Raw genomic sequence first — 227,364 nt, forward strand, 5'->3', positions numbered from 1 at the left:
CTGGATCTCAGAGGATGGCTACTACAGGAGCATTCCCGCGGCGACCGTCGTATCGGAAAGCTCAAGATCGCTCAAGCCTTGCAGTGACGCCGGACACGTGGAACTCGCCGGATGCATCGGCATCCCGGACGCCACGCAGGCAGGCATCGTCTGGTTCGGTTACTCCGACGTGCAATGGACGCGAAGCGTCATGGACGCGCACAGGGGGGCCGCCGGCAAGCCGCTGCGTGAACTGCATATGCGTGCCTTCGATGCGGGCGCGTGGGCCAAGGCGCACCAAACCTCACCAGGCAAGCCAGCCGGCAACGCCCGGGGCAACACGCCCCATGCGGTGCCGATCGGCGCCCTGGCCACCACCGTGGCCGACTACGTAGCTATCGCCAAATCGGCACCCATCGGCCCCCGCGCCTTCATGCCGCCTTCCGCGCCCAACTTTAGTGGGCGCGTAGGGCGAACCGATGCCACCCAATCAGCTTGTCGGCGTCGCAGCCCGGACATGCAGGCCGCGATCATCGCACTGGACGACCCGGCCGGCGTTGCGCAGGACCTCGCCGCCCTGATCCACTGGCATCAGGAGCGCTTGCTGGACACGTACGTGCCAGCCGGCAAGTACGACAAGAAAAACGGCTACGGCAACTATCCCACCACGCACCGGAATCTGGCTGCACTGGATGGTGCCATCAAGTCATTCCGGCAATCCAATGATGAAAAGGTGAAACTCCAAGTGTTCCACAAGGCGGATGTCCTTGCGGACTACCTCAAGGTCAGCTACGAAGTTGCGAGCCAAGACACGGCGTCGCGCGGGGGAATGGCCGCACCGCCGGACACACCGGAAGACGTCAAGAGAAAACAGGAAATGGATGCGGCGATCCGGAATCCTTCGCCGCAGACGATCCAGTCTGCCCAGAATGAATCGTGGGGCGAATATCTGCGCCGCTTCAAGCCGGAACTCCATAGCGCGTGGCGCAATGAGTTCAAAACGCAGTCTGACGCGCTCCAGGCCCAGCACGTCGAACCCCTGGCGAAGGCCCACGCCGCGTGGATGCGGAGCAACCTGCTCGCCAACAAGCTCGACTGCACGCACGATGGGAGCAATGCGCTAAGCGGCGACGCCTACGCGGAGACCTTGCAGCGATGCATCGCCACAACCCAGCAAATCGACGGCTGCGCCGCGGTCTACCTCCAATGGCTAAAGGGGGACATCACTGACAAGAGCAATCTGCTGCTGCGAGCGCTGGTGCTGCGCCAGGACGCACTGATCCGCGAGATGGCCGCCATGCCGCTGGACCCGGAAAAAGTACTGTGGGGAACGCTGATGGACCAGTACAAGCAGCACATGCAGGCGCTGCTCAGGCCCGCCTGGGATGCGAAGGTGAAGGCGGCTATGGCACAAGACGAGGTGGACAAGGCGAAGGCCGATTACGACAGCGCCGTCCGTGACATCGCCGAGGCGATGGATATGGGGGCGGCGGAAATTGGCGACACCCTGCGTCAACGCAGACTGAAGACTACGGCCGAGCGCCTGAGGGCCGCAAAGGCAAAAGCACGCGCCGCGAAGCAGGAAACCAATGGAAAGCTGCTACCGGACTCCGTCGCCAGCTTGCTGGTCCACGTTGCCGCTCCAATCGCCACGGCCTTGCGCGAATACAACAACAACGCCGCCGAGCGCGCGCTCGCACGCTGGATGGCGATTATCGGCGTGACGATGCGCACGCCGGTGGGCGTGATCGATGTCAGCGGCAAGGCGGGAGACACTATCAAATTCCTTGCACAGACGTTCGTCGGCAATCTCGTTGAGGCAGGCAAGCGCAGCGACAAGCCGCTGAGCAACGACCGGATCCGGCAGTTGACGGCATACGCCGAACGGCAGGTGGCGGGAAGCTTCGCCAGCGGCAATATCGGTGCATTCAACATGGCCATTGCGTCCAAGGATGTGAAAGCGAAGATTGCCGTGTTTATCACCGACGACATGGATAAGGCGCTCGCGAACATCAAGGACCCAACCAAGAAAATCGCTTGGCTGGCCGAACATGTGAAAACCCCAAAGAGCCTGCACGAATACGGCGTACTGAAGATCGGCAGCTCGATCCCGATTTACGGCGCGGTATCGCAGGGAATCCTGACAGCTATCGACGCAGTGTGGAAGTTCGCGGGCTGGGAGCAGATGCTGCAAGCCGAAGCGCAGGCGTTGTCGTTCCACAAGACATGGCAGAACGACGTGCGGGTGAGTTTGGGATTTGGTTTGTATGTAGGGGCGCTCGGTCTTGGGGTGGGAAATGCGGTGAAGGCCTATGGGACGTGGCGCAATGTGTATGCGACGGGGATGCTGGAACGGGCAGCAGGGAAAGAACTGGCCGTGCGAGCCGGGAAAGCGCTGCGTATGACGGGCGGACTGATGGCTGCCCTGTCGGGTGTGGCGGCGGCGATGGATTTGGTGGATGCCGTTCAAAGCGCGGGGCGCGGGCAATGGGCTCTTACGATACTTCATCTAACGTCGGTGGGCGCTGGAGTTAGTGCGGCAGTTTTCGCATTTTCGGCAGCTTTCGGTCCCGCAGGCAGTGCAACCGTGGTCGCCGGGCTGAGCTTGACGGGTTGGAGTCTGGTGCTGGCTGTCCTACTGGTGGCGCTGAACATGGCCATCGGCCACGTCAGGGGCGACAGCTTCGCGCAGTGGCTGGAGCGGTGCTACTGGGGCGAGTTGGCGTCAGGCCGCTATGCCGATTCTTCAACAGAACAGTCCGATTTTAGTCAAGCAATGGCAGGGGCATGATGTTTACAACGAGCAAGAAACAACGTCCGCTGAATGACCAGGATCGTGAGTGGCATGTATCGATCCATGACAGTGCAGGCGAGCCGCATGCATCAGGCCGGGCGATCCGAATGAACTCTTCCTATCTCGAGTTAGTCGACGGGTTCTACTCGAATCGCGGAGGGATGAGTGCGGTTGGAATTTTCGGACCGGATGGTGTACGTATTTCGCGGTGACGATACGGTGCTTGAAGCCCCGTGGGACGACGTGCACTTCGCCTTTCGAATCAACGCGAACATCTTTGGGATACGCATCTGGAACATATGCGGTCTCGTTCTGAAGGACAAACAGACCGTAGAGGAAATGTTCGTGTTCGGCTACGCGTCGCCCAGCCGCGACCACTGCCTGCGTCACTGGGAGTTCATTCGTCGATATATGGAGGAAGGGCCGCAGACAGTGATAGACGCACCCGGCCTCCTGGACTGCTTGCCGATTGCCGACAAACGCGAAACGCTCTATCAGGGTTGGATCGCGCTCGCGTCTCAGGATGCGTGGAACCCGGTTGCCAAGTGGGTCATGTTCCCCTTCCACGTGTTTTTCTTCCTTGGCCGTCTCGTCTGCCGCGTGACCAGCAAGGTGCCCCTATGGCCTGCCGATGTCGAAGCAGCGTGTCAGATCACGCCGGACGATCCATACGTGCGGGATTCGAGCACGAATCCGGAGGGATATCGATAGGGATGTATGCAAGCATCACTGGGCGCGCCGGGCTCGACAGTCGGCCACGTATGCCGAGCGGCAGGTTGCGGGAAGCTTCGCCAGCGGCAATATCGGGGCATTCAACACGGCCATTGCGTCCAAGGATGTAAAAGCGAAGATTGCCGTGTTTATCACTGACGACATGGAAAAGACGCTAGCGAACATCAAGGACCCGACCAAGAAAATCGCCTGGCTGGCCGAGCATGTGAAAACCCCAAAGAGCCTGCACGAATACGGCGTACTAAGAATCAGCCGCTCGATCCCGATTTTCGGCGCGGTATCGATGGGAATCCTGACCGCCATCGACGCCGTGTGGAAATTCGCGGGCTGGGAGCAGATGCTGCAGGCCGAAGCCAAGGCGTTGTCGTTCCAGAAGACGTGGACGCAGGACGTTCGGGTGAATTTGGGGTACGGGCTGTATTTGGGGGCGCTGGCGTCCGGGGCGGCGGCGGTGGTGCAGGCGTATGGGACGTGGCGCAATTTGTATGCAACGGGGATGGTGAAGCGGGCAACGGAGGAACGATATGCGACGCGCGCCAGAATTGCGTTACGCGTGGCGGGTGCACTGACGGCTGTGCTGGCGGGGGTAATGGCGGCATTGGATTTCGTGGACGCGGCTCAAAGCATGGATAACGGGCAATGGGCGTTAATGGGACTGCAATTGGCCGCAGGCACCGGTGGGGCGATTGCTGCGAGCCTTGTAATCTCGGCGGCCTTCGCTCCTGCGGGTAGTGCAACCATGGTCGCGGGACTCACCTTAACGGTATGGGGCTTGGTCCTGGCGGTTGTGTTGGTTGCAATAAGTATTGCTATCGATTACGTCAGAGGTGACAACTTCGCGCAGTGGCTAGAGCGCTGCTACTGGGGCAGGCTGGAGTCGGGTCGCTACGCCGACTTCCCAACAGAACAGTCCGACTTTAGTCGAGTGATGGCGAGGGCATGATGTTTACAACGAGCAAAAAGCAGCGTCCACTGAACAATCAGGATCGTGAATGGCATCTGCCAATCCGTCAGCGAAGGGCCGACCCGCATGCCTCAGGTTTTGCGATACGGATGAACTCCACCTATCTGGAATTGGTTGACGGGCTCTACTCGAATCGCGGAGGGATGAGCGCAGTCGGAATCTTTGGCGTGAGCTTAACCGGTGCTTTCTTGATTTCGCTCTTTCACACTGTAATCGCTCGCTATCTGAACCCAGACTGGGACCATCACGACGAGTCCGAGATGCTGTGGGCGACGATCATTTGCACAGTGATTGTTTCACTCTTCATCACCGGCATCGTCGCCTTCAACCTCAAGATCGGCGAGTGGTTCCGCTGTACGCATTACCCGTTGCGCTTCAACCGTCAGAACCGCAAGGTCTACCTATTCCGTGGCGACGACACGGTGCTGGAAGCATCGTGGGACGACGTGTATTTCACCTTGCGGGTCAACAGCCAGTTTGCGGGCGTGCGCTCTTATGGCATCTGTGGCCTCATCCTGAAGGATGAGCAGACCGTCGGAGAGATGTTCGTAATCGGCTTCGCCTCGACGAGCCTCGACCAATGCCGACACCATTGGGAATTCATCCGCCGCTACATGGAAGAAGGGCCGCAATCCGTGATTGACGCACCAGGGTTCCAGTATTGCCTGCCCATCGCAGACAAGCGGGAAACCCTCTATCAAGGCTGGGTGGCACTGGTTTCCATGGATGCATCGAACCTTATTCTCAAATGGTTCATGTTCCCATTCCACGTGTTCTTCTTCCTTGGCCGTCTGATCCACCACGCCACAAGCAAAGTGCCACTCTGGCCCGCCGATGTCGAAGCCGCCTGCCGAATCATGCCAGGCGATCCGTACGTGCGTGATTCGAGCACGAATCCAGAGGGGTATCGCTGAAGACGTTCACAAGCGGCTGATTCAAGGGATGTCGAAGCAAGAATGGCGGCGTTCAGCACCGAAGACACAGAGTAAGGACTTTGCGAAATGCGTGGCAATGACTACAAGGCGGACAAAGAGATGAAGACTGACGAGACAAGACGCGATCCGAACGCGAGCGGGATTCAGGAGCGGGCGTCAGACGAGCGGCTGGCGAAGAAATCCGGCACAGCGTTTCGCATCGTCGCGCTTCTCTTCGCTGTGATGTCGGCGTGGTGGGGGGGGTGAATAATTTTATGGATGCTGCGCGAACGATGTCGGGAGGGTGACGGTTATCACGGAAAAAGCAGTCGTTCCTCAATGCCAACTGTCAAAGGAAGCAGCATGCCAAATGCAATCTATGTGGGTGACGACACCAGCCATGGCGGCAAGGTGCTCACGGGCTCGTCACGTGTTTCGTTTAACGGACGCCCAGTCGCGCGTCAGTCCGACAGGGTTTCCTGCCCTCGCTGCGGCGAGAATGCCATCGCGGAAGGCAACGGGAAGATGCTGGACGGCAACCTGCCGCTTGCCTTTCATGGGCACAAGACGCTGTGCGGCGCGATACTGCTTTCGTCCAGCGGGGCGATAGGAAGCCGCTGATGGCCTACGATCTGCGGCGCATTGCGCCTGAGCGCGAGGTCCGACCGCTCAAGCCTGCGTGGCTTCCCTGGCTGTTCCTGCTTGCCTTGATCGGTGGCGGCGGTGCCTTGGTTGCCCTCCGCCTCTGGCCGGAGGGCGAGCCCACGCAAACGCTCTGGTTCTGGACTTGCGTTGCAGCGTTCCCGGTTATCGTGTGGGCGATGCTGTTCTTCAGCTATCTCGGGGTACTGCAGACCCAGCGGACGCGCGCCGAAGACCATAACGCGGCGCGGCGCGACTATCAGGACGCGGTGTGCCGCAAAGCCGGGGTCCCGCTGCACGTCCTGGGCGCCGGCTTCCTCTTTTCCGCGCAGGCGCACGAGAACACCGTCTCGGCGGTAGTGGAGCGGGCGCTGGAGCTCGTGCCGCGAAGCCGCTTTGCGGGCGATGGCGAGGCCATCGTCGCGCGCTGGATCGAGCCGGCCGGTTACGCGTGGCGGGCCGGCGATGACCAGGCTGATGTAGCGCGGCACCGCGACCTGTTGCCATACGTGTTCGGCTCGCTGCAGCGGCAGATTGCCCCGGAGGTCCGCGCGTTGCCTGAGCGCACCCGGCTGGTCATTCAGGTTTGCGCCGAGGCGCAGCTTGCGACTGCGGAAGTCGAAACCATCTGGCACGACACATGGCACACGCAAGGGCTCGGGGAGGCCGTGCGAACCGAGTTCAACGCAGGCGTTCCGGACCTGATCGCGGTCGACGGCTGGCTCGACGGCGCGCCCGATTTCGCGACGGACGCCGTCCACCTCCTTTGCGTGGTGCAACTGAATCCACTGCTCCACCCGCCGCCGGTTGCCGGCGCGGCGGAAGCCGGCGCCATCCTGATGTTCGCCGCCTCGCCGTTGGTTGCTCAGAAGCGGCTAGTGAGCCAGACCCTGCTCTACCGGCCGGAACGGCACGATGACAAGGATTTGGGACAGGGGCTCCGTCAGGTACTGCTGTGGAGCCGTTCGGACGGTGTCGACGTCAGGGACCAGTGGATGTCCGGTGGCTCGGCGGCGCCCATGCAGCGGGGATTGGCGGCCCATCTCGATCGCCAAGGGGTGGGTGTGCTCATGACGCCCGAACTGAAAGGCCAACATGACGTCGATCTTCGCATCGGGTCAGCGGGCGCGGCTGCGCCATGGTTATGCGTGGCCCTTGCCTCGGCTCACGCGCTGGCCTCCGGGCAGAAGCAATTGCTGAGCATCGCCGAGGCTGACGCCATGACGCTCGCGGTGGTTGGCCCACGAACTTGAGACCGGTTTCCTTATGCGATTGAATTACACGCTGGTTGCTCTTTTTGCATTGCTCGTCGCTGCCGGACTGTTCGTGCTTGGGAAAGGCGAGGTCCTGGGTCTGACGACTTCGGCGCAGCGGTTGCTTGCCATCTGCGGCCTCGTGATCTTTTTTCTGCTTGCGGCCCTTGCACATGTCACGCTGGTCAGGCGCGCTAGCCGGAAGGCTGCGATGCGCGATGTCGGCTCCGCTGAACTCGGCCCGCCATCCGAGGATGTTGTGCCGGTTGGCGAGCCATTGAGCCGCTTGCGCAGTCAACTGCAAGGGATCCATGGCCGGCGTTGGCGGTACCGTCAGCCCTGGCTACTGGTGACCGGCGATGACACGACGATCGGCCGACTGCTGCCGGCACTGGTTGAGACCGGCTGGCTGGTCACGCAGGACGCCGTGCTGCTGTGGAGCCAGGCCGACCAGGACGGGCATCCGGACGCGGCGTGGCTAAGGCAACTGTCCGCACTACGCCGCGATCGACCGATCGATGCGGTAGCGTTGACCATCGACGGCACTGCGGACCCGACTGCACAACGCCACGGCACCCATGCGTACAGCGCCACCTTGCTCCGTATCGCCGGGGCGCTGCGCTGGTCCGCCCCGGTATATCTGATCGATGTCGCCCAGGACTGTGCCCGTTCCCCGGTCATCGGCTGCGAGCTGGCCGCACCAGCAAACACACACGCCATCAGCCAGGCGCTGCAATCCCTGCGCAACCAGCTCTCGGATCTCAGTATCGAACAGTTGGTCCGCGACAGCCGCGATCGCCACATGGGCGAGTTGTCCGCGCGCCTCGACACCCGCGCCCAGATGCTTGCCGACTGGCTGGGCGGATTGGCGACCGGTCAGCGGCGGCGCATCCCGCTGCGCGGCATCATGTTCGCCTCCTATCCGAACGCCGATGCAGCCGAGGGTCCCGGCATCGAACTGCCGCTCTGGCAACACCTCGCCGAAACCGCCCGGCGGCATCCCGGCAGGCGTATCGGCTGGCACCCGGTCACGGTTTGCACCGTCGCGGTCCTGACGGCCATTGGCCTGTGGAGCGCCGGCATGCTGGTGTCCGGCGTGCAGAACGGGCGGGACGCGCACGCCGCACAGCGGGCCGTCGACAACCTCCGCTCGGCGCCCGACACGGCCGCCAGCCTGCGTGCGCTGCTTGTCCTGCAACGGCAGATCGAACGCTACGAACACCGCGCCAAGCATCACGCCGCACTGACGACACGTTTCGGCCTGAATCGCGATGCGACGATCCTCGAAGCGCTGTGGAAGCCCTACTCGCACGCCGCTCGCCAGTTGCTCACCCTGCCCGTGGAGCAGAATCTGGAAGCTTCGCTCGCCGACCTTGCGCAGATGCGCACGGACACGCTGGACGAACTGACCAGCCAGCGGGCGCTCGACGGTCAGCAAGCACTCAAGGCCTATCTGATGCTGGCCCAGCCCGAGCGCGCCGAGCCGGCCTTTCTGGCGCCGCAGCTGCTACGGCACTGGTCCACCGATGCGTGGCTCACGCCCGGCGAGCGGGACGATCTCGCCGATCGCCTGCTCAGGTTCTACGCCACGCAACTGCCTGCCAAGCCGGACTGGCGGATCGATGCGCGGCCGGAACTGGTGAACGGCGCGCGACAGACGCTGCTGGCGGTCATTGGGGAGCGCAACGCCGAAGGGACGATCTACCAGGGCATCCTCGACGCCTTCAACAACCGCGGCGGCAACCGGTACCCGGACCAGAGCCTGGCGTCGCTGACGGCCGGCACAGACCCCCGCGGACTGATCCGCACGGCAGCTGTTGTTCCCGCCGTGTTCACGCGGCAGGCGTACGAAAGCGCCATCGCCCCGTCGATCGAGGCCGCTGCCAGACGCACGGAGATTGCCCGCGATTGGGTGTTGACCGACAGCAAGCCGCAGGACGCCGAGCAGCCGGCGGACCGCTCGGCCGATGCCCTGCAGGCCGCGCTGACCGAACAGTTTTTCGCGGACTACGCAGAACACTGGCAGGGCTTCATGAACAGCCTGCAATGGGCGCCTGCGCCGACGCTCCCTGCCGCCGTCGACCAACTCAAGCTGATGGCCGACGCACGCCAGTCGCCGGTGATCGCGCTGATGACATCGCTCGAATACCAGGGCGGCGCTGGCGCGCGCAAGCATTCCCTGTCGGACACGCTGGTGGCCAAGGCGCAGGATCTGCTCGGCAAGAAGGCGGCAGGCCCCGAGGCCGCCAGACCGGAGCCGGCGGGGCCGCTCCGCGCCGCCTTTGGCCCGGTCCTCCGGCTGATGGCGCAGGCGTCAGGCCAAAGCGCCAATGACGACCTGAGCCTGCAACGCTTCCTCGACCGCGCCACCGCGCTCCGGCTACGGCTGCAGCAGATCAGCCACAGCGCCGATGCCGATGCGCAGGCCCGGCAAATGGCGCAGGCGCTGTTCCAGGGCAAAGGCTCGGAACTGGCCGATACCCAGTCCTACGCGCAGCTGATGGCCGCCAGCCTTGGCAGCCAATGGGCGGGTATGGGGGAGGCGCTGTTCGTGCAGCCCATCGCCCAGGCCACGCAGACCGTGCTGCAGCCCGCCCAGGCGAGCCTGAACGATGCCTGGCGGCAAGGCATCGCGATGGCGTGGGGACGATCGTTCGCCGGGCGCTATCCGTTCGCCGACAGCGCCAACGATGCCTCGCTGCCGGAACTGACGCGCTTCCTGCGCCCGCAGACCGGGCTGATCGGCACGTTCCTCGGTACGCAGTTGGCGGGTGTGCTGGCGTTGCAGGGGGATCAATGGATCCCTACGGCTGGCAGAGGAGATGCCGGCGGGCAGTCCGCTCTAGCCTTCGATCCGGCCTTCCTCAAGGCAATCAATACCCTGCAGCGCGTTGCGGCGCATATGCTGGTGGACGGTGAACCGGCATATCGCTTCGAGATCAAGCCCATCCCGTCCCCGGGGCTCACCGACACCTTGCTGACCCTCGATAGCCAGACGCTGCATTACTACAACCAGCAGGAGCGCTGGCAGGCCATGCGCTGGCCGGCCAATCTCGCGCAGGAGCCGGGCACCCGGCTGCAATGGCAAGCCGAACGCGCGGGCACCAACAAGCACTATGAGTTCGGGGGCCGCTGGGGTTGGTTGCGGATGCTGGAGCGTGCGCAGATCGAGCCGCTGGACAGCGCGACCTATCAGCTGACCTGGCAAGGGATACCGGATACCCGCCCGGCCGGATTGCACGACCCCGCCGCGTCCGATCCGGACAGCCTGACGCCACGCGCAGCGAAGCAACCGCCGCCTGCCGACATGGTCTATCCGCTGCGCTATCTGATGCGTACGGAAGTCGGCCAGGGGCCGCTGGAGATGCTGGCGCTGCGCGACTTCGTCATGCCGTCGCGCATCTTCATGGGACGGCAGTGACCATCGGGGCCCGCAACGTGATCTCCAGCTTCTCACGATGCCGCGCCACCGCCGCCTGCACGATGGGGATGAGCCCTTCGCCCCCATCCGTCGCGTCCACGTGTGCCAGCAGTGCGCGCCGCATGCGCGGCTCCCAGAAGCGCTTCAGGTGGCTGGCGATGTCGGCCAGCGCCTCGTCGCGGTCCGGCATGGCTTCGAAGAAGCCGCCGATCTGGTTAGCCATCTTGATCAGGTTGTCGATGTGCATGACAGGTCTAAGCCATCCGTAGTCGATGTGGATGCGCGTAGGCGACCAGGCCGCCCGCGCGCACGAATCCCGCCAGCGTGACGCCGGCCGTCCCGGCCAGGCGCACCGCCAGCGCGGTGGGGCCGGACACCGCTGCCAGCACCCCCGCCCCGATGGCGGCCGTCTTCAGCACCATCTCATAGCTCGCGCGGCTGGTCACGATGACCGCGCCGCGCCCGATATCCTCGTCCGAACGGGCCAGGGCGCCCGCCAGCTTGTCCAGCGCGTTGTGCCGGCCCACGTCCTCGCGCACCAGCGATACCTCGCCATCGGCGCGCAGCCAGCCCGCCGCGTGCGTGGCGCCGGTGTCGCGCAGCAGGGCCTGGCGGCGCTGCAACTGGGCGAAGGCGGCGTGCAGCACGGCCGGGTCGAAGGACGCCTCGCTCTGCACTGCGTGCGGCGCCCGCATGACCTCGTCGAGCGATTCGGTGCCGCACAGCCCGCAGCCGGTACGGCCGGCCAGCGCGCGGCGCCGCGCCTTCAGCGCCACGAAGGCCTCGCTGGCGATCTCGATCTCCACGGCCACGCCGTTCGGGCGCGTGACCACCTCGATGCCGTAGATGTCGCGCGGCGCCGCCACGATGCCCTCGCTCAGGCTGAAGCCCAGCGCGAAGTCCTCCAGATCGGCCGGCGTGGCCAGCATCACCGCGTGCGAGACGCCGTTGTACTCCAGCGCCACGGGCACTTCCTCGGCGATATGGTCGATCTCGGCTGTCGCCGCCATCGCTTCCCCGCCGCGCCAGCGCGTCACCGCCATCGACTGCTGGGTCGCTGGGAATTCCCCCGCCTCATCCGGCGCGGTCTCGTGTGGCGGCATGCAGCGCTTCATCGCCCTACTCCGCCGACGCCTGCACCGGCTCGCTGGCCGCGCGCAGGTGCGCCAGCTGCTCGCGGTTGAACGCCTCGTACTCGCGCTGCCAGGACGACGGCTGCGCCACCGGCATCACCTGCACCGCCGTCACCTTGTACTCGGGGCAGTTGGTGGCCCAGTCCGAGTTGTCCGTGGTGATCACGTTGGCGCCGGACTCGGGGAAGTGGAACGTGGTGTACACCACGCCCGGCTGCATCCGCTCGCTGACGATGGCGCGCAGCACCGTCTCGCCCGCGCGGCTCTGCACGCCCACCCAGTCGTCGTCCTTGATGCCACGCTCCTCGGCATCGTGCGGATGGATCTCCAGCCGGTCCTCGTCGTGCCAGTGCACGTTGTGGGTGCGCCGCGTCTGGGCGCCCACGTTGTACTGCGACAGGATGCGCCCCGTGGTCAGGATCAGCGGGTATTTGCGATTGACTCGCTCGTCGGTCGCCACGTACTTGGTGATGATGAACTTGCCCTTGCCGCGCACGAAAGCATCGACGTGCATGGTCGGCGTGCCGGTCGGCGCGTCGGCGTTGCACGGCCACTGAATGCTGCCCAGCGCGTCGAGCTTCTGGTAGCTCACGCCCGAGAAGGTCGGCGTGAGCCGCGCGATCTCGTCCATGATCTCGGACGGATGGTTGTAGTGCATCGGGTAGCCAAGCGCGTTGGCCAGCAGGATGGTGGCCTCCCAGTCAGCATAACCGCCCTTCGGGGGCATGACCTTGCGCACGCGCGAGATGCGGCGCTCCGCGTTGGTGAACGTGCCGTCCTTCTCCAGGAACGACGAACCCGGCAGGAACACGTGGGCGTACTTGGCGGTCTCGTTCAGGAAGATGTCCTGCACGACGATGCATTCCATCGACGACAGCGCCTCGGACACGTGTTGCGTGTTCGGGTCCGACTGCACGATGTCCTCGCCCTGGCAGTACAGCCCCTTGAACGAACCGGTCAGCGCCGCCTCGAACATGTTCGGGATGCGCAGGCCCGGCTCCGGGTTGATCTCGACATTCCAGGCGGCCTCGAAGGCGCCGCGCACCGTCGAATCGGACACATGGCGATAGCCCGGCAGTTCATGCGGGAAGGAGCCGATGTCGCACGAACCCTGCACGTTGTTCTGCCCGCGCAGCGGGTTCACGCCCACGCCTTCGCGGCCGATGTTGCCGGTGGCCATGGCGAGGTTGGCGATGCCCATCACCGTGGTCGAGCCCTGCGCGTGCTCGGTCACGCCGAGCCCGTAGTAGATCGCCGCATTGCCGCCCGTGGCGTAGAGGCGGGCAGCGCCGCGCAGCGTCCCGGCCGGGACGCCGGTCACGGCTTCCATGGCCTCGGGCGAGTTCTCGGGCAGCGCCACGAAGTCGCGCCACTGCTGGAACGCGCGATCCTCGCAACGCTCGGCGATGAAGGCCTCGGCCAGCAGCCCTTCGGTGACGATGACGTGCGCCATCGACGTCACCAGCGCCACGTTGGTGCCCGGGCGCAGTTGCAGGTGGAAGTCGGCGCGGATGTGCGGCGAATCGACCAGGTCGATGCGGCGCGGATCGGCCACGATCAGCCTGGCGCCGGCGCGCAGGCGCTTCTTCATGCGCGAGGCGAACACCGGGTGGCCGTCGGTCGGATTGGCGCCGATGACCATGATCACATCAGCCTTGGCCACCGAGCGGAAGGTCTGCGTGCCGGCGGACTCGCCCAGCGTGGTCTTCAGGCCATAGCCGGTGGGCGAGTGGCAAACCCGGGCGCAGGTATCGACGTTGTTATTGCCGAAGGCCGCGCGCACGAGCTTCTGCACCAGATAGCCTTCCTCGTTGGTGCAGCGCGACGAGACGATACCGCCGATCGAATCCTTGCCGTGCTCGGCCTGGATACGCTTGAACTGCGAGGCCGCGTAGCCGATGGCTTCCTCCCACGACACTTCGCGCCACGGGTCGGTGATCTTCGCCCGGATCATCGGCTTGAGGATGCGGTCCTTGTGCGTGGCGTATCCCCAGGCGAAGCGGCCCTTCACGCAGGCGTGGCCCTCGTTGGCCTGGCCGTCCTTGTACGGCACCATGCGCACGACCTCGTTGCCCTTCATCTCGGCCTTGAACGAGCAGCCCACGCCGCAATAGGCGCAGGTGGTCACGGTGCTGTGCGATGCCTGCCCCAGCTTGATGACCGAGGTCTCGGTCAGCGTGGCGGTCGGGCAGGCCTGCACGCAGGCGCCGCAGGATACGCAGTCCGAGTCCATGAACGACTGGCTCGTGCCGGCCGCCACGCGGGACTCGAAGCCGCGCCCGCTGATGGTCAGCGCGAAGGTGCCCTGGGTTTCCTCGCAGGCGCGCACGCAGCGGTTGCAGACGATGCACTTCGAGGCATCGTAGGTGAAATACGGGTTCGATTCGTCCTTGGTCAGCGCCGTGTGCGTGGCCACCGGCACCGCGCTGGCGCCGTCGTTGTAGCGCACCTCGCGCAGGCCGACCACACCGGCCATGTCCTGCAATTCGCAGTTGCCGTTGGTCGGGCAGGTCAGGCAGTCGAGCGGATGATCGGAAATATAGAGTTCCATCACGCCGCGCCGCAGGTCGCCGAGCTTGTCGCTCTGGGTGCGGACCTTCATGCCCGCCTCCACCGGCGTGGTGCACGAGGCCGGGTAGCCGCGCCGTCCCTCGATCTCCACCAGGCAGAGCCGGCACGAGCCGAAGGACTTCAGCGAATCGGTGGCGCACAGCTTGGGTACGCCCACACCGGCCTCGGCCGCCGCCCGCATCACCGAGGTGCCGGCCGGCACCGTGACGGCCACGCCGTCAATTTCCAGCGTCACCTGCGTCTCGGACAGGCTGACCGGGGTTCCAAAATCGAAATCGTCGCGTGCGTTCAAGGGATGTCTCCCGTCAAACTTCGTAGGGCTGCGCGCCCCTGAGGGGCGCGTCGTTCTTTGATCTGGCTCGGTGATCCGGCTCAGGCGGCCTTGGCGGACTTCGGCGCGAGGCCGAAATCCTCCGGAAACTCGTTCAGCGCGGAAAGCACCGGGTACGGCGTCATGCCACCCATCGCGCAAAGCGAGCCGTTGAGCATGGTGTCGCAGAGGTCGCGCACCAGCGCCACCTGCTTCACCGGCTGCTCGCCGGCAATGATCCGGTCGATGACCTCCACGCCGCGCGTGGAGCCGATGCGGCACGGCGTGCACTTGCCGCAGGACTCGATCGCGCAGAACTCCATGGCGTAGCGGGCCATTTTGGCCATGTCCACGGTCTCGTCGAACACGACAATGCCGCCGTGGCCGACCACCGCGCCGAAGGCGGCGAAGGCCTCGTAGTCCATCGGCGTGTCGAAGCGCGACTCGGGCAGGTAGGCGCCCAGCGGCCCGCCGACCTGCACCGCGCGGATGGCCCGGCCGCTGCGCGTGCCGCCGCCGTAGTCCACCAGCAGTTCACGCAGCGTGATGCCGAACGCCTTCTCCACCAGCCCGCCTTGCAGGACGTTGCCGGCCAGCTGGAACGGCAGCGTGCCGCGCGAGCGGCCCATGCCGAAGTCCCGGTAGAACGTGGCGCCGCGCGCCAGGATCACCGGCACCGTGGCCAGCGAGATCACGTTGTTGATGACGGTGGGCTTGCCGAACAGCCCTTCGATGGCCGGCAGCGGCGGCTTGGCGCGCACCACGCCGCGCTTGCCTTCCAGGCTCTCCAGCAGCGCCGTTTCCTCGCCGCAGACATAGGCCCCGGCGCCCTTGCGCACTTCCAGATGGAAGCGCCGGCCGCTGCCGCGAATGTCATCGCCCAGCCAGCCGGCCCGCGTGGCCAGGGCGATGGCCGCCTCGGTCACGGCAATCGCGTGCGGGTATTCGGAGCGGGTATAGATATAGCCGCGCTCGGCGCCGACGGCGAGGCCGGCGATCGTCATGCCTTCGATCAGCATGAACGGATCGCCCTCCATGACCATGCGGTCGGAGAAGGTGCCGGAGTCGCCCTCGTCGGCATTGCAGACGATGTACTTGATGTCCGACGCCGCGCCCAGCACGGTCTTCCACTTGATGCCGGTGGGAAACGCGGCGCCGCCCCGGCCGCGCAGGCCCGAGTCGGTGACTTCCTGGACGATCTGGGCCGGCGCCATGGCCAGCGCGCGGATCAGCCCCGCGTAGCCCTCATGGGCGATGTAGTCGTCGAGCGAGAGCGGATCGGTGATGCCCACCCGCGCGAAGGTCAGCCGCTCCTGCTTCTTCAGGAACGGGATCTCGTCGGTCAGGCCGTGGGCCAGCGCGTGCGCGCCGCCGGTCAGGAAGTCGGCGTCGAACAGGCCGGGCACATCGCTGGCGGCCACCGGCCCGTAGGCCACGCGGCCCGCGTCGGTCTGCACCTCGACCAGCGGCTCAAGCCAGAACAGGCCGCGCGAGCCATTGCGCACGATGCGCACGTCCACGCCGCGCTTGGCGGCTTCCTGTTCGATGGCGCGCGCCACATCGTCGGCGCCGAGGGCCAGCGCGGTGGAGTCGCGCGGGACGAAGATCGTCGTGCTCATGCCTGGACCTCCGCCTCGGTAGCCTCGGTAGCTTCAGGCAGTGCCGCCACCAGCGCGTCGAAGCGCTTCGCATCGACGCGTCCGTGGAGCTGTTCGCCCATCAGCATCGCCGGGCCGCATGCGCACTGGCCCAGGCAGTAGACCGGCTCCAGCGTGAAGCGGCCATCGGCCGTGGTCTCGTGGAAGCCGCAGCCCAGCGCCCGGCTGGCGTGCGCAGCAAGCGCGTCGGCGCCCACGGACTGGCACGCCTCGGCGCGGCAGACCTGCACCACGTGCCGGCCCGCCGGCTGCTCGCGGAAATGGTGATAGAACGTGATCACGCCGTGTACTTCGGCGCGCGAGAGATTCAACGCCTTGGCGATGACCGGCACCGCATTGGCGGGAATGAAGCCGTGGCTGTCCTGAATCTCGTGCAGGATGGGCAGCAGCGCGCCCGGCATGTTGCGCCGGGCATCGACGATGCGCGTAATGGAATTGGGGATGTCCGGCATGGTTGTCTCCGTGCTTGTCATCGTTCTGGCCCCGGGACCACATAGGCTATTTATTTCATATTCCGGGGTTTCGCAGCTGGCTCTTTGGGCCTTTTCGCGACTATAAGCCCGTGATTTCTGGCGTTCAATATGCTATTTTCTGCATATGCTACGTATCTCGATCGAGCCCCATCTCCAGATCCGCGACGACGCCGCCCCCGATGCCGCGCGGGCCGCGCCCAGCCTTGATGTGTCACGGCTGGTGGCCCTGCTTGGCCATATCGAGGCCACCGGCAACATCGCCCAGTCGGCCGAGGCCGTGTCGTTGTCTTACCGCTACGCCTGGGGCATCCTGCGCGACGCCGAAACGCTGTTCGGCGGCGCCCTGATCGCCAAGACACGTGGACGGGGATCCACCCTGACGCCGATGGCCCAGCAGTTGGTGTGGGCCAGCAAGCGCATCGCGGCGCGGCTCTCGCCCACGCTGGACAGCCTGGCGTCCGAACTGGAAATCGAACTGAAGAAGCTGATGGATGCCACCGACCCGGCCGTGCGGCTCTACGCCAGCCACGGTTTCGCGGTGGCGGCGCTGCGCGACTATCTCGACGAACAGAAGGTGCGGCACGACCTGAAGTACTGCGGCAGCCTGGAAGCCGCGGCGGCGCTGGCCGAGGGTGCGTGCGACGTGGCCGGCTTTCATGTGCCGATTGGGGCACTCGAACAGGATACCCTGCACCGCTTCGCCGCCTGGCTGCGGCCCGAGACGCATTGCCTGATCCATCTCGCCGTGCGCTCCCAGGGTCTCTTTGTGCGGCCCGGCAACCCGCTTGGCGTGGAAACGCTGGAAGACCTGGTCCGGCCGGACGTGCGATTCGTGAACCGGCAGGTCGGCTCGGGCACGCGGCTGCTGCTGGAGCTGATGCTGGCGCGGCGCGGTATCGACCCGAACCGGATCGAGGGCTTCAGCAATGGGGAGTTCACGCACGCGGCGGTGGCGGCCTATATCGGCAGCGGCATGGCCGATGTGGGCTTCGGCGTGGAGACGGCAGCGCGCCGCTTCGGGCTCGAATTCGTGCCCGTGCTCAAGGAGCGCTATTTCTTTGCGATCGGAAAGGCGGCGCTGCACAGTCCGGCGCTGGCTGGCGCGGTGTCGGCCATGCGCAGCGCGGCCTACCGTGAACGCGTCAACGCGCTGCCGGGCTACGACGGCGCGCTGACGGGAACCGTGCTGACCTTCGAAGAGGCGTTCCCGGGCATGCGCTATAAGTCATAGGGGATGCCGGGAAGCGATCGGACCCGGCAGGACCGATCAGTAGGCCACGACGGACAGCGTCACGCCGGCCGGCAGGCGCACCTTGTCGCTGTAGACGCCATTGGTGGCCGTGCGCTTCAGCGGCAGCGTGCCGAGGCCCTGCAGGAAGGTCGGCACCGACGCCGGCAGCTTGCGCAGCGCGGCATTGGCGGTGGAGGACGGGTCGATCTCCGGCAGCTCGAAGGTGCCGTCGGTCCAGCGCGGGTAGCCGTAGCCGGTCGGCGCCTTGTCCGCCGGCATGCCGCTGCCGTTGGTCGCCGCCCAGCGCGTCAGCGCCAGGTTGAAGGACAGGCCCGGCTGGGCCGCCTGGATCGCCTGGTCGAGCACCGTCTTGGAGCCCACCACCTGGCGCGTCAGCAGATCCTTATAGAAGGGCAGCCCGAGCTGGCGGTCCAGGAAGCCGCCGAAGCTGCCGGAGACCGAGTAGCTCTCGCACGTGCCGCCGCCCGTGAAGGTCAGCAGCGGGCAGTTGAAGCCGCTGTAGCGGTAGAAGTCCGGGAAGCGCACATCGCGGATCGCGTTGTAGGTCGGGTCGATGCTGTAGCTGAGGAAGTCCTCCATCTGCATCGCCGTCATTTCCTCGAGCCAGTCGTCGTACGCGTAGGCGGTGCCCATCTTCACGGCGCGGCGGTAGAAGTTCTGCATGTGCGTCCCTTCGTGCGCCATGGTCATCTTCATCGCCTTCATGCCGGTGGCGCCGCCCAGGGCCAGCGTCTCGCTGTCCAGGTACAGCGAAATCGACTCGTTGCTGCGCGAATCAGCCGTCTTCAGCAGGTTGTGCAGGCCCCAGAAGTAGCCCACGGTGCCGCCCGGGGCGCCGTTGCCGTCGAAGTTCAGGATGACGATGTCGATCGGCTGGCCGGCGGGCAGCACGGTGTCCGGATGCGTGTTTGCGCCCCAGACCGCGCCGCCGATGCCCGTCAGCAGGTCATAGATCTTGCCCGTGCCGGCGAAGGCGGCGCCCAGGTCGTCGACGATGGTCGAGTCGATGCCGTTGACGACGTTGTACTGGGAGTCTTCCACCCAGACGTTGACGAGGGTGCCGTCGGTGGCGGTCATCTGCTTGCGCAGCGTGGCCGGGCGCGTGGAGCCGTCGGTGTGGTACCAGGACTTCGTCGAACCCACGCCCGGCACGGCGACGGCATGTGGCGCCGGCACGCCCAGCGTCTGGCGCAGCGGTTGCGCGGCGGCAACCTTCTCGGCCCAGCCGGTGCGGTTGAATTCGGCGATCTCGCGGCGGCGGGCTTCGGCCTCGGCGTCAGCGGTCAGGGCCTGGGGCGACAGGCGGGTCACCGTGGTGGCATCGAGCATGCTGGCGGAGAGCCCGGCCGGCATCAGCGCCAGGGTGTCCTTCACATTGGTCAGCAGCAGCGAGATCGAGGTGCCGAGCAGGCCCGAGATCGAAAACTGCACGTCTTCGGAGGTGCCGCCGGCGTTGGTGTGGCCCCAGATGCCGGTGCCCGCGCCCGAGAAGGTGGCGCTGGTAGCGGCGCTGCATTGGACGCCGCTGCAGGCCTGGTCGAGGCCGGTCACCAGCAGCGGCTGCGTCGGGACTACGGGCGTGTTGGTGTCGCCGGCCTGCTGCTGCGTCGTGGTGGTAGTGGCGGCATTGTCGCCACCGCCGCCGCCGCAGGCGGTGAGCGCAAGCGCCGCCAGGACGGTCAGCGCGGGCAGGCCCCGCGAAAACAGGGACAGATCAGAACCACGCACAGCAAGGCGACGCATCAGGACACTCCCAAGAAATAGGTGAGCCCCCGGCAGGGTGCCGGGGCGCGTCCTGTCTTAACGGCGGGCGTCACCCGTGCTTTAGGGATTTGTCAGAATTTGTCGCGTTCTGTCGTTTTTGCTGCTTTGGGACCAGATCTGGCGGATCAGTAGACTTCCGGCACGATCATCGAGTCCGGCACCGGCTGGCGCGTGTAGTCGGCATGGCGCTCGCGCTCGGGCAGCACGATGACCGGCTGCGACGGCTCCACGTACGGCATCTGCGTCAGCAGGTGGCGGATGCAGTTCAGCCGCGCGCGCTTCTTGTCCACGGCCTGCACGATCCACCACGGCGCCTCCGGAATATGGGTGCGCTCGAGCATGGTCTCCTTGGCCCGGGTGTAGTCTTCCCAGCGGCGGCGGGACTCCAGGTCCATCGGGCTCAGCTTCCACTGCTTGAGCGGATCGTGGATGCGGCTCAGGAAGCGCAGGTGCTGCTCCTCGTCCGAGATCGAGAACCAGTACTTGACGACCTGGATGCCCGAGCGCACGAGCATGCGCTCGAACTCCGGCACCGAGCGGAAGAACTCCTCGTACTGGTCGTCGGTACAGAAGCCCATCACGCGCTCCACGCCGGCGCGGTTGTACCAGCTGCGGTCGAACAGCACCATCTCGCCGGCGGCCGGCAGGTGCGACACATAGCGCTGGAAATACCACTGCGTGCGCTCGCGGTCGTTGGGCGCCGGCAGCGCGGCCACCCGGCACACGCGCGGGTTCAACCGCTGCGTGATGCGCTTGATCACCCCGCCCTTGCCGGCGGCGTCGCGGCCCTCGAACAGGATCACCACCTTGTGGCCCGTGGCCACCACCCAGCTCTGGAGCTTCACCAGTTCGCCCTGCAGGCGGAACAGTTCGCGGAAGTACATGTGACGTTCCGCGCGCTCGGCCTCGCTGTCGGAGACGTCCGAGCTATCGCCGGGCCCCCCCGATTCACGCGCCAGCAGGCTCTGGATCACCGAAGGATCCCGGTCCTCGAGCTCCAGTTCCAGTTCCTCGTCGTAGTAGTCCGCCACCTCGCGGTGGATGCGCCGGATCAGCGCTTCGTCGTTGTAATCCATGGCAAATCCTCCGTCATGTCCTGCATCGGCTATGGCGAAATATCGTACGCCTGACCCATGGCAATTGCATGAATTTGCGTGGTGCGGGTCACTCCGCCTGCTTCCGGAACGCCCATCGCCCGGCCAGCACCGAGAAGCTGCCCACCACCGCCACCAGCACCCAGAAGCCGTGCGGGTGGTCGGCCAGCGGAATGCCGCCCACGTTCATGCCAAAGAAGCCGGCCACGATGTTGATCGGCAGCGCCAGCACGGTCACCAGCGTCAGCGTGAACAGCGTGCGGTTGGTCTGCTCGTTGAGCTTGGCGGCGATTTCTTCCTGAAGCAGCTTGATCCGCTCCACCAATGCGGCGAGGTCGTCGAGCACGAGCGAGAATTCCTCGGTCGACTCGCGCAGCGCCTGCAGGTCGGCCTCGCGCAGCCACGCCGGCGGGCGGTTCAGCAGCCGAAACAGCGCGCCGGGCTCGGGCGCCAGCAGGCGCTGCAGCCGCACCAGCCCGCGCCGCATGGCGCCCAGGTCGGCACGGTTGCCCTGCAGCCGCTGGGACAGCAGGCGGTCCTCGATCTGGTCCACGCTGACCCCGGTTTCACGCACGATCTGTACCAGCACATCGGCCTGATCGCGCAACAGGTGCACGACGAGATCCAGCGGCGAGCGGAAGTCCTCGCCCCGGCGCACGGCGGCGCGCAGCTTGTCCACGGAGCGCAGCGGGCGTGCCCGGGCGGTCACCAGCAGGCGGTGGTCGGCGTTGGCCCAGAGGGTGGAGATGTCGGTCGAGGTCACCCCGAAGTTGTAGATCACGTCGTTGACCACGGCCAGCAGCGCGTCTTCCTGGCGCTCGATGCGCGTGGAGTGCGACCCCTGCCGCAGCGCCTCGAAGAAATCGTCGGGCAGGCCGAGGTGCATCTTCATCCAGCGCTCGCAGGCGCTGTGCGACAGGTTGAAATGCAGCCACAGGAACGGCCCGTCATGGGGACGCGCCTGGGACGGATCGGCGTCCGCCGCATCCTGGCGCTGCAACCAGGCTACTGCCTCGGCGGATGGAATCTCGCGCGGCGGCTGCCCCGGCTCGAACAGGAACCCGTTGACGAGCCCCACCGGATCGGAACCATAGCCGGATTCGACAATGCCGGATTGCATGAAACCCCCTGTCCCTTCGTCGATGATCGACACGATGTGCGCCAGCGCGCGACGCTAGCACAACAGCGTGAAAAGTCGGTGACAGACCCCCCATCCCGCGCGAATCCGAACGCGCCGAATGCACTATAACTAACCCATCACCACAAAACCGGGCGCCCGACGCCCACCAGGAGGGGACATGTCGAGACAGATCAAGAACAAGGCCGAAGTCCGCGCGATGATCCGCGCCGAGCAGGAAAAGCTCCCGGCCTGCAAGGGATGCTGCTTCGGCGACGTCTGCTGGAATGCGCCCGATGGCGACGGCTGCAACTGGAGCGTCTCGAAGATGGAAGGCGAGAGCGGCGCGGCCTGCAGCGAGGCGCTGGCGCCGAAGATCCGCGCGCTGCAGGCGCAGTTCAATATCGCCGAGGAATCGCCGCGTGGGTGAGGCCCGGCAGCCATAAAGCGCGCCCGGGGCATCTTTCGGAAAGCCACGTGAAATAAACCCGGGGCGCGCCTGTTTTGGTGTGGAATTGCGCGTACAGTGGGCCCATCCACTTTCCCGGAGGCGGCCATGGACACATCACCGAGCGCCAGCTACAAAGGGTACGACATCTACCCGCTGGTCTACACACATGCCGCGACGCACGAATGGTACGAACGCCGCCCGGACCGCACCTACAGTGCCTCCGTGGTGATCTGCCGCGAAGGGACCGATCCGGTATCGGCCCTGGTCCGGGTCTTCCCGATGCTCGCCCGCCAGTGGGACAGCCTCGGCGGCGCACGCCGCGCGGCGGTACAGGCCGGCACTGAAATCATCGACGGGCAAGTGCCCGGGCAGTCAATCTCAGGGCTCTAGTCCTTCCCTCCCCCTTACGCCGTCACACCCGCCGCCTGCAAGGGGCGGCGAATCGGGCTACCCTGTCGGTCATCGCTTTTTTGCGCGCCGAACAGGATTGCCATGACCCAAGCCCAACCCCTCCGCATCGACTTCGTTTCCGACATCGCCTGCCCCTGGTGCGCGATCGGCCTGTCCTCGCTCCAGGTCGCACTCTCCCGCCTGGGCGACGCCGTGGCGGCCGAGATCGTCGTCCATCCGTTCGAACTGAACCCGCAGATGGGGCCCGAGGGCGAGGACATCGTCGGCTACATCAGCAAGAAGTACGGCCGCACGCCGGCGCAGATCGCCGAGACCCAGACGATGATCCGCGCGCGCGGCGCCGAGGTCGGCTTCACCTTCGGCCCGCGCGAGTGGGTCTACAACACCTTCGACGCCCATCGCCTGCTCGAATGGGCGGGCCAGCAGGCGCCGGCCAAGCAGCTGGCGCTGAAGGAAGCCCTGCTGCGCGCCTATCACGGCGAGGGCAAGGATCCGAGCAGCCACGCCGTGCTGGTGGAAGCGGCCGAGTCGGCCGGGCTCGACGTCGCCGCGGCACGCGCCGTGTTGGACAGCGACGAGTTTGCCGAAGAAGTCCGCGCCGAGGAGCAGCAGTCCCAGGCCATGGGTATCACGTCCGTGCCGTCGATTATTTTCGACAACCGCTACCTCGTCACGGGCGGCCAGGCGCCCGAGGCATTCGAGCAGGCCATCCGGCAAATCCTTGCCGAGCGCGGCGAAGCGGCCTCCGCCTGATCTCCCCCCGTCCTCTTTAGGTACACGCTTATCGCGTTGGCGGTGTGACGCCAACGCGACACCCCTCTACGTCGCCCACACTTTCCCGTTCACATTTGCTAACTTTCACCCCCATTAAGTAGGGGCAGCCCTGCGCATGCATCATGCGACCAGGGCGCCGGGCCATGTCGATACATGACATTTGTCATGTACCTGTCATGAACCCAGCGACAAATACGAGCGACACCGAAGAGTGACCGCCGGCAGTAACGGGAAGCTGTTCAACAAAAACGAAGGGGTCAAACCATGCAGGTCCTTACATCACGCCCTCGGCCGGGGCGCGACGGGCATCGCGCCACGTCTCGCCTATCGCGCCTAACGAGCCTATCCGCCGCCCTATCGGTCTGTGTTGCCGCCACCCTGCTGCTGGCCGCCTGTGGCGGCGGCGGCGGTGACAGCGCGCCGCCCGCGAGTACGCCAGCCGGCGACACCCTCGGGTACACGCCGCTGTTCCCGGCAGGCACGCCGATGAACGAGCAGATCCAGTACCGTGAAGCCGACGGCACGCTGGTCACGATGATGGGCTCGCGCCCGACCGAGCGCCACGCGCGCGAGCGCGGCGAGGCGTGGGACGCCCCCGATGCGGGCCCGGGCCGCTACCTGACCTTCCCGACCTTCTACTTCCAGAACCGCACCTTCGGCCTGGAGATCCACGACCACGTGCCGGCCGGCATCTCGCGCGTGGACGTGTACCTGCGCGTCAACCAGGGCATCTTCGACGGCACCACGTTCAGCCTGTTCCGCAATATCCTGGACACCACCGTGCGCGACTACGGCTGGTCGCTGAACTACGGCTTCAACAATCCGAAACAGGGCGGCCTGCCGATCTGTAGCGAAGGCCAGCCGAAGGAGGACTGCATGATGTCCTTCGACTCGAACTGGCGGACCGATCCGCACAGCCCGCTCAAGATCGGCGACAAGGTCGAACTGGCGCCGGCGCCGCGCCTCAAGCGCGACCCGGTGGTGGACGGCGGCGGCAGCCGCTACTACTCGTTCGAGCAGCTCTACGTGGTGGGCGTGGGCATGCGCCCGTGGTACGGCATCGCCCCGAACCTCGACTCGGAGCCGCTGCCCGAAGAGACGCTGCTCGGCGGCCAGGCCAGCATCTCGTACAACTACTCCGAGGAGCCAATGCGCGTGTTCCAGCAGATGGCGAACAACATCGGCATCGTGAACACGCAGCGTTTCGTGGAAGGCCGCCGGCTGTTCCACACCTCGTTCCTCGACGGCAAGCACTCGGAGCACGACGCCGACAACCCGGTCTTCACGGCCCACATCGGCCAGCTCGGCCCGCGCTACAACCAGCCGCGCTGTATCGAGTGCCATACCAACAACGGCCGCAGCGTGGCCGCCGGCATCGGGGCGAAGCTCGACACCATGTCGATGCTGACCAACGGCGCCGATGGCCGCGCCGACCCGGCCTACGGCTACAACGTGCAGCAGCACGCCCAGGACCCGACGGTGACGCCGTTCGACGTCACGCTCCAGGCGCTCGACAAGACCGTGCGCACGCTGCCTGACGGCGAGCGCGTGGAACTGGTGAAGCCGGTGTTCGCCTTCAAGGGCCCCACGCCCGCGCAGTTCTCCGCGCGCCAGGCGCCGCAGGTGATCGGCATGGGCCTGATCGAGGCGCTGCCCGAGGCCACCATCCTGGCCCAGGCCGACCCGAACGACGCCAACGGCGACGGCGTGCGCGGCATTCCGAACTGGATCGTCGATCCGGAAACCGGCAAGACGCACCTCGGCCGCTTTGGCTGGAAGGCGTCGAAGGCCAGCCTGCGCCATCAGGTGGGCGATGCGCTGATCAAGGACATGGGCGTGACCTCGCCGACGTTCCCGACGCGCGGCTGCCAGCGCGGCGCGCCGGACTGCCGGACCACCTCGGCGGCCACCTCGGTCTCCGAGGGCGAACTGCAACGGCTCACGCACTACCTGTCGCTGATCGGCGTGCCGGCCCAGCGCAGCCTGCGCAGCGGCTTCCCGGACGGCATCCGCGTGTCGCCCGAGCATGACGTGGACCCGCCCCTGATCGCACGCGGCGCCGCGCTGTTCAACCAGGTCCGCTGCGTGGCCTGCCACACGGCGACGATGAAGACCGGCAACACGCACCCGTTCGCCGAGCTGCGCAACCAGACCATCCACCCGTACTCGGACCTGCTGCTGCACGACATGGGCCCGAACCTGGCCGACTCGCTGCGGGAAGCCAACGCCGCGCCGAACCTGTGGCGTACCGCGCCGCTGTGGGGCGTTGGCTCGCTGCGCTTCGTACAGGGCGGCGACGCGAACGTGCGCCTGCTGCACGACGGCCGCGCGCGCTCGATGCTGGAAGCCATCCTCTGGCACGGCGGCGAGGCCGACAGCAGCCGCACGCAGTTCGAAGCGCTGCCCAAGGCCGACCGCGACGCGGTGGTCGCGTTCCTGCAGTCGCTGTGATGTCGATGTAGTACCAAGCGTTGAAAAGAAAACCGGGGCCTTGTGCCCCGGTTTTTGCTTTCCTCCAAGCCAGTCTGGCTAATCCGTCTGCCGCGCCGGCACCGTGAACTGGACCACCGCCCCGCGCGGGGTGTTGGGGCTGGCCCAGAGCCGGCCGCCGTGTCCGTCGATGATCGACCGGCAGATCGACAACCCCATCCCCAGCCCGGTCTCCTTGGTGGTGTAGAACGGGGCGAACACGCGCTCGACGCTGCCGGCGCTGCCGGCGCTGTCGGCGCTGTCGGCGCTGTCGGCGCCGAAACCGGGCCCCGAGTCGCACACGGCCACGCTCACGCACCCGTCCTCGGCGGGCGCGGTGCGGATCACCAGGTGCCGGCCGCCATCGCTGACGCCGCCCATCGCCTCCAGCGCATTGACGATCAGGTTGAGCAGCACCTGTTGCAGTTCGACACGATCTCCCTCGATGTGCGGCAAGCCGTCCGCCAGCGCCGTCTCCACCGTGGCAAGGCCCTTGGCGGCTTCGCCACGGGTCAGCTCCACCACCTCGCGGATCGCCGCGTTCATGTCCACCGGCTCCTTGCGGGGCGGCGATTTCTTGATCAACTGGCGGATGCGCCCGAGCACATCGCCCGCCCGGTTGGCGTCCTTGACGATGCGGGTCAGCGCCTCCCCCACCTCGTCGACATTGGGCGGCCGGGCGCCCAGCCAGCGCAGCGCGGCCTGCGCGTTGGTCACCGTCGCCGCAATCGGCTGGTTCACCTCGTGCGCGATCGACGCCGCCAGTTGCCCCATGGTCGCTACCCGGTTGGCGTGCGCCAGCTCGGTCTGCACCTCGCGGTAGCGCCGCTCGCCCTCGCGCACGCGCTCCTCGGCCTGCTTGCGCTCGGTCAGGTCGAGCACGAACGCCACGCCCTCCTGCCGGCCGTCGCCGAACGAGGCCAGGCCGACGATGACCGGCACCCGCGTGCCATCCTTGCGGATGTATTCCTTCTCGAACGGCGTGGCGTGCCCGGAGCGCTCGCTCTCGGCCAGCGCCAGCTCGCTCTCCGCGCGGATCTCCGGCGGGGTCAGGTCGCGCCAGCGCACCCGGCCGGAGACCAGATCCTCGCGCGCGTAGCCCACCATGCGCAGGAAGGCGTCATTGGCTTCCAGCACCTCGCCGGCCACGTTCCAGACGATGATGCCGATGATATTGGCCTCCACCAGGCGCCGGATCTTGGCCTCCCGCTCGGCCACGTCGCGGTACAGCCGGGCGTTCTCCAGCGAGATGGCGGCCTGCGACGCCACCAGCTTCAGCACCGCGATCCGCGTCGGACTGAACGCGCGCGCGGTGAGATTGTTCTCCAGATACAGCGCGCCGGTCAGCCGGGCCTGATTCATCAGCGGCAGGCACAGGATCGAGCGGGCGCGATGCTGGCGCACATAGGGGTCGGTGGCGAACGGCGAGTCGGCCGACGCATCGTCCAGCACCACGCTCTCCCGCGTGCGCAGCACGTGGAACAGCAGCGACTCGGGCAGCATTTCCGCGCTGACCGGGACGTCGCGCAACTGGAGCTGGGGCGCGTCCGTGCCAGTGGTGGCTTCCGCCGCCACCCGGTGCGCACCCGCGCCGGACAGCACCAGCAGGCCGCGTTCGGCGCCGGCCTGCTCGATGGCCGTGCGCATGACCATGTCGATCAGGTTTTCCAGCACGATGTCGCCCGAGGCGGCCTGAGACACCTTGAGAACCGTCGCCAGGTCGAGATGCTCCACCGGCGTGGCGATGGTGGTCGTCGGGCCCGGCGCGGGATCTTCGGTGCGCAGGTACGGATACTCGGCCTCGAGCTGCCGCACCTTGCCGTCGGCGCCCCAGCGCAGGTAGCCATAGCGCGCGTCATGCAGGTAGATCCGGGCGATCCTCTCCAGCCCGCGCGCCGCGTAGAAGCGCGCGGCCAGTTCGTTGGCCAGCGCCTCGATGTGCACGAAGCCGCTCGCCTGCGCCGCGTCGATGGCCCGCTCGTAGCCATGCTCGGCGTCCACCAGACGGCCTTCAAGCCGGGCGATCTCGGCGCCGACCAGCGTCGCGCGGTCCGCGAAGTTCTCCGGGCAGTGCTCGGCCCAGTGCGCGAGCTGCCCGTGATGTGCGGCCAGCGCGTCAAGATGCGGCTGGCGGCCGTCGGCCGGCGCGCTGTCACAGGTGGCGGCCTCGGCCAGCGCGGCGTAGAAGTGGTATTCCGCCTCCTCGAAGAATGAGGACGAGGTCGAGAGCAGCACCTGCGCACGCGCGGCCGCGGCCATGGCGGTGACGTAGTCGCCGCACAGGTAGCGCGACTGGAGCTTCCGGGTCCAGTACCAGCACTCGGCCAACACAAGGTCCGGGCTGGCCGCCAGATGCTGTTCGACGCGCGCCTCGTCGAATGGATCGCCGTCCAGGCTGCCGAAGACCGGCGTCAGGCCGCGCAGCATCCGCACCAGCGCCAGTTGCGTGCCGATAAAGTCGGTCACCAGCCCGAAGCGCACCTTTTCGGCGTAGGCCAGCCCGCGCTCGGCCTCCGCCTGCACCTCGGCCAGCGGCTCGCCCGCGAACAGCATGTCCGAGTTGCGGGCGTTGCCCGCGAAGGCGCCGTACGGCAGGTCGCCGATCCGGTTCGCCGCCGCAAACGCGCGGCGCAGCATCGGCTCGCACTCGCGCACCGGCCGCAGCCAGCGCATGACGAAGATCGAGAAACAGAGGTAGGTCTTGGCCTCGAAGCGCGTGAGGCCGCGCCGGTCCACCAGTTCACAGCCCAGCTGGCCGAAGCGGAAGCCGGCCTGATAGTCGCCAAAACGCCGCCCGGCCACCCGGCCGACATTGGCGTAGAGCACGCAGGACGCATCGCAGTTACCCCGCTCGATGCTGAGGCTGACCGCCTTGCAGATGGTCAGGCCGGCCAGGTTGGCATCGGTCTGCACGGCCGGCGCGAACAGCTTGCTCAGCGCCTCCACGGTGCCCAGCGACGCCGCGTCGTCCATCAGCGGCAGGTCGATCAGGTCCTCGATGGCGCGGTCCCCGAGGTGGGTCCAGATCTCGTCGTACTCGCGTCGGACCGCGTCGTCGTCCGGGTGGGGCGTCCATTCGATGCCGACCTGCCGCAGGTACTCCAGGCACACCGCCACCGCGCGGTCGCTCTGGTCGAGCACGAGGCAGATGTCCATCTGGAGGCAGGCGATCAGGGCCTTCTCGACTGTGGTGGTGGCGCGCGCCGTCAGCGCGCCCAGGCGCGCGTCCGCGATATCCAGCTGGCCAGTCAGGAACTCGCATTCCACCCGGTGCTGCTCAAGCGCGAAGCGCAGCGCATGCCGATTCGCCCAGCCCCCGTCGCCCAGCAGCTCCGCGCCGGTGCTCAGGTAAGCCAGCGCCGAGGCATAGGCCGTGGAGGCCTTGGCGCGCTGCCCGGCCATCAGGTTCAGTTCCGCCAGACGCTCGCGTTCGGCCGGCTCGGTGATCAGCGCCGCGCCGCGATTGAGCTGGCCGGTAATTTCGAAGATGGCCTCGTCGAGCATCTCCGGCGGCGTCTGCGCCGCCAGCATCCGGCCCACGCGCAGGTGGGCGGCGGGGCGCGACGCTTCCGGCGTCAGCAGGTAGGCGGCCTCGTGCACGCGGTCATGCGCGAAGGCATAGGCGCCGTCGGCGCGCTCGACCAGTTCCTGGCGGAAAGCCTCCCACAGCGCCGCGTGGACCTGCGCCTCCGGCACGCCAAGCACCGTGGTCAACGTCGTCATCTCGGCCACGTTGCCGAGGCAGGCCAGCTGCTGCAACGCCTGCTGGGTCTCGGCCGGCAGGCGGGCCAGCTTGCCGACCATCAGGTCCACCACGTTGTCGGTGTAGCCCTTGGCGTGGATGCGGTCGGGGTCCCAGGTCCACTGCCGCGCGTCGTGGTCGAAGGTCAGCAGGTTCTCCTCGACCAGTGCCTGCAGGAACTGGATCACGAAGAACGGGTTGCCGGCGGTCTTGTCCTCCACCAGCTCTGCCAGCGGGGCGATGCGCGTCCGCTCGCAATGGAGCGAATCGGCAAACAGCTGCTCGATGTGGGCGCGGCTCAGCGGCGCCAGCTTGATGTCCTCGACCTTGACCCCGGCATTGCGGATGGCCAGCAGCTTGCCGGTCAGCGGATGGGTGGCATCGACCTCGTTGTCCCGGTAGGCGCCCACCAGCATCAGGTGGCGCAGGTCGGAGCGGACCAGCACGTCCTCGATCAGGTCGAGCGTGGCGGCGTCCAGCCACTGGAGGTCATCGAGAAACAGCGCCAGCGGATGCTCCGGCTGGGCAAACACGCCGATAAAGCGCCGGAACACCAGCAGGAAGCGTTGCTGGGCCTGCTGCGGCTCCATGTCCGGCACCGGTTCCGGCTCGCCGATGATCAGCTTCAGCTCGGGAATCAGGTCCGTCACCAGCCGCGCGTTGGACTCCAGCGCCTCCAGCAGTGCGCCGCGCCAGCGCGCCAGTTCGGCATCGGGCTTGCCGAGCAGCGTGCGGACCAGGCTCTGGAACGCCTGCACCAGCGTCGAGTACGGGATATCGCGCTTGTACTGGTCGAACTTGCCGGCGGCGAACAGCCCGCGCGGCGGCACCAGCACCCGGTGCAACTCGTTGACCACCGAGGACTTGCCGATGCCAGAGTAACCGGACACCAGTACCAGTTCCGGCGTGCTCGTCCGGATGATGCGCGAGAAGGCCGAGAGCATGGTATCGACCTCATGCTCGCGCCCGTACAGCTTCTCGGGGATCATCAGGCGGTCGCGCGTGCCGTGTTCGTCGAGCGGAAAATCCTCGATGCGGCGCTGGCGCTCCCAGTCTTCCAGGCAGCGCCGCAGGTCGTGCTCGACCCCGGCGGCGGTCTGGTAGCGCTCCTCGGCCGTCTTGGCGAGCAGCTTCATGACGATGCGGGACAGCGCGGCCGGCACGGTGTCCACGCGCAGCCGGGGCGACTGCGGCATCCGGGCGATATGGCAGTGCACCCACTCCATGGCGTCCGTCGCCGCGAACGGCAGCGCGCCGGTCAGCATTTCGTAGAGGGTGATGCCGAAGGCGTAGAGGTCGCAGCGCGAGTCGATCGACCGGTTCATCCGCCCGGTCTGCTCGGGCGCCATATAGGCCAGCGTGCCGGCGATGGTCTCGGGCGGCTCCGGGGCCTGGCGCTCGCGCGGCAGGCGCGAGGCGAGGCCGAAGCCGGTCAGCCGGGCCTGGCCGTCGGCGCAGTTCACGAGGATATGGGTGGGCTTGAGGTCCTTGTGGACCAGGCCGCGCTGGTGCAGCTTGCAGAGCGCCAGCGCGATGCTGGTGGCGTGGCGCAGGAAGGTGCCGGTTTCCATCGGCGTGCCCAGCATCGTCGAGAGCGGCTCGCCGCCCGGATCGTCGAGCATCAGCACGGTTCGTCCGCCGTCGCGCGACAACTCCAGAGGGCGCAGGGCCCAGGCGCCGTCCAGTTCGTCCCGGAGGGCGAACTCGTGCGCCAGGCGGTCGAGCGTGGCGGGCAAAGGGTGTTCCGCGGCCGGGCGTGCCAGCAGCACGGCATGGCCGTCGCCCTCGCCCGGAAGCCGGTCTCGGCAGAACACGCGTTCGCCGTCGTCCCACAGGACGTGCAATCTGTTACCCATTGGTGCCGAGACCCGATATTGATCTGCGTCAGCATATACCAAGGCGAACGCGCCGCCATGAAACGTGCGTGATCGGGCACAGCAAGGTCAGTGGGCATAAGTTGGGGAGCGGGGCCGGCAGTCGCCTGATATGCCTTATTCGGCGCTTTTTCTTCAGGCCGCCATCCGCTCCGGCACGGCTTCGCTTTCGGCCACCTGAAGCAGGTCGAGCGCGCGGATCTGGTCGGTCATGAAATCGACGAACGCCCGGATGCGCGTGGGCAGGTGCTGGCGGCACAGGTAGCTGATGTAGTGGCCGCGGTCGCTCGGCACATGCTGGCGCAGGGCCATGACCAGTTCCCCGCGCGCGAGGTAGTCCTTCACCTGGTGCGCCGGCATCTGGGCGATGCCCCGGCCATCGCGCACGGCCTGGAGCACGAGGTCGGCGTCGTTGAAGGTCAGCCGGGCAGTCGGCAGCACCTTGCGCAGCTGGCCGTCCACCTTGAATTCCCACTCGGCCACCCGCCCGCTGGTGAAGCGCTGGTTGATGCAGTCGTGCTCGCCCAGTTCGTCCAGCGTGGCCGGCAGGCCCCGCTTCTGGACATAGGCCGGCGCGGCGCAGACCACCATCTGCATCGGAATGAGCTGTTTGGCGATGATGCTGGAGTCGTCGATATAGCCGTCGCGGAACGCCACGTCGACCTGATCGGCGGCGAAATTGGCGGGCCGGTCATCGAGCAGCAGTTCCACCGAGATGTCCGGGTAGGCCTCGGAGAACTTGAGCAGCAGCGGCGCCACCACATTGCGGCCGAAGCCCACGGTGGAGCAGACGCGCAGCATGCCCTGCGGCGGCCCGTTGCGCAGGTCCAGCATGTCGTTCATGGCGCCGACGATCTGGGTCACGCCGAGGTTGCAGTTCTCGAAGAAGCGCTCGCCCTCGCGGGTCAGGTTCGTGGTACGCGTGGTGCGGAGGAACAGGCGGGTACTTAGCTGCTCTTCCAGTTTCTGCACACTCCGGGAAACCGCCGAGCGGCCGATGCCCAGTCGCTCCCCGGCGCGCACGAAGCTGCCCTCCGTGGCCACCGCCATGAACGCGATGATGCCGGCGTAGCTGGTGGAGAAGCAGCTGGACAGCGCGTCGGCGCGATTGGGCGTGCCCACACGAAAACCACACTGAGATGACACCGTCTGATGCATTTGATGGCCCCCCTATCAAGCGTGCCGGCAGTCTGCGGAGTGCACTGCGCACTTCGCACCGGCCATGACAGAAGGTTACGTGCCGGGGGGCCGTAAAACTATTCTGCACAGGGGTAGCGGGAGGTCCTACCTAGGATGCGCGAAGTCATACTGGGGTATTACCTGAGGGCCGCCAGGCGACGCGTAATACGTTTGTATAATGCTCCGCCGCAGGCATGCGCGCTACGCTGGAAACGTCTACACATTCACGCGATAGGTGCACGCCTGTCGCGTGCCATATCCATCCCCAAGGGTCGAGGTCGGTCTTTTGCCTTCTGATCAGATAGTGTCGATTGTCGACGATGAAGAGGCCGTTCGCCTCGCGACGGAGAGCCTGGTGCGCTCGTTCGGCAGGCAGACACGCCTGTTTGCCTCGGCGGAGGAGTTCCTGCAATCGGGCCTGCTCGCCGTCACCGCCTGCCTGATCTCCGACGTGATGATGCCCGGCATGTCCGGTGTGGCGATGCATGAACGCATCCTGTCGCTCGGCTATACGCCGCCGACGATCTTCATCACTGCGTTCCCCACCGCAGACCTCAAGGCCCGCGCGGCCGAGAACGGCGCGCTGGCCGTGCTCGACAAGCCGGTGGACCCGGACGCCATCGCCCACTGGCTCAGCGTGGCGCTGGACCTGCCATCGTAGATCGACGAATGCCGGAAGGTGGCGTCCGCTCAGGCCGGCTTGCGCGGCTGCGGCTGGACGCCCAGTGACTCGGCCTTGCGGACCAGATCGGCCACCGAGCGCGCGGCCATCTTCTTCATGACCCGGCCACGGTGGATCTTCACGGTGACTTCCGTGAGATCCATCTCATAGGCGATCTGCTTGTTCATCAGGCCGGCCACCACGAACACCAGCACCTCGCGCTCGCGCGGGGTCAGCGATTCGTAGGCCGTGCGCAGACCCGCCACCGACTGCTCGGCGGCCAGCCGCTCGCCGTCACGGGCCAGGGCGTTGGCCACTGCGTCCAGCATGTCCTGGTCGCGGAACGGCTTGGCGAAGAAATCGACCGCGCCGGCCTTCATCGCCTTCACCGTCATCGCAATATCGCCATAACCGGTCATGAACACGATCGGCATGCGCACGCCACTCTTGGCAATCTGCTCCTGGAACGCGAGGCCGCTCTCGCCGCGCAGGCGGACATCGAGAATCAGGCAGCTCGGCGCATCATGCTTGGGAAACGCCAGGAATTCCTGCGACGACTCGAAAGTCTCCACGCGCAGGCCGGTGGAGCGCAGCAGGCCGCTCAGGGCGAGCCGGACCGCCTCGTCGTCATCGACCACGTAGACCACTCGCTCCTTGCTGTCCTGCGGGCTTTTGGCCAACGTCGTTTGCGACCACGAACTCATCTCGCCTCCTGGGGGGGTTACTGCGTCGATCACCTTCGCTATTGTGGCTATTGTAGGTGATTTACTATGTGCAGGCGCTGCCGCACCACCGCCGGGCGCGGACACGAAAAAGGCCCCGTTCCGGGGCCTTTCCCTACCGCCTTCGTGACGAATTTGTCACGCTTGCGGAACCTGGATTCAGGCGAAGTTCTGCGACGCGAAGTCCCAGTTCACCACGTTCCAGAATGCCTCCACGTACTTCGGACGGGCATTGCGGTAGTCGATGTAGTAGGCGTGTTCCCACACGTCGCAGGTCAGCAGCGGCTTGGCGTCGGTGGTCAGCGGCGTGGCGGCGTTGGAGGTGGAGACCAGGTCCAGCGAACCGTCGGTCTTCTTCACCAGCCAGGCCCAGCCGGAGCCGAACGTGCCCACGGCGGTCTTGGTGAACTCTTCCTTGAACTTGTCGAACGAGCCCCACTTGGCGTTGATGGCATCTGCCAGCGCGCCGGTCGGCTGGCCGCCGCCGTTGGGCTTCATCGAATCCCAGTAGAACGTGTGGTTCCACACCTGGGCGGCGTTGTTGAAGATGCCGCCCGACGACTTCTTGACGATGGCTTCCAGCGTGTCGTTCTCGAACTCGGTACCCTTGATCAGGTTGTTCAGGTTCGTGACGTAGGTCTGGTGGTGCTTGTCATGATGGAACTCCAGGGTCTCCTTGGAGACGTGCGGAGCCAGGGCATCATGCGCGTAGGGGAGCGGGGGGAGCTTGTGTTCCATTGTTCTGTCTCTTGGTTTGGGGTGGGGAGTTGCCGATTGTAGGTGACTTGCCAGACCCGCGCAAACGCGGGCGGAATGCCCCCTGGACTCATGTTAGTTTGCGCGGAAGACAATGTCGGGTCGATTGAGAATCAGTCCCATCACGGCTCCAGAACGACTTCAGAACGCCGCCAGCTTGGCCTGCACGCCGGCGATTTCCAGGTCCGCCACGCCATCGGCCAGATGCGCCTCGACCACGCTGCCCGCGCGCAATTCGGCCGGCGAGCGCAGCGCCTTGCCACGCTGATCCAGCAGTACCGCATAGCCGCGTTCCAGCGTGCGCTGCGGCGCCAGCAATTCCAGCGCGCCGGCCACGCGGCCCAGCCGCTGGCTCTCGCGCTCGTGGCGGCGCACGGCGGCGGCTTCCAGGCGCGCGGCCAGCCGGCCCAGGTCGGCCTGTGCGGCCGCCACGTCGGGGCGGCACGCGCGCCAGCGCATCGCCAATACATCCTGCCGGTGACGCTGCGCGGACACCGTATCGCGCAGGGCTGCACGCAAGTGCCGGGCCAGATTGTCGACCCGCGCGCGCCGCTCCTGCAGTTGCGCCTGCGGGCTGCGCAGCCGCCGCGCCAGCCATTCCAGGTGCTGCGCGCGGCGTTCCATCTGCCGGTCCAGGCTTTGCGCCAGCGCATCGCGCGCGCGGCGAACCGCCTGCAGCAGGTGCGCGCGGTCCGCGCTAACCAGTTCCGCGGCGCCCGTGGGCGTGGGGGCGCGCATATCGGCGACGAAATCGGCAATCGTGAAATCGGTCTCGTGGCCCACGCCGGACACCACCGGCACGGCGCTGCGCGCAATCGCGTGCGCCACCACTTCCTCGTTGAACGACCAGAGATCCTCGATGCTGCCGCCGCCCCGGCACAGGATCAGCACGTCGCATTCGCGCCGCGCGCTGGCGATATCGAGCATGGCGGCGATCTTCTCGGCCGCGCCGGCGCCCTGCACTGGCACTGGATAGACGATGACCGGCACATGCGGCGCGCGGCGCTGCAGCGTGGTCAGCACGTCGCGCATCGCCGCCGCCTGTAGCGACGTCACCACGCCAATCGAGCGGGCGTGGCTCGGAATTGGTCGTTTGCGTTCGGGAGCGAACAGACCGGCCTGGGCAAGTTTTTCCTTGAGGCGCAGGAAAGCCTCGTAAAGATTGCCCATGCCGGCGCGGCGCATGGCCTCCACGCCCAGTTGCAGCTCGCCGCGTGCCTCGTACATCGACACCAGCGCGCGCACTTCCACCGCCTCGCCCTCGCGCGGGGCGAAATCCACGTGCTGGTTGCGCCCCCGGAACATCACGCAGCGGATCTGCGCGCGGGCGTCCTTGAGCGAGAAATACCAGTGACCGCTCGCCGCGCGCGTGAAGTTCGAGATTTCTCCGCGCACCCAGGCCAGCGGGAAGCTGCGCTCGAGCACGCCGGCAATCGCATGGTTCAGCTCACTGACGGGAATGACCTCCCGGGTCCGCGCGGACACGGCGGGCATCGCGGGCGGCAGGTTGCGCGGAACATTCTCAAAGTCGGGCATGGCGCACGGCCGCACAGGCGGCGTGGAATGGACATGTCCACAGCATACCCGCTGTGTCAAGTGGTACACCCCGGGCCGCGCCGATCGCTCGGATTGCCGCATCCATCCGTACAACCCTTTGATTCTTATGAGGAATCGGGTCGGACCAAAAAACAGGCAATGTAAGAGAAAACCTTACGCGTCAACCACTTACGGCCAGCGACCGCATCTTGTTCACAAAGTTATCCACAGAAGTTCTGGATAATCGATTTGTCAAGCGTTTTGCCTGTGGAGAACTTCCGCCGATGCGCGGCGCTTGCGCTACAGCAACGGCTGGCGAGTTGCGATGTCGATCCCCGCTCACCGGGCACCGCAGTGCACCAAAAGTGCCTGATTTTTCAGCAATCGAACGGAAGTCCATATCGATCAATGACTTAACCCGCTTGTCCGGCGCTTATCCACAAGCGGTCCACAGTACTGTCCTGCTTTCATGTGGAAAGCGGTCGACTTTTTCCGGACAGGCGGCGCGAGGGGCCCCTTCGGCCACCTTCCTGCCCCCTTTCGCTCCCTTTGGCTCATTTGCCCGTTTTTTAGGCAGGGCATGGTTCCCCGTTATAGATCAACGGCTTACGCGGCTTCTCAGAACGCTGTCCACAGCGGGTCCACAGTCCTGTCCCGCGCCGCTGTGGACAGCGCTGGCGGTCGGACCCCCGCACCTGCGCCGCCGGGCCGCATCGCGCACCCGGCGCGTTTGCCTGTTTTTTGGGCAACGCCATGGACACCCTTTCCAATCAAGGGCTTAGCCCGCTTTTCAGGCAGCTTTCCACAACCCGTCCACAGCACTGTCCCGCGCCAATGTGGAAAGCCGCACAGACAGCCGCACAGACAGCCACGCAGACAGCCACACGCGCCGCCCGGGCCGGGCCGATGCGCGCCTGAGACAGCACGCGCGCGAGTGTCTTGCCGCGCGCCGAGGGGCGGGTTAGAGTGGCGCCTGCATTTTTCGAGCATTGCCGCGGCGCGCCGGGTCCATCGGTGCGCAACAAAGGCTGCCGCGCATTGGCGGTACCGCACCGGTACCTCGCTGTCCGTTTCGGGTCTGTTGGTTCTGTAGATTTCGGGGGTCCACGTGTTTTCCATCATTCAAGCGGCCGGCTGGCCGATCTGGCCACTGCTGCTCGCCTCGATCATTGCCCTCGCGCTGATCGTCGAACGTTTCCTCACCCTCAAGCGCAGCAAGGTGCTGCCGGCCCGTCTGTACGAGGAGGCCCTGTCGGCCGCCCAGCAGCGCAAGGCCACGCCCGAGGTGGTGAACAATCTCGAGAAGAATTCCCCGCTGGGCCGCGTGCTGGCCGCCGGCCTGCGCCATGTGGTGCTGCAGCCGCATACCTCGCGTGACGCCGCCAAGGATGTCGTCGAGGAAGCCGGCCGCGTCGTGGCGCACGAGCTGGAGCGCTACCTGAACGCGCTCGGCACGATTGCCTCGGTGGCCCCGCTGATGGGCCTGCTCGGTACCGTGATCGGCATGATCGAGATCTTCGGCAGCCAGGGCGGCACCGGCGCCAACCCAGAACAACTGGCGCACGGCATCTCGGTGGCGCTGTACAACACGGCTTTCGGCCTGATCGTGGCCATTCCGGCGCTGATCTTCTGGCGCTACTTCCGCCGCCGCGTGGACGACTACGTGGCCGAACTCGAATTCCGCGCCACCACGTTCCTCGACGCGATCCTGCCCCAGCGGCGGGCCTGAGCCGCGGGGACGCGCCATGCATTTCCGTTCCCGCCAGCGGCGCGAGGAGCCCGAGATCAACCTGATCCCGCTCATCGACGTCCTGCTCGTGATCCTGATCTTCCTGATGATCACGACCACCTATTCGCGCTACACCGAGCTGCAGATCCAGCTGCCGACCGCTGACGCCGAGCGCGCCCAGCAGCGGCCGAGCGAGATCGTCGTGTCGGTCTCGGCCCGTGGCGTCTACTCGGTCAACAAGCAGGTGCTCGAACAGAAGGACGTGACGAGCCTCGCCGATCAGCTACGCAACGCAGCCGGCCCCCTCGGCAACGGGCCGCCGCCCGTGGTCATCGTCAATGCCGATGCCCAGGCGAGCCATCAGGCCGTCATCAATGTGATGGAGGCCGCACGTGTGGCCGGCCTGTCGCGCCTGACCTTCGCCACGCAGAGCACGCAGCAACGCTGACCTGCCCCGGCATACCCGGCGGCCCACGCCCAAAGGGCGCCGGGCCGCTGGTGTACCATCCGCACCGGGCTTGCGGCGTGCGCCGCGCAATGCCCATAATGTCTGCATGCCGATCGATGGCGCGCCAGCCGGTGCGCCATCGCCGATTTCCGTCCGCCCTATCGTCGCCTCCGCCGCCCGCATGCCCGCTCCCCGACACGCCGTAGCCGACTTCGTCACCGCCCAGTGGCAGCGCCGCGGCTGGTTCGCGCGGCTGATGTGGCCGGCCTCGCTGCTGTTCGGCCTGATCGCCCGGGTGCGCCGGCACGGCTATCTCAACGGCTGGTTCAAATCCACCCGACTGCCGATGCCGGTGATCGTGGTCGGCAATGTCACCGTGGGCGGCACCGGCAAGACACCGGCCGTGATCGCGCTGGCGCGCGCGCTGACCGAGGCGGGGCTGCGGCCCGGCGTGGTCTCGCGCGGCTATGGCGTGTCGCTGAAGCATCCGCGCCGCGTGAAACCCACCTCGCAGGCCAGCCAGGTGGGCGACGAACCGCTGCTGATCGCGCGCGCCACCGACGTGCCGGTCTGGGTCTATCCGGACCGCGCGCTGTGCGCGCAGACCATGCTGGTGTCCCACCCCGGCGTGAACGTGCTGCTGCTCGACGATGGCCTGCAGCACTACAAGCTCCAGCGCGACTTCGAGATCGTGATGTTCGACACCCGCATGGGCGGCAACGGCATGCTGTTGCCGGCCGGCCCGCTGCGCGAACCGCTGACCCGTCCGCGCGACGCCACGCTGATCAACGACCCGCACTTCCGCGCCACGCCCGACAAACCCGATGTCTATGGCATGCGCCTGGAACTCGACGACGCGTGGCAACTGAACGACCCGACCATGGTGCGCCCGCTCTCCACCTTCGCGGGGCGGCGCGTGCTGGCCGCGGCAGGCATCGGCAATCCGGAACGGTTCTTCGCCAGCCTGCGCGGCGCCGGCCTCCAGCCCGCCACGCTGCCGCTGCCGGACCACTACGACTTTGCCGAGGACCCGTTCGCGGACCACCCGGCGGCGCTCGATGCCGACGTCATCCTGATCACCGAAAAGGATGCCGTAAAATGCGACCGCTTCGACGACCCGCGCATCTGGGTCGTCCCCACCACGCCCGTGATCGACGCGGGCCTGATCGACAAAATCCGCCGCGCCGTGCAGGCGCGCAACCCGGCCATCGCCACGCCCGTCACCGTGGGGCAAGCCGCCCCCGCAGCAAACGGGGCGACGACCGGGCTCGACAAGGAATCCCACGATGGACAACCGGCTGCTTGAAATCCTCGTCTGCCCGCTCTGCAAGGCCAAGCTCGAATACGACCGCGCCGCGCAGGAACTGATCTGCCACGCGGACAAGCTGGCCTACCCCATCCGCGATGGCATTCCGGTCATGCTGGCCGATGAAGCGCGCCAGACCGTGCCGGGCCGCGTGGTGCCCGTGGAGCCGTCCGCCCCGGCCGCCGGCAACTGAGTTTTCCCGCGATGCGTATTCCCGCCTTCACCGTCGTGATTCCGGCCCGGCTCGCCTCGACGCGCCTGCCGAACAAGCCGCTTGCCGATATTGGCGGGCACCCGATGATCGTGCGCGTGGCTGAACGCGCCCACGCCTCGTCCGCGCGCCGTACCGTGGTGGCCACCGATGCCGCTGCCGTGGCCGAAGCCTGTGCCGCGCACGGTGTGGAGGCGGTGATCACGCGCGCCGACCATCCGTCCGGCACCGACCGCCTCGCCGAAGTGGCCACCCTGCTGGGCCTGGCCGACGACGACATCGTGGTCAATGTGCAGGGCGACGAACCGCTGATCGACCCGAACCTGATCGACGAGGTGGCGCTGTATCTGGCCGCCCATCCCGATTGCGCGATCGCCACGGCGGCGCATCCGCTCGATGACGTGGCGGAGGTGTTCAATCCGAACGTGGTGAAGGTGGTGTGCGACAACCTCGGCCGGGCGCTGTATTTCTCGCGCGCGCCGATTCCATGGGCGCGCGACGCCTGGACCGCCGTGCCCACGCAGCCAGCGGCCAGCGCCACCGTGCCGCTGCCGGCCATGCCGGTGCTGCGCCATATCGGCCTCTATGCCTACCGCGCGGGCTTCCTGCGCCGGTTCCCGACGCTGGCCGTCGCCCCGATCGAGCAGACCGAGGCCCTGGAGCAGCTACGCGCCATGTGGCATGGCGAGCGGATCGGTGTGCTGGTGACGGGGGCAGCACCTGCCCCCGGTGTGGACACCCAGGCCGACCTCGAACGCGTGCGCGCCCTGTGGGCCAGCAGCGTGGCGCAGGAAGGTCCGTGACAGCATTCCTGCACGGAAGTTCATACTGCTGCAACCTGAACGGAATCCGAACCGTACTGCCCGTGGCATAATGCTTGCCGATACAGAGCCCGTGGGCGCGTGCTACGCGTCCGCACAAGGCTCGGTGGGGAGATAGAGAAAGCGAGCCAGACCGTGAGCCCCGCTGCCGTCGGCAGCCGAGTGCGCCCGGGCGCCAACCATGACGTGACGTCGGCACGACTTGCCGGCGTAAGTCCTGCGTCAAGTTGCGGCGTTACCCTCCTTCGATACCCCCGCAAGACCGAATTCAAATTGTTCTGAGGACCCGTAAATGCGTTTGATCCTGTTGGGCGCACCTGGCGCCGGCAAAGGCACGCAAGCCAAGTTCATCTGCGAAAAGTTCGGCATTCCGCAAATCTCCACGGGCGACATGCTGCGCGCCGCGGTGAAGGCCGGTACGCCGCTGGGTATCGAAGCCAAGAAGGTGATGGACGCGGGCGGGCTGGTGTCCGATGACATCATTATCGGCCTGGTCAAGGACCGTCTTAAGGACTGCGACTGCGAAAAGGGCTATCTGTTCGATGGCTTCCCGCGCACCATTCCGCAGGCCGAGGCGATGAAGGAAGCCGGCGTGGCCATCGACTACGTGCTGGAGATCGACGTGCCGTTCGACGCCATCATCGAGCGCATGAGCGGCCGCCGCGTGCACGTGGCTTCGGGCCGCACCTATCACGTCAAGTTCAACCCGCCCAAGCAGGACATGCTGGACGACGTGACCGGCGAAGCGCTGATCCAGCGCGACGACGACAAGGAAGAAACCGTGCGCAAGCGCCTGGACGTGTACTCGCAGCAGACCCGTCCGCTGGTCGACTACTACTCGAACTGGGCCGCCAACGGTGACGCGTCGGCCAAGGTATCGCCGCCCAAGTACCGCAAGATCGCGGGCGTGGGCGATGTGGACAAGATCACGGCCTCCGTGTTCGAAGCGCTGAAGTAAGCGCGCCGCACCGTTGCACTGAGAAAGGCGACCTCCGGGTCGCCTTTTTTTCGTCCGCGCGTTCGTTTTTTATCCGCAGGCTTTCCCATGACGGTCGATTTACGTTAACGTAAACGGCAATCTGACCACAGGAAACCAAGGAGACAGGCGGATGGACATCCAGAACAACGTATTCATCGTTACCGGCGGCGCATCGGGACTGGGCGCGGGCACCGCGCGGATGCTGGCGCAAGCCGGCGGCAAGGTCGTCATCGCCGACCTGAACGAGGCGGCCGGGACCGCGCTGGCCGAGGAATTGGGCGGCCAGTTCGTGAAGTGCGATGTGGCGTCCGAGGTGGATGGCCAGGCGGCTGTCGACGCCGCGCTGAAGCTGGGCCGGCTGGCCGGGCTGGTCAACTGCGCGGGGATCGCCGTGGCGGCCAAGACCGTCGGCAAGGATGGCCCCCACCCGCTCGCTTCGTTCGAGAAGACCGTGCGCGTGAACCTGATCGGCACGTTCAATATGATCCGGCTGGCCGCTGCCGCCATGGTGCGCAACACGCCCGACGCCGATGGCGAGCGCGGCGTGGTCATCAATACCGCCTCGGTGGCGGCGTACGACGGGCAGATTGGCCAGGCGGCCTACGCGGCGTCCAAGGGCGGCGTGGTCGGCATGACGCTGGCCATCGCCCGCGACCTGGCGCGCGACGGCGTGCGCTGCATGACCATCGCCCCCGGCCTGTTCGAGACCCCGATGCTGATGGGCATGCCGCAGGAAGTGCAGGATGCGCTCGGCCGGATGGTGCCGTTCCCTCCGCGTCTGGGCCGTCCGGCCGAGTATGCGAAGCTGGTGCAGGCCATCGTCGTCAATACGATGATGAACGGCGAGGTGATCCGCCTCGATGGCGCGATCCGGATGCAGCCGAAGTAAGTACCGACGCTACCCGGCCGCCGGCAGCAGCATGCCGAGCATCAGGCCCGGCGCGGCCGGCGGCACCATCGTGATCTGTTCGAAGGCAAGCAGGCCGCGCGTCGGGTGATGAAACCCGCGCCGGCCGCCCTGGCGCTCCTCCACATCCTGCGAGGCCCAGGCCGCGCGAAACGCCGCGCTCTCCGCCCGCAATCCCTCCACCAGCGCCCGCGTCGGCGGGTCTTCGGCATGGCGCAGGCTGTGCACGCGGAACTCCGCCACCAGCCGCGCCGCCCGGTGCGGCCAGTCCTCGACCAGTGCCTGCAAGGCCGGCGACAGGAACATCGCACGCATCAGGTTGCGCTCCGTACTGCCGGGATCGAGCCAGCCGACGAACAGGTCGGCCGCCGCCGCATTCCACGCCAGCGCATTCCATTGTCGATCGAGCAGATAGGCCGGCCCGGCGATCGCATGCACGCTGGCCAGCAGCGCGGGCGGCACGGCCGGTTCGGCGTCATCGCGCGGGGCGGGACGGCCCGCCAGCGCGAACAGGTAGCCGTGCTCGGCGCGCGAGAGCCGCAGCGCCTGGGCCAGGCTGGTCAGCGCACGCGCGGACATCGACACCGGCCGGCCCTGCTCCAGCCACGTCACCCAGGTCGCGCTGAGCCCGGCCAGCTGCGCCACTTCCTCGCGGCGCAGGCCCGGCGTGCGGCGCCGCCGGCCGGGCGGCAGGCCCACATCGGCAGGCGTGAGGCGCTCCCGGTGGGCGCGCAGGAAGGCGCCAAGTTCGGCTTCGCGCGATGAAGGGGCAGATGGCTCGGACATAGTGGTGCTTCTTATACCAGGATAAATCGCTCACTTGTACCGGGAAAACGTGCCGTCTACAGTACGTGAACCCTTGGGCCCAAGGCAAGTCTTCCCCCGTCCAAATAGAACAATGAGGCACCCCATGCAACAGCAGGAACTCGTCGCGGCGCAGTTTGGCGCCACCGCGCAGGCTTATCTCACCAGCGCGGTCCACGCCCAGGGCGCGGATCTCGATCAACTCAAAGCCGCCCTCGCCCACCTGAAGCCGGTGGGCCATAGCCGCGTGCTCGACCTGGGCTGCGGCGCCGGCCATGCCAGCTTCGCTGCGGCGACGCAGGCCAATGCGGTAGTCGCGTACGACCTGTCGCCGTCCATGCTCGACGTGGTGGCGGGCGCCGCGCGTGAGCGAGGACTGACGAACATCACCACACAGCAGGGCGCGGCCGATACGCTGCCGTTCGCCGATGCCAGCTTCTGCGCCGTGGTCTCGCGCATGAGCGCCCATCACTGGCGCGACGTGCCCGCCGCGCTGCGCGAAATCCGCCGCGTGGTAAAGCCGCAGGGCAAGCTGGTGATGATCGATATTGCCGGCGCCGACGATCCGCTCTGCGATACGTGGCTCCAGTCGGTGGAGTTGCTGCGCGATCCGTCACACATCCGCGACTTTTCGCCGACGCAATGGGCGGCGCTGTGCGAGGCGGCGGGATTCGATGTGACGGTGTCACCGACCTGGCGGATCGAACTCGATTTCGATACCTGGGTGGCGCGCATGCGCACGCCCGAGGTGGCGGTGGCCGCCATCCGCCATCTCTGGCAGCAGGCGCCCGCCGAGGTGCGCGAGCGCTACCGGGTGCAGCCAGACGGCAGCTTCTCGCTGGAGGCGACCATGGTGACCGCCACGCCGCGCATCGGATAAGGCTGTTAACTAATTAGTCAGGACCGCTTCGGCCGGAATCGGCAGCGTCTGGACCATCTGCCAGACCGCTGCCGCCGCCGGCGAGAGCGAGCGATCCTCGCGCCGGACCATGACGATGCTGCGCTCCTCGCGCGGCGTGAGCGGGCGCGACACCAGCGGCGACGCCTCCGGCAGCGGCAGTGAGAACGACGGCAGCACCGACGCCCCAATCCCCGCCTCCACCATTCCGAACACGCTGGCCGAATGGCCCAGCTCCTGCACCACATGCGGCGCCACGCCATGGCGCGCGAAGATCCGGTCGATCAGCGGCCGGCTGCCGGACGCGAAATCGAGCAGCACCAGCCGTTGACCGTGCAAGGCGGTCCATGAGACCGATTTGGCGTCCGCCAATGGGTGATCCCGGCGACACACGAAGCAGAAGGGATCGGTCGCCAGCGGGGCGATGGTCAGCCCTTCCCGCGCCATCGGATCGATCAGCACGCCGAAGTCCACCGCGCCGGCACGGATCTGTTCAAGGCCATCGGCCTGCACGTTGTCACGCACGAACAGGCGGATTTCCGGGTACTGGCGTGCGCATTCCGCCACATACATCGGCATCAGGCGGGCGGAGATGGTGGGTGCGCTGGCGATCACCACGCGGCCCCGATAGCGCTCGCCCAGTTGGCGGGTTTCCTCGAGGGTGTCGTCCAGCTGGCCGAGCAGCCGCTCCAGCGCTGGCACCAGCGCCGTGCCGGCATCGGTCAGCACCACCTCGCGCGTGGTGCGATCCAGCAGCCGCACGCCAAGTGCTTCCTCAAGCTCTGCCACGCCCCGGCTCACCGCCGGCTGCGTGAGGCCGACGGCATCCGCCGCCCGGCTGAAACTGCCGTGCGCCGCCACCGCCAGAAAGACCCGCAACTGCCGCAATGTGTAATTCATGCAACGATCAGATGAATCAATACGATAAATGAATTTGCATTCTAGACGCCGTTGGCGTCCAATACCAAGCGGAAACCCTTAAGCACTATCCCCAATGTCTGCCATCCTGACTCCCTTCAAAAAGCTGTACGACCTGATCGACGGCTTCGTCCTGATCATGCTGACCGCGATTGCGGTGGCGCTGATCGCCCCCGAGGTCGGTACCGGTGACGGCCCGCTGCACCTTGGCATTGTCACCAACCTTGGCGTCGCGCTGGTGTTTTTCCTGCACGGCGCAGCGCTCTCGCGCGACAAACTCGTGGCCGGCGCGCGTCACTGGCGCCTGCACGTGTTCGTCCAGGCGTTCACCTACGTGGTGTTCCCGGTGGTGGGCGTGGTGCTGATGTTCGCGCTGCGCGACGCGCTGCCGGCAGACCTGCTGCTCGGCGTGTTCTTCCTGTGCGTGCTGCCGTCCACGGTGTCCTCGTCGGTGGCCATGACGTCGATGGCGCGCGGCAACGTGCCGGGCGCCATCTTCAACGCCACCATCTCGGGCCTGATCGGCATGGCGCTCACGCCGCTGCTGATGGGCCTGGTGATCAGCGCCTCGGGCACCGGCAACATGCCGCTGGGCCGCGCGCTGACTGGCGTGGCGCTGCAACTGCTGCTGCCGTTCGCACTGGGCCAGCTGGCCCGTCCGCTGATCGGCAACTGGCTGGCAAAGAAGAAGCAGATCACCAGCAAGATCGACCGTGGCGTGATCGTGCTGATCGTCTATTCGTCGTTCTGCGATGCCACGGCCGCTGGCCTGTGGCACCAGTACCACTGGCAGACCATCGGCGCGGTGATGGGTATCGCGGCGATCCTGCTGATCGTGGTGCTCGGCGCCACCACCTTCGTCGCCCGCCGCCTCGGTTTCTCGGTGGAAGACGAGATCACGGCGGTGTTCTGCGGCTCGAAGAAGAGCCTGGCGAACGGCATTCCGATGGCCAAGATCCTGTTCGCGGGCCATCCCGCGCTGGGCCTGCTGGTGCTGCCGCTGATGGTCTACCACCAGCTGCAACTGATCGTCTGCTCGGTGATCGCCGGCCGCTACGCCAGCCGCGACGACGCCCCCGAGGCGCGCGGCACGGCTCGCGCCTGAGCCGCACCCCCCTCTCCCTCCCCGCATGACAAAAGCGGCGCCCTCAGGCGCCGCTTTTTGTTTCTGACCAGTACGAAAAGGGCTTACACCGACGGATTCTTCGCCAGCGGCGGGTTCTTCGCGAAGTACGCCTTGATGCCGCGCAGGATGGCGTTGGCCAATTGCTCCTGGTGCGCGTCGTCGTTGAGCTTGCGCTCCTCTTCCGGGTTACTGATGAAGGCGGTCTCGATCAGGATCGACGGAATGTCCGGCGCCTTGAGCACGGCAAACCCGGCCTGCTCCACGCTGCCCTTGTGCAGCTTGTTGATGCCGCCGATCTCGCCCAGCACGGCCTTGCCGACCTGCATGCTGTCGTTGATCTGCGCCGTGGTGGACAGGTCCAGCAGCACGCGCGCCACCTGGGCATCCTTGTTACCCATATTGGTCCCGCCGATCAGATCGGCGTTGTTTTCCTTGTTGGCGAGCCAGCGGGCGGCAGTACTGGACGCGCCCCGCTCCGACAGCGCGAACACGGACGCCCCGCGCGCCTCCGGCGACAGGAAGGCATCGGCGTGGATCGACACGAACAGGTCGGCCTGCACGCGCCGCGCCTTCTGCACGCGCACGTTCAGCGGCACGAAGAAGTCCGAGTCGCGCGTCATCATCGCGCGCATATTGGGCTGGGCGTCGATCTTGGCGCGCAGCCGGTGCGCGATCTGCAGCACCACGTCCTTCTCGCGCGAACCCGCCGCGCCGATGGCGCCGGGGTCCTCGCCGCCATGACCGGGGTCCAGCGCCACCGTCAGCAGGCGGCGCATCTTGAACTGGCTCGGTGGCGGCACATTGGTCTGGGCCATCGGCGGCGGCATGGGCGGCGCCGAGGGGGCGGAAGGAGCGGAAGGCCTGGGCTTGACCTGCGCGACAGCCGGCGGCGGCGCCGTGGTGGCCGGCGGGAGCTGGTCCTTATCCTCGAACTTGCGCACCAGCGCGCCAATCGCATCTTCCTCGGCCCCGGGCGGCGCGCCGGACACGCCCTCGCTGCCGGCCGGCGGCGGGGTCTGGGCGAAGCGGCGCTGCTTGTCCTCGGTATCGCGCACCAGCTTCCAGAGCGGATCGGGCGGATTCACCGGGTAGAGGTCGAACACGAGCCGGTTGCGATAGTTGCCGATCGGGGCCAGCGTGAACACCTGCGGCGAGACGTCTTCCTTGAGGTCGAACACCATCCGCACCACGCGCGGCCGGTTCTGGCCCACGCGCACGGTCTGGATATAGGGGTCGTTGGTGCTGATCTTGGCCACCAGTTCGCGCAGCGTGGGCGAGAGGTCGAGGCCGTCGATATCGACCACCAGGCGGTCCGGGCTGCGGATCATCTGGTGTTGCGCGGCCAGCGGCGCGTCGGACTCGATGGTCACGCGCGTGTAATCCTCGGCGGGCCAGACGCGCACGGCCACGATGCCGGCGCCGCGTGCAATCTGCGGGCCGACGAGGGTCAGCACCACCGTGCCCGCGCCCAGCCGCGCAGCCTGCGCCATCCACTTGCGCCGGGCCTGCAGCAGTCCGTCGGGTCCATCGGGTCGGTCGGTGGCGAGTCGCTTGATCAGCATGCGTTCAGCAGGATAAGTCCAGTGGGAGTATAGGCCCGCAGCGTGGCCATGCGGGGATCGGCGCCTTCCGGATCGGCGCCCGCGGCCAATTCCAGCGCGCGGATGTCCGATTGGAGCAACACGTGGAGGTCCGGTTCCCCAAGCAGGCGGCCCGCCTTTTCCGGCCATTCGACGAGATTGAACGCCGGCTCGGCGAAACAGTCGCGGAATCCGGCGTCGATCCACTCCTCGGGGTCCGCGAAGCGGTACAGGTCGAAGTGGTAGACGGTGAGGGGCGAGCCATCGGCCCGGGCCACCTCGTAGGGCTCGCACAGCGTGTAGGTGGGGCTGCGGACCTTGCCGGCGTGGCCCAGCGCGCGCAGCACGGCGCGCGAGAGCGTGGTCTTGCCCGCGCCCAGGTCGCCCGAGAGCTGCACATGCACCGTGCGCGGCGGCATGGCCTGCACCGTGGCGGCCAGCGCGGCGCCGAAGCGGGCGGTGGCGGCCTCGTCCGGCAGCGTCAGGATGCGTTCTTCGAGCAGGGGCATTGCGTACAATTCAGGAATGATCGATGTCGCAGCACCCGCCCCCACTGAAATCTCGCCACAGGCGCCACCGGATCTGGCCGCCCTGGCGCAGTCCATGCGTGGCTGGGGCGCGGCGCTTGGCTTCGATGCGATCCGCATCGCCGATGTCGATCTGCGCCACGCGGAAGCGGGCCTGTTGGCGTGGTTGCAGGCGGGCTACCACGGCGACATGGATTATATGGCCAACCACGGCATGCGGCGCGCCCGGCCGGCCGAACTGGTGCCGGGCACGGTGCGGGCCATCGTCGCCCGCATGCCCTATTTGCCTGCCGAAGGCCCCGACGACTGGCGCGGCCACGAACTCGCGCGGCTCGACGATCCGTCCACGGCCGTGCTCTCGCTCTACGCCCGGGGCCGCGACTATCACAAGGTGCTGCGCAACCGGCTCCAGCAGCTGGCGGCGCGCATCGAGCAGGCCATCGGCCCGTTCGGCTATCGCGTGTTCACGGATTCCGCGCCGGTGATGGAGGTGGCGCTGGCCAGCCAGGCCGGGCTGGGCTGGCGCGGCAAGCACACGCTGCTGCTGGACCGCGACGGCGGCTCGATGTTCTTCCTCGGCGAAATCCTCGTCGACCTGCCCCTGCCTGCGGACCCGCCCGAGGCCCCCCACTGCGGCAACTGCCGCCGCTGCATCGACATCTGCCCCACCGCCGCCATCCTGGAGCCGTACCGGCTCGACGCCCGGCGTTGCATTTCTTACCTGACTATCGAGCACAAGGGGCCGATTCCCGAGGAATTCCGCGCGCCGATGGGCAACCGCGTCTATGGCTGCGACGACTGCCAGCTCGCCTGCCCGTGGAACAAGTTCGCGCACCGGGCCACGCTGCCCGATTTCGACGTACGCAACGGCTTCGACGCGCCCGACATGGTCGACCTGTTCGACTGGACCGAGGCCGAGTTCAACCAGCGGCTGGAAGGCAGCCCGATCCGCCGCATCGGCCATGAACGCTGGCTGCGCAACCTCGCCGTGGGGCTGGGCAACAGCCTGCGCGCGGCGGCCGGTACCGATCCGGCGCTGGCCGGGCGCATCCGCGCCGCGCTGCGGGCCCGGCAGGACGCCGCCACGCCGCTTGTGCGCGAGCATATCGACTGGGCACTGGCCCAGGACCCCTCCCCGGCCGCCCCCGCCCCCTAGCTGACCAGCGCCAGCCAGAACGGCGTGGTGACGATGGCGGCGATGGTCATCAGCGAGATCGTCGCCGCCACCATCGGCCCATTGCCGCCCATGCGCACCGCGAGGATGTACGCGCTCGGCGCCGTGGGCAGCGAGGCGAACAGCACCACGATCTGGTACTGGAGCGCCGTCAGCGGCAGGTAGCGGCCAGCCAGCCACGCGAAGGCCGGCATCGCCAGCAGCTTCACGCCGCACCACCACGCCACGGGCCCGATCGCGCCCGTGGCGCCGCGCATCTGGAGCCCGGCGCCCACGGTCATCAAGCCCAGCGCCGTGGAGGCCGAGCCGATCCGGTTGAGCGTCATCGCCACCACTTCGGGCGGATGCAGGCCAAGCAGGTTGGTAATCAGCCCGCCCGCCGTGGCCAGGATCAGCGGATTGCGCGCCAGCTCGCGCAGCAGCCGGGACTCCCCATGCCGCGCCAGCGCCCACACCGCCACCACGTTGCACAGCGGCACGGTCACGCCCACGACCAGCGCCATCAGCGCGAGCCCCTCGCTGCCGCCCAGCCGCGACGCCAGGGCCAGCCCGATATAGGAATTGAAGCGGAAGGCGGTCTGGAGCCCCGAGGCGAAGTCGAGCGGGGCCGGCCGCAGCACGAATTTGACGAGGCAGCCCGTGACCACGCCCAAGAGCGTGGTGGCCAGCGCCAGCCCCAGCATGGCCGAGGTGGAGGAGAAATCGAACCTGGCACTGTTGGTGGATTGCAACAGCAACGCCGGGAACAGGACGAAGTAAACCAGGCGTTCCACGCCGGACCAGAACACGCGGTCGAACGGCGTGTAGCGGACCAGCAGCCAGCCGATCAGGATCAGGCTGAAGTCCGGCACCAGCAGCAATGCTGAAGACATGTCTCTTTAGTTTTTATGCACGACAGACCACCCTTGTGACGCATGCGGCAGCCGGGAACGCGGGCGGGGAACCCCCTCGGCAGGCACGGCCAAATGTGCAGACTAGGGCAGATACGGATGGGTATTGTTCCAGAACTCCGGCAACATGGCATGCCAAATTTCGTCTTGCCCGCCGCACCCATGAAGGTCCCCGCCCGCCGATCCACCGCTCTCCGCAGACACGCCGCCGCGCTCGCCGTGGCCGTGGGCCTGCTGTCGCCGCTGTCGGCCATCTCCACGCATGCCATGGCGATGGAGATCGAGGGGGTGCGCTTCGACGACGCCACGCGCGTCGGCGGCAAGGAGCTGCAACTGAATGGCGCCGGGCTGCGCGCGGTGTTCGTCATCAAGGGCTACGCGGCCGGGCTCTACCTGCCCGAGCGTTCGCGCAACGCCACCGTGGCGCTGGGCACGCACGGGCCCAAGCGGCTGCAGATCCGCCCGCTGCGCGAGGTGGAGTCCGATGCCTTCGTCAAGGCGCTGAACACGGGCCTGCGCGAGAACCACTCCGAGCCGCAGCTAAAGCTGCTGGCCGACCGCCTCACCCAGCTCGAGCAGACCATGAACCTGGTCGGCACGGCGCGCCGGGGCGATGTCATCAACTTCGACTACGCGCCCGAAAGCGGCACCGTGGTGGCCGTCAACGGCATCCCGCGCGGGCGGCCGATTCCGGGCGAGGACTTCTACCAGGCGGTGCTGCGCATCTTCCTGGGCGAACATCCGGTGGACCGCGAACTCAAGCGCGGCCTGCTGGGCGGCTGAATCCGCAACGCCGCCGGCGCAACGCTCGCCGGCGTTTTATGACCTCCCCGGGCGCGATCCGTCCGGCTTTCAGAACGGGAGACTCTCTTCTCATGCACGCTCGTAAAACCGCACTGACCCTGGCCGTTGCCGCCATCGCCTCGGTGGCTTCCGTGGCGCACGCGCAAAGCTTTCCGACCAAGCCGATCCGCCTGATCATTCCGTTCGCGCCGGGTGGCACCACCGACATCGTGGGCCGTGGCGTGGCCGACCAGATGAGCCGCATCCTCGGCCAGCCCGTGGTGGTGGAAAACCGCGCTGGCGGGGGCGGTTCGATTGGCGCCGACGCCATCGCCAAGGCCCCGCCGGATGGCTACACCATCGGCATCTCCACGGTTTCGACCATGGCCGTGAACCCGGCCTGCAACCCGAAGCTGTCGTACGACCCGATCAAGGACTTCAAGCCCATCACGAACGTGGCCAACGTGGCCAACGTGATCGCCGTGAATCCGAACTTCCCGGCCAAGGACTACAAGGAGTTCCTGGCCGTGCTGAAGGCCAATCCGGGCAAGTACTCGTACGCGTCATCGGGCACCTGCGGCTTCGGCCACATGCTGGGCGAGCAGTTCAAGGTCTCGACCAAGACGTTCATGGTGCACATTCCGTACCGTGGCGCAGGCCCGGCGCTGAACGACGTGCTGGCCGGCCAGGTGCCGATCATGGTGGACAACCTGCCGTCGTCGATGCCCTACATCAAGGCCGGCAAGCTGCGCGCGCTGGTGGTGGCGTGGGACAAGCGCGTGGACGGCCTGCCCAACGTGCCGACCTTCGGCGAAATGGGCCTGAAGGAGCCGAATGACCCGGCCTGGTACGGCCTGGTGGCCCCCGCCGGCACGCCGGACGACGTAATCGCCAAGCTGAACGCGGCGGCCGTCAAGGCGCTGCAGGACAAGGACTTCGTCCAGCGCCTGCGCACGGCTGGCGCCGAGCCGTCGGGCAACACCCCGGCCCAGCACGCCGCCGAGATCAAGAAGGAATTCGACAAGATGAAGACGCTTGTGAAGGTGCAGAACATCAAGCTGGAGCAGTAAGTACGCCCAAGTGGCCCTTCAGGACCACGAGTTTTGCTCCCTCTCCCCTCAGTGGGAGAGGGTCGGGGAGAGGGGTGGTCTAGCATGCGGCCACATCAAGCGGAGCCTTCGGTGTGTTCCAGCATGCAGGCTCCGGCCAGCGCCTGCCCTCTCTCCCGGCCTCTCTCCCAGAGGGAGAGAGGCGCAAACCGCAGCACCGGCGCGAATCGGCATAAAATCCGGGGTCATCACCCCAGCCGTCCGCCAGCCATGTCCCACCGCTTCGATGCCGTCCTGCCCGCGCCTTTCGGCAAGATCGGCGTGCGTGCCGATGGCGAGCACGTCCACGAAATCGTCTACCTGCCCGACAGCTTCGAGCTGATTGCCCCGGCCAGCGCCCTCGCGCGCCGCGTGGCCGCGCAGCTGGACGCCTACTACGCCGACCCCGACACCGTGTTCGACCTGCCGCTGGCCCATCGCGGCACCGCGTTCCAGCGCAAGGTCTGGGACGCCATCTCGGCCGTGCCGCGTGGCGGCCTGACCACCTACGGCACCATCGCCAAGCGCCTGCAAAGCATGCCGCGTGCCGTGGGGCAGGCGTGCGGGCAGAACTGGTTCCCGGTGGTCATTCCCTGCCATCGCGTGGTGGCCGCCAACGGGCTGGGGGGCTTCGCCCATCATGGCGAGGAAGGCTTCCACCTCGGCGTGAAACGCTGGCTGCTGCGCCACGAGGGCGCGATGCTGCTATGAGCGAGGTTGTGCACGCCGAGGCCCCGGCCGGCACCGATCCCAGCGCCGATCTCGCGCTGGTCGATCGATTCTGCGACGCGCTGTGGCTCGAAGACGGCCTGTCGCGCAACACCATCGACGCCTATCGCCGCGACCTGGCCCTGCTGGCGCGCTGGCTCCACGGCGCCGCCCACGGCAAGCTGCTGGGCGTGGACGACACCCTGCTGTCCGCCTACTTCGCCGCGCGCCACCTGGAGACACGGGCCTCGTCGGCCAACCGGCGGCTCACGGTGTTCCGCCGCTTCTACCAGTGGGCGCTGCGCGAGCACATGATCCAGGCCGATCCGTGCCTGCTGCTGCGGCCCGCCAAACAGCCGCCGCGCTTCCCGAAGACGCTCTCCGAAGCCCAGGTCGAGGCCCTGCTCGAAACCCCCGATACCGACACCCCGCTGGGGCTGCGCGACCGCACCATGCTCGAGCTGATGTACGCGAGCGGGCTGCGCGTGTCCGAGCTGACCAACATGAAGACCGTGGAAATCGGCCTGAACGAGGGCGTGGCGCGCATCGTGGGCGGCAAGGGCAACAAGGAGCGGCTGGTGCCGTTCGGCGCGCAGGCCGGCGACTGGCTGCGCCGCTACCTGGCCGAGTCGCGCCCCGCGCTGCTGGCCGGGCGCCCCTGCGACGCGCTGTTCGTCACGCAGCGCGGTGAGGGCATGACGCGCCAGACCTTCTGGCACCTGATCAAGAAGCACGCGCGCGAAGGCGGCATCCATGCGCCGCTTTCGCCACATACGCTGCGGCACGCGTTCGCCACGCACCTGCTGAACCATGGCGCCGACCTGCGCGTGGTGCAGCTGCTGCTGGGCCATGCCGATATCTCCACCACGCAGATCTACACGCACGTGGCGCGCGAGCGCCTGCGCGAGTTGCATCTCCACCACCATCCGCGCGGCTAACCCCCTGCCGCGCCGCGCCTCATGAGCAAAGCGAAACACATCTCCGAGACCCCCGCCACGCAGATGCTGCGCCGGCATGGCGTGGATTTCGGCGAGCATCCCTATGAATATGTCGACCACGGCGGCACCGGCGAGTCTGCCCGCCAGCTGGGCGTGCCCGAGCACGACGTGGTCAAGACCCTGGTCATGGAGGACGAGCGCGCGCAGCCGCTGATCGTGCTGATGCATGGCGATTGCTCGGTCTCGACCAAGAACCTGGCGCGGCAGATTGGCTGCAAGAGCGTGCAGCCGTGCAAGCCCGAGGTAGCGCAGCGCCACAGCGGCTTCATGGTCGGCGGGACGTCGCCGTTCGGCACGAAGAAGCGGATGCCGGTCTATGTGGAGGCCGGCGTGCTGGCGCTGGAGCGGATCTATATCAACGGCGGGCGGCGCGGCTATCTGGTCAGCATCGCGCCGGAGGTGCTGACGCGGCTGCTGGAGGCCAAGCCGGTCGAGTGCGCCCTGCCGGACTGAAATCGGATGGAATCGGGGCTGACCCGAGCCTGACTGACACGGACGGGCGCGCTACAATCGCGCCAGCCTGAAACCCCCAAAAAGATTCCCCTGCAATGGTCAACCTGCTATTCGCCGTCGTCGCCTACCTGATCGGGTCGGTGTCCTTTGCCGTCGTGGTCAGCAAGCTCATGGGCCTGCCGGACCCGCACAGCTATGGCTCGGGCAACCCCGGCGCCACCAACGTGCTGCGCACGGGCAACAAGAAGGCGGCCATCCTGACGCTGATTGGGGACGGCCTGAAGGGCTGGTTCGCGGTCTGGCTGGCCCGGCACTTCGGCCCGGGCTACGGGCTGGAGGATTCGGGCGTGGCGCTCGCGGCGCTGGGCGTGTTCCTGGGCCACCTGTTCCCGGTGTTCCACCGCTTCGCGGGTGGCAAGGGCGTGGCCACGGCCGCCGGCATCCTGTTCGCGATCCATCCGCTGCTGGGCGCCGGCACGCTGGCCACCTGGCTGATCATCGCGTTCTTCTTCCGCTATTCGTCGCTGGCCGCGCTGGTGGCGGCCATCTTCGCGCCGTTCTTCTATGTGCTGATGTTCGGCGTGGATATCATCACCGGCGCGGTCTTCGTGATCGGCGTGCTGCTGGTGGTGCGCCACCGCCAGAACATCGCCAAGCTGCTGGCCGGCAAGGAAAGCCGGATCGGCGAGAAGAAGAAGGCTGGCTGAGGGCACCTCGCCAGCCTGACCGCTACTGTCCGTTACTGACCGTTACGCGGCCTGCGCCAGCGCCGCGAACGGGAACACCATCTCCACCCGCAGGCCGCCGTCGGGCCGGTTGAGCAGCATCAGCCGCCCGCCGCCCTGCCGCACCAGGCGGTCCACGATGGCCAGGCCGAGTCCCGAGTGGGCATTGCCGCCACGCGCCGGGTCCAGCCGCACGAATGGCAGCGTCACGCGCTCCATCGCCTCTTCCGGAATCCCGGGTCCCTGATCTTCCACCGTCAGCCGCCAGCCGTCCGGCCCCCGTGCCGTCGCCACGCAGACGGGCGGCGCGCCGTAGGCATAGGCGTTGTCGACAAGATTGCCGATGATGCGATCGAGCTGGGTGGCGATCATCCGGAAGCCCTCGCCAGCGGCCAGTTCCAGCACCACGGTGCGGTCCTGCTCCTGCAACGACAGCGCCAGTTCGCCGATGCGCTTGTCCACCGGCACCGGGCGGGCGGTCGGCTCGCTGCTCTGGGCGAAGCTCAGGAACTGTTCGACGATCGCCGCCATGGAATCCACGTCGCGGGTGACGCCGGCCGCCGCCTTGGGGTCGGACAGCATCTCGGCACGCAGCCGCAGCCGCGCCAGCGGCGTCTTCAGGTCGTGGGCGATGCCGGCCAGCATCGTATTGCGCTCCTGGTCGATGCGCGCGAGGTCCGCCACCATCCGATTGAAACGCACGATCAACTGGCGCAGCTCATGTGGCCCGCGCTCGCGCAGCGGCTTGACCGCATGCTGGCGGGAAAGCTGCTCGGCGGCCTCGGCCATGTCCCGCACCGGGCGCTGGATCTGCCACGCAATCAGCAGCGCGAAGATGATCGCCACCCCCACCACCAGCACCACGCCGGGCACCATGCGGTTGTCGGGCGGCGGATTGTGCACGAACAGAATCGGCATGGCGATCCACTGCGCGCGCGTCGGCAGCTTGATCCAGAGGCGCGGCGTGGTCTCGTCCTCCAGGCGGATCTGCGTGCCGGCGGGCAGCTGGCGCACGAACTGCTCCACCAGCCGGCGCGGCCGGCCGGGCGCCGGATCGGCCGAATGCTCGTCGGCCTCGGCGGTGTCGGCCACCTCGACCAGGCTCGGCAGCGCCACCGGCGGCTTCGCGTCCAGCGCGCGCTCGATACTCTTCAGCTGGAACATCATCTGCTCCACCGAATAGTCGATCTGCTGCTGCCGGCGGTCCATGCGCAGGATGGCCAGCCACGAGAAATGGCTGATGAACAGCACGGCCGCAATCAGCAGCGCCATGCGGCCGAACAGGGTGTCGATCCTCAGCTTCATTGCGGAATGCTGTCCTCGGCTTCGTCAGGCACGAAGGTGTAGCCCCGGCCCCGTACGGTCTGGATATAGCGCGGACGCTGCGCGTCTTCGTCGAGCAGGCGGCGCAGGCGCCAGATCTGCACGTCGATGCCGCGGTCGCTGATGCCGCTGGCACTGCCATACATCAGCTCGACGATGCGTTCGCGCGAGAGCACTTCCAGCGGGTGCGACAGCAGCAGCTTGAGCAGCGCGAACTCGGTATCGCTGATCTGCACCGACTGGTCGTTGCGCAACAGCGTGCGCAGCCGGAAATTGACGCGGAACGGGCCGAACGCCACCGATTCGCGGTCCTCGGGCGCGGCGGCCGGGCGCGCCAGCTTGCGCCGCAGCACCGCGTTGATGCGCGCCAGCAGTTCGCGCGGCGAGAACGGCTTGCCGAGGTAGTCGTCGGCGCCGATCTCCAGCCCGACGATGCGGTCGATCTCGTCGCTGCGCGCCGTGAGCAGGATCACCGGGATGTCGTCGTTCTTGGCGCGCAGGTTGCGCAGCGCGGTCAGGCCGTCCACCTTCGGCATCATCAGGTCGAGCACGATCAGCGCCGGCCGCTCGCGCTCGAGGCGGGCCTGGAGGCCATCGCCATCGTGCAGGACCGAGACGGCATAACCCTGGCTGGTCAGGTACTCGCGCAGGAGGTCGCGCAGTTCGGGATCGTCGTCGACGACGAGGATCTGGGTAGGCTGGTTCGTTCGCATAGCCACATGATAGTCAGGCCGGCAGCGCCAGATGGCGATTTACCCCGACCGTTTTGTTTCCGGAGGTTACACCCGGCGCCATCGTAATCCGATGTAATAAAAGCGGGACGCCACGAAACAGGTGGGATGGCGGCGGCACATTATCCTTCAGGCCATGGCACCGCAGCCGTGCCCGCCTGCGGCATACTGCTGCAACTTCGCCGCCATATGGGGTCATTTGCCCCGATATGCCGAGCAAGCCCGTTGGTACGCCCTTCGTCGTGCCGTCCCCAGGATTCCCGGTCTATGTCCAGCCCCGAACAAGGTCAATCTCTTCCGCCCTCCCCGCCGCGCCGCCCCGGCCCGGCCCGCCGCCGCACCTGGATCGCCGTGGCCGTCATCGTCGTGCTGGCCGGCGTCGGCTGGTACTGGCACAGCCACCGGCAGGCCGCGCAGGAGGCCGGCGCGGCCACCGGCGGCGCCAGCGGCCCCGGCGCGGGTCGCCGCATGGGTGCCAGCGGCCCAGGGGGCCCGGGCGGCCCGGGCGCGCAACCGCGTTCGCCCGTGGTGGTCAACACGGTGGCCCGGCGTGACATGGACGTGGTGCTCAACGGCCTGGGCAACGTGACGCCGGTGACCAATGTCACCGTGCGCGCCCAGGTCTCGGGCCCGCTGCTGAAGGTGCTGTTCAAGGAAGGCCAGATGGTCAAGGCCGGCGACGTGCTGGCGGAGATCGACCCGCGCCCGTTCCAGGCCACGCTCGACCAGGCCGTGGGCCAGCTCGCGCGGGACCAGGCGCTGCTCCAGAACGCCCGGCTGGACCAGCAGCGCTACAAGACGCTGCTGGCGCAGGACTCCATCTCCAAGCAGCAGGTGGATACCCAGGACGCGCTGGTGCGCCAGTACGAGGGCACCGTGAAGACCGACCAGGGCAATGTGGATAACGCCCGCATCCAGCTCGGCTATACCAGGATCGTGGCGCCCAACTCGGGCCGCATCGGCCTGCGGCAGGTGGACCCGGGCAACATCGTCGGCACCAGCGACACCAACGGCATCGCGCTGATCACCCAGATCCAGCCGATTGCCGTGCTCTACACCATTCCCGAAGACAACCTGCCGGCCGTGCTGAAGAAGCTCAACGCCGGCGAGAAGCTGCCGGTGCAGGCGTGGGACCGCCAGGTGCGCAACCAGCTTGGCGAAGGCACGCTGCTGACCACCGACAACCAGATCGACACCACCACGGGCACCGTCAAGCTCAAGGCCATCTTCCCGAACACGGACGGCATGCTGTTCCCGAACCAGTTCGTGAACGTGCGCACGCGCGTGGACACGCTGGTGGACGCCACCGTGATCCCGGTGGCCGCCATCCAGCGCGGCCAGCAGGGCACCTTCGTCTACGTGGTGGGCGATGACAACCAGGTGAAGGTGCAGGTGGTCACGCTGGGGCCGACCGATGGCGCCCAGACTGCCGTCATGAAAGGATTGGAGCCGGGCCAGCGCGTGGTCGTGGACGGCGCCGACCGCCTCAAGGAAGGCATGATCGTGGAAGCCGTGGACCCGGCCGCGCGTGCCGCCGCCACCACGCCGGCCAGTGCGCCCCGCGGGCGTGGCCGGCGCCATGGCGGGGCCAGCGGCCCGCACGCCGGGGCCAGCGATGCCTCCGGAGCGGTTGGGGCGATGGGCGCCTCCGGCGCCGCAGCCGAGCGCCGGCGCCCCCGTGACGGCGACACCAACCCGAACCCGACCACCAACACGCCGGCCAACCCCACCGGCACCGTCGGCCAACGGCCGCAGCAGTAAGCACGGCGACGCACCCGAGACGGCATGAATCCCTCACGCATCTTTATCGAACGGCCGGTGGCCACGGCACTGCTGATGCTGGCCATCCTGCTGTCCGGGCTGGTGGCGTACCGGCTGCTGCCGCTGTCCGCGCTGCCGGAGGTGGATTACCCGACCATCCAGGTCACCACGCTCTACCCCGGCGCCAGCCCGGACGTCATGACCTCCTCGGTCACGGCGCCGCTGGAGCGCCAGTTCGGCCAGATGCCGGGGCTCAAGCAGATGTCGTCGTCGTCCTCTGGCGGCGCGTCGGTCATCACGCTGCAGTTCGAGCTGTCGCTGTCGCTGGACGTGGCCGAGCAGCAGGTGCAGGCCGCCATCAACGCGGGCGGCAACCTGCTGCCCTCGGACCTGCCCATGCCGCCGGTCTACAGCAAGGTCAATCCGGCCGATGCGCCGATCATGACGCTGGCGATGACCTCGGACACCCTGCCCCTGCCCAAGCTGCAGGACATGGTGGACACCCGCGTGGGCGCCAAGATTTCGCAGATCCAGGGCGTGGGGCTGGTCACCATCAGCGGCGGGCAGCGCCCCGCCGTGCGCATCCAGGCCAATCCCACCGCGCTGGCCGCGCTGGGCATGTCGATCGACGACCTGCGCACCGCCATCGGCAGCGCCAACGTGAACGGCGCCAAGGGCAGCTTCGACGGCCCCGCGCGCGCCTCCACCATCGACGCCAACGACCAGCTCCGCTCCGCCGACGAATACCGCCAGATCATCATCGGCTACCAGAACGGCGCGCCGATCCGCATCACCGACGTGGCCGACATCGTCGACGGCCCCGAGAACAGCCGGCTGGCCGCCTGGGCCAACAGCCGCCCGGCCATCGTGCTGAACATCCAGCGCCAGCCCGGCGCCAACGTGATCGAGGTGGTGGACCGCATCAAGACGCTGCTGCCGCAGCTGCAGGCGGCGCTGCCGGCCTCGGTGCACGTGCAGCTGCTGACCGACCGCACCACCACCATCCGCGCCTCGGTCAAGGATGTGCAGTTCGAGCTGCTGCTGGCCATCGCGCTGGTGGTGATGGTGATCTTCGTCTTCCTGCGCAACATCCCGGCCACCATCATCCCGGGCGTGGCGGTGCCGCTCTCGCTGGTCGGCACCTTCGGCGTGATGTACATGGCCGGCTTCTCGATCAACAACCTGACGCTGATGGCGCTGACCATCGCCACCGGCTTCGTGGTGGATGACGCCATCGTGATGATCGAGAACATCATGCGCTACATCGAGGAAGGCGATTCCCCGATGGCGGCGGCGCTCAAGGGCTCCAAGCAGATCGGCTTCACCATCATCTCGCTGACCTTCTCGCTGGTGGCCGTGCTGATCCCGCTGCTGTTCATGGGCGATGTGGTCGGCCGGCTGTTCCGCGAGTTCGCCATCACGCTTGCGGTGTCGATCCTGATCTCGGCCGTGGTGTCGCTGACGCTGACGCCGATGATGTGCGCGCGCCTGCTGCGCCACGTGCCCGAGGAGGAACTGCCGCGCTTCCATCGTGCCACGGGCCGCTTCTTCGACAACGTGATCCACCGCTACGGCCAGGCGCTTGAGTGGGTGCTGGACCGCCAGACCGCCACGCTGGTGGTGGCCGTGGGCACGCTGGTGCTGACCGGCCTGCTCTATATGCTGGTGCCGAAGGGCTTCTTCCCGGTGCAGGACACCGGCGTGATCCAGGCCATCACCGAGGCCTCGCAGACCACCTCGTTCGCGGCGATGGGCCGCAAGCAGGAGGCCGTGCAGAAGGTGATCCTGCAGGACCCGGCGGTGGCCAGCGTCTCGTCGTTCATCGGCGTGGATGGCACCAACACCACGCTCAACGCCGGGCGCATGCTGATCAACCTCAAGCCCAAGGCCGACCGGGACAGCATGGCGGTGGTGACCCAGCGGCTCCAGGACGCCGTGCAGCAGCTGGGCGGCGTCTCGCTCTACACCCAGCCGGTGCAGGACCTGACCATCGAGGATCGCGTCTCGCGCACGCAGTACCAGTTCACCGTGGAAGACCCGGACCCGGCCACGCTGGCCGAATGGGTGCCCAAGCTGGTGGAGCGCCTGCGCCAGGAACCTGAGCTGCGCGACGTGGCGAGCGACCAGCAGAACAACGGCCTGCGCGCCTATGTGGACATCGACCGGGACGCCGCCGCGCGGTTCGGCATCACCACGGCCGTGATCGACAGCGCACTCTACAGCGCCTTCGGCCAGCGGCTGGTGTCGACCATCTTCACGCAGTCCAGCCAGTACCGCGTGGTGCTGGAGACCATGCCGCAGTTCCGCACCAGCCCGCAGTCGCTGGCCGAGCTGCGCCTGCCGTCGTCGTCGGGCGGGCAGGTGCCGCTGGGCGCCATCGCCCGCATCAGCGAGCGCACCGGCCAGTTGGTGATCAACCATCAGGGCCAGTTCCCGGCCGCGACGGTCTCGTTCAACCTGGCCCCGGGCGAGTCCCTGGGCGCCGCCGTGGACAAGATCACGCAGATCGAGAAGGAGCTGAACCTGCCGATCTCGATGGTCACCGAGTTCCAGGGCGCCGCGCTGGCCTTCCGCGCCTCGCTCTCCAACACGCTGTGGCTGATCCTGGCCGCCGTGATCACGATGTACATCGTGCTGGGCGTGCTCTACGAGAGCACGATCCACCCGGTGACCATCCTGTCCACGCTGCCCTCGGCCGGCGTGGGGGCGCTGCTGGCGCTGCTGGTCTCGGGGCAGGACATCGGCATCATCGCGATCATCGGCATCATCCTGCTGATCGGCATCGTCAAGAAGAACGCCATCATGATGATCGACTTCGCGCTCGAGGCCGAGCGTGAGGGCGGCATGACGCCGCGCGACGCCATCTTCCAGGCCTGCCTGCTGCGCTTCCGCCCGATCCTGATGACGACCATGGCCGCCCTGCTGGCCGCCCTGCCGATGATGCTGGGCACGGGCATCGGCTCCGAGCTGCGCCGGCCGCTGGGCGTGACGATGGTCGGCGGCCTGCTGGTCAGCCAGGTGCTGACGCTGTTCACCACGCCGGTGATCTACCTGGCATTCGACAGCGTGGCGATGCGGCTCAAGGGGTGGCGCAAACGCCGCTTCGGCGATCCCGACGACGGTGGCGACGGTGGCGACAACAAGGACGCCCATCGTCCCCGCCCGAACCCGAATCCGAACGCGAACCCGCAGGAGCCGCACGCCTGATGAACCTGTCGGCCGCCTTCATCCAACGCCCGGTTGCCACCGCGCTGCTGACCATCGGCATCCTGCTGGCGGGCCTCGCGGCGTTCCGGCTGCTGCCGGTCTCGCCGCTGCCGCAGGTGGACTTCCCGACCATCTCGGTCTCGGCGTCGCTGCCCGGCGCCAGCCCCGAGACCATGGCGGCCACCGTGGCCACGCCGCTGGAGCGCGCGCTGGGCACCATCGCCGGGGTGACCGAGATCACCTCCAGCAGCTCGCTGGGCTCCACGCGGGTGACGCTGCAGTTCGACCTCTCGCGTGACATCGACGGCGCCGCGCGGGACGTGCAGGCGGCCATCAACGCCTCACGCGGGACGCTGCCGACCAGCCTGCCGAACAATCCGACCTATCGCAAGGTCAACCCGGCCGACGCGCCGATCATGATCATCGGGCTGACTTCGCCCACCATGACGCGCGGCCAGCTCTACGACGCCGCCTCGACCATCCTCTCCCAGAAGCTGTCGCAGGTGGAGGGCGTTGGCCAGGTGACGATTGGCGGCGCCTCGCTGCCGGCGGTGCGGGTGGAGCTGAACCCCACGGCGCTGAACAAGTACGGCATCTCGCTCGAGGACGTGCGCAACACGATCTCGGCCACCAACGCCAACCGCCCGCTCGGCGTGCTCGAGAACAACGTCAACAACTGGCAGGTCTACGCCAACGACCAGGCAATGACGGCCAAGGACTACATGCCGCTGATCGTGCGCTACGCCACGCCGGGCACGTATTCGTCCGCCTCGGCCGGCGCGCTGATTGCCAGCACGGCCAACGCCACGGCCGGCGGCGGGGTGAGCACCAAGACCGTCAACGGGATCACCACTACCACCATCACCACCAGCAGCGGCACCACCACCGTCAGCTCGGGCGCCACGGGCGGCAACAGCGCCGCCGCCGGCCCCAACGCCTTCGCGGTGCCGATCCGGCTCCAGGACGTGGCCAGCGTGGTGGATTCGGTGCAGGACATCCGCAATGCCGGCTCGGCCAACGGCAAGCCGTCGGTGCTGCTGGTGCTGAACCGCTCGCCCGGCGCCAACATCATCGAGACCGTGGACCGCGTCAACGAGATGCTGCCGCAGCTGCGCAAGATGATCCCGGCCAGCATCTCGATGGACGTGATGATGGACCGCACGCCCACCATCCGCGCCTCCCTGCGCGAGGTGGAGCACACGCTGATGATCTCGGTGGCGCTGGTGATCATGGTGGTGTTCCTGTTCCTGCGCAACGTGCGCGCCACGCTGATCCCGAGCGTGGCCGTGCCGGTGTCGCTGGTCGGCACGTTCGCGGTGATGTACCTCTGCGGGTTCTCGCTCAACAACCTGTCGCTGATGGCGCTGACGATTGCCACCGGCTTCGTGGTCGATGACGCCATCGTGGTGCTGGAGAACATCTCGCGCCATATCGAGAATGGCATGAAGCCGCGCGCTGCCGCCCTGCGCGGGGCGCGCGAGGTGGGCTTCACGGTGTTGTCGATGAGCCTGTCGCTGATCGCCGTGTTCATCCCGCTGCTGATGATGGGCGGGATCGTGGGCCGGCTGTTCCAGGAGTTCGCCATCACGCTGTCGGTGGCCATCCTGGTCTCGCTGGTGGTGTCGCTGACCACCACGCCGATGATGTGTGCGCGGCTGCTGCGCCCCGTGGACGAGCACAAGGCCAGCCAGGGCCGCTTCTACCAGGCCAGCGAGCGCGTGTTCAACTGGATGCACGACCGCTACGCGCGTTCGCTGGACTTCGCGCTGCGGCACGCCAGGCTGGTCTGGGTGATCCTGCTGGCCACCATGGCGCTGAACGTCTGGCTCTACGTGGTCGTACCGAAGGGCTTCTTCCCGCAGCAGGACACCGGCCGGCTGATCGGCTTCATCCGCGCGGACCAGGCCACCTCGTTCCAGGCCATGCGCGGCAAGCTCGACAACTTCATCAAGATCGTCCAGTCCGATCCGGCCGTGGTCAACGTCACCGGCTTCACCGGCGGCTCGCAGCGCAATACGGGGCAGATGTTCGTGACGCTGAAGCCGCTGAACGAGCGCAAGGAGTCTGCCGACGCCATCATCGCCCGGCTGCGCCTGAAGCTGGCCAAGGAGCCCGGCGCCAACCTCTACCTGCAATCGGTGCAGGACATCCGCGTGGGTGGGCGCCAGAGCAGTTCGCAGTACCAGTTCACGCTCCAGTCCGACGACCTGGAGACGCTGCGCACCTGGGAGCCCAAGGTGCGCGCGGCGATCTCGAACATCAAGGGGATCGAGGATGTGGATACCGATACCAACGACAAGGGCCTGCAGACCTCGGTGATCATCGACCGGGACACCGCCTCCAAGCTCGGCGTCACCGCCCAGCAGGTGGATGCGGTGCTCAACGACGCCTTCGGCCAGCGGCTGGTCTCGACGATCTACCACCCGCTGAACCAGTACCGCGTGGTGATGGAGCTGAGCCCGGAGTACCTGCAGGGGCCGCATGCGCTGCAGGACATCTACGTGGTCACCGGTAACGGCCGGCGGGTGCCGCTCTCGGCCTTCGCGCGCGTCACGCCGACCAGCACGCCGCTCGGCGTGAACCACCAGGGCCAGTTCGCCGCCTCCACGATCTCGTTCAACCTGGCCGAAGGGTTCTCGCTGTCGGAGGCCACCGACGCCATCCGCCAGGCGCTGGCCAAGATCGGCGCCCCGGAGACGCTCCAGGCCAACTTCCAGGGTGGTGCCAAGGCGTTCCAGGACTCGCTCAAGAGCCAGCCCTACCTGATCCTGGCCGCGCTGATCACCATCTACATCGTGCTCGGCATCCTGTACGAGAGCTACGTGCACCCGCTGACCATCCTGTCCACGCTGCCCTCGGCCGGGGTGGGCGCGCTGCTGGCGCTGCTGCTGTTCAAGACGGAGTTCAGCATCATCGCGCTGATCGGCGTGATCCTGCTGATCGGCATCGTCAAGAAGAACGCGATCATGATGATCGACTTCGCCATCGACGCCGAGCGCAATGAGGGCATGAGCCCGCGCGAGGCGATCTATCGCGCCTGCCTGCTGCGCTTCCGGCCGATCCTGATGACGACCATGGCCGCCCTGCTGGGCGCGGTGCCGCTAGCCATCGGCCGGGGCGACGGCGCCGAGCTGCGCGCGCCGCTCGGCATCTCGATTGTCGGCGGCCTTGTGGTGAGCCAGTTGCTGACGCTCTACACCACGCCCGTGGTCTACCTCACGCTCGACCGCTGGCGCCTGCGCGTGCAGGCATGGCGCGCCCGCCGCCAGCGCCACGGCCAACGCCCGGACGCCGCGCCGCGGCTGGAATCCTGACCTCCATGATGAAGATGAACCGCCCTCTTTCGCTGCCCGGCGCCTCCGCCATCGCCCTGGCCTGCATGGTCCTGGCCGGCTGCGCCGTCGGCCCCGACTACCAGCGCCCCGATGCGCCCGTCCCCAAGGCATTCAAGGAGGCCAGCGAGGCCATGCCGGCCTGGACCGGCGACTGGAAGACTGCCGAGCCGCAGGACGCCACGGCGCGCGCCGACTGGTGGCGCGTGTTCGGCGACCCGGCGCTGGACGACCTGATGGCGCAGGTGCAGATCTCGAACCAGAACATCAAGGCGGCCGAGGCGCAGTACCGGCAGGCCACCGCCTCGCTGCAGGCCGCGCGCGCGGGCTTCTTCCCGGTGATCGGTGCGTCCGCCGGCCTCTCGCGCGGCGCCAGCAGCACCGGCGGCCGCATCACCAACGGCCAGAACGCCACGCTATCCGCCAGTTGGGAGATCGACGTCTGGGGCCGCATCCGCCGTCAGGTGGAGAGCGCCCAGGCCGGCGCGCAGGCCAGCCAGGCCGATCTGGCCGCCACGCTGCTCTCCACGCAGGCCACGCTGGCGCAGAGCTACTTCCTGCTGCGCATTGCCGATTCACAGCGCGCGCTGCTCGACCGCACCGTGGCCGACTACGAGAAGTCGCTGCTGCTGGTGCGCAACCAGTACCAGGCCGGCACGGCGCAGCGCTCGGACGTGTTGCAGTCGGAAACCCAGTTGAAGAGTGCGCAGGCGCAGCAGATCGACATCCAGATCACGCGCGCGCAACTGGAACACGCCATCGCGGTGCTGGTCGGCAAGCCGCCGGCGGACCTGACCATGGCCGTGGTCGAGGTGGACGACGCCATCCCCAACGTGCCGGTGGCCGTGCCATCGACGCTGCTGGAGCGCCGGCCTGACATCGCGGCGGCGGAGCGGCGCATGGCCTCGGCCAATGCCGATATCGGCGTGGCGCAGGCGGCGTACTACCCCACCCTGTCGCTGTCGGCCACGGGCGGGCTGACGGCGGGCACGCTGGCGCGCTGGCTGTCCTTGCCGGACCGCGTCTGGTCCGTCGGCGCCGGGCTGGCTGGGACCGTGTTCGATGGTGGCCTGCGCGGCGCGGTCAAGGCGCAGGCCGTGGCGGCGTATGACCAGACCGTGGCCAACTATCGCCAGACCGTGCTGGGCGCGTTCCAGGAGGTGGAAGACAACCTCGCCGCCGCGCGGCTGCTGGGGCAGGAAGCCACCGTGCAGAACGACGCGCTGCGTTCCGCGCGCGAGGCGCTGGCGCTGGTCAACAATCGCTACAAGGCCGGCACGGCCGGGCTGCTCGATGTGCTGACCGCGCAAACCGCCGCCTACACGGCCGAACGCACGGCGCTGTCGATCACGGGCCGCCAGTACACGGCGGCCGTCACGCTGATCGCCGCATTGGGCGGCGGCTGGCACGCGGTGGGGACGGACACGGCGCAGGCGCCGCAGCCTGCCGCGCAACCGAGCCCGCAACCCGCGCCCCAGTAATCAACGCTGCTGGTACCGCGCCGGCGCGAGCGGCAAGGGCTGCTGTCGCACGCGCTCGCGCAGCCAGGTGGCGGCCTTGCCGAGCGGACGCTGCTTGTGCCAGACCAGCTCCATCGCCACGGGCCAGTCCTGGTCCTGGAAGGCCAGCCGGGGCGATACCAGCGTGGCCGCCGCCGGCGAACTCGCGGCGATGTGCCACGGCACGAAGGCCCAGCCCAGCCGCCGCTTGACCAGTTCGACAATCACCCACTGGCTCTCCACCCACCAGACCTCGGCCGCCACGCGCAACCGCTTCTTCTCCTCGCTGTCGCTGCGCGTGGCCACCATCAGCTGGCGATGGCGCTTCAACTCCTCGAAATCGACCTGCGCATGGGCGGCCAGTGGATGGTCGGGCGCGCAGATCACCGGCATCGGCACCCAGCCCAGCGCGTGGAAGGCCAGTTCGGGCGGCAGCACTTCCTGCCGCCACATGATGCCGAGGTCCGCGCACTGGCTCATCACCAGCCGGCTGACGTCCTCCATCAGCGGGAACAGCAGCTCCAGCTCCACGGCGGGAAAGCGTTGCGAGAACTCGTCCAGCAGCACGCCAAGCACTTCCTCGGGGTATAGCTCGTCCACGGCCAGCGTCAGGCGCGACTCCACGCCCTCGCCCAGGCTCATCGCCACGCCCCGGAAATGCTCGCAGCGCTCCAGGATCACGCGCGCCTCCACCAGCAGGCGCTCGCCAGCCGGCGTCAGCACCGGGTAGCGCGCGGTGCGGTCGAACAGCGCATTGCCGAGGTCGATCTCCAGATTGGCCACCGCCGCGCTGATCACCGACTGCGCCTTGCCGAGCTTGCGCGCCGCGCCCGAGAACGATCCACTCTCGGCGGCGGCTACAAAGGCCTGCAGCTGGTCCAGGGACAGGCTCATGGGTACTCCTTTCATCACATCGACACGGAATCGACGCCTCACCGGCAGCGATCCATCTGTTTTGCCGATGGTATCCAACTTGTCCTAAGTTGTCCTGCCGATAGAATGGCCTCCATCGATCCCAAGGAGTTCCTGTCATGCGCACCACCGGAGACCGCATCCGCCATACCGTCGGCTTCGAGCTGATCGGCCTGCTGGCCTTCGCGCCGCTGGCCAGTTTGGTGTTCGGCTACGCCCTGCACCAGATGGGCCTGATTGGCGCCGTGGCGTCGCTGATCGCCGCGGTCTGGAACTACGTCTACAACCTGATGTTCGACAAGGCGATGCTGCGCTTCCGGGGGCAGCTGCGGAAGACGCCAGCCATCCGCGTGCTTCACGCCATCCTGTTCGAGGGAGGGTTGCTGCTGGTCTTCCTGCCGTCCGTGGCGTGGTATCTCGACATCAGTCTGGTCGATGCCTTCATCATGGACATCGCCGTGGCCGGCTTCTACATGGTCTACGCGCTGATCTACAACTGGGCCTACGATGCGATCTTTCCGATCCCGAACGCCACGCCGCGCGACTGCGCCGCCGACTGCCCCTGATAGATCCGAGCGTCGCTGAGACGCCAAGCCGACTTCACGGGCGAACTGGCACGTGAAGCGGCTGTTTTACGTCATCCAGCCGATGGCGGGCATGCGTTAACATGCTCGCCATGCCAAATCGTCCCGCCCTGCTTCGTCTCCCGCTGACGGCCGCCATCGCCGCCGTCGCCCTGCTCTCCACCGGCATCGCCGGAGCCCAGGCCAAACCCGCCAAGGCGGCGCAGGCCGTCAAAGCCACTGCATCGAAATCCGCCACGGTCCGCCGCGCGAGCGCTGACGCCGTCGACCTGGCCGCCGCCCGCACCGGGCTGCCGGCATCGGTCACGGCCGCGCTGCGCCGGGCCAACGTGCCGCTCTCCGCCGCCAGCTTCTACGTGGTCAAGGTCGGCGCGCCGCAGGCCCGCGTGAGCTGGAACGCCGAGACGCCGATGAACCCGGCCTCGACCATGAAGGTGGTGACCACCTTCGCCGGCCTGCAGCTGCTGGGGCCGGACTACCGCTGGCTGACCTCGCTCTACGCCGATAGCGAACCCGCTGCCGACGGCACCATCCGGGGCAACGTCTACCTGCGCGGGCGCGGCGATCCCAAGCTGGTGCCCGAGGAGATGGCCAAGCTGGTGGCTTCGGCGCGCAACGCGGGCGCCACCACCATCGACGGCGACGTGGTGCTCGACCGCAGCTTCTTCGCCGATGCCTCCGAAGGCACTTATACGATCGACGGCGAGTCCCAGCGCGCCTACAACGTCAATCCGGACGCGCTGCTGTACGCCTTCAAGACCCTGTCATTCACGATCACCCCGGACGCCGCCGGCCGCACCGTGGACGTGGCGGTCACGCCCGCGCTGGCGCAGTTGCGCGTGGAGAACCGCCTGACGCTGACCAACGGCCGCTGCGGCGACTGGCGCTCGCGCGCCACGCCCAACATCACCCCGCAGCCGGATGGCACCGTGGTGGCCACCTTCGAAGGCACCTATTCGGGCGACTGCGGCGAGCACGTGGTCAACCTCGCCACGCTGTCGCACAGCGATTTCATCTGGGGCGGCTTCGTGGCCGAATGGCAGGCGGCCGGTGGCCGCTTCGCCCACACGCCGGGGCTGCGCAGCGGCGCGGTGCCGCGTGGCGCGTTCCTGCTGTCGCGCCACTACGGCCAGCCGCTCGGCGACGTGGTGCGCGACATCAACAAGTTCTCGAACAACGTGATGGCGCGCCAGCTGTTCCTGACGATTGGCGCGGAGATGGACCGCAGCGGCCCGGCCAGCACGGCGCGTTCCGCGCAGGTGATCCGCCGCTGGCTGACACGCCAGGGGCTGGACATGCCGGGGCTGGTGCTCGACAACGGCTCGGGACTGTCGCGCGAGGAGCGCATCAGCGCCTATGACATGGCCCGGCTGCTCCAGCAGGCACTGGCCAGCGACGTCGGCTATACGCTGGTCGATTCCCTGCCCATCCTCGGCGTGGACGGCACGCTGCGCAACCGGCTCACGCGCGCCCACGCGGCGGGCAACGCCTACCTGAAGACCGGCACGCTGGCCGATGTGCGGGCGCTGGCCGGCTATGTCGATGCGACGAACGGCGGCCGCTACGTGGTGGTGGCGTACATCAACCACCCGAACGCCTCCGGCGCGCAGGCAGCGCACGATGCGTTGATGGAGTGGGTGTTTCGCGGGGCGCCTTGAGCGAGCTTGAGAAGCTAGGGCGGCCCCGCAGCAATCAGGCTTCGAACGCCGCCGCCGCCCGGCCCAGGCGGTCGCGTACCCCGTCCCAGTCGTGGGCGTCGGGGACTGGCTCGAACACGAGCCGGCTAAAACCTTCCTTGTCGAGCTTGCGCAGCAGGCCGTAGAGCGCCTGGGCATAGGCGTCCGGCGTGGCGGGTGCTGGCACGAACACGCAGCGCGGGTCGTTGCTGACCTGCGTGGCGCCGACCCAGGCGAGCCGGCCATCGCCCGGCAGCGTCGCCAGGTAGCGCGGCAGTTGATCCGGCGAAGCCAGCGTCAGCGGCGTGCGCGGTGCGTAGTGAGCCTTGAGCGTGCCCGAGGCGCGCGGCGCGGCGGCGTCGGGGGCCAGCGGCATCGTGCCGAGCACGTCGGCCATCATCGCCGCCGTGATCGCGCCGGGGCGCAGCAGCACCGGCCCGACCTCGTCGATGCGCGACAGATCGACGATCGACGATTCAATGCCGATATCCACCCCATCGCCTTCGAGCACGTAGACCGTGCCCGCGAACTCGTCCCGCACATGCTCGGCTGTGGTCGGGCTGACCTGCCCGAACTTGTTGGCCGACGGCGCCGCAATGCCGCCGCGGCCGCGCCGGAAGCGCGACAGCAGCGCCTGCGCCACCGGGTGCGACGGGCAGCGCAGCCCGAGGCTGTCCTGCCCGCCCGCCACCGCCGCCGGAATATGGGCGGCGCGCTTGAGGATGATCGTCAGCGGACCGGGCCAGAAGGCATCGATCAGTTTTTGTGCCGATTCCGGCACCTCCGCAGCCCAGTAGCCCACATCGGCGCCATCCACCACGTGGACGATGACCGGATGGTTCGACGGCCGGCCCTTGGCGGCGAAGATGCGCGCCACGGCTTCGGGGTTCTCGGCATCGGCGCCGAGCCCGTAGACGGTTTCCGTCGGGAAGGCGACGAGCTGGCCGGCCTCGAGCAGGCGGACGGCCTCCTCCAGTTCGGTCGCCGTGGGCATGCGTGAAGACATCGGCAACCCTCAGACCGGGATATGGAGCGCCTGCGCGGCGGCGTTGAACGCCGCCTCGGCGGCAGCGGCCTGCTCGCCCACGCAGTTCACATGGCCCATCTTGCGCGACGGCCGCGCGTCGTTCTTGCCGTACAGGTGCAGCTTGGCGCCCGGCTGGCCGACGACCTCGTCCCAGGCCGGCGTGCGCTCCAGGCCGAACTCGAACCAGACATCGCCCAGCAGATTCAGCATCTTGCCGGCCGAATGCTGGCGCGTGCTGCCCAGCGGCAGGCGGGCCATGGCGCGCACCTGCTGCTCGAACTGGCTGGTCTCGCAGGCGTCCATGGTGATGTGGCCCGAGTTGTGCGGGCGCGGCGCCATCTCGTTGGCGACCAGCGTGCCATCGGTCAGCACGAAGAATTCGATGCAGAGCACGCCGACGTAGCCCATCTCCGTCGTCACGGTGGCGGCGGCGGCGCGGGCGCGGTTGGCGATGTCGTCGGACACGCTCGACGAGGGCATGGTGGTCGAGAACAGGATGCCGTCCCGATGGACGTTCTCGGCCAGCGGCCAGGTGGCGGTGCTGCCGTCGGCGGCGCGGGCGGCCAGCACGGACACCTCGTAGGCCAGCGGCAGCATCTGCTCCAGCACGCACGGCACGTGCTGCATGGCGCGCCACGCGGCGCGCACGTCCTCGCGCGTCTTCACGCGGGCCTGGCCCTTGCCGTCGTAGCCCATGCGCGCGGTCTTGAGGATGCCCGGCAGCACGTTGTCCGGAATCTGGTCGACATCGGCATCGTGCTGGATCACCCAGTGCGGGGCCGGCGGCACGCCGGTGCGCTCGGCGCAGGCGGCAAAGAACTTCTTCTCGCCGATGCGGTTCTGGGCAATCGACACGCAGTAGCCGCGCGGCGCCACGAAGGCGCCCAGTTGCTCCAGGCGGTCCAGCGACAGCGACGGCACGTTCTCGAACTCGGTACTCACCGCTTCGCAGAGCTGGCCCATCTCGGCCAGCGCCGCTTCGTCGGTATAGACCGCGCAGATATGCCGGTCCGCCACGGCACCGGCCGGGCTGTCCTGGTCCGGGTCCAGCACGCAGACGCGGTAGCCCATGGACTGCGCCGCATGGGTGAACATGCGGCCGAGCTGGCCGCCGCCGAGCATGCCGAGCCAGGCGCCGGGCAGGATCGGCGCGGTCGGGTTGTCCACGCCGAACTCGGCGCGCGACTCCGGCGTGTGGGCTTCGGACAGGTAGGGATGGATATCGGTCGGCATGCGGATCGGTTCCGGCGGCTTACTTATAGATAGAGAGAGGGACTGGGGCTCAGGCCGGCAGCGTCATGGCGCGCGCGGCCTCGGTCTGCTTCGCGCGGAACGCCTCGAGCGCGCTGGCCAGCGCGTCGTCGGTGGTGGCCAGCGTGGCGATGGCGTGCAGCGCCGCGTTGGCCGCGCCGGCTTCGCCAATGGCGAAGGTGGCCACCGGCACGCCCTTGGGCATCTGCACGATGGAGAGCAGCGAGTCCTCGCCGCGCAGGTACTTCGACGGCACAGGCACGCCGAACACCGGCACGATGGTCTTGGCGGCGATCATGCCCGGCAGGTGGGCGGCACCGCCGGCGCCGGCGATGATCGCCCGGATGCCCCGGCCGCGCGCCGACTCGGCGTAACGGAACATGTCGTCCGCCATGCGGTGGGCGGAGACCACTTGTGCCTCGAACGCCACACCGAAATCCTTGAGCATGGCCACCGCGTGCTGCATCACGTCCCAGTCGGAACTGCTGCCCATCACCACGCCGACCACCGGCTTTGCTGCGTTGCTCACGATCTGTCCTTCCTAATGCGGTTAGGCGAGTTCTTCGCCGGTCAGGCGGGTCAGCGCCTCACGGTACTTGTCGGCGGTCTTCTGCACCACGTCCTCGGGCAGCTTCGGTGCCGGGGCGGTCTTGGGCCACGGCTTGCCGTCGATGCGCACGGCCTCGAGCCAGTCGCGCACGAACTGCTTGTCGAACGACGGCGGGTTGGTGCCCACCTGGTACGAATCGGCCGGCCAGAAGCGCGACGAATCGGCGGTCAGCACCTCGTCCATCAGGGTCAGCGTGCCGTTGTCGTCCAGGCCGAACTCGAACTTGGTATCGGCGATGATGATGCCGCGCGTGGCGGCGAAGTCGGCCGCTTCCTTGTACAGGCGGATCGAGATATCGCGCATCTGCGCGGCCAGATCGCGTCCGATCCGCTCCTCGACCTCGGCGAACGAGATGTTCTCGTCGTGCTCGCCCATCTCGGCCTTGGCGGCCGGCGTGAAGATCGGCTCGGGCAGCTTCTGCGCGTTCTGCAGGCCGGCCGGCAGCTCGATGCCGCACACCTTGCCCGTCGCCTGGTAGTCCTTCCAGCCGCTGCCGGCCAGGTAGCCGCGCACCACGGCTTCCACCAGGATCGGTTTCAGCCGCTTGACCACCACGGCCCGGCCCTGCACCTGCGCCACTTCATCGGGCGCCACCACGCTCTCGGCGCTGATGCCGGTCTCGTGGTTCGGCACGATGTGCGCCAGCTTGCGGAACCAGAAATTGGCCATCTGGTTCAGCACGCGGCCCTTGGCGGGAATCGGCTCGCCCAGGATGACGTCGAACGCCGAGAGGCGGTCGGTCGTGACGATCAGCAGCTTGTCGTCGCCAACGGCGTAGTTGTCACGGACCTTGCCATGGCCGAGCAGCGGCAGGGACTGGATGGAGGACTGATAGAGAGCTTGGGACATGGTGGGTCTGGGCCGGCGGGAGAGCCAAACAAAAAAAGCGTCGCCCCCGTTTGCGGGGGACGACGCCGTTACGACAGGATTACTGCACAACCTGGGCGAGCTTGCCCGTCTTGTACGCCGAGGCGATGTCGATCAGGCCGACCGGCTTGATCTTGCTGGCCTGGCCTTCGCAGCCGAACGCCACGTAGCGGTCCTTGCAGACCAGCTTGGCGGCTTCGCGGGCCGGCTTCAGGTACTCGCGCGGGTCGAACTTGGTCGGGTTCTCGGCAAAGAAGCGACGGATTGCGCCGGTCATGGCCAGGCGGATGTCGGTGTCGATGTTGATCTTGCGCACGCCGAACTTGATCGCTTCCTGGATTTCCTCGACGGGCACGCCGTAGGTTTCCTTCATGTCGCCGCCGAACTTGCGGATCTCTTCCAGCAGTTCCTGGGGTACCGACGACGAACCGTGCATCACCAGGTGGGTGTTGGGGATGCGCGCGTGGATTTCCTTGATGCGGCTGATCGCCAGGATGTCGCCCGTGGGCTTGCGCGTGAACTTGTAGGCGCCGTGCGAGGTGCCGATGGCGATGGCCAGCGCGTCGAGCTGGGTCGCCTTGACGAAGTCGGCAGCCTGCTCGGGGTCCGTCAGCAGCATCGAGTGGTCGAGCACGCCTTCGGCGCCGATGCCGTCTTCCTCGCCCGCTTCGCCGGTTTCCAGCGAGCCCAGGCAGCCCAGTTCGCCTTCCACGGTCACGCCCACGGCGTGGGCCAGCGCCACCACCTTGCGGGTCACGTCGACGTTGTACTCGTACTCGGCGGGGGTCTTGCCGTCTTCACGCAGCGAGCCGTCCATCATCACCGACGAGAACCCGAGGTCGATGGCGCCCTGGCAGATCGCCGGCGACTGGCCGTGATCCTGGTGCATCACCACGGGGATGTGCGGGTAGGCTTCCACGGCCGCTTCGATCAGGTGGCGCAGGAAGTGCTCGCCGGCGTATTTACGCGCGCCGGCCGATGCCTGCATGATCACCGGGGCGTTGACCTCGTCGGCGGCCTGCATGATGGCCTGCACCTGTTCGAGGTTGTTCACGTTGAAGGCCGGCAGGCCGTAGCTGTTCTCGGCGGCGTGGTCCAGCAGCTGGCGCATGGAAACGAGTGGCATGTCTAACTCCTGAATGAAAAATTTTGGGGGGTTCTTATCGGGGATGTCCGGGCCGGCAGGTTCGCACCGCCAGGGTGCCGCGTCTGTCCGGCGCGCCACATCGCGCGCGCTTGTTCCTAAACCTTAACTGCCCACCCTCACGATCTTGAGGGTATTCGTGCCGCCCGGCTGCCCCATGGGCTCGCCGATGGTCAGCACGATGAAATCGCCCCGCTGCACCACGCCCTGGGCCAGCAGCAGCTCCTCGGCCTGCTCCAGCGCCTCGTCGCGGTCCGTGCTCGACTGGAGCGGCAGCGGCACCACGTTGCGGTAGAGCTGCATCTTGCGCTGGGAGGCCAGGTTCGGCGTCATGGCGTAGATCGGCACGTGAATCCGGTGGCGGCTCATCCACAGCGCGGTGGCGCCGGAATCGGTCAGCGCCGCGATGGCCTTCACTCCCAAATGATAGGCGGTGAACAGCGCACCCATGGCAATCGACTGGTCGATGCGCGAGAAGGTCTGGTTCAGGAAGTCGGTATCGAGCTGCACCACTTCGGACTTCTCGGCCTCCAGGCAGATGGCGGCCATGGCCTCGACGGTCTCCACCGGGAAGCGCCCGGCGGCGGTTTCGGCCGACGTCATCACCGCGTCGGTGCCGTCCAGCACCGCGTTGGCCACGTCGGACACCTCGGCGCGGGTCGGCACCGGGTTCACGATCATGCTTTCCATCATCTGCGTGGCGGTGATGGTCAGCTTGTTGGCCTCCCGCGCGAGGCGGATCATGCGCTTCTGCAGCGCCGGCACCGCCGCGTTGCCCACTTCCACGGCCAGGTCGCCACGGGCCACCATGATGCCGTCGGACGCCTGGAGGATTTCCTCCAGCACGCCCGGGCGGATGGCCTCGGCCCGCTCGATCTTGGCGATCATGCGCGCCTTGTGGCCATGCGGCTGGCCGGCCACGGCGGCCAGCTGGCGCGCCATTTCCATGTCGGTGGCGTTCTTGGGGAAGCTCACGGCCACGTAGTCCGCGCCGAGGGCCATGGCGGTCTTGATGTCCTCCATGTCCTTGGCGGTCAGCGCCGGCGCCGAGAGCCCGCCGCCCTGGCGGTTGATGCCCTTGTTGTTCGAGAGATCGCCGCCCACGCGCACCGTGGTGAAGATCTCGCTGCCGATGACGCGGTCCACCACCAGCACGATCAGGCCGTCGTTGAGCAGCAGCACGTCGCCGGGGCCCACGTCGCGCGGCAGGTCCTGGTAGTCCAGTCCCACGCGCTCCTGGTTGCCCAGCGGGCAGGTGGCGTCCAGCACGAACGGATCGCCCGGCTTCAGCGTGACCTTGCCGTTCTCGAACTTGCCCACGCGGATCTTGGGGCCCTGCAGGTCGGCCATGATGGCCACCTCGCGGTGGCAGGCCGCAGCCGCCTCGCGCACCAGCGCGGCGCGGTCGATATGGTCCTGCGCGGTGCCGTGGGAGAAGTTCAGGCGCACCACGTCGACACCGGCGGCAATCATGCGGGTCAGCATGTCCAGTGTGCTGGACGCCGGGCCGATGGTGGCAACGATCTTGGTGGAACGAGTCATGCGGGCGGTTTCCTCAAAGGCTACTGGTACGGACAGGGGCGGCTCGGGAACGATCGGGCAAAAACAGGTGACAGGTAAATCAGGCCGCAGCGCGCTGCTGGAGCACTTCCAGCGCGGGCAGCGTCTTGCCTTCCAGGAACTCCAGGAAGGCGCCGCCGCCGGTGGAGATATAGCCCACGCGGTCGGCGATGTGGTACTTAGCGATGGCGGCCAGCGTGTCACCGCCACCCGCAATCGAGAAACCCTTGGAATTGGCGATGGCCTCGGCCAGCACCTTGGTGCCGTTGCCGAACTGGTCGAACTCGAACACGCCCACCGGGCCGTTCCAGACGATGGTGCCGGCGGCCTGGAGCTGGTCCGCCAGCTGGGCGGCGGTCTTGGGGCCGATGTCGAGGATCATGTCGTCGTCGGTCACGTCCTTGACGTCCTTGACCGTGGCGGCGGCCGTGGCGCTGAATTCCTTGGCGCAGACCACGTCCACCGGAATCGGCACCGAGGCGCCACGGCGGGCCATGATGTCGATGATGGCCTGGGCGTCGCCGACGAGGTCATGCTCGGCCAGCGATTTACCGATCTTCAGGCCGGCGGCCAGCATGAAGGTGTTGGCGATGCCGCCGCCGACGATCAGCTGGTCCACCTTGTCCGCCAGGGACTTGAGGATGGTCAGCTTGGTGGAAACCTTGGAACCGGCCACGATGGCGACCAGCGGGCGGGCCGGCTGGCCCAGCGCGCGGCCCAGCGCGTCGATCTCGGCCGCCAGCAGCGGGCCGGCGCAGGCCACGGGTGCGTACTTGGCGATGCCGTGCGTGGTGGCCTCGGCGCGGTGCGCGGTGCCGAAGGCGTCGTTGACGTAGACATCGCACAGCTTGGCCATCTTCTGGGCCAGTTCATCGCTGTTCTTCTTCTCGCCCTTGTTGACGCGGCAGTTCTCGAGCAGCACTACCTGGCCGGGCGCCACGTCCACGCCATCGACCCAGTTCTGCACCAGCCGCACGGGCTTGCCGAGCAGTTCGGACAGACGTTCGGCGATCGGGGCCAGCGAGTCCTCGGGCTTGAATTCACCCTCGGTCGGGCGGCCCAGGTGGGACGTCACCATCACGGCCGCGCCGGCCTTCAGGCAGGCCTCGATGGCCGGCACCGACGCACGGATGCGGGTGTCTTCCGTGATCTTGCCGGCATCGTCCTGTGGCACGTTCAGATCGGCGCGGATAAACACGCGCTTGCCGGAGAGATTGCCTTGGGAGATGAGATCGGTGAGACGCAGGACAGAGGTCATGGCGAGTAGAAACGGGACTGGGCGGTACGCCAACAGCACGCGGCCGCGTTGGAAATCGGGGAAACCGGCATTTTACCTGATCGCCGTCACGGTTTTATGCGATTGGCCCTCGAAATGACGCATGAATCACTAATACTCACCCTGTGGGCGAAAGTGCCAGGAGCGCATCGGACTTCACTACAAACCCCCTCGAAGGGAGGGTACAGGTATCTCTGGCGGGTCGCCCCTATTGGGTTAATGTACGCCCTAATGTACTAAACGTATGCACCGCCAGACACGCATAGCAAACCTCGCATATTTGGTACATCGCATCATCAGTTGCAGCCAGCGAGCCGGCAACGACCGGCAATAACGAAAAAGCCATCCCCCTGACCAGCTCCGTTTCGAGGCGCCGGCGACCGGATGGTCCATTGTCGTGAATGCAGGGGTAATCCGATGGACCAAACAAGCATGCACGGGGCAATCCGTGGGCTTTACGAAGGCATTCTGGACCCCGGGGCATGGCACAAGAGCCTGTGCGCCCTGACCGATATGGCGGGTAGCGCACATGCCTCGATGATGGTGTGGGACACCGTGCGCGACCAGGTCACCGTCAACGAGATCGTCAATCCGGTGCCGGAGCTGTTCACCGCGTACGAGAAGGAATACCAGGCCATCGACCCGGCCAAGATCTTTGCCCCCCGGCTGGTGCCCGGCGCCTGGTATATCGATGCGCGCGATCTCGGCCCGCAGGGCATGGCGCGCCACCCCTTCTACTGCGACTTCTTCAACCGCTTCGACCTGCGCTCCTACGTGGCCTGCCTGGTGGAACGGCAGCCGCACTACGAAGTCTATTTTTCGATGCAGCGCGCGCTGAGCCAGGACGCCTTCTCGGGCGAGGACACCCGCGCGCTCGACTGGGTGGTGCCGCATATGCGCAGCGCCATCGCCCTGCGCGAACGCACCCTGGGGCTGTCCGCGCTGGCGTCTGTCTCCGCGCGGCTGCTGGAGCGGCTCGCCTTCGCCGTGGCCGTCTACACACCCGAGCGCCACCTACTGCTGGCCAATACGGCCGGCGAGCGCTGGGCGCGCCGGCTCGACCCCACTGGCAAGACCGGCGACTGGCGCCTCTCGCACGGCTTTGCCGAGATGGTCCAGGCCGCCTGCCATCCCAACCAGCCGCAGGCCGCGCAGGCCGCGCGCGCCACCGACAAGACCGGCGCCACGGCCGAGGTGCTGGTCCTGCCCCTGCCGCCCACCCACATCCTCGCCGCCTCCTGGCAGCAACCCGCCGCGCTGGTGGTGGTGCACGAGGCCGGCGCCCCATCCGTGCTGCTCGATACCGTGCTGCGCGAACTGTACGGGCTCACGCCGGCCGAAACCCGGCTGGCCACGCGGCTGGCTTGCGGCGAAGGACTGCCCGAGGCGAGCCGACAGATGCGCATTCGCCACGAGACCGCGCGCACGCAACTCAAGTCCATCTTCCTGAAGACGGGCTGCGGCAGCCAGGCCCGCCTCACGCAGATGCTGACGCGGCTCGCCGCCACACTAGAGGGAGGCTAGCACCCTGCATCGCCCCTTTCCCCTGCCGCGATCCCCGTGGCAGGCACGCGAAGTCTTGACGCGCCGCCCGCCTCACCGGAACCGGGCGCACGCCCCGCGCACCTCGCCGGACTCAAGCATGAACGACGGACAAATGCACGAGACCATCCGAGGTCTCTACCAAGGTGTTTTCGAAACGGGCGCCTGGCAGCGGAGCCTGGTCGCCCTGTGTGACGCAAGCGGCAGTTCGCAGGCGTCGCTGGTCGTGCGCAACCGGGCGCTGGACCGCGTGGTGGTCACTCACGCGGTGGACTACAAGCCCGACGCCATGGAGGCCTAACACCTCGCACTACTACCAGTTCGACCCGAGCCGGCCGTTCGCCGAGCGCCTGGGCGTGGGGGACTGGTATATCGACCATCGCGACGTAGGCGAGCAGGTCATGCGCACCAGCCCGTTCTATGGCGAGTTCCTGCGCGGCCTGAATGTCGCGTCGGTCATGTCGTGCCTGATCGAGCGGCATCCCACCTACGAGATTTACCTGTCGCTGCAACGGCCGCTCGATGCCAATGTCTATGCCGAGGCGGACGCCCTCGCGCTGGACTGGGTGATTCCGCACCTGCGCGATGCCATCGGCCTGCGCGAGCGCATGCAGGAGCTGGTCGCGCGGGGCCGATTGTCGGAAGACATGCTGAACCGGCTGCCCTTCGGGGTGGTGGTGTTCGATCTGGCCGGCAAGCCGCTGTTCGCCAACCAGTCCGGCGAGCCGTGGGTGCGGCGCCTGATGCCGGCCGCCTTCTTCGGGCCGCGCACCGGCGCGCCGACGGACAGCGCCTTCTGGCAGTTCTCGCGCCCGTTTCCCGAGGTGCTCCGCGCCGTGGCCGCGCCGGACACCCTGCAGGCCGCGCAGGCCATCCAGGCCGCCGGGCCGGATGGCCGCACCGCGCAGATCGTGACGCTGGCGCTGGCGCCGATGGCGCAGAGCCTGCCGGGCATGGAGACCCATACCGTGCTGGCCGCCATCCACGAACGCTATGGCACGCCGCGCGCCATGCCGGCCATCCTGCGCGACCTCTTCGGCCTCACGCCGGCGGAAACGCGGCTGGCCGCGCTGCTGACGCAGGGCGTTGGCCTGCCGGACGCGTGCGCGCAGCTCGGCATCAAGCGCGAAACCAGCCGCACGCAGGTCAAGTCGATCTTCAACAAGACCCGCACCAGCACGCAGGCGCAGCTGGCGCATCTGCTGACCCGGCTCAGCACGATGCTGACCGAGCCATCGCGCTATTAGTTAACAGTGGGGATCAGAAGGCTCAGGTGAGCAGCCGCAGCGCGGTGTACACCGCCATGCCGACCACGATCATCCCGACCATGCGGCGCGTGAACAGGTAGAACACCGTGGCGGCGATGCCGGCCATCAGCTTGGCGTTCATCGGCGAGATCGTGAAATGGCCCTGCCAGGTCATGAATTCCGGCACGATGATGGCCGCCAGCGCCGCCGCCGGGGCATAGCGCAGCGCGCGCTGGAGGCGGTCCGGCACGCTCACGCGCTCGCCGGCCATCAGGAACAGCGCCCGCGTGAGCACCGTCACCACGGCCATGCCGACGATGGCGATCCAGGTTTCGACGTGGCTCATGCCCGGTCTCCGGTCTGGGGTTCCGGCTGCGACTCGGATATCGCGCGGGCCTCGGCCTTGGCCTTGTCCTTCCGCGCGCGAATGCCGCGCAACGTGGCGCGCGCGGCCAGTTCGTCGGTGGCCATGCCGGCCGCCAGCGCGCCCACCACGGCCACCACCAGCGCCAGCCGGTACGGGAGGTCGAAGCACAGCAGCGCCAGCACGGCGGACACCACCACCGCCATCAGCGTGGAGCGCGAGTTGATCGTGGCGATCATCACCGGAATCAGCGCCATCACGCCGGCCAGCCCGAGGCCCCAGGCGTCCGGGAACACACTGGCGAGCAGGATGCCGAGCAGCGACGAGACCTGCCAGGTGGCGCAGTTGACCAGCGCCATCCCCCAGAAATAGCCCTCCTTGCCCGGCGCGTAGCCGGGCTCGACGTATTTCTGCATGAAATAGACGAAGTGGAGGTCGCCGTTGAAGAAGCCCAGCACGGTGCGCCGGCCCAGCGGGAGGTAGCTGAAGTGCGGCTGGAGCGCCGCGCTGAAGATGACGAAGCGCAGGTTGACCACGGCGGCGGTCAGCCAGATGGTCCAGATCGGCAGGCCGGCGGCGAACAGCGGCAGCACGGCCAACTGGGCGGAGCCGGCGTAGACCAGCAGCGACATGCCGATGGCCTCCGGCACGGTCAGTGCCGACTTGCTCATGGCCACCCCGGTGACCAGCCCCCACGAGAACACCGCGGGCAGGGAAGGCGCGAAATAGCGTGCGCCGTCGAGAAAACCGTTGCGCTCCACCTCGGCAAATCGATGCCAGAGGCGCAACCACACCGGGGACGACTGTCGGGGTGTCATAGCAGAGGGCGAGAAGGGTACGGCCAGCGCGGGGAGCGGGGCCGTCGGGGGCACCGCCGGCATCGCGCCGGCGGCAAAGCAGACATTATAGGCGCGTGCCCGCCGCAGGTAAGCGGTGGCTTAAAAGTGCACGCACCGAGTGTTGTTTCGTGGAGAATCGGGGCCCCGGCGGCCCCTCCTTCCTCACCCAGCCGCTATGCCGGGCGGCTCGTGGGCGCCAGCGGCGCGGCTTCGGCGGCAGGCGCATTGGTCGGATCCATAGCCGGGTCCGTCTCGTCATCGCCGCCGCCGGCCTGTCCCAGATCGATGCCTGACGTCTCCGGCAGCAACGCCGCCGAGACCATCACCACCGCGTAGCCCACCCCGGCCACCATGGCGATGGCCAGCGCCAGCGAGGTCCGCCCGCTGTTGAGCCAGCCCACCGCGAGCGGGAAGAACGAGCCGATCACCCGGCCCAGGTTGTACGACACGCCATACCCCGTGGCGCGCACGGCACTTGGGTACGACTCCGAGATCGTCGCGCCAATCCCCGAGAACACGCCCTGCATCAGCACCCCGAGCGGGAAGCCGAGGAACAGCATCGACGTATTGCTGACCGGAATCACCATATAGATCATCGCCATGACGAAAGCGCCGGCGGCGAACGCCATATAGGTCACGCGGCGGCCCCAGCGGTCCGTGGCGTAGGCTCCGGCCACGTAGCCGACCAGCGAACCGAGGATGGTCACCGCCAGGTAGGAGCTGGTGCCGAACACGGACAGCCCCCGCTCGGTCTTCAGGAAGGTGGGCAGCCAGGTGGCGATGGCGTAGTAGGCGCCCAGCATGCCGCCCGACAGCAGGCTGCACAGCACGGTCTTGCGCAGCAGCGGCGCGCGGAACACGCGCGCAAGGTCCGCCCCCGGCGAGACCTTGCCGCGTGCGGCCCGGCTCTTGAGGAAGACTTCCGGCTCCTGCAGGTTGCGGCGCAGGTAGATCACCACCAGCGCCGGCAGGATGCCGAGGAAGAAGCAGACGCGCCACGCCGTTTCCGGCTCGAACAGGTTGAACGTGATGGCGTAGGCGATGGCCGCCCCGCCCCAGCCGAACGAATAGCTGCTGGCGGTGAAGCCCGAGTACTTGCCGCGATGGGCCGGATTGCGGATCAGCTCGGTCACCAGCACCATGCACAGCGACGATTCGCCGCCGAAGCCCAGCCCCTGGAGCATGCGGAACACCAGCAACTGCTCGGGCGAATTCGCCATGCCGCAGAGGAAGCACGACACCGCGAACACGATGATGGTCCAGCGCAGCACGCGCACGCGGCCAAAGCGGTCAGCCAGCAGCCCGGCGCCCACCGCGCCAACCAGCGACGAGACCAGCGTCCAGGTGACGATGGCGCCCGCCATCGACTTGCTCATGCCCCACTGCGCCAGCAGCGTGGAGATGAGGAAGGAATAGATCATGAAGTCGAACACATCGACCGCATGACCGAGAAACGCGCCGTAGAACCCCTTGCGCTCGGCGCGCGACAGCTCCTTGAACCAGTCCATCATGATGGTTTCCTCCCAGTCTTCCGTTGTTATCGATCGATGCCGGCCGGTGCCAGCCCGCGCGGCGGTTGGTAGCCGTAGCCGGCGGCCTCCAGCAATTGGGCGAAGCGCAGCGAGGTGAGATCGCCCCAGCGCCGCGCCACGATCTGCACGCCGCACGGCAGGCCGTCCCGCGCCGGGCCGATCGGCGCCACCGTGGACGGCAACCCGCACAGCCCCGAATGGCCGGCCCAGAACAGTTGCGTGGTCAGCGGCATCGGCTGGCCGTTCACCGGCAGCGTTCGCTGCCAGGGCTCCCCGGTCTCGTCGAGCGGGAACGCGGTGGTGGCGGCGGCCGGGCACAGCAGCACGTCGTAATCGGCGAAGAAGCGGCGCCAGCTTTCGGCAAAACGGTCGCGCGCGGCCTGCAGGCGCAGCCAGTCGCGATGGGTCAGCGTGGCGCCGGTGAACTGCAGCGTGGCGTAGTCGTCACCCGCATCGGGTTGGGTACGGGCCAGCGCGTCGGCGAAGGCGGCGTCATCCATATAGACGGCGGTCGTGGCGCGCAGCAGCAGCACATAGGTGCGCCACAGCGCGGCGGCGTCGAAGCCCGGGCGCACGTGCCAGTCCACCCTGGCGCCCTGCCCGGCCAGCCAGTGGCCGAGCGCCTCGATGGGCTGGCTGACGGTGGCATCGACATCGGCCAGCGGATGGGTCGGCAGCACCGCCACGCGGAAGTCGGCCAGACGCTGGTGCGGGCAGGCCGGCAAGTCCAGCCGCCAGGCGGGTGCGAGGTCCACGTCCGGCCCGGCGATGGCGCGCAGCACCAGTTCGAGGTCGCGCGCGCTGCGGGCGACCGGGCCGGCCACGTTGATGTCCTGCTCGGCAAACCCGGCCGGCGCGTTGCCGTGGCCGCGCAGCGGCACCAGCCCGTGACTGCTCTTGTGCGAGAACACGCCGCAGTAGTGCGCCGGGTTGCGCAACGACGAGCCGATATCGGAGCCCACATCGAAAAAGCTCATGCCGGCGCAGACCGCCGCCGCGCTGCCGCCCGAGGAACCGCCGGGCGTGCGCGTCGGATCGTGCGGATTGCGCGTGGTGCCGTAGATCGCGTTGTAGCTCTGCCAGTCGCGCAGGCCCAGCGGCACATTGGTCTTGCCGAGCAGGATCGCGCCCTGCGCGCGCAGGCGCTGCACCACCACGGCGTCGCGCTCGGCACGATGATCGGCGCGCGCCGGGCTGCCGCAGGTGGTGGGCCAGCCGGCCACGTCGAACGATTCCTTGATCGAGAACGGCACGCCGTCCAGCGGCCCGAGCGCGGCGCCGGCCTGCCGGCGGCGGTCGCTCTCACGGGCTGCGGTGTGCGCGGCATCGAAGTCTGGCAGGACAAGGGCGTTGATCGTCGCATGATGGGCGACCCACGCGGCGTGGCAGGACGCGACCAGCGCCTGCGCGGTGGTCTCGCCACGGGCGAGCCGGTCGGCAGCCACCCAGATCGGCAAAAAGCAGTCGTCCAGCCGGCCAGGGTCGGCCGGTGGCAGGTCAGGCAGGGTCACGTGCGCTCCGTGTGTTGTCTTGGGCCGGCGCGTGGGCGCGGCGGCCTGAGGGGGCTTATCGATACGGCGGCGGATACAGCAATCGGTATACTATATTCACAAATCCAAAATTCACAAGGCAGTATTTGTGCCAAGGTGATTTGCACCGCAACAAGGCAGGATGCGGCTTTTCGGGGGATGGGCGCATGCGGGCGCGTGTGCGCTGCACCATCATCGGGAGCGCTTTGGTATACCGTTTGGTGCGAGAGGAGATTAGCGCCGCAGCAGGCCGACCAGTTCGTCGATGTCGGGCAAGGCGGCGGCGCGGCCCGTGGCTTCGCCATCGGTCGCGTCGAGCACGCCGTCCGCCAGGGCGCGCTTGCCTTGGTGGAGGTCCACGATCCGTTCCTCGATGGTCCCGGCGGTAATCAGCCGGTAGACCGTGACCGGCCGCTGCTGGCCGATGCGGTGCGCGCGGCCCATCGCCTGATCCTCGGCGGCGGGATTCCACCAGGGGTCGGCAATCACGATGTAGTCGGCCGCCGTCAGGTTCAGGCCGAAGCCGCCGGCCTTCAGGCTGATCAGGAAGACATCGCCCGCCCCACCCTGGAACGCGGCCACGCGGCGCGTGCGTTCGCCGGCCGGCGTGGCGCCGTCCAGGTACTGGTAGGCCAGTCCGGCCTCATCCAGCGCGCGCCGCATCAACTGGAGGAAATCGACGAACTGGCTGAACACCAGTGTCTTGTGGCCGTTGGCGGCCAGCGTGGCGGCCAGTTCGGCGAAGGCGCGCACCTTGGCGCCCGGCGCGGCCACCTCGGGCGTGGCCAGACGCGGGTCGCACGCGGCGCGGCGCATGCGCATCAGTTGGGCCAGCACGTGGATGCGGGCGTCGGGTTCGGCCGGCGCTGCCGGCTGTGCCTTGCGGCCCTTCCTGGCGGGCGGCCGTAGCAGCGCGCGCTCGGCCTCGGACAGCGCCTGACGGCGCAGGGCCTCGTAGTGGGCGGCCTCAGCCGGCTCGGGCTCCACGCGGATCACGAGTTCGGTGCGCGGCGGCAGTTCGTCCAGCACCTGCGCCTTGGTCCGCCGCAGCACGAACGGCGCGATCATGCGCCGCAGCCGCACGCGCGGCTCCCGCGCGCCATTGCGCTCGATCGGGTTGGCAAAGTGTTCGTTGAAGCGGACCAGCGACCCGAGCAGCCCCGGGTTGCAGAACCGCATCACGGCCCAGAGTTCGGACAGCCGGTTCTCGATCGGCGTGCCGGAAAGCGCCACGCGGCAGTCGGCGGCCAGCGCAAACATGGCCTGCGCGCGGCGCGAGGACGGATTCTTGATCGATTGCGCCTCGTCGGCGATCACCGTGTGCCAGCGCCGCGCGCCGAAATCCTTGCGCGCCTGCTGGAGCAGTTGGTACGAGACGATCACGAGGTCATGGGCGCCGGCCTGCTCGACGATGGCCACGCGGTCCCCCTCGGCATAGAGATGGACGTTGAGCGTGGGGGCGAAGCGGCGCGCCTCGGCGGCCCAGTTGCCGCACACCGAGGTCGGCGCCACGACCAGCGCCGCGCCGTCGGCGGCGCGCGCCAGCAGCAGCGCGAGCGACTGGAGCGTCTTGCCCAGCCCCATGTCATCGGCCAGACAGGCGCCGAAACCGGCCTCGGCCAGCGCCATCATCCAGCGGTAGCCTTCTTCCTGATAAGGACGCAGTTCGGTCGCCAGCGTGGCGGGCACGGCGGCGTCCGCCTCCCGCGCGGCCCGCAGCCGGCGCACGCGGGTGCGGAAGTGCGCATCCGGGTCCACGCCGGCGCCGGCCAGCACGTCGTCCAGCCAGGGCGCGGCCACCAGCGGCACGCGGATGCCATCGCGCATGGCATCCCCCACCCCGGCGAGGTCGCGCAGGCGGGCGCGCAACTGCCCGGTCAGCGCCACGTAGACGCCCTGCCCCATTGGCATGAACCGCCCGGCGTGGCCGTGCGCCCAGGCCACCAGCTTCTCGAGCGACATCACCAGCCCCTCGGCCACGCGCAGATGGCCGACGAGCTTGAACCACTCGCTGCCGGTTTCCACGCTGACGGCCAGTTGCGGGAGGTCGGCCGGCAGCAGGCGGATCTCGCGGCCACGCGGCCATTCGAGGTCGATCACGCCGGCAAGGCCGGGCAGCATCTCCACGGCGGTCAGGGCGTCTTCGGGATCGTCCAGCGTCCAGGTGTATTCGCCGCCGGGCGGCGAGGATTCGACCAGGAACGGCAGCGCGGCGAAGACTTCGGCCACGTGGGCCAGCTCGGCGTCCAGGTCGCGCTCGGTGGCCATCGCTTCGCCGGCGACGGTCGCCATCAGCTGCGCGCGGCCCGCGCCGGGCGCCAGCCGGGGCCCCATCGGGCCCAGCGGCGTGACCACCAGCCGCAGGCCGATGCCGCGCCCCACCGGCGCCACTTCGGCGCGCAGGCGGGTTTCCGGCTCGCGCAGGCGGGCTTCGCCCGAACTGTCGGCATGGATCTGGAAATGGCCGGCCAGCGCGCGCAGCGTGGTGTCCAGCCGGGCGTGGGCGTCGGCGGGCACGGCCAGCCCATCGGCAATCAGGCGGGCGGCCTGCTGCTGTGCGGCGGAGAAGCGGATCACGCGGAGGCGGCGTGGGCCGTCCTGGAGCACCGTGATCTGGCGCAGCGCCTCGGCTTCCTCGCGCGCGGCAGGGGGCAGCAAGTCTTCCATGGCGGGCGCGGGACGCAGCGGGGGGGCGATGCGGAGCACGTAGCGGTCGCCGCCGTTGCCAACCTCCCGGACCGCTTCCAGCGTGGGCGCGGCCTCGGTGACCTCCATCAGCACAGTCGGCGCGTGGGACAGCACCACCCCGGGGTGCCCCACCAGCGCCATCACGGCGGCGGCGCGGTCCAGCACATGGCGGCGGTTGCGCGAGCGGTCGCGGCGGATGGCCCGGGCCACGCGGGCGTCCCACGGCGCCAGAGTGTCATCCTCGGCCACCCGCGCCAGCGGGATCGGCCGGGGCTTGCCCCAGCCGCGCGGGCCGTAGGCCTGCTCCAGCGGCTCCACCAGCCCCGGCACCCCATCGGCATCGACGGTCAGCGCCCACAACAGGCGGCGCCGGCCGCCCTCGACAGGGGCTTCCGCGCCGGCCAGCGCGGCCAGTTCGCCCAGCGCTTCCTGCCAGCGGTGATCGTCGTCGGGGGTGGTGGGGAGCGCGGACAAGGGCAAAAGGGGTAAAAAGAGAGGCCGGGAGGATCGGAACGGCGATTGTAGTCCCCCCGCCCGGCCGCGTTGGCACATCAGGGCGCGCGGCTTACAATGGCGGCCTTGTGACATTTCTGGTGCAGAGGGAGACAACCATGTCGATGGCGGATCGCGACGGCAAGATCTGGATGGACGGCAAGCTGATTGAGTGGCGCGATGCCAAGATTCACGTCCTGACGCACACCCTGCACTACGGCATGGGCGTATTCGAGGGCGTGCGCGCCTACAAGACGCCGGCCGGCACCGCGATTTTCCGCCTCAAGGAGCACACGCGCCGCCTGTTCAACTCGGCCAAGATCTTCCAGATGGCCATGCCGTTCGACGAAGCGACGCTCGAGGCCGCCCAGCGCGAGGTGGTGCGGGCCAACAATCTCGAGTCGTGCTACATCCGCCCGCTGGTCTGGATCGGCTCCGAGAAGCTCGGCGTGTCCGCCAAGGGCAACACCATCCACGTGGCCATCGCCGCCTGGCCGTGGGGCGCCTATCTGGGCGAAGAGGGGCTGGAGCGCGGCATCCGCGTCAAGACCTCGTCGTTCACGCGCCACCATGTGAATGTGTCGCTGGTGCGCGCCAAGGCGAGCGGCTACTACATCAACTCGATCCTGGCCAACCAGGAGGCCACCGGCCTCGGCTACGACGAGGCGCTGCTGCTCGACACCGACGGCTACGTGAGCGAGGGCTCGGGCGAGAACGTGTTCATCGTGCGCAATGGCGTGATCTACACCCCGGACCTGGCCTCGTGCCTGGACGGCATCACCCGTGACGCCACCCTGACGATTGCCCGCGACCTCGGCATCGAGGTGCGCGAAAAGCGCATCACGCGCGACGAAATGTACTGCGCCGACGAAGCGTTCTTCACCGGCACCGCCGCCGAAGTCACGCCGATCCGCGAACTGGACGACCGCGTCATCGGCGAAGGCCGTCGCGGCCCGGTTACCCAGCGCATCCAGGAAGCGTTCTTTGCCGCCGTGGGCGGCACGGACGAGAAGTACAAGAAGTGGCTGACGCTGGTCTGAGCACCGGCGCCATCCCGATCATTTAAAACAAGCCAGTCACCCTGCAAGCCAAACGCAACACCATGACGCAAACCGCATCCGTCGTCGAAATCGGCGCTGAAGACATGCCCCTCCACTGCCCCACGGGGAACACCCCGACGTGGAACTACCATCCCCGCGTGTTCCTGGACGTGGCCGACACCGGCGAGGTGAAATGCCCGTACTGCGGCACCGTGTACAAGCTCAAGCCGGGCACCGTGCTGAAGGGCCACCACTGAGATCGCGTCCGAGGCACGCGGCCCACGCCGCGCGCCGCCGCACCCCCCTCCCGCCCCGGGCCGCGTTGCGCCCCGGGGCGTTGGCATGTCCGGGCCACGCATCACCCACAATATGAAAAAAGCCCTCGTCATCGCCCCGAACTGGATCGGCGACGCGCTGATGGCGCAGCCGCTGTTCGCGCTGCTCAAGGCGCGCCATCCCCGCATGGTCATCGACGCCCTCGCCCCGAAATGGGTGGCGCCGGTGCTCGCACGCATGCCCGAGATCGGCACCGTGTTTCCGAGCGATCTCGCGCACGGCAAGCTGCAGCTCTCGGCCCGGCTGATGTTCGCGCAGCAACTCAAGCACGAAGGCTACGACGTGGCCTATGTGCTGCCGAATTCACTCAAATCGTCGCTGATTCCGTTTCTGGCCGGCATTCCGCTGCGCATCGGCTATCGCGGCGAGGCGCGCTTCGGCATGCTCAACGTGCGCCACGCCAATCCGCCGCGCGACAAGCGCCCGCCGATGGTGGAGCACTACGCACGGCTGGCCCTCAAGCCCGGCGGGCGCCTGCCCGAGCACATTCCCGATCCGCAGCTGCGCGTGAAGCCCGAGCGCATGGCCGCCACGGCCGAGCGCTTCGGCATCGCGCCGCAGACCCGGGTGATCGCATTCTGCCCCGGCGCGGAGTTCGGCCCGGCCAAGCGCTGGCCGGCCGCGCACTTCGCCGAACTGGCGCAGATGCTGCGCCGCTCGTTCCCGTATGCGCAGATCATCACGCTCGGCTCGGCCAAGGATGCCGAGATCGCGGCGGAGATCGTCGCCGGAGCGCCGTTCGTGCGCAACCTGTGCGGCCAGACCTCGCTGGACGACGCGGTGGACCTGCTCGCCCTGTCCGAAGCCGCCGTCTGCAACGACTCCGGCCTGATGCACGTGACCGCCGCACTGAACCGGCCCCAGGTGGCCGTTTTCGGCTCCAGCGACCCGCGCCATACGCCCCCGCTGTCACAGGCTGCGAGTATCATGTGGCTGCAACTCGAGTGCAGCCCCTGCTTCAAACGCGAGTGCCCGCTGGGCCACCTGCGCTGCCTGAAGGACATCGAACCCGAAATGGTGTTCGTCGAGTTGCGCAAGCTCCTGCATCGACCCTGACCACGCCAACATGCCCCGTTTCGCCCGACTGTTCGATTCCGCCGAAGACATCGTCGATGCCTTCCGCGAAGCCATGAAACTGCGCGATGCCGATGGCGCGCTGCGCCTCTGGCTGGACGAGGATTCGGTCACGTGCGTGATGCCCGACGGCCAGCGCCTGATCGGCCACGACCACCTGCGCCAGGCCTTCATGCTGCTGCTGGAGGAACAGCCGGTGCTGATCGACGCCATCGAGACCAGCAGCCATGCCTCGCTCGGCGTGTCGATCTTCGACGTGACCGAGGCGCTGCGCTTTGGCGCGGACCGCGTGGAAGCGGACCTCTACGTGCACACCACCTACGTGCTGATGCAGAACCACGAGGGCTGGCGCCTGGCCCACATCCACTGCAGCCCGGCCAACGCGGTGCAGGTAGCCGCCGTGGCCGCCGCCCCGGGCCAGGCGCTGCACTGACCACTGTCACGTGATGGGCCTGAAGCTGGGCGCCCCCTTCGGCGAGACCTTCCACACGCCGTGGTGGCTGCGCGGCGGCCATGCCCAGACCATCCTGGCGGCCCGCTTCACGCGGCACCGGCGCGTCACGTTCCGGCGCGAACGCTGGGACACCCCCGATGGCGACTTCATCGACGTCGACTGGACCACGCACCCGGTAGCGCCGGGCGCCCCGCTGGTGGTGATGTTCCACGGCCTCGAGGGCGACTCGAACAGCCACTACGCCCAAACCCTGATGGACGCGCTGCGCGCACGCGGCTGGCAGGGCGCCATTCCACATTTCCGGGGCTGTTCGGGCGAGCTGAACCGCGCGCCGCGCTTTTATCATTCGGGCGATTCCGCCGAGATCCGCTGGGTGCTGGAGCGGCTGCGCCAACGGGTGCAGCCCGGACGGGCGGAAGGACAGCACATGCTGGCAGTCGGCATCTCGCTCGGCGGCAATGCCCTGCTGCGCTATCTGGGCGAGGAAGGCCGCGGCGCCAGTTTCCTCTCGGCGGCGGCGGCCATCTCGGCCCCGCTCGACCTCGCGGCCGGCGGCGCGGCGCTCTCCCAGGGCTTCAACCTGATCTATACCCGGATGTTCCTGCAGACGCTGAAGCGCAAGTCGCTGGCCAAGCTCGACCAGTTTCCGGGCCTGTTCGACCGCGCGACGATGCTGGCGAGCCGCGACCTCTACGCGTTCGACAACGTGGTCACCGCGCCGCTGCACGGCTTCCGCGATACCGACGACTACTGGATGCGCGCCGCCAGCAAGYCGGTGCTGGGCGAGGTCCGCATTCCCACGCTGGTGCTGAACGCGCGCAACGACCCCTTCCTGCCCGGCCAGCACCTGCCGAGCCAGGCCGAGGTCAGCCCCGACGTGCTGCTGGAGCAGCCCGCGCACGGCGGCCACGTCGGCTTCATGACGCCCCGCGCCGGCGTGCTGGGCCACCTGCCGCTATTCCCGGTGGCGGGCCATATCGAATGGCTGCCCACGCGCATCCTCGACTACTTCGACAGCGTGGGTGGAACGCGCCAGACGGCGTAGGAGACAACCATGGATGACATCGTCAAGCAGGCGATGGCCCGCTGGCCCAACGTGCCGAACGCGTACGGATGGCTGGCGCTGGACCGGCGCGGGCAATGGCGCCTGCGCAACGAGTTCGCCCAGGAGCACGGGCTGTCCGGCGACCCGATCCGCCACGAGGCGCTGATCCACTTCATCGAACGCAACTACACCCACGACGCGCGCGGCGCCTGGTTCTTCCAGAACGGGCCGCAGCGGGTGTTCGTCTCGCTCGGCTACGCGCCGTGGATCGTGCGGATGCACGACGGCGCGCTGGCCACCACCACCGGGCGGCCGTTCAGTGTGGCGGCCTGCCATGCCGACGAGCACGGCAACGTGGTGCTGGCGGGGACGGTGGAAGGTCTGGGGGATGGGGACGGAGATGGCGCGCCGGTGCAGGCCGCGCTGCTGCACGACCATGACCTCGACGCCTTCAGCAGCGCCTGCACCTGGCATGGCGAGGGGTGCGGTGCGGCGCTGGGGGTGTTCCATCACGCCGGGCGCGATTTCGACATCGAACCGATTGCCGAGGACGAGGTGCCGACGCGCTTCGGCTTCGTGCGAACACCTGCACCCGCACCGGAAGCCGAAGCTGGCTGAGGCCCAGCCTCAGTTCGGCATGCCCTTGTTGTCCTGCTTTTCCTCGCGGAACTGCAGCTGGAGCTGGTGCAGCCGCGCATCGACCTCGGACAGCGAGTAGAAATCGCCATCATTGGCCTTGCGGGCGATCTGCAATTGCTCGATGGCCGCCTGGTAGGACCCGTCCATCGCGTACTTCTCGGCCAGCGCCTGATGCTGCTGCAGCCGCTTGCCCTGCGCCGCGTAGGCGCGCGCGAGCAGCTCCCACCATTCGGCACGCGCCTTTTCCTCGCGCGTGCGGGCGCGCAGGAAGGTCACGGCGTCGCCCAGCTTGCCGGCGGCGACCAGCGAATCGGCATACGTCAGCGCCACGGCATGAGAGAGCGGGAACGCGCGCATCGAGGCGTTGGCCTGCGTCAGCGCTTCCTGCGGACGGCCCTCGGCGCGCGCCAGCTCGATCGCCATGACGTCCAGCATCGGACTGCCCGAGGTGGCGGACGGAATCGTGCCGTAGAGCCGGCGCGCCTCGGCCAGCGCCCGTTCGGCATCCGCGTAGCGGCCCAGCCGCTGGTTGGCGAAGGCGATGCCGTAGTAGATCGCCGGCTGCCGCACCGGCGAGGCGTTCGCCACTTGCGACTGGAACGTCTCCAGCACGTTGCGCTGGTCGTTGGGGGTGGTGGCCTGAATCACGCGCGCCCGCGCCCGGGCGAACTCGTACTCGGGCGTGTTGCCAACCTTGCGGGCGGTCACGTGGCGCACGCGGTCCTGCATGTCGGCGATCCGCTCGGAGGTCAGCGGGTGGGTGCGCACATAGGCCGGGATCGAGTTGTCCGAGATGCCGGTCACGCGCTGGAGCCGCGAGAAGAAATCGGGCATGCCCTGCGGGTCGAAGCCGGCAGCGGTCATGATCTGGAAGCCGACGCGGTCAGCCTCGCGCTCGGCCCCGCGCGAGAAGGACAGCTGGTTGGCCACGGCCGCGCCCTGCCCGCCCATCGCCAGCGCCGCCGCTGCATCGCCGCTCTTGGTGGCCGCCAGCCCGGCCAGCACCATCGACGCCAGCGCGATCCACATCGACTCATCCTGCTTGGTGATGCCGCGCGCGATATGGCGCTGCATCACGTGGCCGATTTCATGGCCGAGCACGGAGGCAAGTTCCGATTCGGTCTCGGACTGGACCAGCAGCCCGGTATGCACGCCGATATAGCCGCCCGGCAGCGCGAAGGCGTTGATCGAGCGGTCCCGCACGCCAAACAGTTCGAAGCCGGTGGCGAAGGTGCCCGCGCCATTCGAACCGGCCACGTTCTGGCGGCGCGCGGCCTGCACCAGCCGGTAGCCGAGCGCGTTCAGGTAATCGTTGAGCAGCGCGTCCGAGACGTAGTCGGTATCGCGGCGGATATCCCGCATGATCCGGTCGCCCAGCCGCCGCTCCATGTCCGGCGACAGCGATGCCGTGGACGGGTCGCCGAGGTCCGGGAGCTGCAGGCTGCCGCCCTCCACCACCGGGTTGTTGGTCCGCAATCCGAATTCGGATTTCTGACCCGCCCTGACACTGCGGTTGAGATTGTCGTAGACCTGATCGCTGGCGTCGGGCACCAGCTCCGTAGTGGGCGCCGGCTGCTGCGAGGACGGCGCCAGCCGCGCGGCGGGCACGGTCAAGCCCTGCGGCCAGGCCGGCGCGGCCATGGTCAGCACGAGGGCGGCGGCCACGGCACGGGCAAGTGACGCGCGCATGGCGGGGGCGGCCAAAGCAGCGGGAGCGGTGTCGGCGGCGCGCGCCGGAGCGGGCAGGCGGCGGCGCCAGGAGGTCTTGGGCATATTGCTATGATAGCGGCCTCCGCCGCGCGTTCCCAATCCGGCAGACCCCTTGCCCCGCGTTGTTTCTCCGGATTGCGACGGGCGCTATTTCATCCCTCGAATTCTGACGCCATGAGCCAACTCACCCACTTCGACGCCGCCGGACAAGCCCATATGGTCGATGTCGGCAACAAGGCCAGCACCCATCGCGTGGCGGTGGCCACCGGCACCATCACCATGCAGCCGGATACCTTCGCGCTGGTGCGCGACGGCACCGCCAAGAAGGGCGACGTGCTCGGCATCGCCCGGGTGGCCGCGATCATGGCGACCAAGCGCACCTCCGACCTGATCCCCCTCTGCCATCCCATCGGCCTGACCAAGGTGGCGGTCGATTTCGCGCTGGACGAACCGAGTTCCACGATCGCCTGCGTGGTACGCACCGAAACCCACGGCCAGACCGGGGTGGAGATGGAGGCGCTGACCGGCGTGCAGGTGGCCCTGCTGACCATCTATGACATGTGCAAGGCGGTGGACCGGGGGATGGTGATGGGCAACGTGAAGCTGCTGGAAAAGCATGGCGGGAAGTCGGGGGATTGGGTGGCGGGCTGATTTGTCGCCCCGTGTCTCCCGTTGTCCCCCGTTGTCCCGCCCGTAATAAAGGTAACGCCGCATTTCCAAGCCCCCCGCGCCGGCGCCACTTCCGGAAAATTGGTATTGAATTACCAGCAAGGCCCGGCGCCGCCCGTCCACGGATCGGGCGGGTCGAGCGTTGAGGGTTAGGTAACAGGCCGCAACGCCGGAAACGCCGCTTTCGGGATGTCGCCGGCACGCATGCAGCACATTGGGTAGGGGTACACATCATGAACGGGCGCAAGCTTTGCCAGATCGCCCTGGCTTTCGCGGCGGTGGCCTCGGCCGCTGTCAGCACGTCGGCCATGGCCGGCGGCCACTACCACGGGGGGCGCGCGCGCGTCGGCGTGGGCGTCTACGTGGGACCGGGCTGGGGAGGATGGGGACCCGGCTGGGGTCCAGGCTGGGGGCCCGGTTGGGGACCCTATGCCTATGGCCCCTACTACGGGCCCGGCTACTATCCGCCCGCCGTCGTCGCGGTGCCGGCGCCGAATCCGCCGCAGTACATCGAACAGGGCGCGGATGGCAATCCAGTGCCCGCGCCATCGGCCAGCGGCGCGCCGAATGACTCGCCCAACGCCTGGTGGTACCACTGCGATTCGCCCGAGGGCTTCTACCCGTACGTCCGCGAGTGTCCCACCGGCTGGCAGCGGGTGCCGCCGACGCCGTCTTCGTCCACCACGCCGCAGGGCCATGTTCCGGGAGCGACGTCATGAATCCGCGCATCCTTCCCCTGTTGCTGGCGGGCACGCTGGGCCTTGGCGCCTGCGCGGTCATGCCGTCCGGCCCGAGCGTGATGGCGCTGCCGGGCACCGGCAAGACCTTCGACCAATTCCGGGGCGATGACTACAACTGCCGCCAGTTCGCATTCGGCCAGGTGGGCGGCGTAAGCGCCCAGCAGGCATCGAACACGGCGGCCGTGGGCAGCGCGGCCATCGGCACGGCGCTCGGCGCGGCGGCCGGGGCGGCATTCGACGGTGGTTCGGGCGCGGCTATCGGGGCCGGCGTGGGCCTGCTCACCGGCGCCGCCGTGGGGGCCGGGAACTCGTATAACGCGGGATATGGGTCGCAACGGCAGTACGACGCCGCCTACGTCCAGTGCATGTACGCCAGCGGCAACCGTGTGCCGGTCTACGGGCAGATGGTGTCCACGCCGCGCGCCACCAGCTACGCGGCGCCACCGTCGAACTACCAGCCCTACTATCCTCCGCCCCCGCCGCCCGGTTACGTGCGCTGACGGCTTCGGCCCTGGCTGGGTTTCGGCTCAGCCGTGGCCCTGCCGGGCGCGTACGCGCACCCAGGCGCAGAAGTCGCGCGGACGGTGCGCGTCGTCCATTTCCTCGCAAGCCTTGTCCAGCGTGTTGAACTGTGCGGCTTCGTCGCCCTGATAGTAATAGCGCAGGCGATCCATCCACAGCCGCGCGCGCTCTGGCTGGCCGGTCAGCGCCAGTAGCCACGCGGTGCGGCCGATCAGGTTCGGGGTGGGCAGCAGGTGCAGCGCGTCGAGGTGCCCGGGTAGCAATTCGGCGGCATTCTGGGCCGTGATGACGGTCCGCTCGATGGCCTCCGACGCGGCGTGCTGGCGGAACCAGTGACGCGGCATCGGCAGGCCGTCGCGCCGTTCATCGCTCGCATACTCGCGCGCTTCCACGCGGCGGTAGTCCTGCCAGAGCGTGGTCAGGACGATGGCCGAGACCGTGACGAAGGCGATGCCGATGACCATCGGCACCGGCTTGGGGACTCGCCATTTGCCGAAGCCGGACGGCTCCAGCCATCCCAGCAGGAAGCAGAACGGCAGGAAGAAGTAGAGGTAATGGAGCGGGTATTCGAGCATCGAATGCGCGCCGACCATCGCCAGCCAGAGCAGGATCACCACGGTCTGCGGCCGCTCCGCCGACGCCGCGAGCCAGAGGCGACTACGCACCACACGCCCCAGCCACGCCAGCAGCAGCACCCCCACGCCCGCCGTCCCCGTCAAACCCGTCTTCGCCAGCAGATCGAGCACGGCGTTGTGGGCGTGCAGGGACATCTCGGCCGTCACGCGCAGTTGCGACATCTGCTGGAACTGCGCCCAGCCGAACTCCCCGTAACCCACGCCGAGCAGCGGATGCGATCGGAACATGGCGATGGCATGCGCCCACAGCGCGCCGCGTGCCGAGACCTGATCGCCGGCCTTCAGTTGCGCGACGGTATCGAACAATCGCCAATCGAATGCCTGCCCGGCGCTCTTGATGACCGGTTGCAGGACCACGATGCCGACGATCAACAGCACGGCAGCGAGCACCAAACCGGGCGGGCGCGCCATCGGATTCGGCCCGCGCCGGGCGCCGCGCACCATGGCGGCGGCGATCAGGGCGTAGATGGCGGCCAGCCCAACGTGGACAAGACCGGTGCGCGAGCCGGTCAGCGCGATGCCCGACTCGAGCAGCAGCACGGCGGCCAGCCACGCCGCAAACCCGAGCCGCGCCCGCCGTGCCAGCCAGATCGCGGCAACGAGGCCAAAGCCGTGGATCGTCGCCTGATGGTTGGGCTGGTTCAGGTTGCCCCACAGCCGGCGGTTGGTGTCGTAGAAATATTCCGAAACAAGGCCGAACATCTGGTCTTCCATATGGAAGACCTGGATCCACTGGGCCAACGTGCCGAGCAGCCCGGCGACGAGGAAGGTAATGGCGAGGGCATCGACAATCTCGGCCCGTTCCTCGGTGGAAAACCCCTGCCCGAGACGCCACGCGGCGACCATCATGGCCGCGCCGAGGGCGAGGACGATCTGGGTGGTGAAGCGGCTGCCGGTGATGTCGGGCATGCCGGCGGCGGACTGGATGATTGTCGTCAGGATCAGCCAGAGCGGCAGCAGGACGATCCAAGGGACTTGGGGGGTGTCCGCCGAGCGCCGAAAGGCCAGCAGGCAGACCAACGCAACACCGAGCACCCCGGCCATCCATTCGCCGTAGAAGGTGGCGAGCGGAAGCGTGTGCTTCGAAACCAGCAGCGGGAGGGTAAAGGCGGCGATGATCGCCGACCCCGGAAGCAAAGCCCTGGATGGCGGCATGCGGGCGCGAGGGGAAGGAAAGGCGCCATGATAGCTTGGCGGCTTACGGAAGCAGGAAAAGAAAAAGCGCCCGAAGGCGCTTTTTCAGACATCAGCATCAGGCGAGGGAAAGGCTCGCTGTTTGCTTGAGACTTAAGGGGCAGCCGGAGCCGTACAGCCCGCGGGCATATAGCTGGCGCTCCAACCGGCACCAGCGCCGGCGATCGTGCAAGTCCAAGCGCCAGTAGCGGCACGGTTCCAGCTAATTACAGTGCCAGAAATGGAAGTCGAAGCGGAAGCGCCCAGAGTACCCGTCAGCGTATTGGCGACTGCAGTCAGGTCAGCGGTCGGCAGTCCATCGGCGGCGGCCAGCAGGCTCGACTTGGTAGAGCCGAGGTTGCACTCGCCCACGCCCGTGCCTTGGGTCGTGCGGCCTTCCGTAATGCAGACCTCTGCTGCGGTCCGCAGTGCCGAGATTTCACCCACCACACGCGAAACCTGCGACTTCGCGACATAGTTCTGATACTGCGGAATAGCAATCGCAGCCAGGATACCGATGATCGCAACCACGATCATCAGTTCGATCAGCGTGAAACCCTTCTGAGCTTGGCGGCCCAGTTTTTTGATTTGTTGTACCCGTTGCATAAGGATTGACCCCTCGATGAGATTTTCGTTACAGAAAGAAACATCTGCTTGCATGTGATGCATTACCCCTAAAGCAGGGAGCGTGCCAGGCTAGCAAATGCCGATAATCTCATGCGGGAGTGACAAAATTTGGCTGATCTACGATTCCAAGGGACGGCAAATCAACAAAATTTGTCACATTTTGTGTCTGCGGGACTGCCAAAGTTTTGCACTTTGAGGCGGGCGGGAGGGACTACGCCTCTGGGGTGTACCCCCACCGGTACCGACATGCCTTTGGACGCACATTTTCGCGCGCGTTCGAGTAACAGTCCCACGAAGCCGCGCCTCCGCCAGCGTAGCCTTCAGACGGTTTGCCGGTTCCACTCAACTCCAACTCCACGAACTTGCCCCTGAGCAGCGGCGATGCATCCTCCCGGAAGTACGCCCGGAGAAAGCACCCGCCGCCGTCTGAAACCTGGCCCATGGACTGGGCCACCACGCGCTCCACGTACTTTCCGTTAATGGTTTCAGCCGRCGGCAAGGCGGCATCGTTCTCCCCGGTGTTGTCCGGACATTGTGAGGAAAGCACATATGCCTCCAGCACCGAGACCTTCAATCCGCCCAGCAAGTACAGCCCCTCGGCGAACTGGGCGCGCGCCACAAAGGCGCGGTACTGCGGCATGGCGAGGCTGGCCAGGATGCCGATGATCGCCACAACGATCATCAGCTCGATCAGCGAAAACCCCGCCTGCCGTGCATGGCGCTTGCGGCGGTCCATGGCGCACCGCCTCAGGCCGAGGTGGAACTCGATCCCCTCACGCTGCAGGACTTCGGCATCAGCTTGTGGTCCACGTTGGAGAAGCAATCCCAGGTGAACGAGCCCTCGGAGCCCTTCAGTTCCAACTCCACATGCTTGCCGGCCAGCGCCTGCGAGACGTCACTCCGGAACCGGGCCGTGATCACGCAACCGCCGGAGTCGCCCACCACGCCATTGGCCTTGGTTTCCACCGATGCCACATACCGGCCATTGATGGTCGAACTCAGCGGCAGGCCGGAGTTATTGGCCGTCTTGTTGTCCGGGCACGACCCGGAGCTGACGTAGGCCTCCACCAGCGACGTCTTCAGGCCCGATGCCAGCGTCAGCGCCTCGGCGAACTGGGCCCGCGCCACGTAGTCGCGGTACTGCGGAATGGCAAGGCTGGCCAGAATGCCGATGATCGCCACAACGATCATCAGTTCGATCAGCGTGAAGCCGGCGCGCATGGTCCGGCGCACAAGACGGCCAGACCGCCGTGGATAAGTGTTGGTGTGTTGCATAGGACCCCCTTTCTGGTTGTCGTCATCGACGCGATGACTGGGGTCGTATGCTGTGGCGGGCTGCGCGCCATGAATTTGATCGCGCGCAAGCCGCCGGACGTTGATTCACTCTGATGGAAATGCACCATAAATGGCGCATTTCGGCCCGATTTTTTCGATGCTGACCGAGGATGGGAGCGCTCCCACCCCCGATCAGCCGCCGTCATCAGATCAGGCCGGCGCCGCAGCCGCCGCCACGTGGCTGCACGCCTTGGGCAGGTACTTCCGTTCAGCGCCCGATTCGCACTGCCACGCCACGGCACCCTGGTCCGCGCCGGTCATGCGCAGCGTCAAGGACTTGCCGACCAGCCCCTTGGCGATGCCGGCGTCCTTGAAGTTGGCGACGATGGTGCAGCCGCCCGCTGCCGTGGGCGTGCCGCCCGTGACCACGCTCTTGATGTACGTCCCGACAATGCTGGTCGCCAGCGGGATCCCATCCGCCGCCCCGCTGGCGTTGCTGGGGCAGGTGCCGCCGTACGAGAACGTTTCGATCACCGCCGGCTTTTGCCCCGACGCCAGGCTCAGTCCCTCGGCGAACTGCGAGCGCGCCACGTAGTCCTGATACTGTGGAATGGCGACCCCGGCGAGGATGCCGATGATCGCCACCACGATCATCAGTTCGATCAGCGTGAAGCCGCGATGGCGGCGTGCGGAAGGCTTGCGTTGCATATTGACCCTTTTCATGGTGATGGTTGATGTCCGTGCCGCGCGGCATTGCGCACCGGCACGGCACCCATGATCGGGAGGTCAGCCCCCTATTCCGATTGATCTCCGACAATTCCCACAGGCTTGTGGGAATTGCTTGGAAATCCACAGGAATTCGTGGCGCGGGCGCCCACAGCGCCCTGTTGTAGCGGCGCCACCAAAGAAAAACGGGCGGCCAGATCGGCCGCCCGTTTCAGGCAATACGAGACTACGAGTCAGGGGGTCAGGCCACCTGCGCGCTCCGGCGCTTGAGCAGCTTGCCCACCAGCACCACCAGCACGGCCCCGACCAAGCCAAACACCAGATGGGCGTGCGGCACATGCACCTGGAACCACTCTGCATCCACGGGGTCGCTCACCAGCATCTCGCCGGCCAGGTAGCCCAGCAGCGCGGCGCCCAGCACGATGATGAGCGGGAAGCGCTCCATCACCTTCAGCAGGATGGTGCTGCCGAACACAATCAGCGGAATCGACAGGCCCAGGCCCAGCACCAGCAGCATCAGCTGGCTGCCTTCGGGGCCCTTCTGTGCGGCGGCGGCCACGGCCACCACGTTGTCCAGCGACATCACCAGGTCGGCAATCAGGATGGTGCGGATGGCTTGCCAGATGTTGTCCTTGGCGTCGTGGCCTTCCTCGCCGTCATCACCGGTCAGCAGTTGCACGCCGATGTAGACCAGCAGGATGGCGCCGACGATCTTCAGGTACGGCAGCGTCAGCAGCTTCACGGCGGCCACGGTCAGCACCACGCGCATGATGATGGCGGCGGCGCTGCCCCAGAAAATGGCTTTCTTTTGCTGGGCCGGCGGCAGATTGCGCGAGGCGAGCGCGATCACCACGGCGTTGTCGCCGGACAGCACGATATTGGTCAGGATGATGGATCCCAGCGCAATCCAAAATGCGCTGCTCGACAGCAATTCCACGGCAAGACTCCTCGAATTTCTAGGTTTATTCCACGTTCGCCAACCGCCCGGCAGGCGGCGCCACTGCGAACTTTTGGATGTCTGAACTTACAGACATGGAGATGTATCGCACGAACCTTACGATTCGGTTTCAACCTTCCGGCAGGCGGCTCGGGAAATACCCTAGGTCAGCGTCTCGCCAGAATGACATTGCCCCCGGGCGAGCGGGGGCAATGCGATGCAATCACCACACGTCAGGCGCCCGAATCGGCACGCCATGGCGCGGGAAGTGACGCATGATTTACAGCATCGCCTTCAGCAGGCGGGCCATCTCCGACGGGTTCTTGGTCACCGTGATACCGCAGGCTTCCATGATTTCCAGCTTGGCCTGGGCGGTGTCCGCACCACCCGAGATCAGCGCGCCGGCGTGGCCCATGCGCTTGCCCGGGGGCGCCGTCACACCGGCGATGAAGCCAACCACCGGCTTCTTCATGTTGTCCTTGATCCAGTGCGCGGCGTTGGCCTCGTCCGGGCCGCCGATCTCACCGATCATGACCACGGCGTCCGTGTCGGGATCGTCGTTGAACATCTTCATCACGTCGATGTGCTTCAGGCCGTTGATGGGGTCGCCACCAATGCCCACGGCCGACGACTGGCCCAGGCCCAGCGCGGTCAGCTGGCCCACGGCTTCGTACGTCAGCGTGCCCGAGCGCGACACCACGCCGATGCGGCCCTTGCGGTGGATGTGACCCGGCATGATGCCGATCTTGATCTCGTCCGGCGTGATCAGGCCCGGGCAGTTCGGACCCAGCAGCAAGGTCTTCTTGTTCTGCTTACGCATCTTGTCCTTGACTTCCATCATGTCGCGGACGGGAATGCCTTCGGTGATGCAGACCACGAGGTCCAGATCGGCGTCAACGGCTTCCCAGATGGCGGCGGCAGCGCCGGCGGGCGGCACGTAGATCACCGACACGGTCGCGCCGGTCGCCTGCTTGGCGTCCTTCACGCTCGCGTAGATGGGAATGCCCTCGAAGTCCTCACCGGCCTTCTTCGGGTTCACGCCCGCCACATAGGCGTTCTTGCCGTTCGCGTAGTCGCGGCAGCCACGGGTGTGGAACTGGCCGGTCTTGCCGGTAATCCCCTGGGTGATGACCTTGGTATCTTTGTTAATCAGAATCGACATGCTGTAATCCTTTGCTTGGCGTCGCGCGGCGCGGGCAGGGCCTGCGCACCGCGCGCTTGCATTTGTTGGCGTATCGGCTTCGGCTTACTTGCCAGCGGCAGCGGCCACAACCTTCTGGGCGGCTTCTTCCATCGTGTCCGCCGAGATGATCGGCAGGCCCGACTCGGCCAGCATCTTCTTGCCCAGGTCTTCGTTGGTGCCCTTCATGCGGACGACCAGCGGCACGCCCAGCTGCACGGCCTTCGAAGCCGAGATCACGCCTTCGGCGATCACGTCGCAGCGCATGATGCCGCCGAAGATGTTGACCAGGATGGCCTCCACGTTCGGGTTGCTCAGCATCAGCTTGAAGGCTTCGGTCACCTTCTCGGTGGTGGCACCGCCGCCCACGTCCAGGAAGTTGGCCGGCTCGCCGCCGAACAGCTTGATGGTGTCCATGGTGGCCATGGCCAGGCCGGCGCCGTTCACCAGGCAGCCGATGTTGCCGTCCAGCGAGATGTAGGCCAGGTCGAACTTCGAGGCCTCGATTTCGTTGGCGTCTTCTTCGTCCAGGTCACGGTAGGCCACGATTTCCGGGTGACGRAACATCGCGTTGGAGTCGAAGTTGAACTTCGCGTCCAGGGCGATCACCTTGCCGTCGCCGGTCAGGATCAGCGGGTTGATTTCGGCCAGCGAAGCGTCGGTTTCCCAGAACGCCTTGTACAGGCCTTGCAGTGCCTGGCGCGCTTGCGGCACGCTGGCGTCCGGCACGCCGATCTTGCGGGCGATGTCGTCGGCTTCGGCGTCCTGCAGGCCCACGGCCGGGTCCACGATCAGCGTGTGGATCTTTTCCGGGCTGTGCGCAGCCACTTCCTCGATGTCCATGCCGCCTTCGCTGGAGGCCATCAGGGCCACCTTTTGCGAGACACGGTCCACCACCAGCGACACGTACAGTTCCTTCTTGATGTCAGCGCCTTCTTCGACCAGCAGGCGGTTGACCTTCTTGCCTTCCGGACCGGTCTGGTGCGTCACCAGTTGCATGCCCAGAATGTTGGTGGCGTAGGTCTTGACGTCCTCGATGCTCTTGGCCACCTTCACGCCGCCGCCCTTGCCGCGGCCGCCTGCGTGGATCTGTGCCTTGACGACCCACACCGGACCGCCGAGCTGCTCAGCCGCCTTCAGGGCTTCTTCAACCGAGAAAGCCGGGATGCCGCGCGGAACCGGCACATTGTATTTGCGCAGGATTTCCTTGCCTTGATACTCATGGATATTCATGCGTGTTTCCTTTCGGGTAGGCGTAAAGGGATGGGAAAAATGGGGGAGACGATTCGTCTCTCGCTGTTCCTGTGGGCGGACCGTGACGGTCAGCCCGAGGTTCCGTTGGGCCGGTGGGCCAGGGTGTCGTCGCCCGATGCCGGAGCATCGACGCGTGACGCGGTCTGGGACGATGACGCCGCAGCGCCGGCCTTCGGTGCCGGCTGGTAGCCATACCAGCGCGGGTAAAACTGGCGAACCACCTCGCCCTCGAAATGGAGCGCGTGGCATCCATGGAGCTGGTAAGGCGGTTCGGGATTCGGATCGTTGACGGTGGCGCCGTCGCGCACATTGAAGACATCGCCGGCAAACGCCTGGATGGCGGCGGTCGGCAACACGCCGGCCAGCTCCGTCAGGTGGGTGCAGCCGGCCACGCCGGACAGCCGCTCGCGCACCGCCTTGCGGAAGCCCTTTGTCAGGTTCAGGCCGATCAGCTTCCGGTAGGCCGGGCCGATCGTGTCGCAATGCGTCGGATACGGCACCCAGTCGGAGCAGGCTTCAGCATCCACCACGTTCATGCGGAGGTCGATCGTCACGCGCAGCCAGAGGTCGTGCAGCGGCTGGCCGATGGGGCGAATGCCGCCGCCGGCGAGTTCGATGTCACGTGGCTTGGTGTCGGTAAGGCGGGCCTCGATGTCCCACAGACCGTCTTCCCGCGCATACGCTTCCGCCGTGATGGCACGGCGATGACGCAAGGTGCGGTTGGCAGGCGGGGAAAGTGGCATGACAGCTGGGGCTGACGCGGGATGTTGAGGTGTGACCGGGGGCAAACGTCACGGCCGGGGCGGGACGGCCGACAGCCGCACGGCCGCCAAGGCCGGAAAACCGGGAGAGTTTAACATGCCGCGCCGCTTTGACCGGGAACATCCTGCGATACGGAATGTCGGGGGCGAATTGTTGCGCCGGTGACAACGCCGAACCACGGCGCGACAAGGGCTGGCGGGCGGCCATCGTATCCGGCGGCACGGTCGGTGGTGCGGCGCCGCAACATTGGACGCCGGATCACAAAATCCCTGTTGCGCACGCAGGTATACAGCGGTCTACGTGGCGCAATCGACACCTCGTTGCCATCTCACTGGTCATCTTCCGCGCCGCGGATGATCTTGCCGACCATGGCGCGCGAGAAGCCGCGCGCGACCATGAAGCGGATCTGCTTGGCCTTGGCCTCCGGAGAATCCGGGGCGGTGCCGAAGCGCTTGCGCCAGACCTCCCGGGCCCGCTCGACCTCGGTGTCCCGCAGGCGGTCCTGGAGGTCATGCAGTTGTTCATTGCCGAGCTGATGGGTCTTGGCCTCCTGCATCACCCGGGCGGCGCCATAGCGGCTGGCGCGGCGATGGACCAGGCTATCGACGAAGCGGTCGTTGGAGAGCCAGTTCTCGCGCTCGAGGGCGTCCAGCAGGGTGTCCACCTCCTCGGGCGTCTCGGCGTGCGGCGCCAGCTTGCGCCGCAGTTCGGCGCGGCTGTGCTCGCGGCGCGACAGGTAGCCGACGGCGCGGGCCTTCAGCGAGAGCGGGGGGCGGGAGCCAGCCATCAGGGGGTCATCGACAGTGCAGTACCAATAAAAAAAGCCGCCGCACGATCTGCGACGGCTTCCGAGGGGCGGAGAAAGCTCCGCCTCAGCCTTCGATTTCGGCCGGTGCGCTGACGACAGCGGCGTTCATCGCCACCACGCCAAGCGCCGCACGGACCTTGTTCTCGATCTCAGCGGCGATGTCCGGGTTCTCGCGTAGGTATTCGCGCGCGTTGTCCTTGCCCTGGCCGATCTTTTCGCCGTTGTAGCTGTACCACGCGCCCGACTTCTCGACGATCTTGGCATCCACGCCGAGGTCAATGATCTCGCCCTGACGGGAAATGCCCTGGCCGTAGAGGATGTCGAAGAATGCCTCGCGGAACGGCGGCGACACCTTGTTCTTCACCACCTTGACCTTGGTCTCGTTGCCGATGACGTCGTCGCCCTTCTTGATCGAGCCGATGCGGCGGATGTCCAGGCGCACCGAGGCGTAGAACTTCAGCGCATTGCCGCCGGTGGTCGTTTCAGGTGAACCAAACATCACACCGATCTTCATGCGAATCTGGTTGATGAAGATCACCAGGCAGTTGGTGCGCTTGATCGTGCCGGTCAGCTTGCGCAGCGCCTGGCTCATCAGGCGGGCCTGCAGGCCGGGCAGCGAATCGCCCATTTCGCCCTCGATTTCGGCCTTCGGCACCAATGCGGCCACCGAGTCGATCACGATCAGGTCGATCGAGCCCGAGCGCACCAGGGCGTCGGTAATTTCCAGGGCCTGCTCGCCGGTGTCCGGCTGGGAGATCAGCAGTTCACCCACGTTCACGCCCAGCTTGCCGGCGTAGTTCACGTCCAGCGCGTGTTCCGCGTCGATAAAGGCGCAGGTGCCGCCCAGCTTCTGCATCTCGGCCACCACCTGCAGCGTCAGCGTGGTCTTGCCCGACGATTCCGGACCATAGATCTCCACCACGCGGCCGCGCGGCAAGCCGCCGACGCCCAGCGCGATATCGAGCCCCAGCGAGCCGGTCGACACCACTTCGATGTCCTTTTCGATCTCGCCATCGCCCAGACGCATGATCGAGCCCTTGCCGAACTGCTTCTCGATCTGGGAGAGCGCGGCGGCAAGCGCCTTCTGCTTCTCAGCGCTCACGCCGGCGCCGGCCTTCTTGTCGTCCATGGTCGTCCTTCAGTCAATGGTGTATAAATAGGCCGCATGCGGCGCGACGCCTGATTTTTAAGCGATTTCCGACGGAAATCGGCCTGAAAAGTGATCTGGCGTGCGACCCGACCCGGCTGCCCACAAGGCAGCCTGCGGAATGTCGGGTACTGTATAAAAAAACAGTATGCTTGGCAAGCCCCACCGGTTCCGCAACCGCGTGGCGTGCGATGCTGGCAACAGGGTGGAGACAACCATGCGCATTCTGATTGCGGAAGATGACGACGTGCTGGCAGACGGGCTCACGCGCTCGCTGCGGCATTCCGGCTACGCCGTCGACCACGTCGCCAACGGCGTGGAAGCCGATTCGGCCCTGTCGACCCAGCATTTCGACCTGCTGATCCTGGACCTCGGCCTGCCCCGCATGCCCGGCCTGGAGGTGCTCAAGCGCCTGCGCACGCGCGGCGCGATGCTGCCGGTGCTGATCCTGACCGCCGCCGATGGCGTGGACGAGCGGGTCAAGGGCCTGGACCTGGGCGCCGACGACTACATGGCCAAGCCCTTCGCGCTGTCCGAGCTGGAGGCGCGCGTGCGCGCGCTGGTCCGGCGCGGCGCGGGCGGCGGCGCCACGCTGATGCGCCACGGGCCGCTGGCCTTCGACCAGGTCGGCCGCATCGCCTACCTGAACGAGCAGATGCTGGACCTGTCCGCACGCGAAATCGGCCTGCTGGAGATCCTGCTCACGCGCAGCGGGCGGCTGGTTTCCAAGGAACAGCTGGTGGACCACCTCTGCGAGTGGGGCGAGGAAGTCAGCAACAACGCCATCGAGGTCTATGTGCACCGGCTGCGCAAGAAGATCGAAGTGGGTGGCATCCGCATCGCCACGGTGCGCGGCCTGGGTTACTGCCTGGAGAAGTTCCAGCCGGTGATGGCGGCGCATGGCTGATCCGGGGGCGGCATGCGCCTGCTGAGACTGCGCTGGGGCCGCCCGCCGGCCCTGCCCCCCCTGCCCAACTCGCCGCCGCCCCTGCCGACCCTGGCCGACGCCGCGGCGGAGGACGCCGCGCTGGCCGACGCCCTGCCGCACCTGGAAGAATCGTCCGCCCATCCCTCCCCGCGCTCGCTGTTCGGCGAGATCCTCGACTGGATGCTCGCCCCGCTGCTGCTGCTCTGGCCGATGAGCATTGCGGTCACCTACCTCGTCGCCAAATCCATCGCCAACGGTCCGTTCGACCGCGCGCTGGAGGCCAGCGCCATCGTGCTGTCCCAGCAGGTGCGCGAGGTGAACGGCCGCGTGACGCTGCAGCTGCCGCTCTCCGCGCGCGAGATTCTGCGCGCCGACGAAACCGACAATATCTATTACCAGGTGGTGGGCAAGCGCGGCGAGTACGTGGCCGGCGACCACGACCTGCCGCTGCCGTCCGAGGAGGACCAGGGCCATGCCGGGCTGGTGTCCCTGCGCGACGACCGCGTGGCCGGCAACGACGTACGTGTGGCCTATACCTATGTCGACCTGAAAAGCGCCGGCTCCCAGCCGGTGCTGGTGCAGGTGGCCGAGACGCTCGACAAGCGCGCGCGGCTGGCCAACGAAATCATCAAGGGCGTGATCCTGCCGCAGTTCGTGATCCTGCCGCTGGCCGTGGTGCTGGTCTGGTTCGGCCTCACGCGCGGGCTGGCGCCGCTGACCGCGATCCAGCAGCGCATCCGGGCGCGCAACCCCGGCGATACGAGCCCCATCGACGAGACCGCCGCGCCGCAGGAGATCACGCCGCTGGTGGCATCGTTCAATGACCTGCTGGCGCGACTGGACCAGTCCGTGCAGACGCAGAAGCGCTTTATCGCCGATGCCGCGCATCAGATGAAGACGCCGCTGGCCGGGCTGCGCATGCAGGCCGAGCTGGCGCAGCGCGAGCAGTCGCCCGAGGAATTGCGCCGCTCGCTGGCGCAGATCGCCGGCAGTTCCGAACGCACCGCGCACCTGGTGACGCAGCTGCTTTCGCTGGCGCGCATGGAGAACCTGGCCGGCGCGGGCGGCATGGCGCCGCTGGACCTCACCGCGCTGGCGCGTGAGGTGGTCAAGGACTGGCTGCCGCAGGCGTGGGCGCGCCGCATCGACCTGGGGCTGGAAGCCGACGACCACCCGGTGACCATCACCGGCAACCGCCTGATGCTGACCGAGATGCTCAACAACCTGCTGGACAACGCGATCCGCTACACGCCGTCCGGCGGCCATGCCACCGTGCGCGTGGCGGCCGATCCGTTCGAGCCGTTCGCCTATCTCGATGTGGAGGACACCGGGCCGGGTATCGCCCCGTCCGAGCGCGAACGGGTGATGGAGCGCTTCTACCGCGTGCTCGGCACCAATACCGAGGGCAGTGGGCTGGGCCTCGCCATCGTGCGCGAGATCGTGCAGCAACATGGCGGCGAGGTGGCCATCGACGATCACGTTTACCAGCCGTCGCCCCGGCTGGCCGGCACGCGGCTGCGCGTGACGCTGCGCCGCGCCCAGAGCGGCACCGGCACCGGGGAGCCGGCATGAGAAAGCCCCCGCGCGACCGCATGTCGCCGCAGGAGCGCCGCGCGTGGCGCCACAACCGGCGCTGGATCGGCGCGCTGCTGGTAGTGTGGTTCGTGGTGTCGTTCGTGGTGAGCTGGTACGCGCGAGAGCTGCGCTTCGACTTCTTCGGCTGGCCCTTCTCGTTCTGGGTGGGCGCCCAGGGGGCGCTGATCGTCTACGTGGCGATGGCCGCGCTCTACGCCTGGCGCATGAACCGCGCCGACCACGAGTTCGAACCTGACGGCCACCCTGCCCCGCCGGCCGGGGGCGAAGCTGTCCCGCACGTCGCCCCGCCTCCCCCGCAAGCCCCTGCCGGGGCCGATGCTGCATAGCAAGATTCCCGCCCCGCCGTACCGCGTGGCCCGCCCGGTGCCGCGCCCAACCGCAGCGCAACAACCCCGGCGCTTCGGGGGAAGTTCCCCCCGCTAGCGTATACCCCGACGATTTAGGCGCCATTCCCGTCATTTCTGTCAGAACGCAGTAAGTTTCACCTCCCACAATCCTCTTCAACTTCGATGCAGCGGTCCGCACACGCGTGGCCGCTGACAACGGGGAACCTTTCGATGAGACGGAGGAGACAATAATGGCAAACGCGCAAAACGTGGCAGTGCCGGGGGGCGGTGCACAAAACACGCCGATGACGCGCGAAGAGAGGAAGGTCATCCTGGCCTCTTCGCTCGGCACGGTATTCGAGTGGTACGACTTCTACCTGTACGGTTCGCTGGCGGCGGTCATCGCCAAGCAGTTCTTCGCGGGCCTGGACCCGACCTCGGCGTTCATCTTCGCGCTGCTGGCCTTCGCGGCGGGCTTCCTGGTGCGCCCGTTCGGCGCCCTGGTGTTCGGCCGCCTGGGCGACATGATCGGCCGCAAGTACACGTTCCTGGTCACCATCCTGATCATGGGCCTGTCCACCTTCCTGGTGGGCCTGCTGCCCGGCTACGCCACCATCGGCTGGGCGGCCCCGATCATCCTGATCGCGCTGCGCATGCTGCAGGGCCTGGCGCTCGGCGGCGAGTACGGCGGCGCGGCTACGTACGTGGCGGAGCACGCCCCGCACGGCAAGCGCGGCGCGTACACGGCCTGGATCCAGACCACCGCGACGATGGGCCTGTTCCTGTCGCTGATCGTGATCCTGCTGACGCGCGAGCTGACCGGCCCGAACTTCGACGTCTGGGGCTGGCGCATCCCGTTCCTGCTCTCGATCCTGCTGCTCGGCATGTCGGTCTACATCCGCCTGTCGATGAGCGAATCGCCGGCGTTCCAGAAGATGAAGGCCGAGGGCAAGACCTCCAAGGCTCCGCTGACCGAGGCATTCGGCCAGTGGCGCAACATGAAGATCGTGATCCTGGCGCTGCTGGGGCTGACCGCCGGCCAGGCCGTGGTCTGGTACACGGGCCAGTTCTACTCGCTGTTCTTCCTGACGCAGGTGCTGAAGGTGGACGCCAAGACGGCCAACCTGCTGATCGCCGGCGCACTGGTGATCGGTACGCCGTTCTTCATCTTCTTCGGCTCGCTGTCTGACAAGATCGGCCGCAAGTGGATCATCATGATCGGCTGCGCCATCGCCGTGCTGACCTACTTCCCGCTGTTCAAGGCGCTCACGCACTACGCCAACCCGGCGCTGGAGCGTGCCCAGCAGACCGCGCAGATCGTGGTCACGGCCGACCCGAAGACCTGCTCGTTCCAGGGCAGCCCGATCGCCCGCGAAATCGACTTCCGCAGCTCGTGCGACATCGTAAAGCGCACGCTGGCCCAGGCATCGGCCAGCTATGAAGTGATCGACGCCCCGGCCGGCACGCCTGCCTCGGTGAAGATCGGCGACAAGGAGATCAAGGCGTTCGACGCCACGGTCGTGAAGGGCGCGTTCGACGACGAGAGCAAGGGGAAGATCGCCGCGTTCAAGAAGGAAGTGTCCGGCTCGATGGCCTCCCACGGCTATCCGACCAAGGCCGACCCGGCCCAGATGAACACGATCATGGTGCTGGTGATCCTGGTCATCCTGGTGATCTACGTGACGATGGTGTACGGCCCGATCGCGGCGATGCTGGTGGAGATGTTCCCGACGCGGATCCGCTACTCGTCGATGTCGCTGCCGTATCACATCGGCAACGGCTGGTTCGGCGGCCTGCTGCCCACCATCTCGTTCGCGTTGGTGGCCCAGAACGGCAATATCTACTACGGCCTCTGGTACCCGATCATCATCGCCGCCATGACCTTCGTGATCGGCGCGCTGTTTGTCCGCGAAACCAAGGACGTGGATATCTACGCCAACGACTGAGCCAGATTCAGATTCAGGCCAGCGCTGCGCAACCGCGCTCAGGATAGACCGGCACCGCAAAGCTAGTACACGGCCGGTCGCTCCTTCTCAGGCAGATCTTCGGATCTGCCATTTTTTTGGGCAGCCTGCGGAAGCTTGCATAAAACTGTCACGAGGGTGTTGACAGGCTCCAATCCGTGGGTATAATTGCGGTCTTCGTTGGCGAATTAGCTCAGTCGGTTAGAGCGACGGAATCATAATCCGCAGGTCCGGGGTTCGAATCCCTGATTCGCCACCATCTATTAGAAAAGCCGCAGTCCTTCACGGGATTGCGGCTTTTTGCTTTGGGCACCTTCCGGCCTTCCTGCCCCCCGCGTGACCCTCAGCGCGCATTTTCCGACAGATCATTAGAATGGGCCCCCGGCAACCTGCTGCCCTATTCGCTTTCACTCCCATCCAGGAAGGATCTGTCCCCGATGAAATCCCTCGCCTTTGCCCCCCAGGCCACCCGCCGGCTGGTTCGCGCCGCGCTGGCCGGCCTGATGTTTGCCAGTCTTGCCGCCACGGCCGCGCCCGCGCAGGTCAAGGAGCAGGTGCCCGGCTTCTATCGCCAGCAGGTTGGCGACGTGGTCGTCACCCCCCTCTATGACGGTTATGTCGATCTCGGCAGCAAGCTCCTCAAGGGCATGCAGGCCAAGGATCTCCAGTCGCTGATGGCGCGCATGTTCGTGGTCGACAAGAACGGCGTGCAGACTGCCGTCAACGGCTTCCTGGTGCATACGCAGGACAAGCTCGTGCTGGTCGATGCCGGCGCGGCGCAGTGTTTCGGCCCGACCATGGGTGGGCTGGTGAACAACATCCGCGCCGCCGGCTACAAGCCGGAGGACGTGGACGCGGTGCTCCTGACCCACCTGCACCCCGACCACGCCTGCGGCCTGACCCAGGGCACCACGGCGGTCTTCCCCAATGCCACGGTCTGGGCCTCGCAGAAGGATGCCGATTACTGGCTCAGCGACGCCGCCGCGCAGCAGGCCCCCGAGGACAAGAAGCCGTTCTTCAAGATGGCCCAGGACGCCGTGGCGCCCTACAAGGCCAAGGGCGCGCTCCACACCTACGCCGACGGCGCGCAGCCGCTGCCCGGCTTCAGCGTGCTCGGCACGCCGGGCCATACGCCGGGGCACAGCTCCTATCTGGTGACGTCCAAGGGCCAGACGCTGCTGCTGTGGGGCGATATCGTCCACAGCCATTCGGTGCAGATGGCCCACCCCGAGGTGTCGATCGAGTTCGATTCGGACCAGCAGCAGGCCATCAAGACGCGCAAGGCCGTCTTCGCGCAGGCCGCCGCCAAGGGCTGGCTGATTGCCGGCGCGCACATGCCGTTCCCGGGCCTGGGCCACATCCGCAAGGATGCGCGCGGCTACAGCTGGGTGCCGGTGGAGTACGGTCCGGTCCGCGCCGACCGCTGATCGGCAAGGGGGCGAACCGGGTGCCGTCCCCCGCGCTGGCACGGTGCATGCTCGATCCGGGCATGCACATCCACGCCCGCGCCATCAAGTATTTCGACATGATCCGCCGCTGCGGCTCCATCCGCGAAGCTGCGCGGCGGCTGCACGTGGCCTCGTCGGCCATCAACCGCCAGCTGTTGCAGCTCGAGGAAGAGATCGGCAGCCCGCTGTTCGAGCGCCTGGCCACCGGCCTGCGCCTGACCCCGGCCGGCGAGGTGTTCTCGCGCCACGTGATCACCGTGCTGCAGGACGAGCAGCGCCTGGCCACCGAGCTGGAACTGCTGCGCGGCGTGCGACGCGGCTCGCTCAGCGTGGCGGCCGTGGAGGGGCTGAATGCCGACCTGATGCCCGCCATGCTGACGCAGATGCACCGGCGCTACCCCACTATCCAGATCGACGTGCGCATCTGCGGCTCCGAACAGGCCGCCCAGGCCGTGATCGATGGCGAGGCGGACCTTGGCATCGGCTTCTCCATCCGCCGCCACGACGGCCTGCGCCAGTGCATGGTGTCGCGTTTCGCGCTCGGCGCCATCGTGCCGCCCGGCCATCCACTGGCCAGCCTGCCGCACGTGGCCTTTGCCGAATGCGCGGCCTACCCGCTGATCCTGCCCCGGCCGGAACTGTCGATGCATGAACTGCTCCAGCCCGTGCTCGCCCATCACAAGCGCGCCTTGCAGGTGCTGCTGGAAACCTCGTCGATCGAACTGGCGAAGGGCCTCGTCGAGCGCGGCGTGGGCATCTTCTTCCAGAGCCGCCTGGGCCTCGAGCGCGAACTGCGCGACGGGCGGCTGGTGCACGTGCCGCTGGACACCCCCGCGCCGATCTGCTCGGAACTCGGCGTCTATGTGCGCGCCGGCCGCACGCCGCCGCCGGCGCTGGACGCCTTCATCCGGATTGCCGCGGAGGCCATCGAGGCGCGCGAGCGCGACGAAGTCCTCGCGCTGCGCAAGCCCACCGCGCCGCACCGCGACCGTGCCCCGGCGCGCCAAAGCGAGGCATCGGCGGACTCGTTCGCGCACGCCTTGAGTGCATGAGCGGATAGTGGCCCGGGGGGCTCGCCGGGGTGCTCGCATTTCGGCATCACCCCGCGCAAAAATCGGCGCTATCCAGCGCAGTGGCACCTCCCTAGACTGGGTTGCATCCGTCGCCCAGCCTTCGAGGCCCGCCGCTCACCGTGACTGCCACCGCCCCCGCCTCCCTCAGCCTGCCCCTGATCGACATCGCCGGACTGCGCAGCGCCGACCCCGCCGCGCGCCGCGCCGTGGCCACGCAGCTGCACGATGCCTGCGCGCATCGCGGCTTCTTCTACCTGACGAACCACGGCATCGACCCGGCGCTGATCCGCGATGTGTTCGCGGCCAGCCAGCGCTTTTTCGACCTGAGCATGGCCGACAAGCTCGCCGTGGACAAGCGCCTCTCGCCCTGCAACCGGGGCTATGAGCCGCTGCGCGCCCAGACGCTGGAAGCCGGCGCGCCGCCGGACCTGAAGGAGAGCTTCTATATTGGTGCCGAGATTGCCGCCGACGATCCGCGCGTGCTGGCCGGCCGCTTCAATACCGGCCCGAACCAGTGGCCCGCCACCCTGCCGGCTTTCCGCGACGTGATGGAGGCGTACTACCAGCAGGCGTACGCGCTGGGCGCCACGGTCGTGCGCGGGCTGGCGCTGGCGCTGGACCTCCCCGAGGACCATTTCGACGGCTACCTGCACGACGCCTCCGCCACGCTGCGGCTGCTGCACTACCCGCCCCAACCCGCGCAGCCCCAGCCCGGTGAGAAGGGTTGCGGCGAACATACCGACTTCGGCGGCGTGACCCTGCTGCTCCAGGACGAGACCGGCGGCCTGCAGGTCTGGGACGCCCTCCAGGCCAGCTGGATCGATGCCCCGCCCGTGCCCGGCGCCTTCGTGGTCAATATCGGCGACCTGTTCGCGCGCTGGACCAATGACCGCTACGTCTCCACGCTGCACCGCGTGATCAACCGCTCGGGCCGCGAGCGCTATTCGGTGCCGTTCTTCTTCACCGGCAACCCGCTGCACGAGGTGGCGTGCCTGCCGACCTGCCGTGCCGAAGGCGAGGCCACCAAGTACCCGCCCGTAACCGTCGAACAGCATCTGATGGACTGCTACCGGCGCACCTACGGCTGACCCGATCATGTCGATGCAACGCCCCCACATCGTGCTGATCCATGGCGCCTGGCAAGGCAGCTGGGCCTTCGCCGCCTGGCAGCCGATGCTCGAAGCCGCCGGCTGGCAGGTACACGCCGTGGACCTGCCCGGCAACGACCGCAGCCCCGAAAGGCGGGCCGACGCCACCCTCGCCGGCTACACCGCCCACGTGTGCGCACTGCTGGCCGCGCTGGACGCGCCCGCAGTCGTCCTCGGCCACAGCGGCGGCGGCCTGACCGCCTCGCAGGTGGCCGAAACCCTGCCAGACCGCGTGCGCGCGTTGGTCTACCTCGCCGGCATGATGCTGCCCACCGGGGTCAGCTTCGGCGACGTGATCGCCCAATGCCGCGCCGCCGATGCCGATTTCCACTACGCCGGCATCGTGCCGCACCTCGCATGGGATGCCGATGGCACCACCAGCCGCGTGCCGCCCGCCGCCGCGCGCGAGATCTTCCTGCACGACTGCCCGCCCGAGGCCGCGCAGACCGCCGCCGCGCGGCTCTGCCCCCAACCGGACACAGGCCGCGACATGCGCAACACGCTCAGCCCCGCGCGCTTCGGCCGCGTGCCGCGTGTCTATGTCGAATGCCTGCAGGACCGCTCCGTCACGCTGCCGCTCCAGCGGCGCATGCAGGCGCTCACGCCGGGCGCCCACCGGATTTCGCTCGACTGCGGCCACGTGCCGCAACTGGCCTGCCCGCAGGCCCTGACCGACGCCTTGCTGCCCCTCCGAGCCATGCCCTCACGAAGACCTGCGGAGACCATGACCATGTCTATGACCACGCCCGGACCCACTACCCTGCCCGCCCAGGGCCTGCCGCCCACGCCGGAACAGATCCGCCGCCACCTGCGCCGCGCCCAGCAGGTGGCCGAGCGCGCCGTGACGCTGGGCCACCACCCGTTCGGCGCCATCCTGGTCGGTCCGGACCAGGAAACCGTGCTGCTGGAGCAGTGCAACATCGACACGGTGAACCACGCCGAATCCACGCTCGCACGCGTGGCCGCCACCAACTTCCCGCCAGACTACCTGTGGGGCTGCACGCTCTACACCACCGTGGAGCCGTGCTGCATGTGCGCCGGCACGGCCTACTGGGCCAATATCGGCCGGGTGGTGTTCGGCATGACCGAGCATGCGCTGCTGCAGTACACGGGCAGCCACGCGGAGAACCCGACCATGAGCGTGCCGTCGCGCTATGTGTTCGATCATTGCCAGAAGGCCGTGGAGCTGATCGGCCCGGTGCCGGAGATGGAGGCCGAAATCGCCGCGGCGCAGCGCCGCTTCTGGGCCGGCCGATAGCAAGGCCGTGGCGCCCGCCGGCGCGACGGCCATCGCGGTGGCGCTGTACCACGCCACACATTCGCCTCATACCGGCTTCACCGTCGCTGGCGACACTCGCTCCGTCCAACTTCAGGAGCAGTGACATGACGGCAGCCGGTGCGAATTTCGATGCGGACGTGGTGATCGTGGGGGCCAGCTTCGCGGGCGCGGCCTGTGCGCTGGCGGCGGCGCGGGCCGGCCTGCGCGTGGTGGTGCTGGAGCGCAAGGTCGATCCGGGCGAAAAACTCCACACCACCGGCATCATCGTCAAGGAGGCCGCCGAGCAGACCTGGCTGCGCCACGCGCCGGCAGACTGCCTGCACCGCGTGGAACAGGTGCGGCTCTACGCGCCCAGCCTGCGCAACCTGGCGCTGCGCGCCCCCGGCTACTACTTCCTGACGACCGATACCCCGCGCCTGATGCGCTGGCTGGCCGCTGAACTGGTGTGCCATGGCGTGGACCTGCGCCTCGGCACCGCGTTCACGGGCGCCCAGCCCTGCGAGGGCGGCTGGCGCGTGCCCGGGGTGGGCCGCACGCGCTACCTAGTCGGCGCGGACGGGGTGCGCTCGCGCGTGGCGATCACGGCCGGGCTGGGGCGCGTGCACGACTTCCTCTATGGCGTCGAGTACGAGTTTCCCGGCATGACGCTGCCCGAGCCGGGCGCCCTCCACTGCTTCGTCAGCAAGCGCTTCGCGCCGGGCTATATCGGCTGGGTGACGCAGAACCCGACCGGCGTGCAAGCCGGGCTGGCCCTGCGCCAGACGCCGCGCCGCCCGCGTGCGCCTGACATCGACGGCTTTCTGCAGCGCGTGCGCCATCTGCTGCAAATTCCGGACGACGCCATGCCCGGCGCCACGCGGGCTGGGCTGATTCCGTGCGGCGGGCCGGTCGCGCCCATCGCCGGACCCGGGGTAATGCTGACCGGGGATGCAGCCGGGGTGGTCTCGCCGGTGACGGCGGGTGGGATCCACTCGGCGTGGCGCCACGGCGAGACCATCGGCGAGGCCATGGCCGCCCACCTGCTCCACGGCGGGCCGGCGCCGGAGCGGGTGGCGACGGCCAGCGCGCCGCGCTTCCTGACCAAGCGCGCGCTGCGCTGGGTGTTCGACCGCCTGCAGTTCGACTGGCCGTTCGAGGTGCTGCTCCATTCCGCGCCGCTGCGGCTGGCCGCCGAGCGGGTCTACTTCCATCGGCGCGGGGTGCGCGCCTGATAAGATCGCGCCAATCCCTGCATTCCAGCATCCCAGAGCCCCCGGAACCAATGAACCCGCCGACCGTCGTCGTGGTGGAAGACGAAGCCGCCATCGCCGACACCATCCTCTATGCACTGCGCACCGATGGCATGCAGGCCGAGCACCTCGTGCTGGGCGGCGATGCGCTGCAGCGGCTGCGCGCGGCACCGGCCGACCTCGTGATCCTGGACGTCGGCCTGCCGGACATGAGCGGTTTCGAGGTCTGCCGGACGCTGCGCACGTTCTCTGACGTGCCAGTGATTTTCCTGACGGCGCGGCACGAGGAGATCGACCGCATCGTCGGGCTGGAGATCGGCGCGGACGACTACGTGGTCAAGCCCTTCTCGCCGCGCGAACTGGCGGCCCGGGTGCGGGTGATCCTGCGCCGTGCCGGCGGTCGCGCCGGAGCACCCCCTACGGCGCCCGAACCCGCCCGGTTCACCCACGATGCCGCCGGCGCGCGCATCGCCTTCCACGGCCAGTGGCTGGCCCTCACGCGCTACGAGTACCGGCTGCTGGCGCTGCTGGTGGCGCAACCGGGGCGCATCTACTCGCGCGCCCAGCTGATGGACATGGTCTGGCACGACGCCGCCGACACCATCGACCGCACCGTCGACACCCATATCAAGACCGTGCGCGCCAAGCTGCGCGCGGTGGATGCCACGTTCGATGCCATCCGCACCCATCGCGGCATGGGTTACTCGCTCGATCCCTGAGCGCCCGGCCGGCATGCATATCGGACTCCGCATCTTCTTCGGCTTCTTCCTGATCGTCGGGCTGGCCGCGTTCCTCACGCTGCGGGTGTTCGTGCAGGAAGTGAAGCCGGGCGTGCGCCAGGCGATGGAGGACACGCTGGCCGACACCGCCCAGGTGCTGGCGCTGCTGGCTGCCGACGACATGCAGCAGGGCCACATCGGCGATGGCGCGTTCGCGCGGCGCGTGGCCACGCTGGCCAGCGTGCCGGTGGACGCGACGATCTGGGGCGTGCACAAGGACACCATCCACTACCGGGTCACCATCACCGACAGCCGGGGCATCGTGCGCTTCGACTCCGCCGGCACCGCCGCGGGCGCCGACCACTCCCGCTGGAACGATGTGGCGCGCACCCTGCAGGGCAAGTACGGCGCCCGCAGCACGCGCACCGACCCGGACGACGAGGACAGTACCGTGATGCACGTCGCGGCGCCGATCCAGGCCGATGACGCGGGCGGTACGCCCCATAGCGGTCCGATCATCGGCGTGCTGACCGTCTCCAAGCCGAATCGCGTGATGGCGCCGTTCATCGACCGCAGCCGACAGAAAATCCTGCTCCACGGGTTGCTGCTGATGGGCTGCGCCTTCGTGATCGGGCTGGCGTGCACGCTGTGGCTGGTGCACGGGCTGCGCCGGCTGCAACGCTACGCCCGCGCGGTGGCCGCCGGCGAGCGCGCGGAGATGCCGCTGCGCGGCGCCGGCGAACTGGCGGAGCTGGGCCGCGCCGTGGAGACGATGCGGCTGCGGCTGGAGGACAAGCAGTACGTCGAGCACTACATCCACACGCTGACCCACGAGATGAAAAGCCCGCTGGCGGCCATCGGCGGGGCGGCGGAGCTGTTGCAGGAGGAGATGCCTGCCGACGACCGGCGCCGCTTCGCCGCCAATATCCAGGGCCAGACCCGGCGGCTCGAACTGATGATCGGCAAGTTGCTGATGCTGGCGGCGGTGGAGCAGAAGCAGCAGCTCGATGCCAGCGAGCCGGTGGCGCTGCTGCCGCTGCTGGAGGCGATCGTGGAGGCGTGCGAGCCTCGCGCGCGCCAGCGCGGCATCACGCTGCACCGCCAGCCGCGGCCGGAAGGATTCGGGGCGCCCGTGGTCAGCGGCGACCCGTTCCTGCTGCATCAGGCGCTCGCCAACCTGCTCGACAACGCGCTCGACTTCTCCCCGGCGCACGGCACGGTGGAGATCGCCGTGCTGCCCGGCGCGGCCGGGATGATCGACATCCGCATCACCGACAATGGCCCGGGCATCCCCGCCTATGCGCAGGGGCGGCTGTTCGAGCGCTTCTATTCGCTGCCGCGCCCCGATGGCCGCGACAAAAGCACCGGCCTCGGGCTCTGCCTCGTGCGCGAGGTGGCGGCGCTGCACCATGGCCGCATCGCCGTGGAGAACCGCCCCGGCGGTGGCGCGGCCGCCACGCTGTCGCTGCCCGCCTCTGGTATGTGAGCGAGTACGTGAACTAGTACGTAATCGTGACGATGATCGTGTCGCGATAGAGGCCCGGCGCTGCTCCGGCCTGCGGTGGCACCTGGCCGTAGACCGTGTTTTGGTTGGTCAAGCCATTGCCCGTACCCATCAGGAGCGTCGCCCCGCCCGTACCATCCCCCCAGGCGATGTTGTGCGTGGCATCGACATACAAGCCATACGTCAGGGTCTCCGTGCCGCCATCGCGTGTCATCTTGCGCGCGGTTGGGGTGGCCCCGGCTCCCGTGCCGTTGTTGAGCGCGAGGGAATATGCCGTGCCCGCCGTGCACGTCACGCCGATGCTGCCGTTGGCCGACACGGGCCCGCTGATCAGGCCGATCTGCCCAAAATCGATATTGGTCGCCGTGATGTTGCAGTCCGACACCACCGTCGCGCGGACGGTGAAAGTCCAGGACGTGCCTTGCGGCATGCTCGTCGAGCAGGCCGGTGGCGTGGACACATAGCCTTGCACGTTCATGTTCGTGTCCGCGGTGGTGTAGATCGCGGTATAGCTGCCGGCCGGCACCGTCGCCTGCGGCAGCAGCATGTAGCCGTAGTACATCACCGTGGCGGTGGCCATGCCGAATGAATCGGCCTGCAGCGTCACCGACCGGGACTGCGGCGGCGTGAAGTACACGGAGCCCCACGGGGTGGTGTGCGACGCGTTCTGGTAGAGGTTGTACGCCAGCGGCGTCGAGGTCGCGCCGGTCATGGTCCGATTCGCCACCGTACCGCCGCCCGGCGAGCCGAAACTCAGGCAGACACGGGCGAACTTGGTCGTCATGTCGGTGCATTCGACTTTCACCTCGCCGTTGACACTGACCGGCGTGGTGGTCAGCACGTTGACATCGCCAAACTCGATATCGCTCATCGTGACGGTGCAGTCGATGGCGTACGCGCTGCCCGCCCACCCCAGCCAGATGAACAGCCCGCAGGCCAGCAGGTGGCGGACCAGACGGCGAACCAGGCCGGTGTTCATGGGCGCTCCCGGAGGACGCAGGGGAAGGGGCCGATGGTGGTCATCACATCGCGCGGGGCATAGGGCACCTGCGCCGTGCAGGTCCTGTCGCCAATGGTCACTGTCACCCGGTTGTCCGGCTGCAGCGCGGGGAGGAACACGGCGCCGTCGTAGCCGACCACGGCCGTGGCATCGCTCCCTTCCAGCACGACATGCGCCCCCACCGGCAGCGGCTGGCCCTGACCATCGACCAGCAGCACGGTAGCGCCCTCGTAGCGCGTGACCGGGAAGCGCACTGTCACGCCGGCACGCGTGGGCGGCACCACGACCTGGCGGTCCGTCGTCACGCTGGCCTCGGCCGGCAGTCCAAGGGTGCTGATGGCGATCCGGTTGCCGTCGTACGGCAGCAGGTCGGGCACGAGCAGGCGGCCGCCGGCATTGGTCTTGCCGACCAGCCGGTTCTCGCGCAGGACCGGCACATCGGGCAGGCCGTCGGTCGACACCACGGCGAAGGCGTCGTAGATCGACCGTCCGGCCAGCAGCGCGCCATCCGCCACCACCAGCGCCCCCGCCCCGTAGAGCGAGACATGGTTCGACTCGATGCTGCCCGAGTTGATGTGCTCGGCCTGCGCCGTCACGTCGCCATAGCGGCCGCGATAGTCCACCCGGCCCAGGCCACGGCGATAGCTTTCGCTGCCGGCGTCGGCCTGCACGTTCCAGCCGAAACCGCCCTTGTCGTAGTCGACGGGCCGGTTGGCCGACACCGAGACACTCTTGCGGCCATCGTACGAACTGGCATTCGTGCCGACACTCACGCTGTTGCCGAGCGAAATGGTCACGCCGATGAAGGCGCCGACGGTCTGCTGCTGGTCGTAGTCCTTGAACACGTTGGCGAAGATGTTGAAACGCGAGCCGATGGCCGCCGTATAGCCGACCGACACGATGCGCGAGCCGCCGAGGAACGACGCATCCTGGCGCGAGTAGCTGACCGACAGCGTCTGGCGCGCCGTCAGCGGCACGCTGAGCGTGATGTACAGCTGATTCTCCGGCACGGGCACGCCCTCGAGCGTGCCGAGATCGCGATACTGGTTCGCCGCGTGGATGCCCTGCACCGTGAAGCTGAACGCGCGCGAGATGTACTGGTAGCCGCCGCTGAACTGCATGCCGCTGGCATCGCCTGTACTGCCGGAGATGGCCGCGTTCGCCACGCCGAAGTACCCGAGCTGCACCAGCCCGCCGATGCCGGCGTTGCGCAGGCCGCTGGCGGCCTCCGCATGCGCTTCCACGGTCACGGCGTCGGTCATGCCATAGCGTCCTGAGGCCGTGGCGGTGGGCGAGCCGGCGTAGTCGAAGGACAAGCTGCCATAGTTGCGCCGCGCGTAGCCGGCCTGCACCGCGTACTCCGACAACCCCTTCGCGAGCAGCCGCGAATCGACATACAGCGGCCGGTTGACGATCACCTCGCGCCCCAGCTGGTCGCGGTAGACCAGCGTGGCGGTGCCTGCGCCAGTCAGGGCCGGCGGCGTGGCGATCACGAAGGGGCCGCCCGACGACTGCGCCGAGAACTGGCGCAAGCCGTTGAGATAGAGGTCCACCGTGGTCGGGACCACCGCGCTGCCGCCCAGCGACGGCACCGGGTAGGTCACGAGGTCCGGGCGGGTGTTGAAGTTGTGCGCCACGCTGATCCCGCCCATGCGCACCGACCGCGACCACGGCAAGGCGGCGGAGACGAAATCGCCAATCGTGTAGCTCATCAGCCGGCGGGGGTCCTCGTAGGTCCAGTAGGTGTCCTGGCGCAGGTACTCGGTCTGGCCCTCGTGCAGCGTGGTGACGCCCGAGTTCTGGAACACGCCGAACGGCGCGTAGAAGCGCAGCTCGCTCGACAGGGACAAGGTCCGGTTCAGGCGGTCGTAGCTGTCGGCGAAGGCCTGCTCGCCGAGCAGCGGCTGCGGGCCGTGCGTGCCCGAGCCCTGCAGCGGGCTGGGCTTGCGCTGCGCCGCGCGCTGCTCGTCCAGCGAGAGCCGCGTGGTCTGGAGATTGAACGCGTAGTTCACCACCAGGCCGGTGCCGGACTGCACCGGCGGCAGCACGGGCGGCTCGGCGCCGAGCCGCTGGGCCCTGAGCAGCCCCTCGGGCACGCGCAGCGCGATGCGCTGGGCGGCGGCGTCGTAGTCGTAGCCGAGGCCAGGCACGGCGTCCAGGGCGATCTGCTGGTCTGGGCCGAACGGCAGGTCGTCGACGCGGACGCCGAGTTCCTCCAACTCGCCGGCGGCCATGTACAGCACACCGGCCCGCCGGTCGACGCGAACGATCAGCTCCTTCTCGACACCGTTGACAGCCGCCTGCAGGTAGAAGGCGGTGGAGGCACCGTCATCGGCCTCCGGCACCGGTTGCGACCACGCATGCGCGCCGGCCATCAGGTCCATCGCAACGCCGCAGAGCAGCGCGAGCGCCAGCTTGCGGGGTGCGCGGGCGGCGGCACCTCCACGGGGCGGTTTTGACATGGGCGGGCACGGTCGGCATCAGAGGTCGACCAGCATCTCGCGGCCGTTGATCATCATCTTGACGCGCGTGGGCCGGCCCTTGGCCGCGGCGTCGGCGGGCAGTGGCAGCCTCCATTCGATCGACTTGCCTGGCAGCACGTAGCCGAGCAGGCCGGGCACCACAGGGCTGGTGCCGCCGCCACGGTATACCACCGAGACGTCCGTAGCCTGCGCGTGGCTCTCGCCACGGTTCACGGCGCCGAGCTTCACCAGATTGCCGTCGGCGGAGGCCGTCACCGTGACCTGCGCGGGCTTGAGCTTCTCGCGCGGGAGCACGAACACCGGCAGTGAGTAGCGCATCTGCAGCGTCACGCCGGTCGGCCGGGGCTGGCTGCTGTCCAGGACCTCGTCCACCAGCACCCGGTACGCCTCGACCTGCGTGGCCGGCGACTTCTCCGTGCGCACGAGCCGGATCGACTGCGTCTGGCGCGGCGCCAGCGTCAGCATCGGCGGGCTGGCGACGAGCCGGTTGGTGGGCGACAGCGCGTCCTCGCCCCCCACCTGGTCCCAGCCGAACAATCGCACCTGCGCGTTGAGCGGCGTATCGCCCTGGTTGGTCAGCGTGATGACGGCGGCGGACTGGCCGGGTGGAATCAGCGTCATGGTCGGCTTGACGTGAATCGTCGCCGCGTTCGCAAAGGGCATCGCCAGCAGGAGCGCAAAAGTCGCCAGGAGTGTTCTTGTCATGTTGTGTCTCCGACAGGGGGTCGGGTGGAGATGGCGCGGCAGGTGCCGTTAGGCGCGCGGCTCAATACTGGACAGTGACGGTCACCAGCGACTGGTAGGTGCCCGCCGCCGGCATGGTCTGGGGTGGCATGCGGCCGTAGATCGTCCGCTCCTGGTCATTGCCGTTGCCGGTGGCGCCGACGGTGTCCGTGCCGACCGTCTGGCCCCAGACCGCCGTGCGGGCGGCGTCGCTGTACAACTGGTATTTCAGCGAATTCGTGCCGTTGCTCATGCGCCGGTCCGGCACCGTGGAACCGGTGCCGTCACCGGGGTTCAGCGCGATCGTGTAGGCGGTGCCGGTCGTGCACGCCACGATGATGACGGTGGTCACATCCACCGGCTGGCTGATCGCGCCCACTTCGCCGAAGGCGAGGTTCGGCGTGCTACGGATGTCGCAATCGCTGACCACCACGGCGCTCACGAGGAACGTGCCGGTCTTGGTGGCCGCCCCTGCCAGCTGTGGCACCGGCAGTGACAGCACGGCCGCGATGGCCATGACACGTGAAAGACGAGCAGGCATGACATCTCCTTGTCCGGATCTATCGGGTTCGCATTGCAGGTCGTTGAATTGCGCGGGAATCTCGCCGGATTTACTTGGAAATCGCTGAATCGGCATTCACTGATAAATCGGTTTCCAACGCTCGCGGTGAGAAACAGCAAAAAGATATTTCCGCGCACTGCTGATATAGATGCCGGATAAATCGAAGTCAATCGTGCGTCGCGAGACTCAAGAAAGATTCATCACGGAGCGCCCCCATCACGTCGGGACTTACAGCAAGTGATGTCGTCGCGCAAACTCTGCCAGTTCAATCAGCGATTTGAATTTCAGTTTGCTCATGATATTTGCCTTGTGCGAGCTGACGGTTTTATTGCTGATTTCCAGTAATTCGGATATCGCCTTATTGGTATGGCCCGAGGCCAGCATGCGCAATACCGTCAGTTCGCGCCGGCTCAAAATGCGCGCGGGGTCGCCGGCCACGGCCGAGAGGCGCCGCAGCGTGGGCAGCAGGTGCGTGGGAAACACCGCGAAGCCCTGCATGACGGCGCGCAGGGCCGGCGTGAGTGCGTGCAGGCCGTCGCCCTTGTCGACATAGCCATGGGCGCCGCCATGGATGGCGCGCTCGCCGGCGCCGGTCATCGCGGACAGCACCAGCACCCGGGTGGCGGGATGGCGCGACACGAGTTCGGCCAGCAGGGCCTCGCCGGGCACGCCGGGCAGGCTCAGGTCCACGACGATCAGGTCGGCGATGGCGTCGCGCAGCACGCGCAGCGCGTCGGCGCCGTTGGTGACTTCCGTCACGGTGTCGAAATCGAGGTCCTCGGTGAGGCGGCTTCTGACGGCAAGCCGGATCGCGGGGTGATCATCCACGACAAGGGCGGTGGGCATGGGCTCGGGCTCCTACAGTTGAGTGATGCCCGAGCATAGGCCGTCCGTTTCTGTGCAGGATGCGGAAACGTCGGCAATGACACTGCGAAACTTCCGTGTATCGATGCGGAAATTTCAGCTCCTGCGGATTTGTGTCCGCCCGGGGCGCGCGGATGACATAGGCAAATCACATCGCGACGGACATGACAATCGTGAAATCCTGAAAATTTCGTCTGAATTTGACCTAAGTTGAAAGGCGAGCCCCGCACATCTGCCAATCTGATGAGGATGCGTGACACCTGTGTCATGCCACAACCGGAGATCGCCGCCATGCCCCAAATCATCCTTGCCACCGATGGATCGAACTTCAGCGATGCCGCCGCGCACTTCCTGGCCACCGGACGGCTGCTGCAACCGGGCTATACCGTGCACGTGGTGCACGTCTCGCCCGAAGTCACGGGTCAGGTGCGCGCGTTCGTCAACAAGGACACCATCGACGCCTGGCACCACGATGAAAGCGAGAAGGCCATGGCCTCCGTCTGCAAGATCCTTGGCGATGCCGGCGTGCCGTTCGAGCGCCACCCGCTGCGCGGCTTCGCGCCGGACAAGATCCTGGCGCACGCCAGGGCGGTCCATGCCGATGCCATCGTCATGGGCACCCATGGCCGGGGGTCGTTCTTCGATGCGGTGATTGGTTCCGTGGCGGGCCGCGTGCTGGCGCAGGCCGACTGCCCGGTGATGATGGTCAAGGGCGATCGCCGCCCCGCCTGATCGGCTGGCCTACCCCCAGAGCGGGGGTTCGTCCATCAGCGCGATCTGCTCGCGCAATTCGAGGATGCGGTCCTGCCAGTAGCGCGCCGTGCCGAACCACGGGAACGCGGCCGGGAAAGCGGGATCGCGCCAGCGCGCGGCCAGCCAGGCGCTGTAGTGCAGCAGGCGCAGCGTGCGCAGCGCCTCCACCAGCCATAGCTCGCGCGTCTCGAATTCAGCAAAATCCTCGTAGCCGGCCACGATGTCGGCCAGCTGGCCCTGCATCGCCGCGCGGTCGCCTTCGAGCAGCATCCACAGGTCCTGCACCGCCGGCCCCATGCGGCTGTCGTCGAAATCGACGAAATGCGGGCCCGGCGCGCCGCGTCCGCGGGCGTCTTCCGGATCGATCCACAACACATTGCCACGATGGCAGTCGCCATGCAGCCGCAGCAGGCGGATATCGCCGGCGCGGTCGTAGCAGCGGCGCACGGCGTCCAGGGCCAGGTCCACGGCGGCGCGCCACGGCGCGAGCAGGTCGGCGGGAATGCAGTCGTGGGCGAGCAGGTAGTCGCGCGGGACCACGCCGAAGGTCTCCACGTCGAGCGTGGGACGGGCCTGGTACGGCGCCGACGCGCCCACCGCGTGGATGCGCCCGATAAAGCGGCCCAGCCACGTGAGCGTCTCGGCGCGGTCGAGCGCCGGCTCGCGGCCGCCGCAGCGCGGGAAAACGGAAAATCGGAAATCGTCGTGTACGAGCAGCGTGGCAGGCGGCTGTCCGCCGAGCGAGGCAGACAGCGCCGGCACGGCCGGGATCTCGGCATCGGCCAGTTGCTGGACGAACGCGTGTTCCTCGAGGATGGCGGCGTCAGTCCAGCGGCCCGGCCGGTAGAACTTGGCGATGACCGGCGCGGCATCCTCGATGCCGATCTGCCAGACGCGGTTCTCGTAGCTGTTGAGCGCCAGCAGGCGCCCGTCCGGCTGGAAGCCGGCGGCTTCCAGGGCGTCAAGGATGCACTCCGGCGTCAGGCCGGCATAAGGTACATCCTCGTCGACGGGCGCTGTCATGGGGCGCGTGACGCTCAGGGCTTGCGGCCGCCGAGCAGCGCTGCCTGCGACGCCGGACGACGGTTACGCGCGGGCGGCGCGCCGGCAGCGTCCTGCGCCGGGCGCGGGGCGTTGTTGCCGTTGCCGCCGCGGCCATTGCCGCCGCCGTTACCACCCTTACCGCCGTTGCCACCACCGTTGCCGGCAGCCTGTCGGCCACCGCGGTTGCCGCCGTTGGCACCGTTGCCGTTGCCATTTCCGTTCCCGTTGGCGCCGCGCGCCGGCTGGGCCGGGCGGTTGCGCGGTGCGTCCTGGCGCTGGCCTTCCGGGCGCGGTGCGGCGGGCTTCGGGGCGCGTTCCTGACGGCGGTCGCCGCCCTCGCCCCGGGGCTTGGCCTGTGCCGGCGGGCGCTGGCCACGGCCTGCGCCCTGGCCACCACCACCGCCGCCACGTTGCTGGCGCCCCTTCTGGATCGGCTCGGCCACGATGCTCGGGTCCACTTCGAAGCCCGGCAGGACGGTCTGTTCGATCTGGCGCTTGATCAATCGTTCGATATCGCGCAGCAGGCCGTGCTCATCCACGCAGACCAGGGAGATCGCCTCGCCCTCGGCGCCGGCGCGGCCCGTACGGCCGATACGGTGCACATAGTCCTCGGGCACGTTCGGCAGGTCGAAGTTGACCACGTGGGGCAACTGGTCGATGTCGATGCCACGCGCCGCGATGTCTGTCGCCACCAGCAGCCGCAGCGTGCCGGCCTTGAACTCGGACAGCGCGCGCGTACGCGCCGACTGGCTCTTGTTGCCGTGGATCGCCAGCGCGGACAGGCCGTCCTTGGTCAGCTGCTCGGCCAGCCGGTTGGCGCCGTGCTTGGTACGCGTGAAGACCAGCACCTGGTGCCAGTCCTCCTCGCGCACCAGGTGGGCCAGCAGTTCGCGCTTGCGTTCGCGGTCCACCGGGTAGGCGCGCTGCGCCACGGTTTCCGCCGTGGTGTTGCGGCGAGCCACTTCGATCGAGGCGGGGTTGTTCAGCAGGCGGTCGGCCAGCGCGCGGATATCGTCCGAGAACGTGGCCGAGAACAGCAGGTTCTGGCGCTTGGCCGGCAGGATATTCAGGATCTTGCGAATATCGTGGATGAAGCCCATGTCGAGCATGCGGTCGGCTTCGTCCAGCACCAGCAGTTCTACCTGGGAGAGGTCGATGGTCCGCTGCGACACGTGGTCGAGCAGCCGGCCCGGCGTGGCCACGACGATATCGACGCCGCGCTTGAGGGCCTCGATCTGCGGGTTGATGCCCACGCCGCCGAACATCACCATCGAGCGCAGCTTCAGGTATTTGCCATAGTTGCGGACGCTCTCCTCCACCTGGGCGGCAAGCTCACGCGTGGGGGTCAGCACCAGTGCGCGCACTGGCTGGCGTGCCCCGCGCGGGGCCGGATTGTGGGCGGCGGATTCGCCCAGCAGCTGCAGCATCGGCAGCGTGAAGCCCGCGGTCTTGCCGGTGCCGGTCTGGGCGCCGGCGAGCAGGTCGCCACCTTTGAGAATGGCAGGGATAGCCTGCGCCTGAATCGGGGTCGGCGTGGTGTAGCCCTGTTCGGCCACGGCACGCACCAGCTTGTCGGACAAGCCTAGATCGGAAAAAGACATGAAATGACGCTTCAGCCGCCCGTCACGCAAGGGATTGCGCCAATCGCAGGGCGGCATGGGTAGGAAACCGAACCTGAAGCACCCCGAAGGGGGTCAGGTCCCGGTGGGACGGGCCGATTGCCCCCGCCTCCGGTGGGAGAAGGGCCGTAGTGTACCAGCCCGGCGCCCTCCCCATACCCTGCCGGCGATGGGGTGGCGCCGGCTCCACCCCCGCCGCCCCCCCGCCCCGGGCCGCCGGGGGTGTCCGGATCTCGCCACATCAGGCGCCCGGCACCCTCCCAAAGGGGGTGCAAGGCGGGCGATGCGGGTAGAATACCGGGTTGCCCGGCCCGTGCGCATGTCGCGCGGACGGCGCCATTCCCCTCACCAGTCACCCGAAGCCGGAGTCATCATGTCCTTGCGGTTCTCCCTGACGCGTCAGTCCGTGTTCCTGGCGGTGGTTGCCGCCGCCCTGGCCTTGCCCGGCGCGGCCGCGCTGGCCCAGGACATGCCCGTGGCCGGCACCCCGGTCCGCGTGATTCCGGCCGATGCGCCGATGGCGCGCATGGTGATGGCGATGCCCACGGCCTCCACGCCGCTGACCGCCAAGCTCGACAGCAAGACGGTGGCCACGGCGCCCGGCCTGCGGGTCTTCAGCACGGAAACGCAGCTGCTGAACCCGGTGGTCATCGCCGGCAAGAAGCTCCCGGTGCGCTACAAGCTGGACCTCTACGGCCAGCTCCAGACCGCCTGGGTGCTGACCGATGCCGAGGTGAAGGAATGGAAGGCCTCGCATTAAGTTGAAAAACACGTAGCAGGCGGCCCGCCCCCCCCCGGCCGCGTTGTCCCCAGAAGCAGAAGCAAACCCTGATGCCCCCAGGTAAACCACTGAGACCGGCACCATGAAAAAAGTATTCGTAAAGACGTACGGCTGCCAGATGAACGAGTATGACTCGGACAAGATGGTGGACGTACTCAACGCCTCGCAGGGCATGGAGCCCTGCGACAACGTCGAAGACGCCGACGTCATCCTCTTCAACACCTGCTCCGTGCGCGAGAAGGCCCAGGAGAAGGTGTTCTCCGAGCTGGGCCGCATGAAGGCGCTCAAGGCCGCCAAGCCGGACCTCGTGATCGGCGTGGGTGGCTGCGTGGCCAGCCAGGAAGGCGCCAGCATCGTCTCCCGCGCGCCCTACGTGGACGTCGTGTTCGGCCCGCAGACGCTGCACCGCCTGCCGGACCTGATCGATCGCCGCCGCCGCACCGGCCAGTCCCAGGTCGACATTTCCTTCCCCGAGATCGAGAAATTCGACCACCTGCCGCCCGCCAAGGTGGACGGCCCGAGCGCGTTCGTCTCGATCATGGAAGGCTGCTCGAAGTACTGCAGCTACTGCGTGGTGCCCTACACGCGCGGCGAGGAAGTCTCCCGCCCGTTCGAGGACGTGCTGGCCGAAGTGGCCGGCCTGGCCGACCAGGGCGTGCGCGAAGTCACGCTGCTGGGCCAGAACGTCAACGCCTATCGCGGCGCGATGGGCGGTACGACGGAAATCGCCGATTTCGCCCTGCTGATCGAATACGTGGCCGAGATCCCCGGCATCGAGCGCATCCGCTACACCACCAGCCATCCGAAGGAGTTCACCTCGCGGCTGGTGGAGCTGTACGAGCGCTGCGACAAGCTGGTAAACCATCTCCACCTGCCTGTGCAGCACGCCTCGGACCGCATCCTGATGGCGATGAAGCGCGGCTACAGCGTGCTCGAGTACAAGAGCATTATTCGCCGCTTGCGGGCGATCCGGCCGACCATGTCGATGTCGTCCGACTTCATCATCGGCTTCCCCGGCGAGACCGATGCCGACTTCGAGAAGCTGATGTCGATGATCGAGGAAGTCGGCTATGACACCTCGTTCTCGTTCATCTTCAGCCCGCGCCCCGGCACGCCGGCGGCCAACCTGCACGACGACACCCCGCATGACGTGAAGCTGCGCCGCCTCCAGCGGCTGCAGGCCACCATCGAGGAAAACGTGCAGCGCATCAGCCAGGGCATGGTCGGCACGGTCCAGCGCATCCTCGTGGAAGGCCCGGCCCGCAAGGACCCCACCGAGCTGCACGGCCGCACCGAGAACAACCGCGTGGTCAACTTCGCGCTGCCCGGCGTACCGCAGGCGCGGCGCGACCAGATGATCGGCCAGATGGTCGATGTCAGCATCACGCAGGCATTCCCGCACTCGCTGCGCGGCGAGATCGTGGTGCGCCAGTAAGGACCTCCATGAAAATCCAGACGGCGGAATTCGTCGCACCCAAGGACGACAACGCGCGGCTCCAGAACCTGTGCGGGCCGCTCGACGAGAACCTGCGCCAGATCGAGCAGGCGCTCGACGTGACGATCCAGCGCCGCGGCCACCGCATGACGGTGCGCGGCGCGCGCGCCCAGGACGCCGCGCTGGCGCTGGAGCGCTTCTATAACGATTCGCGCGTGTCGCTGTCGATCGACGACATCCAGCTTGGGCTGGTGGAATCGCGCCAGATCTCCGCGCACGGCGCCTACCTGCCCGAGACCACGGCCAGCGGCTACGCCAATGGCGAGGAAGACCCGCGCGGGCTGGATGAATCCCCGGTGCTGCACACGCGCCGCATCGGGCTGCAGGGCCGCACCGCCACGCAGCGCGAGTACCTGCGCCACATCCTCGCGCACGACCTGACGCTGGGCATCGGCCCGGCCGGCACGGGCAAGACCTACCTGGCCGTGGCCTGCGCCGTGGACGCGCTCGAGCGCGATGCCGTCAAGCGCATCGTGCTGACCCGCCCGGCCGTGGAGGCCGGCGAGCGGCTCGGCTTCCTGCCGGGCGACCTCGCCCAGAAGGTGGACCCCTACCTGCGCCCGCTCTACGACGCCCTGTACGACCTGCTCGGTTTCGATCGCACGCAGAAAATGTTCGAGCGCCAGATGATCGAAGTCGCGCCGCTGGCCTACATGCGCGGCCGCACGCTGAACCACGCGTTCATCATCCTCGACGAAGCCCAGAACACCACGCCGGAACAGATGAAGATGTTCCTGACGCGGATCGGCTTCGGCGCCAAGGCCGTGATTACCGGCGACACCACCCAGATCGACCTGCCGCGCGGGCAGAAAAGCGGCCTGGTGGAAGCCCAGCACGTGCTGCGCGATGTACGCGGCGTCGCGTTCACGCGCTTTACCAGCACCGACGTCGTGCGCCATCCCCTGGTGGCGCGCATCGTCGATGCGTATGACGAATTCCACGCCCAGCACAAGGACGCCTGATCTTGACCAAGAAGCCTCCCGCCGCCAGCCTCATCCTGTTCGATGCCGACGGCCGCGCGCGCAAGAGCGCCGCAAACGCGCTGCGCGTGCAACTGCCCGATGGGCGCAGCCTGACCGTGGACCTGTCCCAGGCCGCCGAAGGCGTGGTGGCCCTGCTGGCCGAACACACCGATACCCGCCAGCAGGCCGGCCTGCTGGTGCGGCCGGACAACCACGACGCCGTGTCGGTCGCCGTGACGGCTACGCCACTTGTGACCACCACCGGCACCCCGGCCACGCCGCCTGAGGTCGAACTCGACGTCCAGTATGGCGATGGCGTGCGCAAGCGCACCGGCCTGCCCTCCGCCAAGCAGATCGGCAAATGGGTGCGCTCGGCGCTGTTCGCCGATGCCGCGCTGACCATCCGTTTCGTCGACGAGGAAGAAGGCCGCACGCTGAACCGCACCTATCGCGGCAAGGACTACGCGACCAATGTGCTGACCTTCGCCTATGCGGAGCATGCCGACGACCCGGTGACCGGCGACATCGTGCTGTGCTGCCCCGTGGTGGAGGCCGAGGCCAAGGCGCAGAAGAAGCCGCTCGACGCCCACTACGCGCACCTGATCGTCCATGGCGCGTTGCACGCCCAGGGCTACGAGCACGAGGAAGACGGCGAGGCCGAGGAAATGGAGGCGATCGAGACCGAGACGCTCCAGGCGCTCGGCTACGCCGACCCGTACCTGCCGGTGCGCGAGGATCGCTGAAGCGAAAGATTGTGAAGTGCCGTGTGCGCCACCTGCGTGCGCCACGGCACCCCCTGTCACGGGGCAGGAATCCTTTTAGTGTATGCTTCAGACGATCTCCACCACGCGCTAAGCCGCGACATGAACGACCCCTATCCCAGTTCGAAACCTGCCAATCACAAGCAGGCGGATCGCCCAAGGTCCCTTCTCGAACGCCTCACCGATTTCATTTCCCCTGAGCCGGACACGCGCGCCGAACTACTGGAAGTGCTGCAGGAAGCGCATGAGCGCAACCTGATCGACGCCGATTCGCTCTCGATGATCGAGGGTGTATTCCAGGTCTCCGAGTTGACCGCCCGCGACATCATGGTGCCCCGCGCCCAGATGGACGCCGTCAACATCGCCGACGCGCCCGAGACGTTTATCCCCTATATGCAGCAGACGGCGCACTCGCGCTTTCCGGTCTACGAGGGGAGCCGCGACAACATCATCGGCATCCTCCTGGCCAAGGACCTGCTGCGCTATTACACCGACGACACGTTCGACCTGCGCGAAACGCTGCGCCCGGCCGTGTTCATCCCCGAGTCCAAGCGGCTCAACATCCTGCTGCGCGAGTTCCGGATCAACCGCAACCACATCGCCATCGTCGTGGACGAGTACGGCGGCGTGGCGGGGCTGGTGACGATCGAGGACGTGCTCGAACAGATCGTGGGTGACATCGAGGACGAATTCGACCTCGACGAGGACCACGACAACATCCTGCCGACCGCCGATGGCGCCTGGCGCGTGCACGGGCTGACCGAGATCGAGCAGTTCAACGAGGCCTTCGGTACCGCCTTCCCCGATGACGACGTGGACACCGTGGGTGGCCTGCTGACCAATCATCTGGGGCATGTGCCCCATCGTGGCGAAATCATCACTTTGCCGCCGCTCCGCTTCGAAGTGCTGCGCGCCGACGCGCGGCAGGTGCACCTGCTCCAGGTGCGCCGCGAGGCAACCGACCACCTGGCCGTGGCCGACGCATGACGCGCGAAGTCCAGGCCGGCGCCGCCAGCACGGCGAGCGCCCGGCAAACCGGCCAGCGCGCCGGGTCCGCTACCGCTGTGTTCCGGCTGCTCATGGCGGCGACGCTCGGCGTCGCCCATACGCAGGCGTTCGCGCCCCATGACTGGTGGTGGCTGCAGATCCTGTCGATGGCCGGGCTGGTCGCCCTGCTCGCCGATGCCCCGCGTCCGCGCGCGGCGGCCGCCACGGGCTACGCGTTCGGGCTGGGCTGGTTCCTGTCCGGCATCTGGTGGCTCTATATCAGCATGCATGTCTACGGCGAGATGCCGGCCTGGATGGCCGCGCTGGCCGTGGTGCTGTTTGCCGGCTATCTGTCGATCTGGCCCGCGCTGGCCGGCGGCGTCTGGCACTGGCTGACCCAGCGCGGACGCCACGGCGTGCTGCCGGCGCTGGCGTTCGGCGCCACCTGGGCGCTGGGCGAATGGCTGCGCGGCGTGGTGTTCACGGGCTTCCCGTGGCTGGGCAGCGGCTATCCCCATACCGACGGGCCGCTCGCCGGCTTCGCCCCCCTGATCGGCGTGTACGGCATTACCGCGCTGGCTGCGGCGGTAGCCGCGCTATTGGTGACGGCGGTACGCGCCGCCCTGCGCCGCTCGGCTACGCAGGACGCCACGCCGGACACCGCATCGCGCCGTGGCCTCGTCACCGCGCTGGCCCTCGTCATCGGCCTGCCCGCGCTGGGCTTCGCGCTGACGCCCATCGCCTGGACCACGCCGGTGGGCGAGCCAATCTCGGTGCGGCTGCTGCAGGGCAACGTCGCGCAGGACATCAAGTTCGAGCCGGTGGGCATCCAGCGTTCGCTGGAGCTGTACCGCGACCTGATCACGGCGGAGCCGGCCGACCTCGTGGTCACGCCCGAAACCGCGTTTCCGGTGATCCTCCAGGAACTGCCGGTCGATATCGCCCAGGCAGTGCGCCGGCATATGGAATCCACTGGCACCACGGTGCTGTTCGGCGCGGCCGGGGCCGATTCGCCGGTGGACTTCACCAACAGCGTGTTCGCCATCGGCCCGGAGCAGCCCACGCTCTACCGCTATAACAAGCACCATCTGGTGCCGTTCGGCGAGTTCATCCCGTTCGGGTTCCACTGGTTCGTGGACATGATGAAGATGCCGCTCGGCGACTTCCGACGCGGCGGGCTGGACCAGCCGGCGGTGCCGGTGCGCGGCATCCATGTGGCGCCCAATATCTGCTACGAGGATCTGTTCGGCGAGGAAATCGCCGCCACCCTGCGCCAACAGCCGTCACCGGCCAATATGCTTGCGAATGTGACGAATCTGGCATGGTTCGGCGACACCATCGCCCTGGACCAGCATCTCCAGATCTCGCGGATGCGCGCCCTGGAGACGCGCCGCCCGATGCTGCGCGCGACCAATACCGGCATGACGGCGGTGGTGAAGCCAGATGGCACGGTGCAGGCGCGGCTGCCGACCTTCCAGCTCGGCACGCTCGCGGCCACGGTGCAGGGTACGCAGGGGCTCACCCCCTTTGTGCGATGGGGCAATGTGCCGGCGCTGGCGGCCTGCCTGATCGTGCTCGCGCTGGCGTTCGGCGCGCGGCGGCGGGCACGCCCGTAGCGGCGTGACGCTTCGCCAATGAAAAAAACGGGCCTGAGGGCCCGTTTTCTTTACGGCCCGGAGCGGTTAGCCCAGAACCGAGGTCGCCACCGATACCGCGGCTGCGGCGGCCATCACGGCCAGGGCGACAAGATATGGTTTGCGAGAAAGTAGCGTCATGACCAATCCCCAAAAGTTATTGTTGCCCGGACACCTTTTATGAGCGGTTGTCCCCCTGAGGAGGCTGCCCGGGAGCAGCGCGCTGTGAAGCGGCTGCGTAGTTCCACTGTATACAAAAATAGTATCGGCACCTATCGGCGGGTTCTGAATGGCGTGTCAGGATTTACCCGACCCGTTGCGAAAGCCCGACACCGCCGCCGGGGGCCCGTTTCGTGACACAACGTACGGGATTGCCCCCTGTTCCGGTCGGCTTGTGGCCAAAACCCGATAGAATTCAGGGTTTGGCAATCCTGGCACGAGACCGCTCGTGCACTTGCCGGCGGCTTTCTTTTTCGTCTTCCTATGCTGACCTTCCAACAAATGATTCTTACCCTGCAGGCCTACTGGGACCGGCAGGGTTGCGCGTTGCTGCAACCGATCGATCTGGAGGTCGGCGCCGGGACGTCGCATGTGCACACGTTCCTGCGCGCGATCGGCCCCGAGCCCTGGCGCGCGGCCTACGTGCAGCCGTCGCGGCGCCCCAAGGATGGCCGCTATGGCGAGAACCCGAACCGCCTGCAGCACTACTACCAGTACCAGGTGGTACTCAAGCCCGCGCCCGAGAACATCCTCGACCTGTACCTCGGCTCGCTGGAAGCGCTGGGGCTGGACCTCAAGCAGAACGACATCCGCTTCGTCGAGGACGACTGGGAGAATCCCACGCTCGGCGCCTGGGGCCTGGGCTGGGAAGTCTGGCTCAACGGCATGGAAGTGACCCAGTTCACCTACTTCCAGCAAGTCGGCGGCATCGACTGCAAGCCGATCACGGGCGAGATCACCTACGGCATCGAACGTCTGGCGATGTATCTCCAGCAGGTGGAGAACGTCTATGACCTGGTCTGGACCGAGTGGGTCGAGAACGGCGAGACGCGCCGCCTGACCTATGGCGACGTCTACCACCAGAACGAGGTGGAGCAGTCCACCTACAACTTCGAACACAGCAACACCGAGATCCTGTTCCGCCATTTCTCCGAGCACGAGGGCGAGGCCCGCCGGCTGATGGGCGAGGTGGGTGACAGTCGCGGCGAGACCACCGAAGACGGCCAGAAGAAGGATTCCGGCGTGCGTCTGGCGCTGCCGGCCTACGAACAAGTGCTCAAGGCGGCACACACGTTCAACCTGCTCGATGCCCGGGGCGCGATCTCCGTGACCGAGCGCGCGGCCTACATCGGCCGTATCCGCAATCTGTCGCGCCAGGTGGCGCAGGCCTACTACGACTCGCGCGAAGCGCTCGGCTTCCCGATGTGCGGCAACGGGGCCCGCGCATGACCTCGCGCGTGCGCGGCGCACGCATGCCGAGGCGCCTGACAGCGCTGGCGACCGTGGTGTCGCTGGCAACGCTGGGCGGGCTGCTGGCGGCGTCCGGCGCGGCGCAGGCGGCTGCCCGCGCGGCCACCACCCCGGTGCCGCAGGCGCTGTACCTGCCGGCCGACCTCGCCAATATCTGCGAGGCCGATCCGCAGGCGCTCCAGCAGGCCATCGCCCGGCACTGGAAGCCGTCGCTGGCCAGCATCGACCAGTGGACGCAGCTGGTGCGCTCGTTCTCGTGCGACCTGTCCGGCTCGCGCGACCTCGGCTGGCACCGCGTGCCGCTGCGCACCTACGAGAGCGCCATCCGCTACCCGCTGCAGTGGGCCACGTGGGAAGAGCGCAACGGCCGCTCGCGCCGCACCGTCCGCAACTATTATTCAGCGGCGCAGTTGCCGCAGAAGATCGATTTCTGGGTGGGCGGACGGATCGACGAGATCCGCTATGACCGCCGCCAGCAGCGCATCGACGCCCGCTTCCCGGCCGCCGGCGCCCGTGGCGCCTCCGGCGTGGTGGCGCAGTGCGCCTACACCACGCTGCAATTCCGCCAGCAGAACGGCCTGTGGCTGCTGTCTGGCGTAGAACCCAATCTCGCGCCGCGCTGCTGACAGCGCGCGCCTTTCATACCCGTTGGATACGATTCATGTCGCAACCCATGACCGATTCGCTGCTGATCGAACTGTTCACCGAAGAGCTGCCGCCCAAGGCGCTCGCCCGCCTGGGCGATGCCTTCGCGCAAGGCCTGACTGACGGCCTGCGCGCGCGCGACCTGCTCGAGGCCGGTGCCAGCGTGACCCCGTTCGCCACGCCGCGCCGCCTGGCCGCACTGGTGACCGGCGTGCGCCGCAGCGCCCCTGACCGCGAGCAGCGCGAGAAGGTCCTGCCCGTCTCCGTGGCGCTGGACGCCAACGGCGCCCCCACCGCCCCGCTCGGCAAGAAACTGGCCGCGCTGGCCAAGTCCGTCGGCGTGGCCGAGATCGACTGGCAGACGCTGGAGCGCTCCTCCGACGGCAAGGCCGAGGCGCTGTTCCATCGCTACACCGCCAAGGGGGCCACGCTGGCCGACGGCCTCCAGGCCGCGCTGGACGAGGCAATCGGCAAGCTGCCGATTCCGAAGCTGATGAGCTACCAGCGCCCGGACGGCACCACGGTGCACTTCGTACGCCCCGCGCACAGCCTGATTGCGCTGTTCGGCGCCGAGATCGTGCCGGTGTCCGTGCTCGGCCTGCCGGCCAGCAATGTCACGCTGGGCCATCGCTTCCTGTCCGAAGGCACCCTCGAGATCCCGCACGCGGCGGAATACGCCACGCTGCTGGAGAACAAGGGCCGCGTGGTGGCGAGCTATGCCGACCGCCGTGAGCGCATCCGCACCGCCCTGCTCAAGGAAGCCGGCGCCGACCAGGTGGTCATGCCGGACGCGCTGCTGGACGAAGTGAACTCGCTGGTCGAGTGGCCGGTGGTCTATCCCTGCCACTTCGAGGAAGTCTTCCTGGCCGTGCCGCAGGAATGCCTGATCCTGACCATGCAGACCAACCAGAAGTATTTCGCGCTGACCGACACCGCCGGCCACCTGCGCAACCGCTTCCTGATCGTGTCGAACCTGGCCACCGAGACGCCCGAGTCCATCGTCACCGGCAACGAGCGCGTGGTGCGCCCGCGCCTGGCCGACGCCAAGTTCTTCTTCGACCAGGATCGCAAGAAGACGCTGGCCTCGCGCGTGCCGCAGCTCGGCAACGTGGTCTATCACAACAAGATCGGCAGCCAGCTGGACCGCGTGCAGCGCCTGCAGCAGATTGCCGGCCACATCGCCGACGCGATGAATGCCCACGGCGTGACCGTCGACAAGGCCGCCGCCATGCGCGGCGCCGAACTGGCCAAGGCCGACCTGCTGACCGACATGGTCGGCGAGTTCCCCGAACTCCAGGGCACGATGGGCACCTACTACGCGCGCCATGACGGCGAAGCCGACGAGGTGGCGCTGGCGTGCTCGGAACACTATCGCCCGCGCTTTGCCGGCGACGCGCTGCCCGAGGGGGCCGTCAGCACCGCCGTGGCGCTGGCCGACAAGCTCGAGACACTGGTCGGCATCTGGGGTATCGGCCTCCAGCCCACCGGCGAGAAGGATCCGTTCGCGCTGCGCCGCCACGCGCTGGGCATCCTGCGCATGCTGATCGAGCGCCCGCTGGCGGTGCCGCTGGACACCCTGCTGGCGCTGACCGAGCAGGCGTTCGCGGGGATCGTCGCCGTCAAGCCGTCGCGCGAGGCCATCACCGATTTCCTGTTCGACCGCGTGCGCGGCTACCTCAAGGACAAGGGCTACACCACCAACGAGGTGGAAGCCGTGGTGAGCCTGCGCCCGCAGCAACTGCATGACGTGCTGGGCCGCATGGAGGCCGTGCGCACCTTCGCCGCGCTGCCCGAGGCCGAGGCACTGGCCGCCGCCAACAAGCGCATCACGAACATCCTGCGCAAGACCGACGAAGCCATCGGCACGGTCGACACGGCGCTGTTCCAGGAAGACGCCGAGGGCGCGCTGCACGCCGCCATCGAACGCGTGCGTCCGGGTGTGGAAGCGGCCTTCGCCGGCGGCGACTTCACCGGCGCCCTGCGCGACCTGGCCCAGCTCCGCGACGCCGTGGACCGCTTCTTCAACGACGTGATGGTGATGGCCGAGGACGCGCGCCTGCGCGCGAACCGGCTTGCGCTGCTGGCCACGCTGCACACGCTGGCCAACCGCGTGGCGGACATCTCCAAGCTGGCCGCCTGACCGGAGCCCTGCGATGCCACAGTCCCAGCCCCGCTTTGTGATCCTCGACCGCGACGGCGTGGTCAACCTCGACAGCGACCACTTCATCAAGACGCCCGATGAATGGGTGCCGATCGCCGGCAGCCTCGAGGCCATCGCCACGCTGAACCAGGCCGGCTACCGCGTGGTGATCGCGAGCAACCAGTCCGGCATCGGGCGCGGCCTGTTCGAGATGAGCGCGCTGAATGCGATGCACGAGAAGATGTACAAGGGGCTGGCCAACCTCGGCGGGCGCGTGGAGGCGGTGTTCTTCTGCCCGCACACGGCCGCCGACAACTGCGACTGCCGCAAGCCCAAGTCGGGCCTGTTCGAGCAGATCGGCGAGCGCTTCGGCCTGGAGCTGCGCGGCGTGCCCGTGGTGGGCGACTCCCTGCGCGACCTCGAAGCCGGCGTGGCGGTTGGCTGCATCCCCCATCTGGTCCTGACCGGCAAGGGCGTGAAGACGCGTGACAAGGGCACCCTGCCCGCCGGCACGCGCATCCACGACGACCTGGCCGCGTTCGCCCGCTGGCTGATTGCCGGCGATGCCGCCCACAAGGCGTCTTCGTCACCCGCGCCCAGCGCCCCCTGAATTCCGGCCACACTGATGACCTTTATCCGTTCCCTGCTGTTCGCGCTGTACCTGATCGTGCTCACGCCGCCCTACGCGTGCGCCTGCTTCATCGCCTTCCCGTTCATGAACGCCGACCGGCGCTTCCGCTTCGTGCGCGGCTGGCCCCTGCTCGTGATCTGGGCTGGCCGCCTGATCTGCGGCATGCGCTACCGCATCGAAAACGGCGAGCGCATGGACGCGATGCTCGACAAGCCCGTAGTGCTGCTCTCCAAGCACCAGTCCGCCTGGGAAACCGTGGCCTACGTGGCGCTGATGCCCAAGCCGCTGTGCTTCGTGTTCAAGCGCGAGCTGCTGTTCGTGCCGTTCTTCGGCTGGGCGCTGGGCATGCTCAAGATGGTCCATATCAACCGCAAGGAAGGCACGCGCGCGTTCGCCTCGGCCGCGCGCCAGGGCCGCGACCGGCTCGCCGAGGGCGCCTGGATCATCATGTTCCCCGAAGGCACGCGCACGCGCGCCGGCCAGGAGAACCCGCGCTACAAGAGCGGCGGCGCCCGGCTGGCCGTGGAAACCGGCGCCTGGGTGATCCCGATGGCGGTCAACTCCGGACGCGTCTGGCCGCGCAACTCCTTCCTGAAATACCCCGGCCTGATCACGATCTCGATCGGCATGCCGATTTCGTCGGCCAACAAGACCGCCGACGTGCTGAACCAGGAAGTGGAAGCGTGGATCGAGGCCGAGATGCGCCGGATCGATCCCGAAAGCTATCGCCGCAACGCCAGCGAAGCCGCCGCATGAAGCTGCTGCGTCCCACTCCCGACAACCCCGGCGCGCAGCTCGAACTGCCGCTCGCGGAGGCTGCGCCCAGCGGTGCCTCCGCCGCGGATGCCGCGCTGCTGGCGCCCTCGCTGGACACGCCCCCGGCCGACACCTGGCCACCCGCCCTGCCCAACGGCCGCACGCTGCACGTGGGCGAGCGCATGCTCCACTACGCGCTCAAGCGCTCGTCGCGGCGCACCATCGGCTTCACGGTGGATGACCGCGGGCTGTCGATCACGGCGCCACGCTGGGTTACGCTGACCGATATCGAGTCGGCCATCCTGGAAAAGCAGCGCTGGATCTTCAACAAGCTGGGCGAGTGGCGCCACCGCGAGGCTCGCCGCATACTGCCGACGGTGCAATGGCGCGAGGGCGCGAGCCTGCCGTTCCTGGGCAAGCCGATCACGCTCCAGCTCGATTCGCCGGCCGGCGCGCTGCTGTTCGACGCCGACACGCGCGTGCTGCACCTGGCGCTGCCGACGCACGCCGACGAGCAGCAGATCAAGGACCGCGTGCAGGGCTGGCTCCAGCACCAGGCGCGCCGCCTGCTGGTGGAGCGGCTCGAGATCTACGCCGACAAGCTCGGCGTGCGCCACACCGGCTTCGCGCTGACCTCGGCCGCCACGCGCTGGGGTAGCTGCACCGCCGACGGCAAGATCCGCCTGAACTGGCGGCTCATGCATTTCCCGCTGTCGATGATCGACTACGTGGCCGCGCACGAACTGGCGCACCTCAAGGAAATGAACCACGGCCCGCGCTTCTGGGAAACCGTGGAATCGATCTTTCCCGAGTTCCGCGATGCCCGCGCCCAGCTGCGCGCGCATCCGCCCGAGCTGCTGCCGACGTTCTGACGCCCGGCGAGGCGGGGAGCCGCCGGCGAGGCCCCGCCATCCGGACTAAAATACGGCCTCGCCATCCTACGAATTCCAGAAAAGGGCTCCCCATGCGACTCCTCCACACCATGCTCCGCGTTGGCGACTACCAGCGCTCCATCGACTTCTACACGCGCGTGCTCGGCATGCAGCTGCTGCGCGAGAGCGACAACCCCGAGTACAAGTACCGCCTGGCGTTCGTCGGCTACGGCCCCGAGAGCGAGACGGCCGTGCTCGAGCTGACCTACAACTACGGCGTGGACCAGTACGACCTGGGCACCGCCTACGGCCACATCGCGCTGGAAACCCCGGACGCGGCGGCGGCCTGCGAGCGCATCCGCGCGGCGGGCGGCAAGGTCACGCGCGAGGCCGGTCCGGTCAAGGGCGGCACCACGGTGATCGCCTTCGTCGAGGATCCGGACGGCTACAAGATCGAGCTGATCGAGCGGCATTCGACGCGTGACGCGTCGCGCCCGTAAGCCAGCCCGATGAACACGCAAGCCCTGACGCGGCGCCCGCTGGACGGCACGGCCATCGGCCTGATGGTGTTGCTGTGCGCCGCCTGGGGCCTGCAACAGGTGGTGATCAAGGTGACGGCGCCGCTGATGGGCGCCGTGCTCCAGGCCGGCGTGCGCTCGGCGATTGCGGCGCTGCTGGTGTTCGCCTTCGCCTCCTGGCGCGGCACGCCGCTGTGGCAGCGCGACGGCACGCTGCGCCCCGGGCTGGTGGCCGGGCTGCTGTTCGGCGCCGAGTTCTTCTGCATCTTCGTCGGGCTGGGCCACACCACGGCCTCGCGCATGGCCGTGTTCCTCTACACCGCGCCGATCTTCACGGCGCTGGGCCTGCACCTCTTCGTGCCCGGCGAGCACCTGCGGCGCGGCCAGTGGCTGGGCGTGGTGCTGGCGTTCTGCGGCATGGCGCTGGCCTTTGTCGATGGCATCGCGGCCACCTCGGCGCATGCCAGCACGCTGCTCGGCGACGCGCTGGGCGTGGTCGCCGGCGCGCTCTGGGCGGCCACGACCATCGTCGTGCGCGCCAGCTCGCTCTCAAGCGCCCCGGCCAGCAAGACGCTGCTGTACCAGCTGGCGGTCTCGGCGGTGCTGCTGCTGGCGATGGCGCTAGCGGCGGGTCAGGCCGGGCGGGTGGAAGTCAACGGGATGGTGGTGGCGAGCCTGTTCTACCAGTCGGTGCTGATCGCGTTTGCGAGCTACCTGATCTGGTTCTGGCTGCTCAGGCAGTACCTGGCGTCGCGGCTGTCGGTGTTTTCGTTCCTGACACCGCTGTTCGGCGTAGCCTTCGGGGTGCTGCTGATGCACGACGCCGTCGGCCTGCGCTTCGGCGCGGCGGCGGTGCTGGTGCTGCTGGGGATCGTGCTGGTGAACCGGAAGGGCTGAGGCACAGGCACCGCGATCAAGCTCGCGGCGCCTGTCATCGAACGACTTAGCGTGGGAACGAGAACATTCCGAGCGCGTCGCGTACCTCTTCCAGCGTCTGCTGGGTCAGTTCGCGCGCTTCGGCCGTGCCCTTGCGCAGGATCTCGAACACATAGCCCGGGTCCTTCGCCAGTTCCTCACGGCGCTCGCGGATCGGGCGCAGCATCTCCTGCAGGATGCCTTCCACACGGCGCTTGAGCACCATGTCGCCAAGGCCGCCACGGCGGTAGTGGTCCTTCAGCTCGGTCACTTCCTCCACGTTCGGATCGAACGCATCGAGGTAGGTGAACACGACATTGCCCTCCACCTGGCCCGGATCGGACACCTTCAGGTGGTTCGGGTCGGTGTACATGCGGTGCACCGCTTCCTTGATCTGCTCGGGCGAGGCGCCCAGCGGAATCGCGTTGCCCAACGACTTGCTCATCTTGGCCTTGCCATCGACACCCGGCAGGCGGCCATGCTTGGGGATCAGCGCGGCGGCTTCGGGCAGCACGTCGCGACCCACCTGATGGTTAATCCGGCGCACGATCTCGTTGGTCTGCTCGATCAGCGGCGCCTGGTCCTCGCCCACCGGCACCAGCACGGCCTTGAAGCCGGTGATGTCCGCCGCCTGCGAGGCGGGATAGCACAGGAAGCCCGCCGGGATGTCACGGCCAAACCCGCGCGCCTGGATCTCTTCCTTGATCGTCGGATTGCGCTCGAGGCGCGCCACCGTGACGAAATTGAGATACATCAGCGTCAGTTCGGCCAGCGCGGGCAGGTGCGACTGCACGGTGATCGTGGTCTTGGCCGGGTCGATGCCGACGGCCAGGTAGTCCAGCGCCACCTCCAGCACGTTGCGGCGCACCTTTTCCGGATCGTGGGCGTTGTCGGTCATGGCCTGCGTGTCCGCCAGCAGCACGTACTGCTTGTGCGAGTCCTGCAGGGCGACGCGGCTCTTGAGCGAGCCGACGAAGTGGCCCAGGTGCAGCGGGCCGGTGGGGCGGTCACCGGTCAGGATGACGGGACGCGGGTCGGTTTTCGCGGTTGGCGTGTTGGCGGTCATAAGCGTCGCTGGAACTTCGAAATATTCGAAAAAATTCGGAAAACGGAAAACTATGCGGGATTCAGGCCACGCCGCGCGCGGGGCGGGGCGCGGCGCTGTCGCCGACGGTGCGCGCCAGCTCGACATACTCGGCCACGGGCACTTCCTCGGCGCGGCGGGTAAGGTCGAAGCCGAGCTTGTCGAAGTCGACCTGATCGCGCAGGAAGGACAGCGTGTTGCGCAGCACCTTGCGGCGCTGGGAGAACGCGGCGGTCACCACGTCGCCCAGCACGCCTGCGTCGCAGGCGGGGTACGGTGAGCGCAGCCGGCCATCCTCGCCGCGCGGCCACGGGATCATGCGCACCACGGCAGAATCGACCTTGGGCGGCGGATTGAACGAGCCAGGTGGCACATCGAGCACATGTTCCATGTGATAGCGCACCTGGAGCATGATCGACAGCCGCCCGAAGGCCTTGCTGCCCGGGTCCGCCACCATGCGCTCCACGACTTCCTTCTGGAGCATGAAGTGCTGGTCGCGCACCTGGTCCGCGAAGTCCATCAGGTGGAACAGCAGCGGGCTGGAAATGTTGTACGGCAGGTTGCCGACGATGCGCAGCGGGCGGCCGGTCTCGTGCAGCTTGCCGAAGTCGAACGCCAGCGCGTCGCCGGCATGCACGACCAGCCGGTCGTTGTAGCGGCGGCGCAGGCGGTCCACGAGGTCGCGGTCCAGCTCCACCACCTGCATCTGCGGCAGGCGCTCGAGCAGCGGGTCGGTCAGCGCGCCGAGGCCCGGGCCGATCTCGACCACGATGTCATTCGGTTGCGGATCGATCGCGCCGACGATGCCGTGGATGATGCCGTCATCGACCAGGAAGTTCTGTCCGAATCGTTTGCGGGCCACATGGCCCTGGTGCACGTTTGAACGCATGGTGTCTGCGGCTGGCGGTCAGCGGGTAGCGGGCCACACGCCGGCATTGCCGTCGTGATGGCGCCCGTTGGCGTGGCCAGCCATGGTAATGGCACTGCGGATGGCCTCGATCATGCTGCCGTGCTCGGCGCGGCCGCTGCCGGCCAGGTCGAGCGCGGTGCCGTGGTCCACCGAGGTGCGGATAAAGGGCAGGCCCAGCGTGATGTTCACGCCGTGCCCGAAGGTGCCGTACTTGAGCGGCGCCAGTCCCTGGTCATGGTACATCGCCAGCACGCAGTCCGCGTCGCGCAGGTGGCGCGGCTGGAACAGCGTGTCGGCTGGATAGGGGCCGCGGGCGTCGATGCCGGCATCGCAGGCCAGGGACAGGGCGGGGCCGATCACGTCGATCTCCTCGCGCCCCATGTGGCCGCTCTCGCCGGCGTGCGGGTTCAGGCCGGTCACCAGGATGCGCGGCCGGGCGATGCCGAAATGGCGACGCAGGTCGGTATCGATGATAGTCAGCGTCTCCACCAGCATCGGGATGTCGAGTGCGTCGGGCACCGCGCGCAGCGGCAGGTGCGTGGTGGCCAGCGCCACGCGCAGCATGGCGTTGTCGTGGGCCGGCTGCGGGCCGGCCAGCATCATCACCACACGCGGCACGGCGGCGCGCTCGGCCAGGTATTCGGTGTGGCCGGTGAACGGCACGCCCGCGTCGTTGATCGTGCTCTTTTGCACCGGCGCGGTGATCATCGCCGCGTATTTGCCGGCCTGCAGGCCGTCGATGGCGGCGTCCAGCAGCGCCAGCACGTAGCGGCCGTTGCGGGCGTCGAGCTTGCCCGGCTCACTCTGCACGCCGAGCGGCACATCCTCCACCACCACCCCGCCTTCGCCGATCTGGCGCGTCCAGGCGTGGCCGACGCCCAGCGCCGCGGCCCGGCTGGCCAGCAGACGGGCATCGCCCAGCACATGGAAGCGGTAGTGCCCGTTGCGGTTGCCATTGCTGCCGGCAAGCTGCAGCAGCGCCCCGATCGTGATGTCGGGGCCGATGCCGGCAGGTTCTCCGGTGGTAATGGCTAGCGCGAGCGGGTCGGGCATGGATGGGGTGGGGTCGGGGGCGCCGGCGGATCAGCGCTGGCGGTTGATGCGGTATTCCACGTACGCCGCGCTGCGGAGCTGGCGCACCCAGTCATCATAGGCGGCGCGCAGCTTCTGCTCCCGGACTTCCGAACGGGCGAAGTCGCGCTGCTTCTCCGCCGACACCTCGGTCTCGCGGCGATTCATCACCTGGATCAGGTGCACGCCGAACTGGGTGACCACCGGGTCGGAGATTTCGCCCGGACGCAGCCGGTTCATGGCCTGCTCGAACTCGGGCACCAGTTCGCCCGACGAGACCCAGCCCAGGTCGCCGCCCTGCTGGGCCGAGCCGTCCTGCGAGAAGCGGCGCGCGAAGTCGGCAAAGTCGCCGCCGTGCGTGATGCGGTCGCGCAGCGTCGTCATCTGGCGGCGTGCCTCGGCCTCGGGCATGTTCGGACCGGTGCGCACGAGGATGTGGCGCACCTGGGTCTGCGTGATGCGCTCGCTGGCCTGCGGCTGGTCGGCGGCCGGCGCGGCGCGCTTGGCCATCAGCCGGATCACATGGAAGCCGTTGGCCGACTCCACCACCTCGGGCACCAGTGCGCCGGGCTGGAGGTCCACCACGGCGTTGGCGAACAGCGCCGGCAGGCGGCCGATCTCGCGGAAACCGAGCGCGCCGCCCTGCGCCGCCTCAGGCGCTTCCGAGTTGGCCTTGGCCAGCGCGGCGAAGTCCGCCCCGCCCTGCGCCTGCTTCAGCAGGCCCTCGGCCTTGGTCTTCAGCTCGGCCTTCTGGGCGTCGGACGCGTTTTCGGGCACGCGGATCAGGATCTGGGCGACGTTGTACTCGGTCGGCCCGGCCGGCGCGGCGCCGCCCTTGCGCGCGGCGAGGTAGTTGTCGATCTCGCCGTCGTAGACCTGCACCTTGGAGTCGACCTCGCGCTCGCGCAGGCGAATCACCTGCACCTGCTTGCGGAGTTCGTCACGATACTTGGTCCAGCTCATGCCGCTGGCTTCCACGCGGCTGCGCAGTTCGGTGGCGGTCAGGCGGTTCTGCTGCGCCACGGACTCGATGGCGCGGTCGACTTCCTGGTCGGTCACGCGGATGCCGGCGTCTTGCGCGGCCTGCGTCTGCACGCGCTCCATCACCAGGCGCTCGAGCACTTCGCCGAGCAGGTCGGCGCGCGGCGGCACCTCACGCTGCGCGGCGCGCAGCTGGCTCTCGATCTCGTCGGCGCGGTCCAGCAGCTCGCGCCGCGTGATCACGCTGTTGTTGACCACCGCCACCACTTCATCGACAAGCTGCGAGCGCTTCTGGCCCGGCTGCGGCACGCCCATCTGCGGCTCGCTCGGCGGCACGGCGGTCTGGGCGGGCTGCTGCAGGAAGATGCCCGAGGTGCGGCCGCTGCCGCTGCCGCTACCGGAAAGTGACGGCTTGCCCGAGGGCGCCGACGGGGCCTTGAGCTGCGCCACGGCTGGCGCGGCCAGCGCGGCAAGCACGGCAGCCATCGCCACGTGCCACAGGGGGTTGGATCGGGACAGCGCGTTGGAAGCTCGACGTTTCATCTTGGTCCGTCATTCATAGTGATCGTACTGGGACGTGGGCACCGGACGTGCGGTAACAGGCTCGTAGCCCGGCACGTTCAGACGCAGCATGTCCAGCGGGTTGGAACCGATCTTGGACAACCCGCGGAATTCCACCTGCAGGAAGAACCGGCCGGTATAGCCCTGCGTGGTGTTGCGGAAACGCTGGTATACCACGCGTCCCACCCAGCAGTCGGCGGCGTATTCGATGCCGGCCAGCGCATCGACCAGCTGGTTGGCGGTCTGGTCGAACGCCACCCGGCCAATACCGTAGGTGCGGCGCGTGATCGGCCACTGGCTCGACAGCTCGAACTGGTCGATGGCCGAGTTATCGGTCACCGAGGTCGGCCGGCGATAGCGGTAGCCCACGTTGACCAGCTTGCGCGACTCCGGCCGCCACGCGAACGCCACGTTCGAGTAGTTCACGCGGTTGTCCTCGGGGCTGTACTGGATGCCCGCATCGAGATAGTAGCCGCGGAACAGCTGGATCGTGGTAGCTGCGAGCAAGTCAGAATAGCTCGGCTTGGTATCTGTGGATGTACCGGTCAGCTGCACGCGCTGGCCGGTGAAGTCCACGCGCTGCGCCAGCGTGCCGCGGAAGCGCTCGATGCCGGTATCGGACTCGATCAGGCGCGTGGTCACGCCCGCCGTGAGCTTGTTGTTGTCGGCGATCCGGTCATTACCGGTAAACGCGTTCTCGCTGAAGATCTGCCCGTAGCCAAAGTCTGTCTGGACAGTATCGAACAGCGGGAACTGGCTCTGGTCGCGGAACGGCGTGTAGACGTAGAACAGGCGCGGTTCCAGCGTCTGGGTGTAGTTCACGCCGAACAGTTTGCTCACACCAGGCGCCGCGCGGTCGAACACCATGCCCGAGTCCAGGCTCACCGTGGGAATGGCGCGGCCGAACGAGTTCTGCGCGCCGGTGGTGTTGGTGCCGGTGTCCATGTTGTACTGCGCGGCGTTGAAAATCACCTTCGGCGTCACGAACCAGCCCGGGCGGATGATCGGGTAGCTGATCACCGGCTGGATGAACGCGCGGTTGCCCTCGGGCTGCTGGAAGCCGGTGGACGTCAGCGGGATCCGGAAGCGGGTGTAGTCGGCTTCCACCGAGATATCGAAGCCGCCGAAGTCATAACGCGTGTAGCGGGCGTTCAACTGCGGCTCGCGCTCGTACGACGGCTCGCTCGGGCGCAGCGTCTGGAACTTCTGCACCCGTGCCATGAACGTGAAGTCCTGCCAGTTGTAGATCACGCCGCCTTCCTGCGTGTACTGGCGCAGCGTGGACTGGGAGACCGAGCGCGTCAGGTCGTCCGGGTACTGGTCGTCGGACACCTTGCTGACGCTGGCATACGCCGTCATGCCCGGAATGATCCGCTGGGTGTGCTGGAACGAATACGCCCAGCGGTCACGCTCGGCCTTCCTGTCGTCCGGCAGGAATTCGGCCCGCAGGCGGCCCGAGTAGCCATCGCCGAGGTAGCGGTAGTCGCCGCCCAGTTGCACGCCCCGCGAGGTCAGCAGGCGCGGATAGAGCGTCAGGTCGCGGTTCGGCGCCAGGTTGAAGTAGTACGGCACCGTCAGGTCGAGACCCGACTTGGAGCTGTACCCCATCAGCGGCGCCAGCACCCCGCTGCGGCGCTCGTCGTTCAGCGGGAACGAGAACGCCGGCGCGCCGGCGATCGGCACGTTGAAGAAGCGCAGCACGCCGCCGTAGGCGGTACCCACCTGGCGGTCGCTGTCGATGTCGATGCGGTTCGCGCTGAAGTACCAGTCGGCGTTGTCGGGCGAACAGGTCGTGTACGACGCCTTCTTCATCGTGCTGCGGTCGGGGTCGATGAAGTCGATGCGCTCCGCGCTGCCCGCGCCGCCGGTCTGGTGGAAATAGTAGTCGGGCGAGAGCATGTAGCCCTCGTTGGCCTCCACGCGCAGCTTGGCCTCGGGGCCCACGGCCAGCGTGCCGCTCTTGGACAGGCGCACGTTGCCCGTGGCATGGGCCTCGTCGGTGTCCTGGTCATAGGTCACCTTGTCGCCCTTGACCACGGCGCCGTCGCGGCGCAGCTCGGCATTACCCTCGAGCGCCACGCCCTTTTCGCTGAAGCCGGTCAGGCTGTCGCCCGAGACATAGGCCGGGGCGTTGGGGTTCGACGGGGTCGAGCTCGGCGCGATGTTCATGCTGCTGGCCGTGGCCGCCTTCGGCGGCGCCTCGTCCAGGCGCGGCACCAGCACGCCGGCTTCCGGCGCGGGCGGCGGGGCTTCGGGGGTCTGGGTGACCGCCGGCTCGGCGATGTCGATGTTCGGGATGGCCGAGCCCGCGCCATATTGCGCGTGCACGCTCACCGACAGGCCCGCCATGGCCAGCACGAGCGGACGCAGGGTGCTGGCCGGCAAAGCGGCACGCATGCGCCGCGGCAGGCCGCGCAGCGCGGGCGGTCGGGTGGCCGGATGATGCGGTGATCGTTGTTGTTCGGTCATGCGGACGGTTATCGGTCGGCTCGGCGCCGGGCTGCGGAACGGTCCCGCGAACGGTTCCGTACTTCCCGCCAACCCTTGCCGGAGCAGGCTGCGGGGCAACAAAGGCCCCTCCCGGGGGCCACCCGGCGCCCGGGTCTGGTCGGGTATTATACGGGGCATCGTATCCACCCAATCCGGCATGGCAGCACTTATTCACGACCCAACCTCCGACCCGCGTATCGCCCAGCTCAAGAGTTGGGTCGCCGGGCTCGGCGCCACGTGGTCGATCGACCCCGACTCCTGCGCCCCGGCATCCGCCGACGCCAGCTTCCGCCGCTACTTCCGCGTGCGCACCGGCCATGCCGCCCATCCGACGGCCATCGTCATGGACGCCCCGCCCGCGCACGAGGACTGCCGGCCGTTCATCCACGTGGCCGGGCTGTTCGGCGAGGCCGGCGTGACCGTGCCCACCGTGCTGGCCCAGGACCTGGCGCAGGGTTTCCTGCTGCTGGCCGACCTCGGCAGCCAGACCTACCTGTCGAAGCTGGACGCCTCGTCCGCGCGCGGCCTCTATGACGACGCCGCCGCCGCACTGGTCAGGATCCAGCTGGCCACCCGCCCCGGCACGCTGCCCGCCTACGACCGCGCCCTGCTCCAGCGCGAGCTGGACCTGTTCCCCGAGTGGTACGTGGGCCGCCACCTGGGCGCCACGCTGAACGACGCCCAGCAGGCCGACCTGCGCGAAGTCTTCGACGCGGTGCTGGCCAACAACCTGGCCCAGCCGCAGGTCTACGTGCACCGCGACTATCACTCGCGCAACCTGATGGTCCTGCCCGATGGCGCCAACCCCGGCATCCTGGACTTCCAGGACGCCGTGATCGGCCCGGCCACCTATGACGCGGTCTCGCTCTGGCGCGACGCCTATATAGAGTGGGACGAAGAGCAGCAGCTCGACTGGCTGATCCGCTACTGGGAGCGCGCGCGCAAGGCCGGGCTGCCGCTGAACGCCGATTTCGGCGCCTTCTACCGTGATTTCGAGTGGATGGGCCTGCAGCGCCACCTGAAGGTGCTCGGCATCTTCGCCCGCCTGTACCACCGGGATGGCAAGGACGGCTACCTCGCCAACCTGCCGCTGGTACTCAAGTACACGCGCAACGTGGCCGGCCGCTACACCGAGCTGCGCAAGCTGGTGCGGCTGCTCGATGCCCTGGAAGGCACCGAGCACCCCGCCGGGTTCACGTTTTGAGCGCCGCCCCCGCTGATCCTGCATCGCCCAGCCCCGCGCCGGTCACCCGTGGCGGGGAATGGTGGGCCGGCGTGCGCGCGCTGGCGCCGATGCTGCTCGGCGTGGTGCCGTTCGGCCTGATCTATGGCGTACTGGCGGTCAATGCCGGCATGCCCGCCTGGCTGGCCTGCGCGATGAGCGCCATCGTGTTCGGCGGCGCCTCCCAGATGATCCTGACCCAACTCTGGGCGGCCGGCACGCCGGCGCTGGTGATCGCCTTCACCGTGGCGATGGTCAACCTGCGCCACGCGCTCTATTCGGCCACGATCGCCCCGTCGCTGGCACCGCTGCCGCGCCGCTGGAAGGCGCTGGTGGCCTACCTGCTGACCGACGAGGCCTTCGCCGCCATGACGCGCCGCCTGGGCGATACCGGCGAGCGGGCGCGCTACCGCCACTGGTTCTACTTCGGCGCCGGCTTCTCGCTGTGGTCGAGCTGGCAGCTCTCCACGCTGGCCGGCGTGCTGGTCGGCGCGCAGGTGCCGCAGGACTGGCCGCTCGATTTCTTCCTGCCGCTGACCTTCATCGCCATCATCGTGCCGAACCTCAAGCACCGCGCCCACGTGGCGGCCGCGCTGGTGGCCACGGCGCTGGCGGTGGCCTGCTTCGGCCTGCCGCACAAGCTGGGCCTGATGGTGGCCGCGCTGGGCGGCATCGCGGCGGGCATGCTGCTGCTCGGGCGCGGGCACCCCACGCCGCGCCGCAGCCCGCGCAAGGAGCCGGCGGCATGAATCCGATGACCTTGCTGTGGGTGTTCCTGGGCGCCGGGCTGGCCACCTACCTGATCCGGCTGTCGTTCATCGCCGTGGAAGGCCGCGTGCGGCTGCCGTCCTGGTTCCGCACCGCGCTCCAGTTCGTGCCGGCGGCGATGCTCTCGGCGCTGATCGCCCCGGACCTGCTGATGCACGACGGCGCGCTCTACCTGAGCCCCTATAACACCCGGCTCGTGGCCGGGCTGGTGGCCATCGTCATCGCCGCCTACACGCGCAGCGTGGGCTGGACGATTGCCGGCGGCATGGCCACGCTGATCGCCCTGGAGTATTGGTTGTGAACACCCTGAAAGCGATGATCTTCGCGGCGGGACGCGGCGACCGCATGCGTCCGCTGACCGATACCTGCCCCAAGCCGCTGCTGCGCGTGGGCGGCAAGCCGCTGATCGTCTGGAAGATCGAGGCGCTGGCGCGCGCCGGCCTGACCGACATCGTCATCAACCATGCCTGGCTCGGCGAGCAGCTGGAAGCGGCGCTCGGCGACGGCTCGCGCTTCGGCGTGCGCCTGCACTGGTCGGCGGAAGGCAGCGCGCTGGAGACGGCTGGCGGCATCGCCAAGGCCCTGCCGCTGCTGACGCCAAACCCTGACGCCGGCGAGATCTTCCTGGCCGTGTCGGGCGACATCTTCTGCGACTTCGACTACGCCGCGCTGCTGCCGCGCGCCCGCGCCATGGCCGGTGCGGAGCGACCGATGATGCACCTGGTGATGGTGCCCAATCCGCCCTTCCACCCGCGCGGGGACTTCGCGCTGGGCGCCGACGGCCTGCTGCGGCTGCCCGATGATGCGGGGGATGCCGTGCCGCTGACCTTCGGCAATATCGGCCTGTACGACACGCGCCTGTTCCGCGAGATCGCGCCGGGTCAGAAAGTGGCGATGACGCCCTATTACCGCGCAGCGATTGCCAGCGGCGATGCCACCGGCGAACGTTTCGACGGCCGTTGGGAGAACGTCGGCACGCCGGCGCAGCTGGCCGCGCTGGATACCGAGTTGCGCGCCGAACTGGGCGTGCCCGCCACCGGCACCGGCGGCGCCTGAGGCGCCCGCGCCACCAGCCAGGCTCCCAGCGGGGCCACCCGCACGCCGACGGGTTTAGAATCGGCATCATTCCCCACCTCGCCACCTCGCCACCCACTCCATGTCCGCACCCGACTCCGCCCTGCTTGGCGCCTGCCGCGACCGCCGCGCCCGCGTGCTGCAACATCTGCGCGCCGGCGGCGGCGGCGTGGCCATCGTGCCCACCGCGCCCGAGGCCATGCGCAACCGTGACAGCGACTATCCCTATCGTCACGACAGCTATTTCTATTACCTGACCGGCTTCACCGAGCCCGAGGCGGTGCTGGTGCTGGTGGCCGGCGCGCCCGGGGAAGGCCCCGGCGCGGACCGCAGCATCCTGTTCTGCCGCCCCAAGCACGAGGAGCGCGAGATCTGGGACGGCTTCCGCCATGGCCCGGAAGGCGCGCGCGCCGCGTTCGGCCTGGACGAGGCGCACTCGGTGGAGGAAATCGACGCCCTGCTCCCGCCGCTGCTGGCCAATCGCGCCCAGGTGGCCTACCCGCTGGCCGCCTCGGCCGAGACGGACCTGAAGGTGCGCGGCTGGCTCGACGCCGTGCGCATGCAGGGCCGCGCCGGCGTGGCCGCACCGTCCGCCGCGCTCGACGTGCGCACTATCCTCGACGAAATGCGGCTGTTCAAGGACGCCGGCGAGGTGGCGATCATGCGCCGCGCGGGCGAGATCTCGGCGCAGGCGCACGTGCGGGCCATGCGCGCCTCGCGGGCCGGGTTGCGCGAATATCACCTCGAAGCCGAACTGCTCTACGAATTCCGCCGCCATGGCGCGCAGAGCGTGGCCTACAACTCGATCGTGGCCACCGGCCCGAACGCCTGCGTGCTGCACTACCGCGCCGGCCCGGCCGAATTGCGCGATGGCGACCTGTGCCTGATCGACGCCGGCTGCGAACTCGACGGCTATGCCTCGGACATCACCCGCACCTTCCCGGTCTCGGGCCGCTTCTCGCCCGCCCAGCGCGAGCTGTACGACCTGGTGGTGGCCGCGCAGGACGCCGCCATCGCCGAGACGCGCGCCGGCGTGCCGTACAACGTGCCCCACGACGCCGCCGTGAAGGTGCTGGCGCAGGGCATGCTCGACACCGGCCTGCTCGACCGCAACAAGGAAGGCACGCTCGACGACGTGCTGGCCAGCGGCAGCTATCGCCGCTTCTATATGCACCGCACCGGCCACTGGCTGGGCATGGACGTGCACGACGTGGGCGAGTACCGCGCGCCGGGCCCGCTGCCCGCCGGCCATGAGGGCGAGCGGCCGTGGCGGCCGCTGGAACCCGGCATGGTGCTGACCATCGAACCTGGTATTTACGTGCGCCCGGCTGAAGACGTGCCGGAGCGCTACTGGCATATCGGCATCCGGATCGAGGACGACGCGGTCGTCACCGCCGGCGACTGCGACCTGCTCACGCGCGGCGTGCCGGTCAAGGCCGATGACATCGAAGCGCTGATGCGCGATAACCTGGGAGACATCGCACGATGAAGACCCTGCTCCGCAAGCTGTTCAGCGGTGGCGGCACGCAACACACGCATTCCAGCAAGCCCGCAGCAGCGCGGCAAGTGGTGCCGGGCGAGCCGTTCGTGATCAACCTGTATGACGACCGCCTGGTCGTGCATCGTCCTGACGGCCAGCGCGAGGAACTCGCCTGGGACGCGCTGGAACGCGTGATCGTGCGCGTTTCCGACCGCGCGCCGTGGACCGGCGCCGCCTGGCTGATCCTGGCCGGCGACGCCGAGAGCAAGCAGGGCTGCGTGGCCCCGCTGGACGCCGCCAACGGCGATGCGCTGGTGGCGCACCTCCAGGCCCTGCCCGGCTTCCACCAGCAGAAGCTCGACAACGCGCTGCGCGATGCCGCCGCCGGCAAGTCGCGCACGGATGCCGTGCTGTGGAAGCGTGCCGCGGCGAATGCGGCGAATGCGGCCGATACGGCCCAATCCGGCGAGGAAGCTCCTGATGACAAGCCCCGTGACCCTCAGCACCACTCCCAGTCCCAGCCACAGTCCGGCGCCCAGCCCTGAGCCGTTCGACATCGCCATCGTGGGCGGCGGGCCCGTCGGCCTGGCGCTGGCGGCGCAGTTGCTGCGCACCACGCCGTGGCGGATCGTGCTGATCGATGCGGCCACGCCGGCCCGCGCCGCGCGGGACCCCCGGGCGATTGCGCTGTCGCACGGCAGCCGCCAGCTGCTCGAGCAGATTGGCGCGTGGCCGATGCCGGTGCAACCTATCGAGCACATTCACGTGTCGCAGCGCGGGCGCTTTGGCCACGTGAAACTGCATCACGACGACTACGGCGTGCCGGCGCTCGGCTATGTCGTGCGCTATGGCGACCTGTGCCAGACGCTGGAACGCGCGCTGACCCGTGCCGCGGACGCCGCGCCGGGCCGCCTGGCGCGCCAGTTCGAGACGCGCATCGACGACATCGCGCAGGACACCAAGGCGGATCGGCAGGAAGATGCCGCGCTGGTGCGGCTGACCGGCACCTCGCATGCCGATCAGGTCGGCCTGCCCATGGCGGTCACGGCGCGCCTCGCCGTGCAGGCCGAAGGCGGACTGTTCCACCAGCGCACGCAGCGGCTGGCGCGCAGCGCCGAAACCTCCCGGCGGCGCGACTACCAGCAGACGGCCATCATCGGCCATGTGACGTGTACGCAACCGCGGCGAGGCTGGGCTTGGGAGCGCTTCACCGAGGAAGGGCCGCTCGCGCTGCTGCCGCATGACGAACACGGCACTGCCGGCTATGCGATGGTCTGGTGCTGCCCGCCCGATACGGCCATGCGGCGGCTCGCGCTTTCCGATGCCGAATTCGCCGCGGAACTGGGCGAGGCGTTCGGCTCGCGCATGGGCCGCTTCACGCTGGTGGGCAAGCGTCACGCGTTCCCGCTGGGGCTGAATGCGGCGCCGGTGACCGTCGATGGCCGCATCGCGGCGGTCGGCAACGCCGCCCAGACGCTGCATCCGGTGGCCGGACAAGGGTTGAACCTTGGCCTGCGCGATGCCTTCGCACTGGCCGACTCGCTGCGCGCCGGCTGCACGCCGCAGGCGTTGCAGGCCTTCGCCGGCCGCCACCGCGTGGACCGGGCGATGACCATCGGCGTGACCGACCTGCTGCCGCGTGTCTTCGGCATCGGCGGGCCGCTGGCGGCCCATGCGCGCGGGGCGTCGCTGGCAGCGCTGGCCTGCGTGGCGCCGCTCAAGGACGCGCTGGCGCGCCACATGATGTACGGCGCGCGCCGCTGATCCCTCGTGGGGGGCGGGCACCGTGCCACGCAGGCATGGCCCGCCCCCTCATCCATGATATTTGCTCATTTCTTGGGCAACCCGGTCCGTTTGGCGGTAAAATCCCGCCCTCGCGCCTTCCCCCAGTACCCGTTTACCGAACGCGCCATGTGACGCAAAACCGTCACGTGCGCCTGTTCCATTCGCTATTCCTATCGTGCAGATCGGTCCGCATCGTCTTCGCAACAACCTGTTCGTCGCCCCCATGGCCGGGGTGACGGACCGGCCGTTCCGCCAGCTGTGCAAGCAGCTGGGTGCGGGCTACGCGGTGTCCGAGATGGTGGCGTCCAACGCCCAGCTCTGGAAGAGCGAGAAGACCATGCGCCGCGCCAACCACGCGGGCGAGGTCGAGCCGATCTCGGTGCAGATTGCCGGCGCCGAGCCGGGGATGATGGCCGAGGCGGCCCGCTACAACGTGGACCGGGGCGCGCAGATCATCGACATCAATATGGGCTGCCCGGCCAAGAAGGTCTGCAACGTGGCGGCCGGGTCGGCGCTGCTGCAGAACGAGCCGCTGGTGGTGCGCATCGTCGAGGCCGTGGTGGGTGCCGTGGGCGACCGCGTGCCCGTGACGCTGAAGATCCGCACCGGCTGGGACCGCGAGCACAAGAACGCGCTGCGCGTGGCGCGCCTGGTGGAAGACGCCGGCATCAGCATGCTGACGATCCACGGGCGCACCCGCGCGGACCTGTACCACGGCGAGGCCGAGTACGAGACGATTGCGGCGGTCAAACAGTCGATCCGGATTCCCGTGGTGGCCAACGGCGACATCACGTCGCCGCAGAAGGCGCGCGAGGTGCTGGCCGCCACCGGCGCGGACGCGATCATGATCGGCCGCGCGGCGCAGGGCCGGCCGTGGCTGTTCCGCGAGATCGAACACTTCCTGGCGACGGGCGAGATGCTGCCGTCGCCCGAGGTGGCCGAGATCCGCGCGATCATGAACCATCACCTGGCCGACCACTACGCGTTTTACGGCGAGTTCACCGGCGTGCGCACCGCGCGCAAGCACATTGCCTGGTACACGCGCGGCCTCAAGGGCGCGAACCTGTTCCGGCATCGGATGAACACGCTGGAGTCCACCACGGCGCAGCTGGAGGCCGTGAACGCCTTCTTCGACGAGCAGGCGGCGATTTCCGACCGCCTGGTCTATGTGGAAGACGGCGACGCCACGGCCGAAGGCCAAGATAAGAACGCCGACAACAACAAGAACAAGGAATTGCTTGCCGCATGAGCCGCAACGCCATCGATCAATGCATCCGGGACAGCCTGGATACCTACTTTCGCGACCTGGACGGCGAAGAGCCGTCCAATATGTACAACATGGTGCTGGAGGCCGTGGAACGGCCCCTGCTGGAAGCCGTGATGGCGCGCGCAGAGCGCAACCAGTCGCTGGCGGCCGCCTATCTCGGCATCAATCGCAACACGCTGCGCAAGAAGCTGCAGCAACACGGTTTACTTTGAAGCGTTCCCCCAAGCCATGATCAAGCAAGCCCTTCTCTCCGTTTCCGACAAGACCGGCATCGTCGATTTCGCGCGCGACCTGAACGCGCTCGGCGTGGTGCTGCTTTCCACCGGCGGCACCGCCAAGCTGCTGGCCGACGCCGGCCTGCCCGTGACGGAGGTGGCCGACTACACCGGCTTTCCGGAAATGCTGGACGGCCGCGTGAAGACGCTGCACCCGAAGGTGCACGGCGGCATCCTGGCTCGCCGCGACCTGCCCGAGCACATGGCCGCGCTGGCCGAGCACCAGATTCCCACCATCGACCTGCTGGTGGTGAATCTGTACCCGTTCCAGCAGACCGTGGCCAAGGATGACTGCACGCTGCCGGACGCCATCGAGAACATCGACATCGGCGGCCCGACCATGCTGCGCTCGGCGGCCAAGAACCACCGCGACGTGACCGTGATCGTGGACCCGGCCGACTACGCCGTGGTGCTGGACGAGATGCGCGCCAACGCCAACAGCGTCGGCTACGACACCAACTTCCGCCTGGCCACCAAGGTCTTCGCGCATACCGCCCAATATGACGGCGCGATCACAAACTACCTGACCAGCCTCGGCGCCGACAAGTCGCACCAGGCCCGCAGCGCCTATCCGAAGACGCTGAACCTGGCCTTCGAGAAGGTGCAGGAGATGCGCTACGGCGAGAACCCGCACCAGTCGGCTGCCTTCTACCGCGACCTGAAGGCCGTGGACGGCGCGCTGGCCAACTACGTGCAGCTGCAGGGCAAGGAGCTGTCGTACAACAACATCGCCGACGCGGACGCCGCGTGGGAGTGCGTGAAGTCGTTCGATGCCGCCAACGGCGCCGCCTGCGTGATCATCAAGCACGCCAACCCGTGTGGCGTGGCCGTAGGCGTGAACGCGCTGGAAGCCTACGACAAGGCCTTCAAGACCGACTCGACCTCGGCCTTCGGCGGCATCATCGCCTTCAATGTGGAACTGGACGAAGCCGCCGCGCAGGCCGTGGCGAAGCAGTTCGTGGAAGTGCTGATCGCCCCGTCGTTCAGCACGGCGGCCCGCAACGTGTTCGCGGCCAAGCAGAACGTGCGTCTGCTGGAGATTCCGCTGGGCAAGGGCGTGAACCAATACGACCTCAAGCGCGTGGGCGGCGGCCTGCTGGTGCAGGGCCCCGATGCGCGCAACGTGCAGCCGTCCGAGCTGCGCGTGGTGACGCGCCGCCACCCCACTCCGAAGGAAATGGACGATCTGATGTTCGCCTGGCGCGTGGCCAAGTTCGTGAAGTCGAACGCCATCGTGTTCTGCGGCGGCGGCATGACGCTGGGCGTGGGCGCGGGCCAGATGAGCCGCGTGGATTCCGCCCGCATCGCCAGCATCAAGGCGCAGAACGCCGGCCTGACCCTGGCGGGCTCCGCCGTGGCCAGCGACGCCTTCTTCCCGTTCCGTGACGGCCTGGACGTGGTGGTGGACGCGGGCGCAACCTGCGTGATCCAGCCGGGCGGCTCGATGCGCGACGACGAGGTGATCGCCGCCGCCGACGAGCGCAACATCGCCATGGTGCTGACCGGCACGCGCCACTTCCGGCATTGAGACGCGGCGGCGCATACTGAGGCGCCGGCCCTCTCCCCCGGCCCCTCTCCCGGAGGGAGAGGGGAGAAGGCAGGCCCAAGCGGTATTTCGGTGCCACGAGGTTTGCTCCCTCTCCCCTCAGTGGGAGAGGGTTGGGGAGAGGGGTGGTCTAGCAAAGCACCACGACGAACGAAGCCCAAACAACACCATGCGCATCCTCGGCATCGATCCCGGCCTCCGCACCACCGGCTTTGGCGTGTTGGAAAAACACGGCAACAAGCTGGCCTACGTGGCCTCCGGCACCATCAAGAGCGACGGGAATTCCAGCCTCCCGGAGCGGCTCAAGACCCTTTACGACGGCATCTCCGAAGTCGCCCGCACCTATGCGCCCGACTGCGCGGCCATCGAGAAGGTCTTCGTCAACGTCAATCCGCAGTCCACGCTGATGCTCGGCCAGGCGCGCGGGGCCGCCATCTGCGGCCTTGTCGGCCATGGCCTGCCCGTGTTCGAGTACACCGCGCTCCAGTTGAAGGTGGCCGTGGTCGGCTATGGCCGGGCCAACAAGGAACAGGTGCAGGAGATGGTGATGCGGCTGCTGGCGCTGTCCGGCAGGCCGAGTTCCGATGCGGCCGATGCGCTCGGCGTGGCCATCTGCCATGCCAACGGCGGCGATACCCTCGGCACGCTGGCCGGCATGGCGCCCGACCTGGCCCGCAAGGGGCTGCGCGTACGGCGCGGGCGCCTGGTCGGGTAGTCCGGCGCCGGACAGGCCAACTCCGGCCTCTGCTCGTACAATCGGCGTTCCGCCCCATCCCATGAACGCCGCGCGATGTCCTTCCTTCCCCGCCTGACCCTTGCCTTTGCCACTGCCACGCTGATTGCGGGCTGCGCCACGCCGCCGCACCACGCACATAAGGACAAAGCGGCAGCCTCCACCGCGGCGGTCCCGGCGCCCGCCCCGGCCGCGCCGCCGGCCCCAAAGGCGCTGGTCATCGCCCATCGCGGCGCCAGCGCGCTGCGCCCGGAGCACACGCTGGCGTCCTACGCCAAGGCCATCGAGGACGGCGCCGACGTGATCGAGCCGGACCTCGTCATGACCCGCGACGGCGTGCTGGTCGCCCGCCACGAGAACGACATCACCGGCACCACCAATGTGGCCGAAGTGGCGGAGTTTGCCGACCGCAAGCGCATCAAGGTCATCGACGGGGAACGCCTGACCGGCTGGTTCACCGAGGACTTCACGCTGGCAGAGCTGAAGACGCTGCGCGCCCGCGAGCGCATTCCCAAGCTGCGCCCGCTCAACGCCAAGCTGAACGACCAGTTCGAGATTCCCACTTTCGACGAAATCCTGCGGCTGGCCTCGCAGGCGGCCATCAAGCGCGGCCGCCCGGTGGGGATCTACCCCGAGCTGAAGCACCCGAGCTACTTCCGGGGTATCGGCCTGCCGCTCGAGGAGAAAGTCGCCGCCGCGCTGCAGGCCAACGCCTACGCCCGCAGCGCGCCGGTCTTCGTCCAGTCGTTCGAAGTGGGCCCGTTGCGCACGATGAAGCGGCTGCTGGGCACCTCGATGCCGAACGTGAAGATCGTGCAGTTGATTGGCAGCCCGTCCAGCCGCCCCGCCGACTGGCGCCTGGCCGGCGACACGCGCAACTACGCCGAGATGCTCACGCCGCTGGGCCTGCGCGAAGTGGCGACCTATGCCAACGGCATCGGCCCCGAGAAAAGCAACGTGGTGCCGCGCGACGCCCAGGGCGCCCTGGCCGCCCCTACCGCGCTGGTGACCAACGCCCACGCGGCCGGGCTGACGGTCCACCCGTACACGTTCCGGCCCGAGAACAGCTTCCTGCCGAAGCCGTTCCGGGTGGCCGGCGATGACGCCACGCGCAGCCCCAACGGCCTGGTGCGCGAGATCCAGGCCTTCCTGGCCGCCGGCGTGGATGGCGTCTTCACCGACGACCCGGCGCTGGGCCGCCGCGCCGTGGACAGCGCACCGGAGCGATAACCCGCAGCGATAACCGCCAGCGCGCCACCCGCACGCGCTACACTTGCCGGCAATTTCGTCACCCCACCCTGCCCACCATGATCGGTCGCATTGCCGGCACCCTGCTTGAGAAGAATCCCCCGCACCTGTTGGTCGACTGCCACGGCGTGGGCTATGAGATCGACGTGCCGATGAGCACGTTCTACAACCTGCCCGCCGTGGGCCAGCCGGTGACGCTGCTGACGCAGCAGATCGTGCGCGAGGATGCCAACCTGCTCTACGGCTTCGGCTCGGCGTCCGAGCGCAACACGTTCCGCGAGTTGATCAAGATCACCGGCATCGGCGCACGCATGGCGCTGGCCGTGCTGTCGGGGCTGTCCGTGAGCGAACTGGCGCAGGTCGTCACACTGCAGGAGGCAGGCCGGCTGACGCGGATTCCAGGCATCGGCAAGAAAACCGCCGAGCGGCTGCTGCTGGAACTCAAGGGCAAGCTGGGGGCCGAACTGGGCCACGCGCCGGGCGCCACGCCCGTCGCCGACAGCGCCGTGGACGTGCTCAACGCCCTGCTGGCGCTGGGCTACTCCGAGAAAGAGGCCGCGCTGGCCATCAAGCAGGTGCCGGCCGGTACGGGTGTGTCCGACGGCATCAAGCTGGCGCTGAAGTCGCTCTCGAAGGGCTAGCGAAGGGCTAGCGCGAGAGGCAGCCGGCGTAGAATGACGGCTGTCCCGCATTCCACCGCCATGATCGAAACCGACAAGCTCACCGGCGCCGAGCGCCAGCCCGAACGGGTTATCTCGGCCACCCCCGCCTCCGCCCGCGAGGAGGCCTTCGAGCGCGCCCTGCGGCCCAAGCTGCTGGACGAGTACGTCGGCCAGGAAAAGATCCGTGGCCAGCTCGACATCTTCATGCACGCGGCCCGCAACCGCCGCGAGGCGCTGGACCACGTGCTGCTGTTCGGCCCGCCGGGCCTCGGCAAGACCACGCTGGCCCACATCATCGCGCGCGAGATGGGTGTGAGCCTGCGCCAGACCTCCGGGCCGGTGCTCGAGCGCCCGGGCGACCTGGCCGCGCTGCTGACCAACCTCGAAGCCAACGACGTGCTGTTCATCGACGAAATCCACCGGCTCTCGCCGGTCGTCGAGGAAATCCTGTACCCGGCGCTCGAGGACTACCAGATCGACATCATGATCGGCGAAGGCCCGGCGGCCCGCTCGGTCAAGCTGGATCTGCAGCCGTTCACGCTGGTGGGTGCCACCACGCGCGCCGGCATGCTGACCAACCCGCTGCGCGACCGCTTCGGCATCGTGGCGCGGCTGGAGTTCTATACGGCCGAGGAACTGGCGCGCATCGTCACACGCTCGGCCCAGTTGCTCAACGCGGTGATCGAGCCCCTGGGTGCGCTCGAGATAGCCCGCCGGGCGCGCGGCACGCCCCGTATCGCCAACCGGCTGCTGCGACGCGTGCGCGATTACGCCGAGGTGAAGGGCGACGGCACGATCAGCCGCGAGACCGCCGATGCCGCGCTGGCGATGCTCGACGTGGACCGCGTCGGCTTCGACCTGATGGACCGCAAGCTGCTGGAAGCCGTCCTGCACAAGTTCGGCGGCGGCCCGGTGGGCGTGGACAACCTGGCGGCGGCCATTGGCGAAGAGCGCGACACCATCGAGGACGTGCTGGAGCCCTACCTGATCCAGCAGGGTTATCTGCAGCGCACACCGCGCGGACGGGTGGCGACGGCGGCGGCGTACCGGCATTTCGGGCTCGCCACGCCGCAGGACGACTCCGGCAGCGATCTGCTTGAGACGCCCTGAGCGTCCCCTAAGCGTCCTCTAAGCGTCCCCTAAGCCTCTCCCCAGACAAAATCGGCCGAATCCGGCCTGCTGCAGTGCGCAACGACCGCGCATTGCAGCCCGCCCCCGCCAGTTAAACGTTTTCGCGCACCGCTCCAAATTTTTTCGAAGTGGATTGCCCGCTTATGGCCGGTTGTCCACAATGGCTCCATCAGTTTCCACTTACAGCGCCCATTGCGCCAGAAAGGACTCAGAGCCATGATCCAGCGACCCATCCCGACCCTTGCCTTGCTTGCCAGCCTGCTCCTGGCCGCTGGCGCCGTGCATGCGCAGAAGACGCCTGCGCCGGTCGGCATCGCCGAGGAAGCCGTTATCAGCGGCAAGGTCGTCGATGTCGATGTCAACTCGAAGGCCGTGCTCGTGCAGGGGCCGAAGGGCAATATCGTCGAGATCGTGGGCGGCGACGAGGCCAAGAATATCGGCAACGTGCGCAGGGGTGACATCGTCACGCTGACGCGCGCGGCGGCCGTGGTGGCGGCGCTGGAGCCGCTCGACAGCAAGGACACCCCGCTGGTGGAGCAGGTGGAGCGCACCTCGCGCGCGGCCGAGGGCGGCAAGCCCGGCGTGATGCGCGAGATCACCACCACCATCACGGCGCAGATCACCAAGATCGATACCGCCAATCGCACCGTGACCTTCCGTGGCCCGCGCGAGACGCTGCGCACGGTCAAGGTCCGTGACCCGAACATCGACCTCACCAAGATCAAGCAGGGCCAGATGGCGAAGATCGTCGTGCGTGAGGTGGTCGCCATCACCGTGAAGTCGCCTAACGCCGGCTGAAGTCCGGTCCGAACCACCGGAAAGAGTCGAATGCAGTACTTATCCCCATCAGGAGGTTGCATATGAATCGACGCCATTTCGTGACGCGGGTGACCGGATCGGGCCTGCTCGTGGCCACGGCCTTTGCCGCGGGCTGCACCACCACGGGTCCCAAGACGCCCGAGGACGCCGCCGCCAAGAAACAGGAAATCGACGCCGGCGTGGACGGCGCGCTGAACCGGCTCTACGCCTCGGTGGACGGCTCGCGCGAGCTGGCCAACCGTTCCCAGGGCATTCTGGTGTTCCCGCGCGTGATCGGCGGCGGGCTGGTCGTGGCCGGCGAGTACGGCGACGGCGCGCTGCGCTCGAAGGGCGCCACGGTGGGCTACTACCGCACGATCTCGGCCTCGTTCGGCTTCACCGCCGGCGGCCAGTCGAAAGCGGTGATCTTGATGTTCATGACGCCCGAGGCCTACAACAAGTTCGTGCAGTCCAGCGGCTGGACGGCCGGCGTGGACGGCAGCGTGGCGCTGGCCAAGATCGGCGCGAACGGCAAGCTGGATACCGTCACGGGCCAGCAGCCGGTGATCGGCTTCGTGCAGACCAACGCGGGGCTGATGTTCGATGCCTCGATCGACGGCTCCAAGATCAGCAAGCTGTCGCTCTGATCGACCTGGTTTTCCCATCCTCCAGGGTGTGTTGGCTCCCGGCTCCGGCCGGGAGTTTTCTTTTGCGGGCCCGGCGGGGCCGGCATGCCGACACGGGTGGCGCCGCGCTGGCATAATCGCGCGAACCCCCGCACCGGAAGCGCTCCCGCCCATGCCCCCGCCCCTGTCCTCGCCCGAGTCTCACGCCACGCCCCTCCCTGCCGTCGATGCCGCGCACACCGGTCGCGTCTACCGCTACTACGACTTGGTCATGGTGGCCTTCGTCACGGTGCTGCTCTGCTCCAACCTGATCGGCGCGGCCAAGGCGGCGCAGGTCACGCTACCCGTGATCGGCCCGGTCACCTTCGGCGCCGGCGTGCTGTTCTTCCCGATTTCGTACATTTTTGGCGACGTGCTGACCGAGGTCTACGGCTATGGCCGCGACCGCCGCGTGGTCTGGGCCGGCTTCACCGCGCTGGCCTTCGCCACGTTCATGAGCCTGGTGGTGCTGAAGATGCCGGTGGCGCCGTTCATGGCGGACTACCAGAAGAGCCTGGAGGATGTGTTCGGCAACACGTGGCGGATCGCGCTGGGGTCGCTGATCGCGTTCTGCTGCGGCAGCTTCACCAACAGCTACGTGCTGGCGAAGATGAAGCTGTGGAGCGGCGGGCGCTGGCTGTGGACGCGCACCATCGGCTCCACGCTGGCCGGGGAACTGGTCGATTCCTCGCTGTTCTACGTGATTGCCTTCTATGGCATCTGGCCGCTGGAGAAGGTGATCCAGGTGGCCGTGGCCCAGTACGTGCTGAAGACGGCCTGGGAAGTGGTCATGACGCCGGTCACCTACAAGGTGGTGGGCTTCCTGAAGCGGGCCGAGAACGAGGACTGGTTCGACCGGCACACCAACTTCACGCCGTTCCGGCTCAAGGTCTGAGCCTTCCGGGGTGGGCCCCCGGACGCGCGGCTAGGGCACGCGCTTGTCGACTTCGTCGAGCGCCAGCGCCTCCAGGTGGCTCACATCGCCCCATTGCAGCAGGGTCAGGTGCGCGCTGTCGCTGCGCAGGCGGTTGACGCTGGCGTTCAGCAGTTCGTGCTGGCGCGGCGCCTCGAGCGTCATGCCGGTGGCCTCGCGATACAGGCAGTCGAGCACGCCGCCGTGCGCCACCAGCGCGATGCGCTCGCCCGGATGCCGGCGCGACAGCGCCAGCGCGGCCTCGACCGCGCGCTCGTGGAACTCCAGCAGCGACTCGCCCTCGGGCGGCGCGTAGTCCGGCACGCGGGCCTGCCAGCGCGCGAAGTCCTCGGGGCGCTGCTCGGCCACTTCGGCATAGGTCATGCCTTCCAGGTCGCCGTAGCAGCGCTCGCGCAGGCGGGCGTCGGGCCGCACTTGCAGACCCAGCGTCTCGGCCAGCGGCATGGCGGTTTCCATGGCGCGGCCCAGGTCGCTCGAATAGATGGCGTCGATCGGCTCGCCGGCCAGCGCCTCGGCCAGCGCGGCCGCCTGGGCGCGGCCCACCTCGTTCAGCGGGATATCGAGCTGGCCCTGCAGGCGCCGCGCGCGGTTCCAGGCCGTCTCGCCATGACGGATCACGATCAGGTGGGTGTAGGCCAGCGACTGCGGCCCGGAGCTTTGCGACATGCCGGTTCCTTGGGGGCGACGGTTGCGCGCCGGGTCTGCGCCCGGCGTGCGGATGATTACCGGATCAGTTTCGGATTGAGCGTGTAGGTGCCGGTGAGCGAGGCTTCGGCCAGCACGTGGCCCTGGATGGCCTGGCGCACATCGGCGCCAGTGAAATGGCCTTCCACGGGCAGGCGTTCGATATCGAGCGCGTAGACCGTGAACACGTAGCGGTGCACCAGCGCGTCGTTCCAGGGCGGGCAGGGACCGTCGTAGCCGAAGTAGTGGCCCTTCATGTCCTCGTCGCCGGAAAACCACGCCGTGTAGTCGTTGGTGCCGTGGCGCAGGCCGCCGGCCACGGCCGTGCCGACCAGCGTGTCCGGGCCCGGCTTGCCGCGCGCGATCACGCCGTCGCTGTGCGTGCCGGCCGAGATCGTGTTCAGGCCCGGCGGTATGTCCACCAGCACCCAGTGGAAGAAGTCCGCGCGCGGCAGCGTGGCCGGCACTTCGCGGTCGGCCTGGTTCACGTCGTCGCCCACGCTCGGCACATCGGGATCATGGGCGACCAGCACGAACGAACGCGTCTCGGCGGGGAAACCGTCCCAATGCAGGTCCGGATTGCGATTGCTCGACAGCGCCACATGATTGGCGGCATCGGGCACGCAGAACGCAAACTCGCCCGGAATGGGCGCGTTGTCAGCAAATGCCTTGCTCCAGAGTTTCATGAGGATCTCCTTGGATGTGTCACGCCGTGCCGGCCGGCGGCACGCGCAGCCAGAACGTCACGGGGCCGTCATTGACGAGGCTGACCTGCATCATCGCGCCAAACTCGCCGGTTTCCACCGACGGATGCGCGGCGCGCGCGCGGGCCACGAAATGTTCATACAATCGCCGACCATCCTCGGGCGACGCCGCCGGCGTAAAGCTCGGCCGCGTGCCGCTGTTGGTATCGGCGGCAAGCGTGAACTGCGACACCACCAGCAGCCCGCCCGCCTTGCCCTGCCCGTCCATGTTCTGCACCGGCAGGTTCATCTTCCCCTCGGCGTCTGAAAACACGCGGTAGGCGAGCAGCTTGGCCAGCAGGCGCTCGGCCTGGGCCTCGGTGTCGCCGCGCTCGGCGCAGACCAGCGCCAGCAGCCCGGCGCCGATCTCGCCGGTGGTGCGGCCCGCCACGGTCACGCGGGCCTGCGCCACGCGCTGGATCAGGGCGATCATCGCGCCTTACACCAGGGTCACGCGCGCGAAGCGGCGCTTGCCCACCTGGACCACATAGGTGCCGGCGGCCACCTTTGTGGACTTGTCGCCGACCACGGAGCCGTCGATCTTGACGCCGCCCTGCTCGATATTGCGGTTGGCTTCCGAGGTGGACGGCACCAGGTTGGCCTGCTTCAGCAGTTGGGCGATGCCCAGCGGCGCGCCTTCCAGCGTCACCGCCGGGATGTCGTCCGGCACGCCGCCGCGCGCGCGGTGGTTGAAGTCCTCGAGCGCCTTCTCGGCATCGGCCGCGCTGTGGAAGCGCGTGACGATCTCCTGCGCCAGCGCCACCTTGCATTCGCGCGGGTTGCGGCCCAGCGCGATCTCCTGCTTCATCAGGTCGATCTCGCTCATCGGCCGGAACGACAGCAGCGTGAAGTACTGCCACATCAGGTCGTCCGAGATGCTCATCAGCTTGCCGAACATGTCGTTCGGGGCCTCGGCCACGCCGATGTAGTTGTTTTTCGACTTCGACATCTTCTCGACGCCGTCCAGCCCCACCAGCAGCGGCATGGTCAGGATGCACTGCGGCTCCTGGCCGTATTCCTTCTGCAGCTCACGGCCCACCAGCAGGTTGAACTTCTGGTCGGTGCCGCCCAGCTCGATATCGGCCTTGAGCGCCACGGAATCGTAGCCCTGCATGAGCGGATAAAGGAACTCATGGACCGAAATCGGAATCCCAGACCGGAACCGTTTGGTGAAGTCGTCGCGCTCCATCATCCGGGCGACGGTGTACTTGGCCGCCAGCTGGATCATGCCGCGCGCGCCGAGCGGGTCGCTCCACTCGCTGTTGTAGCGGATTTCGGTCCGGGCGGGGTCGAGCACCAGGCTGGCCTGGCGGTAGTAGGTCTGGGCGTTGGCCTCGATCTGCTCCCGGGTAAGCGGCGGCCGGGTGGCATTGCGGCCGGACGGATCGCCGATCGTGGAGGTGAAATCCCCGATCAGGAAGATCACCTGGTGGCCAAGGTCCTGGAGCTGGCGCAGCTTGTTCAGCACCACGGTGTGACCCAGGTGGATGTCCGGCGCGGTGGGGTCCAGGCCCAGCTTGATGCGGAGTGGCACCCCGGTGGCTTCGCTGCGGGCGAGCTTCTGGAGCCACTCGGCTTCGATCAACAGCTCGTCGCAGCCACGCTTGGTGATCTCCAGGGCCTGCATCACCGACGGCGTAAGTGGATATTTGGCCGCGGCGGCCGGGGTCACTTCAGACATGAGATAAGTCGTTGAAATAATTAAGGAATCGCCGACGGACAGCCGGTGTCGTTCTGGTATAATTCGCGCTTTGCGTCTGCCGGGGCAGCCCGGCGGCAACCGCCATTGTAGGCGGCTGACAAACATTGGCCCGCGCCGCAACCTCGGGGGAGGAAGGCAGACGAAGACACATCGTCGCGGCAGCGGAGCCCGGAATCAAGGTTGAATTTTACGTGATGTGGTCCAGTCTCCGCGAAGTTTTCGCGCGCGAGCTGGTGGTGCTTGTCGACCCGACCAACCCCCAGCATGCCCGGCGCCGGAAGCAACTCACCGTTGCTGTCGGCACCGTTTTCACGCTCGGCATGGCTGCCGCGATGGGCGTCGCCCCGCGCAATGCCTATGACGACCCCCAGGCGCCGAAGGTGCGGGAGGCCATTCGCCTGCCCGACCTGCGCACCCAGCTCGAACAGCTCACCGAGAGCGATCCCGAAAGCCGCTATGTGCGCGAGGACCGCATGCAGCGCAGCGACACCCTGGCCACGCTGCTGCGCCGGCTGGGCGTGGAGGATCCCGACGCCCAGGCGTTCATCCTCAAGAACGCCACCGCGCGTGGGCTGCTCAACCTCGACGCCGGCCAGGCCGTGCAGGCCGAGATCGACGACCACAACCTGCTGGTGTCGCTCCAGGCCAACCTGGGCGGCGACGCCGCCGCCTCGCGCGAACTCGTGATCGAGCGCGTGGCGCCGAAGGCCGAGGGCGGCGACTACACCTACAAGGCGCGCGTCCAGTCCGTGGACAACGACGTGCACTACGAGATGGCTTCCGGCGGGATCGAGGCCGGCGGCTTCTTCAAGTCGATGGACAGCGCCAACGTGCCGGACGACATCGTCCAGAAGATGATCTCGATCTTCTCGGGCGTGATCGACTTCCACCACGACATCGCCAAGGGCGACCGCTTCCGCATCGTCTACGAGGCCGGTTTCCGCGACGGCGCCTTCGTGCGCAACGGCCGCGTGGTGGCCGTGGAGCTGATCAATCGCAACACATTGCATCAGGCGCTCTGGTACGCCCCGGAAGAAGGTGAAGCCGGCGCCTACTACACGTTCGACGGTCGCACCATGAAGCGGCCGTTCCTGCGTTCGCCGGTGGAGTTCTCGCGCGTATCGTCGGGCTTCGGCGGGCGTGACCATCCGCTCCACCACCAGTGGGCGCAGCACAAGGGTGTGGACTTCGCCGCGCCGCAGGGCACCAAGGTCATCGCCACCGGCGATGCCACGGTGGACTTCGTCGGCCAGCAGAACGGCTACGGCAACATCGTGGTGCTCCAGCACGCGGGCGGGTACTCGACGTACTACGCCCACCTGTCCGGCTTTGCCGGGCTGCGCCAGGGCCAGCACGTGAGCCAGGGCCAGGTGATCGGCTATGTCGGCGCCACCGGCTGGGCCACCGGGCCGCACCTGCACTACGAATTCCGCTTCAACGACGTGCCGCAGAACCCGCTCACCATCACGCTGATGGAAGCGCCGGCGCTGACCGGCAAGTCGCGCACGCAGTTCCTGACCTATACCAGCGCGATGTTGAGCCGCATCAACATGCTGCGCACCTACAACGTCCTGACCGCCAGCAACTGACCATGCCCGTGCCCCCGGCAAGCAGCGAGCGATTTATCGGCCTGATGTCGGGCACCAGCATGGATGGCGCGGATGGCGTGCTCGTCGATTTTTCCGGCGCGCACCCCGTCGTGCTGGCGGCGGCGCACACCCCCTTTCCCCAGCCGTTGCGCGAGGCGTTCGGCGCCTTGCAGCAGCCGGGCGACGATGAGATCCATCGCGAGGCGCTGGCCGCCAACGCGCTCGCCAGCGTCTATGCCGAGTGCGTGGCGACGCTGCTGCGGCTCGCCGATGCCCGCCCGGCATCGGTCGCGGCCATCGGCGCGCACGGCCAGACCATCCGCCATCGCCCCGGTCTTTATGACGGCACCGGCTACACGCGGCAGAGTCAGCATCCGGCGCTGCTGGCCGAGTTGACCGGCATCGACGTGATCGCCGACTTCCGCAGCCGCGACGTGGCGGCCGGCGGCCAGGGCGCGCCCCTCGTGCCCGCTGTGCACGCGGCGCTGTTCGGCGCGCCGGACGAGACCCGCGTGGTCTGCAACATCGGCGGCATCTCCAATATCAGCATCCTGCCGGCAACGGCCAGCGGTCGCCCGGTCACCGGGTTCGACTGCGGCCCCGGCAACGCGCTGCTCGACGACTGGATTCACCGCCATCGCGGCCTGCCCTACGACGACAATGGCGCCTGGGCCGCGAGCGGCACGGTGGATGCGGCGCTGCTGGCGCAGTGCCTGACCGAGTCCTATTTCAGCGCGCCGCCGCCCAAGAGCACCGGGCGCGATCTGTTCCACCCGGGCTGGCTGCAGGCGCTGCTGGCCACGCGCGGCGACCGGCAGCCGCCCGCCGCCGACGTGCAGGCCACGCTGGCGACGCTGACGGCCACCGCCATCGCGCGCGACGTGCAGACGCATGCCGCCGATGCGCGCCGGCTCATCGTCTGCGGCGGCGGCGCCCGCAATGGCTATGTGATGGCTGAACTCGCGCGGCTGCTTCCGGGCGTGGCCGTGCAGACGACCGATGATTTCGGCGTGCCGGTCCTGGAGGTGGAGGCACTCGCCTTCGCCTGGCTGGCGCGGCAATGTGTGCGGCGCGCGCCCGGCAACGTGCCCACGGTTACCGGCGCGGCCGGCCCGCGCGTGCTTGGGGCGATCTATCCGCGTTGAGGTCGCCGCGTTGAGGTCGCGCGTTGATTGCCAGGAATCGACAGGCAACAAAAAAGCGCACCGAAGTGCGCTTTTTTATCGACCGAAACCGGGATCAGGCCGAGAACGACGAGCCGCAACCGCAAGTGGTCGAGGCATTCGGGTTCTTGATCACGAACTGCGCGCCGTTGATGTCTTCCTTGTAGTCGATCTCGGCGCCCACCAGGTACTGGTAGCTCATCGAGTCGATCAGCAGCATGACGCCGTTCTTGACCATCGTGGTGTCGTCTTCGTTGACGTCTTCGTCAAACGTGAAGCCGTACTGGAAGCCAGAGCAGCCGCCGCCCTGCACGAACACGCGCAGCTTCAGCTCGGCATTGCCCTCTTCCTCGATCAACTGCTTGACCTTGTCGGCGGCGCTGTCGGTAAAGACGAACGGTGCCGGCACGTCCTCGGTTACGGGTGCCTCAGCGACTGCGTTCATGGGGATTCTCCTATTTAGATACGCCGTATTCTAAGCGCTACTTCGAAATCGTGCCGAACCCATTAAATTTCAAGGGCTTCTAGGCGTTCACGTCACATCCATCGACAAACAATCAGGCCGCGGCGCCTGCGTTCTCGGGTGTGGCCTTGGCCGACACCTCTTCGGCCTCGGTTTCGGACGTGTTCGATTCCACTGGCGTCTCTTGATTGACCTCGGCGGCCGGCACATGGTTCGGCAAGGCGCGCACCTCGCCCTGCCCGATTGGCACGAGACGGCCTTCGACGATGGCGCCCTGGTGCATTTCCAGCGCCGCATAATGCACTTCGCCGTAGACGCGCGCATGGGGCTGCAGTTCGAGCAGTTCGCTGGCGCTCACCGGGCCGGTCACAGTGCCGTTGAGGATCAGGTGCCCGACGCGCACTTCGCCCTCGACTGCGCCCTTCTCGCTGATGACGAGCATGCTGCGCTGCGCGTCCGATGCCAGCACGTTGCCGCGCACGCGGCCATCCAGGCGCAGGCCGCCCGCGAACGTGACATCGCCCTCGATGGTGGCGTCCTGGCCGATCAGGGTGTCGATCGACAGGCCTTTCTTCTTCGAAAACAACATGATCCCTCTCCTTGTTCGGGTCCTACGGCGTTGCCGACTGCGCCGCGCGGACCTGTCCGTTCTGCACGATACGGACCGATACGGCACGTACCTCGGCGCCCTTGGGAATCGCCAGGTCGCCCTCGATACGCTGGTAATGCGTGAGGCGCACCGCCGGTAACGGCGCCTCTTTCGGATTCGGCAGTGTCATGGTTAACGGCTGCCCAGCCCGGACCGCTGAAATTGTGAATTGTAGATCACCCTTGAATTCGGGCTGCTCGACAAATGCCTTCGAACCGCCCTGCATCACGAGCAGGCGATAGTGCACGGCCTGGGGCTGTGCTTCGTCGATGACCACGCGGAAACTGCGCACGTGGATGCCAGACGTATCGCCGGTGGCCGGCAGCAGCGCCTCGAAGAACCCAAGGTCTTCCTTGAGCTGGCTTACCTCGGCCTCTGCCGACTTCAGTTGCTGCACCAGACGCTCGCGCTCGGCGCGGGCCATCTCGAGACAGGCCTCCGGGGTGTTCGCGCTGGTAAGCAGTTGGTCGCGCTCGGCGGTCACCTCGGCCAGTTGCACACGCAACGCGGCATTGGCCGCCACGAGTGCCGTATCCGTAGGCGCGGCAGGTTGACGCATGGCATGGCCGGCATCGATGGCCCAGGCCACGGCGAGTCCCAGCCCGATCGCCAGCACCAGCGCCCAGATCCACACACGCCACGGCCGATGCACACGAATCACGGCCCGCGAAGCGCGCAATCCCCGGCGCGGTCGCAGTGGCCGGTACTTCAGGCCCATGACACCATCGTTCGTCCTCTCATTCGCAGGCCCGTGATTGTATCTCCGAGCCGCCATTGTGCCGATCAATGTATGACATCTGAGACACCTTCGCCAAAAAAGTGGTGATTTCTGCACCACGCAGACGAAAAAAAACCGCACGACAGAGCGTGCGGTTTTTCCGGATTCGACAGATCCGCCAGGGCGGACCTGCGAAAGCGCATCAGCGCTTCGAGAACTGCTTCCGGCGACGTGCCTTGTGCAGACCGACCTTCTTACGTTCCACTTCACGTGCATCGCGCGTGACGAAACCAGCCTTCGACAGCGTCGGCTTCAGCGTGGCGTCGTAGTCGATCAGGGCGCGGGTGATGCCGTGGCGCACTGCGCCAGCCTGGCCCGTTTCGCCACCGCCGGTCACGTTGACCTTGATGTCGAACGTTTCGGCGTGGGTGGTCAGTTCCAGCGGCTGACGCACGATCATCAGCGAGGTTTCGCGAGCGAAGTACTCGTTGATGGGCTTGCCGTTGACGACGATTTCACCCTTGCCCGACTTGATGAAGACACGAGCCACAGCGCTCTTGCGGCGGCCAGTACCGTAATTCCAGTTACCGATCATGGATTGGCCTCCTTAGATGTCGAGCGTCTTGGGTTGCTGTGCCTCATGCGGATGATCGGCTTCGGCGTAAACCTTCAGCTTCTTGATCATTGCATAGCCCAGCGGACCCTTCGGCAGCATGCCCTTGACAGCTTTTTCCAGGGCGCGGCCCGGGAAACGCTGCTGCATCTTGCCGAACGTCGTTTCGTAGATACCGCCCGGGTAACCCGAATGGCGATAGTACTTCTTGTCCGTTTCCTTGGTACCCGTGACACGCAGCTTGGCTGCGTTGACGATGACGATGTAATCGCCCGTGTCGACGTGCGGAGTGAATTCCGGCTTGTGCTTGCCGCGCAGTCGGCGTGCCACTTCGCTGGCAACACGGCCGAGGACCTTGTCCGTCGCGTCAATCACGTACCAGTCGCGCTTTACCTCATGAGGCTTGGCGGAAAAGGTCTTCATGATTTTTCCTGACTATTGAATACTGCCCGATGTGACGGTCGCCGTTTTAGCGTCCTGTCGTTCGGCCGGCCCTTGGGACCTGACCTTCCTGCTTGTGTTTGCAGGCTCTCCCTGATTCCTTTTCCGGGGGCAATGACCGGAAAAGCCTGCGATTATACTCGGGGAATGCGATGGCGCACAAGCAAAGTCGTGGCTTTTCGTCAAGCCCCCTGCATCACATGGAAGCCGGGGACGAAATGTGGACAAAAGTGGACGAAAAAAAACCCAAGTCGGTTTGGACTTGGGTTTGAATCCACCAAAGGAGGAGGGTGGAGGAGACACTGGTAGATCGACGGGGCGGCGGGCGGTGCGGAGGGCTTTCGCTTTCGCACTCTGGCGCGCCAGATGCGCCGTCGTTCAATGAACTGAATTATACATAGCGGCCGTCGCAACGCAAGAAAATTTGCAGTGCGAAATCGAATTGCACATTGCGCAATGCTTTAATAGTCTCTTGCAAATGTTTGTCTTTCTTAAAAATCAAAGACTTAGCCTCAATGTGATGCTGAGTCATCGGCGCCACAATAGAGGATTCCCTCAGATTCCCAAGGGAAATCCCTCGCCTCTGGCACCATCCGCCGATGCCATATACTGACGAAATGCAAGATTCGTGATTGCCCGGACGTGAGCGCGAAAACACATTCGTAAACCCAGGAACGAACAAAATGGAATGCAAAGTGACATGGATGGGCCCGGAAGGCATGAGCTTCGTGGCCCAGACCGGCAGCGGCCATATCGTGGCGATGGACGGCGCGCCCGATGGCGGTGGCAACAACCTGGCGCCGCGTCCCATGGAGATGGTGCTGCTCGGCACCGGCGGCTGCACGGCCTATGACGTGGTGCTGATCCTCAAGCGTGGCCGCCAGGACGTGCGCGGCTGCACGGTAAAGCTCGAAGCCGAGCGCGCCAACGAGGACCCGAAGGTCTTCACGCGCATCAACTTCCACTTCACGGTGACGGGCCGCAACCTGAACCCGACCACGGTGGAGCGCGCGATCACGCTGTCGCACGACAAGTACTGCTCGGCCTCGATCATGCTGGCCAAGACCGCCGAGATCACGCACACGATGGAAATCGTCGAGGGCTGAACGCCCTGACGTCAGGAAGATAGAGCAAAGCAGGCCGATAAGCCGGATTCTGTGCGCGCGGCCCGCCTTGCGGCGCGCTGTGCGTGACAACCATTCCTCTAGGCCGACCGTTACCGGCCGGCTCCAGCTCCCTACCCGCAGACTCAGCGGGCCGCCTCATCGTCTGCCTATTTGGGATTGCTCCGGGTGGAGGTTACCGCGTTTCACCCTTCCCGCCAGGCGAACCCGGCGGCAAGACTCGTCTCTGTGGCCCTATTCCGCACGTTACCGTGGATGGCTGTTAGCCAACACCCTGCCCTGTGGAGTCCGGACTTTCCTCCCCTTGCCCCTTGCGAGACAAGCAGCGATTGTCTGGCCTGCTTTGCGGCCCGCAGTCTACCACCGAACTCAGCGGATCTGCCGCCCGGGGCGGAACACGGCCGTATCGTCGTAGAACGACGGCGCATCGTTCTCATCGCACCAGCCTGGAATGCCCAGCACCGGCAGCGGCGCGAAGCAGCGGCCGCCGCGCAGCGTGCCCTGCCCGGCTGCCTCGGCCAGCGATTCGGCAAGCTTCCGGTCGATGACCGCGCGCGGCGTGCCGGGCGGCATCGGCAGCCACCATGCGTGGGCCGTGATCGACTTGTAGGGCTGCACCAGCTTCTCCAGCAAGGCGTGGCCGAACGGGATGACCGTGCAGGCGCTGCCCCATGCGGCGCGCGCCTCCACGAACAGCGTGTGCCACGCAAACCCTTGCAGCGCCTGGGCCAGCCGGGTGTCCTCGGTCAGGAAAATCACTGCGTTTTCGTCGAATAGCGTCGCGGCATCGCGCAGGCCGCCGCGCACGGGCAGCACGCCATCACGGGCGATGGCCTCGGCCTGGAGCCGGTTCAGCACGGCCTTTGTCACGGGGAAATGGAGCCAGATCAGCGCGTTGAACGCGTCGTGGAGGTTGTCGCGCGTGGGAACGTGGCCGGTGGCGTGGATATGCGCCTCATAGGCCACCCCATCGGGGAGTTCAGACTGGGGGACGAAGCGCAGTGGCTGGTCGTTGGCGTTCGCCAGCCCGGCGGCGGCAGCTTGTTCGTTGAGCGCCGCGCGAGAATCGGCGGCGGAGAGCGCGACCCCGGACGCGGCGAATGGCCGGAACCACGGCCGCGTCCAGTCGATGCCAGGCAAGTCGCTTATTGCGCCTTCCAGCGCAGGGTCTCGCCGGCGCGCAGCGGCACCAGCGTGGTGTCGCCGTACGGCAGTTCAGCCGGCAACTCCCAGTCTTCGCGCGACAGCGTGAGCGTGCCGGTGTTACGCGGCAGGCCGTAGAACGCCGGGCCGTGGAAGCTGGCGAAGCCTTCCAGCTTGTCGAGCGCGCCGGCAGTATCGAACGCTTCGGCGTACAGCTCCATCGCATGCAGTGCCGTGTAGCAGCCCGCGCAGCCGCAGGCGTGTTCCTTCAGGCCGCGTGCATGCGGCGCGCTGTCCGTGCCGAGGAAGAACCGCGCGCTGCCGGACGTGGCCGCCTTGACCAGCGCCTCGCGATGGGTCTCGCGCTTGAGCACCGGCAGGCAGTAGTAATGCGGGCGGATGCCGCCGGTGAAGATCGCATTGCGGTTGTACAGCAGGTGGTGCGCGGTGATCGTCGCCCCGACCGGGCCTTCGGCCTCGGCCACGTACTGGGCCGCGTCCTTGGTGGTGATGTGCTCGAAGACCACCTTCAGCTCCGGGAAGTCCTTGCGCAGCGGCCGCATCACGCGGTCGATGAACACGGCTTCGCGGTCGAAGATGTCGATGTCGCCATCGGTCACTTCGCCGTGCACCAGCAACGGCAGGCCGGCGCGCTGCATGGCTTCCAGCGTGGCGGCGCAGCGGCGGATGTCGGTCACGCCGGCGTCGCTGTTGGTGGTGGCGCCGGCCGGGTACAGCTTCACCGCGTGGATGAAGCCGCTCGCCTTGGCGGCGACGATTTCCTCGGCGGGCAAGTTGTCGGTCAGGTACAGCGTCATCAGCGGCTCGAACGCCATGCCGGACGGCAGCGCGGCCAGGATGCGCGCGCGGTAGGCGGCAGCCTGCTCCACCGTGGTCACGGGCGGCTTCAGGTTCGGCATGATGATCGCGCGGCCGAACTGGCGCGCGGTGTCCGGCAGCACGGCGGCCAGCGCCGCGCCGTCGCGCAGGTGCAGGTGCCAGTCGTCCGGGCGGGTGATGGTGAGCGTCTGGGTCATAGCTGGAAATTCAAAGAATCAGGATGGCGCGGTAATCGTTCACGTTGGTGCGCGTGGGGCCGGTCTGGACCAGGTCGCCAATGGCATCGAAGAAGCCCCAGGCATCGTGCGCATCGAGTTGCTGGCGGGCGGAGACGCCGGCGGCCTCGGCGCGCTTGAGCGAATCGGGGCAGCACACGGCGCCGGCGTTGTCCTCGGAGCCGTCGATGCCGTCCGTATCGGCGGCGATCGCATGGATATTGTCCGCCCCGCCCAGCTCGATCGCCAGCGACAGCAGGAACTCCGAGCAACGGCCGCCCCGGGCCCGCTCGGCACCGCTCGCGGGCAGCGTCACCGTGCATTCGCCACCGGAAATCAGCGCCACCGGCGCGGCGAACGGCGCATTGTACGCGCGAATCTCGCGCACCAGCGCGGCATAGACCCGCGCGACTTCCTGGGCTTCGCCGGTCACGGTGTCACCCAGCACCACGGGCTGGATGCCCTGTTTGCGGAACAGCGCGGCGGCGGCTTCCAGGCTGCCGTGCGCGGTGGCGATCATGTGATTCTCGACCCGGGTGAACAACGGATCACCCGGCTTGGGCGTCTCGTCGATCTCGCCCCGCGCGCCGCGTTCCAGGTGGGATTGCACCGGGGCCGGCACCTTCGCGCCGTAGCGTTGCAGGATGGCCAGCGCATCGGCATACGTACTCGGATCGGCCACGGTGGGGCCGGATGCAATCGCGCTTGGATCATCGCCGGCCACATCCGAGACGATCAGCGTGGTCACGGGCGCCTTGCTCGCCTGCGCCAGCCGGCCGCCCTGGATGCGCGACAGGTGCTTGCGCACGATATTCATTTCTGTGATCGGTGCGCCACATCGGAGCAGTTCGCGCGTGGTGGCCTTGAGGTCTGCCATGGCGATGCCTTCGGCCGGCAGCGACAGCAGGCTCGACCCGCCGCCAGACACCAGGACGATCAGCCGGTCTTCCGGCCCGAGCGCCTGCACGCGGGCGAGGATGTCCGCCGCGGCCTGTTCGCCGGCCTCGTCGGGCACGGGATGGCCGGCCTCGATCACGCGGATATGGTCGGTCGGCAGGCCGTGCGCGTAGCGGGTGACAACGATGCCGTCGAGCGTGGCGCGGCCCGCGTAGGCGCGCTCCACGGCCAGCGCCATCGATGCGGCGGCCTTCCCCGCCCCGACCACGAGCGTGCGGCCGCCGGCATGGGGCGGCGGCAGGTGGGCGGCGACGATCTCGAGCGGGTCAGCTGCGGCCACGGCGGCCCGGAAGCTCTCCAGCAGCAGCGTGCGGGGGTCGATATGGGAGGTCACGGTGTTGGTGGTGTTAGCGGTATTCACAGCGCCTCCGCAATCGCACGACCCAGGTCGGCCGTTCCGGCGGTGCCGCCAATATCCCGCGTCAGCGGCGCGTGGCCCGGCCCGGCGGCCAGCACCTTCTCGATGGCGGCCAGCACGGCGGCGCCCGCATCGGCATGGCCGAGGTGCTCCAGCATCATCGCGCCGCACCAGATCTGGCCGATCGGGTTGGCCACGCCGCGCCCGGCGATGTCCGGCGCCGAGCCGTGCACGGGCTCGAACAGGCTCGGATAGGTCTTGTCCGGGTTGATATTGCCCGACGGCGCCACGCCGATGGTGCCCGTGCAGGCCGGGCCGAGGTCGGACAGGATATCGCCGAACAGGTTGCTGGCCACGACCACATCGAACCAGTCCGGATGCTGCACGAAGTGCGCAGTCAGGATGTCGATGTGGTACTTGTCCACCTTCAGGCCCGGGTAATTGGCCGCCATGGCCTCCACGCGCTCGTCCCAGTACGGCATGGTGATGGAGATGCCGTTCGACTTGGTGGCCGAGGTCAGGTGCTGCTTGGGCCTTTTCTGGGCCAGCTCGAACGCGAATTTCAGGATGCGGTCCACGCCGATGCGGCTCATCACGGTCTCCTGGACCACGATTTCGCGCTCGGTGCCCGGGAACATGCGCCCGCCGATGCTCGAATACTCGCCCTCGGTGTTCTCGCGCACCACGTAGAAGTCGATATCGCCAGGCTGGCGGCCGGCCAGCGGGCTCTTGATGCCGGGCATCAGGCGCACCGGGCGCAGGTTCACGTACTGGTCGAACGAGCGGCGGAACTGGAGCAGCGAGCCCCAAAGGGACACGTGGTCCGGGATTTTCTCGGGCCAGCCCACGGCGCCGAAGTAGATGGCGTCGTACTTGACCAGCGTGTCGAACCAGTCGTCCGGCAGCATCTTGCCGTGGCGGGCGTAGTAGTCGTAGCTGGAGAAGTCGAAGTGGTCCCACTGGAAGTCGATGCCGAAGCGGCGCGCGGCGGCGTCCATGGCACGGATGCCTTCGGGCATCACTTCCGTTCCGATTCCGTCTCCGGGAATGACAGCGATCTTGTATTGACTCATGGCTGGGAAGGGGCTGGGGCTGAACAGCAGGGGGGGGCGCCCGGGCGCCGCGCTTGGCAGCGTCCCGCACGCGCGGGATAATGTCTGCATTCTATTGCAAAGCGGCAGCCCCTTGCCGCACCGGTGCCCCCATGTGCCAGCTGCTAGGCATGAACTGCGCCACGCCAACCGACGTGACGTTCTCCTTCACGGGCTTTGCCGCCCGTGGCGGCGTAACCGACCACCATGCCGATGGTTTCGGCGTGGCATTCTTCGAGGACAAGGCCTGCCGGCTGTTCATCGACAACCAGTCCGCCGGCACCTCGCCGGTGGCGGAGCTGATCAAGCGTTATCCGATCAAGTCGAAAAACGTCATTTCCCATATCCGCAAGGCGACGCAGGGCACGGTGCTGCTCGAGAACTGCCATCCGTTCATGCGCGAACTCTGGGGCCGGCACTGGATCTTCGCGCATAACGGCGACCTGAAGGGCTTCTCGCCGTTCCTGTCCGGCGTGTACCAGCCGGTGGGCGATACCGACAGCGAACTCGCGTTCTGCACGCTGATGCAGGGGCTGCGCAAGCGGTTCCCGGGCTCCCAGCCGCCGCTGAACGAGCTGGGCCACGCGCTGGCGGACATCACGCGCGACATCACGCTGCATGGCGTTTTCAACTTTCTACTATGCAATGGCCAGGCGCTGTTCGCGCACTGCTCGACGCATCTGTACTACATCGTGCGGCAGTGGCCGTTCTCGAAGGCGCATCTGATCGATGCCGACCTGTCGATCGATTTCGCCCAGGTGACCACACCCGACGACCGCGTGGCCGTGATCGCCACCGCGCCGCTGACCGACAACGAGACGTGGACGCGCTTCATGCCGGGCGAGCTGATCATGTTCGAACATGGCCTGCCGACGATGACGCTGACCGTGCCGATCCCGCCCGAGGTGCAGGCGAAGAACGCGGCCAATACGGCGTGTACTTGAGGCTTTAGGCTTTGGGGAGGGTGAAGCGGAAGGGATGCTGCGCCCCTCTCCCGACGGGAGAGGGGGTCCGACGACCTGCTACACCAATTAGTGCTGCAGGATCTTCGACAGGAACTGGCGGGCGCGCTCCGAGCGGGCGGCGATGTCGCCGAAGAACTCTTCCTTCGGGCAGTCCTCGACGATCTTGCCGGCGTCCATGAAGATCACGCGGTTGGCCACCTTGCGTGCGAAGCCCATTTCGTGGGTCACGCACATCATGGTCATGCCTTCCTGAGCCAGCTGCACCATCACGTCCAGCACCTCGTTGACCATTTCCGGGTCAAGCGCCGAGGTCGGCTCGTCGAACAGCATGCAGATCGGGTCCATCGACAGTGCGCGGGCAATCGCCACGCGCTGCTGCTGGCCGCCAGACAGCTGACCGGGGAACTTGGCCGCCTGGTTCTTCAGGCCCACGCGCTCCAGGTACTTCAGGCCCTTGGCCATCGCCTCGTCCTTCGAGCGGCCGAGCACCTTCATCTGGGCGATGGTCAGGTTCTCGGTGATCGACAGGTGCGGGAACAGTTCGAAGTTCTGGAACACCATGCCCACGCGCGAGCGCAGCTTCGGCAGGTTGGTCTTGGCGTTACCCACCGAAGTACCGTCGACCAGGATGTCGCCCTTCTGGAACGGCTCCAGCGCGTTCACGGTCTTGATCAGCGTGGACTTGCCCGAACCGGACGGGCCGCACACCACCACCACTTCGCCCTTGGCAACCTTGGTGGTGCAGTCCGTCAGCACCTGGAACGTGCCGTACCACTTGGAAACGTTATTAATTTCGATCATACAGCCACCTTTTTCTGATAACGCTTGACCAGCAGCGAAGCGGAGAAGCAGATAACGAAGTACACGAAGCCCGCGAACAGCAGCATTTCGACGATGCGCCCGTCGCGCTCGCCAATGCCGTAGGCCTGGCCGAAGAAGTCAGCCAGCGCGCTCACGTAGACCAGCGACGTATCCTGGAACAGGATGATGCCCTGCGTCAGCAGCAGCGGCACCATGTTGCGGAACGCCTGCGGCAGGATCACCAGCCGCATGGTCTGGCCGTAGGTCATGCCCAGCGCCTGCGCGGCGAACATCTGTCCGCGCGACACGCTCTGGATACCGGCCCGGATGATTTCGGAGTAGTACGCGGCCTCGAACAGCGCGAACGCGATGAGCGCCGAGGTCATCCGCAAATCGGCCGCGGGCGACAGGTTGAACACCTTCTGCAGCAGCTGCGGGATGATCAGGAAGAACCACAACAGCACCATCACCAGCGGGATGGAGCGGAAGATGGTCACGTACCCCTGCGCAAACCAGTTCAGCGCCTTGAAGGAAGACAGGCGCATCATCGCAAGGATGGTGCCCCAGACAATGCCCACCACCACCGCGGTCACGGTGATCTTGAGCGACACCGTCATGCCTTCCCACAGCACGTCCAGCGTTTCGTGGTTGATGGAACTAAAGTCGAATTCGTATGCCATGTGCGCCCCTTTACTTGCCGCCGATGAAGCCCGGCACCCGGGTCCGGCGTTCCACCCAGCGCATGATCAGCATGACCGTCAGATTGATCAGCATGTACATCACCGTGACCGCAATGAACGATTCATACGGACGCGCCGTGTAATCCACCAGCTGGCGGCCCTGCGCGGCGAGTTCCAGCAGGCCGATCGTGGACGCCACCGCCGAGTTCTTGAAGATGTTCAGGAATTCGGAGGTGAGCGGCGGCACGATGACACGGAAGGACATCGGCAACAGCACGAAGCGGTAAGTCTGCGCGAGCGTGAAGCCCATCGCCAGGCCGGCGTTGCGCTGACCCGGCGGCAGCGAGTTGATACCCGAGCGCACCTGTTCGCAAACCCGGGCGGCGGTAAACGTGCCCAGGCAGAGCATGGCGGCCAGGAACTGCTGGGTGAACGGGTTCATCTGCTTGATCGCGTCGCCGAACGGCAGCAGCTCGGGAATCACGAAATACCAGATGAACAGCTGAACCAGCAGCGGAATGTTCCGGAAAATCTCGACATACGTCGCGGCAATACCCGACAGCAGCTTGTTCGGCACCGTGCGCAGCACGCCGAGCACCGAGCCGATGACGAGGGCGATGGCCCACGAGGTCAGGCCCAGCGCGATCGTCACCTTGAGACCGGAAATCATCCAGTCCAGGTACGTCTCGTTCTGCGCGGCCTGCTCGAGGAACACTCCCCAGTGAAAAATGTAATCCATAGTGCGTCCTTCAAAAAGAAACGGAAGGACTTCTCCTTCCGTTTCGCACTGCTCCGATCACAGGGATCAGTCGAGTGCCTTGTCGTTCGGGTTCTTGAAGAGCGCCTTCATGTCGTCGGACAGCGGGAAGTCCAGGTTCAGGCCCTTCGGCGGTACCGGTTGCATGAACCACTTGGTGTACATCGTGTTGATCGATCCGTCCTTCATCAGGCCGGCGATCACGGTGTCCGTCACCTTCTTGAACGGGGCATCATCCTTGCGGATCATGCAGCCGTACGACTCGCGCGACTGCGGCTTGCCCACGACGATCCAGTCGGCCGGGTTCTTCGCCTTGGCGCGTTCGCCGAAGAGCAGCGCGTCGTCCATCATGAACGCCACGGCACGGCCCGATTCCAGCGTCAGGAACGACTGGCCATGGTCCTTGGTGCTGATGATGTTGGCGCCCAGCTTCTGGTCGTCGTTCATCTTGCGCAGCAGGCGCTCGGACGTCGTGCCAGCGGTGGTGACCACGTTCTTGCCCTTCAGGTCAGACCAGTCCTTGATGCCGCCATCCTTCTTCACCATGATGCGGGTGCCGATGATGAAGATGCTGTTCGAGAACGAGGCCTGCTTCTGGCGTTCCAGGTTATTGGTCGTGGAACCGCACTCGATGTCGATCGTGCCGTTCTGCAGCAGCGTGATCCGGTTCTGCGAGGTGATCGGGATTTCCTTGACCTGCAGGTTCGGCAGCTTCAGCTGGTCCTTCACGGCTTCCACGATCTTCATATTGATATCGTAGGAATAGCCCACCTGGCGCACGCCGCCAAGGTTGTAGTTGAACGGAATCGAGGAATCCCGCACACCCAGCGTAATGACACCCGTGTCCTTGATCTTCTGCAGCGTGCCCGTCAGCGGCTCTGCAGCCTGCGCGGTACCGCACAGAATACCCGCAGCAACCGCCAGGCTAGCCAGCTTGGCTACATTCATAACATCTCCTTGACCATGAAGAGAAAGGCGGGACTCTAGCAAAAAAACGCCCCACCGGCGAAACAGTATTGCTTAGCTCGTGACCCAAGACAACGGGTTTTTCCCCTAACTGGTGCCAGTTCAGGCATGGTTGCGCGGCATTGCGCCAAAATGCGACACAACTGCAATGATTCAGACAACAAAAAAACGCGGCAGCCGGAAAACTCCGGCCGCCGCGTCCTTTCATGTCCGGGGAAAGGATGGATGCTGCGTCGCAACATCCATCCGCCCCTTTCATTGCCCGTTTCAATCAGGGATACAGGCCGCGCATCTCGCGCGCCTGCAGGATTCGCGTACAAGCAACGATAAACGCAGCCGTCCGCAGCGTGACCTTATTGTCCTGGGCCACCTGCCAGATCGCCCGGAAGGCCTCTTGCATGATTCGTACCAGGCGCTCGTTGATCTCCTCCTCGGTCCAGAAGAAGCTCGAGAAATCCTGCACCCATTCGAAGTAGGACACGGTCACGCCGCCGGCATTGGCGATGACGTCCGGGCAGACCAGGATGTTGCGCTCGCGCAGGATGTCGTCCGCCTGGGGCGTGGTCGGGCCGTTGGCGCCCTCGATCACCAGCTTGGCCGTAATCTTGGGCGCGTTGGCGGCCGTGATCTGGCCTTCCAGTGCGGCCGGGATCAGGATGTCGCACTCGACTTCCCAGAACCGCTCGGTGGTCAGCACTTCGCCCTGGAAGCCTTCGATCGTGCCGCTGTGCGACGCGTATTCCATCATCGCCGGCACATCGAGCCCGGCCGGGTTGTACAGCGTGGTGCGGTGGTCCTGCACGGCCACCACCTTGGCGCCAGCCTCGTGGAACAGCTTGGCCGCCACGGCGCCTACATTGCCGAAGCCCTGCACGGCCACGCGCGCGCCCTTGATGTCCATGCCGAGGTTGCGGGCGGCTTCCTTGCCGACCACGAACACGCCGCGGCCGGTCGCCTCGTGACGGCCCAGCGAGCCGCCCAGCGAGATCGGCTTGCCGGTCACCACGCCCGTGGCCGTGCTGCCCGAGTTCATCGAGTAGGTATCCATCATCCAGGCCATGACCTGGGCGTTGGTGTTCACGTCCGGCGCCGGAATGTCCTTGGTCGGGCCGATGATCAGGTTGATTTCACTGGTGTAGCGGCGCGTCAGGCGTTCCAGTTCGGCCGTGGAGAGCGTGCGCGGATCCACGCGGATGCCGCCCTTTGCACCACCATAGGGCACGTTGACGGCAGCGTTCTTGACCGACATCCACGCGGACAGGGCCATCACCTCGGACAGCGTCACGTCCTGGTGGAAACGCACGCCACCCTTGCCCGGGCCGCGCGAGAGGTTGTGCTGCACGCGATAGCCCTCGTAGTGGGCGATGGTGCCGTTGTCCAGCTCGATGGGCACGTCCACGATCAGCGCGCGCTTGGGGCGCTTCAGCGTTTCCACCCAGCGGGCCAGCGAACCCAGGTAGGGCGTGACACGGTCAACCTGCTGGAGGTAGATGCCCCAGGGCCCGAGCGCGTCGGCGTTCAGGTACGAAGGCAGGATGTGGGAGGCGATGGACGGCTTGGACGGTGCTGCGGAAGACATCGTTGAGTTCCGAGTGAAGGTGACACGCAGAATATCGGCGCCTCCACATCAGAATCCAATGCCGTTTGCTCATCCCGCCCTGCAGCATTATGCAAGACGCGCATAACCTTGCGCCCGACCCCTCAGGCTTGCGTCGTCAACGCAGCCCAGACCTTGTCCACCAGCTGGCGCTTGCGTCGGCTCTGCCCGCTGCGGCGGTCGTTGCCGACATCGGTGGGCCGTTCGCGGTAGAGCCGGATCTCCATGTCGATGGACTGCGGCAGCCCGCGCGCGGCCTCGGCCCGCACCAGCCGGCCTGCGTGCACGTCGTCCCGCACCGCGCTCTCGGGCAGGAAAGCCATGCCGTGGCCGGCCAGCGCCATGACCTTGAGCGCCTCGGCCATATCGGTCTCGTAGCATTTGTCGAGCTTGAGGATGTCCGGCGACTCGGACAGCAGCATGTCCACCATCCGTCCCAGGAACGCATTGGGCGTGTAGCTGAGGAACGGCACCGGCTTCTTGTCGCTGCCGGGCAGCCGGAACACGGGCCGGCCAGTGCTGTCGGGCACGCTGTAGGGCGACAGCCGCTCGGTGCCGAGCACGAGCATGTCGTAGTGGGCCGGATCCAGCTGGATGGCCTGGCGCGGGTGGTGGTAGACCATGACGAGGTCGCAGCCGCCCTCCACCAGCATCAGCACGGCATCGTGGACGTTCAGCGCGCGCAGCCGGCAGGGCAGCGTGCCGACCTTGCGCTCCACGCCCTTGAGCCATTCCGGGAAGAAGGTCAGCGACAGCGTGTGCGGCACCGCGAATTCCAGCACCTGGGCGTTGGCCGAGCGCTGGCCGCGCATCAGCGCCCGGGTTTCGCTGACCTGGGCCAGCATGGCCAGCGCCTGCTCGTAGAACACCTTTCCGGCGTCGGTCAGAGTGGTCGGGTAGCTCGATCGGTCGATCAGTTCGGTGCCCACCCACGCCTCAAGCGACTGGATACGCCGCGAGAACGCCGGTTGCGTGACATGCCGCAGCTCCGCCGAGCGCGAAAAGCTGTGCGTCTCGGCCAGGCTGACGAAGTCTTCAAGCCATTTGATTTCCATGGCGCGGATTATCGCTTGCCGGCCATCGGGCTGCACGATGAGCAAATCTATTCCAATTTCTTGAATATGTTTGGAACAGGATTACAATTAGAGCGAGATTTGGACGACAGATTGGATATTCTTGCTCAGGGGGGCCGACTAAGATGAATGGGATCCCATCCTGCCCCCGCAACCGCCATGCAGCCATCTGTCCTCCCTTCGTCCTTTTCCACGCTCGCCACCGGCATGGAAGCCACGCTCGCCCAGAGCGCGCGGATGGTGGCGGCGCACGTGGCGGCCAGCCTGCCGGACGCCGACACGCTGCTCGCCAGCCTGCCGCCGGGCGCGCTCGAAGGCAGTCCGGACCGCTATACGCGGCACCTGGTCCATGCCGATCCCTTCGAACGGTTCTCGGTCATGGTGCTGGTCTGGCGGCCGGGGCAGTTCAGCCCCGTCCACGGCCATCGCACCTGGTGCGCCTACCGCGTGCTGCGCGGCACGCTGGCCGAGCGCCACTACCGCTGGAACCCGGAGGACCGCACCGCATCTCAGGTCAACGCGGTCACCCGCGAGGCCGGCGACACTTTCAGCGTGCCGGCCGGCCTGCAGCACATCCACGCGCTGGGCAATGCCAGCGACGCCGTGGCCATGTCGCTCCATATCTACGGCGTGGACCAGGACCGCATCGCCACCGGGGTGAACCTGCTGGTGGATACCATCGTCAGTTGAGGATTCATGGACCGCTATGACCGCCAGATCCTGGAGATCCTCCAGGAAGACGCCACCGTGCCCGTCGCCGATATCGGCGAGCAGGTTGGCCTCACGTCCACGCCGTGCTGGCGGCGGGTGCAGAAGCTCGAGGAATCGGGCGTGATCCGCAAGCGCGTGGCGCTGCTGGATGCCGGCAAGCTCAATGTGGGCGTGACCGTCTTCGTGTCGATCCGGACCAACCAGCACAACGTGAAATGGCTGAAGGCCTTCCACGGGCTGGTGGCGTCGATCCCCGAAGTGACCGAGTTCTACCGCATGGCCGGCGACACGGACTACCTGCTGCGCGTGGTGGTGCCCGATATCGCCGCCTACGACGCCGTGTACAAGAAGCTGATCCAGGGCGCGGAACTGGCCGATGTCAGCTCCAGCTTCGCGATGGAACAAATCAAGTACACGACGGCGCTACCGCTGGACTACGCCTGAGCGGCGCCCGAGGGGCGCATCAACCCCGGTGCGCCCAGCCCGTCATGCGCTTTTCCAGCACCGCGAACAGCTCGTACATCCCCATCGCCATCACGGCGATGACGACCAGCCCCGCAAACGCCAGCGGCATCTTCATCGCCGAGCCGGCCGACACCAGCAGGTAGCCGATGCCCTCGTTCGCGGCGCTCATCTCGGACACCGTCGTGCCGACGAAGGCCAGCGTGATGGCCACCTTCAGCGAGGCGAAGAAGAACGGCATCGCGCGCGGCAGACCCACCTTGAGCAGCACGTCGCGCCGCTTGGCGCCGAGCACGCGCAGCACATCCTCAAGCTCCGGCTCCAGCGTGGCCAGCCCGGTGGCGATGTTGACCATGATCGGGAAGAACGAGATCAGGAACGCCGTCAGGATGGCCGGCCCGGCGCCCAGCCCGAACCAGACCACGAGGATCGGCACGAAGGCGGCCTTGGGCAGCGCGTTGAAGGCGGTCATCAGCGGGTAGGTGGCCGCGTAGGCCAGCTTCGACGAGCCCATCAGCAGGCCCAGCACCACACCGACGCCAATTGCCAGCCCAAAACCAACCATCGTGGTCCAGAACGTGCGCCAGGCATGGCCGGCGATCACGCCGCTGTACTCGGTCAGCGAGGCGACGATGGCCGACGGGCTCGGCAGGATGAAATCGGAGATCTGGAAAGCGAGGCACGCGCCCTGCCAGACCATCAGGAAAGCCCCCAGCAGGAGCCACGGCGCCACGCGCTGCACGCGCTTTGCCTGGGTGGAAGTCATGGTTGCCATGGTGTGGATCGCTTCTTATTGCTGGCGGACGTGGCCGATCTTCTCGCGCAGCTCGTGCACGCGTTCGGCGAACGGTTCGGAATAGGTGACGTCGAGCGCGCGCGGACGCGGCAGGTCGATCTCCTTGCGCAACAGGATGCGGCCCGGGCGGGCGCTCATCACGTAGACCGTGTCGGCCAGGAACACGGCCTCGCGCAGGTCGTGCGTGACGAGGATGACGTTGAAGCGCTGGGCCTGCCAGAGGTCACGCAGCACGCACCAGAGTTCCTCGCGCGTGAAGGCGTCGAGCGCGCCGAACGGCTCGTCCAGCAGCAGCATGCGCGGCTGGTGGATCAGCGCGCGGCAGATCGACGCGCGCTGCTGCATCCCGCCGGACAGCTGCCACGGGAACTTGTCCTCATAGCCCGCCAGGCCGACGGTCTTGAGCAGGTCGCGCGCCCGGGCCTCGTACTCCTTGCGCTTGGCGCGCATGGTGGAGCGGTACGGCTCGACGATCTCCAGCGGCAGCATCACGTTGTCGAGCGTGGTGCGCCACGGCAGCAGCGTCGGCGCCTGGAAGGCCATGCCGACCTGCTTGAGCGGGCCGTTCACCTTCTCGCCCGCGATGCTGACCGCGCCGCGCGTGGCCGGCCGCAGCCCGGTGGCCAGCTTCATGAAGGTGGACTTGCCGCAGCCGGACGGCCCGACGATGGCGATGAACTCGCCCTGCGCCGCCTGCAGCGAGATGTCCTCCACGGCGAACTCGCCACGCCGCGCCAGCTCGTCGTCATAGGCGAGCCAGACACGGTTGAAATCGACGAACGGCTTCGGGGGAGCCAGGGTGGCCTCCGTGACCCCGCTGGCCGCCCCGCCCGAGGCGGGGGACAGGCTTTCTCGCGCCATCATCATCGCAGGACGTCCAGTTCGGCGGCGGAAGGCAGGTAGGCGTCGGTCCAGAGCGTGTCCGGGTTGATCCGGCCCTTGGTGCCGAAGGCATCGGCCACCTGCGACGCCATCAGCGAGAGGCGCGGCTTGCTCACGCGGCCGAAGCCCTCGGCCTTGGCATCGGGCGACTTCACCACGCTGTCCAGCGCCAGCTTCAGGCGGCGCACCTCCAGCTTCTCGTCGATGATGCCGTCACGGGCCTTCACGGCCTTGATGCCTTCCTCGGGATGCGCGATCACGTCGCGCGCGGACTTGGAGAACGCGCGCAGGAACGCCTTGACCGTCTCCGGGTTGCTCTTCAGGAACTGCTCCGAGGCGATGATGGCGTTGCCGTACAGCTTCACGCCGAACTGCGGGTAGGGCAGCACGACGATGTCCTCATCCTTCACGCCACGCGCGTTCAGATTCAGGATCGACGTGAACGAGAAGCCGGTGATGGCGTCCAGGTCGCCGCGCGTGAGCATGGTCTCGCGCAGCGTGGGGTCCATCGCCTGCCAGTTGAACGACTGCGCCTGGAGGCCATTGGCCTTGGCGAAGATCGGGAAGGCGCGGCGGCCGGCATCGAACACCGGGGCGCCGAGCTTCTTGCCGGCCAGGTCCTTGGGCGCGCGGATGCCGGACTTCTTCAGCGCCAGCACGGCGGCCGGCGTGTTGTTGTAGACCATCATCACGGCCACCGGCTTGTTCTTGGCGTCCGGGTTATTGCCGTAGAACTCCATCACCGAGGCCAGGTCGGCGAAGCCCATGTCGTAGGTGCCGGAGGCCACGCGGTTGACCACGTTGCCCGAGCCGTTGCCAGCGTCGATGGACACGTCGAGCTTCTCCGCCTTGTAGTAGCCCTTCTGCTCGCCCAGCAGGAACAGCGCGGACGGGCCCTCGAAACGCCAGTCGAGCTGGAAGCGGACCTTGGTGGCGGCTTGCGCCTGAGCGGTGCCTGCACAGAGTGTCGACAGCACCATGGTGGTGCCCAATGCGGTACACAGCTTCAGCAGATGACGGCGCGCGGCGAATTGCGGCATGAACCTTCTCCAGTTGTTGATCTCTCCTGGGAAGGCTTTTCGCAAGGCGCGTGCCAGCTTTTCACATGGGTGTCATGCCCCGATCCGGGGCGCGCGCGCCGTGCATTGACGAACCATGATTGTGCGCGGCGCTCTGTGGGACGGGGTTGCCGACAGCGATTGTCGACAATCCCAAGCCAATCTCAGGCGTCCTGCGTCGCGTCGCCGACGTCGATGGCGAGCACGTCGGACGGCGACGCCGCCTCCACCGCCCCCTCCGCCGCGCTGCGCGCCTGGATCAGCCACATCTCCGCGTAGCGGCCGTTGGCGCGCATCAGCTCGGCATGCGTGCCGCGCTCGACGATGCGGCCGTGATCCATCACCAGGATCTGGTCGGCGTGGACCACGGTGGAGAGCCGGTGGGCGATCAGCAGCGTGGTGCGGTTTTGCGCCAGCCGCATCAGTTCGGCCTGGATGGCCTGCTCGGTGCGCGAATCAAGCGCCGAGGTGGCTTCGTCGAACACCAGTATCGGCGGATTCTTGAGCAGCGTGCGGGCGATGGCCACGCGCTGTTTCTCGCCGCCGGACAGCTTCAGGCCGCGCTCGCCCACCGGGGTGTCGTAGCCCTGCGGCAGTTCGCGGATGAAGGTGTCGATCTGGGCCGCGCGCGCAGCTTCGATGACCTCGTCGCGCGTGGCCTCCGGCCGGCCGTAGGCGATGTTGTAGTAGATGCTGTCGTTGAACAGCACGGTGTCCTGCGGCACGATGCCGATCGACGCCCGCAGGCTCGACTGGCGCACGTTGCGGATGTCCTGGCCATCGACCTCGATCCCGCCGCGGGACACGTCGTAGAAGCGGAACACCAGCCGCGCCAGCGTGGACTTGCCCGAGCCGCTGTGGCCGACCACGGCGGTGGTCGTCCCGGCGGCGATGGTGAAATCGACGTCGTCCAGGATCACCCGGTTGCTCTCGTAGCCGAATCCCACATGGCGGAAGCGCACCTCGGCGCCGCGCACCTGGAGCGGGAGCGCGCCGGGCGTGTCGGCCACCTCCTGGTTCGTGCCGAGCAGGACGAACATACGGTCCATGTCGGTCGTCGACTGCTTGATCTCGCGGTAGATCACGCCGAGGAAGTTCAGCGGAATATAGAGCTGGATCATCAGCGTGTTCACCAGCACGAGGTCGCCCAGCGTCAGCGTGCCGGCCGCCACGCCCACCGTGGCGCGCCACAGGATCAGGATCAGCCCCAGGGCGATGATGGTCTGCTGGCCGAAGTTCAGGAACGACAGCGAGTTCTGCGAGCGGATCGCGGCGGTGCGGTAGGTGCGCAGGTTCTCGTCGTAGCGGTGGGCCTCGTATTCCTCGTTGCCGAAGTACTTCACGGTCTCGAAGTTCAGCAGCGAGTCGATCGCCTTCTGGTTGGCGCGCGAGTCCAGCTCGTTCATCTTGCGCCGGAAGTGCGTGCGCCACTCGGTCACGACGATGGTGAACACGATGTAGCCGACCAGCGCGCAGGTGGTGATCGCCGCGAACCAGATGTCGTAGCGGACCACGAAGAAGCCGATCACCAGCGACATCTCCACCAGCGTGGGCAGGATGCTGTACAGCGAGTACGAGATCAGGGACTGGATGCCGCGCGTGCCGCGCTCGATGTCGCGGCTCATGCCGCCGGTCTGCCGGTCCAGGTGGAAGCGCAGCGACAGCGCGTGCAGATGGCGGAAGACCTGCAGCGCGATCTCGCGCACCGCGCTCTGCRTCACCTTCGAAAAGAGGATCTCCCGCAACTCGGTGAACAGCGTGCCCGAGAGCCGCAGCACCCCGTAGGCGACGATCAGGCCGACCGGCACCACGAGCAGCGCGGCGGTATCGCCGGGGGCGATGTTCATGCTGTCGATCAGCTTCTTCATCAGCACCGGCACGCCGAGGTTGGCCACCTTGGCCGCCACCAGGCAGGTCAGCGCCAGCATCACGCGCCACTTGTAGTGCCAGACGTAGGGCAGCAGGTTACGGACGGTCTGCCAGTCGCTGCGGGGCTTGCCGCCGACGGGGAACAGCGATTTGGGCGATTCGGGGGGGGAATCGGCGGACGTGGAGTAGCGGCGCATACGTTAGAATTCTTGCCAATGCCGCGATTGTCGCAGAGATCGCACATCCCGGCAGGCCATGACATTCCCCCGCACCCCGCCTTACCTTCCTGCCGATATGAACCATCCTGCCCCGCTCTCCGAACTGCCTGCCGGCAAGAACCCCGCCCTCCGCGTGGTGCCGATGCCCGCCGACGCCAATGTGCATGGCGATGTGTTCGGCGGCTGGATCATGTCCCAGGTGGACATCGCCGGCTCGATCCCGGCTGTGGAGCGCGCCCAGGGCCGCGTCGCCACGGTGGCCGTGAACTCGTTCCTGTTCAAGCACCCGGTGATGGTGGGCGATCTGGTGAGCTTCTATGCCGATATCGTCAAGACCGGCCGGACCTCGATCACCGTGTCGGTGGAGGTCTACGCGCAACGCATGCGCCACAGCCACGAATGCGTGAAGGTGACGGAGGCCACGCTGACCTACGTGGCCACCGACGATACGCGGCAGCCGAGAACCCTCCCGACCGCCTGAAGCGCCAACGCTCGCGTCTTAGCTGAACTTCGAGAAATCGGGCTTGCGCTTCTCGAAGAACGCCGAGAACGCCTCTTTCGCTTCCGGCGCCACCAGCATGCGCCGGAACACCTCGCCCTCCTCGCCCATCTTCTTCTCGACGGCTGCCACGTCGTCGCCCTTCATGAGCCGCTTGGTCTCGCGCAGCGACGACGCCGGCAGCGCGGCCAGCTTGGCCGCCTGCTGGCGCACGTAGTCCTGCAATTCGGCCACCGGCAGCACCTTGGTCACCAGACCCATCGCCAGCGCCTCCTGCGCGCTGAACGCCTCGCCCAGCATCAGCTTCTCGGCAGCGCGCTGATAGCCGACCAGACGCGGGAGCAGCAGGCTCGACGCCGCCTCCGGGCACAGGCCGAGCTGCGCGAACGGCAGGGACAGCTTCGCCGTGTCCGAGGCGTAGACGAGATCGCAATGCAGCAGCAGCGTCGTGCCGATGCCCACCGCCGCGCCACTGACCGCCGCCACCACGGGCTTGCTCGCGTGGCTGATCGCATGCAGGAACTGGAACACCGGCGCCGGCGTGCCATCCGCGCCGTGCGACGGCGGGCGCTTCATGAAGTCCTCGAGGTCGTTGCCGGCGGTGAAGATCTCCGGCTTGCCCTCGATCACGATCACACGCACGGCGGCGTCAGTCTCCGCCGCGCGCAGCGCATCGGCCATGGTCTGGTACATCGCGGCCGTGATCGCATTCTTCTTGTCGATGCGGTCGAAGCCGATGGTCAGGATGCCCCGGTCGATTCGTGTGGCAATGCTCATGTCAAACCTCGTCTGTCTCGTCTAGCTCATTGGGATGCCGCTCATACGAACGGTGGCGGCACTTCGGAAAGGTAACCGATGCTGAACGCGCCGGCGCCGATGTTCAGCGCCACGGTCAGGCTCATCGGGGCCAGCATCAGCTCCACGCCGGCGCGCTCGGCCGTGGCGGCCAGCGACTGCCACGCGGGCCACGCGCGCACTTCGTCGATATTGCCGGCATAGGCCACCGAGATGTCCGGCGTCAGCAGGCAGCCGGCCCGCACGCAGCTCTCGGCATGAGCCAGCAGCCGGCGGATGCCGTCCTCCTGTCCGCGCGCCTTGGCAATCGCCTCGGTCTCGCCCTGGTGCATGCGGATGATCGGGCGGATGTTGAACGCATTGCCCAGCATGTAGCGGCCCCAGGTGATGCTGTTCTCGCCCTTCTGCTTGGCGCGCGTATACATATAGAGCAACTCGTTCGGCACCATGATCATGTGGGCGGCGTCGCGCAGGCGGGTCTCCACGGCATGGGAGATCGTCGCGGCGTCGGCGCCGTGGCCCAGCATGCGGGCCACCTCGCGCACGATCAGCGCCTGGCCCGGGCCGATGGCGCCGGTGTCGATCACGGTCAGGTCGAACAGGCCGCTGCGCCCGGCGTCCTTGCGCAGCTTGAAGCTGCGCGCCACGGTGCCGACCACGGCGCCGGTGGCGTTCGCGTAGAACTTGCTGCGCGTGCTGGCAATCGTCAGCAGGATGGCACGGTCGCAGCCGGCCACCACATGCTTGAGCAGATGGTCTTCCAGCTCGCGTTCGAGCAGGGGGATCGATTCGGCGTAGTGGTCCTGCTTGCCGACCAGGTACTGCTGGTACAGGTCGGGCAGCGCGGCTTCGTCGCGGGTGTCGACCACGAAGCGGTCGCCAGCGCGAATCCGGAAAGGGATGGTATGGACGCCCAGCGCGTCCATCATTGCGCGCGGCATGTCGCATGCCGCGTCGGCCAGAATGGCTGTCTCCTGCATATTATTGTGTTCCTCCGTATCAAGCGTTTCAGTGTGTGGCTTCTCCGTTCCATCGCACTACGTTCTTCACCTGATCAGAGGGTTCGGGACAGCCCACCCGCCGGGCTGTCCCGGTGGCGCGCTGCCCCTGGCGCGTTTAAACGCGCTCGAAGATACCGGCGGCGCCCATGCCCGTGCCGACGCACATGGTCACCATGCCGTATTTGAGGTTGTGGCGACGCAGCGCGTGCACCACGGTGGCCGAGCGGATCGCGCCCGTGGCACCGAGCGGGTGGCCCAGCGCAATCGCGCCGCCCATCCGGTTGACCTTGGCCGGGTCCAGCGCCAGGTCACGCATCACCGCCAGCGACTGCGCGGCGAAGGCCTCGTTCAGTTCGATCCAGTCGATCTGGTCCTGCGTCAGCCCCGCAGCCTTCAGCGCGGCCGGAATCGCTTCCTTCGGACCAATCCCCATGATCTCGGGCGGCACGCCGCGCACCGCGAACGACACGAAGCGGGCCAGCGGCACGAGATTGAACTGCTTGAGGATCTTTTCCGAGACCAGGATCAGCGCGCCGGCGCCGTCCGACGTCTGCGAACTGTTGCCGGCCGTCACGCTGCCCTTGTTGGCGAACACCGGACGCAGCTTGGCCAGGCCTTCCAGCGACGTGTCGGGGCGCGGACCCTCGTCCAGCGAGATAGTACGCGTCTTGACGCCGACCTGACCAGTGGCGAGGTCCGGGAACTTCTCGGTTACCTCGATTGGGGTAATTTCGTCGGCGAACTCCCCGGCCTGCTGCGCGGCCATCGCCTTCTGGTGCGACGCCAGCGAGAACGCGTCCTGATCCTCGCGGCTGACCTGCCACTGGGTCGCCACCTTCTCGGCGGTCAGGCCCATGCCGTAGGCGATGCCGACGTTCTCATCGCGCGTGAAGATCGACGGCGACATCGACGGCGTGTTGCCCATCATCGGCACCATGCTCATCGATTCCACGCCGGCGGCGATCATCACGTCCGACTCGCCCACGCGGATGCGGTCCGCGGCCATCGCCACGGCCGACACGCCCGAGGCGCAGAAGCGGTTCACGGTGATGCCGCCCACGGTGTTTGGCAGGCCCGAGAGCAGCGCGCCGATGCGCGCCACGTTCAGGCCCTGCTGGGCTTCGGGGATGGCGCAGCCCACGATGGCGTCTTCGATCAGCGCCGGATCGAGATTGGGCACCTGCGCCACTGCAGCGCGCAGGATCATGGCGAGCAGGTCGTCAGGCCGGGTGTTCCGGAACGCGCCCTTGGGGGCCTTGCCGATGGGCGAACGGGTGGCCGCGACGATGTAGGCGTCTTGCAGTTGTTTCATGATGTCGGTTCCTATTCTGGCCTGTTAGTTGCGCACCGGCTTGCCGGTCTGCAGCATGCCCATGATGCGCTCCTGCGTCTTGCCCGTGCCGAGCAGCTCGATGAACGCGCGGCGCTCCAGCGCCAACAGCCAGTCCTCGCTGACCAGCGAGCCGGCTTCCACGTCGCCGCCGCACACGGCCTCGGCGATACGCGTGGCGATCAGGAAATCGTGGGCCGAGATAAAGTTGCCGTCGCGCATGTTGACCAGCGACGCCTGGATGGTGGCGATGCCCGAGCGGCCCGCCACCGGCACCAGCGCGCCGGGCACCGGGGCGCGGTAGCCGGCGTTGGCCAGCGCGCGCACTTCGCTCTGCGCCACGTACAGCAGTTCGTGGACGTTGAAGACGATGGTGTCAGTCGGTTGCAGATAGCCAATCTGCTGCGCATCGAGCGCCGAGGTGGACACCTTCGCCATCGCCGCCGCCTGGAAGCGGTTGGTCAGGAATTGCAGGTAGTTGGTGCTGCCCGCCGCCTGCGCCGCGCGCGCGGCAGCCAGTGCCGCCTCCTTGAGGCCGCCACCGGCCGGGACCAGGCCCACGCCCACTTCGACGAGGCCGATGTAGGTTTCGAGCGCGGCCACACGCTTGGCCGAATGGAGCATCAGCTCGCAGCCACCGCCGAGCGCGATGCCCGACGCCGCCGCCACCACCGGCACGGCCGAATACTTCACGCGCATCATGCCGTCCTGGAACTTCTTGACGAACGGCTCGATGCCCTTGGCGCCGCCCATCATGAACGCGGGCATAGCAGCTTCGAGGTTGGCGCCGGCCGAGAACGGACCGCCGGGCGCGCCCAGTTGCAGCGAGGTCGGCTGCCACACCACCAGACCCTTGTAGCCGGCTTCGGCCAGGTCGATGGCGCGCGTCAGGCCGTCGATGACATCCGGCCCGATCGTGTTCATCTTGCTCTTGAAGGACACCACCAGCACGTCGTCGGCGCCGGCGCTGGTCCAGATGCGCACGGCATCGTTCTCTTCGACAGTCTTGCCAGCCGTGCGCGGATCGGCCGCGTCGGTGCCGCGCAGCGCTGCGCGGAACACCTGGCGCTGGTACACCGGCAGTTCGGCGCGCTGGACGAACGAACGGGTCGCCGGCGACCACGAACCCTTGGCGCTATGCACGCCCTGGTTCTCGGCCACGGCACCGCTGAACACCCAGGCAGGCAACGCAGCGTTCGACAGCGCCTTGCCCGCATCGACATCTTCCTTGACCCACTCGGCCACCTGCTTCCAGCCGGCGGCCTGCCAGTCTTCGAACGGGCCCGAGTTCCAGCCGAAGCCCCAGCGGATGGCGAGGTCCACGTCCGCCGCCGAACCGGCGATCTGTTCGAGGTAGACGGCGATGTAGTGGAACACGTCGCGGAAGACGCTCCACAGGAACTGCGCCTGCGGGTTGGTCGATTCGCGCAGCAGCTTGATGCGCTCCGCCGGCTCCTTCTTGAGCATGCGGACCACGATCTCGTCGGCCTTCTTGCCCGACTCCACGTACTGGCCGGTCTTGGCGTCCAGCACCTTGATCGCCTTGCCTTCCTTCTTGTAGAAGCCGGCGCCGGTCTTCTGGCCCAGCGCGCCCGCATCGACCAGCCCCTTCAGCACGGTCGGCGTCTGGTAGACCGGTGCGAACGGGTCGTTGGTCAGGTTGTCCTGCATCGTCTTGATCACGTGCGCCATGGTGTCCAGGCCCACCACATCGGCGGTGCGGAACGTGGCGGACTTGGCGCGGCCCAGCTTGGCACCGGTCAGGTCATCGACGACATCGAACGGAATGCCGAACTTCTCGGCCTCGGCGAACACGGCCAGGATCGAGAAGATGCCGACCCGGTTGGCGATGAAGTTCGGCGTGTCCTTGGCGCGCACCACGCCCTTGCCGAGCGTGGTGGTCAGGAAGGCTTCCAGGCGGTCGAGGATCTCGGGCTGCGTGGTGGCCGTCGGAATCAGCTCCACCAGATGCATATAGCGCGGCGGGTTGAAGAAGTGCACGCCACAGAAGCGGGCCTTCAGGCCAGCGTCGAAGCCATCCGACAGCGCGGTGATCGACAGCCCCGAGGTATTGGTCGCGAAGATCGCATGCGGGGCCAGGTGCGGGGCCACCTTCTTGTAGAGGTCGTGCTTCCAGTCCATGCGCTCGGCGATGGCCTCGATCACCACGTCGCACTCGCCCAGCAGGGCGATGTCATCTTCGTAGTTCGCGGCGCGGATCAGGCCGGCCTCATCCTTGATGCCGAGCGGCGCGGGCGAGAGCTTCTTCAGGTTCTCGATGGCGCGCAGGGCGATGCCGTTCTTGGGGCCTTCCTTGGCGGGCAGGTCGAACAGCACCACGGGCACGCGGGCGTTGACCAGGTGGGCGGCAATCTGCGCCCCCATGACGCCGGCACCCAGCACGGCGACTTTCTTGACGATGAAATTGGACATGCGCGCTCCTCAGTCTGTGAGCGTTGAGAGGATGTGAGGTACGGGCAGGCGCGGCGGCGGATGGCCGCGCGCGCCTGCCGGCAAATCAGAACAGGTCGGCGTCCAGCGCCATCAGCGTGGCCGAGCCGGCGCGCGCCTTGCGGATCTCCGCGGCGGTTTCCGGCAGCAGCTTGGCGAAGTAGAACCGCGCCGTGGCCAGCTTGCTGGTGTAGAACTTGTCGCCGCTGCCCTCCTTCTCGAGCGCGAGCTTGGCCATGCGGGCCCAGAAGTACGAGAACACCAGGTGCCCCACCACGCGCAGGTACGGCACGGCGGCCGCGCCCACTTCGTCCGGGTTGCCCATGGCCTTCATGCCGATTTCCATGGTCAGCTTCTGCACCTTGTCGCCGATGTCGGCCAGCGGGTTGACGAACTCCTGCATCGCCTCGTTGGTGCCCTCTTCCTCGACGAAGTCCTGCACGATCTTGCCGAACGCCTTCAGCTTGGCGCCCATGTCGCCCAGGATCTTGCGGCCCAGCAGGTCCAGCGCCTGGATCGTGTTGGTGCCTTCGTAGATCATGTTGATGCGGGCGTCGCGCACGTACTGCTCCATGCCCCATTCGGCGATGTAGCCGTGGCCGCCGAACACCTGCATGCCCTCGTTCGTCGAGGTGAAGGCGTTGTCGGTCAGGAAGGCCTTGATCACCGGCGTCAGCAGCGCCACGAGGTCGCCGGCTTCCTTGCGCACGGCGGCGTCGGGGTGCGACAGCTCGCGGTCGATCTGCAGCGCGGTCCAGTAGCTGAACGCGCGGCCGCCTTCGACGTAGGCCTTCTGCGTCAGCAGCATGCGGCGCACGTCCGGGTGCACGATGATCGGATCGGCCGGCTTCTCCGGCGCCTTCGGGCCGGTCAGCGCGCGCATCTGCAGACGGTCCTTGGCGTAGGCCAGCGAGTTCTGGTACGCCACCTCGGTCAGGCCCAGGCCCTGGGCGCCCACGCCGAGGCGCGCGGCGTTCATCATCACGAACATCGCGTTCAGGCCCTTGTTCGCCTCGCCCACGAGCCAGCCCCGCGCGCCGTCCAGGTTCATCACGCAGGTGGCGTTGCCGTGGATGCCCATCTTGTGTTCGATGGAGCCGCACTTGATGCCGTTGCGCTCGCCCGGGTTGCCGCTGGCATCGGGGATGAACTTCGGTACCACGAACAGCGAGATGCCCTTGGTGCCTTGCGGGGCGTCCGGCAGGCGGGCCAGCACCAGGTGAATGATGTTCTCGGCCAGGTCGTGCTCGCCGGCCGAGATGAAGATCTTCGTGCCCGAGATCAGGTAGGAGCCATCGGCCTGCGGCTCGGCCTTGCTGCGCAGCATGCCGAGGTCGGTGCCGCAATGCGGCTCGGTCAGGCACATCGTGCCGGTCCACACGCCGGACACCAGCTTGGGCACGTAGGTCTGCTTCAGCTCCGGCGTGCCGTGGGCATGCAGCGCCTCATAGGCGCCGTGCGAGAGGCCCGGGTACATCGTCCACGCCTGGCCGGCCGAGTTCAGCATCTCGTACAGCGCGTTGTTGATGATGATGGGCAGGCCCTGGCCGCCGAACTCGGGGTCGCAGGCCAGCGCCGGCCAGCCGGCTTCGACGTACTGCTGGTAGGCCTCCTTGAAGCCCTTGGGCGCGCGGACCACGCCGTCGCCCTCGTAGGTGCAGCCCTCGCGGTCGCCGGGCTGGTTCAGCGGGAAGACCACGTCGGCGCAGAACTTGCCGGCTTCCTCGATAACCTGGTTGATGGTGTCCGCGTCGATGTCGGCGTGCGTCGGCATCGCCTTGAGTTCGGCTTCTGCGCCGAGCAGTTCATGGAGCACGAACTGCATGTCGCGCAACGGTGCGGTGTACTGGCCCATCAAAAACTCCTTGGAGGTTTGCGATGCCGCCACACGCACGCGCCGCGCCGCCTGCAGGGAGGGGGCGAGACCGTTGCCGGGGGCGGCGTCAGGTTCGGTAAGACTGAATCAGTTTGTTGAGCGCGACCATGGCAAGTTCGGCGCTGTCCGGCAGGCGCAGGAAACGGGCGTCGTGATGCAAGCCTAGTTCAAGGCTGTACATCTCGAACAGCATCGTGCGCGGATCGCAGTCCGCGCGCAGGTGCCCCTCTTCCTTGGCCTGGTCGATCGCGCGCATCAGCGCGGCCCGCCAGATCGTGACGCTCTTGACCAGCTCGTCACGCACCGGGCTTTCCGCGCGATCGTCGTACTCGACCGCCCCGCTGATGTAGATGCAGCCCGTGGTCACTTCCTGGATGCGCTTTTCCATCCAGCGCCGCACCATCGACCACAGGCGCGGCAGACCGCGTGGCTCGTGCAGCGAGGGGTAGAACACCTCCTGCTCGAACCGGCGGTGATACTCGCGCACCACTTCCACCTGCAGGTCCTCGCGCGAACCGAAATGCGCGAATACGCCGCTCTTGCTCATCTGCATGCGTTCCGCGAGGAGGCCGATGGTCAGCCCTTCCAGCCCGTCGCGGGACGACAATTCCAGTGCGGCATCGAGAATCGCCACGCGCGTCATCTCACCCTTGCGCAAGGGCGCGGGTGCGGCGGCGGATTCAAGACGGACTGACTGGTGTCGCATGGTTTTCTCTCCGTTCTCGCAGCGCACTTCCCGGGCGCTGCCTATGACCTGACTTTGCTTTGAACCTGGCATTGCGGCTGCCGTAAAGCCGTGGCAAGTCGCGAATGCACGCAGTCTAAGCCAAAAAAGAACGGTCGTTCAGATTATTCTGGCGAGGCCGTTTGGCATCAAGCAATTAATTAGACCGGGGTTTCTAAACAGACGGTGCCGGCCCTGCGTTGACCACGCATTGCAGCAACGGCTTAAAACCGCCCGGCACCAGCGCGCGCGGGATGGCGCGTGCGGCAGGGCAGCATGGTAACGCCACGCGCGCGGCCATGCGTCGAGGCATTCAGTACCGCCCCGTCACCCCGGCGATGACGACGCCGACGCGCAACACATAGTAGGCCGCCCAGTTGGCAAACCGCCGCAGGCGCGGCAGGCCCGCGTGCGCCTCCGGCACCACGCGCGCGCTGCGCTGCGCCATGGCCCGTTCCAGGTGCCCGCGCAGGTCGTTCGCGAAGTGGGTGTCGTAGACGGCCACGTTGGCCTCGCGCGCCAGCAGCAGGCTGAACGGGTCCATATTGCTCGAGCCGACCGTCGCCCAGGTATCGTCGACCACGGCGACCTTCGCGTGCAGGAAGCTCGCCTCGTATTCGTAGATCTCCACGCCCGCCTCGAGCAGCGTGGCGTAGAGCGCGTGCGTGGCGAAATGCTGGAGCCGGTACTCGACCACCCCCTGGAGCAGCAGCCGCACCCGCACGCCGCGCTCGCGGCAGGCCAGCAGCGCGCGGCGCATCTTGTGGCCCGGCAGGAAGTAGGCGTTGGCGAGGATCACGTCGTGCCGCGCCGCGCCCAGCGCGTAGAGGTACTCGCGCTCGATCGTGCGGCGGTTGCGCAGGTTGTCGCGCAGCAGCAACGCGGCCGGCACGCCGCCCGGCTGCACGTTGCGCCGCGCCTGGCGGGCGGCCGTGGTCAGCGTCTCCACCTCGGCGAAGGCCTCGGCGGTCTCGCGCAGGCCGCGGCGCTGGGCGATGCGGAACCAGAGCCGGGCCGACGCCAGCGCGATCTGCGCGACCAGCGGCCCGGATACCCGCACGGCGAAGTCGTAGCGTGGGCCGAGTTCGGGCAGGTCGAGCGGGCCGTGGTTGTGGTCGTCGATGATATTGATGCCGCCGACGAACGCCACGCTGTCGTCGATCACGGCCATCTTGCGGTGGAGCCGGCGCAGGTGCCGGCGCGCCAGCTTGAACCCGCGCAGCGGCCGGTAGATCTCGAGCTTCACCCCGCCGGCCTGGAGGCGCTGTTGCAGGGCTTCGGGCATGTCGCCGGCGCCGAAGCCATCGACCACGAGCCGCACATCCACACCACGCTGCGCCGCAGCGACCAGCGCCTCGGTCACGCGTTGGCCGACCGCATCATCGGCATAGATATAGGTCTCCAGCACGACGTGGCGCGTGGCCGTGCCGATGGCGGCGATCAGGGCGGGGAAGAAGGTTTCGCCATTGCGCAGCAGGTCCACCGCGTTGCCGGGCACCGGGCTGCCGCGCCGGCGGCCCCAGCGCAGCAGGGGCGCGCGGAGGTGGACGTCCGCGGGCGCCGCCTGGGGGATGGGCGGTGCCGGGGACTGGGGCGTCGAGGCGGGTGCGGGGCGGTCGACCCGGTCGTAGATCCGTGACATGGCTTGATTATCGGATAACGGGCGGCTCCTGCACATCGCCCGGGCCAACTCTGCTATTGTCGGGCCATTGTGTGGCGGAAAACGGAAAGTATTGTGAAGGTATTCGGCATCGCCGGTGCGTCGGGCAGCGGCAAGACCACGCTGCTGGACCAGCTGATTCCCCGCTTCGTGGCCGACGGCCTGCGGGTCGCCGGCATCAAGCACACCCACCACGGCTTTGACCCCGACACCCCCGGCAAGGACTCCTGGCGCATGCGCGCCGGCGGCTGCGAGAACGTCGTGCTGGTCGGCGCGCGGCACCTGACGCTGATGCGCCACTACCCGGAGTCGAAGCCATCGCCCGAAATCAGCGAGGCCCTGGCCGTGCTGCCGCCCGAGACCGACCTGGTGCTGGTCGAAGGCTATAAATGGAGCGATTTCCCGAAACTCGAGGTCTATCGGCCCGCCCACGGCAAGCCGCCGCTCTGGCGCGACGTACCCGGCGTGGTCGCCGTGGCGACCGACGCGCCGGCCGAAGTTGCCACGCAAACGGCGCTGCCGGTACTCGACCTCGCCGATCCAGACGCCATCTACCACTGGATCCGCACCGCCCTCAGCCTGTAACCCCGGGGCACTACGCCTCGGGAATCGCCACCCGGCGGGCCAGCTCCGCCACCAGCGGCACATGGTCCGAACGCTCGGCCCATTCGCGGCCGGTCAGCGCCTGGGTGCGCTCGATCTCGAATCCCCGTACGTAGATCCGATCCAGCTGCCACCACGGCATATGGCTCGGAAACGTGTGGATACGCCCGCTCTTGGCGTGCGCCGACTCCACCGCGTTGAGCGTGTTGCAGATCTGGGCGTCCAGCCGATGGTTCCAGTCGTTGAAATCGCCGGCGATGACCAGCGGCGCATCGGCCGGCACCACGGCGCGCACGCGCTCCACCAGCGCGCTCGCCTGCCGCGCCCGGCTGCGCGCGAACAAGCCGAAATGCACGCAGATCAGGTGCGCCTCCACGCCGTTGATGTCCGCCACCGCGTGCAACAGGCCGCGCTGCTCGAAGCGGTGATCGGAGATATCGAGATTTTCCGACATCAGGATCGGATGCCGGGACAGGATCGCGTTGCCGTGATGGCCGTGATCGTAGACCGCGTTGCGGCCGTAGACCGAATGCGGATAGGCGTCGGTGGCCAGATAGTTGAGCTGGGTGTGGTCAGGGTCGAACAACTCGGCGGCGACCAGCCGGTCGTTGCGGTCCTGGACTTCCTGCAGGAAGACGATGTCCGCGTTCATGGTCTGCAGGCCGGTGCGTACATTCTGGATGCGCGGCTTCCCGCTGAACCCCTTCACGCCCTTGTGGATGTTGTACGTGACCACGCGCAGCTTCATCATGCCGCTCCCGAGGTGACGTCGAGCCCCGCCGCCGCCCGCCAGGCCAGCTGGCGCACCGCTTCCGCATTGCTGCTGGAGAAGCAGCGCTCGGCGGCTTCCTGCCAGGGCAGCCACGCGTAGCGCAGGTGTTCACGCGGCGCCAACGTCACATTAAGAGGTGCGGGCACGCACAGCCCGAACCAGTGCTCGGTGTTGCGTGCCACCCCGGGCGCGTAGCGGTGGCGCCACTGGGGGTAGATGTCGTACGTGATGGTGTGTTGCCAGTCGGTCAGGCTATGCGCGCTGGCGATGATGCCGGTTTCCTCGGCCACCTCGCGGGCGGCGGTCACTGGCAGCGGTTCGTCCTCGGCGTCCAGGCTGCCGGTGACCGACTGCCAGAAGCCGGGCCGGTCGGCGCGCTCGATCAGCAGGACTTGCAGGTCTGGCGTGTAGATGACAACCAGCACCGATTCGGGAATCTTGTAGGGCATGGGGCGCGTTGGAAGGACAAACCCAAGGATAGCGCAAACCCCTCCGCTCAGGCCGCCGAGCGATCGGCGGCAGGTGCCGGCATCCCGTCTTCCGGCTTGGCGTGGCGCAGCCAGGTCTCGAAGACGTCCGGCGAATCGCCATGGCCCCACGCAGAACGCAGTTGCTGCATCAGCGGCGCCAGCGCCTGCGTGTAGCGCTGCGAGGCCACGTGGGCATGCTCGGCCAACGCATCGGTGCTCTCGCGCAGTTGCGCGGCCAGCTCGGCACGCTCCTGCCCAATGTCCTTCTCGCGCTGACCCAGCTGGTTGTACTTCTGGATCAGGAAGCGCTGGTAATCGCCCGCTTCCACGCCTTGCGCGGCCTGGGCGTTGACCTGCTCGAAGCGCATCACGATGCTGGCGGTTTCCTGTTCGACATGGGCGGCTTCCGCCACCAGCGCCTGGAGCGCCTCCTGAAGCGTCAGCGCCTCGCGGCGATGGGTCTGGAGCCGGGCGGCTTCATCCTCGAACGTACGCTGAGCGGTCAGGTAGGCCTGCACCACCGGTTGCGGGGCGACGACCAGCAGCGGGTCCGCACCGCCGGCACGCCGGCCTGACAGCAGGGCATCCTCGGCCAGACGCAGGTTGCCGACATCCTCGAGYCATCGCCCACGAGCCATGACGGTCGCCACGGTATCGAGCGACAGGCGGCGCAGCGCATCTGCGCGCTGGGCAGTGACAGGCTCGGCGCCATCGGGATCCACAGCCACGGGATGCGCCGTTTGCGCCGCATGGGCGATGTCGGGCACGCACGCGGCCACCGTGGTCGCCACTGACTCGGACATCGCCTGTGCCGACTTGCGCACCGCGCGGCGCAGCTCGAATTTCGCCAGCAACATCATCACCAGGCCGGCCACCAGCCACGTCAGGATGGTCTCCGCATGCGCCTGCAGGAACTGGCGGATTTGTTCGATATCGAGGTTCACAGATTCGTCCTCCCAGACGGCGCGGTTGATTATGGGTTTTTCAACCTAGGGAGACATTGTTGCGGGAGGCTTCGTTCCTATTCGTAACAAATGGAAACGAGATTGTTGGGGGATTTGGTGCTAATGGGTTCGTTCGGCCGCGGTTGTTTCTGTTGTTGCGATGGTGGCCGTTGCCCACAACCACCACCCCAAAAACAAAAGGGGCACCACCCCAAGGCTGGCACCCCTCATCAATACCCCGGTCAAAAAACTCAAACCGTAGTCTTGGCCTCCTGCGCCCGCAGCCGAATATGCAGTTCCCGCAGCTGCTTCTCGTCCACCGCCGACGGGGCCTGCGTCAGCAGATCCTGTGCACGCTGGGTCTTCGGGAAGGCGATCACGTCGCGGATCGAATCGGCGCCGGCCATCATCGTCACGATACGGTCGAGGCCGAATGCCAGTCCGCCGTGCGGCGGCGCGCCGTATTGCAGCGCATCCAGCAGGTAGCCGAACTTGGCCCGTGCCTCTTCCTCGCCGATCTTCAGCGCGCGGAACACCTTGCTCTGCACGTCCTCGCGGTAGATACGGACCGAACCGCCACCCATTTCCCAGCCGTTCAGCACCATGTCGTACGCCTTGGCGATGCACTTGCCCGGATCGGTTTCCAGGTACTGCAGGTGCTCGTCCTTCGGGCTCGTGAACGGGTGGTGCATGGCCACCCAGCGCGCGTCTTCCTCGTCGTACTCGAACATCGGGAAGTCGATCACCCACAGCGGCTTCCACACGTCCTCGAACAGGCCGCTGGACTTGCCGAATTCGGAATGGCCGATCTTCAGGCGCAGGCCGCCGATGGCGTCGTTCACGACCTTGGCCTTGTCGGCGCCGAAGAAGATGATGTCGCCGTCCTGGGCGCCGGTGCGCTTCAGGATCTCGGCAATCGCGGCGTCGTGCAGGTTCTTGACGATCGGCGATTGCAGGCCGTCGCGGCCCTTGGCCACTTCGTTGACCTTGATCCAGGCCAGGCCCTTGGCGCCGTAGATGCCGACGAACTGGGTGTAGGCGTCGATTTCGCCACGCGAGATCGAACCGCCGCCCGGCACGCGCAGACCCACCACGCGACCGTTGTCGCTGTTGGCCGGGCCCGAGAACACCTTGAAGTCGACGTCCTTCATCACGTCGGTCAGCTCGGTGAATTCGAGCTTCACGCGCAGGTCCGGCTTGTCCGAGCCGAAGCGGGCCATGGCCTCGCGGTACTCCATCACCGGGAACGCGGCGTCCAGGTCCACGTTGATGGCGTTCTTGAACACGGTGCGCATCATGTCCTCGAACAGGTCGCGGATCTCCTGCTCGGTCAGGAACGACGTCTCGCAGTCGATCTGCGTGAATTCGGGCTGGCGATCAGCGCGCAGGTCTTCGTCGCGGAAGCACTTGGTGATCTGGTAGTAGCGGTCGAAGCCCGAGACCATCAGCATCTGCTTGAAGATCTGCGGCGATTGCGGCAGCGCGAAGAAGTGGCCCGGGTTCGTGCGCGACGGCACCAGGTAGTCGCGCGCGCCTTCCGGCGTGCTCTTGCCCAGCATCGGCGTTTCGATGTCGATGAAGCCTTGGGCGTCCAGGTACTTGCGCACTTCCATGGCCACCTTGTAGCGCAGGCGCAGGTTGTACTGCATCTGCGGGCGGCGCAGGTCCAGCACGCGGTGCGTCAGGCGGGTGGTTTCCGACAGGTTGTCGTCGTCCAGCTGGAACGGGGGCGTGACCGACGGGTTCAGCACGCTCAGCTCATGGCACAGCACCTCGATCTTGCCCGAGGTCAGGTTGGCGTTCTCCGTGCCGGCCGGGCGCGGACGCACCTTGCCAGTGATGCGGATGCAGAACTCGTTGCGGATCTCTTCGGCGGCCTTGAACATCTCCGGGCGATCCGGATCGCAAACCACCTGCACCAGGCCCTCGCGGTCTCGCAGATCGACGAAGATCACGCCGCCGTGGTCACGCCGGCGCTGTACCCAGCCGGTCAGGGCCACTTCCTGGCCGATCAGTTGTTCGGTCACCAGACCGCAGTAGTGAGTACGCATGGAGGACATAGGAGAAATTCCCGGTAATGCGCGGCCGCGAGGCGGCCCGCGCGCAATTCAATGAGTAGGGTTCGAGTCGGCGACCGCAACCGCCTCTTCAGCGGTGTCCGCGGCCTCGGCCGCATCCGCCGGACGGCCCGGCGTGCCGGACTTGCGGGGCAGCTCCGTCGGCGCCACGACGCCCATCGAGACGATGTACTTGAGCGCGGCGTCGACGGTCATGTCGAGTTCGATGGTGTCGGCCTTGGGCATCATCAGGAAGAAGCCCGAGGTCGGATTCGGCGTGGTCGGCACGTAGACGCTGACGTATTCGCCCTGGAGGTGATTCTGCACGTCTCCGCCGGGCCGGCCGGTCAGAAACGCGATGGTCCACGACCCCTCGCGCGGATACTGCACCAGCAGCGCCTTGCGGAACGCGTTGCCGGACGACGACAGCAGCGTGTCCGAGACCTGCTTCACGCTGGTGTAGATGGGGCCCACCACGGGAATGCGGCCGAGCAGCATTTCCCACCAGCGCACCAGCCGTTGGCCGATGAAGTTGTGCGCGAGCACGCCCACCAGCAGGATGAACAGCAGCGTCAGGATGGCGCCAAGACCTGGAATGCGGCGCCCGAACAGGTTCTCGGGCTGCCACGCCACCGGCAGCAGGGCCATGCTCTGGTCCATCGTGCCGATGATCAAATTGAGCACCCACAGCGTGATGCCGAGCGGCACCAGCACGAGCAGCCCGGTCAGGAACCAGGTCTTGAGGGCGGAGGTTTTCTTGGCAACCACGGTTTTGGCCATGAGGGTCAGGCGCTGGCGCTGCCGCCCGCCGGGGCGGAAGGCGTCGAAGACGTGGACGTGGACGACGACGAAGCCGACGAACCAGACGAGTCACCGCCCGAGGCCGCCGGGGCCGATGCCGCCGCGCCGCCCGTAGCCGCTGGCGCGCTGGCGCCCTTGTTGCCGCTGTTGCCGCCACGGAAGTCCGTGACGTACCAGCCCGAGCCCTTGAGCTGGAAGCCGGCGGCGGTCAGTTGTTTCTTGAAGGACCCGGCAGCGCCGCAGGATGGGCAGTCCGTGAGCGGGGCATCGCTCATTTTCTGCAGCACATCGCGCCCGTGGCCGCAGGCGTCGCAACGGTAGGCATAGATCGGCATGATGGTTCTTTTCGCGGAAATCTGGATTGGGAACAACAGGTGGCAGCGCCGGAGGCCATTTGCAATGGCAATTCGCGGAAAAACACCCGCACGGCGATGCAAAGCCTCGGATTATAAACTGTCGGCGGCCCGTCCACCGCCGGGAAAAGAGGCCATTCCGGGCGCCTCAGGTCGCCTATGAGGCGCCTGGGGCCCGTTTTACCGGCGCCGCCGGGGTGCCGGACCCGGTTTCAGGCTTGGAAGTTACGCAATATGCACTTCCTTGACGCCCGGTCGCTCGCTGATCCATTGCGGCAGCAGCGAGCCGAACACCATGCCGCTGATCGAGAACATCAGCCCCACCATCTGCGGCGGCACGGCGGCGTCGGCGAAGGCCACCTCGCAGGTCAGCCAGGATGCCAGCCCCATCAGGATGGCGGCCAGCCCGCCCTGTCGCGTGGCCGGCTTCCAGAACAGCCCGAACGCCAGCGGCACGAAGGACGACACCAGCGTCACCTTGTACGCGTTTTCCACCATGTGGAAGATCGACAGGTGCGAATTCAGCGCGAACAGCGTCACCAGCGTCGTGAAGACCAACACCACGGCCTGCATCACGCGCAGGAACTGCTTGTCGGTCAGATGGCGGAAGTACGGCCGCATGATGTTCTCCGCGAACGTCACGGACGGCGCCAGCAGCGTGGCCGACGCGCAGCTCTTGATGGCCGACAGCAGCGCGCCGAAGAACATCACCTGCGCGAACATCGGCGCATGGGTCAGGATCAGTTGCGGCAGGATCAGCTGCGAATCCGAGTTGATGTACTTCTCGACCATGCCGGGATCGATCATCGTGGCCGAATAGGCCAGGAACATCGGGATGAAGGCGAAGAAGAAGTACAGCACGCCGCCCAGCACCGAGGCGCGCCCGGCAATCTTCTCCGTACGCGACGAGGTCACGCGCTGGAACACGTCCTGCTGCGGAATCGAGCCCAGCATCATCGTGAATAGCGCCGCCGCGAAGCCAATGATCTGGATCAGGTCCAGCGACGGCCAGAACTCGAACTTCCCGGCCGCCGCCGCGTGCGACACCACCGCCGCCACGCCGCCGGCCTGCCCGCTGACCTCGTAGCCGATATAGAGCATGCCGATCACGATGATGATCATCTGGATGAAATCGGTCACCGCCACCGACCACATGCCGCCGAACAGCGTGTAGACCAGCACGCTGGCCGCGCCGATCATCATGCCGGCGTCCTGCGACAGCGCGCCGTCGGACACCGTATAGAACACCAGCCCCAGCGCCTTGATCTGCGCCGCCACCCAGCCGAGGTAGGACGCCACGATACATAGCGTGGTCAGCACTTCGGCCACGCGCCCGTAGCGGTTGTGATAGTAGTCGCCGATGGTCAGCAGGTTCATCCGGTACAGCGGCCGGGCGAAGAACAGGCCCACCAGGATCAGGCAGAGCGAGGAGCCGAACGGGTCGGACACCACGCCGGAGAGCCCCTCCTTGAGGAACACGGCCGGGATGCCGAGCACGGTTTCGGAGCCGAACCAGGTGGCGAACACCGTGGCGGTGACGATGTAGAACGGCAGGCTGCGGCCGGCCACGGCGAAGTCGGCGGTGCCCTTGACGCGCAGCGCCGCCCACAGCCCAATGCCGACCGAGATAACCCAATAGACGATGACGAACCAGATCAGCATGCCGCTGCCCTATCCCAGATTTCCGAAGTTGCGGAGAAATGCCGGCGGATTATAGCGATGCAGACCCGACGGGTCGAAAAAAAATCCCCGGGCGCGGCGAATTCCCCACGCCGGTGCGGGAAGCGCCGCATGGACGACTTGGAAACGGCTCGGGGTCGAATCTGGATCGGATCAGGTTCGCTTCAGGCGCGCCGGCGCCAGACCTGCCAGCGCTCCTGGCCGGCCGCGAAGACCGGCAGCGGCGCGGCGGACGGACGGTCCTCCACCAGATCGAAGGCCGGCGCCAGCAGCCCGTCCAGCTCGGTGCGGGGCATGGTGAACGGGGGCCCGCCGCGCGTCTCACCTATATAGAAGTAGCCGGCCAGCAATCCGCCCGGTGGCAGCAGTGCCGCCACGCGGTCGGCATAGGGCTGGCGCAGCGCCGGCGGCAGCGCGCACAGGAAGGCGCGCTCGTAGATCAGCTGGCAGGGCGGCTCGGGCGTGAAGGCGAAGAAATCGGCCTCCCGCACCACCACGGCGGCGGCGCCGAGCGCCCGCCGCGCCGACGCCACCGCCTCGGCGGAGAAGTCGATCGCCGTCACCGGCCAGCCGCGCGCGTGGAGCCAGCCGGCCTCCCAGCCGTTGCCACAGCCCGGCACCAGGGTCGGGCACGGCGTCAATCCGGCAGCGAACGCCTCGAACTCGGCCGGCACGCCCTGAGCGTCCCAAGGCGTGAATTGCCGCGCAAAGCGCTCGTCCCAGAACGCCGCGTCGGCGGCGTTGCGGCTCTCGAATTCGCGTTTCGGGGGATTCGGCATGGCGTGCGTCCGAGGCTTACCAGTAGCCCGCCCAGGCCAGCGCCTGCACCAGCACGATGCCGGCCAGGAAGCCGCCGATCAGCATCAGCGCCGTGGACAGCCGACGGTTGGTGCGCCGCTGCTCCACCACGAGCTGCGCCAGCAACCGCTCCTGCTCGCCATTGTTCTGCAGCGCGCGGCGTTCCAGGAACTGGTGCGCCAGGCGCGGGAAGTCAGGCAGCATCTTGGCCCACTGCGGCGCCTCCACCTTTACCCGCTCCCAGGCGCCCTGCCAGCCCACCTGCTCGTACATCCACTTTTCGAGGAACGGCTTGGCGGTCTTCCAGAGGTCGAGTTCCGGGTCGAGCTGCCGGCCCAGCCCCTCGATATTGAGCAGCGTCTTCTGCAGCAGCACCAGCTGCGGCTGGATCTCGACGTTGAACCGCCGCGAGGTCTGGAACAGCCGCATCAGCACCATGCCGAGCGAGATCTCGCGCAGCGGTTTGTCGAAGTACGGCTCGCAGCAGGCGCGCACGGCGGACTCCAGCTCCTCCACCCGCGTCTCGGCCGGCACCCAGCCCGATTCCACGTGCAGCAGCGCCACACGGTGGTAGTCGCGTCGGAAAAATGCGATGAAGTTCTGCGCGAGGTAGTTCTTGTCGAACTCGGACAGCGCGCCGACGATGCCGAAGTCCAGCGCGATATAGCGCCCGAACGTCTCCGGCTGCACCGAGACGAGGATGTTGCCGGGGTGCATGTCAGCGTGGAAGAAGCCGTCGCGGAACACCTGCGTGAAGAAGATCTCCACGCCCTCCTCGGCCAGCTGGTGCATGTCCACGCCAGCCGCCTTCAGCGACTCCATGCGCGAAATCGGGATGCCGTGCATCCGCTCCATCACGAACACGTTGCTGGTGCACCAGTCCCAGAACACTTCCGGCACCAGCAGCAGCCCGCTCTCGATGAAGTTGCGGCGCAACTGGCTGGCGTTGGCGGCCTCGATCATCAGGTCGAGTTCGTCGTGCAGGTACTTGTCGAACTCGGCCACCACCTCGCGCGGCTTGAGCCGGCGGCCATCCACCCAGACGCGCTCGAGCCAGGTCGCCATATCGCGCATCAGGGCCAGGTCGCTGTCGATCACGGGCAGCATGCCGGGCCGCAGCACCTTCACCGCCACCTCGCGCCCATGGTTCGGGCCGCCGCGCAGCGTGGCGAAGTGCACCTGCGCGATGGACGCGCTGGCCACCGGCGTGTGCTCGAAATTCTCGAACAAGTCCGAAAGCGGCCGGCCGAGCGACTTCTCGATGATCTTGACGGCCAACACCGGGTCGAACGGCGGCACCTGGTCCTGGAGCATCGCCAGTTCGTCGGCGATGTCGGGCGGCATCAGGTCGCGGCGGGTGGACAACACCTGGCCGAACTTGACGAAGATCGGCCCGAGCGTGGTCAGCGCCATCCGCAGGCGCACGCCGCGCGGCTGCTCGAGCTTGCGGCCGATGGTGATGACCTTCACCAGCAGCTTGATGCGCCGGCTCTTGAAGCCGGACAGCACGAGTTCATCGAGCCCGTAATACAGGATGACAAAGACGATCTTGCAGAGACGCAGAAGGCGGGTCATGCGGATTCTTTACGGTGCGGAGGCACGCCGCGCGCGCAGGCGGCGGCGCAGGCAAAAGGGAGGGAGGACGACGGCCGGGCCATCAACGGTGGGCGGACGGCAGCTTGCCCGGCGCGGCTGGCTGGCGTTCCAGCCGTTCCAGCCGCTTTTCCAGCCGTTCGAGGTCGTCGCGCAGCCGCGCCACGTCATCGGCAAAGCCGTCCAGCGCCGCGTGGCGCACGAGGGTCGGTTGTTCGTCGAGTAGGTATTCCGTCACATTGTCGAGCAGGGCGCGGCCCACGCGGGTGGCGTTATCGTGAACCTGGCGCGCACCATCGACCACGCGCTGCGCCACGCTGTCACTGACCGGGCCGCCCATCACGCCGCGCAGCGCGCGCGACAGGTCTTCGGCGGCGTCCCAGCGCAGGCTGCGGGCCAGCGTGGACACGGCGTTGGCCAGTTCCGCGTCGCCTTCGATCCGCACATGGCGCATCGCGGCGGCCTGCCCGCCCTCGGCCACGTCGGCCACCACCAGCGGCCATTGCTGCAACGGCACCAGCAAGGTCACGGCCGGCGCCTCGGCCACCGTGGCCTGCTCGATGCAGCCGTGTTCGGTCACCTTCAGCGCCAGCGCGAAGGCGGCGGCATCGAAGCGGATCACGCGGCCGGCAAAGGGCGACAGCAGCGCGCAGGCCCACGGCTCCTGTTCGATCAGGTGATTGAGCGCGGCAACGATCGGCGCGGCCAGCGGGGAAGGCAAGGCGTTCATGGCGAGCGGTTTGCGGTAGTCGGGCAACAAAAAAGGCCCACGCACGCGTGGGCCTCCATTCTAAGCTACTCGCCCGCCGCATCCGTGGAAGCGGCGGGGAGATTACGCTCAGGACTCCTGCTGAATGCCGGCCAGCAGCCAGCCACCGTTGCCGGCGGTGGCCTTGGCCAGGTTCCAGACCTCGGCGAACGGCTGGGCCGGCTCGCCCGCGCGCTCGCGCATCATGCCGGCGTAACGCACGCTGGCAACGTGCTGCGTCGGGGTGTCCTCGATGCCCAGCAGTTGGGCATCCAGCGTCACGACGTCGGTCTTGTTGACCTCGGCGCCGCGCTCGGCCAGATCCATCTTGATCTCGGCGAACATTTCCGGCGTGGTGAACTCTCGGATGTCGTCGAGATTGCCGGCGTCCCACGCGGCCTGCAGGCGCACGTAGTGAACCTTGGCATTGCGCAGGAAGGCTTCGGTGTCGAAGTCGGCCGGCACGCCCCACGGTTGCTGCGCTGCAGCAGCCACGGCACCGGCAGCAGCGCCACCCATTACTGGGTTGGCCGCCGCGCCGCCGTAGGCGGCAGGTTGCGCGGGTTGGGCCGGCTGCTCGGCCTGACGGAAGGTCGGCTCGGCAGTGCGCGACAGGTCGTTGCCACCGAAACCACCCTGGTTGCCCTGATTGCCCATGCCGGCGTAGGCCGGTTGCTGGCGGCGCGCAGCGCCACCGCCACGGAACTTGCGGATCAGCCAGAAGGCCAGCAGCGCGATACCGCCGATCAGGATCAGATTCGACAGGAAGCTGGCAGCCGCACCGCCCAGACCGAAGTGCGAGAGCAGGTAGCCAAGACCCAGACCAGCCGCCAGGCCGCCGAGCATACCGCCCCAGTTACGCTTGGGTGCAGCCGCCGCCGCACCGCCGGCCGCGCCAGCCGTGGCCGGTGCCGCCTGGTTGGGCTGTTGGGCCGGTTGCTGCGTCGGCGATTGCTGGGCCGGCGCCTGCTGGCGTTGCTGCGTCACGGAGGACGACTGCTTGCCAACACTGCGCGAGCCGCCCAGCCGCTTGGCATTGGCGTCCAGCGCGACCCCCAGCGCCAGCGTCGCGATCAGCGACGCGGCGAGGAATTTTCCACGAAAAGAAGACATTTTCTGCGATCCCCTGTCAGTTTCGGCCATCCAAGGCCGAACATGGCGAATTAGTACTTACGCCCGACGTGGAGCGCCACCACTCCGCCCGTCAGATTGAAGTATTCGACCTTCTCGAGCCCCGCATGTTCCATCAAGCGTACAAGTGAACCCTGGTCTGGATGCATTCTGATCGATTCTGCGAGATAGCGATAGCTCGGGGCATCCCCAGCCACCCGCTCGCCCAGCCACGGCAATACCTTGAACGAGTAAACATCGTAGGCCTTTTCCAGCGGCTTCCAGACTTTGGAGAATTCCAGGACCATGACCTTGCCGCCCGGCTTCACCACGCGGCGCATCTCGGCCAGCGCGCGGTCCTTGTGGGTCATGTTACGCAGCCCGAACGCCACCGTGACGAGGTCGAAGTAGTTGTCCGGAAAGGGAATCCGCTCGGCGTCGCACAGCGCCACCGGGGTCACCACGCCCTTGTCGAGCAGGCGGTCGCGGCCCACGCGCAGCATGGATTCGTTGATGTCTGTCAGCCAGACCTCGCCGGTCGGGCCGGCCCGCTTCGCGAAAGCCTTGGCCAGGTCGCCCGTGCCGCCGGCGATGTCGAGCACCTTCTGGCCCGGGCGCACATTGGCCTGGGCGATGGTGAACATCTTCCAGAGCCGGTGCATGCCGCCGGACATCAGGTCGTTCATCACGTCGTACTTGCTCGCGACCGAATGGAACACGCCAGCTACCTTGCCGGCCTTATCCGTTTCGTCGACTTTCTCGAACCCGAAGTGGGTCTCGCTCATGTCTGGTACTCCAGGTGCGGATATATATAGACGGGGATCAGTGGTGGTGGCCGCAGGCATGGCCGCCGCCGGCCACCATCGGCGCATCGCRGTCGACGCCGGCGGCTTCGAGCCGCTTCAGGTAGTCGTTCCACAGCGCTTCCTGCTGGTCGCCCAGGCGATACAGCAGCTCCCACGAGTAGATGCCGGTGTCGTGGCCGTCGTCGAAGCGGATCAGGATCGCGTAGTTGCCCACGGGCTCCACCGCCGCGATGCCCACCTCGCGCTTGCCGGTCTGGAGCGTTTCCTGGCCCGGGCCATGGCCCTGGACCTCGGCGGACGGCGAATAGACGCGCAGCAGCTCGAACGGCAGGCGCCACGCGCGGCCATTGTCGAAGCCGATTTCCAGCACGCGCGACTGCGTATGCACGGTCAGCGCGGTGGGATGGGGGGTGTCTTTCTCTAGGCCAGCCATAGTAGGGTCACGCGGGGAGCGCGTCCGATGTGTCTTGTACGACCCGATAGCTTACTCCACCCCCCATGCCTTGCCCATCCTGGGGTCCGGCACCGCTTTCGTCGCGCGCGCCGGTCGGCGCCACGGGGAGGTAGCGCAGCCGCCGGTCATGGAAGGCGGCCACGGTGCTGCGGTGGGCGATGCTGACGATGGTGGCGTCCGGCAGGCTATCGACCATCAGCTGGTACATGGCAGCCTCGGTTTCCTCGTCGAGCGCCGCCGTGGCCTCGTCCAGGAACAGGAAATCGGGCTTCTGGAGCAGCGCGCGGGCGAAGGCCAGCCGTTGCTGCTCGCCCGGCGACAGGCGCAGCGACCAGTTGTCGAACACATCGAGCTGGTTCGCCAGCATGGCCAGCCGGGCCTGGCGCAGCACCTGTTGCAGCGTCTCGCACGAGTGCGCCGTGCCGGCGTCCGGGTAGGCCAGCGCATCGGCCAGCGTGCCGATCGGCAGGTAGCTGCGCTGCGGCAGGAACAGCATGCGCTTGCCCGGCACCGCGATGCGGCCGTGGCCGTAAGGCCAGATCCCGGCCAGCGCGCGGAACAGCACGCTCTTGCCGCAGCCGGACGGCCCGCTGACCAGCCACCGCTCGCCCTGCCCGATGGACAGCGAGAACGGCGCCACCAGCGGCCGCTGGCGCGGGTGGGCCGGATGTTGCGGATCCACGCCCTCCTCGTCCGGGCTCTTGCCGCCGCGTACCGGCAGCGCCAGCGCGAGGCCGGTCAGGTCGATGCCGTCCTGGCCCTCCGCCACCACCACCTCGATGTCGCCCGGGCCCTCGTGCGTCAGGTCCTGGCGCTCGGCCACGCGGATGGCGTCCTGGAAGTCGATCAGACGGTTGGCGGCGGCCTTCCAGCCGACCAGCGTGGCGTAGCTGTCCACGAACCAGGACAGCGCGCCCTGCACCTGCCCGAAGGCGGAATTGATCTGCATCAGCCCGCCCAGCGTGAGCTTGCCGGAGAAATAGCGCGGCGCGGCCACCAGCAGCGGGAAGATGATCGCGAACTGGCCGTAGCCCGAGTTCACGAAGGTCAGCCGCCGCGTGTAGCGCATCAGCTGGTTCCAGTTCGCCCGGATCCGTTCGAAGCGGGCCCGCAGGCCGGCCTGCTCGGTCGGTTCGCCGCGGTACAGCGCCACCGGCTCGCTATTCTCGCGCAGGCGCACCAGCATGAAACGGAAGTTAGCTTCGTACTGCTCCTGCTGGAAGGACAGGCCGATCAGCGGCCGGCCCACGAAGTGGGCAATCAGCGAGCCGATCACCGCGTAGCCGGCGGCGAACCAGACCATGTAGCCGGGAATCGTCAGTTCGGTGCCGCCCAGCACGAAGCTGATCGGCCCCGACACCACCCAGAGAATGCCGATGAACGACACCAGCGTGACCACCGAGTTCAGCAGCCCCATGGAGAGCGTCAGCGCTCCGTCGGTGAACTGGCGCAGGTCGTCGGCCAGACGCTGGTCGGGGTTGTCGGTCGAATGGGTCTGTTCGATGCGGTAGTACGCCTGATGGCCGAGCCAGCGCTGCATGAAGACGCCGGTCATCCACGTCCGCCAGCGCATCTGCAACATCATCTGGTAGTACTGGCGCGAGATCGCCAGCACGATGAAACAGGCCGCGATCCACGAGAATCGCAGCAGCAGTTCCTTGAACGAGACGAAGTCGCGCTGTTCCAGGGCGTTGTAGAACACCCGGTTCCACTCGGTCAGCAGCACGTTGATATAGACGATGCCGAGATTGAGCGCGACGACCAGGAGCAGCAGCCCCAGCCCCGTCTTGCGGTCTTCGGATTTCCAGTATGGCTTGATCAGGTCCCAGGTGGCCGCCAGGCGCAGCCGGCTCTGGATCTTGAGAGCCTCGGCCGGGACGGCCGGGCCGGGCACGGTGACGGACGACGGAGTGGAGGACATGGTGGCGCAGGTGTGGCCCGCCGCCGTTCCGGCCAGCGGGCGTGTTGTTGTTCGACGGAGGTCAGACGTCGCCGCCCCGTGGCGGGTTCCGTGCCGCCCTCCGGTCAGTCAGCCATGCTCGGTTGTTATCGCAGTCAGGCAATCAGTCAGCGGACGGCATCACGGCCAGCGCGGTGCGCAGCGTCGGCAGCCGCAGGGCCAACTCGCCGATGCGCGCCGGCTCCGCCGCGCGCTGGGGCGCCGCCCAGATCGCCTCCGGGAAATGCGTGTCCCAGCGGTAGCGCGGAATGATATGCCAGTGCAGGTGCGGCACCATGTTGCCGAACGCGGCCAGGTTGACCTTGTCCGGCGTCATCACCTCGCGCACGGTGCGCTCCACCCGGGCCACCAGCCGCATCAGCCAGGCCTGGTCGGCATCGTCCAGATCGGTCAGCTCGGCGGCGTGGTCGTTCCAGACGATGCGGCAGAAGCCGGGATGCCGGTCATGCTCGACGAGGATCACGCGCGCGCGATCCCCCATCCAGACCAGTTCGCCGCCATCGGCTTCGCACAGGGGGCAGTTGGGGAGTCGCGTCATGGTGTCCGCCGGAGTCCGCTGGCTGCTTTACACCAGCACGCGCTCGATGCCGCCGGCATTGGCGCGGGCCACGTACTCGGGCAGCCAGTTCTCGCCCAGCAGGTGCTTGGCCATCTCGATCACGATGTAGTCGGCCGTCACCGAGGCGTCCTCGTTGTAGCGCGACAGCCCCTGCAGGCACGACGGGCAACTGGTCAGGATCTTCACGTCGCCGGTGAAGCCGTCCGTGCGCAGCTTGTCGGCGCCCTTGCGCATTTCCTCTTCCTTGCGGAAGCGGACCTGCGTGGAGATGTCCGGGCGCGTCACGGCCAAAGTGCCGGATTCGCCACAACAACGCTCGTTCTTCTCGATCTTGCCCGCACCGCTGCCGCCGTTCCCGCCCATCAGGTCATTGACCAGCTTGGTCGGGTCCATCGTCTTGATCGGGGTGTGGCAGGGGTCGTGGTACATGTAGCGCGTACCGGTCACGCCCTCCAGCTTCACGCCCTTCTCGAGCAGGTACTCGTGGATGTCGATGATGCGGCACCCCGGGAAGATCTTGTCGAATTCATACCCGGCGAGCTGGTCGTAGCACGTGCCGCAGCTCACCACCACGGTCTTGATGTCGAGGTAGTTCAGCGTGTTGGCCACGCGGTGGAACAGCACGCGGTTGTCGCTGACCATCTTCTCGGCCTTGTCGTACTGGCCGTTGCCGCGCTGCGGATAGCCGCAGCACAGGTAGCCCGGCGGCAGCACGGTCTGCACGCCCACGTGCCACAGCATGGCCTGCGTGGCCAGCCCCACCTGCGAGAACAGCCGTTCCGAGCCGCAGCCCGGGAAGTAGAACACCGCCTCGCTCTCGGCCGTGGTCAGCTTCGGGTCGCGGATGATCGGCACGATCTCGTTGTCCTCGATGTCCAGCAGCGCGCGGGCCGTCTTCTTGGGCAGGTTGCCCGGCATCTTCTTGTTGATGAAGTGTATCACCTGCTGCTGCACCGGCGGCTTGCCGACCGTGGCCGGCGGGTGCTGGGTCTGCTTGCGGGCGAACTTCTTCAGCACCTCGTTGCCGAGCCGCTGGGCCTTGTAGCCGAGCCCGATCATTGCCGAGCGGGTCAGGTTGATGGTCTGCGGGTTGGTCGCGTTCAGGAAGAACATCGACGCCGCGGTACCCGGGTTGAACTTCTTCTGGCCCATCTTGCGCAGCAGGTTGCGCATGTTCATCGACACATCGCCGAAGTCGATCTTCACCGGGCACGGCGTCACGCACTTGTGGCAGACCGTGCAGTGGTCGGCCACGTCCGAGAACTCGTCCCAGTGCTTGATGGACACGCCCCGGCGCGTCTGTTCCTCGTACAGGAAGGCTTCGATCAGCAGCGAGGTCGCCAGGATCTTGTTGCGCGGGCTGTACAGCAGGTTGGCGCGCGGCACGTGGGTGGCGCACACCGGCTTGCACTTGCCGCAGCGCAGGCAGTCCTTCACGCTTTCGGCAATCGCGCCGATGTCGCTCTGCTGCATGATGATGGACTCGTGCCCCATCAGGCCGAACGACGGCGTGTACGCGTTGCGCAGGTCGGCGCCCGGCAGCAGCTTGCCCTTGTTGAAGCGGCCCTGCGGGTCCACGCGCTGCTTGTAGGCGCGGAACTCGCCGATCTCGTCCTCGGTCAGGAACTCCAGCTTGGTGATGCCGATGCCGTGCTCGCCCGAGATCACGCCATCCAGCGAGCGCGCCAGCGCCATGATGCGGGCCACCGCGCGGTGGGCGTCCTGCAGCATGGCGTAGTCGTCCGAGTTCACCGGGAGGTTGGTGTGGACGTTGCCGTCGCCGGCGTGCATGTGCAGCGCCACGAACACGCGGCCGCGCAGGACCTGCTTGTGGATCTTCTGCGCCTCGTCCAGGATCGGCTTGAATTCGCCGCCGTTGAAGATCTTGCGCAGCTCGGCGCGGACCTCGCTCTTCCAGCTCACGCGGATGGTGCGGTCCTGCAGCAGGTGGAACACGTTCGCGTCCGGCTGCTGGTGCAGGCGCTCCTCGAACGCCGGGCCGAGCAGGCCCAGGCCGTGACCGATCAGCGCGGCACGCGCGGTGGCCAGCGGCACGTCCAGGTGGTCCTGCAGGTAGCGCCAGCGCGCGCGCACCTCGCGCAGCAGCGTCAGCGCGTGTGCAACCCGGTCTTCCAGCAGTTCGGCACTCGGAATCTCGTTGGCGTCGTCGCTGCGGCCCAGTGGCAGGTTGCCGCGCGCGAAGAACGCTTCCAGCTCGTCGGCCAGCTTGAGCTTGTTCTTGATCGACAGTTCGATGTTGATGCGCTCGATGCCGTCGGTGTACTCGCCCATCCGCGGCAGCGGAATCACCACGTCCTCGTTGATCTTGAAGGCGTTGGTGTGGCGGGCGATGGCGGCCGTGCGCGAGCGGTCGAGCCAGAACTTCTTGCGGGCCTCCGGGCTCACCGCGACGAAGCCTTCGCCGCTCTTGCCGTTGGCCATGCGGATCACTTCCGAGGTGGCGCGCGCCACGGCGTCCTCGTCGTCGCCGACGATGTCACCGATCAGCACCATCTTCGGGAAGGCGTTGCGGCGGCTCTTGGTGGCGTAGCCCACGGCGCGCAGGTAGCGCTCGTCCAGGTGCTCCAGGCCGGCCAGGATGGCGCCGCCTTCGCGCTTGGACTCGCCGTCCAGGTAATCCTTGATCTCGACGATGCTCGGAATCGCGTCGCGCGGCTGGCCGAAGAACTCCAGGCAGACCGTGCGCACGTGCTTGGGCATGCGGTGCAGGATCCAGCGCGCGCTGGTGATGATGCCGTCGCAGCCTTCCTTCTGCACGCCGGGCAGGCCGGCCAGGAACTTGTCCGTGACGTCCTTGCCCAGCCCTTCCTTGCGGAACTTGCGGCCCTCGATGGCCAGCGTCTCGGTGCGCAGCACCTTGTCGCCCGGCGCGCGGTTGCCGTCCGACCACTTCAGTTCGAAGGTGGCCACGGGCACGTCGTGAATCTTGCCGAGGTTGTGGTCCAGGCGCGTGATCTCGAGCCAGTTGCCCTCGGGATCGACCATGCGCCACCAGGCCAGGTTGTCGAGCGCGGTGCCCCACAGCACGGCCTTCTTGCCGCCGGCGTTCATCGCCACATTGCCGCCGATGCACGAGGCATCGATCGAGGTCGGGTCCACCGCGAAGACGAGGCCGGCCTTGTCGGCCGCGTCCGCCACGCGGCGCGTGACCACGCCGGCGCCGGAGAAGATCGTCGCCACCTTGTGGTCCACGCCGGGCAGGTCGGTCTGCTCGACCAGGCCCAGCTCCTCGAGCTTCTCGGTGTTGATGACGGCCGAGAACGGCGTCAGCGGCACGGCGCCGCCGGTGTAGCCGGTGCCGCCCCCACGCGGGATGATGGTCAGGCCGAGTTCGAAGCAGCCCTTCACCAGGCCGGCGATCTCTTCCTCGCTGTCCGGAGTCAGCACGACGAACGGGTATTCCACGCGCCAGTCGGTGGCGTCGGTCACGTGCGAGACGCGCGACAGCCCGTCGAACTTGATGTTGTCTTTCTGCGTGACCTTGCCCAGCACGCGCTGCGCGCGCTTGCGCAGGTCGTAGGCGTCGGCGAATTCCTGCTTGAACGACTCGATGGCCTGCTTGGCGAAGGCCACCAGCTGCTCCACCCGGTGCGAGCGATCCTCGGCGGCCGGCTCGGCGTGCTCGGCACGGTCGGCGGCGCGGCGCTTCTCGATCTCGCTCAGGCGGTGATGCAGCGCGCTGACCAGCATCTGGCGGCGCTTGGGGTTCTCGAGCAGGTCGTCCTGGAGGTACGGGTTGCGCCGTACGACCCAGATGTCGCCGAGCACTTCGTACAGCATTCGCGCGGAGCGGCCAGTGCGGCGCTCACCACGCAGTTCATCCAGAATGCGCCAGGCTTCCTCGCCCAGCAGGCGGATAACGATCTCGCGGTCCGAGAAGGACGTGTAGTTATAGGGAATCTCGCGCAGGCGCGCGGGGGCGTCCTGTGCGGCGAGCTTGGCATCGAGCACGAGTGGGGCGTTCATGGCGGGACCGCTTCCTGCTGCGCACGGGGACAGTGCGCGATTGTCGTTCATTGAAGCGCGATTGTACTGCAACGGCCCGCTTCGCTGCACCGCAACAAGGCATAAGAGACGGTTCTGTCAGAACCATTGACGAATCGCTTCCCCCACGCCGTGCCAGAACGAGTCTGGAATCCACATCAGGCTGGCCGTCATCACAAGGTAGCGGAAGAACTTGCCGATCGCCATATAGCCGAGGCTGGGCCAGAACGACAGGCGCAACCATCCCGCTAAAGTGCACAACGGATCACCTATAGCGGGCAGCCAGGACAGCAGCAACGTGGGCGGGCCCAGCCGGCGCATCCAGCGGAAGTATTTGGCGTCCAGCTTGGGCTTGTGTTTCTTCACCGGATGGCCGCGATGCTCGGCGTGCTCCCGCTCGTGCTGGATATGCTGGCGCCGCTGGCGGTAGCGCACCAGCGCCAGCTTGGCGGCGTAGCCGAGCCACCAGTCGATGGCCCCACCGACCGTATTCCCGACCGTGGCCACGAGGATGGCCGGCCAGAACATGTCCGGGTTCAGCTTGATATAGCCGAACACGGCCGGCTCCGAGCCCAGCGGCAGCAGCGTGGCCGAGACCAGGCTGACCACAAAGATGGCCGGCAGGCCCACGCTGGGCAGGGCGACGGTTCCAAACAGCCAGTCGATGAACGCTTGCATGGTCCGGGGCAGATCGATGTGCGCCGGGCCGCCCCATGATGGGGAACCCGCATGGCAGCACCGGGGGTTTTGTGATTAACTGTTAGAGCCGGTTCTGGCCGATCGTTCACGGCCGCGTCGCGGAATTCGCCACGCCAGGCATCTCCGGCAAGGCCGGGCCCCAGGCCCGGCAGCACCAATATCACGAAATAGCCGTAACAACCAAGCGGCAGTACCGCGTCGTGGCCCGTCCCGCGCAGTCGTTCGGGATTCTTGCGGCAGGCCATGCGCGTCCACCCCATATTGGAGACAAGCATGGCGATTCCGATCCGCCTGACGGTCAATGGCAAGCCCCTTGACGCGCAGGTAGAACCCCACACCCTTCTGGTCCAGTTCCTGCGCGAAACCCTGCGCCTCACCGGCACGCACGTCGGTTGCGACACCGCCCAGTGCGGCGCCTGCACCGTCCACCTCGACGGCCGGGCGGTGAAGTCGTGCAACGTGCTGGCGCTCCAGGCGGACGGCGCCAAGGTCACCACCATCGAGGGCCTGGCGCCGGACGGACAACTCCATCCGATGCAGGAAGCGTTCCGCGAGTGCCACGGCCTGCAATGCGGCTTCTGCACGCCCGGCATGGTGATGGCCGCCACCGCGCTGCTGCGCGAGCGTCCCAACGCCGATGCGCAGTCCATCCGCGAGCAGCTGGAAGGCAATATGTGCCGCTGCACCGGCTACCAGAACATCGTCCGCGCCGTGCAGCAGGGCCAATCGAGCATGCGCAGCGGCCAGGCCGTCGCCAGTGCGGAATAGGAGCCGACCATGAACGCACCCGAGAAGTTGATCGGCGCGCCGGTCCGCCGCAAGGAGGACTACCGCTTCCTGACCGGCAACGGCCAGTACACCGACGACGTGACCCTGCCGCGCCAGAGCTACGCCTGTTTCGTCCGCTCGCCGCACGCGCACGCGCGCATCCGCTCCATCGACAAGACCGAGGCCCTGGCCTCGCCCGGCGTGATTGCCGTGCTGACCGGCGAGGAGATGGCCGCCGACAAGGTGGGCGGCCTGCCCTGCGGCTGGCTGATCCACAGCATCGACGGCACGCCGATGAAAGAGCCACCCCACCCCGCGCTGGCGCACGGCAAGGCCCGCCACGTGGGCGACCAGGTGGCGCTGGTCATCGCCGAAACGCTCCAGCAGGCGCGTGACGCCGCCGAGATGGTCGATGTCGACTACGAGGAGTTGCCCGCCGTGGTCAGCCCGGCGGACGCCGCCGCAGCCGCCACGATGGTCCACGACGACGTGCCGGCCAACACCTGCTACACCTGGGGCCATGGCGACAAGGCCGCCACGGACGCCGCCTTCGGCAAGGCCGCGCACGTGACCACGCTCGATATCGTCAACAACCGGCTGATCCCGAACGCGATCGAGCCGCGCGCGGTCAACGCCAGCTACACGCGCCAGGACGACAGCTACACGGTCTACGTCTCGAACCAGAATCCGCACGTGGAGCGCCTGCTGATGGGCGCCTTCGTGCTCGGGCTGCCGGAGTCCCGCCTGCGCATCATCGCGCCGGACGTGGGCGGCGGCTTCGGCTCGAAGATCTTCCTCTATCCCGAGGACGTGGCGCTGACCTGGGCGTCGAAGAAGATCGGCCGGCCGGTGAAGTGGACCGCCGAGCGGTCCGAGTCCTTCCTGACTGACGCGCACGGCCGCGACCACGTAACCAAGGCCGAGCTGGCGCTCGACGCCGACGGCAAGTTCCTGGCCATGCGCGTGCACACGGTGGCGAACATGGGCGCCTACCTGTCCACCTTCGCCAGCAGCGTGCCGACCATCCTCTACGCCACGCTGCTGGCCGGCCAGTACGCCACGCCGGCGATCTACGCCGAGGTCAAGGCGGTGTTCACCAACACCTCGCCCGTCGATGCCTACCGGGGCGCCGGCCGCCCGGAGGCCACCTACGTGGTCGAGCGGCTGGTGGAAACCGCCGCGCGCGAGATGAACATCGCCCCCGCCACGCTGCGGCGCAAGAACTTCATCCACGACTTCCCCTACGCCACGCCGGTGGGCCTGACCTACGACACGGGCGACTACGAGCCCTGCCTGGCGCGTGCCGAGGAACTGGCCGACGTGGCCGGCTTCCCGGCCCGGCGCGAGGCCGCCAAGCAGCGCGGCAAGCTGCGCGGGCTGGGCTACTCCTGCTACATCGAGGCGTGCGGGCTGGCACCATCGAACATCGCCGGGGCACTCGGCGCGCGGGCGGGCCTGTTCGAAGTGGGCGAGATCCGCGTCCATCCCACCGGCACGGTCACCGTGTTCACGGGCTCCCACAGCCATGGGCAGGGCCACGA

Annotated in this window: 205 protein-coding genes, 1 tRNA gene, 1 other RNA gene and 1 pseudogene (1 of these 208 only partly in view); 103 read left to right on the forward strand and 105 right to left on the reverse strand. The window is 67.4% G+C overall.

Going from position 1 to position 227,364, the window contains the following annotated elements:
• Positions 1 to 4: 4 nt before the first annotated feature.
• From AC1DP9_RS14970 to AC1DP9_RS15005, 8 genes are all read left to right on the forward strand, one after another.
• Positions 5 to 2,770: a T6SS effector BTH_I2691 family protein gene (locus tag AC1DP9_RS14970; RefSeq protein ID WP_477107883.1), complete on the forward strand. Its 2,766-nt coding sequence runs from the start codon at positions 5 to 7 to the stop codon at positions 2,768 to 2,770.
• 174 nt (positions 2,771 to 2,944) lie between these two features.
• Positions 2,945 to 3,484: a DUF6708 domain-containing protein gene (locus AC1DP9_RS14975; RefSeq protein WP_477107790.1), complete on the forward strand. Its 540-nt coding sequence runs from the start codon at positions 2,945 to 2,947 to the stop codon at positions 3,482 to 3,484.
• Between the two features lie 145 nt (positions 3,485 to 3,629).
• Positions 3,630 to 4,448: a hypothetical protein gene (locus tag AC1DP9_RS14980; protein ID WP_454756844.1), complete on the forward strand. Its 819-nt coding sequence runs from the start codon at positions 3,630 to 3,632 to the stop codon at positions 4,446 to 4,448.
• Positions 4,445 to 5,383: a DUF6708 domain-containing protein gene (locus AC1DP9_RS14985; RefSeq protein WP_454756843.1), complete on the forward strand. Its 939-nt coding sequence runs from the start codon at positions 4,445 to 4,447 to the stop codon at positions 5,381 to 5,383. The genes AC1DP9_RS14980 and AC1DP9_RS14985 overlap by 4 nt, the downstream gene beginning before the upstream one ends.
• An 87-nt stretch (positions 5,384 to 5,470) precedes the next feature.
• On the forward strand, positions 5,471 to 5,650 hold the full coding sequence (locus AC1DP9_RS14990; protein WP_477107791.1) for a hypothetical protein: 180 nt from the start codon (positions 5,471 to 5,473) through the stop codon (positions 5,648 to 5,650).
• Between the two features lie 96 nt (positions 5,651 to 5,746).
• Positions 5,747 to 6,004, forward strand: a complete 258-nt coding sequence (locus tag AC1DP9_RS14995; protein WP_454756841.1) for a PAAR domain-containing protein — start codon at positions 5,747 to 5,749, stop codon at positions 6,002 to 6,004.
• Positions 6,004 to 7,278 (forward strand): hypothetical protein, encoded by a 1,275-nt coding sequence (locus tag AC1DP9_RS15000; RefSeq protein ID WP_477107792.1) that lies wholly within the window; start codon positions 6,004 to 6,006, stop codon positions 7,276 to 7,278. Before AC1DP9_RS14995 ends, AC1DP9_RS15000 begins: the two co-directional genes overlap by 1 nt.
• On the forward strand, positions 7,262 to 10,699 hold the full coding sequence (locus AC1DP9_RS15005) for an ImcF-related family protein (RefSeq protein ID WP_477107793.1): 3,438 nt from the start codon (positions 7,262 to 7,264) through the stop codon (positions 10,697 to 10,699). The genes AC1DP9_RS15000 and AC1DP9_RS15005 overlap by 17 nt, the downstream gene beginning before the upstream one ends.
• Here AC1DP9_RS15005 and AC1DP9_RS15010 read toward each other — a convergent pair.
• The 5 genes from AC1DP9_RS15010 to AC1DP9_RS15030 form a co-directional block, all read right to left on the reverse strand.
• Positions 10,683 to 10,946, reverse strand: coding sequence for a formate dehydrogenase subunit delta (locus AC1DP9_RS15010; RefSeq protein ID WP_092298131.1), 264 nt, complete (start codon positions 10,944 to 10,946; stop codon positions 10,683 to 10,685). The two genes, AC1DP9_RS15005 and AC1DP9_RS15010, sit on opposite strands and share 17 nt — an antisense overlap.
• A 7-nt stretch (positions 10,947 to 10,953) precedes the next feature.
• Positions 10,954 to 11,814 carry a formate dehydrogenase accessory sulfurtransferase FdhD gene (gene fdhD / locus AC1DP9_RS15015; RefSeq protein WP_092298128.1) on the reverse strand — a complete coding sequence of 287 codons (861 nt, stop codon included), beginning with the start codon at positions 11,812 to 11,814 and terminating at the stop codon, positions 10,954 to 10,956.
• Between the two features lie 4 nt (positions 11,815 to 11,818).
• Positions 11,819 to 14,695 carry a formate dehydrogenase subunit alpha gene (fdhF, locus tag AC1DP9_RS15020; protein WP_477107794.1) on the reverse strand — a complete coding sequence of 959 codons (2,877 nt, stop codon included), beginning with the start codon at positions 14,693 to 14,695 and terminating at the stop codon, positions 11,819 to 11,821.
• Between the two features lie 80 nt (positions 14,696 to 14,775).
• Positions 14,776 to 16,332, reverse strand: a complete 1,557-nt coding sequence (locus tag AC1DP9_RS15025; RefSeq protein WP_477107795.1) for a formate dehydrogenase beta subunit — start codon at positions 16,330 to 16,332, stop codon at positions 14,776 to 14,778.
• Positions 16,329 to 16,823 carry a formate dehydrogenase subunit gamma gene (locus AC1DP9_RS15030; RefSeq protein ID WP_477107796.1) on the reverse strand — a complete coding sequence of 165 codons (495 nt, stop codon included), beginning with the start codon at positions 16,821 to 16,823 and terminating at the stop codon, positions 16,329 to 16,331. Before AC1DP9_RS15030 ends, AC1DP9_RS15025 begins: the two co-directional genes overlap by 4 nt.
• A gap of 145 nt (positions 16,824 to 16,968) precedes the next feature.
• Between AC1DP9_RS15030 and AC1DP9_RS15035 the strand changes: the two genes are divergently transcribed.
• Positions 16,969 to 18,075: a substrate-binding domain-containing protein gene (locus AC1DP9_RS15035; protein ID WP_477107797.1), complete on the forward strand. Its 1,107-nt coding sequence runs from the start codon at positions 16,969 to 16,971 to the stop codon at positions 18,073 to 18,075.
• A 36-nt stretch (positions 18,076 to 18,111) separates the two neighbouring features.
• Here AC1DP9_RS15035 and AC1DP9_RS15040 read toward each other — a convergent pair whose 3' ends face one another.
• From AC1DP9_RS15040 to AC1DP9_RS15050, 3 genes are all read right to left on the reverse strand, one after another.
• The gene (locus AC1DP9_RS15040) at positions 18,112 to 19,839 is read right to left on the reverse strand and encodes a M30 family zinc metallopeptidase (RefSeq protein ID WP_477107798.1); all 1,728 of its coding nucleotides are present in this window, start codon (positions 19,837 to 19,839) and stop codon (positions 18,112 to 18,114) included.
• Between the two features lie 146 nt (positions 19,840 to 19,985).
• On the reverse strand, positions 19,986 to 20,936 hold the full coding sequence (ppk2, locus tag AC1DP9_RS15045; protein ID WP_477107799.1) for a polyphosphate kinase 2: 951 nt from the start codon (positions 20,934 to 20,936) through the stop codon (positions 19,986 to 19,988).
• A gap of 88 nt (positions 20,937 to 21,024) precedes the next feature.
• Complete coding sequence (locus AC1DP9_RS15050; RefSeq protein WP_092298439.1) at positions 21,025 to 22,074, reverse strand: transporter; 1,050 nt, start codon at positions 22,072 to 22,074, stop codon at positions 21,025 to 21,027.
• Between the two features lie 178 nt (positions 22,075 to 22,252).
• Between AC1DP9_RS15050 and AC1DP9_RS15055 the strand changes: the two genes are divergently transcribed.
• From AC1DP9_RS15055 to AC1DP9_RS15070, 4 genes are all read left to right on the forward strand, one after another.
• On the forward strand, positions 22,253 to 22,501 hold the full coding sequence (locus AC1DP9_RS15055; RefSeq protein ID WP_441591804.1) for a hypothetical protein: 249 nt from the start codon (positions 22,253 to 22,255) through the stop codon (positions 22,499 to 22,501).
• 126 nt (positions 22,502 to 22,627) lie between these two features.
• Positions 22,628 to 22,912 carry a hypothetical protein gene (locus AC1DP9_RS15060; RefSeq protein ID WP_092298104.1) on the forward strand — a complete coding sequence of 95 codons (285 nt, stop codon included), beginning with the start codon at positions 22,628 to 22,630 and terminating at the stop codon, positions 22,910 to 22,912.
• A 102-nt stretch (positions 22,913 to 23,014) separates the two neighbouring features.
• Positions 23,015 to 23,686 carry a DsbA family oxidoreductase gene (locus tag AC1DP9_RS15065; RefSeq protein WP_477107800.1) on the forward strand — a complete coding sequence of 224 codons (672 nt, stop codon included), beginning with the start codon at positions 23,015 to 23,017 and terminating at the stop codon, positions 23,684 to 23,686.
• A 507-nt stretch (positions 23,687 to 24,193) separates the two neighbouring features.
• Positions 24,194 to 26,158, forward strand: a complete 1,965-nt coding sequence (locus tag AC1DP9_RS15070; RefSeq protein WP_477107801.1) for a di-heme oxidoreductase family protein — start codon at positions 24,194 to 24,196, stop codon at positions 26,156 to 26,158.
• 78 nt (positions 26,159 to 26,236) lie between these two features.
• Here AC1DP9_RS15070 and AC1DP9_RS15075 read toward each other — a convergent pair whose 3' ends face one another.
• Complete coding sequence (locus AC1DP9_RS15075) at positions 26,237 to 31,774, reverse strand: trifunctional serine/threonine-protein kinase/ATP-binding protein/sensor histidine kinase (protein ID WP_477107802.1); 5,538 nt, start codon at positions 31,772 to 31,774, stop codon at positions 26,237 to 26,239.
• Between the two features lie 153 nt (positions 31,775 to 31,927).
• Positions 31,928 to 32,950 carry a LysR family transcriptional regulator gene (locus AC1DP9_RS15080; protein WP_092298092.1) on the reverse strand — a complete coding sequence of 341 codons (1,023 nt, stop codon included), beginning with the start codon at positions 32,948 to 32,950 and terminating at the stop codon, positions 31,928 to 31,930.
• 325 nt (positions 32,951 to 33,275) lie between these two features.
• Here AC1DP9_RS15080 and AC1DP9_RS15085 point away from each other — a divergent pair, with 325 nt between their 5' ends.
• Positions 33,276 to 33,632 (forward strand): response regulator transcription factor, encoded by a 357-nt coding sequence (locus tag AC1DP9_RS15085; RefSeq protein WP_369823513.1) that lies wholly within the window; start codon positions 33,276 to 33,278, stop codon positions 33,630 to 33,632.
• Positions 33,633 to 33,661: 29 nt separating this feature from the next.
• Here the strand turns inward: AC1DP9_RS15085 and AC1DP9_RS15090 are convergent, their stop codons facing one another.
• The 3 genes from AC1DP9_RS15090 to xseA form a co-directional block, all read right to left on the reverse strand.
• Entirely contained in the window at positions 33,662 to 34,336 is a 675-nt protein-coding gene (locus tag AC1DP9_RS15090) for a response regulator transcription factor (RefSeq protein WP_092298086.1), read from the reverse strand.
• Positions 34,337 to 34,513: 177 nt separating this feature from the next.
• On the reverse strand, positions 34,514 to 35,092 hold the full coding sequence (locus AC1DP9_RS15095) for a superoxide dismutase (RefSeq protein ID WP_092298083.1): 579 nt from the start codon (positions 35,090 to 35,092) through the stop codon (positions 34,514 to 34,516).
• A 159-nt stretch (positions 35,093 to 35,251) separates the two neighbouring features.
• Positions 35,252 to 36,646: an exodeoxyribonuclease VII large subunit gene (gene xseA / locus AC1DP9_RS15100; protein WP_477107803.1), complete on the reverse strand. Its 1,395-nt coding sequence runs from the start codon at positions 36,644 to 36,646 to the stop codon at positions 35,252 to 35,254.
• Positions 36,647 to 37,754: 1,108 nt separating this feature from the next.
• On the opposite strand from xseA, the gene AC1DP9_RS15105 reads away from it, so the two are divergent.
• The 7 genes from AC1DP9_RS15105 (at position 37,755) to AC1DP9_RS15135 (ending at position 43,029) form a co-directional block, all read left to right on the forward strand.
• A complete protein-coding gene (locus AC1DP9_RS15105; protein ID WP_092298078.1) occupies positions 37,755 to 38,375 on the forward strand; it encodes a MotA/TolQ/ExbB proton channel family protein in 621 nt (206 codons plus the stop codon).
• Positions 38,376 to 38,391: 16 nt separating this feature from the next.
• Positions 38,392 to 38,823, forward strand: a complete 432-nt coding sequence (locus AC1DP9_RS15110) for an ExbD/TolR family protein (protein WP_092298076.1) — start codon at positions 38,392 to 38,394, stop codon at positions 38,821 to 38,823.
• 181 nt (positions 38,824 to 39,004) lie between these two features.
• The gene (gene lpxK / locus AC1DP9_RS15115) at positions 39,005 to 40,129 is read left to right on the forward strand and encodes a tetraacyldisaccharide 4'-kinase (RefSeq protein WP_441591796.1); all 1,125 of its coding nucleotides are present in this window, start codon (positions 39,005 to 39,007) and stop codon (positions 40,127 to 40,129) included.
• Positions 40,110 to 40,322 (forward strand): Trm112 family protein, encoded by a 213-nt coding sequence (locus AC1DP9_RS15120; RefSeq protein ID WP_092298073.1) that lies wholly within the window; start codon positions 40,110 to 40,112, stop codon positions 40,320 to 40,322. Before lpxK ends, AC1DP9_RS15120 begins: the two co-directional genes overlap by 20 nt.
• 11 nt (positions 40,323 to 40,333) lie before the next feature.
• Positions 40,334 to 41,143, forward strand: a complete 810-nt coding sequence (kdsB, locus tag AC1DP9_RS15125; RefSeq protein WP_441591794.1) for a 3-deoxy-manno-octulosonate cytidylyltransferase — start codon at positions 40,334 to 40,336, stop codon at positions 41,141 to 41,143.
• A gap of 310 nt (positions 41,144 to 41,453) precedes the next feature.
• Entirely contained in the window at positions 41,454 to 42,119 is a 666-nt protein-coding gene (gene adk, locus AC1DP9_RS15130; protein ID WP_092298067.1) for an adenylate kinase, read from the forward strand.
• Between the two features lie 151 nt (positions 42,120 to 42,270).
• Positions 42,271 to 43,029, forward strand: a complete 759-nt coding sequence (locus AC1DP9_RS15135; protein ID WP_441645016.1) for a 3-hydroxyacyl-CoA dehydrogenase — start codon at positions 42,271 to 42,273, stop codon at positions 43,027 to 43,029.
• Between the two features lie 9 nt (positions 43,030 to 43,038).
• On the opposite strand, the gene AC1DP9_RS15140 is transcribed toward AC1DP9_RS15135, so the two are convergent.
• Complete coding sequence (locus AC1DP9_RS15140) at positions 43,039 to 43,833, reverse strand: helix-turn-helix transcriptional regulator (RefSeq protein WP_477107804.1); 795 nt, start codon at positions 43,831 to 43,833, stop codon at positions 43,039 to 43,041.
• Between the two features lie 124 nt (positions 43,834 to 43,957).
• Between AC1DP9_RS15140 and AC1DP9_RS15145 the strand changes: the two genes are divergently transcribed.
• Positions 43,958 to 44,731, forward strand: a complete 774-nt coding sequence (locus AC1DP9_RS15145) for a class I SAM-dependent methyltransferase (protein WP_477107805.1) — start codon at positions 43,958 to 43,960, stop codon at positions 44,729 to 44,731.
• 9 nt (positions 44,732 to 44,740) lie between these two features.
• Here the strand turns inward: AC1DP9_RS15145 and AC1DP9_RS15150 are convergent, their stop codons facing one another.
• Positions 44,741 to 45,649: a LysR family transcriptional regulator gene (locus AC1DP9_RS15150; protein ID WP_441591788.1), complete on the reverse strand. Its 909-nt coding sequence runs from the start codon at positions 45,647 to 45,649 to the stop codon at positions 44,741 to 44,743.
• Between the two features lie 94 nt (positions 45,650 to 45,743).
• Here AC1DP9_RS15150 and AC1DP9_RS15155 point away from each other — a divergent pair, with 94 nt between their 5' ends.
• Positions 45,744 to 46,772: a bile acid:sodium symporter family protein gene (locus tag AC1DP9_RS15155; protein WP_092298052.1), complete on the forward strand. Its 1,029-nt coding sequence runs from the start codon at positions 45,744 to 45,746 to the stop codon at positions 46,770 to 46,772.
• A gap of 83 nt (positions 46,773 to 46,855) precedes the next feature.
• Here the strand turns inward: AC1DP9_RS15155 and AC1DP9_RS15160 are convergent, their stop codons facing one another.
• Both AC1DP9_RS15160 and tsaE read right to left on the reverse strand, forming a co-directional pair.
• A complete protein-coding gene (locus tag AC1DP9_RS15160; protein WP_477107806.1) occupies positions 46,856 to 48,355 on the reverse strand; it encodes an N-acetylmuramoyl-L-alanine amidase in 1,500 nt (499 codons plus the stop codon).
• A complete protein-coding gene (tsaE, locus tag AC1DP9_RS15165; RefSeq protein WP_092298433.1) occupies positions 48,349 to 48,882 on the reverse strand; it encodes a tRNA (adenosine(37)-N6)-threonylcarbamoyltransferase complex ATPase subunit type 1 TsaE in 534 nt (177 codons plus the stop codon). Before tsaE ends, AC1DP9_RS15160 begins: the two co-directional genes overlap by 7 nt.
• A 16-nt stretch (positions 48,883 to 48,898) precedes the next feature.
• Between tsaE and queG the strand changes: the two genes are divergently transcribed.
• On the forward strand, positions 48,899 to 50,056 hold the full coding sequence (queG, locus tag AC1DP9_RS15170; protein WP_255370918.1) for a tRNA epoxyqueuosine(34) reductase QueG: 1,158 nt from the start codon (positions 48,899 to 48,901) through the stop codon (positions 50,054 to 50,056).
• Here the strand turns inward: queG and AC1DP9_RS15175 are convergent.
• Positions 50,053 to 50,946, reverse strand: coding sequence for an AEC family transporter (locus tag AC1DP9_RS15175; RefSeq protein WP_477107807.1), 894 nt, complete (start codon positions 50,944 to 50,946; stop codon positions 50,053 to 50,055). The two genes, queG and AC1DP9_RS15175, sit on opposite strands and share 4 nt — an antisense overlap.
• Before the next feature lie 180 nt (positions 50,947 to 51,126).
• On the opposite strand from AC1DP9_RS15175, the gene AC1DP9_RS15180 reads away from it, so the two are divergent.
• The 6 genes from AC1DP9_RS15180 to plsY all read left to right on the forward strand — a co-directional run bounded on the left by AC1DP9_RS15180 (position 51,127) and on the right by plsY (position 55,701).
• On the forward strand, positions 51,127 to 51,747 hold the full coding sequence (locus AC1DP9_RS15180; RefSeq protein WP_255370917.1) for a chalcone isomerase family protein: 621 nt from the start codon (positions 51,127 to 51,129) through the stop codon (positions 51,745 to 51,747).
• Positions 51,748 to 51,839: 92 nt separating this feature from the next.
• Positions 51,840 to 52,817, forward strand: a complete 978-nt coding sequence (locus AC1DP9_RS15185; protein ID WP_092298037.1) for a tripartite tricarboxylate transporter substrate binding protein BugE — start codon at positions 51,840 to 51,842, stop codon at positions 52,815 to 52,817.
• 249 nt (positions 52,818 to 53,066) lie between these two features.
• Entirely contained in the window at positions 53,067 to 53,546 is a 480-nt protein-coding gene (locus AC1DP9_RS15190) for a methylated-DNA--[protein]-cysteine S-methyltransferase (protein WP_092298034.1), read from the forward strand.
• Positions 53,543 to 54,481, forward strand: coding sequence for a site-specific tyrosine recombinase XerD (xerD, locus tag AC1DP9_RS15195; RefSeq protein ID WP_092298031.1), 939 nt, complete (start codon positions 53,543 to 53,545; stop codon positions 54,479 to 54,481). The genes AC1DP9_RS15190 and xerD overlap by 4 nt, the downstream gene beginning before the upstream one ends.
• A 21-nt stretch (positions 54,482 to 54,502) precedes the next feature.
• The gene (locus AC1DP9_RS15200) at positions 54,503 to 54,994 is read left to right on the forward strand and encodes an aminoacyl-tRNA deacylase (RefSeq protein WP_092298028.1); all 492 of its coding nucleotides are present in this window, start codon (positions 54,503 to 54,505) and stop codon (positions 54,992 to 54,994) included.
• Positions 54,995 to 55,089: 95 nt separating this feature from the next.
• On the forward strand, positions 55,090 to 55,701 hold the full coding sequence (plsY, locus tag AC1DP9_RS15205; RefSeq protein WP_092298025.1) for a glycerol-3-phosphate 1-O-acyltransferase PlsY: 612 nt from the start codon (positions 55,090 to 55,092) through the stop codon (positions 55,699 to 55,701).
• Between the two features lie 42 nt (positions 55,702 to 55,743).
• On the opposite strand, the gene AC1DP9_RS15210 is transcribed toward plsY, so the two are convergent.
• Together AC1DP9_RS15210 and AC1DP9_RS15215 are read right to left on the reverse strand one after the other, a co-directional pair.
• Complete coding sequence (locus AC1DP9_RS15210) at positions 55,744 to 57,024, reverse strand: ATP-binding protein (RefSeq protein WP_092298022.1); 1,281 nt, start codon at positions 57,022 to 57,024, stop codon at positions 55,744 to 55,746.
• Entirely contained in the window at positions 57,021 to 57,755 is a 735-nt protein-coding gene (locus tag AC1DP9_RS15215; RefSeq protein ID WP_477107808.1) for a response regulator, read from the reverse strand. Before AC1DP9_RS15215 ends, AC1DP9_RS15210 begins: the two co-directional genes overlap by 4 nt.
• 285 nt (positions 57,756 to 58,040) lie before the next feature.
• On the opposite strand from AC1DP9_RS15215, the gene AC1DP9_RS15220 reads away from it, so the two are divergent.
• From AC1DP9_RS15220 to AC1DP9_RS15235, 4 genes are read left to right on the forward strand one after another with little or no spacing between them, the layout of a single operon-like run.
• Complete coding sequence (locus AC1DP9_RS15220) at positions 58,041 to 59,534, forward strand: MdtA/MuxA family multidrug efflux RND transporter periplasmic adaptor subunit (RefSeq protein ID WP_477107809.1); 1,494 nt, start codon at positions 58,041 to 58,043, stop codon at positions 59,532 to 59,534.
• 24 nt (positions 59,535 to 59,558) lie between these two features.
• Positions 59,559 to 62,741, forward strand: coding sequence for an MdtB/MuxB family multidrug efflux RND transporter permease subunit (locus AC1DP9_RS15225; RefSeq protein WP_477107810.1), 3,183 nt, complete (start codon positions 59,559 to 59,561; stop codon positions 62,739 to 62,741).
• Complete coding sequence (locus AC1DP9_RS15230) at positions 62,741 to 66,055, forward strand: efflux RND transporter permease subunit (RefSeq protein ID WP_477107811.1); 3,315 nt, start codon at positions 62,741 to 62,743, stop codon at positions 66,053 to 66,055. The genes AC1DP9_RS15225 and AC1DP9_RS15230 overlap by 1 nt, the downstream gene beginning before the upstream one ends.
• Positions 66,056 to 66,060: 5 nt before the next feature.
• A complete protein-coding gene (locus AC1DP9_RS15235) occupies positions 66,061 to 67,554 on the forward strand; it encodes an efflux transporter outer membrane subunit (RefSeq protein ID WP_477107812.1) in 1,494 nt (497 codons plus the stop codon).
• Here AC1DP9_RS15235 and AC1DP9_RS15240 read toward each other — a convergent pair whose 3' ends face one another.
• Positions 67,555 to 68,466 (reverse strand): LysR family transcriptional regulator, encoded by a 912-nt coding sequence (locus tag AC1DP9_RS15240; RefSeq protein ID WP_092298003.1) that lies wholly within the window; start codon positions 68,464 to 68,466, stop codon positions 67,555 to 67,557.
• Between the two features lie 137 nt (positions 68,467 to 68,603).
• Here AC1DP9_RS15240 and AC1DP9_RS15245 point away from each other — a divergent pair, with 137 nt between their 5' ends.
• Together AC1DP9_RS15245 and dacB are read left to right on the forward strand one after the other, a co-directional pair.
• Positions 68,604 to 69,050, forward strand: a complete 447-nt coding sequence (locus tag AC1DP9_RS15245) for a PACE efflux transporter (RefSeq protein WP_441591771.1) — start codon at positions 68,604 to 68,606, stop codon at positions 69,048 to 69,050.
• Between the two features lie 101 nt (positions 69,051 to 69,151).
• Positions 69,152 to 70,726: a D-alanyl-D-alanine carboxypeptidase/D-alanyl-D-alanine endopeptidase gene (gene dacB / locus AC1DP9_RS15250; protein WP_477107813.1), complete on the forward strand. Its 1,575-nt coding sequence runs from the start codon at positions 69,152 to 69,154 to the stop codon at positions 70,724 to 70,726.
• 34 nt (positions 70,727 to 70,760) lie between these two features.
• Here dacB and AC1DP9_RS15255 read toward each other — a convergent pair whose 3' ends face one another.
• The 7 genes from AC1DP9_RS15255 to AC1DP9_RS15285 all read right to left on the reverse strand — a co-directional run bounded on the left by AC1DP9_RS15255 (position 70,761) and on the right by AC1DP9_RS15285 (position 78,461).
• A complete protein-coding gene (locus AC1DP9_RS15255; protein WP_477107814.1) occupies positions 70,761 to 71,750 on the reverse strand; it encodes an L-threonylcarbamoyladenylate synthase in 990 nt (329 codons plus the stop codon).
• A 9-nt stretch (positions 71,751 to 71,759) separates the two neighbouring features.
• The gene (locus AC1DP9_RS15260; protein WP_477107815.1) at positions 71,760 to 73,004 is read right to left on the reverse strand and encodes a 5-(carboxyamino)imidazole ribonucleotide synthase; all 1,245 of its coding nucleotides are present in this window, start codon (positions 73,002 to 73,004) and stop codon (positions 71,760 to 71,762) included.
• Between the two features lie 49 nt (positions 73,005 to 73,053).
• A complete protein-coding gene (gene purE, locus AC1DP9_RS15265; RefSeq protein ID WP_092292053.1) occupies positions 73,054 to 73,551 on the reverse strand; it encodes a 5-(carboxyamino)imidazole ribonucleotide mutase in 498 nt (165 codons plus the stop codon).
• Positions 73,552 to 73,572: 21 nt separating this feature from the next.
• Positions 73,573 to 74,481, reverse strand: a complete 909-nt coding sequence (locus AC1DP9_RS15270) for a phosphoribosylaminoimidazolesuccinocarboxamide synthase (protein ID WP_477107816.1) — start codon at positions 74,479 to 74,481, stop codon at positions 73,573 to 73,575.
• Between the two features lie 79 nt (positions 74,482 to 74,560).
• On the reverse strand, positions 74,561 to 75,625 hold the full coding sequence (gene fba / locus AC1DP9_RS15275) for a class II fructose-bisphosphate aldolase (RefSeq protein ID WP_092292049.1): 1,065 nt from the start codon (positions 75,623 to 75,625) through the stop codon (positions 74,561 to 74,563).
• 123 nt (positions 75,626 to 75,748) lie between these two features.
• Entirely contained in the window at positions 75,749 to 77,185 is a 1,437-nt protein-coding gene (pyk, locus tag AC1DP9_RS15280; protein WP_092292047.1) for a pyruvate kinase, read from the reverse strand.
• Between the two features lie 79 nt (positions 77,186 to 77,264).
• Positions 77,265 to 78,461: a phosphoglycerate kinase gene (locus tag AC1DP9_RS15285; protein WP_454756830.1), complete on the reverse strand. Its 1,197-nt coding sequence runs from the start codon at positions 78,459 to 78,461 to the stop codon at positions 77,265 to 77,267.
• 435 nt (positions 78,462 to 78,896) lie between these two features.
• Here AC1DP9_RS15285 and AC1DP9_RS15290 point away from each other — a divergent pair, with 435 nt between their 5' ends.
• The 3 genes from AC1DP9_RS15290 (at position 78,897) to AC1DP9_RS15300 (ending at position 81,268) form a co-directional block, all read left to right on the forward strand.
• Positions 78,897 to 80,003, forward strand: coding sequence for a helix-turn-helix transcriptional regulator (locus AC1DP9_RS15290; RefSeq protein ID WP_477107817.1), 1,107 nt, complete (start codon positions 78,897 to 78,899; stop codon positions 80,001 to 80,003).
• A 118-nt stretch (positions 80,004 to 80,121) separates the two neighbouring features.
• A complete protein-coding gene (locus tag AC1DP9_RS15295) occupies positions 80,122 to 80,322 on the forward strand; it encodes a hypothetical protein (protein WP_477107818.1) in 201 nt (66 codons plus the stop codon).
• A 55-nt stretch (positions 80,323 to 80,377) separates the two neighbouring features.
• Positions 80,378 to 81,268 carry a helix-turn-helix transcriptional regulator gene (locus AC1DP9_RS15300; RefSeq protein WP_477107819.1) on the forward strand — a complete coding sequence of 297 codons (891 nt, stop codon included), beginning with the start codon at positions 80,378 to 80,380 and terminating at the stop codon, positions 81,266 to 81,268.
• 22 nt (positions 81,269 to 81,290) lie between these two features.
• On the opposite strand, the gene AC1DP9_RS15305 is transcribed toward AC1DP9_RS15300, so the two are convergent.
• The 5 genes from AC1DP9_RS15305 to AC1DP9_RS15325 form a co-directional block, all read right to left on the reverse strand.
• Positions 81,291 to 81,614, reverse strand: a complete 324-nt coding sequence (locus tag AC1DP9_RS15305; RefSeq protein ID WP_092292039.1) for an AzlD domain-containing protein — start codon at positions 81,612 to 81,614, stop codon at positions 81,291 to 81,293.
• Entirely contained in the window at positions 81,611 to 82,450 is an 840-nt protein-coding gene (locus tag AC1DP9_RS15310) for an AzlC family ABC transporter permease (RefSeq protein WP_477107820.1), read from the reverse strand. Before AC1DP9_RS15310 ends, AC1DP9_RS15305 begins: the two co-directional genes overlap by 4 nt.
• A 194-nt stretch (positions 82,451 to 82,644) precedes the next feature.
• Positions 82,645 to 83,982: an MFS transporter gene (locus AC1DP9_RS15315; protein ID WP_092292035.1), complete on the reverse strand. Its 1,338-nt coding sequence runs from the start codon at positions 83,980 to 83,982 to the stop codon at positions 82,645 to 82,647.
• A 26-nt stretch (positions 83,983 to 84,008) separates the two neighbouring features.
• A complete protein-coding gene (locus AC1DP9_RS15320; RefSeq protein ID WP_477107821.1) occupies positions 84,009 to 85,514 on the reverse strand; it encodes an amidase in 1,506 nt (501 codons plus the stop codon).
• 252 nt (positions 85,515 to 85,766) lie between these two features.
• The gene (locus tag AC1DP9_RS15325) at positions 85,767 to 88,694 is read right to left on the reverse strand and encodes an SNF2-related protein (RefSeq protein ID WP_477107822.1); all 2,928 of its coding nucleotides are present in this window, start codon (positions 88,692 to 88,694) and stop codon (positions 85,767 to 85,769) included.
• A 137-nt stretch (positions 88,695 to 88,831) separates the two neighbouring features.
• Between AC1DP9_RS15325 and AC1DP9_RS15330 the strand changes: the two genes are divergently transcribed.
• The 6 genes from AC1DP9_RS15330 to AC1DP9_RS15355 all read left to right on the forward strand — a co-directional run bounded on the left by AC1DP9_RS15330 (position 88,832) and on the right by AC1DP9_RS15355 (position 93,279).
• Positions 88,832 to 89,752 (forward strand): branched-chain amino acid transaminase, encoded by a 921-nt coding sequence (locus AC1DP9_RS15330; protein WP_092292029.1) that lies wholly within the window; start codon positions 88,832 to 88,834, stop codon positions 89,750 to 89,752.
• 62 nt (positions 89,753 to 89,814) lie between these two features.
• Positions 89,815 to 90,009, forward strand: coding sequence for a zinc-finger domain-containing protein (locus AC1DP9_RS15335; protein ID WP_092292027.1), 195 nt, complete (start codon positions 89,815 to 89,817; stop codon positions 90,007 to 90,009).
• Positions 90,010 to 90,121: 112 nt separating this feature from the next.
• Positions 90,122 to 91,144, forward strand: coding sequence for a lipopolysaccharide heptosyltransferase II (waaF, locus tag AC1DP9_RS15340; protein WP_092292025.1), 1,023 nt, complete (start codon positions 90,122 to 90,124; stop codon positions 91,142 to 91,144).
• Between the two features lie 10 nt (positions 91,145 to 91,154).
• Positions 91,155 to 91,595 carry a YybH family protein gene (locus AC1DP9_RS15345; protein ID WP_092292023.1) on the forward strand — a complete coding sequence of 147 codons (441 nt, stop codon included), beginning with the start codon at positions 91,155 to 91,157 and terminating at the stop codon, positions 91,593 to 91,595.
• A 13-nt stretch (positions 91,596 to 91,608) separates the two neighbouring features.
• Positions 91,609 to 92,661: a YheT family hydrolase gene (locus tag AC1DP9_RS15350; RefSeq protein WP_477107884.1), complete on the forward strand. Its 1,053-nt coding sequence runs from the start codon at positions 91,609 to 91,611 to the stop codon at positions 92,659 to 92,661.
• Positions 92,662 to 92,670: 9 nt separating this feature from the next.
• Positions 92,671 to 93,279, forward strand: a complete 609-nt coding sequence (locus tag AC1DP9_RS15355; protein WP_092292019.1) for a DUF2946 family protein — start codon at positions 92,671 to 92,673, stop codon at positions 93,277 to 93,279.
• Positions 93,280 to 93,288: 9 nt separating this feature from the next.
• Here AC1DP9_RS15355 and AC1DP9_RS15360 read toward each other — a convergent pair whose 3' ends face one another.
• Positions 93,289 to 95,073, reverse strand: coding sequence for a beta-barrel assembly-enhancing protease (locus tag AC1DP9_RS15360; protein WP_092292017.1), 1,785 nt, complete (start codon positions 95,071 to 95,073; stop codon positions 93,289 to 93,291).
• Between the two features lie 111 nt (positions 95,074 to 95,184).
• Between AC1DP9_RS15360 and moaC the strand changes: the two genes are divergently transcribed.
• From moaC to AC1DP9_RS15375, 3 genes are all read left to right on the forward strand, one after another.
• Positions 95,185 to 95,661, forward strand: a complete 477-nt coding sequence (gene moaC / locus AC1DP9_RS15365) for a cyclic pyranopterin monophosphate synthase MoaC (protein ID WP_441591752.1) — start codon at positions 95,185 to 95,187, stop codon at positions 95,659 to 95,661.
• Between the two features lie 251 nt (positions 95,662 to 95,912).
• Positions 95,913 to 96,398: a hypothetical protein gene (locus AC1DP9_RS15370; RefSeq protein ID WP_477107823.1), complete on the forward strand. Its 486-nt coding sequence runs from the start codon at positions 95,913 to 95,915 to the stop codon at positions 96,396 to 96,398.
• Positions 96,395 to 96,919: a hypothetical protein gene (locus AC1DP9_RS15375; RefSeq protein ID WP_092292011.1), complete on the forward strand. Its 525-nt coding sequence runs from the start codon at positions 96,395 to 96,397 to the stop codon at positions 96,917 to 96,919. Before AC1DP9_RS15370 ends, AC1DP9_RS15375 begins: the two co-directional genes overlap by 4 nt.
• A gap of 27 nt (positions 96,920 to 96,946) precedes the next feature.
• On the opposite strand, the gene AC1DP9_RS15380 is transcribed toward AC1DP9_RS15375, so the two are convergent.
• The 11 genes from AC1DP9_RS15380 to recA form a co-directional block, all read right to left on the reverse strand.
• The gene (locus tag AC1DP9_RS15380) at positions 96,947 to 98,731 is read right to left on the reverse strand and encodes a PglL family O-oligosaccharyltransferase (RefSeq protein ID WP_477107824.1); all 1,785 of its coding nucleotides are present in this window, start codon (positions 98,729 to 98,731) and stop codon (positions 96,947 to 96,949) included.
• 132 nt (positions 98,732 to 98,863) lie between these two features.
• Positions 98,864 to 99,355 (reverse strand): pilin, encoded by a 492-nt coding sequence (locus tag AC1DP9_RS15385; protein ID WP_477107885.1) that lies wholly within the window; start codon positions 99,353 to 99,355, stop codon positions 98,864 to 98,866.
• A gap of 232 nt (positions 99,356 to 99,587) precedes the next feature.
• Positions 99,588 to 100,112, reverse strand: coding sequence for a pilin (locus AC1DP9_RS15390; RefSeq protein WP_477107825.1), 525 nt, complete (start codon positions 100,110 to 100,112; stop codon positions 99,588 to 99,590).
• Between the two features lie 11 nt (positions 100,113 to 100,123).
• Complete coding sequence (locus tag AC1DP9_RS15395; RefSeq protein WP_441644813.1) at positions 100,124 to 100,651, reverse strand: pilin; 528 nt, start codon at positions 100,649 to 100,651, stop codon at positions 100,124 to 100,126.
• Positions 100,652 to 100,861: 210 nt separating this feature from the next.
• Positions 100,862 to 101,359: a pilin gene (locus tag AC1DP9_RS15400; protein WP_477107826.1), complete on the reverse strand. Its 498-nt coding sequence runs from the start codon at positions 101,357 to 101,359 to the stop codon at positions 100,862 to 100,864.
• Positions 101,360 to 101,618: 259 nt separating this feature from the next.
• Positions 101,619 to 102,314, reverse strand: a complete 696-nt coding sequence (locus AC1DP9_RS15405) for a TerC family protein (RefSeq protein ID WP_092292001.1) — start codon at positions 102,312 to 102,314, stop codon at positions 101,619 to 101,621.
• A gap of 280 nt (positions 102,315 to 102,594) precedes the next feature.
• On the reverse strand, positions 102,595 to 103,476 hold the full coding sequence (gene sucD / locus AC1DP9_RS15410; protein WP_092291999.1) for a succinate--CoA ligase subunit alpha: 882 nt from the start codon (positions 103,474 to 103,476) through the stop codon (positions 102,595 to 102,597).
• An 84-nt stretch (positions 103,477 to 103,560) separates the two neighbouring features.
• Entirely contained in the window at positions 103,561 to 104,727 is a 1,167-nt protein-coding gene (gene sucC / locus AC1DP9_RS15415) for an ADP-forming succinate--CoA ligase subunit beta (protein WP_092291997.1), read from the reverse strand.
• 89 nt (positions 104,728 to 104,816) lie between these two features.
• On the reverse strand, positions 104,817 to 105,491 hold the full coding sequence (locus AC1DP9_RS15420; RefSeq protein WP_477107827.1) for a DUF2889 domain-containing protein: 675 nt from the start codon (positions 105,489 to 105,491) through the stop codon (positions 104,817 to 104,819).
• A 347-nt stretch (positions 105,492 to 105,838) separates the two neighbouring features.
• On the reverse strand, positions 105,839 to 106,297 hold the full coding sequence (gene recX / locus AC1DP9_RS15425) for a recombination regulator RecX (RefSeq protein WP_477107828.1): 459 nt from the start codon (positions 106,295 to 106,297) through the stop codon (positions 105,839 to 105,841).
• Positions 106,298 to 106,382: 85 nt separating this feature from the next.
• A complete protein-coding gene (gene recA / locus AC1DP9_RS15430; RefSeq protein ID WP_092291991.1) occupies positions 106,383 to 107,447 on the reverse strand; it encodes a recombinase RecA in 1,065 nt (354 codons plus the stop codon).
• A gap of 235 nt (positions 107,448 to 107,682) precedes the next feature.
• On the opposite strand from recA, the gene AC1DP9_RS15435 reads away from it, so the two are divergent.
• The 13 genes and pseudogenes from AC1DP9_RS15435 to creC all read left to right on the forward strand — a co-directional run bounded on the left by AC1DP9_RS15435 (position 107,683) and on the right by creC (position 120,661).
• Positions 107,683 to 108,372 (forward strand): response regulator, encoded by a 690-nt coding sequence (locus AC1DP9_RS15435; RefSeq protein ID WP_092291989.1) that lies wholly within the window; start codon positions 107,683 to 107,685, stop codon positions 108,370 to 108,372.
• Positions 108,373 to 108,384: 12 nt separating this feature from the next.
• A complete protein-coding gene (locus tag AC1DP9_RS15440; RefSeq protein ID WP_092291987.1) occupies positions 108,385 to 109,965 on the forward strand; it encodes a sensor histidine kinase in 1,581 nt (526 codons plus the stop codon).
• On the forward strand, positions 109,962 to 110,315 hold the full coding sequence (locus AC1DP9_RS15445) for a DUF4212 domain-containing protein (RefSeq protein ID WP_477107829.1): 354 nt from the start codon (positions 109,962 to 109,964) through the stop codon (positions 110,313 to 110,315). Before AC1DP9_RS15440 ends, AC1DP9_RS15445 begins: the two co-directional genes overlap by 4 nt.
• A 251-nt stretch (positions 110,316 to 110,566) precedes the next feature.
• Positions 110,567 to 112,261, forward strand: a complete 1,695-nt coding sequence (locus tag AC1DP9_RS15450) for an MFS transporter (protein WP_477107830.1) — start codon at positions 110,567 to 110,569, stop codon at positions 112,259 to 112,261.
• A 200-nt stretch (positions 112,262 to 112,461) separates the two neighbouring features.
• Positions 112,462 to 112,538: transfer RNA gene (locus AC1DP9_RS15455), tRNA-Met, on the forward strand.
• A 178-nt stretch (positions 112,539 to 112,716) separates the two neighbouring features.
• A complete protein-coding gene (locus AC1DP9_RS15460) occupies positions 112,717 to 113,706 on the forward strand; it encodes an MBL fold metallo-hydrolase (RefSeq protein WP_477107831.1) in 990 nt (329 codons plus the stop codon).
• 62 nt (positions 113,707 to 113,768) lie between these two features.
• Positions 113,769 to 114,779, forward strand: coding sequence for a LysR family transcriptional regulator (locus AC1DP9_RS15465; RefSeq protein WP_477107832.1), 1,011 nt, complete (start codon positions 113,769 to 113,771; stop codon positions 114,777 to 114,779).
• 140 nt (positions 114,780 to 114,919) lie between these two features.
• The gene (locus AC1DP9_RS15470) at positions 114,920 to 115,888 is read left to right on the forward strand and encodes an isopenicillin N synthase family dioxygenase (RefSeq protein ID WP_477107833.1); all 969 of its coding nucleotides are present in this window, start codon (positions 114,920 to 114,922) and stop codon (positions 115,886 to 115,888) included.
• Between the two features lie 13 nt (positions 115,889 to 115,901).
• Positions 115,902 to 116,612 (forward strand): annotated as a pseudogene (locus AC1DP9_RS15475) (alpha/beta fold hydrolase); the annotation flags it as partial.
• A gap of 66 nt (positions 116,613 to 116,678) precedes the next feature.
• A complete protein-coding gene (locus tag AC1DP9_RS15480; RefSeq protein WP_477107886.1) occupies positions 116,679 to 117,206 on the forward strand; it encodes a nucleoside deaminase in 528 nt (175 codons plus the stop codon).
• A 125-nt stretch (positions 117,207 to 117,331) separates the two neighbouring features.
• Positions 117,332 to 118,438: an NAD(P)/FAD-dependent oxidoreductase gene (locus AC1DP9_RS15485; protein WP_477107834.1), complete on the forward strand. Its 1,107-nt coding sequence runs from the start codon at positions 117,332 to 117,334 to the stop codon at positions 118,436 to 118,438.
• A 50-nt stretch (positions 118,439 to 118,488) separates the two neighbouring features.
• On the forward strand, positions 118,489 to 119,175 hold the full coding sequence (gene creB / locus AC1DP9_RS15490; protein WP_092291979.1) for a two-component system response regulator CreB: 687 nt from the start codon (positions 118,489 to 118,491) through the stop codon (positions 119,173 to 119,175).
• Positions 119,176 to 119,188: 13 nt separating this feature from the next.
• Positions 119,189 to 120,661, forward strand: coding sequence for a two-component system sensor histidine kinase CreC (gene creC / locus AC1DP9_RS15495; RefSeq protein WP_477107835.1), 1,473 nt, complete (start codon positions 119,189 to 119,191; stop codon positions 120,659 to 120,661).
• Positions 120,662 to 120,674: 13 nt separating this feature from the next.
• Here the strand turns inward: creC and AC1DP9_RS15500 are convergent, their stop codons facing one another.
• The 5 genes from AC1DP9_RS15500 to AC1DP9_RS15520 all read right to left on the reverse strand — a co-directional run bounded on the left by AC1DP9_RS15500 (position 120,675) and on the right by AC1DP9_RS15520 (position 126,293).
• Positions 120,675 to 121,658, reverse strand: coding sequence for a Csu type fimbrial protein (locus AC1DP9_RS15500; RefSeq protein ID WP_477107836.1), 984 nt, complete (start codon positions 121,656 to 121,658; stop codon positions 120,675 to 120,677).
• Positions 121,655 to 124,141 (reverse strand): fimbria/pilus outer membrane usher protein, encoded by a 2,487-nt coding sequence (locus tag AC1DP9_RS15505; protein ID WP_477107837.1) that lies wholly within the window; start codon positions 124,139 to 124,141, stop codon positions 121,655 to 121,657. Before AC1DP9_RS15505 ends, AC1DP9_RS15500 begins: the two co-directional genes overlap by 4 nt.
• An 18-nt stretch (positions 124,142 to 124,159) precedes the next feature.
• Positions 124,160 to 124,867, reverse strand: a complete 708-nt coding sequence (locus AC1DP9_RS15510; RefSeq protein WP_477107838.1) for a fimbrial biogenesis chaperone — start codon at positions 124,865 to 124,867, stop codon at positions 124,160 to 124,162.
• 61 nt (positions 124,868 to 124,928) lie between these two features.
• Positions 124,929 to 125,426, reverse strand: a complete 498-nt coding sequence (locus AC1DP9_RS15515; RefSeq protein WP_477107839.1) for a Csu type fimbrial protein — start codon at positions 125,424 to 125,426, stop codon at positions 124,929 to 124,931.
• Positions 125,427 to 125,675: 249 nt separating this feature from the next.
• Positions 125,676 to 126,293, reverse strand: coding sequence for a response regulator transcription factor (locus AC1DP9_RS15520; protein WP_092291971.1), 618 nt, complete (start codon positions 126,291 to 126,293; stop codon positions 125,676 to 125,678).
• Positions 126,294 to 126,602: 309 nt separating this feature from the next.
• Here AC1DP9_RS15520 and AC1DP9_RS15525 point away from each other — a divergent pair, with 309 nt between their 5' ends.
• Positions 126,603 to 127,043 (forward strand): universal stress protein, encoded by a 441-nt coding sequence (locus tag AC1DP9_RS15525; protein ID WP_092291969.1) that lies wholly within the window; start codon positions 126,603 to 126,605, stop codon positions 127,041 to 127,043.
• Positions 127,044 to 127,052: 9 nt separating this feature from the next.
• Here AC1DP9_RS15525 and AC1DP9_RS15530 read toward each other — a convergent pair whose 3' ends face one another.
• A complete protein-coding gene (locus tag AC1DP9_RS15530) occupies positions 127,053 to 128,087 on the reverse strand; it encodes a serine/threonine protein kinase (protein ID WP_092291967.1) in 1,035 nt (344 codons plus the stop codon).
• 14 nt (positions 128,088 to 128,101) lie between these two features.
• Positions 128,102 to 129,709 (reverse strand): DEAD/DEAH box helicase, encoded by a 1,608-nt coding sequence (locus AC1DP9_RS15535; protein WP_477107840.1) that lies wholly within the window; start codon positions 129,707 to 129,709, stop codon positions 128,102 to 128,104.
• A gap of 391 nt (positions 129,710 to 130,100) precedes the next feature.
• Here AC1DP9_RS15535 and AC1DP9_RS15540 point away from each other — a divergent pair, with 391 nt between their 5' ends.
• The 14 genes from AC1DP9_RS15540 to AC1DP9_RS15605 all read left to right on the forward strand — a co-directional run bounded on the left by AC1DP9_RS15540 (position 130,101) and on the right by AC1DP9_RS15605 (position 144,276).
• Positions 130,101 to 130,487, forward strand: coding sequence for a hypothetical protein (locus tag AC1DP9_RS15540; protein WP_477107841.1), 387 nt, complete (start codon positions 130,101 to 130,103; stop codon positions 130,485 to 130,487).
• Between the two features lie 103 nt (positions 130,488 to 130,590).
• A complete protein-coding gene (gene miaB, locus AC1DP9_RS15545) occupies positions 130,591 to 131,943 on the forward strand; it encodes a tRNA (N6-isopentenyl adenosine(37)-C2)-methylthiotransferase MiaB (protein WP_477107842.1) in 1,353 nt (450 codons plus the stop codon).
• 8 nt (positions 131,944 to 131,951) lie between these two features.
• The gene (locus AC1DP9_RS15550) at positions 131,952 to 132,965 is read left to right on the forward strand and encodes a PhoH family protein (RefSeq protein WP_092291961.1); all 1,014 of its coding nucleotides are present in this window, start codon (positions 131,952 to 131,954) and stop codon (positions 132,963 to 132,965) included.
• A gap of 2 nt (positions 132,966 to 132,967) precedes the next feature.
• On the forward strand, positions 132,968 to 133,708 hold the full coding sequence (gene ybeY / locus AC1DP9_RS15555; protein WP_477107843.1) for an rRNA maturation RNase YbeY: 741 nt from the start codon (positions 132,968 to 132,970) through the stop codon (positions 133,706 to 133,708).
• Between the two features lie 120 nt (positions 133,709 to 133,828).
• On the forward strand, positions 133,829 to 134,713 hold the full coding sequence (locus AC1DP9_RS15560; protein WP_092291957.1) for an HlyC/CorC family transporter: 885 nt from the start codon (positions 133,829 to 133,831) through the stop codon (positions 134,711 to 134,713).
• On the forward strand, positions 134,710 to 136,329 hold the full coding sequence (gene lnt, locus AC1DP9_RS15565) for an apolipoprotein N-acyltransferase (RefSeq protein WP_477107844.1): 1,620 nt from the start codon (positions 134,710 to 134,712) through the stop codon (positions 136,327 to 136,329). Before AC1DP9_RS15560 ends, lnt begins: the two co-directional genes overlap by 4 nt.
• Positions 136,330 to 136,830: 501 nt before the next feature.
• A complete protein-coding gene (glyQ, locus tag AC1DP9_RS15570; protein WP_092291953.1) occupies positions 136,831 to 137,796 on the forward strand; it encodes a glycine--tRNA ligase subunit alpha in 966 nt (321 codons plus the stop codon).
• Positions 137,793 to 138,443 (forward strand): hypothetical protein, encoded by a 651-nt coding sequence (locus AC1DP9_RS15575; RefSeq protein WP_441591719.1) that lies wholly within the window; start codon positions 137,793 to 137,795, stop codon positions 138,441 to 138,443. Before glyQ ends, AC1DP9_RS15575 begins: the two co-directional genes overlap by 4 nt.
• A 35-nt stretch (positions 138,444 to 138,478) precedes the next feature.
• Complete coding sequence (gene glyS / locus AC1DP9_RS15580) at positions 138,479 to 140,602, forward strand: glycine--tRNA ligase subunit beta (protein ID WP_477107845.1); 2,124 nt, start codon at positions 138,479 to 138,481, stop codon at positions 140,600 to 140,602.
• 13 nt (positions 140,603 to 140,615) lie between these two features.
• Positions 140,616 to 141,212 (forward strand): D-glycero-beta-D-manno-heptose 1,7-bisphosphate 7-phosphatase, encoded by a 597-nt coding sequence (gene gmhB / locus AC1DP9_RS15585; protein ID WP_092291949.1) that lies wholly within the window; start codon positions 140,616 to 140,618, stop codon positions 141,210 to 141,212.
• 15 nt (positions 141,213 to 141,227) lie between these two features.
• Positions 141,228 to 141,989: a lysophospholipid acyltransferase family protein gene (locus AC1DP9_RS15590; protein WP_454756818.1), complete on the forward strand. Its 762-nt coding sequence runs from the start codon at positions 141,228 to 141,230 to the stop codon at positions 141,987 to 141,989.
• Entirely contained in the window at positions 141,986 to 142,861 is an 876-nt protein-coding gene (locus AC1DP9_RS15595; RefSeq protein ID WP_477107846.1) for a M48 family metallopeptidase, read from the forward strand. Before AC1DP9_RS15590 ends, AC1DP9_RS15595 begins: the two co-directional genes overlap by 4 nt.
• A gap of 92 nt (positions 142,862 to 142,953) precedes the next feature.
• Positions 142,954 to 143,361 (forward strand): lactoylglutathione lyase, encoded by a 408-nt coding sequence (gene gloA / locus AC1DP9_RS15600; RefSeq protein ID WP_092291943.1) that lies wholly within the window; start codon positions 142,954 to 142,956, stop codon positions 143,359 to 143,361.
• A gap of 9 nt (positions 143,362 to 143,370) precedes the next feature.
• Complete coding sequence (locus tag AC1DP9_RS15605) at positions 143,371 to 144,276, forward strand: DMT family transporter (RefSeq protein WP_092291941.1); 906 nt, start codon at positions 143,371 to 143,373, stop codon at positions 144,274 to 144,276.
• 46 nt (positions 144,277 to 144,322) lie between these two features.
• On the opposite strand, the gene trpS is transcribed toward AC1DP9_RS15605, so the two are convergent.
• The 5 genes from trpS to AC1DP9_RS15630 all read right to left on the reverse strand — a co-directional run bounded on the left by trpS (position 144,323) and on the right by AC1DP9_RS15630 (position 151,370).
• A complete protein-coding gene (trpS, locus tag AC1DP9_RS15610; protein WP_477107847.1) occupies positions 144,323 to 145,360 on the reverse strand; it encodes a tryptophan--tRNA ligase in 1,038 nt (345 codons plus the stop codon).
• Positions 145,361 to 145,421: 61 nt separating this feature from the next.
• A complete protein-coding gene (gene rsmA, locus AC1DP9_RS15615) occupies positions 145,422 to 146,267 on the reverse strand; it encodes a 16S rRNA (adenine(1518)-N(6)/adenine(1519)-N(6))-dimethyltransferase RsmA (protein ID WP_092291937.1) in 846 nt (281 codons plus the stop codon).
• An 18-nt stretch (positions 146,268 to 146,285) separates the two neighbouring features.
• The gene (gene pdxA, locus AC1DP9_RS15620) at positions 146,286 to 147,341 is read right to left on the reverse strand and encodes a 4-hydroxythreonine-4-phosphate dehydrogenase PdxA (protein ID WP_092291935.1); all 1,056 of its coding nucleotides are present in this window, start codon (positions 147,339 to 147,341) and stop codon (positions 146,286 to 146,288) included.
• A 30-nt stretch (positions 147,342 to 147,371) separates the two neighbouring features.
• Entirely contained in the window at positions 147,372 to 148,883 is a 1,512-nt protein-coding gene (locus tag AC1DP9_RS15625; RefSeq protein WP_092291933.1) for a peptidylprolyl isomerase, read from the reverse strand.
• 9 nt (positions 148,884 to 148,892) lie between these two features.
• Positions 148,893 to 151,370 carry an LPS-assembly protein LptD gene (locus tag AC1DP9_RS15630; RefSeq protein WP_477107848.1) on the reverse strand — a complete coding sequence of 826 codons (2,478 nt, stop codon included), beginning with the start codon at positions 151,368 to 151,370 and terminating at the stop codon, positions 148,893 to 148,895.
• 178 nt (positions 151,371 to 151,548) lie between these two features.
• Here AC1DP9_RS15630 and AC1DP9_RS15635 point away from each other — a divergent pair, with 178 nt between their 5' ends.
• From AC1DP9_RS15635 to AC1DP9_RS15715, 17 genes are all read left to right on the forward strand, one after another.
• The gene (locus AC1DP9_RS15635; RefSeq protein WP_477107849.1) at positions 151,549 to 152,595 is read left to right on the forward strand and encodes an aminoglycoside phosphotransferase family protein; all 1,047 of its coding nucleotides are present in this window, start codon (positions 151,549 to 151,551) and stop codon (positions 152,593 to 152,595) included.
• A gap of 89 nt (positions 152,596 to 152,684) precedes the next feature.
• Positions 152,685 to 153,362, forward strand: coding sequence for an AzlC family ABC transporter permease (locus tag AC1DP9_RS15640; RefSeq protein WP_244844811.1), 678 nt, complete (start codon positions 152,685 to 152,687; stop codon positions 153,360 to 153,362).
• Positions 153,359 to 153,682: an AzlD domain-containing protein gene (locus AC1DP9_RS15645; protein ID WP_092291925.1), complete on the forward strand. Its 324-nt coding sequence runs from the start codon at positions 153,359 to 153,361 to the stop codon at positions 153,680 to 153,682. The genes AC1DP9_RS15640 and AC1DP9_RS15645 overlap by 4 nt, the downstream gene beginning before the upstream one ends.
• Positions 153,683 to 153,687: 5 nt before the next feature.
• On the forward strand, positions 153,688 to 154,437 hold the full coding sequence (gene murU / locus AC1DP9_RS15650; protein ID WP_477107887.1) for an N-acetylmuramate alpha-1-phosphate uridylyltransferase MurU: 750 nt from the start codon (positions 153,688 to 153,690) through the stop codon (positions 154,435 to 154,437).
• A 100-nt stretch (positions 154,438 to 154,537) separates the two neighbouring features.
• Positions 154,538 to 155,944 carry an aminopeptidase P N-terminal domain-containing protein gene (locus AC1DP9_RS15655; protein ID WP_092291923.1) on the forward strand — a complete coding sequence of 469 codons (1,407 nt, stop codon included), beginning with the start codon at positions 154,538 to 154,540 and terminating at the stop codon, positions 155,942 to 155,944.
• Entirely contained in the window at positions 155,941 to 156,480 is a 540-nt protein-coding gene (locus tag AC1DP9_RS15660) for a hypothetical protein (protein WP_255370716.1), read from the forward strand. Before AC1DP9_RS15655 ends, AC1DP9_RS15660 begins: the two co-directional genes overlap by 4 nt.
• Positions 156,416 to 157,699 carry a UbiH/UbiF/VisC/COQ6 family ubiquinone biosynthesis hydroxylase gene (locus AC1DP9_RS15665; RefSeq protein WP_477107850.1) on the forward strand — a complete coding sequence of 428 codons (1,284 nt, stop codon included), beginning with the start codon at positions 156,416 to 156,418 and terminating at the stop codon, positions 157,697 to 157,699. The genes AC1DP9_RS15660 and AC1DP9_RS15665 overlap by 65 nt, the downstream gene beginning before the upstream one ends.
• A 196-nt stretch (positions 157,700 to 157,895) precedes the next feature.
• Positions 157,896 to 158,969 carry a tRNA dihydrouridine synthase DusB gene (dusB, locus tag AC1DP9_RS15670; RefSeq protein WP_477107851.1) on the forward strand — a complete coding sequence of 358 codons (1,074 nt, stop codon included), beginning with the start codon at positions 157,896 to 157,898 and terminating at the stop codon, positions 158,967 to 158,969.
• Positions 158,966 to 159,199 carry a Fis family transcriptional regulator gene (locus AC1DP9_RS15675; RefSeq protein ID WP_092291917.1) on the forward strand — a complete coding sequence of 78 codons (234 nt, stop codon included), beginning with the start codon at positions 158,966 to 158,968 and terminating at the stop codon, positions 159,197 to 159,199. Before dusB ends, AC1DP9_RS15675 begins: the two co-directional genes overlap by 4 nt.
• Positions 159,200 to 159,215: 16 nt before the next feature.
• Positions 159,216 to 160,790 (forward strand): bifunctional phosphoribosylaminoimidazolecarboxamide formyltransferase/IMP cyclohydrolase, encoded by a 1,575-nt coding sequence (gene purH / locus AC1DP9_RS15680; RefSeq protein ID WP_092291915.1) that lies wholly within the window; start codon positions 159,216 to 159,218, stop codon positions 160,788 to 160,790.
• A 187-nt stretch (positions 160,791 to 160,977) separates the two neighbouring features.
• Positions 160,978 to 161,523: a crossover junction endodeoxyribonuclease RuvC gene (gene ruvC, locus AC1DP9_RS15685; protein WP_092291913.1), complete on the forward strand. Its 546-nt coding sequence runs from the start codon at positions 160,978 to 160,980 to the stop codon at positions 161,521 to 161,523.
• Between the two features lie 75 nt (positions 161,524 to 161,598).
• Positions 161,599 to 162,771 (forward strand): glycerophosphodiester phosphodiesterase, encoded by a 1,173-nt coding sequence (locus AC1DP9_RS15690; RefSeq protein WP_477107852.1) that lies wholly within the window; start codon positions 161,599 to 161,601, stop codon positions 162,769 to 162,771.
• Positions 162,772 to 162,848: 77 nt separating this feature from the next.
• Positions 162,849 to 163,430 carry a Holliday junction branch migration protein RuvA gene (gene ruvA / locus AC1DP9_RS15695; protein WP_092291909.1) on the forward strand — a complete coding sequence of 194 codons (582 nt, stop codon included), beginning with the start codon at positions 162,849 to 162,851 and terminating at the stop codon, positions 163,428 to 163,430.
• A 60-nt stretch (positions 163,431 to 163,490) separates the two neighbouring features.
• A complete protein-coding gene (ruvB, locus tag AC1DP9_RS15700) occupies positions 163,491 to 164,561 on the forward strand; it encodes a Holliday junction branch migration DNA helicase RuvB (protein WP_092292147.1) in 1,071 nt (356 codons plus the stop codon).
• Positions 164,562 to 164,798: 237 nt separating this feature from the next.
• Entirely contained in the window at positions 164,799 to 165,380 is a 582-nt protein-coding gene (locus AC1DP9_RS15705) for a hypothetical protein (protein ID WP_477107853.1), read from the forward strand.
• A 62-nt stretch (positions 165,381 to 165,442) separates the two neighbouring features.
• Positions 165,443 to 166,027, forward strand: a complete 585-nt coding sequence (locus tag AC1DP9_RS15710) for a BPSL1445 family SYLF domain-containing lipoprotein (protein WP_092291905.1) — start codon at positions 165,443 to 165,445, stop codon at positions 166,025 to 166,027.
• Between the two features lie 250 nt (positions 166,028 to 166,277).
• The gene (locus AC1DP9_RS15715) at positions 166,278 to 166,940 is read left to right on the forward strand and encodes a queuosine precursor transporter (RefSeq protein ID WP_255370731.1); all 663 of its coding nucleotides are present in this window, start codon (positions 166,278 to 166,280) and stop codon (positions 166,938 to 166,940) included.
• 30 nt (positions 166,941 to 166,970) lie between these two features.
• Here AC1DP9_RS15715 and AC1DP9_RS15720 read toward each other — a convergent pair whose 3' ends face one another.
• The 4 genes from AC1DP9_RS15720 to tyrS are packed head-to-tail and all read right to left on the reverse strand — an operon-like array spanning position 166,971 to position 170,087.
• Positions 166,971 to 167,645: a histidine phosphatase family protein gene (locus AC1DP9_RS15720; protein WP_092291903.1), complete on the reverse strand. Its 675-nt coding sequence runs from the start codon at positions 167,643 to 167,645 to the stop codon at positions 166,971 to 166,973.
• A 56-nt stretch (positions 167,646 to 167,701) separates the two neighbouring features.
• A complete protein-coding gene (locus tag AC1DP9_RS15725; RefSeq protein WP_092291901.1) occupies positions 167,702 to 168,349 on the reverse strand; it encodes a YbhB/YbcL family Raf kinase inhibitor-like protein in 648 nt (215 codons plus the stop codon).
• A gap of 19 nt (positions 168,350 to 168,368) precedes the next feature.
• Positions 168,369 to 168,839 (reverse strand): D-aminoacyl-tRNA deacylase, encoded by a 471-nt coding sequence (dtd, locus tag AC1DP9_RS15730; protein ID WP_477107854.1) that lies wholly within the window; start codon positions 168,837 to 168,839, stop codon positions 168,369 to 168,371.
• Between the two features lie 6 nt (positions 168,840 to 168,845).
• Entirely contained in the window at positions 168,846 to 170,087 is a 1,242-nt protein-coding gene (gene tyrS, locus AC1DP9_RS15735; RefSeq protein WP_092291897.1) for a tyrosine--tRNA ligase, read from the reverse strand.
• Positions 170,088 to 170,302: 215 nt separating this feature from the next.
• On the opposite strand from tyrS, the gene AC1DP9_RS15740 reads away from it, so the two are divergent.
• The gene (locus tag AC1DP9_RS15740; RefSeq protein ID WP_477105518.1) at positions 170,303 to 171,697 is read left to right on the forward strand and encodes a peptidoglycan DD-metalloendopeptidase family protein; all 1,395 of its coding nucleotides are present in this window, start codon (positions 170,303 to 170,305) and stop codon (positions 171,695 to 171,697) included.
• Positions 171,698 to 171,699: 2 nt separating this feature from the next.
• A complete protein-coding gene (locus tag AC1DP9_RS15745; RefSeq protein WP_477107855.1) occupies positions 171,700 to 172,842 on the forward strand; it encodes an anhydro-N-acetylmuramic acid kinase in 1,143 nt (380 codons plus the stop codon).
• Between the two features lie 94 nt (positions 172,843 to 172,936).
• Here the strand turns inward: AC1DP9_RS15745 and erpA are convergent, their stop codons facing one another.
• The 5 genes from erpA to rplM form a co-directional block, all read right to left on the reverse strand.
• The gene (gene erpA / locus AC1DP9_RS15750; RefSeq protein ID WP_092291891.1) at positions 172,937 to 173,305 is read right to left on the reverse strand and encodes an iron-sulfur cluster insertion protein ErpA; all 369 of its coding nucleotides are present in this window, start codon (positions 173,303 to 173,305) and stop codon (positions 172,937 to 172,939) included.
• A 112-nt stretch (positions 173,306 to 173,417) separates the two neighbouring features.
• A complete protein-coding gene (locus tag AC1DP9_RS15755) occupies positions 173,418 to 173,912 on the reverse strand; it encodes a bactofilin family protein (protein ID WP_092291889.1) in 495 nt (164 codons plus the stop codon).
• A 22-nt stretch (positions 173,913 to 173,934) separates the two neighbouring features.
• Entirely contained in the window at positions 173,935 to 174,690 is a 756-nt protein-coding gene (locus tag AC1DP9_RS15760; RefSeq protein ID WP_477107856.1) for a DUF6776 family protein, read from the reverse strand.
• Positions 174,691 to 174,892: 202 nt separating this feature from the next.
• A complete protein-coding gene (gene rpsI / locus AC1DP9_RS15765; protein WP_092291885.1) occupies positions 174,893 to 175,285 on the reverse strand; it encodes a 30S ribosomal protein S9 in 393 nt (130 codons plus the stop codon).
• Between the two features lie 12 nt (positions 175,286 to 175,297).
• Positions 175,298 to 175,726: a 50S ribosomal protein L13 gene (rplM, locus tag AC1DP9_RS15770; protein ID WP_092291883.1), complete on the reverse strand. Its 429-nt coding sequence runs from the start codon at positions 175,724 to 175,726 to the stop codon at positions 175,298 to 175,300.
• 701 nt (positions 175,727 to 176,427) lie between these two features.
• Here rplM and AC1DP9_RS15775 point away from each other — a divergent pair.
• On the forward strand, positions 176,428 to 176,850 hold the full coding sequence (locus AC1DP9_RS15775; protein ID WP_092291881.1) for an OsmC family protein: 423 nt from the start codon (positions 176,428 to 176,430) through the stop codon (positions 176,848 to 176,850).
• Between the two features lie 22 nt (positions 176,851 to 176,872).
• On the opposite strand, the gene rnpB is transcribed toward AC1DP9_RS15775, so the two are convergent.
• The 5 genes from rnpB to AC1DP9_RS15800 form a co-directional block, all read right to left on the reverse strand.
• Positions 176,873 to 177,213: RNase P RNA component class A (gene rnpB, locus AC1DP9_RS15780), an RNA gene on the reverse strand.
• Between the two features lie 24 nt (positions 177,214 to 177,237).
• Positions 177,238 to 178,008 (reverse strand): DUF3025 domain-containing protein, encoded by a 771-nt coding sequence (locus AC1DP9_RS15785; RefSeq protein ID WP_477107857.1) that lies wholly within the window; start codon positions 178,006 to 178,008, stop codon positions 177,238 to 177,240.
• 5 nt (positions 178,009 to 178,013) lie between these two features.
• The gene (pyrC, locus tag AC1DP9_RS15790; protein WP_092291877.1) at positions 178,014 to 179,048 is read right to left on the reverse strand and encodes a dihydroorotase; all 1,035 of its coding nucleotides are present in this window, start codon (positions 179,046 to 179,048) and stop codon (positions 178,014 to 178,016) included.
• Positions 179,049 to 179,058: 10 nt separating this feature from the next.
• The gene (locus AC1DP9_RS15795) at positions 179,059 to 180,357 is read right to left on the reverse strand and encodes a glycerate kinase type-2 family protein (RefSeq protein ID WP_477107888.1); all 1,299 of its coding nucleotides are present in this window, start codon (positions 180,355 to 180,357) and stop codon (positions 179,059 to 179,061) included.
• 23 nt (positions 180,358 to 180,380) lie between these two features.
• Entirely contained in the window at positions 180,381 to 181,454 is a 1,074-nt protein-coding gene (locus AC1DP9_RS15800; protein ID WP_477107858.1) for a tartrate dehydrogenase, read from the reverse strand.
• Positions 181,455 to 181,585: 131 nt separating this feature from the next.
• Between AC1DP9_RS15800 and AC1DP9_RS15805 the strand changes: the two genes are divergently transcribed.
• On the forward strand, positions 181,586 to 182,416 hold the full coding sequence (locus tag AC1DP9_RS15805) for a class II glutamine amidotransferase (protein WP_092291871.1): 831 nt from the start codon (positions 181,586 to 181,588) through the stop codon (positions 182,414 to 182,416).
• A gap of 87 nt (positions 182,417 to 182,503) precedes the next feature.
• On the opposite strand, the gene AC1DP9_RS15810 is transcribed toward AC1DP9_RS15805, so the two are convergent.
• From AC1DP9_RS15810 to AC1DP9_RS15835, 6 genes are all read right to left on the reverse strand, one after another.
• On the reverse strand, positions 182,504 to 183,238 hold the full coding sequence (locus tag AC1DP9_RS15810) for an amino acid ABC transporter ATP-binding protein (RefSeq protein WP_092291869.1): 735 nt from the start codon (positions 183,236 to 183,238) through the stop codon (positions 182,504 to 182,506).
• Positions 183,235 to 183,918 carry a glutamate/aspartate ABC transporter permease GltK gene (gltK, locus tag AC1DP9_RS15815; protein ID WP_092291867.1) on the reverse strand — a complete coding sequence of 228 codons (684 nt, stop codon included), beginning with the start codon at positions 183,916 to 183,918 and terminating at the stop codon, positions 183,235 to 183,237. Before gltK ends, AC1DP9_RS15810 begins: the two co-directional genes overlap by 4 nt.
• Positions 183,919 to 183,928: 10 nt before the next feature.
• The gene (locus tag AC1DP9_RS15820) at positions 183,929 to 184,657 is read right to left on the reverse strand and encodes an amino acid ABC transporter permease (RefSeq protein ID WP_092291865.1); all 729 of its coding nucleotides are present in this window, start codon (positions 184,655 to 184,657) and stop codon (positions 183,929 to 183,931) included.
• A gap of 66 nt (positions 184,658 to 184,723) precedes the next feature.
• Entirely contained in the window at positions 184,724 to 185,623 is a 900-nt protein-coding gene (locus AC1DP9_RS15825) for a glutamate/aspartate ABC transporter substrate-binding protein (protein WP_092291863.1), read from the reverse strand.
• A 289-nt stretch (positions 185,624 to 185,912) separates the two neighbouring features.
• Positions 185,913 to 187,220 carry a Glu/Leu/Phe/Val family dehydrogenase gene (locus tag AC1DP9_RS15830; RefSeq protein ID WP_092291861.1) on the reverse strand — a complete coding sequence of 436 codons (1,308 nt, stop codon included), beginning with the start codon at positions 187,218 to 187,220 and terminating at the stop codon, positions 185,913 to 185,915.
• 122 nt (positions 187,221 to 187,342) lie between these two features.
• On the reverse strand, positions 187,343 to 188,293 hold the full coding sequence (locus AC1DP9_RS15835) for a LysR family transcriptional regulator (protein WP_092292143.1): 951 nt from the start codon (positions 188,291 to 188,293) through the stop codon (positions 187,343 to 187,345).
• Positions 188,294 to 188,470: 177 nt separating this feature from the next.
• On the opposite strand from AC1DP9_RS15835, the gene AC1DP9_RS15840 reads away from it, so the two are divergent.
• Both AC1DP9_RS15840 and AC1DP9_RS15845 read left to right on the forward strand, forming a co-directional pair.
• A complete protein-coding gene (locus AC1DP9_RS15840; RefSeq protein WP_477107859.1) occupies positions 188,471 to 189,001 on the forward strand; it encodes a cysteine dioxygenase family protein in 531 nt (176 codons plus the stop codon).
• A 6-nt stretch (positions 189,002 to 189,007) separates the two neighbouring features.
• A complete protein-coding gene (locus AC1DP9_RS15845; RefSeq protein ID WP_092291859.1) occupies positions 189,008 to 189,466 on the forward strand; it encodes an Lrp/AsnC family transcriptional regulator in 459 nt (152 codons plus the stop codon).
• 19 nt (positions 189,467 to 189,485) lie between these two features.
• On the opposite strand, the gene AC1DP9_RS15850 is transcribed toward AC1DP9_RS15845, so the two are convergent.
• The 4 genes from AC1DP9_RS15850 to AC1DP9_RS15865 form a co-directional block, all read right to left on the reverse strand.
• Positions 189,486 to 190,259 (reverse strand): ABC transporter permease, encoded by a 774-nt coding sequence (locus tag AC1DP9_RS15850; protein WP_092291857.1) that lies wholly within the window; start codon positions 190,257 to 190,259, stop codon positions 189,486 to 189,488.
• Positions 190,260 to 190,274: 15 nt separating this feature from the next.
• Positions 190,275 to 191,144 carry an ABC transporter ATP-binding protein gene (locus tag AC1DP9_RS15855; RefSeq protein ID WP_477107889.1) on the reverse strand — a complete coding sequence of 290 codons (870 nt, stop codon included), beginning with the start codon at positions 191,142 to 191,144 and terminating at the stop codon, positions 190,275 to 190,277.
• Positions 191,144 to 192,202, reverse strand: coding sequence for an ABC transporter substrate-binding protein (locus tag AC1DP9_RS15860; protein ID WP_092291853.1), 1,059 nt, complete (start codon positions 192,200 to 192,202; stop codon positions 191,144 to 191,146). The genes AC1DP9_RS15855 and AC1DP9_RS15860 overlap by 1 nt, the downstream gene beginning before the upstream one ends.
• 182 nt (positions 192,203 to 192,384) lie before the next feature.
• Positions 192,385 to 194,286: an ABCB family ABC transporter ATP-binding protein/permease gene (locus AC1DP9_RS15865; protein WP_477107860.1), complete on the reverse strand. Its 1,902-nt coding sequence runs from the start codon at positions 194,284 to 194,286 to the stop codon at positions 192,385 to 192,387.
• A gap of 97 nt (positions 194,287 to 194,383) precedes the next feature.
• On the opposite strand from AC1DP9_RS15865, the gene AC1DP9_RS15870 reads away from it, so the two are divergent.
• The gene (locus AC1DP9_RS15870; protein WP_092291849.1) at positions 194,384 to 194,788 is read left to right on the forward strand and encodes an acyl-CoA thioesterase; all 405 of its coding nucleotides are present in this window, start codon (positions 194,384 to 194,386) and stop codon (positions 194,786 to 194,788) included.
• 18 nt (positions 194,789 to 194,806) lie between these two features.
• Here AC1DP9_RS15870 and AC1DP9_RS15875 read toward each other — a convergent pair whose 3' ends face one another.
• The 7 genes from AC1DP9_RS15875 to clsB form a co-directional block, all read right to left on the reverse strand.
• Positions 194,807 to 195,583 carry an enoyl-CoA hydratase gene (locus AC1DP9_RS15875; RefSeq protein WP_477107861.1) on the reverse strand — a complete coding sequence of 259 codons (777 nt, stop codon included), beginning with the start codon at positions 195,581 to 195,583 and terminating at the stop codon, positions 194,807 to 194,809.
• A 41-nt stretch (positions 195,584 to 195,624) separates the two neighbouring features.
• On the reverse strand, positions 195,625 to 196,581 hold the full coding sequence (locus AC1DP9_RS15880; RefSeq protein ID WP_477107862.1) for a DegV family protein: 957 nt from the start codon (positions 196,579 to 196,581) through the stop codon (positions 195,625 to 195,627).
• A gap of 136 nt (positions 196,582 to 196,717) precedes the next feature.
• Entirely contained in the window at positions 196,718 to 197,917 is a 1,200-nt protein-coding gene (locus tag AC1DP9_RS15885) for an acetyl-CoA C-acyltransferase (RefSeq protein WP_092291843.1), read from the reverse strand.
• Positions 197,918 to 197,938: 21 nt separating this feature from the next.
• Positions 197,939 to 200,365: a 3-hydroxyacyl-CoA dehydrogenase/enoyl-CoA hydratase family protein gene (locus tag AC1DP9_RS15890; protein WP_477107863.1), complete on the reverse strand. Its 2,427-nt coding sequence runs from the start codon at positions 200,363 to 200,365 to the stop codon at positions 197,939 to 197,941.
• A gap of 85 nt (positions 200,366 to 200,450) precedes the next feature.
• Positions 200,451 to 202,238, reverse strand: coding sequence for an acyl-CoA dehydrogenase C-terminal domain-containing protein (locus AC1DP9_RS15895; protein WP_092291839.1), 1,788 nt, complete (start codon positions 202,236 to 202,238; stop codon positions 200,451 to 200,453).
• Positions 202,239 to 202,326: 88 nt separating this feature from the next.
• Complete coding sequence (locus AC1DP9_RS15900; RefSeq protein WP_092291837.1) at positions 202,327 to 202,917, reverse strand: TetR/AcrR family transcriptional regulator; 591 nt, start codon at positions 202,915 to 202,917, stop codon at positions 202,327 to 202,329.
• Positions 202,918 to 203,296: 379 nt separating this feature from the next.
• A complete protein-coding gene (gene clsB, locus AC1DP9_RS15905) occupies positions 203,297 to 204,625 on the reverse strand; it encodes a cardiolipin synthase ClsB (protein WP_255370713.1) in 1,329 nt (442 codons plus the stop codon).
• A 93-nt stretch (positions 204,626 to 204,718) separates the two neighbouring features.
• Between clsB and mobB the strand changes: the two genes are divergently transcribed.
• Positions 204,719 to 205,228, forward strand: a complete 510-nt coding sequence (gene mobB / locus AC1DP9_RS15910) for a molybdopterin-guanine dinucleotide biosynthesis protein B (protein WP_441591683.1) — start codon at positions 204,719 to 204,721, stop codon at positions 205,226 to 205,228.
• Positions 205,229 to 205,238: 10 nt separating this feature from the next.
• On the opposite strand, the gene AC1DP9_RS15915 is transcribed toward mobB, so the two are convergent.
• The 17 genes from AC1DP9_RS15915 to AC1DP9_RS15995 form a co-directional block, all read right to left on the reverse strand.
• On the reverse strand, positions 205,239 to 205,997 hold the full coding sequence (locus tag AC1DP9_RS15915) for an endonuclease/exonuclease/phosphatase family protein (RefSeq protein WP_177219860.1): 759 nt from the start codon (positions 205,995 to 205,997) through the stop codon (positions 205,239 to 205,241).
• Entirely contained in the window at positions 205,994 to 206,467 is a 474-nt protein-coding gene (gene nudB, locus AC1DP9_RS15920; protein ID WP_092291829.1) for a dihydroneopterin triphosphate diphosphatase, read from the reverse strand. The genes AC1DP9_RS15915 and nudB overlap by 4 nt, the downstream gene beginning before the upstream one ends.
• Positions 206,468 to 206,514: 47 nt before the next feature.
• Positions 206,515 to 207,432 carry a hypothetical protein gene (locus AC1DP9_RS15925; RefSeq protein WP_477107864.1) on the reverse strand — a complete coding sequence of 306 codons (918 nt, stop codon included), beginning with the start codon at positions 207,430 to 207,432 and terminating at the stop codon, positions 206,515 to 206,517.
• A 251-nt stretch (positions 207,433 to 207,683) separates the two neighbouring features.
• Positions 207,684 to 209,492, reverse strand: a complete 1,809-nt coding sequence (gene aspS / locus AC1DP9_RS15930; RefSeq protein ID WP_092291825.1) for an aspartate--tRNA ligase — start codon at positions 209,490 to 209,492, stop codon at positions 207,684 to 207,686.
• A 48-nt stretch (positions 209,493 to 209,540) separates the two neighbouring features.
• Positions 209,541 to 210,257 carry a DUF502 domain-containing protein gene (locus tag AC1DP9_RS15935; protein ID WP_454756808.1) on the reverse strand — a complete coding sequence of 239 codons (717 nt, stop codon included), beginning with the start codon at positions 210,255 to 210,257 and terminating at the stop codon, positions 209,541 to 209,543.
• A gap of 17 nt (positions 210,258 to 210,274) precedes the next feature.
• On the reverse strand, positions 210,275 to 210,625 hold the full coding sequence (locus AC1DP9_RS15940) for an FmdB family zinc ribbon protein (RefSeq protein ID WP_441644838.1): 351 nt from the start codon (positions 210,623 to 210,625) through the stop codon (positions 210,275 to 210,277).
• A 243-nt stretch (positions 210,626 to 210,868) separates the two neighbouring features.
• A complete protein-coding gene (locus AC1DP9_RS15945; protein ID WP_454756806.1) occupies positions 210,869 to 212,305 on the reverse strand; it encodes a high affinity choline transporter 1 in 1,437 nt (478 codons plus the stop codon).
• 182 nt (positions 212,306 to 212,487) lie between these two features.
• The gene (locus AC1DP9_RS15950) at positions 212,488 to 213,102 is read right to left on the reverse strand and encodes a methyltransferase domain-containing protein (protein WP_092291819.1); all 615 of its coding nucleotides are present in this window, start codon (positions 213,100 to 213,102) and stop codon (positions 212,488 to 212,490) included.
• 16 nt (positions 213,103 to 213,118) lie between these two features.
• The gene (ubiB, locus tag AC1DP9_RS15955) at positions 213,119 to 214,696 is read right to left on the reverse strand and encodes a ubiquinone biosynthesis regulatory protein kinase UbiB (RefSeq protein ID WP_092291817.1); all 1,578 of its coding nucleotides are present in this window, start codon (positions 214,694 to 214,696) and stop codon (positions 213,119 to 213,121) included.
• Positions 214,697 to 214,778: 82 nt separating this feature from the next.
• Positions 214,779 to 215,444: a ubiquinone biosynthesis accessory factor UbiJ gene (locus AC1DP9_RS15960; RefSeq protein WP_092291815.1), complete on the reverse strand. Its 666-nt coding sequence runs from the start codon at positions 215,442 to 215,444 to the stop codon at positions 214,779 to 214,781.
• A gap of 108 nt (positions 215,445 to 215,552) precedes the next feature.
• Positions 215,553 to 216,575, reverse strand: coding sequence for a Tim44 domain-containing protein (locus AC1DP9_RS15965; protein ID WP_477107865.1), 1,023 nt, complete (start codon positions 216,573 to 216,575; stop codon positions 215,553 to 215,555).
• A gap of 50 nt (positions 216,576 to 216,625) precedes the next feature.
• Positions 216,626 to 217,357 carry a bifunctional demethylmenaquinone methyltransferase/2-methoxy-6-polyprenyl-1,4-benzoquinol methylase UbiE gene (gene ubiE / locus AC1DP9_RS15970; RefSeq protein WP_477107866.1) on the reverse strand — a complete coding sequence of 244 codons (732 nt, stop codon included), beginning with the start codon at positions 217,355 to 217,357 and terminating at the stop codon, positions 216,626 to 216,628.
• Between the two features lie 37 nt (positions 217,358 to 217,394).
• Positions 217,395 to 217,811, reverse strand: coding sequence for a gamma-butyrobetaine hydroxylase family protein (locus AC1DP9_RS15975; RefSeq protein WP_477107867.1), 417 nt, complete (start codon positions 217,809 to 217,811; stop codon positions 217,395 to 217,397).
• A gap of 7 nt (positions 217,812 to 217,818) precedes the next feature.
• The gene (locus tag AC1DP9_RS15980) at positions 217,819 to 219,753 is read right to left on the reverse strand and encodes an ABC transporter ATP-binding protein/permease (protein WP_477107868.1); all 1,935 of its coding nucleotides are present in this window, start codon (positions 219,751 to 219,753) and stop codon (positions 217,819 to 217,821) included.
• A gap of 142 nt (positions 219,754 to 219,895) precedes the next feature.
• A complete protein-coding gene (locus AC1DP9_RS15985; protein ID WP_092291804.1) occupies positions 219,896 to 220,330 on the reverse strand; it encodes an HIT family protein in 435 nt (144 codons plus the stop codon).
• 27 nt (positions 220,331 to 220,357) lie between these two features.
• A complete protein-coding gene (locus tag AC1DP9_RS15990; RefSeq protein WP_092291802.1) occupies positions 220,358 to 224,338 on the reverse strand; it encodes a DUF3683 domain-containing protein in 3,981 nt (1,326 codons plus the stop codon).
• A 117-nt stretch (positions 224,339 to 224,455) separates the two neighbouring features.
• Complete coding sequence (locus tag AC1DP9_RS15995; RefSeq protein ID WP_092291800.1) at positions 224,456 to 225,034, reverse strand: YqaA family protein; 579 nt, start codon at positions 225,032 to 225,034, stop codon at positions 224,456 to 224,458.
• Positions 225,035 to 225,328: 294 nt separating this feature from the next.
• On the opposite strand from AC1DP9_RS15995, the gene AC1DP9_RS16000 reads away from it, so the two are divergent.
• Both AC1DP9_RS16000 and AC1DP9_RS16005 read left to right on the forward strand, forming a co-directional pair.
• Positions 225,329 to 225,823 carry a (2Fe-2S)-binding protein gene (locus AC1DP9_RS16000; RefSeq protein ID WP_477107869.1) on the forward strand — a complete coding sequence of 165 codons (495 nt, stop codon included), beginning with the start codon at positions 225,329 to 225,331 and terminating at the stop codon, positions 225,821 to 225,823.
• Between the two features lie 9 nt (positions 225,824 to 225,832).
• A protein-coding gene (locus AC1DP9_RS16005; RefSeq protein ID WP_092291796.1) for a xanthine dehydrogenase family protein molybdopterin-binding subunit crosses the window boundary here: on the forward strand, positions 225,833 to 227,364 show its 5' portion. The gene runs 847 nt beyond the window's last position; the window shows 1,532 of its 2,379 coding nt (coding positions 1-1,532); its start codon is at positions 225,833 to 225,835; the stop codon falls past the right edge of the window.

It is taken from the genome of Cupriavidus sp. 01L43 (genome assembly GCF_056399925.1).

Coding starts and splice junctions, on each gene's coding strand:
- AC1DP9_RS15645 (WP_092291925.1), top strand. CDS start 153,359: ATGAATCCGATGACCTTGCTGTGGGTGTTCCTGGGCGCCGGGCTGGCC.
- AC1DP9_RS15445 (WP_477107829.1), top strand. CDS start 109,962: ATGAGAAAGCCCCCGCGCGACCGCATGTCGCCGCAGGAGCGCCGCGCG.
- AC1DP9_RS15180 (WP_255370917.1), top strand. CDS start 51,127: ATGAAGGTCCCCGCCCGCCGATCCACCGCTCTCCGCAGACACGCCGCC.
- AC1DP9_RS15080 (WP_092298092.1), bottom strand. CDS start 32,950: ATGCATCAGACGGTGTCATCTCAGTGTGGTTTTCGTGTGGGCACGCCC.
- AC1DP9_RS15575 (WP_441591719.1), top strand. CDS start 137,793: ATGACCTCGCGCGTGCGCGGCGCACGCATGCCGAGGCGCCTGACAGCG.
- AC1DP9_RS15690 (WP_477107852.1), top strand. CDS start 161,599: ATGTCCTTCCTTCCCCGCCTGACCCTTGCCTTTGCCACTGCCACGCTG.
- AC1DP9_RS15270 (WP_477107816.1), bottom strand. CDS start 74,481: ATGTCCCAAGCTCTCTATCAGTCCTCCATCCAGTCCCTGCCGCTGCTC.
- ruvA (WP_092291909.1), top strand. CDS start 162,849: ATGATCGGTCGCATTGCCGGCACCCTGCTTGAGAAGAATCCCCCGCAC.
- AC1DP9_RS15420 (WP_477107827.1), bottom strand. CDS start 105,491: ATGCCACTTTCCCCGCCTGCCAACCGCACCTTGCGTCATCGCCGTGCC.
- AC1DP9_RS15140 (WP_477107804.1), bottom strand. CDS start 43,833: ATGTCCGAGCCATCTGCCCCTTCATCGCGCGAAGCCGAACTTGGCGCC.
- erpA (WP_092291891.1), bottom strand. CDS start 173,305: ATGAACGCAGTCGCTGAGGCACCCGTAACCGAGGACGTGCCGGCACCG.
- AC1DP9_RS15040 (WP_477107798.1), bottom strand. CDS start 19,839: ATGCGTCGCCTTGCTGTGCGTGGTTCTGATCTGTCCCTGTTTTCGCGG.
- gloA (WP_092291943.1), top strand. CDS start 142,954: ATGCGACTCCTCCACACCATGCTCCGCGTTGGCGACTACCAGCGCTCC.
- AC1DP9_RS14990 (WP_477107791.1), top strand. CDS start 5,471: ATGCGTGGCAATGACTACAAGGCGGACAAAGAGATGAAGACTGACGAG.
- AC1DP9_RS15035 (WP_477107797.1), top strand. CDS start 16,969: ATGCTACGTATCTCGATCGAGCCCCATCTCCAGATCCGCGACGACGCC.
- AC1DP9_RS15945 (WP_454756806.1), bottom strand. CDS start 212,305: ATGCTGATCTGGTTCGTCATCGTCTATTGGGTTATCTCGGTCGGCATT.
- AC1DP9_RS15560 (WP_092291957.1), top strand. CDS start 133,829: ATGAACGACCCCTATCCCAGTTCGAAACCTGCCAATCACAAGCAGGCG.
- AC1DP9_RS15525 (WP_092291969.1), top strand. CDS start 126,603: ATGCCCCAAATCATCCTTGCCACCGATGGATCGAACTTCAGCGATGCC.
- AC1DP9_RS15870 (WP_092291849.1), top strand. CDS start 194,384: ATGAACCATCCTGCCCCGCTCTCCGAACTGCCTGCCGGCAAGAACCCC.
- AC1DP9_RS15000 (WP_477107792.1), top strand. CDS start 6,004: ATGGCCTACGATCTGCGGCGCATTGCGCCTGAGCGCGAGGTCCGACCG.
- AC1DP9_RS15530 (WP_092291967.1), bottom strand. CDS start 128,087: ATGACAGCGCCCGTCGACGAGGATGTACCTTATGCCGGCCTGACGCCG.
- AC1DP9_RS15375 (WP_092292011.1), top strand. CDS start 96,395: ATGAATCCGCGCATCCTTCCCCTGTTGCTGGCGGGCACGCTGGGCCTT.
- AC1DP9_RS15740 (WP_477105518.1), top strand. CDS start 170,303: ATGTGGTCCAGTCTCCGCGAAGTTTTCGCGCGCGAGCTGGTGGTGCTT.
- AC1DP9_RS15065 (WP_477107800.1), top strand. CDS start 23,015: ATGACCCAAGCCCAACCCCTCCGCATCGACTTCGTTTCCGACATCGCC.
- AC1DP9_RS15295 (WP_477107818.1), top strand. CDS start 80,122: ATGAACGACGGACAAATGCACGAGACCATCCGAGGTCTCTACCAAGGT.
- AC1DP9_RS15940 (WP_441644838.1), bottom strand. CDS start 210,625: ATGCCGATCTATGCCTACCGTTGCGACGCCTGCGGCCACGGGCGCGAT.
- AC1DP9_RS15660 (WP_255370716.1), top strand. CDS start 155,941: ATGAAGACCCTGCTCCGCAAGCTGTTCAGCGGTGGCGGCACGCAACAC.
- AC1DP9_RS15825 (WP_092291863.1), bottom strand. CDS start 185,623: ATGAATGTAGCCAAGCTGGCTAGCCTGGCGGTTGCTGCGGGTATTCTG.
- AC1DP9_RS15705 (WP_477107853.1), top strand. CDS start 164,799: ATGATCCAGCGACCCATCCCGACCCTTGCCTTGCTTGCCAGCCTGCTC.
- AC1DP9_RS15235 (WP_477107812.1), top strand. CDS start 66,061: ATGATGAAGATGAACCGCCCTCTTTCGCTGCCCGGCGCCTCCGCCATC.
- AC1DP9_RS15800 (WP_477107858.1), bottom strand. CDS start 181,454: ATGAGTCAATACAAGATCGCTGTCATTCCCGGAGACGGAATCGGAACG.
- AC1DP9_RS15535 (WP_477107840.1), bottom strand. CDS start 129,709: ATGTCTTTTTCCGATCTAGGCTTGTCCGACAAGCTGGTGCGTGCCGTG.
- AC1DP9_RS15915 (WP_177219860.1), bottom strand. CDS start 205,997: ATGATGAAGCTGCGCGTGGTCACGTACAACATCCACAAGGGCGTGAAG.
- AC1DP9_RS15245 (WP_441591771.1), top strand. CDS start 68,604: ATGCGCACCACCGGAGACCGCATCCGCCATACCGTCGGCTTCGAGCTG.
- AC1DP9_RS15400 (WP_477107826.1), bottom strand. CDS start 101,359: ATGCAACGCAAGCCTTCCGCACGCCGCCATCGCGGCTTCACGCTGATC.
- AC1DP9_RS15120 (WP_092298073.1), top strand. CDS start 40,110: ATGGACAACCGGCTGCTTGAAATCCTCGTCTGCCCGCTCTGCAAGGCC.
- ubiE (WP_477107866.1), bottom strand. CDS start 217,357: ATGAGCGAGACCCACTTCGGGTTCGAGAAAGTCGACGAAACGGATAAG.
- clsB (WP_255370713.1), bottom strand. CDS start 204,625: ATGTCACGGATCTACGACCGGGTCGACCGCCCCGCACCCGCCTCGACG.
- AC1DP9_RS15135 (WP_441645016.1), top strand. CDS start 42,271: ATGGACATCCAGAACAACGTATTCATCGTTACCGGCGGCGCATCGGGA.
- AC1DP9_RS15230 (WP_477107811.1), top strand. CDS start 62,741: ATGAACCTGTCGGCCGCCTTCATCCAACGCCCGGTTGCCACCGCGCTG.
- AC1DP9_RS15220 (WP_477107809.1), top strand. CDS start 58,041: ATGTCCAGCCCCGAACAAGGTCAATCTCTTCCGCCCTCCCCGCCGCGC.
- AC1DP9_RS15590 (WP_454756818.1), top strand. CDS start 141,228: ATGACCTTTATCCGTTCCCTGCTGTTCGCGCTGTACCTGATCGTGCTC.
- nudB (WP_092291829.1), bottom strand. CDS start 206,467: ATGCCCTACAAGATTCCCGAATCGGTGCTGGTTGTCATCTACACGCCA.
- AC1DP9_RS15550 (WP_092291961.1), top strand. CDS start 131,952: ATGAAAATCCAGACGGCGGAATTCGTCGCACCCAAGGACGACAACGCG.
- kdsB (WP_441591794.1), top strand. CDS start 40,334: ATGCGTATTCCCGCCTTCACCGTCGTGATTCCGGCCCGGCTCGCCTCG.
- AC1DP9_RS15965 (WP_477107865.1), bottom strand. CDS start 216,575: ATGTCTTCTTTTCGTGGAAAATTCCTCGCCGCGTCGCTGATCGCGACG.
- glyS (WP_477107845.1), top strand. CDS start 138,479: ATGTCGCAACCCATGACCGATTCGCTGCTGATCGAACTGTTCACCGAA.
- AC1DP9_RS15640 (WP_244844811.1), top strand. CDS start 152,685: ATGCTGCTCGGCGTGGTGCCGTTCGGCCTGATCTATGGCGTACTGGCG.
- AC1DP9_RS15710 (WP_092291905.1), top strand. CDS start 165,443: ATGAATCGACGCCATTTCGTGACGCGGGTGACCGGATCGGGCCTGCTC.
- AC1DP9_RS15480 (WP_477107886.1), top strand. CDS start 116,679: ATGTCTATGACCACGCCCGGACCCACTACCCTGCCCGCCCAGGGCCTG.
- AC1DP9_RS15855 (WP_477107889.1), bottom strand. CDS start 191,144: ATGATGGCGCGAGAAAGCCTGTCCCCCGCCTCGGGCGGGGCGGCCAGC.
- adk (WP_092298067.1), top strand. CDS start 41,454: ATGCGTTTGATCCTGTTGGGCGCACCTGGCGCCGGCAAAGGCACGCAA.
- AC1DP9_RS15090 (WP_092298086.1), bottom strand. CDS start 34,336: ATGAGTTCGTGGTCGCAAACGACGTTGGCCAAAAGCCCGCAGGACAGC.
- AC1DP9_RS15830 (WP_092291861.1), bottom strand. CDS start 187,220: ATGTCTTCCGCAGCACCGTCCAAGCCGTCCATCGCCTCCCACATCCTG.
- AC1DP9_RS14995 (WP_454756841.1), top strand. CDS start 5,747: ATGCCAAATGCAATCTATGTGGGTGACGACACCAGCCATGGCGGCAAG.
- AC1DP9_RS15510 (WP_477107838.1), bottom strand. CDS start 124,867: ATGACAAGAACACTCCTGGCGACTTTTGCGCTCCTGCTGGCGATGCCC.
- creC (WP_477107835.1), top strand. CDS start 119,189: ATGCATATCGGACTCCGCATCTTCTTCGGCTTCTTCCTGATCGTCGGG.
- AC1DP9_RS15145 (WP_477107805.1), top strand. CDS start 43,958: ATGCAACAGCAGGAACTCGTCGCGGCGCAGTTTGGCGCCACCGCGCAG.
- xerD (WP_092298031.1), top strand. CDS start 53,543: ATGAGCGAGGTTGTGCACGCCGAGGCCCCGGCCGGCACCGATCCCAGC.
- AC1DP9_RS15260 (WP_477107815.1), bottom strand. CDS start 73,004: ATGCCGACCGATATCCATCCCTACCTGTCCGAAGCCCACACGCCGGAG.
- AC1DP9_RS15980 (WP_477107868.1), bottom strand. CDS start 219,753: ATGTCCTCCACTCCGTCGTCCGTCACCGTGCCCGGCCCGGCCGTCCCG.
- fba (WP_092292049.1), bottom strand. CDS start 75,625: ATGCCACTCGTTTCCATGCGCCAGCTGCTGGACCACGCCGCCGAGAAC.
- tyrS (WP_092291897.1), bottom strand. CDS start 170,087: ATGTCTGAAGTGACCCCGGCCGCCGCGGCCAAATATCCACTTACGCCG.
- dacB (WP_477107813.1), top strand. CDS start 69,152: ATGCTCGCCATGCCAAATCGTCCCGCCCTGCTTCGTCTCCCGCTGACG.
- AC1DP9_RS15675 (WP_092291917.1), top strand. CDS start 158,966: ATGAGCCGCAACGCCATCGATCAATGCATCCGGGACAGCCTGGATACC.
- AC1DP9_RS15255 (WP_477107814.1), bottom strand. CDS start 71,750: ATGTCTTCACGCATGCCCACGGCGACCGAACTGGAGGAGGCCGTCCGC.
- AC1DP9_RS15335 (WP_092292027.1), top strand. CDS start 89,815: ATGACGCAAACCGCATCCGTCGTCGAAATCGGCGCTGAAGACATGCCC.
- AC1DP9_RS15010 (WP_092298131.1), bottom strand. CDS start 10,946: ATGCACATCGACAACCTGATCAAGATGGCTAACCAGATCGGCGGCTTC.
- AC1DP9_RS15755 (WP_092291889.1), bottom strand. CDS start 173,912: ATGTTGTTTTCGAAGAAGAAAGGCCTGTCGATCGACACCCTGATCGGC.
- ubiB (WP_092291817.1), bottom strand. CDS start 214,696: ATGACCCGCCTTCTGCGTCTCTGCAAGATCGTCTTTGTCATCCTGTAT.
- tsaE (WP_092298433.1), bottom strand. CDS start 48,882: ATGCCCCTGCTCGAAGAACGCATCCTGACGCTGCCGGACGAGGCCGCC.
- AC1DP9_RS15880 (WP_477107862.1), bottom strand. CDS start 196,581: ATGCAGGAGACAGCCATTCTGGCCGACGCGGCATGCGACATGCCGCGC.
- AC1DP9_RS15810 (WP_092291869.1), bottom strand. CDS start 183,238: ATGATCGAAATTAATAACGTTTCCAAGTGGTACGGCACGTTCCAGGTG.
- AC1DP9_RS15460 (WP_477107831.1), top strand. CDS start 112,717: ATGAAATCCCTCGCCTTTGCCCCCCAGGCCACCCGCCGGCTGGTTCGC.
- AC1DP9_RS15665 (WP_477107850.1), top strand. CDS start 156,416: ATGACAAGCCCCGTGACCCTCAGCACCACTCCCAGTCCCAGCCACAGT.
- AC1DP9_RS15875 (WP_477107861.1), bottom strand. CDS start 195,583: ATGAGCATTGCCACACGAATCGACCGGGGCATCCTGACCATCGGCTTC.
- aspS (WP_092291825.1), bottom strand. CDS start 209,492: ATGTCCTCCATGCGTACTCACTACTGCGGTCTGGTGACCGAACAACTG.
- purH (WP_092291915.1), top strand. CDS start 159,216: ATGATCAAGCAAGCCCTTCTCTCCGTTTCCGACAAGACCGGCATCGTC.
- fdhD (WP_092298128.1), bottom strand. CDS start 11,814: ATGAAGCGCTGCATGCCGCCACACGAGACCGCGCCGGATGAGGCGGGG.
- AC1DP9_RS15070 (WP_477107801.1), top strand. CDS start 24,194: ATGAACGAGCAGATCCAGTACCGTGAAGCCGACGGCACGCTGGTCACG.
- glyQ (WP_092291953.1), top strand. CDS start 136,831: ATGCTGACCTTCCAACAAATGATTCTTACCCTGCAGGCCTACTGGGAC.
- pyk (WP_092292047.1), bottom strand. CDS start 77,185: ATGACTCGTTCCACCAAGATCGTTGCCACCATCGGCCCGGCGTCCAGC.
- AC1DP9_RS15515 (WP_477107839.1), bottom strand. CDS start 125,426: ATGCCTGCTCGTCTTTCACGTGTCATGGCCATCGCGGCCGTGCTGTCA.
- AC1DP9_RS15995 (WP_092291800.1), bottom strand. CDS start 225,034: ATGCAAGCGTTCATCGACTGGCTGTTTGGAACCGTCGCCCTGCCCAGC.
- AC1DP9_RS15540 (WP_477107841.1), top strand. CDS start 130,101: ATGTCCTTGCGGTTCTCCCTGACGCGTCAGTCCGTGTTCCTGGCGGTG.
- AC1DP9_RS15960 (WP_092291815.1), bottom strand. CDS start 215,444: ATGAACGCCTTGCCTTCCCCGCTGGCCGCGCCGATCGTTGCCGCGCTC.
- AC1DP9_RS15075 (WP_477107802.1), bottom strand. CDS start 31,774: ATGGGTAACAGATTGCACGTCCTGTGGGACGACGGCGAACGCGTGTTC.
- AC1DP9_RS15060 (WP_092298104.1), top strand. CDS start 22,628: ATGGACACATCACCGAGCGCCAGCTACAAAGGGTACGACATCTACCCG.
- miaB (WP_477107842.1), top strand. CDS start 130,591: ATGAAAAAAGTATTCGTAAAGACGTACGGCTGCCAGATGAACGAGTAT.
- xseA (WP_477107803.1), bottom strand. CDS start 36,646: ATGCCCGACTTTGAGAATGTTCCGCGCAACCTGCCGCCCGCGATGCCC.
- AC1DP9_RS15315 (WP_092292035.1), bottom strand. CDS start 83,982: ATGATGGACTGGTTCAAGGAGCTGTCGCGCGCCGAGCGCAAGGGGTTC.
- AC1DP9_RS15840 (WP_477107859.1), top strand. CDS start 188,471: ATGCAGCCATCTGTCCTCCCTTCGTCCTTTTCCACGCTCGCCACCGGC.
- rsmA (WP_092291937.1), bottom strand. CDS start 146,267: ATGCGTTCAAACGTGCACCAGGGCCATGTGGCCCGCAAACGATTCGGA.
- AC1DP9_RS15625 (WP_092291933.1), bottom strand. CDS start 148,883: ATGAAACGTCGAGCTTCCAACGCGCTGTCCCGATCCAACCCCCTGTGG.
- AC1DP9_RS15225 (WP_477107810.1), top strand. CDS start 59,559: ATGAATCCCTCACGCATCTTTATCGAACGGCCGGTGGCCACGGCACTG.
- AC1DP9_RS15150 (WP_441591788.1), bottom strand. CDS start 45,649: ATGAATTACACATTGCGGCAGTTGCGGGTCTTTCTGGCGGTGGCGGCG.
- AC1DP9_RS15380 (WP_477107824.1), bottom strand. CDS start 98,731: ATGCCGCCATCCAGGGCTTTGCTTCCGGGGTCGGCGATCATCGCCGCC.
- plsY (WP_092298025.1), top strand. CDS start 55,090: ATGGTCAACCTGCTATTCGCCGTCGTCGCCTACCTGATCGGGTCGGTG.
- AC1DP9_RS15285 (WP_454756830.1), bottom strand. CDS start 78,461: ATGACCTCTGTCCTGCGTCTCACCGATCTCATCTCCCAAGGCAATCTC.
- ppk2 (WP_477107799.1), bottom strand. CDS start 20,936: ATGGATTACAACGACGAAGCGCTGATCCGGCGCATCCACCGCGAGGTG.
- AC1DP9_RS15605 (WP_092291941.1), top strand. CDS start 143,371: ATGAACACGCAAGCCCTGACGCGGCGCCCGCTGGACGGCACGGCCATC.
- AC1DP9_RS15845 (WP_092291859.1), top strand. CDS start 189,008: ATGGACCGCTATGACCGCCAGATCCTGGAGATCCTCCAGGAAGACGCC.
- AC1DP9_RS15355 (WP_092292019.1), top strand. CDS start 92,671: ATGGATGACATCGTCAAGCAGGCGATGGCCCGCTGGCCCAACGTGCCG.
- AC1DP9_RS15240 (WP_092298003.1), bottom strand. CDS start 68,466: ATGAGCCTGTCCCTGGACCAGCTGCAGGCCTTTGTAGCCGCCGCCGAG.
- AC1DP9_RS15360 (WP_092292017.1), bottom strand. CDS start 95,073: ATGCCCAAGACCTCCTGGCGCCGCCGCCTGCCCGCTCCGGCGCGCGCC.
- AC1DP9_RS15725 (WP_092291901.1), bottom strand. CDS start 168,349: ATGAAACTCTGGAGCAAGGCATTTGCTGACAACGCGCCCATTCCGGGC.
- AC1DP9_RS15655 (WP_092291923.1), top strand. CDS start 154,538: ATGTCCGCACCCGACTCCGCCCTGCTTGGCGCCTGCCGCGACCGCCGC.
- creB (WP_092291979.1), top strand. CDS start 118,489: ATGAACCCGCCGACCGTCGTCGTGGTGGAAGACGAAGCCGCCATCGCC.
- AC1DP9_RS15985 (WP_092291804.1), bottom strand. CDS start 220,330: ATGACGCGACTCCCCAACTGCCCCCTGTGCGAAGCCGATGGCGGCGAA.
- pyrC (WP_092291877.1), bottom strand. CDS start 179,048: ATGACCCAGACGCTCACCATCACCCGCCCGGACGACTGGCACCTGCAC.
- gltK (WP_092291867.1), bottom strand. CDS start 183,918: ATGGCATACGAATTCGACTTTAGTTCCATCAACCACGAAACGCTGGAC.
- queG (WP_255370918.1), top strand. CDS start 48,899: ATGATCGATGTCGCAGCACCCGCCCCCACTGAAATCTCGCCACAGGCG.
- AC1DP9_RS15025 (WP_477107795.1), bottom strand. CDS start 16,332: ATGAGCACGACGATCTTCGTCCCGCGCGACTCCACCGCGCTGGCCCTC.
- AC1DP9_RS15055 (WP_441591804.1), top strand. CDS start 22,253: ATGTCGAGACAGATCAAGAACAAGGCCGAAGTCCGCGCGATGATCCGC.
- pdxA (WP_092291935.1), bottom strand. CDS start 147,341: ATGCCCGACCCGCTCGCGCTAGCCATTACCACCGGAGAACCTGCCGGC.
- AC1DP9_RS16000 (WP_477107869.1), top strand. CDS start 225,329: ATGGCGATTCCGATCCGCCTGACGGTCAATGGCAAGCCCCTTGACGCG.
- AC1DP9_RS15760 (WP_477107856.1), bottom strand. CDS start 174,690: ATGGGCCTGAAGTACCGGCCACTGCGACCGCGCCGGGGATTGCGCGCT.
- AC1DP9_RS15110 (WP_092298076.1), top strand. CDS start 38,392: ATGCATTTCCGTTCCCGCCAGCGGCGCGAGGAGCCCGAGATCAACCTG.
- AC1DP9_RS15990 (WP_092291802.1), bottom strand. CDS start 224,338: ATGAACGCCCCACTCGTGCTCGATGCCAAGCTCGCCGCACAGGACGCC.
- AC1DP9_RS15385 (WP_477107885.1), bottom strand. CDS start 99,355: ATGCAACGGGTACAACAAATCAAAAAACTGGGCCGCCAAGCTCAGAAG.
- AC1DP9_RS15395 (WP_441644813.1), bottom strand. CDS start 100,651: ATGCAACACACCAACACTTATCCACGGCGGTCTGGCCGTCTTGTGCGC.
- recA (WP_092291991.1), bottom strand. CDS start 107,447: ATGGACGACAAGAAGGCCGGCGCCGGCGTGAGCGCTGAGAAGCAGAAG.
- AC1DP9_RS15950 (WP_092291819.1), bottom strand. CDS start 213,102: ATGCCGAATCCCCCGAAACGCGAATTCGAGAGCCGCAACGCCGCCGAC.
- rpsI (WP_092291885.1), bottom strand. CDS start 175,285: ATGATCGGTAACTGGAATTACGGTACTGGCCGCCGCAAGAGCGCTGTG.
- AC1DP9_RS15095 (WP_092298083.1), bottom strand. CDS start 35,092: ATGGAACACAAGCTCCCCCCGCTCCCCTACGCGCATGATGCCCTGGCT.
- AC1DP9_RS15330 (WP_092292029.1), top strand. CDS start 88,832: ATGTCGATGGCGGATCGCGACGGCAAGATCTGGATGGACGGCAAGCTG.
- AC1DP9_RS15595 (WP_477107846.1), top strand. CDS start 141,986: ATGAAGCTGCTGCGTCCCACTCCCGACAACCCCGGCGCGCAGCTCGAA.
- AC1DP9_RS15160 (WP_477107806.1), bottom strand. CDS start 48,355: ATGCTGATCAAGCGACTCGCCACCGACCGACCCGATGGACCCGACGGA.
- AC1DP9_RS15720 (WP_092291903.1), bottom strand. CDS start 167,645: ATGTCGCAAAGCTCCGGGCCGCAGTCGCTGGCCTACACCCACCTGATC.
- AC1DP9_RS15175 (WP_477107807.1), bottom strand. CDS start 50,946: ATGTCTTCAGCATTGCTGCTGGTGCCGGACTTCAGCCTGATCCTGATC.
- AC1DP9_RS15450 (WP_477107830.1), top strand. CDS start 110,567: ATGGCAAACGCGCAAAACGTGGCAGTGCCGGGGGGCGGTGCACAAAAC.
- AC1DP9_RS15435 (WP_092291989.1), top strand. CDS start 107,683: ATGCGCATTCTGATTGCGGAAGATGACGACGTGCTGGCAGACGGGCTC.
- AC1DP9_RS15505 (WP_477107837.1), bottom strand. CDS start 124,141: ATGTCAAAACCGCCCCGTGGAGGTGCCGCCGCCCGCGCACCCCGCAAG.
- AC1DP9_RS15370 (WP_477107823.1), top strand. CDS start 95,913: ATGAACGGGCGCAAGCTTTGCCAGATCGCCCTGGCTTTCGCGGCGGTG.
- AC1DP9_RS15745 (WP_477107855.1), top strand. CDS start 171,700: ATGCCCGTGCCCCCGGCAAGCAGCGAGCGATTTATCGGCCTGATGTCG.
- AC1DP9_RS15185 (WP_092298037.1), top strand. CDS start 51,840: ATGCACGCTCGTAAAACCGCACTGACCCTGGCCGTTGCCGCCATCGCC.
- AC1DP9_RS15500 (WP_477107836.1), bottom strand. CDS start 121,658: ATGAACACCGGCCTGGTTCGCCGTCTGGTCCGCCACCTGCTGGCCTGC.
- AC1DP9_RS15895 (WP_092291839.1), bottom strand. CDS start 202,238: ATGGGCCAGTACACCGCACCGTTGCGCGACATGCAGTTCGTGCTCCAT.
- AC1DP9_RS15465 (WP_477107832.1), top strand. CDS start 113,769: ATGCACATCCACGCCCGCGCCATCAAGTATTTCGACATGATCCGCCGC.
- sucD (WP_092291999.1), bottom strand. CDS start 103,476: ATGTCGATTCTGATTAACAAAGATACCAAGGTCATCACCCAGGGGATT.
- ruvB (WP_092292147.1), top strand. CDS start 163,491: ATGATCGAAACCGACAAGCTCACCGGCGCCGAGCGCCAGCCCGAACGG.
- AC1DP9_RS15520 (WP_092291971.1), bottom strand. CDS start 126,293: ATGCCCACCGCCCTTGTCGTGGATGATCACCCCGCGATCCGGCTTGCC.
- AC1DP9_RS15210 (WP_092298022.1), bottom strand. CDS start 57,024: ATGAAGCTGAGGATCGACACCCTGTTCGGCCGCATGGCGCTGCTGATT.
- AC1DP9_RS15485 (WP_477107834.1), top strand. CDS start 117,332: ATGACGGCAGCCGGTGCGAATTTCGATGCGGACGTGGTGATCGTGGGG.
- rplM (WP_092291883.1), bottom strand. CDS start 175,726: ATGAAGACCTTTTCCGCCAAGCCTCATGAGGTAAAGCGCGACTGGTAC.
- AC1DP9_RS15050 (WP_092298439.1), bottom strand. CDS start 22,074: ATGCAATCCGGCATTGTCGAATCCGGCTATGGTTCCGATCCGGTGGGG.
- AC1DP9_RS15890 (WP_477107863.1), bottom strand. CDS start 200,365: ATGTCCAATTTCATCGTCAAGAAAGTCGCCGTGCTGGGTGCCGGCGTC.
- waaF (WP_092292025.1), top strand. CDS start 90,122: ATGAAAAAAGCCCTCGTCATCGCCCCGAACTGGATCGGCGACGCGCTG.
- AC1DP9_RS15305 (WP_092292039.1), bottom strand. CDS start 81,614: ATGAGCCACGTCGAAACCTGGATCGCCATCGTCGGCATGGCCGTGGTG.
- AC1DP9_RS15290 (WP_477107817.1), top strand. CDS start 78,897: ATGGACCAAACAAGCATGCACGGGGCAATCCGTGGGCTTTACGAAGGC.
- AC1DP9_RS15635 (WP_477107849.1), top strand. CDS start 151,549: ATGGCAGCACTTATTCACGACCCAACCTCCGACCCGCGTATCGCCCAG.
- AC1DP9_RS15630 (WP_477107848.1), bottom strand. CDS start 151,370: ATGACCGAACAACAACGATCACCGCATCATCCGGCCACCCGACCGCCC.
- gmhB (WP_092291949.1), top strand. CDS start 140,616: ATGCCACAGTCCCAGCCCCGCTTTGTGATCCTCGACCGCGACGGCGTG.
- trpS (WP_477107847.1), bottom strand. CDS start 145,360: ATGACCGCCAACACGCCAACCGCGAAAACCGACCCGCGTCCCGTCATC.
- AC1DP9_RS15190 (WP_092298034.1), top strand. CDS start 53,067: ATGTCCCACCGCTTCGATGCCGTCCTGCCCGCGCCTTTCGGCAAGATC.
- AC1DP9_RS15775 (WP_092291881.1), top strand. CDS start 176,428: ATGGAATGCAAAGTGACATGGATGGGCCCGGAAGGCATGAGCTTCGTG.
- AC1DP9_RS15215 (WP_477107808.1), bottom strand. CDS start 57,755: ATGCGAACGAACCAGCCTACCCAGATCCTCGTCGTCGACGACGATCCC.
- recX (WP_477107828.1), bottom strand. CDS start 106,297: ATGGCTGGCTCCCGCCCCCCGCTCTCGCTGAAGGCCCGCGCCGTCGGC.
- AC1DP9_RS15440 (WP_092291987.1), top strand. CDS start 108,385: ATGCGCCTGCTGAGACTGCGCTGGGGCCGCCCGCCGGCCCTGCCCCCC.
- dtd (WP_477107854.1), bottom strand. CDS start 168,839: ATGATCGCCCTGATCCAGCGCGTGGCGCAGGCCCGCGTGACCGTGGCG.
- AC1DP9_RS15835 (WP_092292143.1), bottom strand. CDS start 188,293: ATGGAAATCAAATGGCTTGAAGACTTCGTCAGCCTGGCCGAGACGCAC.
- AC1DP9_RS15200 (WP_092298028.1), top strand. CDS start 54,503: ATGAGCAAAGCGAAACACATCTCCGAGACCCCCGCCACGCAGATGCTG.
- AC1DP9_RS15820 (WP_092291865.1), bottom strand. CDS start 184,657: ATGGATTACATTTTTCACTGGGGAGTGTTCCTCGAGCAGGCCGCGCAG.
- AC1DP9_RS15860 (WP_092291853.1), bottom strand. CDS start 192,202: ATGCCGCAATTCGCCGCGCGCCGTCATCTGCTGAAGCTGTGTACCGCA.
- lpxK (WP_441591796.1), top strand. CDS start 39,005: ATGCCCGCTCCCCGACACGCCGTAGCCGACTTCGTCACCGCCCAGTGG.
- moaC (WP_441591752.1), top strand. CDS start 95,185: ATGAGCCAACTCACCCACTTCGACGCCGCCGGACAAGCCCATATGGTC.
- lnt (WP_477107844.1), top strand. CDS start 134,710: ATGACGCGCGAAGTCCAGGCCGGCGCCGCCAGCACGGCGAGCGCCCGG.
- AC1DP9_RS15030 (WP_477107796.1), bottom strand. CDS start 16,823: ATGCCGGACATCCCCAATTCCATTACGCGCATCGTCGATGCCCGGCGC.
- AC1DP9_RS15345 (WP_092292023.1), top strand. CDS start 91,155: ATGCCCCGTTTCGCCCGACTGTTCGATTCCGCCGAAGACATCGTCGAT.
- AC1DP9_RS14985 (WP_454756843.1), top strand. CDS start 4,445: ATGATGTTTACAACGAGCAAAAAGCAGCGTCCACTGAACAATCAGGAT.
- AC1DP9_RS15805 (WP_092291871.1), top strand. CDS start 181,586: ATGTGCCAGCTGCTAGGCATGAACTGCGCCACGCCAACCGACGTGACG.
- AC1DP9_RS15850 (WP_092291857.1), bottom strand. CDS start 190,259: ATGGCAACCATGACTTCCACCCAGGCAAAGCGCGTGCAGCGCGTGGCG.
- AC1DP9_RS15715 (WP_255370731.1), top strand. CDS start 166,278: ATGGTGGCCTTCGTCACGGTGCTGCTCTGCTCCAACCTGATCGGCGCG.
- AC1DP9_RS15155 (WP_092298052.1), top strand. CDS start 45,744: ATGTCTGCCATCCTGACTCCCTTCAAAAAGCTGTACGACCTGATCGAC.
- AC1DP9_RS15310 (WP_477107820.1), bottom strand. CDS start 82,450: ATGACACCCCGACAGTCGTCCCCGGTGTGGTTGCGCCTCTGGCATCGA.
- ruvC (WP_092291913.1), top strand. CDS start 160,978: ATGCGCATCCTCGGCATCGATCCCGGCCTCCGCACCACCGGCTTTGGC.